The sequence below is a fragment of the Nocardia crassostreae genome, from assembly GCF_001613405.1.
GTDB classification, from domain to species: domain Bacteria; phylum Actinomycetota; class Actinomycetes; order Mycobacteriales; family Mycobacteriaceae; genus Nocardia; species Nocardia crassostreae.
On record NZ_BDCH01000025.1, the window covers coordinates 173015 to 343749 of the forward strand.

178 protein-coding genes and 9 pseudogenes (1 of these 187 cut by a window edge) are annotated in these 170735 nt (G+C 68.0%); 86 read left to right on the forward strand and 101 right to left on the reverse strand.

The window, feature by feature from the left end:
- Positions 1–273, reverse strand: a pseudogene (locus NC4_RS25575) (aldo/keto reductase) (it extends 762 nt beyond the left edge of the window).
- Positions 274–356: 83 nt separating this feature from the next.
- Here NC4_RS25575 and NC4_RS25580 point away from each other — a divergent pair.
- Positions 357–971: a TetR/AcrR family transcriptional regulator gene (locus NC4_RS25580; protein WP_067543475.1), complete on the forward strand. Its 615-nt coding sequence runs from the start codon at positions 357–359 to the stop codon at positions 969–971.
- 13 nt (positions 972–984) lie between these two features.
- On the opposite strand, the gene NC4_RS43170 is transcribed toward NC4_RS25580, so the two are convergent.
- Positions 985–1122, reverse strand: a complete 138-nt coding sequence (locus NC4_RS43170) for a hypothetical protein (protein WP_245721908.1) — start codon at positions 1120–1122, stop codon at positions 985–987.
- 42 nt (positions 1123–1164) lie between these two features.
- A complete protein-coding gene (locus NC4_RS25585; protein ID WP_245721909.1) occupies positions 1165–1569 on the reverse strand; it encodes a TIGR03086 family metal-binding protein in 405 nt (134 codons plus the stop codon).
- A 177-nt stretch (positions 1570–1746) separates the two neighbouring features.
- Between NC4_RS25585 and NC4_RS25590 the strand changes: the two genes are divergently transcribed.
- Together NC4_RS25590 and NC4_RS25595 are read left to right on the forward strand one after the other, a co-directional pair.
- Entirely contained in the window at positions 1747–1965 is a 219-nt protein-coding gene (locus tag NC4_RS25590) for a DUF8836 family protein (RefSeq protein ID WP_245721910.1), read from the forward strand.
- Positions 1966–2037: 72 nt separating this feature from the next.
- Positions 2038–2259 (forward strand): Rv3202a family protein, encoded by a 222-nt coding sequence (locus NC4_RS25595; protein ID WP_067543065.1) that lies wholly within the window; start codon positions 2038–2040, stop codon positions 2257–2259.
- On the opposite strand, the gene menD is transcribed toward NC4_RS25595, so the two are convergent.
- On the reverse strand, positions 2260–3891 hold the full coding sequence (gene menD / locus NC4_RS25600; RefSeq protein WP_067543068.1) for a 2-succinyl-5-enolpyruvyl-6-hydroxy-3-cyclohexene-1-carboxylic-acid synthase: 1632 nt from the start codon (positions 3889–3891) through the stop codon (positions 2260–2262).
- A gap of 89 nt (positions 3892–3980) precedes the next feature.
- Between menD and NC4_RS25605 the strand changes: the two genes are divergently transcribed.
- Positions 3981–4808 (forward strand): siderophore-interacting protein, encoded by an 828-nt coding sequence (locus NC4_RS25605; protein ID WP_067543071.1) that lies wholly within the window; start codon positions 3981–3983, stop codon positions 4806–4808.
- A gap of 193 nt (positions 4809–5001) precedes the next feature.
- Here NC4_RS25605 and NC4_RS25610 read toward each other — a convergent pair whose 3' ends face one another.
- A complete protein-coding gene (locus NC4_RS25610; protein ID WP_067543074.1) occupies positions 5002–5448 on the reverse strand; it encodes a DUF6918 family protein in 447 nt (148 codons plus the stop codon).
- Between the two features lie 297 nt (positions 5449–5745).
- Between NC4_RS25610 and NC4_RS25615 the strand changes: the two genes are divergently transcribed.
- The 6 genes from NC4_RS25615 to menE all read left to right on the forward strand — a co-directional run bounded on the left by NC4_RS25615 (position 5746) and on the right by menE (position 10276).
- Complete coding sequence (locus NC4_RS25615) at positions 5746–6639, forward strand: 1,4-dihydroxy-2-naphthoyl-CoA synthase (RefSeq protein ID WP_067543482.1); 894 nt, start codon at positions 5746–5748, stop codon at positions 6637–6639.
- Between the two features lie 61 nt (positions 6640–6700).
- Positions 6701–7096 carry a VOC family protein gene (locus NC4_RS25620; RefSeq protein ID WP_067543077.1) on the forward strand — a complete coding sequence of 132 codons (396 nt, stop codon included), beginning with the start codon at positions 6701–6703 and terminating at the stop codon, positions 7094–7096.
- Between the two features lie 84 nt (positions 7097–7180).
- Positions 7181–8341, forward strand: coding sequence for an inorganic phosphate transporter (locus NC4_RS25625; protein WP_067543080.1), 1161 nt, complete (start codon positions 7181–7183; stop codon positions 8339–8341).
- Positions 8342–8360: 19 nt separating this feature from the next.
- Complete coding sequence (locus NC4_RS25630; protein ID WP_067543084.1) at positions 8361–8630, forward strand: hypothetical protein; 270 nt, start codon at positions 8361–8363, stop codon at positions 8628–8630.
- A gap of 67 nt (positions 8631–8697) precedes the next feature.
- Entirely contained in the window at positions 8698–9039 is a 342-nt protein-coding gene (locus NC4_RS25635; RefSeq protein WP_084529794.1) for a DUF3349 domain-containing protein, read from the forward strand.
- Between the two features lie 100 nt (positions 9040–9139).
- Positions 9140–10276, forward strand: a complete 1137-nt coding sequence (gene menE / locus NC4_RS25640; RefSeq protein WP_067543087.1) for an o-succinylbenzoate--CoA ligase — start codon at positions 9140–9142, stop codon at positions 10274–10276.
- A gap of 123 nt (positions 10277–10399) precedes the next feature.
- Here the strand turns inward: menE and NC4_RS25645 are convergent, their stop codons facing one another.
- Positions 10400–11806, reverse strand: a complete 1407-nt coding sequence (locus NC4_RS25645; protein WP_067543090.1) for a hypothetical protein — start codon at positions 11804–11806, stop codon at positions 10400–10402.
- Between the two features lie 335 nt (positions 11807–12141).
- On the opposite strand from NC4_RS25645, the pseudogene NC4_RS25650 reads away from it, so the two are divergent.
- A pseudogene (locus NC4_RS25650) lies at positions 12142–13150 on the forward strand (ATP-binding cassette domain-containing protein).
- Positions 13147–13986, forward strand: coding sequence for an ABC transporter permease (locus tag NC4_RS25655; RefSeq protein ID WP_067543093.1), 840 nt, complete (start codon positions 13147–13149; stop codon positions 13984–13986). Before NC4_RS25650 ends, NC4_RS25655 begins: the two are co-directional and overlap by 4 nt.
- 73 nt (positions 13987–14059) lie before the next feature.
- Here the strand turns inward: NC4_RS25655 and NC4_RS25660 are convergent, their stop codons facing one another.
- Positions 14060–17731 carry an AfsR/SARP family transcriptional regulator gene (locus NC4_RS25660; protein WP_245721911.1) on the reverse strand — a complete coding sequence of 1224 codons (3672 nt, stop codon included), beginning with the start codon at positions 17729–17731 and terminating at the stop codon, positions 14060–14062.
- Between NC4_RS25660 and NC4_RS25665 the strand changes: the two genes are divergently transcribed.
- Together NC4_RS25665 and NC4_RS25670 are read left to right on the forward strand one after the other, a co-directional pair.
- The gene (locus NC4_RS25665; RefSeq protein WP_067543098.1) at positions 17730–18185 is read left to right on the forward strand and encodes an SRPBCC family protein; all 456 of its coding nucleotides are present in this window, start codon (positions 17730–17732) and stop codon (positions 18183–18185) included. The two genes, NC4_RS25660 and NC4_RS25665, sit on opposite strands and share 2 nt — an antisense overlap.
- A 38-nt stretch (positions 18186–18223) precedes the next feature.
- A complete protein-coding gene (locus tag NC4_RS25670) occupies positions 18224–19093 on the forward strand; it encodes a 1,4-dihydroxy-2-naphthoate polyprenyltransferase (RefSeq protein ID WP_067543102.1) in 870 nt (289 codons plus the stop codon).
- Positions 19094–19125: 32 nt separating this feature from the next.
- Here the strand turns inward: NC4_RS25670 and NC4_RS25675 are convergent, their stop codons facing one another.
- From NC4_RS25675 to NC4_RS25690, 4 genes are all read right to left on the reverse strand, one after another.
- The gene (locus tag NC4_RS25675; RefSeq protein WP_067543105.1) at positions 19126–19512 is read right to left on the reverse strand and encodes a phage holin family protein; all 387 of its coding nucleotides are present in this window, start codon (positions 19510–19512) and stop codon (positions 19126–19128) included.
- 58 nt (positions 19513–19570) lie between these two features.
- Positions 19571–20158: a Clp protease N-terminal domain-containing protein gene (locus NC4_RS25680; protein ID WP_067543108.1), complete on the reverse strand. Its 588-nt coding sequence runs from the start codon at positions 20156–20158 to the stop codon at positions 19571–19573.
- Positions 20158–20379 (reverse strand): hypothetical protein, encoded by a 222-nt coding sequence (locus NC4_RS25685; RefSeq protein WP_067543110.1) that lies wholly within the window; start codon positions 20377–20379, stop codon positions 20158–20160. Before NC4_RS25685 ends, NC4_RS25680 begins: the two co-directional genes overlap by 1 nt.
- Before the next feature lie 97 nt (positions 20380–20476).
- On the reverse strand, positions 20477–20695 hold the full coding sequence (locus tag NC4_RS25690; RefSeq protein WP_067543114.1) for a hypothetical protein: 219 nt from the start codon (positions 20693–20695) through the stop codon (positions 20477–20479).
- 138 nt (positions 20696–20833) lie between these two features.
- Between NC4_RS25690 and NC4_RS25695 the strand changes: the two genes are divergently transcribed.
- Complete coding sequence (locus NC4_RS25695) at positions 20834–21706, forward strand: helix-turn-helix domain-containing protein (protein ID WP_067543117.1); 873 nt, start codon at positions 20834–20836, stop codon at positions 21704–21706.
- A gap of 37 nt (positions 21707–21743) precedes the next feature.
- Here NC4_RS25695 and cds1 read toward each other — a convergent pair whose 3' ends face one another.
- Positions 21744–22829, reverse strand: a complete 1086-nt coding sequence (cds1, locus tag NC4_RS25700) for an L-cysteine desulfhydrase Cds1 (RefSeq protein ID WP_067543120.1) — start codon at positions 22827–22829, stop codon at positions 21744–21746.
- Positions 22826–23134: a DUF4229 domain-containing protein gene (locus tag NC4_RS25705; RefSeq protein ID WP_067543123.1), complete on the reverse strand. Its 309-nt coding sequence runs from the start codon at positions 23132–23134 to the stop codon at positions 22826–22828. The genes cds1 and NC4_RS25705 overlap by 4 nt, the downstream gene beginning before the upstream one ends.
- Positions 23135–23359: 225 nt before the next feature.
- Here NC4_RS25705 and NC4_RS25710 point away from each other — a divergent pair, with 225 nt between their 5' ends.
- The 6 genes from NC4_RS25710 (at position 23360) to NC4_RS25735 (ending at position 26161) form a co-directional block, all read left to right on the forward strand.
- Positions 23360–23593 carry a BldC family transcriptional regulator gene (locus NC4_RS25710; RefSeq protein WP_084529770.1) on the forward strand — a complete coding sequence of 78 codons (234 nt, stop codon included), beginning with the start codon at positions 23360–23362 and terminating at the stop codon, positions 23591–23593.
- A gap of 70 nt (positions 23594–23663) precedes the next feature.
- Complete coding sequence (locus NC4_RS25715; protein ID WP_067543490.1) at positions 23664–23858, forward strand: hypothetical protein; 195 nt, start codon at positions 23664–23666, stop codon at positions 23856–23858.
- Positions 23859–24011: 153 nt separating this feature from the next.
- Positions 24012–24281: a hypothetical protein gene (locus tag NC4_RS25720; RefSeq protein ID WP_067543126.1), complete on the forward strand. Its 270-nt coding sequence runs from the start codon at positions 24012–24014 to the stop codon at positions 24279–24281.
- A 304-nt stretch (positions 24282–24585) separates the two neighbouring features.
- The gene (locus NC4_RS25725) at positions 24586–24852 is read left to right on the forward strand and encodes a VOC family protein (protein WP_218021290.1); all 267 of its coding nucleotides are present in this window, start codon (positions 24586–24588) and stop codon (positions 24850–24852) included.
- Positions 24845–25720 carry a sigma-70 family RNA polymerase sigma factor gene (locus NC4_RS25730; protein WP_067543494.1) on the forward strand — a complete coding sequence of 292 codons (876 nt, stop codon included), beginning with the start codon at positions 24845–24847 and terminating at the stop codon, positions 25718–25720. Before NC4_RS25725 ends, NC4_RS25730 begins: the two co-directional genes overlap by 8 nt.
- A 54-nt stretch (positions 25721–25774) precedes the next feature.
- Positions 25775–26161: a RidA family protein gene (locus tag NC4_RS25735; RefSeq protein WP_067543129.1), complete on the forward strand. Its 387-nt coding sequence runs from the start codon at positions 25775–25777 to the stop codon at positions 26159–26161.
- On the opposite strand, the gene NC4_RS25740 is transcribed toward NC4_RS25735, so the two are convergent.
- A complete protein-coding gene (locus NC4_RS25740) occupies positions 26162–27253 on the reverse strand; it encodes an alkene reductase (protein WP_067543132.1) in 1092 nt (363 codons plus the stop codon).
- Between the two features lie 143 nt (positions 27254–27396).
- Here NC4_RS25740 and NC4_RS25745 point away from each other — a divergent pair, with 143 nt between their 5' ends.
- On the forward strand, positions 27397–27852 hold the full coding sequence (locus NC4_RS25745; protein ID WP_218021291.1) for a MarR family winged helix-turn-helix transcriptional regulator: 456 nt from the start codon (positions 27397–27399) through the stop codon (positions 27850–27852).
- On the opposite strand, the gene NC4_RS25750 is transcribed toward NC4_RS25745, so the two are convergent.
- Complete coding sequence (locus NC4_RS25750; RefSeq protein ID WP_218021292.1) at positions 27849–28412, reverse strand: TetR/AcrR family transcriptional regulator; 564 nt, start codon at positions 28410–28412, stop codon at positions 27849–27851. The two genes, NC4_RS25745 and NC4_RS25750, sit on opposite strands and share 4 nt — an antisense overlap.
- Positions 28413–28524: 112 nt before the next feature.
- Here NC4_RS25750 and NC4_RS25755 point away from each other — a divergent pair, with 112 nt between their 5' ends.
- Positions 28525–29301: an alpha/beta fold hydrolase gene (locus NC4_RS25755; protein ID WP_067543138.1), complete on the forward strand. Its 777-nt coding sequence runs from the start codon at positions 28525–28527 to the stop codon at positions 29299–29301.
- 41 nt (positions 29302–29342) lie between these two features.
- Here the strand turns inward: NC4_RS25755 and NC4_RS25760 are convergent, their stop codons facing one another.
- The 9 genes from NC4_RS25760 to hemL all read right to left on the reverse strand — a co-directional run bounded on the left by NC4_RS25760 (position 29343) and on the right by hemL (position 37649).
- Complete coding sequence (locus NC4_RS25760; protein WP_245721912.1) at positions 29343–30194, reverse strand: aminoacyl--tRNA ligase-related protein; 852 nt, start codon at positions 30192–30194, stop codon at positions 29343–29345.
- Positions 30155–30559, reverse strand: coding sequence for a hypothetical protein (locus tag NC4_RS43175; RefSeq protein ID WP_245721913.1), 405 nt, complete (start codon positions 30557–30559; stop codon positions 30155–30157). The genes NC4_RS25760 and NC4_RS43175 overlap by 40 nt, the downstream gene beginning before the upstream one ends.
- A gap of 141 nt (positions 30560–30700) precedes the next feature.
- Complete coding sequence (locus NC4_RS25765; RefSeq protein ID WP_067543141.1) at positions 30701–31045, reverse strand: hypothetical protein; 345 nt, start codon at positions 31043–31045, stop codon at positions 30701–30703.
- Between the two features lie 111 nt (positions 31046–31156).
- Complete coding sequence (ccsB, locus tag NC4_RS25770; protein WP_067543144.1) at positions 31157–32128, reverse strand: c-type cytochrome biogenesis protein CcsB; 972 nt, start codon at positions 32126–32128, stop codon at positions 31157–31159.
- On the reverse strand, positions 32128–33762 hold the full coding sequence (gene resB / locus NC4_RS25775) for a cytochrome c biogenesis protein ResB (protein WP_067543147.1): 1635 nt from the start codon (positions 33760–33762) through the stop codon (positions 32128–32130). Before resB ends, ccsB begins: the two co-directional genes overlap by 1 nt.
- Positions 33762–34634 carry a cytochrome c biogenesis CcdA family protein gene (locus NC4_RS25780; protein ID WP_084529797.1) on the reverse strand — a complete coding sequence of 291 codons (873 nt, stop codon included), beginning with the start codon at positions 34632–34634 and terminating at the stop codon, positions 33762–33764. Before NC4_RS25780 ends, resB begins: the two co-directional genes overlap by 1 nt.
- Before the next feature lie 5 nt (positions 34635–34639).
- Complete coding sequence (locus NC4_RS25785) at positions 34640–35293, reverse strand: TlpA family protein disulfide reductase (RefSeq protein ID WP_067543152.1); 654 nt, start codon at positions 35291–35293, stop codon at positions 34640–34642.
- Positions 35290–35895, reverse strand: a complete 606-nt coding sequence (locus NC4_RS25790; RefSeq protein WP_067543501.1) for a histidine phosphatase family protein — start codon at positions 35893–35895, stop codon at positions 35290–35292. The genes NC4_RS25785 and NC4_RS25790 overlap by 4 nt, the downstream gene beginning before the upstream one ends.
- Positions 35896–36293: 398 nt before the next feature.
- A complete protein-coding gene (hemL, locus tag NC4_RS25795) occupies positions 36294–37649 on the reverse strand; it encodes a glutamate-1-semialdehyde 2,1-aminomutase (protein WP_067543155.1) in 1356 nt (451 codons plus the stop codon).
- A 180-nt stretch (positions 37650–37829) separates the two neighbouring features.
- Between hemL and NC4_RS25800 the strand changes: the two genes are divergently transcribed.
- Entirely contained in the window at positions 37830–38192 is a 363-nt protein-coding gene (locus NC4_RS25800) for a hypothetical protein (protein WP_067543159.1), read from the forward strand.
- A gap of 3 nt (positions 38193–38195) precedes the next feature.
- Here the strand turns inward: NC4_RS25800 and NC4_RS25805 are convergent, their stop codons facing one another.
- The 5 genes from NC4_RS25805 to NC4_RS41785 all read right to left on the reverse strand — a co-directional run bounded on the left by NC4_RS25805 (position 38196) and on the right by NC4_RS41785 (position 41075).
- Complete coding sequence (locus tag NC4_RS25805) at positions 38196–38435, reverse strand: hypothetical protein (RefSeq protein ID WP_157555207.1); 240 nt, start codon at positions 38433–38435, stop codon at positions 38196–38198.
- Positions 38432–38953, reverse strand: coding sequence for a transport-regulating membrane protein Mce1N (mce1N, locus tag NC4_RS25810; protein ID WP_067543165.1), 522 nt, complete (start codon positions 38951–38953; stop codon positions 38432–38434). Before mce1N ends, NC4_RS25805 begins: the two co-directional genes overlap by 4 nt.
- A gap of 274 nt (positions 38954–39227) precedes the next feature.
- Positions 39228–39731 carry a hypothetical protein gene (locus NC4_RS25815; RefSeq protein ID WP_067543503.1) on the reverse strand — a complete coding sequence of 168 codons (504 nt, stop codon included), beginning with the start codon at positions 39729–39731 and terminating at the stop codon, positions 39228–39230.
- A 25-nt stretch (positions 39732–39756) separates the two neighbouring features.
- A complete protein-coding gene (gene hemB / locus NC4_RS25820; protein WP_067543168.1) occupies positions 39757–40734 on the reverse strand; it encodes a porphobilinogen synthase in 978 nt (325 codons plus the stop codon).
- A 65-nt stretch (positions 40735–40799) separates the two neighbouring features.
- Positions 40800–41075, reverse strand: coding sequence for an ArsR/SmtB family transcription factor (locus NC4_RS41785; protein ID WP_067543171.1), 276 nt, complete (start codon positions 41073–41075; stop codon positions 40800–40802).
- A gap of 220 nt (positions 41076–41295) precedes the next feature.
- On the opposite strand from NC4_RS41785, the gene NC4_RS25830 reads away from it, so the two are divergent.
- A complete protein-coding gene (locus NC4_RS25830) occupies positions 41296–42042 on the forward strand; it encodes an RNA polymerase sigma factor (RefSeq protein WP_169814873.1) in 747 nt (248 codons plus the stop codon).
- Between the two features lie 6 nt (positions 42043–42048).
- On the opposite strand, the gene NC4_RS25835 is transcribed toward NC4_RS25830, so the two are convergent.
- The gene (locus NC4_RS25835) at positions 42049–46101 is read right to left on the reverse strand and encodes an nSTAND1 domain-containing NTPase (RefSeq protein WP_084529773.1); all 4053 of its coding nucleotides are present in this window, start codon (positions 46099–46101) and stop codon (positions 42049–42051) included.
- 155 nt (positions 46102–46256) lie between these two features.
- Between NC4_RS25835 and NC4_RS25840 the strand changes: the two genes are divergently transcribed.
- The 3 genes from NC4_RS25840 (at position 46257) to NC4_RS25850 (ending at position 47996) form a co-directional block, all read left to right on the forward strand.
- The gene (locus tag NC4_RS25840) at positions 46257–46568 is read left to right on the forward strand and encodes a hypothetical protein (RefSeq protein WP_067543507.1); all 312 of its coding nucleotides are present in this window, start codon (positions 46257–46259) and stop codon (positions 46566–46568) included.
- Between the two features lie 151 nt (positions 46569–46719).
- A complete protein-coding gene (locus NC4_RS25845) occupies positions 46720–47253 on the forward strand; it encodes an RNA polymerase sigma factor (protein ID WP_169814874.1) in 534 nt (177 codons plus the stop codon).
- On the forward strand, positions 47250–47996 hold the full coding sequence (locus NC4_RS25850; RefSeq protein WP_084529774.1) for a hypothetical protein: 747 nt from the start codon (positions 47250–47252) through the stop codon (positions 47994–47996). The genes NC4_RS25845 and NC4_RS25850 overlap by 4 nt, the downstream gene beginning before the upstream one ends.
- Before the next feature lie 25 nt (positions 47997–48021).
- On the opposite strand, the gene NC4_RS25855 is transcribed toward NC4_RS25850, so the two are convergent.
- The 5 genes from NC4_RS25855 to NC4_RS25875 form a co-directional block, all read right to left on the reverse strand.
- A complete protein-coding gene (locus NC4_RS25855) occupies positions 48022–49587 on the reverse strand; it encodes a bifunctional uroporphyrinogen-III C-methyltransferase/uroporphyrinogen-III synthase (protein WP_067543183.1) in 1566 nt (521 codons plus the stop codon).
- A complete protein-coding gene (gene hemC, locus NC4_RS25860) occupies positions 49584–50645 on the reverse strand; it encodes a hydroxymethylbilane synthase (RefSeq protein WP_067543186.1) in 1062 nt (353 codons plus the stop codon). The genes NC4_RS25855 and hemC overlap by 4 nt, the downstream gene beginning before the upstream one ends.
- Positions 50646–50653: 8 nt before the next feature.
- A complete protein-coding gene (locus NC4_RS25865; protein WP_067543189.1) occupies positions 50654–52030 on the reverse strand; it encodes a glutamyl-tRNA reductase in 1377 nt (458 codons plus the stop codon).
- Complete coding sequence (locus NC4_RS25870; protein WP_084529776.1) at positions 52027–52800, reverse strand: redox-sensing transcriptional repressor Rex; 774 nt, start codon at positions 52798–52800, stop codon at positions 52027–52029. Before NC4_RS25870 ends, NC4_RS25865 begins: the two co-directional genes overlap by 4 nt.
- A gap of 308 nt (positions 52801–53108) precedes the next feature.
- Positions 53109–53369 (reverse strand): glutaredoxin family protein, encoded by a 261-nt coding sequence (locus NC4_RS25875; protein WP_067543195.1) that lies wholly within the window; start codon positions 53367–53369, stop codon positions 53109–53111.
- Positions 53370–53468: 99 nt separating this feature from the next.
- On the opposite strand from NC4_RS25875, the gene NC4_RS25880 reads away from it, so the two are divergent.
- The gene (locus NC4_RS25880) at positions 53469–54488 is read left to right on the forward strand and encodes an HAD family hydrolase (protein ID WP_084529799.1); all 1020 of its coding nucleotides are present in this window, start codon (positions 53469–53471) and stop codon (positions 54486–54488) included.
- 42 nt (positions 54489–54530) lie between these two features.
- Here NC4_RS25880 and NC4_RS25885 read toward each other — a convergent pair whose 3' ends face one another.
- The 11 genes and pseudogenes from NC4_RS25885 to NC4_RS25930 form a co-directional block, all read right to left on the reverse strand.
- Positions 54531–55544, reverse strand: a complete 1014-nt coding sequence (locus NC4_RS25885; RefSeq protein ID WP_067543198.1) for a lysophospholipid acyltransferase family protein — start codon at positions 55542–55544, stop codon at positions 54531–54533.
- Positions 55541–56572, reverse strand: a complete 1032-nt coding sequence (locus tag NC4_RS25890) for an NAD-dependent epimerase/dehydratase family protein (RefSeq protein WP_067543201.1) — start codon at positions 56570–56572, stop codon at positions 55541–55543. Before NC4_RS25890 ends, NC4_RS25885 begins: the two co-directional genes overlap by 4 nt.
- Before the next feature lie 214 nt (positions 56573–56786).
- The gene (locus NC4_RS39375; RefSeq protein ID WP_003402602.1) at positions 56787–56888 is read right to left on the reverse strand and encodes a 30S ribosomal protein bS22; all 102 of its coding nucleotides are present in this window, start codon (positions 56886–56888) and stop codon (positions 56787–56789) included.
- Positions 56889–57085: 197 nt separating this feature from the next.
- Positions 57086–57331, reverse strand: a complete 246-nt coding sequence (locus NC4_RS25895; RefSeq protein ID WP_439957557.1) for a helix-turn-helix domain-containing protein — start codon at positions 57329–57331, stop codon at positions 57086–57088.
- A 221-nt stretch (positions 57332–57552) separates the two neighbouring features.
- Positions 57553–58374 carry a pyrroline-5-carboxylate reductase gene (proC, locus tag NC4_RS25900; protein ID WP_067543204.1) on the reverse strand — a complete coding sequence of 274 codons (822 nt, stop codon included), beginning with the start codon at positions 58372–58374 and terminating at the stop codon, positions 57553–57555.
- A 56-nt stretch (positions 58375–58430) separates the two neighbouring features.
- Positions 58431–59639 carry an MFS transporter gene (locus NC4_RS25905; protein WP_067543521.1) on the reverse strand — a complete coding sequence of 403 codons (1209 nt, stop codon included), beginning with the start codon at positions 59637–59639 and terminating at the stop codon, positions 58431–58433.
- A 138-nt stretch (positions 59640–59777) separates the two neighbouring features.
- Positions 59778–60671 carry a thioesterase family protein gene (locus NC4_RS25910; protein WP_067543207.1) on the reverse strand — a complete coding sequence of 298 codons (894 nt, stop codon included), beginning with the start codon at positions 60669–60671 and terminating at the stop codon, positions 59778–59780.
- A 134-nt stretch (positions 60672–60805) separates the two neighbouring features.
- A complete protein-coding gene (locus NC4_RS25915; protein WP_067543210.1) occupies positions 60806–61303 on the reverse strand; it encodes a winged helix DNA-binding protein in 498 nt (165 codons plus the stop codon).
- A 34-nt stretch (positions 61304–61337) separates the two neighbouring features.
- Positions 61338–62270 (reverse strand): sugar phosphate isomerase/epimerase family protein, encoded by a 933-nt coding sequence (locus NC4_RS25920; protein WP_067543213.1) that lies wholly within the window; start codon positions 62268–62270, stop codon positions 61338–61340.
- 14 nt (positions 62271–62284) lie between these two features.
- A pseudogene (locus tag NC4_RS45220) lies at positions 62285–62539 on the reverse strand (Rv0497 family membrane protein); the annotation flags it as partial.
- 1577 nt (positions 62540–64116) lie between these two features.
- Positions 64117–65109, reverse strand: a complete 993-nt coding sequence (locus tag NC4_RS25930; protein ID WP_067543219.1) for a Ppx/GppA family phosphatase — start codon at positions 65107–65109, stop codon at positions 64117–64119.
- A 65-nt stretch (positions 65110–65174) separates the two neighbouring features.
- On the opposite strand from NC4_RS25930, the gene NC4_RS25935 reads away from it, so the two are divergent.
- The 5 genes from NC4_RS25935 (at position 65175) to NC4_RS25955 (ending at position 68192) form a co-directional block, all read left to right on the forward strand.
- A complete protein-coding gene (locus tag NC4_RS25935; protein ID WP_245721914.1) occupies positions 65175–66140 on the forward strand; it encodes a DUF3109 family protein in 966 nt (321 codons plus the stop codon).
- A gap of 99 nt (positions 66141–66239) precedes the next feature.
- A complete protein-coding gene (locus tag NC4_RS25940) occupies positions 66240–66803 on the forward strand; it encodes a hypothetical protein (protein WP_067543221.1) in 564 nt (187 codons plus the stop codon).
- 32 nt (positions 66804–66835) lie between these two features.
- Positions 66836–67279, forward strand: coding sequence for a hypothetical protein (locus NC4_RS25945; protein ID WP_067543224.1), 444 nt, complete (start codon positions 66836–66838; stop codon positions 67277–67279).
- 14 nt (positions 67280–67293) lie between these two features.
- Positions 67294–67743, forward strand: coding sequence for a hypothetical protein (locus tag NC4_RS25950; protein WP_067543227.1), 450 nt, complete (start codon positions 67294–67296; stop codon positions 67741–67743).
- Between the two features lie 80 nt (positions 67744–67823).
- Entirely contained in the window at positions 67824–68192 is a 369-nt protein-coding gene (locus tag NC4_RS25955; RefSeq protein ID WP_245721915.1) for a hypothetical protein, read from the forward strand.
- A gap of 72 nt (positions 68193–68264) precedes the next feature.
- On the opposite strand, the gene NC4_RS25960 is transcribed toward NC4_RS25955, so the two are convergent.
- The 3 genes from NC4_RS25960 to NC4_RS25970 form a co-directional block, all read right to left on the reverse strand.
- Complete coding sequence (locus NC4_RS25960; protein WP_067543232.1) at positions 68265–68954, reverse strand: winged helix-turn-helix domain-containing protein; 690 nt, start codon at positions 68952–68954, stop codon at positions 68265–68267.
- Positions 68951–70198 carry a sensor histidine kinase gene (locus NC4_RS25965; RefSeq protein ID WP_067543236.1) on the reverse strand — a complete coding sequence of 416 codons (1248 nt, stop codon included), beginning with the start codon at positions 70196–70198 and terminating at the stop codon, positions 68951–68953. Before NC4_RS25965 ends, NC4_RS25960 begins: the two co-directional genes overlap by 4 nt.
- Positions 70199–70364: 166 nt before the next feature.
- Positions 70365–70772, reverse strand: a complete 408-nt coding sequence (locus NC4_RS25970) for a winged helix-turn-helix transcriptional regulator (protein ID WP_245721916.1) — start codon at positions 70770–70772, stop codon at positions 70365–70367.
- Between the two features lie 88 nt (positions 70773–70860).
- Here NC4_RS25970 and NC4_RS25975 point away from each other — a divergent pair, with 88 nt between their 5' ends.
- A complete protein-coding gene (locus NC4_RS25975; RefSeq protein WP_067543239.1) occupies positions 70861–71517 on the forward strand; it encodes an NADPH-dependent F420 reductase in 657 nt (218 codons plus the stop codon).
- Positions 71518–71635: 118 nt separating this feature from the next.
- Here the strand turns inward: NC4_RS25975 and NC4_RS25980 are convergent, their stop codons facing one another.
- From NC4_RS25980 to NC4_RS26015, 8 genes are all read right to left on the reverse strand, one after another.
- On the reverse strand, positions 71636–73663 hold the full coding sequence (locus NC4_RS25980) for a CocE/NonD family hydrolase (RefSeq protein WP_067543242.1): 2028 nt from the start codon (positions 73661–73663) through the stop codon (positions 71636–71638).
- Between the two features lie 162 nt (positions 73664–73825).
- Complete coding sequence (locus tag NC4_RS25985; RefSeq protein WP_067543245.1) at positions 73826–75883, reverse strand: CocE/NonD family hydrolase; 2058 nt, start codon at positions 75881–75883, stop codon at positions 73826–73828.
- Positions 75884–76157: 274 nt separating this feature from the next.
- Positions 76158–76895, reverse strand: coding sequence for a phosphoglyceromutase (locus tag NC4_RS25990; RefSeq protein WP_067543248.1), 738 nt, complete (start codon positions 76893–76895; stop codon positions 76158–76160).
- A gap of 64 nt (positions 76896–76959) precedes the next feature.
- Positions 76960–77160, reverse strand: coding sequence for a transcription elongation factor Spt5 (locus tag NC4_RS25995; RefSeq protein ID WP_067543251.1), 201 nt, complete (start codon positions 77158–77160; stop codon positions 76960–76962).
- Between the two features lie 24 nt (positions 77161–77184).
- Complete coding sequence (locus NC4_RS26000) at positions 77185–78069, reverse strand: ROK family protein (protein WP_067543254.1); 885 nt, start codon at positions 78067–78069, stop codon at positions 77185–77187.
- 175 nt (positions 78070–78244) lie between these two features.
- The gene (locus NC4_RS26005; RefSeq protein ID WP_084529777.1) at positions 78245–78823 is read right to left on the reverse strand and encodes a type III secretion system chaperone family protein; all 579 of its coding nucleotides are present in this window, start codon (positions 78821–78823) and stop codon (positions 78245–78247) included.
- On the reverse strand, positions 78820–80244 hold the full coding sequence (mshA, locus tag NC4_RS26010; RefSeq protein ID WP_084529778.1) for a D-inositol-3-phosphate glycosyltransferase: 1425 nt from the start codon (positions 80242–80244) through the stop codon (positions 78820–78822). The genes NC4_RS26005 and mshA overlap by 4 nt, the downstream gene beginning before the upstream one ends.
- Before the next feature lie 68 nt (positions 80245–80312).
- Complete coding sequence (locus NC4_RS26015) at positions 80313–81137, reverse strand: alpha/beta fold hydrolase (RefSeq protein ID WP_067543257.1); 825 nt, start codon at positions 81135–81137, stop codon at positions 80313–80315.
- Positions 81138–81210: 73 nt separating this feature from the next.
- On the opposite strand from NC4_RS26015, the gene NC4_RS26020 reads away from it, so the two are divergent.
- Entirely contained in the window at positions 81211–81945 is a 735-nt protein-coding gene (locus NC4_RS26020) for an SDR family NAD(P)-dependent oxidoreductase (protein ID WP_067543260.1), read from the forward strand.
- A 10-nt stretch (positions 81946–81955) separates the two neighbouring features.
- A complete protein-coding gene (locus NC4_RS26025; RefSeq protein WP_067543264.1) occupies positions 81956–82861 on the forward strand; it encodes an EamA family transporter in 906 nt (301 codons plus the stop codon).
- Between the two features lie 4 nt (positions 82862–82865).
- Here NC4_RS26025 and NC4_RS26030 read toward each other — a convergent pair whose 3' ends face one another.
- The gene (locus NC4_RS26030; protein ID WP_067543267.1) at positions 82866–83444 is read right to left on the reverse strand and encodes a TetR/AcrR family transcriptional regulator; all 579 of its coding nucleotides are present in this window, start codon (positions 83442–83444) and stop codon (positions 82866–82868) included.
- Between the two features lie 73 nt (positions 83445–83517).
- On the opposite strand from NC4_RS26030, the gene NC4_RS26035 reads away from it, so the two are divergent.
- Positions 83518–84087 carry a dihydrofolate reductase family protein gene (locus tag NC4_RS26035; RefSeq protein WP_067543270.1) on the forward strand — a complete coding sequence of 190 codons (570 nt, stop codon included), beginning with the start codon at positions 83518–83520 and terminating at the stop codon, positions 84085–84087.
- 4 nt (positions 84088–84091) lie between these two features.
- Here NC4_RS26035 and NC4_RS26040 read toward each other — a convergent pair whose 3' ends face one another.
- Positions 84092–85306, reverse strand: coding sequence for a cytochrome P450 (locus NC4_RS26040; protein WP_067543273.1), 1215 nt, complete (start codon positions 85304–85306; stop codon positions 84092–84094).
- A 214-nt stretch (positions 85307–85520) separates the two neighbouring features.
- Between NC4_RS26040 and NC4_RS26045 the strand changes: the two genes are divergently transcribed.
- From NC4_RS26045 to NC4_RS26055, 3 genes are read left to right on the forward strand one after another with little or no spacing between them, the layout of a single operon-like run.
- A complete protein-coding gene (locus NC4_RS26045; protein WP_157555209.1) occupies positions 85521–86351 on the forward strand; it encodes a hypothetical protein in 831 nt (276 codons plus the stop codon).
- A 17-nt stretch (positions 86352–86368) separates the two neighbouring features.
- Positions 86369–87121: a glycosyltransferase family 2 protein gene (locus tag NC4_RS26050; RefSeq protein ID WP_245721917.1), complete on the forward strand. Its 753-nt coding sequence runs from the start codon at positions 86369–86371 to the stop codon at positions 87119–87121.
- Complete coding sequence (locus NC4_RS26055; protein ID WP_245721918.1) at positions 87118–88752, forward strand: class I adenylate-forming enzyme family protein; 1635 nt, start codon at positions 87118–87120, stop codon at positions 88750–88752. The genes NC4_RS26050 and NC4_RS26055 overlap by 4 nt, the downstream gene beginning before the upstream one ends.
- On the opposite strand, the gene NC4_RS26060 is transcribed toward NC4_RS26055, so the two are convergent.
- The 3 genes from NC4_RS26060 to NC4_RS43185 all read right to left on the reverse strand — a co-directional run bounded on the left by NC4_RS26060 (position 88739) and on the right by NC4_RS43185 (position 91073).
- The gene (locus NC4_RS26060; protein WP_157555211.1) at positions 88739–90112 is read right to left on the reverse strand and encodes a phthiocerol/phthiodiolone dimycocerosyl transferase family protein; all 1374 of its coding nucleotides are present in this window, start codon (positions 90110–90112) and stop codon (positions 88739–88741) included. The two genes, NC4_RS26055 and NC4_RS26060, sit on opposite strands and share 14 nt — an antisense overlap.
- Before the next feature lie 80 nt (positions 90113–90192).
- Complete coding sequence (locus tag NC4_RS43180) at positions 90193–90675, reverse strand: imine reductase family protein (RefSeq protein WP_245721919.1); 483 nt, start codon at positions 90673–90675, stop codon at positions 90193–90195.
- Positions 90672–91073, reverse strand: coding sequence for an NAD(P)-binding domain-containing protein (locus NC4_RS43185; RefSeq protein ID WP_245721920.1), 402 nt, complete (start codon positions 91071–91073; stop codon positions 90672–90674). The genes NC4_RS43180 and NC4_RS43185 overlap by 4 nt, the downstream gene beginning before the upstream one ends.
- 49 nt (positions 91074–91122) lie before the next feature.
- Here NC4_RS43185 and NC4_RS26070 point away from each other — a divergent pair, with 49 nt between their 5' ends.
- Positions 91123–91503, forward strand: coding sequence for a MerR family transcriptional regulator (locus tag NC4_RS26070; protein ID WP_067543285.1), 381 nt, complete (start codon positions 91123–91125; stop codon positions 91501–91503).
- Positions 91504–91509: 6 nt separating this feature from the next.
- On the opposite strand, the gene NC4_RS43190 is transcribed toward NC4_RS26070, so the two are convergent.
- From NC4_RS43190 to NC4_RS26080, 3 genes are all read right to left on the reverse strand, one after another.
- Positions 91510–92238, reverse strand: a complete 729-nt coding sequence (locus NC4_RS43190; RefSeq protein ID WP_245721921.1) for a hypothetical protein — start codon at positions 92236–92238, stop codon at positions 91510–91512.
- Positions 92239–92274: 36 nt separating this feature from the next.
- A complete protein-coding gene (locus NC4_RS43195; protein WP_245721922.1) occupies positions 92275–92901 on the reverse strand; it encodes an FAD-binding oxidoreductase in 627 nt (208 codons plus the stop codon).
- A 224-nt stretch (positions 92902–93125) separates the two neighbouring features.
- Entirely contained in the window at positions 93126–93551 is a 426-nt protein-coding gene (locus NC4_RS26080; RefSeq protein ID WP_245721923.1) for a hypothetical protein, read from the reverse strand.
- A gap of 178 nt (positions 93552–93729) precedes the next feature.
- Here NC4_RS26080 and NC4_RS26085 point away from each other — a divergent pair, with 178 nt between their 5' ends.
- The 4 genes and pseudogenes from NC4_RS26085 (at position 93730) to NC4_RS26095 (ending at position 95406) form a co-directional block, all read left to right on the forward strand.
- A complete protein-coding gene (locus NC4_RS26085; RefSeq protein WP_067543288.1) occupies positions 93730–94056 on the forward strand; it encodes a hypothetical protein in 327 nt (108 codons plus the stop codon).
- A complete protein-coding gene (locus NC4_RS26090) occupies positions 94037–94576 on the forward strand; it encodes a DUF6879 family protein (RefSeq protein WP_067543291.1) in 540 nt (179 codons plus the stop codon). Before NC4_RS26085 ends, NC4_RS26090 begins: the two co-directional genes overlap by 20 nt.
- Positions 94573–94758: pseudogene (locus NC4_RS43200) on the forward strand (helix-turn-helix domain-containing protein); the annotation flags it as partial. The gene NC4_RS26090 and the pseudogene NC4_RS43200, both read left to right, overlap by 4 nt.
- 27 nt (positions 94759–94785) lie before the next feature.
- Positions 94786–95406, forward strand: a complete 621-nt coding sequence (locus NC4_RS26095; protein WP_245721936.1) for a DUF5753 domain-containing protein — start codon at positions 94786–94788, stop codon at positions 95404–95406.
- Positions 95407–95409: 3 nt separating this feature from the next.
- Here NC4_RS26095 and NC4_RS26100 read toward each other — a convergent pair whose 3' ends face one another.
- Both NC4_RS26100 and NC4_RS26105 read right to left on the reverse strand, forming a co-directional pair.
- Positions 95410–96534, reverse strand: coding sequence for a L,D-transpeptidase (locus NC4_RS26100; RefSeq protein WP_084529804.1), 1125 nt, complete (start codon positions 96532–96534; stop codon positions 95410–95412).
- Between the two features lie 126 nt (positions 96535–96660).
- On the reverse strand, positions 96661–97752 hold the full coding sequence (locus tag NC4_RS26105) for a UDP-N-acetylmuramate dehydrogenase (RefSeq protein ID WP_439957558.1): 1092 nt from the start codon (positions 97750–97752) through the stop codon (positions 96661–96663).
- A 44-nt stretch (positions 97753–97796) separates the two neighbouring features.
- Here NC4_RS26105 and NC4_RS26110 point away from each other — a divergent pair, with 44 nt between their 5' ends.
- The 3 genes from NC4_RS26110 to NC4_RS26120 are packed head-to-tail and all read left to right on the forward strand — an operon-like array spanning position 97797 to position 99602.
- Positions 97797–98282 carry a DUF2505 domain-containing protein gene (locus NC4_RS26110; protein WP_067543300.1) on the forward strand — a complete coding sequence of 162 codons (486 nt, stop codon included), beginning with the start codon at positions 97797–97799 and terminating at the stop codon, positions 98280–98282.
- A 31-nt stretch (positions 98283–98313) separates the two neighbouring features.
- Positions 98314–98829, forward strand: a complete 516-nt coding sequence (locus NC4_RS26115; RefSeq protein ID WP_067543303.1) for a DUF2505 domain-containing protein — start codon at positions 98314–98316, stop codon at positions 98827–98829.
- The gene (locus tag NC4_RS26120) at positions 98799–99602 is read left to right on the forward strand and encodes a class I SAM-dependent methyltransferase (RefSeq protein ID WP_245721925.1); all 804 of its coding nucleotides are present in this window, start codon (positions 98799–98801) and stop codon (positions 99600–99602) included. Before NC4_RS26115 ends, NC4_RS26120 begins: the two co-directional genes overlap by 31 nt.
- On the opposite strand, the gene NC4_RS26125 is transcribed toward NC4_RS26120, so the two are convergent.
- Both NC4_RS26125 and NC4_RS26130 read right to left on the reverse strand, forming a co-directional pair.
- A complete protein-coding gene (locus NC4_RS26125; protein ID WP_067543306.1) occupies positions 99536–101083 on the reverse strand; it encodes a hypothetical protein in 1548 nt (515 codons plus the stop codon). The genes NC4_RS26120 and NC4_RS26125 overlap by 67 nt on opposite strands.
- Before the next feature lie 54 nt (positions 101084–101137).
- Positions 101138–101740: a type IV toxin-antitoxin system AbiEi family antitoxin gene (locus NC4_RS26130; RefSeq protein WP_067543309.1), complete on the reverse strand. Its 603-nt coding sequence runs from the start codon at positions 101738–101740 to the stop codon at positions 101138–101140.
- Positions 101741–101851: 111 nt separating this feature from the next.
- Between NC4_RS26130 and NC4_RS26135 the strand changes: the two genes are divergently transcribed.
- Positions 101852–102838, forward strand: a complete 987-nt coding sequence (locus tag NC4_RS26135) for an LmeA family phospholipid-binding protein (protein WP_369690789.1) — start codon at positions 101852–101854, stop codon at positions 102836–102838.
- On the opposite strand, the gene deoC is transcribed toward NC4_RS26135, so the two are convergent.
- A complete protein-coding gene (gene deoC, locus NC4_RS26140) occupies positions 102839–103516 on the reverse strand; it encodes a deoxyribose-phosphate aldolase (RefSeq protein WP_067543312.1) in 678 nt (225 codons plus the stop codon).
- A gap of 50 nt (positions 103517–103566) precedes the next feature.
- Here deoC and NC4_RS26145 point away from each other — a divergent pair, with 50 nt between their 5' ends.
- The 3 genes from NC4_RS26145 (at position 103567) to NC4_RS26155 (ending at position 106268) form a co-directional block, all read left to right on the forward strand.
- Positions 103567–104121, forward strand: coding sequence for a GNAT family N-acetyltransferase (locus tag NC4_RS26145; protein ID WP_067543315.1), 555 nt, complete (start codon positions 103567–103569; stop codon positions 104119–104121).
- A 51-nt stretch (positions 104122–104172) separates the two neighbouring features.
- Positions 104173–105063 carry a formyltetrahydrofolate deformylase gene (purU, locus tag NC4_RS26150; protein ID WP_067543318.1) on the forward strand — a complete coding sequence of 297 codons (891 nt, stop codon included), beginning with the start codon at positions 104173–104175 and terminating at the stop codon, positions 105061–105063.
- Between the two features lie 488 nt (positions 105064–105551).
- Entirely contained in the window at positions 105552–106268 is a 717-nt protein-coding gene (locus tag NC4_RS26155) for a DUF6882 domain-containing protein (protein WP_067543547.1), read from the forward strand.
- Positions 106269–106607: 339 nt separating this feature from the next.
- Here NC4_RS26155 and NC4_RS26160 read toward each other — a convergent pair whose 3' ends face one another.
- The 7 genes from NC4_RS26160 to NC4_RS26190 all read right to left on the reverse strand — a co-directional run bounded on the left by NC4_RS26160 (position 106608) and on the right by NC4_RS26190 (position 112967).
- Positions 106608–107471, reverse strand: a complete 864-nt coding sequence (locus tag NC4_RS26160) for an SDR family oxidoreductase (protein ID WP_067543552.1) — start codon at positions 107469–107471, stop codon at positions 106608–106610.
- Positions 107472–107605: 134 nt separating this feature from the next.
- Positions 107606–108604: an alpha/beta fold hydrolase gene (locus tag NC4_RS26165; RefSeq protein ID WP_067543556.1), complete on the reverse strand. Its 999-nt coding sequence runs from the start codon at positions 108602–108604 to the stop codon at positions 107606–107608.
- 153 nt (positions 108605–108757) lie between these two features.
- Positions 108758–109738: an alpha/beta fold hydrolase gene (locus NC4_RS26170; RefSeq protein WP_067543320.1), complete on the reverse strand. Its 981-nt coding sequence runs from the start codon at positions 109736–109738 to the stop codon at positions 108758–108760.
- 150 nt (positions 109739–109888) lie between these two features.
- Complete coding sequence (locus NC4_RS26175; RefSeq protein ID WP_067543559.1) at positions 109889–110185, reverse strand: DUF2516 family protein; 297 nt, start codon at positions 110183–110185, stop codon at positions 109889–109891.
- 124 nt (positions 110186–110309) lie between these two features.
- Complete coding sequence (locus NC4_RS26180) at positions 110310–110948, reverse strand: heparin-binding hemagglutinin (protein ID WP_067543323.1); 639 nt, start codon at positions 110946–110948, stop codon at positions 110310–110312.
- The gene (locus tag NC4_RS26185) at positions 110945–111496 is read right to left on the reverse strand and encodes a helix-turn-helix domain-containing protein (protein WP_067543326.1); all 552 of its coding nucleotides are present in this window, start codon (positions 111494–111496) and stop codon (positions 110945–110947) included. Before NC4_RS26185 ends, NC4_RS26180 begins: the two co-directional genes overlap by 4 nt.
- 124 nt (positions 111497–111620) lie before the next feature.
- Entirely contained in the window at positions 111621–112967 is a 1347-nt protein-coding gene (locus NC4_RS26190; RefSeq protein ID WP_084529806.1) for a DUF445 domain-containing protein, read from the reverse strand.
- Between the two features lie 210 nt (positions 112968–113177).
- On the opposite strand from NC4_RS26190, the gene NC4_RS26195 reads away from it, so the two are divergent.
- From NC4_RS26195 to NC4_RS26205, 3 genes are all read left to right on the forward strand, one after another.
- Entirely contained in the window at positions 113178–113906 is a 729-nt protein-coding gene (locus tag NC4_RS26195; RefSeq protein WP_084529781.1) for a TetR/AcrR family transcriptional regulator, read from the forward strand.
- Positions 113907–114046: 140 nt separating this feature from the next.
- Entirely contained in the window at positions 114047–115477 is a 1431-nt protein-coding gene (locus NC4_RS26200; protein WP_067543329.1) for an ABC1 kinase family protein, read from the forward strand.
- A 23-nt stretch (positions 115478–115500) separates the two neighbouring features.
- Complete coding sequence (locus tag NC4_RS26205; RefSeq protein ID WP_067543332.1) at positions 115501–116742, forward strand: saccharopine dehydrogenase family protein; 1242 nt, start codon at positions 115501–115503, stop codon at positions 116740–116742.
- Between the two features lie 66 nt (positions 116743–116808).
- Here the strand turns inward: NC4_RS26205 and NC4_RS26210 are convergent, their stop codons facing one another.
- On the reverse strand, positions 116809–118284 hold the full coding sequence (locus NC4_RS26210; RefSeq protein WP_218021293.1) for a hypothetical protein: 1476 nt from the start codon (positions 118282–118284) through the stop codon (positions 116809–116811).
- 220 nt (positions 118285–118504) lie between these two features.
- Between NC4_RS26210 and NC4_RS26215 the strand changes: the two genes are divergently transcribed.
- The 4 genes from NC4_RS26215 (at position 118505) to NC4_RS26230 (ending at position 121715) form a co-directional block, all read left to right on the forward strand.
- A complete protein-coding gene (locus NC4_RS26215; RefSeq protein WP_245721926.1) occupies positions 118505–119173 on the forward strand; it encodes an ESX secretion-associated protein EspG in 669 nt (222 codons plus the stop codon).
- A 73-nt stretch (positions 119174–119246) separates the two neighbouring features.
- Complete coding sequence (locus NC4_RS26220) at positions 119247–120224, forward strand: polyphosphate kinase 2 family protein (protein WP_084529783.1); 978 nt, start codon at positions 119247–119249, stop codon at positions 120222–120224.
- Positions 120225–120330: 106 nt separating this feature from the next.
- Positions 120331–121131, forward strand: a complete 801-nt coding sequence (locus NC4_RS26225; protein ID WP_245721927.1) for a DsbA family protein — start codon at positions 120331–120333, stop codon at positions 121129–121131.
- A complete protein-coding gene (locus NC4_RS26230; protein ID WP_067543338.1) occupies positions 121131–121715 on the forward strand; it encodes a vitamin K epoxide reductase family protein in 585 nt (194 codons plus the stop codon). The genes NC4_RS26225 and NC4_RS26230 overlap by 1 nt, the downstream gene beginning before the upstream one ends.
- A 48-nt stretch (positions 121716–121763) precedes the next feature.
- Here NC4_RS26230 and NC4_RS26235 read toward each other — a convergent pair whose 3' ends face one another.
- Both NC4_RS26235 and NC4_RS39380 read right to left on the reverse strand, forming a co-directional pair.
- Positions 121764–122804: a S1C family serine protease gene (locus NC4_RS26235; protein WP_245721928.1), complete on the reverse strand. Its 1041-nt coding sequence runs from the start codon at positions 122802–122804 to the stop codon at positions 121764–121766.
- Positions 122805–122967: 163 nt separating this feature from the next.
- A pseudogene (locus NC4_RS39380) lies at positions 122968–123672 on the reverse strand (ZIP family metal transporter); the annotation flags it as partial.
- Between NC4_RS39380 and NC4_RS26245 the strand changes: the two are divergent.
- From NC4_RS26245 to NC4_RS26255, 3 genes are all read left to right on the forward strand, one after another.
- Positions 123671–124723, forward strand: coding sequence for an NAD(P)-dependent alcohol dehydrogenase (locus NC4_RS26245; RefSeq protein ID WP_067543345.1), 1053 nt, complete (start codon positions 123671–123673; stop codon positions 124721–124723). The pseudogene NC4_RS39380 and the gene NC4_RS26245 overlap by 2 nt on opposite strands.
- Before the next feature lie 60 nt (positions 124724–124783).
- Positions 124784–125929 (forward strand): AI-2E family transporter, encoded by a 1146-nt coding sequence (locus NC4_RS26250; protein WP_067543347.1) that lies wholly within the window; start codon positions 124784–124786, stop codon positions 125927–125929.
- A gap of 158 nt (positions 125930–126087) precedes the next feature.
- Positions 126088–126339, forward strand: coding sequence for a hypothetical protein (locus NC4_RS26255; protein WP_067543350.1), 252 nt, complete (start codon positions 126088–126090; stop codon positions 126337–126339).
- 146 nt (positions 126340–126485) lie between these two features.
- Here NC4_RS26255 and NC4_RS44140 read toward each other — a convergent pair whose 3' ends face one another.
- Positions 126486–126608 (reverse strand): hypothetical protein, encoded by a 123-nt coding sequence (locus NC4_RS44140; protein WP_281186402.1) that lies wholly within the window; start codon positions 126606–126608, stop codon positions 126486–126488.
- 121 nt (positions 126609–126729) lie between these two features.
- Here NC4_RS44140 and NC4_RS44145 point away from each other — a divergent pair, with 121 nt between their 5' ends.
- A complete protein-coding gene (locus NC4_RS44145; RefSeq protein ID WP_084529784.1) occupies positions 126730–128571 on the forward strand; it encodes a WD40 repeat domain-containing serine/threonine protein kinase in 1842 nt (613 codons plus the stop codon).
- Positions 128572–128637: 66 nt separating this feature from the next.
- Here NC4_RS44145 and metE read toward each other — a convergent pair whose 3' ends face one another.
- The 3 genes from metE to aceA form a co-directional block, all read right to left on the reverse strand.
- Entirely contained in the window at positions 128638–130950 is a 2313-nt protein-coding gene (gene metE / locus NC4_RS26265; protein WP_067543356.1) for a 5-methyltetrahydropteroyltriglutamate--homocysteine S-methyltransferase, read from the reverse strand.
- Positions 130951–131227: 277 nt separating this feature from the next.
- Complete coding sequence (locus tag NC4_RS26270; RefSeq protein ID WP_281186403.1) at positions 131228–132118, reverse strand: 3-hydroxybutyryl-CoA dehydrogenase; 891 nt, start codon at positions 132116–132118, stop codon at positions 131228–131230.
- A gap of 257 nt (positions 132119–132375) precedes the next feature.
- Complete coding sequence (gene aceA / locus NC4_RS26275; protein ID WP_067543359.1) at positions 132376–133665, reverse strand: isocitrate lyase; 1290 nt, start codon at positions 133663–133665, stop codon at positions 132376–132378.
- Between the two features lie 458 nt (positions 133666–134123).
- On the opposite strand from aceA, the gene NC4_RS26280 reads away from it, so the two are divergent.
- The gene (locus NC4_RS26280) at positions 134124–135269 is read left to right on the forward strand and encodes a lipase family protein (protein ID WP_067543583.1); all 1146 of its coding nucleotides are present in this window, start codon (positions 134124–134126) and stop codon (positions 135267–135269) included.
- Here NC4_RS26280 and NC4_RS26285 read toward each other — a convergent pair.
- Positions 135237–135632 (reverse strand): molybdopterin cofactor-binding domain-containing protein, encoded by a 396-nt coding sequence (locus NC4_RS26285; protein WP_067543362.1) that lies wholly within the window; start codon positions 135630–135632, stop codon positions 135237–135239. The genes NC4_RS26280 and NC4_RS26285 overlap by 33 nt on opposite strands.
- 638 nt (positions 135633–136270) lie before the next feature.
- Between NC4_RS26285 and NC4_RS26290 the strand changes: the two genes are divergently transcribed.
- Together NC4_RS26290 and NC4_RS26295 are read left to right on the forward strand one after the other, a co-directional pair.
- Entirely contained in the window at positions 136271–136504 is a 234-nt protein-coding gene (locus NC4_RS26290; protein ID WP_067543365.1) for a hypothetical protein, read from the forward strand.
- 15 nt (positions 136505–136519) lie between these two features.
- Positions 136520–139039 carry a tetratricopeptide repeat protein gene (locus tag NC4_RS26295; protein WP_067543368.1) on the forward strand — a complete coding sequence of 840 codons (2520 nt, stop codon included), beginning with the start codon at positions 136520–136522 and terminating at the stop codon, positions 139037–139039.
- 100 nt (positions 139040–139139) lie between these two features.
- On the opposite strand, the gene uraH is transcribed toward NC4_RS26295, so the two are convergent.
- Positions 139140–139460 carry a hydroxyisourate hydrolase gene (gene uraH / locus NC4_RS26300; protein WP_067543371.1) on the reverse strand — a complete coding sequence of 107 codons (321 nt, stop codon included), beginning with the start codon at positions 139458–139460 and terminating at the stop codon, positions 139140–139142.
- Positions 139457–139963 (reverse strand): 2-oxo-4-hydroxy-4-carboxy-5-ureidoimidazoline decarboxylase, encoded by a 507-nt coding sequence (uraD, locus tag NC4_RS26305; protein WP_067543373.1) that lies wholly within the window; start codon positions 139961–139963, stop codon positions 139457–139459. The genes uraH and uraD overlap by 4 nt, the downstream gene beginning before the upstream one ends.
- A 101-nt stretch (positions 139964–140064) precedes the next feature.
- Between uraD and NC4_RS26310 the strand changes: the two genes are divergently transcribed.
- The gene (locus NC4_RS26310; protein ID WP_067543376.1) at positions 140065–140793 is read left to right on the forward strand and encodes a nucleotidyltransferase family protein; all 729 of its coding nucleotides are present in this window, start codon (positions 140065–140067) and stop codon (positions 140791–140793) included.
- 17 nt (positions 140794–140810) lie between these two features.
- The gene (locus NC4_RS26315; RefSeq protein ID WP_067543586.1) at positions 140811–141836 is read left to right on the forward strand and encodes an XdhC family protein; all 1026 of its coding nucleotides are present in this window, start codon (positions 140811–140813) and stop codon (positions 141834–141836) included.
- Positions 141837–141897: 61 nt separating this feature from the next.
- On the opposite strand, the gene NC4_RS26320 is transcribed toward NC4_RS26315, so the two are convergent.
- The 12 genes from NC4_RS26320 to NC4_RS26370 all read right to left on the reverse strand — a co-directional run bounded on the left by NC4_RS26320 (position 141898) and on the right by NC4_RS26370 (position 151977).
- Entirely contained in the window at positions 141898–143004 is a 1107-nt protein-coding gene (locus NC4_RS26320; protein ID WP_067543379.1) for an ABC transporter substrate-binding protein, read from the reverse strand.
- A gap of 79 nt (positions 143005–143083) precedes the next feature.
- Positions 143084–143878 carry an ABC transporter permease gene (locus tag NC4_RS26325; RefSeq protein ID WP_439957559.1) on the reverse strand — a complete coding sequence of 265 codons (795 nt, stop codon included), beginning with the start codon at positions 143876–143878 and terminating at the stop codon, positions 143084–143086.
- A gap of 8 nt (positions 143879–143886) precedes the next feature.
- Positions 143887–144639 (reverse strand): ABC transporter permease, encoded by a 753-nt coding sequence (locus NC4_RS26330; RefSeq protein ID WP_067543382.1) that lies wholly within the window; start codon positions 144637–144639, stop codon positions 143887–143889.
- On the reverse strand, positions 144636–145442 hold the full coding sequence (locus NC4_RS26335; RefSeq protein WP_067543385.1) for an ABC transporter ATP-binding protein: 807 nt from the start codon (positions 145440–145442) through the stop codon (positions 144636–144638). The genes NC4_RS26330 and NC4_RS26335 overlap by 4 nt, the downstream gene beginning before the upstream one ends.
- A 102-nt stretch (positions 145443–145544) precedes the next feature.
- On the reverse strand, positions 145545–145952 hold the full coding sequence (locus NC4_RS26340) for a hypothetical protein (protein WP_157555213.1): 408 nt from the start codon (positions 145950–145952) through the stop codon (positions 145545–145547).
- A gap of 91 nt (positions 145953–146043) precedes the next feature.
- Positions 146044–146988, reverse strand: a complete 945-nt coding sequence (locus tag NC4_RS26345; RefSeq protein ID WP_067543592.1) for a hexose kinase — start codon at positions 146986–146988, stop codon at positions 146044–146046.
- Positions 146989–147088: 100 nt separating this feature from the next.
- Entirely contained in the window at positions 147089–147913 is an 825-nt protein-coding gene (locus NC4_RS26350; protein ID WP_067543391.1) for a class II fructose-bisphosphate aldolase, read from the reverse strand.
- Positions 147910–148914, reverse strand: coding sequence for a hexose kinase (locus tag NC4_RS26355; protein WP_067543595.1), 1005 nt, complete (start codon positions 148912–148914; stop codon positions 147910–147912). The genes NC4_RS26350 and NC4_RS26355 overlap by 4 nt, the downstream gene beginning before the upstream one ends.
- Entirely contained in the window at positions 148911–149240 is a 330-nt protein-coding gene (locus tag NC4_RS43215; protein ID WP_245721929.1) for an amidohydrolase family protein, read from the reverse strand. Before NC4_RS43215 ends, NC4_RS26355 begins: the two co-directional genes overlap by 4 nt.
- A gap of 15 nt (positions 149241–149255) precedes the next feature.
- On the reverse strand, positions 149256–150059 hold the full coding sequence (locus NC4_RS26360) for an amidohydrolase family protein (protein ID WP_245721930.1): 804 nt from the start codon (positions 150057–150059) through the stop codon (positions 149256–149258).
- 49 nt (positions 150060–150108) lie between these two features.
- Positions 150109–151044: an ROK family protein gene (locus tag NC4_RS26365; RefSeq protein WP_084529786.1), complete on the reverse strand. Its 936-nt coding sequence runs from the start codon at positions 151042–151044 to the stop codon at positions 150109–150111.
- 15 nt (positions 151045–151059) lie between these two features.
- Positions 151060–151977: an SIS domain-containing protein gene (locus NC4_RS26370; RefSeq protein ID WP_067543394.1), complete on the reverse strand. Its 918-nt coding sequence runs from the start codon at positions 151975–151977 to the stop codon at positions 151060–151062.
- A 160-nt stretch (positions 151978–152137) separates the two neighbouring features.
- Between NC4_RS26370 and NC4_RS26375 the strand changes: the two are divergent.
- The 8 genes and pseudogenes from NC4_RS26375 to NC4_RS26410 all read left to right on the forward strand — a co-directional run bounded on the left by NC4_RS26375 (position 152138) and on the right by NC4_RS26410 (position 159777).
- A pseudogene (locus NC4_RS26375) lies at positions 152138–153253 on the forward strand (ABC transporter substrate-binding protein).
- Between the two features lie 95 nt (positions 153254–153348).
- Complete coding sequence (locus NC4_RS26380; RefSeq protein WP_067543397.1) at positions 153349–154245, forward strand: carbohydrate ABC transporter permease; 897 nt, start codon at positions 153349–153351, stop codon at positions 154243–154245.
- Positions 154242–155066, forward strand: coding sequence for a carbohydrate ABC transporter permease (locus NC4_RS26385; protein ID WP_067543400.1), 825 nt, complete (start codon positions 154242–154244; stop codon positions 155064–155066). Before NC4_RS26380 ends, NC4_RS26385 begins: the two co-directional genes overlap by 4 nt.
- Positions 155067–155081: 15 nt before the next feature.
- Positions 155082–155858 carry a DeoR/GlpR family DNA-binding transcription regulator gene (locus NC4_RS26390; RefSeq protein WP_067543404.1) on the forward strand — a complete coding sequence of 259 codons (777 nt, stop codon included), beginning with the start codon at positions 155082–155084 and terminating at the stop codon, positions 155856–155858.
- Positions 155859–156061: 203 nt separating this feature from the next.
- A complete protein-coding gene (locus tag NC4_RS26395) occupies positions 156062–156859 on the forward strand; it encodes an alpha/beta hydrolase family protein (RefSeq protein WP_067543407.1) in 798 nt (265 codons plus the stop codon).
- Complete coding sequence (locus NC4_RS26400; protein ID WP_067543410.1) at positions 156844–157689, forward strand: CocE/NonD family hydrolase C-terminal non-catalytic domain-containing protein; 846 nt, start codon at positions 156844–156846, stop codon at positions 157687–157689. The genes NC4_RS26395 and NC4_RS26400 overlap by 16 nt, the downstream gene beginning before the upstream one ends.
- Entirely contained in the window at positions 157647–159194 is a 1548-nt protein-coding gene (locus NC4_RS26405) for a beta-N-acetylhexosaminidase (protein ID WP_169814875.1), read from the forward strand. Before NC4_RS26400 ends, NC4_RS26405 begins: the two co-directional genes overlap by 43 nt.
- Before the next feature lie 139 nt (positions 159195–159333).
- On the forward strand, positions 159334–159777 hold the full coding sequence (locus NC4_RS26410; RefSeq protein WP_157555215.1) for a DUF4254 domain-containing protein: 444 nt from the start codon (positions 159334–159336) through the stop codon (positions 159775–159777).
- A gap of 54 nt (positions 159778–159831) precedes the next feature.
- Here the strand turns inward: NC4_RS26410 and NC4_RS26415 are convergent.
- Positions 159832–161374: pseudogene (locus tag NC4_RS26415) on the reverse strand (ATP-dependent DNA ligase).
- 85 nt (positions 161375–161459) lie between these two features.
- Between NC4_RS26415 and ramB the strand changes: the two are divergent.
- The 9 genes and pseudogenes from ramB (at position 161460) to NC4_RS26460 (ending at position 170182) form a co-directional block, all read left to right on the forward strand.
- Positions 161460–162872 (forward strand): acetate metabolism transcriptional regulator RamB, encoded by a 1413-nt coding sequence (ramB, locus tag NC4_RS26420; RefSeq protein ID WP_067543419.1) that lies wholly within the window; start codon positions 161460–161462, stop codon positions 162870–162872.
- Between the two features lie 103 nt (positions 162873–162975).
- Positions 162976–163584 carry a DUF8020 domain-containing protein gene (locus NC4_RS26425; RefSeq protein ID WP_067543423.1) on the forward strand — a complete coding sequence of 203 codons (609 nt, stop codon included), beginning with the start codon at positions 162976–162978 and terminating at the stop codon, positions 163582–163584.
- A gap of 270 nt (positions 163585–163854) precedes the next feature.
- Positions 163855–165129, forward strand: a pseudogene (gene urtA, locus NC4_RS26430) (urea ABC transporter substrate-binding protein).
- 101 nt (positions 165130–165230) lie between these two features.
- A complete protein-coding gene (urtB, locus tag NC4_RS26435; RefSeq protein WP_067543601.1) occupies positions 165231–166115 on the forward strand; it encodes an urea ABC transporter permease subunit UrtB in 885 nt (294 codons plus the stop codon).
- Positions 166112–167311, forward strand: coding sequence for an urea ABC transporter permease subunit UrtC (gene urtC, locus NC4_RS26440; RefSeq protein ID WP_084529788.1), 1200 nt, complete (start codon positions 166112–166114; stop codon positions 167309–167311). The genes urtB and urtC overlap by 4 nt, the downstream gene beginning before the upstream one ends.
- Positions 167308–168183 carry an urea ABC transporter ATP-binding protein UrtD gene (gene urtD / locus NC4_RS26445; protein ID WP_067543426.1) on the forward strand — a complete coding sequence of 292 codons (876 nt, stop codon included), beginning with the start codon at positions 167308–167310 and terminating at the stop codon, positions 168181–168183. The genes urtC and urtD overlap by 4 nt, the downstream gene beginning before the upstream one ends.
- A complete protein-coding gene (gene urtE, locus NC4_RS26450) occupies positions 168167–168859 on the forward strand; it encodes an urea ABC transporter ATP-binding subunit UrtE (protein WP_067543429.1) in 693 nt (230 codons plus the stop codon). The genes urtD and urtE overlap by 17 nt, the downstream gene beginning before the upstream one ends.
- Before the next feature lie 14 nt (positions 168860–168873).
- Positions 168874–169576, forward strand: a pseudogene (locus tag NC4_RS26455) (GntR family transcriptional regulator).
- Between the two features lie 75 nt (positions 169577–169651).
- Positions 169652–170182 (forward strand): carboxymuconolactone decarboxylase family protein, encoded by a 531-nt coding sequence (locus NC4_RS26460; protein ID WP_067543604.1) that lies wholly within the window; start codon positions 169652–169654, stop codon positions 170180–170182.
- Here NC4_RS26460 and NC4_RS26465 read toward each other — a convergent pair.
- A partial coding sequence (locus NC4_RS26465) for a GNAT family N-acetyltransferase (protein ID WP_369690792.1) occupies positions 170151–170735 on the reverse strand: 585 nt, incomplete at its 5' end. The genes NC4_RS26460 and NC4_RS26465 overlap by 32 nt on opposite strands.

The window sequence follows — 170735 nt, forward strand, 5'->3', positions numbered from 1 at the left end:
GGGCAGCGCCGCCTTGGTGGAGATGAGCAACTGCTCGCGCCGCCCCCGAATCGCCTCGCCCAGTACTTCTTCCGAGGCGCCGTCGGAGTAGACGTCGGCGGTGTCGAACATGGTGACGCCCGCTTCCAGGCTGATGTCCACCATGCGCCGGGCCTGCCGCGCATCGGTGTCGCCCCAGGCGCCGAACAGTTCGCCGCGCCCACCGAAGGTGCCCGCGCCGAAGCTCAGGGCCGGAACCATGAGACCGGGTGCGCCGAGTCGACGGTACTCCATTTTTTGCTCCTAACGGGACTATGGTTTCGTTAGCAATCCAGACGATACACTCTCGATGCGACAAATGGAACTGGAGGCCCGTTATAGAGCAGGACACCGCACAACCCGGCTCGATCCGCCCAGGTGGGCGCACCGCACGCGTCCGCGAGGCGGTGCTGCGGGCGGCCGGTGATCTACTCGCCGACAAGGGTTTCGCCACCCTGGATCTGGCCGAGGTGGCCGCCCGCGCCGAGGTCAGCAAGACCACCGTCTACCGCCGCTGGCGCACCCCGGCCGGACTGGTCGCCGATCTGCTGGTGGAGATGGCGGAAACCTCACTGCCGCACAGTGATACCGGATCACTGCCGGGTGATCTGCGGACCAATGCCGAACTGGTGGCCAAAACCCTCACCGATACCCGTCAGGGCCGGTTGTTCCGCGCGGTCATCGCCGCCGCCACCACCGACGACGGCACCGCCGCCGCGCTGCACCGCTTCTACGACATCCGCCTCACCGAATGGTCGCCGGTGATCGAGGCCGCCATCGCGCGCGGCGAGGTCCCGCCCGGCACCGATGCGCGGGCCGTGCTGTCCGCGGTCTCGGCTCCCCTGTACTACCGGCTGCTGGCCAGCGGCGACCCCATCGACGCGGCGGCCGTCACCGCCGCCGCGACGGCCGCCGCCACGGCCGCCGCCGCGGGCGTGTTCGTCCGCGGCTGAGGCTCGGCCGGGCTCAGCCGTGATTGGCGCTCCAGGCCGGATCCCGGCCGGTGAGACCGAGGACCTTGTCGAGCGTGGGCGCATTGTCGGGCACCGGGACGACCGGACCGAACAGGCCGGGGGTGCCCTCGGCGGGCGTGGCCCGCAGCATCTCCAGCAGTATCGCGAGATCGTCGCTGTCGGGCAGATAGGGCTAGGAGGTCGCGCGCGCCAGATCCCAGGCGTGCACCACCAATTCGTTCAGGGCGACCGTGGCCATCTCGGGCGCGGGCAGCAGCACCCCGCCCGCTTCGGTGTCCCCCGTCCAGGCGGCGGGTTCGCACCAGGCTTCGACGAGCGATTTGAGCTGGGCCGAAATGCGATTGTGCCAATCACCGAATTCCACGGCGAGCTCACCGGGTGGCTGGGATCGGCCGACGGCCTCCTTGGTGGCCGCCTGCCGGAAAGCCTCGGTGAGGCCGAGAACATGGGTGAGGAGATCGCGCACGGAGACGTCGGCGCAGGGGGTCGGGGAGTCGAGTTGGGTATCGGAGATGCCGGAGACGACGCCTTCCATGACGTTCGCGGCGGATTCCAGATCGAATGCCTGGTGGTTCATCGGTCCTCCCGAAGGCAGCAGCGGTCGCCGGGCAGCGACCCGCTCCCCTTGGGACTACCCATCCGGCCCGAATTCATCGCACACTCGCGGATGCAAGTACACCGACCGGTCGAAACCTCTTCGTTAGCAGCGCAAACCGCTGGTGAAGAGGAGAATTGGAAGACGAAGGGTGATCGAGTGGAGATTGTCGTCGATATGGGCGACGGTTCCCGCAACTATGACGTAACCGCCACCAGGGCCGGGCGACGCGTGGATGTGCGCATTGCACGCGGCGTGGTGGAGGTCAGCGAGGTGACCAGGACCGGAACCGCCGTGCGCACCGCGCGATTCATGGCGGGCCGGGTGCTCGCGCTGGTGGAACACCCAGCCGACAAAGGCCCGCTGCCCTGCGAATGATTTCCCGCATGGTTGCCGTCTCCGCGATCACGGCGCATGCTCGGGAGTGCCCCCGGCGGAGAGGAGCTTGCGATGAACGATCCGGCCATCGATGCGGTACCCGAAGCCGATTATGTCGAGCAGAACATGCCTGCCTATCCCGATGACGGCGTGGACTCCGAGGAATCCGCGGCGGACGACGCGGTGCCTCCCGGCGACAGCGGCTGGACCGCCGACGAGGGCGATCTCGTCGAGCAGTCCATCCCGGTCCCCCTGGACGACGACTACGACGAGGCCGCCGACAGCGGGTACTGATCAGTTCGAGATGCCCGCGCGCACGGTGGCGTGCAGTTCCCGCAGGCTCGACCGTTCGGTCGCGACCTCGAGCACCCGGATGCCGTGCGCGCTCTCGGTGAGTTCCACCGCGAGTTCGGCCGGATCGACCTGGCGGTGCGGTATCCGGTAGGCGGCGCACAGGGCGGCCAGGTCCATACCGTGCGGCGTGCCGAAGACGCGTTCGAAAACGCCCGCGTACTGCGGATCGCCCTGTTCCAGGAGTTCGAAGATGCCGCAGCCGTCGTCATTGGCGACCACGATGGTGAGGTCCTCCGGCCGCGGTTCGCCGGGGCCGATGAGCAGTCCGGACGCATCGTGCAGGAAGGTCAGGTCGCCCATGAGCGCGACCGTGCGGCCGGAATGGGTCAGCGCCGCGCCGACCGCGGCCGACACCGTGCCGTCGATACCGGCCACGCCGCGATTGGACAGCACCCGCACGCCCGGCCGGGGATGCGAGACCAGCGCGGCGTCGCGCACCGGATTCGAGGCGCCCAGCAGCAGCTGATCACCGTCGTGCAGTGCGTCCATGACCACGGCGGCCACGTGCAGCCCGGTGTGCTTGGGATGTCCGGCCAGTTCGGCGCGGACCACGCTCATGGCCTTCTCCTTCAGATCCCGGGCCAGCTCCAGCCATTCCGGGCGCGGCGCGCCGTAGGTGACCGCGCGGGTGCCGGTGCCGACCACATTGCCGGAGACATCGGGCCAGCACGGGCCGGTGGTCAGCGCGTACACGGTGACCTCGGGATCGGCGAGCACCTTGGCCACCTGCCGGTGCAGGGTGGGGCTGCCGGTGATGATGGCCTGCTTGGGTTTCAGCAGCGGCAGCGCGAGCGGATGCAGGGACGGGCCGTGCATGGGCGCGGTGGGCTCGGCGACGGTGGGCAGGGCCGCGAGTTCGGGGCGGTGGCCCGCGCCGTGGCCGGAGATGACCACGGTGTCGGGGGTGAGGTCGATATCGAGGGGGACGTCCAGGGTCGCGTATTGCGTTGCCGTCCACGGCCGGTCGTCGCTGCGGCCGGGCGGGAGCAGATCACCGGCGAGGGCGTCCGGGGTGAGCGGTTCACGCAGCGGGATGTCGAAGTGCACGGGTCCGGCATTGCCGGAGCGGGTGCCGCGGGCGGCGGCCAGCACCCGGCACACCGCCGAACGCCACACGCTGTTCTGCTGGCCGTAGAGCCGATCGCCCTCGGCTTCGGCCAGGCCGAGGCTGATGGTGGCGCGGGTCTGGGTGCCGAACAGGCCGAATTGTTCGACGGTCTGATTGGCGCCGGTGCCGAGCATCTCGTAGGGCCGGTTGGCGCTGAGCACGATGAGCGGCAGGCGCGCGTAGTTGGCCTCGAGTACGGCGGGGCCGAGATTGGCCACGGCGGTGCCGGAGGTCATGACGACGGGCACCGGGCGGCGGCTGGCCGCGGCCAGACCGATGGCGAGGAATCCCGCGGTGCGCTCGTCGATGCGCATGTGCAGGCGAATCCGCCCGGCCGCGTCGGCGGCCTGTAATGCGAAGGCCAGCGGCGCGTTTCGCGAACCGGGGCACAGGACGACATCTCGCACTCCACCGCGCGCGAGTTCGTCGACGACGACGTGCGCCTGTGCTGTCGAAGGATTCACACCCCCAGCCTCTCAGACAGTGGGATTTTCCGCTGCGTCGCCCCGCTCACACCTGTTCTCGTCTAGTTAGGCTTTGCTAACCTAAGCCCATGGCGAAGCGCACCAAATATGTCAAGCCCGAGCAGCGGGAAGTCCTCAGCGTGGAAGTGCTGGCGAGCAAGAAGCTCAGCCCCAACTTCGTCCGCGTCACCCTCGGCGGCGACGGGCTCGCGGGCTTCACCGCCATGGGTTTCGACCAGTGGTTCCGGCTCTTCCTGCCGGGCCGCGACGGCGAGCTGCGCCTGCCCACCTCCACCAGCAGCCTGGGCTGGTACGCCCAGTACCTCATGATGGGCAAGGAACACCGTCCGGTAGCGCGCAACTACACCGTGCGCGACTACCGTGCTGCCGGTTTCGGGGAGTTCGGCAGCACGGCTGAGCTCGATATCGACTTCTTCGTGCACGAGGGCGACAGCCCGGCGGGCGCCTGGGCGAGCAATGCCACGCCCGGCGACAAGGCGGGCCTGCTCGACGAGGGCATCACCTACCAGGCTCCCGACCACACCGACTTCGCCCTGCTGGTGGGCGACGAGAGCGCGCTGCCCGCCGTCGCCGGAATTCTGCGGTCCGCCCCGCGCGGCCTGAAAGGCGCGGCATTCATCGAGATCTCGCACGCCGACGACGCGCAGAAACTGGACGAACCCGAAGGCGTGACGGTGAATTGGCTGGTCCGCAACGATCCGCACGGACCGGTGGGCGCGCTCGCCACCGATGCGGTGCGCCGCGCGAACCTGCCCGCCCAGGGCGTCTACGCCTGGGTGTCGGGCGAACAGCAACTGGCCTCGGGTGTGCGGCGCTACCTCACGCAGGAGCGCGGAATCCCGAAGGGCGACATCACCTTCACCGGCTATTGGCGCGTCGGCAAGGCCGCAGGCTGATAGATCGGCTCGCGGCCCGCGCCGAAGGCGTCGGGCCGCGAACACTCAACTTCTCCCCAGGGCGACAACTGATTTCGTGAGGCCCGGGTAACTCCCCGGGTACCCCCGGAATCGGTTCGGCACCCAACCGCCGCCACGCGTGCACGACGGTCGACGGCACCCGAGCCGGGCGCTGAATATCCGGGGAGGCGGCTCAGCCCGCGTGCTTCTGCACCAGGGCGCCGACGCGCGGAAGGGCTTCGGCGACATGCTTCTTCGCCGAGGAGCGCATGGAGTTGTAGACCTTGGTCAGCGCGGGACGCGACGAGGCGGCGGCGCGCTCATCGGTGACCGAGAGCAGCGCCTCGGCAACCTCGTCCTGCTTGGCGACCAGCAGATCGGCGAACGAGCCCGCGCCGGAAGCGGCGTACTCGGCCCAGAACGGCTCGAGCTGCGCGATGAACTTCGGCATGAAGGACGCCAGCGCATCGCCGACGATGGTCGGGCTGACCTTCTTCACCGCGGCGTAGCCGCCCTTCACGGCGAGCCCCGACGCGCCGCCCTTGTCCGACACCTCCGCATCCAGAACCTCCTGGGCGTCGGCCAGGAAGGCCGGACACTTGGCGTCGTCGAGCAGGGATTCAGACAGTGCTGCAACCACTTTCAGGTTCCTCCGGATCGTTTTTCGATGAACGAGCGCACGCAACTATACGCATCGTGGTCCCCTCACACACGATGCCGATGCGCAGTTGCTGACTAGCAGCAAACAGCACTGTAAGGCCTCCGCAATCGATTGGCAGCGTTTCACATTCGAGACCGCCGGGTAACCTGTCACCCCGATACCCCACTCCGGCAACGTTCCTGCGAATTGTGTCCGTTTTGCGGCAGGAGCCCTCCCGCCGTGCGACAGGGCGCTCCGGCCGCCCGCGCCCCGGGCTTGACCAGTATGTTCGAGCTCGTGACCTTCAATCCGGATTTGTGGAAAGCCGTGCCGGGCTTCGAGGACCTGACCGATATCACCTACCACCGCCATATCGAGCAGGGCACCGTCCGCATCGCCTTCGACCGCCCCGAAGTACACAATGCCTTCCGCCCGCACACCATCGACGAGCTCTATCGCGCCCTCGACCACGCCCGCATGAGCAGTGATGTCGGCGCGGTCCTGCTCACCGGCAACGGCCCCTCCCCCAAGGACGGCGGCTGGGCCTTCTGCTCCGGCGGCGACCAGCGCATCCGCGGCCGCTCCGGCTACCAGTACGCCTCCGGCGACACCGCCGAGACCGTCGCCCCGGCCCGCGCCGGACGCCTGCACATCCTCGAGGTGCAGCGCCTCATCCGCTTCATGCCCAAGGTTGTCATCGCCCTGGTCAACGGCTGGGCCGCGGGCGGCGGGCACAGCCTGCACGTCACCTGCGACCTCACCCTGGCCTCGCGCGAGCACGCCCGCTTCAAGCAGACCGATGCCGATGTGGGCTCGTTCGACGCCGGTTACGGCTCGGCCTATCTGGCCAAGATGGTCGGCCAGAAGTTCGCCCGCGAGATCTTCTTCCTCGGCCGCCCGTACACCGCCGAGGAAATGTATCGGATGGGCGCGGTCAATGCCGTCATCGACCACGAACGGCTCGAGGATGTCGCCTTGGAATGGACGGGCGAGATTCTCGGCAAGTCGCCGCAGGCCATCCGCATGCTGAAGTACGCGTTCAATCTCACCGACGACGGTCTGGTCGGACAGCAGCTCTTCGCGGGCGAGGCCACCCGGTTGGCGTACATGACCGACGAGGCCGTCGAGGGGCGCGACGCCTTCCTGCAGAAGCGCGAACCCGACTGGAAGCCGTACCCGTACTACTTCTGAATCCCGTGTCTTCCGAGCGTTCCTGCCCCGTCGCCGGGGCGGGGCCTGGGAAGCTCGACGCATGGAGATACTGAGCAGCCGGTTGATTCTGCGGCCGTCGGACTACCAGCGCACGCTGGTGTTCTATCGGGACACGCTGGGTCTGGCCATTGCCCGCGAATATCCGGGCGGCACGGTGTTCTTCGCCGGGCAGGGACTGCTCGAGGTCGCCGGGCACGGTCGCCGCACCGAGGATTCGCCCGGTTTCGCGGGGGCGATCTGGTTGCAGGTGCGCGACTGCGCCGATGCGGCCGCCGAACTGGCGGTGAGCGGCGTGCCGATCGATCGCGCGCCGAAACAGGAGCCGTGGGGGCTCATCGAAATGTGGGTGCGCGATCCGGACGGCGTGCCGATCGTGCTCGTGGAGATTCCCGCCGACCACCCGATACGCCGGGATAATCGGCCACCGAAAGGCTGAGCCGCATTAGCACGCGAGTAACTGTGAACTGGATCGGGGGCACCGGTTAACAACGCGTAAAGGGCATATCGCACACTGGATGCCGTGTCTGCCGAACTGCTCGTTCTGCTGATCGTTGTTCTCACGGCCCTGGCGTTCGACTTCACCAACGGATTCCACGACACCGCGAACGCGATGGCCACTTCGATCGCCACCGGTGCGTTGCCGCCGCGTATTGCCGTACTCCTGTCCGGGGCGCTGAATCTGATCGGCGCGTTCCTCAGCGTCGCCGTCGCCGCGACGGTCGCCGAGGGCATCGTGAACCTGTCCGAGGTCAGCGGACGGGCCCTGCTGGACATCGTCTTCGCCGGTCTGGTGGGCGGCATCCTGTGGAATCTGTTCACCTGGCTGTTGGGTTTGCCGTCGAGTTCCTCGCACGCGCTGTTCGGCGGGCTCATCGGCGCCACCATCGCCGCGCTCGGCTGGAGCGGCGTGGTGTGGGTGTCCGGCAACAAAGGCGTGCTCGGCAAGATCATCATCCCGGCGCTGCTGGCTCCGGTGGTGGCCGCGCTGGTGGCGGCCATCGCCTCCTGGCTGGTCTACCGGATCACCCGCGGCAGCAATGAGCGGACCGTGGTGCGCGGGTTCCGCTGGGGCCAGATCGGTTCGGCCTCGCTGGTCTCGCTGGCGCACGGCACCAATGACGCGCAGAAGACCATGGGCATCATCTTCCTGGCGCTCATCGCGCACGGTTCGGTGAGCGCGGGCGATCCGCTGCCGCTGTGGGTGATCGTGTCCTGTGCGGTCGCCATTGCCGCGGGCACCTGTCTGGGCGGCTGGCGCATCATTCGCACGCTCGGCAAGGGCCTGGTGGACATCGCGCCGCCGCAGGGCTTCGCGGCCGAATCCACCAGTGCGGCGATCATTCTCACCTCGGCCCACTTCGGGCTGCCGCTGTCCACCACCCAGACCGTGACCGGCTCCATCCTCGGCTCCGGCCTGGGCCGCGGCGCGGAGGTGCGGTGGGCGGTGCTCGGCCGCATGGTGGTGGCCTGGGTGCTCACCCTGCCGATGGCGGGCGTGGTGGGCGCGATCTGCTGGGCCATCCTGAACGCCATCGGCGATACCGCGGGCACCCTGGTGGTGTTCGCGCTGCTCATCGCCCTGGCCACGCTGATCTGGCTGCGGTCCCGCCGCAAGCCGGTAAACTCCAGCAATGTCAACGACGACTGGCAGGGCGCCCCGCCGGTCGACGCCAGCCGGTGAACGGCGGAAGGCACAGGCCATGAACAGTTTTCTGAACACGTTCTCCGATCTGTGGCAGGTCACCGTGGCCGCCCTGGTGTTCGGCGCGGGCCTGCCCATGGTGTTCGCGGTCGGCATCCGCTACCTCGCGCAGATCGACGACGGCGCGACCGGCTCCGCCAAGGCCGTGGCGACGGCCGTGTCCGCGCTCTGCTTCGCCGTGGTGATGATCGCCGTGGTGGTGGGTGTGCTGTTCATCGCACGCGGATTCCTGGCCTCCCGCCTCGGCATACATTTGCTCGGCGCGTGACGCCGCCGGACCGAAAGGCACGCTCGTGAGCACTCCGGAACAGCCCGATCAGCCGACCTCGGCGCCGCTGCCGCCGCCCAATCCGCACCCCAATATCAATGTGCTGCAGAAGGTGCTGGCCTGGTTGAAAGCCGGATACCCGCAGGGCATTCCGCAATCGGACTATGTGGCGCTGCTGGCCGTGCTGCACCGCCGGCTCACCGATTACGAGGTGCAGATCGTGGTGGAGGACCTCATCCACGACCATCTGGCCACGGCCGAGATCGCCCGCACCGATATCGCGCGCGAGGACATCGAGGCCGCGATTGCCCGAGTTGCCAAGGAGCAACCGGGCGAGGACGATATCGCACGGGTGGCCTCCCGGCTGGCAGCCGGCGGTTGGCCGCTGGCGACACCGACGTCCGACTGACCGACCGACCCATCGACCGGGCGTCGACCCTCCCGGGTGCGCCGCCACCCCTCGACATGACACGATCGCGAACGTGAGCAATACCCTCCGCATACTCCCCATGCCTACCGGCGCCTCCGTGGGCGACGTATTGCCGCACCTCCGGGAAGCCTTGGAGGGCAACGGCCCCGCCTGGCTACCCGTCCCCACCGCCGACCGCCGCGAGACGCAGCGACTCGGCTCCAGCCTGCGCCCCGGCGAGGAGATCGACGAGGACGTGGCCCTGGTGGTCACCACCTCCGGCACCACCGGAACGCCCAAGGGCGCCATGCTCACCGCGGCCAATCTGCGCGCCAGCGGGGATGCCACGCACGAGCGGCTGGGCGGACCCGGCCAATGGCTGCTGGCCCTGCCGACCCATCACATCGCGGGCATCCAGGTATTGCTGCGCAGTATCTTGGCGGGCACCGAACCGGCCGTGCTGGACGTGTCGGACGGCTTCCTGCCGGAGGCGCTCGCGGGCGCCATCTCCGGGATGCGCGGTGAGCGCCGCTATACCGCCATGGTGCCGACCCAGCTCATCAAGGCCCTCGACGAACCCGTGGCCACCGCGGCGCTCGCCTCGCTCGACGGGGTGCTCATCGGCGGTGCGGCCACCCCGGCGCCGGTGCTGGAGCGCGCCCGCGCGGCGGGCATCAGCGTCTTCCGCACCTACGGCATGAGCGAGACATGCGGCGGCTGCGTGTACGAGGGAGTGCCGTTGACGGGTGCGAAGATTCGCATCGAGGACGGCCGCGTGGTGCTCGGCGGCGATATGGTCGCCAAGGGCTACCGCAATGTGCCCGATCACCCGGCCTTCGCCGAACCCGGCTGGTTCCGCACCGAGGACGCCGGTTTCGTGGAGGACGGCGTGCTCACCGTGACCGGGCGCCTCGACGAGGCCATCATGACCGGCGGCCTGCTGGTCATCCCGCAGGTGGTCGAGGCCGTGCTCATCACGCATCCGGCGGCCGCCGAATGCGTCGTCCTCGGCCTCCCCGACGACCGGCTGGGCCAGCGCGTGGTCACCGCCATCGTGCCCGCCCCCGGCGTCACCCCGCCCACCCTGGACGAACTGCGCGAACACGTGGTCGCCGAACTCGACACCATTGCCGCCCCGCGCGAACTGGCTGTGCTGGAAGAGATCCCGCTGCGCGGCCCGGGCAAGCCGGACCGCAACAAACTGCGCCAGCACCTGCTGGTCGACACCGCACGCTGAGCCGCAGCGCAGGCCACGCCGCACTCGTGGCCCACCCAACCCGGCGCACCTGTGGCCGGGATCCCGCGGTGTCGCGCCATCGTGACGAATTCCCGCAACCCATGCCGGAATGACCGGGTCGGTTTATGTCGCGGCGGGAGTTAGTGGCGCGAGTATCGAGTGCAGCAGGCCGCTGACCGGCTCCGGCAGCGTGGCCGCGAGCTGCGGTGGCACCGACGGCGAAAGCTGCGGCGGCGCAACGGGCCCGGGCCGGGGCGCGACGACGTCGACCATCGACCGCAGGGACTCGCCCGCCGCGGCGAGCCGCGAGCCGACCTCGTCGGTCACGAGCGGTTGCAGCACCTCACGGATCGGGTTGCGCGCCACATCGCCTTGCAGTCTCAGGGTGTTGTAGGCGTTGACGGCCGACACGATGCCGACCGGAATGCCGATCGCCAGACTGCCGACGGTGGCGCCCATACTGCCGAGAATGACCGCGCCGGTGAGACATCCGCCCGCGAAGCCGGTGGCCGTGCCCGCCAGCGCCGCGGAGAAGGTGCCCGCCGTACCGGCGCCCACGCCGCCCGCGAGGTAACCGACGGCGAGGCCGGTGACGCCGCCCAGCAGTCCGCCGACGCTGACCGCCAATCCGAACTGGGTGCCCACCGCGCTGTAGGCGTCGTTGAGGTCCTTCTGCCGCTGCACCGGATCCGGCTGGCTGCGCGGAGCGGGCTGACCGGGTTCGCCGGGCGGAGTCGCCGGATCGTCGATATCGCCCAGGGCGATCGGCACGCTCGCCGGTGCCTTGCAGACCGGGTCCGGCAGGTCGGCCGCAGTCGTGACGGTGTCGGTCCTTCGGCCGTCCGGGGCGCTCTTCGGCGGCAGCTGGGAAATGGGCACGGTGCCGAGCGGGCAGGGCACGGCGGCATTGGGCCACAATGCCATCGGGGAGCCGAGGGTGAGGGTATTGCCCATGACGTATCGGCCCTGGATGTCGAGGACCTGGAAGTTGTTGAGCGGCACCACGCGCCGTTCACCGCCCGGGCCGGGCTGCAGCGGATCCGGTCCGGTGCCGGGGGCCTGCACGACCAGGCTGCCGATCGGCGTGGTCAGGTAGGCGGACATATCGGTGAGATCGCCGGTGTAGACGACGCCCTCCATAACACCGACCGTGACGCGGGACAGGCCCTCCCGCATGGCCTGCTCGTGCGGCGTCAGATCCTGGAGTTGTTCCAGCCGCGGCGGCTCGACTTCGCGGCCGAAGGGCACGTGGTGCAGGGTGCGCCGGTCCTCGCCGAGGATGAGGTCGCCGGTGCGGCGGTCGCGCAACTGGAAGTGGTTGTTGCCGATCAGGCTCACCTCGACGTCCGGGCCGTAGATGGTGGACAGGTGGCGGTAGGCATTGCTGCGCAGGTAGATATTGGACGCCAGCTCCATGTCGTTCTCACCGCACAGCGGGTCGCGGGGCGGGATCGGGGCCATGGGGTCGTCGGCATCGGGAATCGGCGGGCAGCTCAGTAGCGCGGGTTCGGGATCCTGCGAGCCCAGCACCGCGGGCGCGGAGGGGTCGGGATCGGCCAGGTCGAGCGGTGTCGACCGGCGGTGACCGCGGTGGTGAGCGCGGTCGCGGCGGTCAGGAGTGCGGTCACGGCGGCAGAGGCGATTCTCAACGGAACCTCGCTATCCAGGGTCGCGACGGGTGCAGCGGGAAGCGGAGCGAACGGGAATTCCGGAGCGCGGTACGGGCGTCAGGCTAGCAATCCGCAGGCCCCGCGCGTGGGAGGCCACGGCCGCGGCGCGTGGCATTCTCCCTGGCCAGAGCACTTGCGCGGGCATGCAACAGCGGTGCAAGGGGCGTGCAAGATCGGTGCCGCAGAGTTCTCGGCATGACTTCTTACACACCTGCTGAGCCCCTGGCCATCGAGGCGGACGGGCTGGTCAAGGCCTTCGGGGAGCAGCGGGCTGTCGACGGCGCGAGCCTGTCGGTCCCGCGGGGGGGCCGTGTACGGCGTGCTCGGACCCAATGGCGCCGGTAAGACCACCACCATCCGCATGCTCGCCACCCTGCTGCGCCCGGACGGCGGCAGCGCCCGCATCTTCGGGCGCGATGTGCTCGCCGAGCCGACGGCGGTGCGCTCGCTGATCGGCGTGACCGGTCAGTACGCCTCGGTCGACGAAAAGCTCTCGGCCACCGAGAACTTGATCATCTTCTCGCGGCTGCTCGGACTGTCCAAGGCCGATTCCCGGCGCAAGGCCGACGAGCTGCTCGAGGAGTTCGGGCTGACCGAGGCCGCGAGCAAGGCCCTGGAGAACTTCTCCGGCGGTATGCGGCGGCGGCTCGACCTGGCCGCCAGCCTCATCGCCCGCCCGCCGCTGCTGTTCCTGGACGAGCCGACCACCGGTCTGGATCCGCGCACCCGCGCCCAGATGTGGGAGACCATCCGGCGACTGGTGCGCGAGGGCTCGACCGTGCTGCTGACCACGCAGTATCTGGACGAGGCCGATCAGCTGGCGGACCGGATCGCGGTCATCGACCGCGGCAAGGTCATTGCCGACGGCACCTCCGACGAACTCAAGGGTTCGGTCGGCCTGTCCGCCCTGCAACTCACGCTGGCCGATCGGGCCCGCATCGAGGAGGCGCGAGTCCTGGTGGGCGAGTACCTGTCCCGGGCCGAGGGCAGGATCGTCGAGGCCGCCGTCAGCCCCGAGGCGGGCCGCATCACCGCGCCCCTGCCCGATCCCGCCATCACCACCGACATTCTGATCCGGTTGCGCGAGCACGACATCCGGGTCGACGAGATCAATGTCTCCAAGCCCAGCCTGGACGAGGTGTTCTTCGCACTCACCGGCCATGGCGCGAACGACGAGAACGACACCGAAAAGAGCGCGGCATGACCACGACACTCACCGCCCCCGCCGGGCGGCACGCGGCGGCCCCGGCCCCGATTCCGGCGGTCAGCAATCGCATTCCGCTGCGGCAGACCCTGGCCAATTCGTTCACCATGGCCTACCGCGGCATTCTCAAGATCAAGCACAATCCGGAGCAGCTGTTCGACGTCACGGTGCAGCCGATCCTGTTCACGGCGCTGTTCGCCTATATCTTCGGCGGCGCCATCGGCGGCAGCGTGCAGAATTATCTGCCCGTCCTGATTCCCGGCATTCTGGTGCAGACGGTCGTGCTGACCTCCGTGGTCACCGGCACGCAGCTGCGCGAGGATATGGACAAGGGCGTGTTCGACCGGTTCAAATCGCTGCCCATCGCCCGCATTTCGGCGCTGGCGGGCGCCCTGCTCGCCGATATGGTGCGCTACGGCCTGGCGACCGTGCTCACCCTCGCCGTGGGCATGATCCTCGGCTACCGGCCGCACGGCGGCGTCCTGGCGGTCATCGTGGCCGGTCTGGTCGTGGTGTTCTGCTCGTTCGCGGTGAGCTGGATCTGGGCGCTGGTCGGCGTCACGGGTAAGAGCGCGTCCGGGGTGCAGGGCATCTCGATGATGATCATGTTCCCGCTGACCTTCATGTCCGGCGCGTTCGCCCTGGTGTCCACCATGCCGGGCTGGATGCAGGGCTTGAACAAGGTGAATCCGGTGTACTACATGGTCAATACCGCCAGGGACCTCATGAACGACGGCGCGTACACCGCCAATCTCGTCTGGTCGCTGCTCGGTTCGATCGTGGTGATCGCGATCTTCGCACCGCTCACCGTGCGGGCCTACATGCGGCGCGCCTGAACCGCCGAAATATCGAAAGACGAAGCCCGCCTCAGGAAACCGGGGCGGGCTTCGTGCTGTCCGGATCGTGGGTTCAGTGGCTTTCGTGGAATTCGCCGAGCAGTTCCATGACTCGCGCGGCGGCCGGTCTGCGCCCCACCCGCGCCACCGCGTTCCGGGCCGCGGCCAGGCGTTCCGCGCCCACCGTCGCGCGGTGCAGCTCGTAGTGGCGGTCCAGGCGCATGGACGGATAGTCCTGGCGGGCGACCACTCTCGGCGCCAGGGCCAGCAGTTCCAGTGCCGTCTCGCGGTTTTCGCCGGTGGCGAGCAGATAGGTACCGAGCGCGCAGGCCACCCCGCCGATCTGGGGTAGATCCCGGAACTGGCCCAGGCGCGGAATGGCCAGCTCGACCAGCTCCCGGACCAGCTTGTGCACCTCGGTGGCCCGGCCGTGCAGAATGTGCGCGTCGACCACCACGGCGCCGAACATGACATCGCCCGGGCCGGGCGTGATCGCGCCGTGCGGCCAGCCGATCTGGGCCAGCACCTGCCGGTAGCGCCGCAGACCGGAATCGATATCGCCTTCCGCCAGTTCGATTTCCGCCAGTCCGGCCACGACCGCGGCGCGGCGATGATTGGGCTCGCCGCCCGCGTAGGTCCCGGTGGGTGACAGTCCGACCACGCCCAGGGCGGGCTCGAGCTCGCGGCGCGCCGTCACGGTATCGCCCATACCGGTCAGGGACAGGGCGAGCAGGCTGCGGATCTCGACCGACTCCTCATAGGCCCGCAACCGGTGCAGCAATTCGGCCGCACGCCGGTAGTAGTCCACGGATTCGGCATACCGCGCCGTCTGCCCGTACATGCTGCCCAGATGCTGCGACACCATGGCGGTGCCCCAGGCGTCCTCGGTGCTGCCGGATGCCATGGCGCGCACCGCATCCCGGATGGAACCGTGCACATCACCGGCATTCTCGCGCAGATTGGCGCGCAGCAGCAGCGCCGTCTCCCGGGTACTGCGATCGGCCGAGCGGGTGCCGTCGCCGAGGTAGCGCGCCAGCCCGAATCCGCCCGCACGCACCGGCAGCGTCGCCAGCCCGCCGACATAGCGGAACACCGGGGTGATCGAGGCACTCGAGCGCAGGGCCCGCCGGATCCGCGCCCGCACCGTCCCCACCAGACGCGGGTTGTCGTCCATGTAGATCAGATGCAACGACACCACCAGCTGTCCGAAGATCTGCAGGTCGGCCTCGATCTCGGTGAGCGGACCGGAACGCAGCGGCAGCGCCAGATAGCGCGGCGCCCAGTTGATCAATTCCATATGCGCGCCACGGATGACCCACAGTCCGGCCAGCACCGGGAATACGGCGTGCGCGGTGTCGAGGTCCTCGCGTTCGACGGCATCGCGCAGGACGGCGACGAGATTGTCGAGCTCGGCCGCGGTGGTCAGCACCGCCCGCACCTGTTCCCCCGTCGGGTACCGGGTGGCCGCCTCGAGCGCGAAGCCCTTGGCCCAGGCCGACATTCGGTCCATCACCCGCTCCGCCTCGCCGGTGAACCCGAGTTGTTCCTCGCCGAATTCGCGGACGGTCTCCAGCATGCGGTAGCGCACGCCCTCGTCCGCGTCCGGATCCGCTTCCAGCACGGTCAGCAGCGATTGCCCGACCAGGCCCTCGATCGCCGACTCGGCATCGGCGATCTCGGGTCCGGCAATGACGGTCTCGGCGGCGCGCAAGGTGAATCCCGCCGGGAACCGGCACAGGCGGCGCAGCGCCACCCGCTGCTGTTCGTCGAGCAGGTTCCAGCTCCACTCGATCACCGCGTGCAGGGTGCGATGCCGCTGCGGCGAACTGCGATCTCCGCTGCGCAGCAGGGCGAATCGGTGTTCGATCCGGGTCTCGATCTCCTCCACGCTCATGGTCCGCACCCGTGCCGCCGCCAATTCGATGGCCAGCGGCAGCCCGTCGATGGTGTGACACAGCCGCGCCACCACCTCCGGATCCAGCCGCACCGACGGCCGCACCGCCCGGGCCCGCGCCGCGAACAGCTCGGTGGCGGGCGATCCGGCCGGGTCGATGGTCAACGGCGGCAATGGATACACGGTCTCGGCCGTGATCTCCAAGGGCGCCCGGCTGGTGGTCAGCACGGTCAGCTGATCGCTGACGCCCACCAGATCCGCGGCCACCTCCGCCACCGCGTCGATCACATGCTCGCAGTTGTCGAGAATCAGCAGCATCGGCCGCGAGGCCAGCACCTCCCGCAACCGCCGCCGCGAATCGTGCGACCCCACCGGCCGCAGCACATTGGTGTCCCGGGACAGCTCACCGATCCCGAGCGTCGCCCCGATGGCCGCCTCCACCTCGGCCCGCGACCGATCACCCCCACCCGGATCCACCCGCACCGACGCCAACTCCACCAGCACCACCGAATTCTCCCCCGCCAGCCGCGCCCCCAACTCGTTGACGACCCGCGTCTTCCCGGTCCCGCCCGGCCCCAGCACGGTCGTCACCCGCGACCGCCGCAGCACTGCCTCCAGCGCGTCCAGATCCGCTTCGCGCCCCAGCAGGGGATTCGGCGCGGCCCGCAACCCCACCGCCCACGCCGCCGTCTCGCCCGTCCGCTCCGGCTCCCCCGAATAACCCTGAGCCACGACATAACTCGCGCCCACCTCACCAGATGTCCGCACTCCGGGCAGGAACGAGCCCGCAGCCGTCACCGAATCGCCCGCGCCCTGCCGCTGACCGGCGTCGGCGCGCCCCGCCGAGCCGCGCTGTCCCGCAGCGTGATCCGATCCACCCGGCGCGGGCGGCGCCGCCTGTCCGTCCGGTACGGGCGCGGGGCTCGCCATCTCCGTCCCGGACCCGCCGCTGGCCGAAGCGCCGCGCGCGCCCGGCACTGGCTCGCCGCAGAGAATGGCGGCGTTCATGGCGACGAGGGCGGGTCCCGGATCCACACCGAGGTGGTCCAGCAGGTGGGTGCGGAGGGCGGCGAAGACCTCCAGGGCTTCGTTGGCGCGACCGGACGCGACGAGCAGTCGCATCAAGGTGGCGTGGGCCGGTTCGTCCATCGGGTTGGCGGCCACCTCGCGGCGGGCCAGCTCGAGCGCTCCGGGGAGGTCGCCGCAGGCTTCGCGGGCGGACAGTTCCAAGGCGTCGAGGGCGCGTCGACGGGTTTCCGCGAGCCGGGTGAGCTCGTCGCCGACCGGACCGGAGGGCAGATCGGCGGCCGGGTCGCCGCGCCAGAGGGTGCGGGCGGCGGCGATCAGCGCCAGGCAGGTGTCGAAGTCTCCGGCGGTATCGGCTTGGCGCGCTTGCTTTTCCAGTTGCCCGGCGAGGGTCAGGTCGACTTGGTCGGGGGCGAGCATGAGGCGGTAACCGGCCGGGCCGATTTCCAGGGCTCCCTCCGGGAGCGCCGTGCGGAGCCGGGAGACCTGGGTGTGCAGGGCGTTCATCGGGGCGCGCGGCGGATCCTCGCCCCAGATGTCGTCGATGAGGGCCTGGGCGCTGCGGCTGCGGCCGGGATGGGTGGCGAGGGCGGCGACCAGCAGGCGGGAGCGGGTTCCGGGTACGGGTGCGAGCGCACCGTCGCGGCGCAGGGCGACCTCACCGAGAAGGACCACCAGGACCGAGTCGCCTGCGGGTGCGAAGCGGGCGCTGCCGCCGCTCGAGCTGCCTGTTCGCGAATACATTCCTCGCCAATCGTAGGTGAGCGGTGCGAGCACTGCCGGATTCGCCGGATCCAGGGGTGTGGTCGCATACGCTTTGTGCATGGCCGAATTCGACATCCACCGGGAAACGGTCATCAAGGCCGAACCGGAGCAGGTCCAAGCCCTCATCGACGACTTCCACCAGTGGCGCAAATGGTCGCCGTGGGAGGACACGGACCCGAATATGGAGCGCGTCTACAGTGGGGCCGATCGGGGCATCGGCGCACGTTATTTTTGGAGCGGCAATCGCAAGGCCGGGCGCGGCGATATGGAGATCACCTCCGCCACGCACGATGCCATCAGCATCAAACTGCATTTCGAGAAGCCGTGGAAGGCCACCAACCAGGTCACCTTCGAATTCCGGCCGGAGCAGGGCGGGACCGGGGTCACCTGGCGGATGACCGGGCAGCAGAGCGGGGCGATGGCCTTGCTCGGCAAGCTGTATCCCATCGATCGCCTGGTGGGTCCGGATTTCGAGAAGGGGCTCGCCCAGCTCAAGGCCGCCGCCGAATCCTGAGCGTGCCCCCGCGCCGAACCGCGCACTAGGCTGCCGTCATGACTACAGCAGCACAGTGGATCGAGGGCGCTCGGCCGCGCACACTTCCGAATGCGATCGCCCCGGTCCTGGTGGGGACGGGGGCGGCCGCATCGATCGACGGCGCGGTCTGGTGGAAAGCGGTGCTTTGCCTGCTGCTTTCGCTGTCCCTGATCATCGGCGTGAACTACGCCAACGACTACTCCGACGGTATTCGCGGCACCGACGACGAGCGGGTGGGCCCGCTGCGCCTGGTCGGTTCCAAACTGGCCAGTCCGGCCGCGGTGCGCAATGCGGCCATCGGCTGTCTGACGCTGGGCGCGGTGATCGGACTGGTCCTGACCGCCACCTCCGCCTGGTGGCTGCTGCTGGTGGGCGCGGCCTGCCTGGCCGGGGCCTGGTTCTACAGCGGCGGCCGGAACTCGTACGGGTACAGCGGTTTCGGCGAGATCGCGGTCTTCGTGTTCTTCGGCCTGGTGGCGGTGCTGGGCACCCAGTACGTGCAGGCGGGCACGGTCGATTGGGCCGGGCTGGCCTGCGCGGTGGCGGTCGGTTCGTACTCCAGCGCGGTGCTGGTGACCAACAATCTGCGCGATATTCCGACCGACAGCGTGTCCAGTAAGACCACGCTGGCCGTGCGGCTCGGCGATGCCCGCACCCGCACAATGCATCTGGTGCTGATCGCGGTGCCGTTCGTGGTGACACTGGTGCTGGTGGCCCGCACCCCGTGGGCGCTGGCCGGACTGGTGGCGCTGCCGCTGGCCGTCAAGGCGAACGAGCCGGTGCGGTCCGGTCAGAACGGGCCGGGTTTGATTCCCGCCCTGGCCGGTACCGGCAAGGCGCTGCTGGTGTGGTCGGTGGCGACCGGTCTGGCGCTGGGCCTGGCCTGAGATCGGGGCGGGGGCCGGGCCCCCGCCCCTGCTCAGTTCTTCTCGGGAACGAAGACGCCGAGCACCCAGTTCACGATGGAGATGATGATGCCGCCCCAGACGGCGGCCCAGAATCCGTCCACATGCAGCTGATAGCTGGTGGTCTCGGTGATGACCGAGGTCAGCCACAGCATGAGCGCGTTGATCGCCAGCAGGAACAGGCCGAGCGTCACGATCACCAGCGGCAGTGACAGCAGCTGCACGAGCGGCTTCACCAGCGCGTTGACAATGGTGAAGATCACGGCCGCGACCGCGATCACAATGATCTTGCCGGTGGTGGCGTCCTGATCCTCGGGGGCGACGATGGAGATCCCGCCGACCCATTCGGACGCCAGCCAGATGGCGACACCGGTGATGAGCAGACGAAGTATGAGCGTCATGGCCTCGATCGTAGGGTGAGATCGGTGTCGCGGCCGGGTGGCACACGCCCGATCTCGATCAGGCCGCGCGATCGAGATGCTTCGACACCGCCGCCCGCAACCCCTGCACCGCCCGCTCGTCGCCGAGCAGCGTGCGGGTGGTCGCATTGGGCGCGCGCAGGATGCCGAGCACGATATGCCCGGCCTCGATGCGGCCGTCCTTGCGGGCGAGGGCCTCGCGCAGCGACAGCTCCAGGATCTTCTTGGCATCCCCGGTGAACGGAATATGCCCGAAGGCCTTGCCTTTACCGCCGCGGAACCGGCCGCGGCGCGGTTCGTCGGCCGGGATGGCGCGTTCGAGGGCGGCCTCGCCGAAGGTGGCCTCCAGGCTTTCCCGCACGGCGTCGAGGTCGATGCCGATGGAGCGCAGCGCGTCCGCGTCCTCTTGACCGAGGGGTTCGCCGGTCCGCTTGCGCACCAGCGCCTCCCGCACCCCGGCGGCGGTCAGCCCGTGCTCGCCGAGCAGCTGGGTCAATCCCGTATCGGGTGCGGCCAGTACGCCGAGGAGTACGTGTTCGACGTCGATGGCGGGCGCGCGCAGTTCGCGTGCTTCCTCCTGCGCGCCCACCACGGCGAATTTGGCTGCCTTGTCGAATCGTTCGAACATCAGCGGATACCGCCCTTCCGGTTGTACTTCTGGTGGACCGCCTGCCGGCTGACCTCGAGCGAGTCGGCGATGGCCTGCCAGGACCAGCCCTGTTGCCGGGCATTGGTGACCTGTATGGCTTCGAGCCGCTCGAGCAACCTGCGCAATGCCAGTACCGCGCGCAGTCCGACCTGCGGGTCGGGGCTGCCCGCGGCGGCCGCCAGAGTCGTTGCTTCACTCATGTATGTCAATTTAAGTTGACATTCGAGGCGCGTCAACGAAAATTGACACGTTCGGAAGGCGGTTCGCCGTCAGCGAAAACGACGGACGGGCACCGGTTCAGTTCCACGGCACGAAGGGTGCGTAGTCGCGCACGTGACCGTCGGCCCAGTCCCACAGCGTGCCCGGGTCGACAATGACGCCGCCCTGCAGCCGCAACCGCCAGCCGCCCGCTTCCTTCTCCCAGATATCCCCGTCGCGATCGCGGTACAGCCCGAAGGCCACCGGCCCCCACGGATTCATCATGACGCTGACGGCCGAACGCGGATGCTGACCCAACTCGACTCCTGGATTGTTGTTGTTTCAAACTATTGGAGCAGAACGCGTTACCGCGCACCCCCTCGTCGCCTGACCGTGCGTGGGTCAATCGAAAACCGCGCTTGTACTTTGAAGCTATACAGGTAAGGTCACCCTAAGTTGAATGGAGTTCCCACGTTCGGCGAGTACATTCGCCAGCGCCGCACGATCGCCAATCTCACCCGTCCGCAACTGGCCTGGCTCGCCAACCTCTCGGTTCCCTATCTCACCAAGATCGAAGGCGGCGCCACTCCGTCCCGCCACGTCATCGAATCCCTCAGCACGGCACTGAAACTCCAGCCCGGCGAGTACGAGTACGCCCTGATCCTGGCGGACGGGCCCGCGCCGCGCATCGAACCCGATGCACCCACCGCGGGCGACCTCGAATACCTGGACCTGCTCAATCCCAAACCCGGCGCGTACGTCTCGTCGACTCTGGACGTGCTGGCGGTCAATACCGCCTACGCGCAGGTGTTCCCGCAACTGGAGCCGGGCGCCAACATTCTGGAATGGATGGTGCTCAACCCCTTGGCGCGGACGGTCCTGGTGGACTGGATGCGGGAGACGCAGGCGACCGTCGGCTGGTTCCGCACGCAGATCGCTCGCAGCGGCGAGGAGGAGCGCTGCCAGGAGATCATCGACGCCTGCATGCGGAGCCCGGAGTTCCCGCTCATGTGGCGCAGCGACTCGGTGCTCATCGACCGCAATCACGCCACGCTGGTGCGCGATCCGCAGACCCTGACCATTACCGAATTGCGAATCCTGGTGTGGCACACCTCGGCGAGTCTGGGCTCGTGGTCGCTGTTACTGGCGACGACACCCGATCAACCGACGGCGGTCACGCGTCCAGTTGTCCGCGAAAGGCCCGCTATGTCAAGCCCCGTAAACACATTGGACAATCCGCAGCGACGACGGCGCGAGACATTGCCACCGGGTGACCCGACGCCGACGAAACCACTTCAGCAAATTGATGGCAAACAACTGCGTGAGTGATCAATAGTTCTCACCCCATCGCCGCGCCGTGCGGAAACTAGCCCGACCAAGTACCGGTGGCGATGAATTCGACAATGATCGACTCGGGTTCCGCCAGGCTCAGCCCCTGACCGGCAACCCACTCGTCATTGAAATAGGTTCCGGCATAACGGTCCCCGCCATCGCACAGCATGGTCACCACACTGCCGGTTCGCCCCTCGGCAATCATGTCGGCAATCAGGGCAAACGCACCCCACAGATTGGTGCCGGTGGATCCGCCGACCCGGCGCCCGAGCACCACGGAGGCATGCCGCGCGGCCGCGATGGAGGCGGCATCGGGCACCTCGAGCATGCAGTCGACCACCTGGCCGACGAAGGACGGCTCCACCCGCGGGCGGCCGATACCCTCGATCCGCGAAGGCATTCCGGTCTGATAACCGGCATCGGCGAGCTCGTAGCCGCCGTAGAAGGCCGAATTCTCCGGATCCACCACGGCCAGGCGGGTGGCATGGCGCTTGTAGCGGATATAGCGGCCGATGGTGGCGCTGGTACCGCCGGTACCAGCACCGACGACGATCCACTCCGGCACCGGATGGGTTTCCAAAGCCAGCTGCTGGAAGATGGATTCGGCGATGTTGTTGTTGCCCCGCCAGTCGGTGGCCCGCTCGGCATGGGCGAACTGGTCCATATAGTGGCCGCCGCATTCGGCCGCCAAACGCGCTGCCTCCGTATAGATGTCCGGGGCCTTGTCAACCAGATGACAACGCCCGCCCTGCGCCTCGATGAGCGCGAGCTTCTCCGGGGAGGTCTTGGCCGGGACCACGGCCACGAAGTCCAGGCCCAGCAGTTTCGCGAAGTAGGCCTCGCTGATGGCGGTGGAACCGGACGAAGCCTCCACCACGGTGGTGCCTTCCGTGACCCAGCCGTTACAGATGGCGTACAGGAACAGTGATCTCGCCAGGCGGTGTTTGAGACTGCCTGTGATGTGCGTGGATTCGTCCTTGAGATACAGCTGCACGCCCCAGTCGGCGGGCAGCGGATAGCGCAGCAGGTGAGTGTCGGCGCTGCGCTGGGTGTCGGCGTCGATCAGCCGGACAGCATTGTCGACCCAGTCGCGGGGGGTGGAGCGATCGCAGCGCTTCACGCGTCACCGCCCTGCAGGCGCTTCATGAGCTGTTCGCGGTCGCGGCGGCGCTTCTCGTCGACCGCGGCGATGTCCTTGTTCACCTGCGTACGAAGCTTTTTGAACAGCACCAGCGACAGCGGCATGGCGATGAGCAGTGCGAACAGCAGCGCCACAATGAGCGGAACGGCCACGTTCACCGCGGCGGCCACGCCCACGATGATGGCCGCGATGACGGCGACCAGCCCGAGGCGGGTGAGGGTGTAGAGGGCCATATCGCGGGCCAGGCGGCGGCCCGCACCGTCGGGCCGGGGTGCGTCACTCACGCCGACAGCCTAGGTGACGGGGATTCGGGCATTCGCCGCACCCTGCCCGGAGAAGTCGCTGAATGTTCGCTACGACGGCTGTTTTAGTGACGGTAAACACAGTACGGATATCCGTTTTGTCTATTACTTCCTCTTTACCAAATCGAGACTGTTCGAACACATGGGGGTAGCAGTGCAACGATGTCGCTACTGATGAGGGATCTGTCGATACGGAAAGGTTTGCGAATGACTGCGTTCACCGCGGCGAGCCGCGTAATGGGTTCCGTCAACGGCCAGGACACCCTGCTCACCCCCGGCCAGGTGGCAGCCCTGTTCCATGTTGATCCGAAGACCGTGACCCGCTGGGCACACGCAGGACGCCTCGGCTCCCTGCGTACTCCGGGCGGGCACCGCCGATTCCGCGAATCCGAAGTCATGCAGTTACTCAAGTCCCTCACCACAGAGGCGACCTGCGTGTAACCCCCATTTCAAGTTCTACGGTGCCGCGGGTACGGACACGGATTACCCTCGTTGGCAGGAGGTGAGCGACGTGACGTACCTGTTGGTACTCATCGCGATCGTGGCAGTCGCGGTGCTGTGCTCGAAGGCTTTCGGACCTCAGCGACCGACCGGCAGCGGCCCAGCATCCCCGCGCCGGAACCGCGTTATCGGTCCCGAGGACGATCCGGATTTCCTGCGCAAGCTCTCTCGTGAGCATCGCGACGGCGAATCCAGCCAGAACTGAATCGCTCGCCCACCGGCGGCAGATGTGAGACGTCCCCCTGCACCCGCACACCCGCGGGTGGAGGGGGAAGTTCTCGTATAGGAAACCAACCGCCCCGCTTTTTCCGAGCGCATACTTGAATCGCCCATACGCGCGACCGAAAGGTACAGCCCGATGGAAAAGCCCAACCTCTCCCAGGACGCCCGCCGCAAACAGGGCCACCAGCACGCCGCCGCCCGCCGCGACGACCGCCGCGAAACCGAAGCCGCCCGCCTCGCCTCCGGCACCGGCCCACCCCCCGACCCGGAAATCGAGCCCATGCAGTCCCAGACCGCCGCGGACAACCACACCCCCAACCGCAAATGGGACCGCTCTCGCGCCACCCTGGAAACCAGCGAAGCCGTCAAACTGGCCAACGCCGACCTGGGCACCGACCCCCTCTGATCCGAAACATCATCGACCGGGAACTGGTGGCGGGCCCTACTCGCGAAATGCCGCCATCAGTTCCCGGTGATCACATGTCCAGTGTTACCTTCTCCCGCTTCCGGTCGTCGTATCGGTGACGGCCGGGTTCGAGGTCGTCTACATCGAACGGGTGGAGTGGGAGAAGACGATGCTGACGAACGTTATGTATGCGACGGTCTATGTCACAGATCAGGATCGGGCGCTGAAGTTCTAAACGGAGGGGCTCGGGCTGGAGAAGCGGATCGACTATTCGGGGCCGGACGGGCGGTTCCTGACGGTGGATGTGGCCGACGGGTCGGTCGAGATCATTCTGTGGTCGCATGCGCCGGGGGCGGGGCAGCCGGTCGGAGCGGGAGCGGCGCCGGGGCCGCTCATTCTCGAGTCGGACGATCTGCGAAGGGATTTCGAGGTGTTTCGCGGGCGGGGCGTGACCTTCGACGGGGTCGAACCGGAGGAGTATCCGTTCGGGGTGCGCATCGAGGCGGTGGATCCCGATGGCAATCGCATCTCGCTGCGGCAGCGCGGCCGGGGTGGCCGTGACGATGACTGACCGCCGTCCGGCGGACCTGGCCGCGAAGTTCGAGGCGAAGCGTGATCGGTTGCGCGCGATCGCGTATCGCGTGCTCGGGTCGCATGCCGATGCCGAGGACGCGGTGCAGGAGGCCTGGCTGCGGCTGGTGCGGCAGGATACGGGGAGCATTCAGAATCTGGCGGGCTGGCTGACGACCGTCGTCGGCCGGATCAGTGTGGATGTGCTGCGGTCACGGCAAGTTCGGCCCGAGCAGTTCTATGACGACGGCCGGCCGGAGTACGTGATCACCGCCGATACCGGCCCGGAGCCGGAAGAATATGTGGCGCTCGCCGATTCGGTGGGGTTCGCGCTGCTCGTGGTGCTGGACTCGCTCGGGCCGAGCGAGCGGCTGGCCTTCGTGCTGCACGATATGTTCGCGGTGCCGTTCCACGAGATAGGCCATATTCTCGGCAAGTCCGCCGATGCCGCCAAGATGATCGCCAGCCGGGCCCGCCGGAAGGTCCGGACCACCGAGCGGCCGACGGCCGCCGGGCCGGAGCAGCGGGAGGTGGTCCGGGCCTTCCGGGCGGCGGTGTCCGAGGGTGATTTCGAGGCGTTGCTGCGGGTGCTCGATCCGGATGTGCGGCTGACGGTCGATACTCCCGGTGGCGTGGTCGTCACCCTCGGCGCCACCGAGGTGGCAGCCGGGGCGCGCATGTTCGCGGGCGCCGTCGCCCGGCATCGTGCGGTGCTCGTCAACGGTCTGCCCGGATTCATGTCCTGGCGCTCGGACGGAACACCGTTGTCCGTCATCGCTTTCCGGGTCACCGGCGGGCGGATCGCCGGTATCGAGATCCTGGCCGATCCGGCCGAGCTCGCGGCCATACACCTGCCGGACCCGGCATGAAAACCGAAACGCGTTCCTGCCCAAGGTGCTTCGCCGGGTGGCAGGATCGGAGCAATGGAGCTCTTGCCACGTAATCCGACCGATGGGATCTACCCCGCCACCGATGACTACATCCATGCACACGAGGTGCGCGGGGCCGAGCGGCTGCTGTTCATCTCGGGCACCATGGGGCTCGACCAACAGGGCGAGCCCGGTGCGACGCTGGAGGAACAGCTGGATCTCATCTGGTCGAATATCCGCCGCATTCTCGCCGCGGCGGATATGACCGTCGACAATATTGTCCGGACCACCGCGTATCTGCGGGATCCCGCCTATGCCGACACCAATGCGAAGGCGCGGGTGGAGGCATTGAACGGGCGCGTCATTCCGACCACGTCGATTGTCGTCCAGACGCTGGTGAGCGAGTGGCTGGTCGAGATCGAGGCGGTCGCGGCGGCCTGATCAGGGCTGCGGCAGCGTGGGGTAATCGGTGTAGCCGCGGTCGTCGCCGCCGTAGAAGGTGGCGCGGTCCGCGGTGTTGTAGGGGCCGCCGACTCGGATACGGGTCGGCAGGTCCGGATTGGCCAGCCAGTAGGAGCCGAGGGAGACGGCGTCCGCGATTCCGGCGGCGAGGGCCTGTGCACCCGGCTCGGGCGTGGCCGGGACGCTCGGATAGACCGGGTGCGGATTGAGGATCAGCGTTCCCGGCCATGCGGCGCGGACGAGTAGGGTCAGCTCACGGGTGCCCATTTCCATGACGTGCACATAGGCGAGCGGCAGCGCGGCCAGCGCACGCAGGAGCGCGGGATACAGTTCGGCCGAATCGCTTTCGGTGATGCCGTTGAGAGTGACCGCCGGGGAGATGCGCAAACCCGTGCGCTCCGCGCCGATGGCATCAGCGACGGCGGTGACGACCTCGACGGCGAAGCGAATGCGATCGCCCGCCGCGCCACCGTATTCATCGGTGCGCGCATTGCTGCCGTCGGCCAGGAACTGGTGGATGAGATAGCCGTTGGCGCCGTGCAATTCGACGCCGTCGAAGCCCGCGTCGACCGCATTGCGCGCCGCGTCGATGTGCTCGCGGACCACGTCGGCGATATCGTCGCGGGTTATCGCACGCGGCACCGGATGCTCCAGCATGCCCTCCGGCGTGAACAGCTGCCCGCCCGAGGCGATCGACGAAGGGGCGAGCGGCAGTTCGCCATTCGGGTACAGCACCGGATGGCCGACCCGGCCGGTGTGCATGAGCTGAGCGAAGATCCGCCCGCCCGCCGCGTGCACGGCGTCGGTCACCTTGCGCCAGGCCGCCACCTGCTCGGCATTGTGCAGGCCCGGGGTCTGGATATAGCCCTGGCCGAGCACGCCGGGCTGGATGCCCTCGGTGACGATCAGGCCCGAGCCCGCCCGCTGGGCGTAGTACTCCGCGGTGCTCTCGCCGACCAGTCCGTCCTGGGCGCGGCTACGGGTCATGGGCGCCATGACCAGGCGGTTCGGTAGATCCAGCGTGCCGACGGCGATCGGGTCGAACAGGGCGTCGGTTTCCGGCTGCGACATGATTCCCCTGTTTTGGTTGGTATCCCAAGAGTATTACTTGGTATGCAAACTATCCAAACCGCGCGGCCCGCCCGCGTATTCCGAGGGCCGGATCCGAGACCGGTAATATTTGGCCCGCCAAGTAAGTGACCGGAAGGAGTGCGGTGGCCGCGCCCGATCTACCGTCGATGTCGGCGCAACACGGCCCGATCAGCCTGATGATCGCCCGCGCCGCGAAAGCGCACATGACCACGGCCGCGGGGCTGCTGCGCGGGGCGGGCCTCACCCCCGGCCCCGAACTGCTGCTCATGGCGCTGTGGGATCGCGACGGTCAATCGCAGGCCGAACTCGGCAAGGCGCTCGGCCTCGACCCCTCCACCATTACGGCCAAGGTGAAGACCCTGGAGCGCGACGGCTTGATCGTCCGCACGCCGGATCCGAACGACCGCCGGGTCATGATCGTGTCACTGACCGCGGACGGCGCGAAGCTACGCTCACAGGTGGAGCGCATCTGGGGCGAACTGGAGGAAGCCACCACACTCGGACTCTCCGACCGCCAGCGCACCGAGCTGCTCCGGCTACTGCGCAAGGTGGAAGCGAATCTCCGTACGGCCGACTAGCTTCCGGTCACCCGGAAACCGATGGTTAACACGGTGTCGAGCAACCTGTTCACATGGTCGGCGGACAAGGTCTCGGGCGTGAGCAGGAAGATGAAGTACAGCGGGCCGTAGAGCACCGTCAGCGCCATCTCCAGATCGAGATCCGGTGGCAGCTGGCCCTTTTCCTGCGCCGAGCACAATCGATCGATGGTGCGCCGCGCCTGCGGTTCGATGAACCGCTCGTGCAGGGTCTTCGCAATGGCGGGATCGTGCTGCGCCTCGCCGACCAGCGCGGCGTACAACGTGTTGTACGGGGGACGCGCCAAGACATTGGTGGCGCTGAGCATTTGGGTCCGCAGGTCGGCGACGACGTCACCGGTGTCGGGATAACTCAGGTCCTCCTCGATCGAGGACAGCAGTGCATCCAGGAACAGCGCGCCCTTGGACGGCCAGCGCCGGTAGACCGTGTGCTTGCCGACCCCGGCGCGCGCGGCGATCCCCTCGATGCTGAGCTTGGCGTAGCCGACCTCCTGGGCGAGGTCGAGCGTCACCTTCAGGATGGCGGCGGTGCGATCGGTCACCCCGGCCATGCTACGGCACGGCACGTGCCGTGTTGACAAGGCTCCGATCTCCGACGCACACTCTCCCGGCGGCACGGCACGTGCCGTTTCACTGGAAAGACGGGAGTACCCCATGCCCTTCGCCGATATCCCCGGCAGCGTCGTCCACTACGAACTCGACGGCGGCGGCCCGGGATTAGCGCTGGTCCACGGCGCGGGCGGCGACGCCCAGCGGGCCTTCGGCAATATCGTGGACTCCTTCCACGACAGCCACACCGTCATCCGGCCCAATCTGTCCGGCAGTGGCCGCACCACCGACGACGGCGGCGAACTCGGCCTCGAGATCTTCGCCGGGCAGGTTTCCGGCGCGATCGAGCAGGCTGTCGACGGCCCGGTCGACCTGCTCTGCTTCTCCCTCGGCGCGGCCGTCGCGGTCACGGTCGCGGCCACCCGGCCGGACCTGGTGCGCCGACTCATTCTGGTCGGCGGACTCCCGCACACCGGGGGGCCGCACGACAAATTCAACTTCGATTTCTGGCGCGACCTCTACGTCGCGGACTTCGACCTGTTCAAGCGCTTCGCCACCCTGCAGGGATTCGGCCCCGCGACACTGGACATATTTGGTCACGAGGGTCTCGCGGCGTCACTGAAAGACGAGTGGCCGCACGGTCTTTCCCGTCAGATCGTCGCGGCTGCGAACGCGGATGTGCGAGACCTGCTGCCGCGCATCACGATTCCTACACTCATTATCGGATTCACCGGCGACCAGGTTGCCCCGATCGCCGGTTCCCGCCGACTACACGCCGCCGTGCCCGGCAGCCGCCTGGTGGAGATCGAGGGCGAGGGGCACATGGACTGGTTCGCGAACCCGGCCCGGATCGTCCAGCTCACCAAGGAATTCATTGCCTGACCGCGCCCGGCGGCGGGATCTCCCGCCGCCGTCGGCCGCTGTCAGTCGATCCACAACCGGGTCTGATGGTTGTCCACCAGCGCCCGGATGCGGGCTATCGCATTGTCGGCGGGTTGTGCAGGCAACCGTCGTCCGTCCCGCAGTCGCACTGCCACATCGCCATTCGCGCTCTCGGCCGGGCCGATGACGAACTGGTACGGCGCCAGGCGCGCGGCGCGTACCCGCGCGCCGAGGCTGCCTTCCTCGGCGTGGATCACCTGCACACGTAGATCGGCTGCGAGGCAACGCTTTCGGACTTCGTCGGCCACCGCCTCCTCGGCTTCGGACACCGGCAGCACCGCCACCTGAACCGGCGCCATCCAGGCCGGGAAAGCGCCGCCGTGCAGCTCGATCAAATGCGCGACGGCCCGCTCGACGCTGCCGATGATGGCGCGGTGCACCATGACCGGACGGTGCTTACCGCCGTCCGCGCCCACATAGTGCAGGTCGAACTGCTCGGGTTGGTGGAGGTCGACCTGCACGGTGGACAGGGTGGATTCCCGCCCCGCGTGATCGCGCACCTGGACATCGATCTTGGGACCGTAGAACGCCGCCTCGCCCTCGACCGCCTCGTAGCCGATTCCGGCGCGGTCGAGCGCCTCGCTCAACAGCTTCCCGGCTCGCTGCCACATCTCCGGCGCCGCGACATATTTCCCATCGGACCCGGGCAGCGACAGCCGGTACCGAGCCTCCTCGATACCCAAGGCCCGATACGCGGCGCCGATCATCTCCAGCGCACCGGCGACCTCGTCGCCGACCTGATCGAGGGTGCAGAAAATGTGCGCGTCATTGAGCTGGATACACCTCACCCGGGTCAAACCGCCCAGCGCCCCGGACAATTCGGACCGATACATGGCCCCAGCTCGGCCATCCGCAGCGGCAGCTCCCGATAACTGTGCGACCGGGACCGATACATCACCGCGTGATGCGGGCACAGACTCGGCCGCAACACCACCTGCTCCGCCCCCACCTCCATCGGCGGATACATATCGTCCCGGTAATGCCCCCAATGCCCGGATATCTCGTACAGCTCCCGCTTCCCCAGCACCGGCGAGTACACATGCCGATACCCCGCCCGCCGCTCCGCGGTCCGGATGTACTCCTCCAGACTGTGCCGCACCACAGCGCCATCCGGCAGCCAATACGGCAGTCCCGCCCCGATCAGCGGATCGGTATCGAACAACCCGAGCTCCCGCCCCAGCTTGCGATGGTCGTACACGTGTCTCTCCTCCAGACGAGGGCGAGTGACCACGCGAAAAAGCCCCGGGCACTCGCCCGGGGCTTCGATCAGAACATAGTTCAGCGCGCCGGGACGTAGTCCGGCGTCGTAGTGACGAATGCGCGCTGCACGCCCGCCACGCTACCCCTGGAATCTGTCACCGGACAACGGAATTTCCCGCCGCGCGAAGGTCTGCTCCGGACTCACGGTGACCACATCGAGCTGCTCGCCCAGCGAAGCAGGCACCCGCCCACCCGCGAAATGCTCGAGCCCCGGCACGATCACCGCCGCGGCATCGAGCCGCGCTGCTAGCGCCTTGAGCTGCGCCAACGGCGGCCGCCCCGCTTTCGGGTCGAAAACCACCATCCGAGCGAAGTCGTATCCGAGCCGCTCGGCGACCTCCCGAATTCGGCTCTCATCCCAGAGTCGGCTCATCCCGGAAACTTCGACGTTCACATACCCCAACGCCGTCGGCTTGTAGCGCAATGCAACCCCTCCTACTTGGTGATGGCCTTGCCACCCGACTCATCGCGCGAAACCCCCTCGCCGTAAGCGCGAATCTCGTTGGCGACCGATGCCTGGCCCAAGTTCCAGGGGCTAGTTGAGGCCTGCGTAGGAGTGCAGGCCGCTGACCACCATGTTGATGATGAAGAGGTTGAAGAGCATGGCTATGAAGCCTGCGATGTTGATCCAGGCGGCCTTGGTGTCGCGCCAGCCGGAGGTGGCGCGGGCGTGGAGGTAGGCGGCGTAGAGGACCCAGGCGATGAAGGAGACGGTTTCTTTGGGGTCCCAGCCCCAGAAGCGGCCCCAGGCGGCTTCGGCCCAGATGGCGCCGAGGATTACACCGGCGCCGAAGAGGGGGAAGCCGATGATGGTGGTGCGGTAGGCGAGGCGGTCCAGGGTTTGGGCGTCGGGGAGGCGGGCGGCCAGGGTGCCGAGGAAGGACTTCGATTCCGAGCCCGCGGGCTGGCGGAGGCGGTAGAGGAACAGCATGCTGGCCACGCCGGAGACGAGGAAGACGCCGCTGCCCACCGAGACGATGGTGACGTGGACGGGGAGCCAGAAGGACTTCAGGGCGGGGACTACGGGGGCCGCGTCGGCGTAGAGGACGGTGCCCGCCAGGAACATGAGGATCAGGACCGGGACCAGCAGGAAGGCCCACATGCCGCGGTAGCGCTGGTCGCGGAGCAGGACGAGACCGAGGAAGACCGCGGCGGCGCAGGCCATGGTGACGAACTCGTACATATTGCCGAGCGGGAAGCGGTGGGTGGCGAAGCCGCGCAGGATGATCGAGACCAGATGCAGGCCGAAGGCGACGAACAGGACCGAGAAAGCCATATTGCCCAGGCGTTCGGGGAACGGCGTCTGGGGGACGGCGGTGACCTTGCCGGGCGCGGCCGGATCGGCCGGTGCGTCGGAAGCGCCACCGCCGACGGTCACCAGTTCGCGCTCGTTCACCGTGCGGGTGGCGAACTGCCAGATCAGCATGATGGTGACCAGCGCGTACACCACCATGGCCGACTTGAAGGCGAGATCGCTGTAGGCGGCGAGGGTCTCGTCGATCGGCATTACTTGTCTCCAGTGCTCTCGGTCAGCAGCCGTTCACGCAATCGGTCGAATTCGCCACCCCAGCCAGCCTGGTCGGTGCGGGCCAATCCGCCCATCTCTACTACGGTACGTCGTTTTCCATCGGCGGCAACGCCGGGGTCCGGGTAGGCGCGCAGCCAGATGCGGCGGCGCTTCACCAGCAGCGAGACCAGCAGCCCGGCCATCATGGTGAGCGCGCTGATCAGCACCCATTGCTGCGCCGGGTCGTGGGAGACCTGCAGGTTCACGAATTCCTCGGCGCCGTCGAAGGTGACCTTGGTGCCGTCGGACAGGCTCGCCGATTCACCCGGCTTCAGATTGACGCGCTGCTCCTTCACCAACCGGCCTTGTTTGATCATCTCCGGATCGAGCGAGAACAGCGACTGCGCGCGGCCGGTGTCCAGGCCGGTGTCGCCGACATAGATGTCCACGGCCACCGCGGGATCGGTCATGGACGGGAAGGCCGAGGTGAGCAGCGAACCGTGCAGCAGCGCCGTCGGCGCGAACAGGCCCTGGATGGCGATCTGATGCTTACGCCGCTCGTCCTCGTTCGGATACATGCCGCCCGGCGGATCGATGCGCAGCACGCCCGAGGACAGGAAGGTGGTGGCGTCGTCGGGCCGCCATTGGATGGCCTCGGTGCGGGTCTGCCCATCGGGGAAGGTCACCGTGAACTTCGGCGCGAAACCATGACCCTGCAGGTAGATCCGGTCACCGGCGACACGCAGCGGATGATTCACCTTGATGGTGGTGTCCTGCCAGGTGTCCGATGCCAGATCCGCACCCGACTGATAGGCGATATCGGAGGTGAACATCTCGGCCTGCCCGTTGGGCAGATAGTCGGCTTTGAAGTTCTTGACCCGCACACACAATGGCGTCAGCCCGGTGCCGTCGTTGACATTGCCCACGCGGAAGGAGTCGAACGCGGCGGGCGAGGTCGTGCAGAATCCGGGCCCGTCATTGGCGATGACGACCACATTGCCCTCGTAGCCGAACAACTTGCCCGCCGCCACGGCCGCCAGCAGCCCGACCAGCGCCAGATGGAAGACCAGATTGCCCGCCTCGCGGGTGTACCCCTTCTCCGCGGACAGCGTCACCTCGCCGTCGCGAGCGCTCGGCTGCACCACCGTCCGCCAGCCGCGCAGTTCCTTGCGCGCCCGCTCGACGACCTCGTCCGCGCTCGCGGCGTCCGCCCCCGAATAGTGGTGCGGCAGCCGGGAAAGATTGCGCGGCGCCTTGACCGGCGGCGTGCGCAGCGCCTTGTAGTGGTCGTAGCAGCGCGGCAGGATGCAGCCCACCAGCGAGACGAACAGCAGCACGTAGACTGCCGTGAACCAGAAACTGGAGAACACGTCGAACAGTTCGAACCGGTCCATCCACGGCCCGAGCGTGGGCCGGTTGCGGATGTATTCGTCGACCTTCGACTGGTTCAGGCTGCGTTGCGGCAGCAGCGCGCCCGGAATGGCGGCCAGCGCCAGCAGGAACAGCAGCATGAGCGCGGTGCGCATGCTGGTGAGCCCGCGCCAGGTATTGCGCAGGACCGCGAAGACCTTGCGCGGCAACGACTGGCGCGGCGGGCGGGCGGGGGCGGCGGGGGTTTCGGTGGTCACGGTCATCAGATCGGGAGGGTCACATTCGAGACGAAGGCGTCGCGGACCCAGGAGACGAACTGGTCCCACGCTCCGGTCACCAGGGCGAAGCCGACGGCCACCAGCAGGATGCCGCCGATCACCTGAATGGTGCGGGAATTGCGGCGCAGCCAGCCGACGCCGCGCAGCGCGGTCGCCGACCCGAAGGCCAGGATGACGAACGGCAGCCCGAGCCCCAGGCAGTAGGCCACGATGAGGGCGACGCCGCGCGCGGCGGTGGTGCCCTCGGTGCCCGCGGAGACGGCCATGACACCGGACAGGGTCGGACCCAGGCACGGCGTCCAGCCGAGCGCGAACACCGCGCCCAGCAGCGGCGCGCCGACCAGCCCGCTGAGCCGCTTCGGCTCCATGCGGGTATCCCGCTGCAAAGCCGGGATCAGGCCGATGAACGCCAGACCCATGATGATGGTGACAATGCCGCCGACCCGTTGCAGCAGTTCACGATTGACGTTGAGCACCTGGATGGCGCCGAAAACGGTCACCGAGGCGAGCGTGAACACGACGGTGAATCCGGCGACGAACAATCCGGCCGCCCCGGCGACCCGCAACCGGTCGCGATTCTTCTCGATGCCCACCCGTCGCCCACCGCCACCCTCAACGGACAGCCGGCCGGCTGGCTCCTCCATCGCGGTGCGCTTGGCTTCCGCGACCGTCACCGGCGGCGCCTCCGCACCGACCACGCCCGCCAGATACGACAGATAGCCGGGCACCAGCGGCACCACGCACGGCGAGGCGAACGACACCAATCCGGCCAGCACGCAGGCGCCGAGCGCCAGCAGCAGCGGTCCGGTGGCGGCGGTCTGCTGGAAGGACTCCCCCACGCCCGCAAGCACTGTCACATCGTTCACGACTGCTCCGCCACGAGGGTGTCGAGCGTCGGTCGCAGATCCTCGGCGAGCAGCGCCCGCAGGAAGACCGCCGCCACCCGATGCTGCTTGTCGAGCACGATGGTGGTGGGAATGACGCTGGTGGGGAACTTCCCGCCGAGCGCGAGCAGGGTGCGCATGGACGGGTCGTAGATGGAGGGGTAGCCGACCTTGTTGTCGGTGAGGAAGTCCTGCGCCTTGTCCTGCTGATTGTCCCGGACATTGATGCCCAGGAAGGCTACGCCCTTGTCCCGGTACTCCTCGTAAACCTGTTCCAGCGCGGGCGCTTCCGCCCGGCACGGCCCGCACCACTGGCCCCACAGATTGAGCACCACGATCTTGCCGGGGAAGTCCTCGACCGAGGTGGTCTTGCCCGCGGTCATGAGATCCGGCCCGGACAGCTTCCCGATGGTCCCCCGCGACTGCGGCGGGTTGTAGAAGATGTCGGTCTTGCCGCCCGGCGAGACGAAATCGAAGGTCCCGCCCTGTGCCACCGCGTCCTTCCCGGCGGTCGTACAACCGGCGAGCACCGCCACCGCGCAGATGCTCGCCAGTAGTGCCGAAACCGTGCGCCGGAACCGCGATTCACGCGATACGGGAGCGCCGGGCCGGGACGCGATGGCCGGTCTCATGCTCCCGTCACCTTGGGATCCGAAGCCCCCGCCGGTTCCGAGTACACGATGTCGATCAACGTATCGCCTTGGTAGACAAGGGAAGTCAACGATGCGAGCGAGCACTGCCGGGCGCGCGGATCGTGCCACAGCCGCTGCCCTTGCAGGAAGCGCCGCAGCGTCCACACCGGCAGTTGGTGCGAGACCAGCACGGCCTCGCGCCCCGCGGCCTCCACCCGCGCCTTGTTGACGGCGGCCAGCATGCGATGCGCGATCTGCAGATACGGCTCGCCCCAGGACGGGGTGAACGGATCCCGCAGCTTCCACCAGTGCCGGGGCTTGCGCAGCGCGCCGTCGCCGACCGAAACCCGCAATCCCTCGAAGGTGTTCCCGGCCTCGATGAGATTGTCATCGGTGCGGATCAGCACGCCGTGCTGCAGTGCGATGGGTTCCGCGGTCTCCTGCGCGCGCTGCAAGGGCGACGCCACCACCAGCGCGATGTCGTGATCGGCCAGCGATCGCGAAACCGCCTGCGCCTGCGCCCGTCCCGCCACCGACAGCTGGAAGCCGGACAGCCGCCCGTACAGAATCCCCTTGGGATTGTGCACTTCCCCGTGCCGCATGACGTGCACGATGGTCTCGGCATCGTCGGCCACGTCCCCCGGCAGCAGCACACCGCTGGCCGCCAGCGCGGAATCTCCCGTATCCTCGGCGGACTCCGCCGCCGACTGCTCGATCTCGACCGCAGCGGTCTGCCAGGCATCCGCCGCATGCTCCTCGGCGTCACCCGCCGCCGACTGCTCAGCGGCGGTGGAATTCTCCGTATCCAGCGCGGCCTGGTCAGGCGATTCGGTTGCGGGCGTTGCGGTTTCGGCCTCGGGGGTGACCGCGATCGGCTCGCCGGTCTCGGCGAGCTCCTCTTCGGCCTGGCGAATGGATTCCAGGAGGCGGACGGCGTCGGCCGGGGTGATCGGGGCCGGTGCGGAGGCTGGTGCGGGCTGGCCGTTATCGGGAGTGGAGCTCACGCGGCGGATCCTTCGGGGGTGGCGGCCACCGCGGCGCGCGCGGCGGCGGGGAGGGCGGCGGCGATGCGATCGAAAGCATTCTCGTCGAGTGCCGCGGAGACGAACCATGCCTCGAAGGCGCTGGGCGGGGCGTAGACGCCGTGGTCCAGCAGCGCGTGGAAGAAGGCCGGGAAGCGCCAGGTTTGGCTGGCCTTGGCGGCGGCATAGTCGGTGACGGGGTTCTCGGCGAAGAACACGCTCACCATATTGCCTGCGAATTGCACCTGGTGCGCCACGCCTTCGGCGCTCAATGCCTCGGTGAACAGCGCGCCGAGTCGTTCGGCATTGCGATCCAGGGCCGCGTACACCTCGGCGTCGGCATTGCCCAGCGTGGCCAGGCCCGCCGCCACGGCGACCGGATTACCGGAGAGAGTGCCCGCCTGATAGACCGGCCCGATCGGGGCCAGGTGGTTCATGATGTCGGCGCGCCCGCCGAACGCCGCGGCCGGGAGCCCGCCGCTCATGACCTTGCCGAAGGTGTAGAGGTCCCCGGCCACGCCGTCGAGGCCGTACCAGCCCGCGGCGCTGACCCGGAATCCGGTCATGACCTCGTCCATGATGAGCAGCGCGCCATTGTCGCGGGTGAGCTGGCGCAGGCCCTGGTTGAAGCCGGGCAGCGTGCCCTCCGGCGGCAGCGGCGCGACCGCGCCCATATTGCCCGCGGCGGCCTCGGTGATGACGCACGCGATCTGGCCGGGATTGGCGGCGAAGGCGGCGGCCACGGCCTTGAGGTCGTTGTAGGGCAGCACGATGGTGTCGCCCGCCTGCGCGCCGGTCACGCCGGGCGAGGTGGGCAGGCCGAGGGTGGCCACGCCGGATCCGGCGTCGGCGAGCAGCGCGTCCACGTGCCCGTGGTAGCAGCCGCTGAACTTGATGATCTTGGAGCGCCCGGTGAATCCGCGCGCCAGCCGGACCGCGCTCATGGTGGCCTCGGTGCCCGAGTTCACCAGCCGCACACGCTCCACGGGTTCCACCCGCGCCGCGATGGCCTCGGCCAGCTCGATCTCCGCCGCGGTCGGCGCACCGAAGGACAGCCCGCTCGTGGCGGCCCGCCGCACGGCCTCCACGATCGCCGGATGCGCGTGCCCGAGAATCATCGGACCCCACGAGCACACCAGGTCCACGTACTCGTTGCCGTCGGCATCGGTGAGCGTGTACCCCTGCGCGGACGCGATGAACCGCGGCGTACCGCCCACGGAATTGAAGGCCCGCACAGGCGAATTCACGCCACCCGGAATGACCGCCGCGGCACGTTCGAAGAGTTGGGCTGAGACCGGCACCGACGCCTGGGTCACACGCGGAGAAGAAGCCACGGAACCCAGTCTCTCAGCCGCCCGAACCCCCGTCGACGACAGGGTGTAGTCGAGTGGCTTCACCCACAGCGGCACACGGCAACACGCCGTGGACAGATTCCGCCGAGATTGATCGCTAACAGGTTGCTAATGCGTAATCTCTCGGCGCAGAGGCGGCATCCGACGAGAGGGAGGGACGGTATGCGGAGGTTCGGCGCGGGACTGCTGACACTGGCGGGCGCGGGGGAAGCAGCGGCGGGTGTGCCGATTCCGCAGCTCGATCAGGGGCGGATCGGGGTGCAGCTGTCGCACGACGAAACCGCCGCCATTGCGAGCGGGCCGATTCCGGCGCTGGTGAGCATGGTTGTGCCATTGAATCGCATGGGCGCGGGACTGCATCCGGAGACGCAGATCTACAAGGACGAGAATGGCGGCGTGCACGCCTCGCTGCGACAGGTGGTGATGGAGGCGGCCGCACACCCGGATGGCAGCGTCGTCGTCTTCTTCAATTTCCCCGGCACCCGCGGCGGTCGTGTGCTGGATGTTTACCAGAACTGGCGCTGAGTATCAGTGCTCGCGGTGCAGCACCCGCGCCGCGAGATCGATGAGCACCAGTCCGGACACCGCCACCAGGATTGCCGCCCCGGCCAGCCAGGGCCCGGAGTAGCGGGTGGCGGTGAAGCCGGGCGATTCCCCGACCGGCGCGAACCATCCGGTGTGCATCCCATTGCGCCAGCACCACACCGCGGCGCCCGCCAGTAGCGCGGCGACCACGAATTCGGCGAGCACGGCGAGCCATCGCATCACCGCGCCTCCTTCTCCTCGTCGCCGCTGAGTCGTTCCAGGGCCGCGGCCAGTTCGGCCCGCAGCGTCCGGTGATCGCGCGCCCAGGCCTGGACGAGGCCGCCGTCGCGCAGCTTCAGCCCGATGCCCTTGCGCCGCCGCTGTACTCCGCTGAGTTCGCCGAGCGCGCGCGCCGATTCCCAGTCCTCATCATCCCAGGACTCCTCGTCGACTTCCGGCAACACTTCGGCGATGTTGCGCAATGGCAGCAGTTCGGTGCCCTCGCGCAGCGTGTCGGGGGTGAGTTCGACGCTGATGTGCCGCTTTCCGGCGATCACCTGCAGCCAGACGAACCCGCCCAGCAGGGCGGCGCAGAAGACCAGCCCGAACCAGTGCACATCGCCGCCGCGAATCAGTTCCAGCACCAGGATGAACGCGCACAGCGCGGGACCGTAGGCAATGGTCCGCCAGCGGGCGCCGGGCTCGGCGAACAGCACGGCCGGAGCGGTTGCGCCCGAATCGGCGGCAGCGGCCCCGCTCATAGGCCGTACGCAAAGCTCATGGGGCTCAGCCGACGAGGCCCGGAATCAACAGCACGGCAAGGGTGAGCAGTCCGAACAGAATGAGCAGACCGAGCACCAGCACATCGCGCCGCAGGCTGTGCGGCTGCTGGATCACCACTCGCATCGTTGCCTCCGCTCCACCGGAGCCAAACCGACCATGACACAACGCATGACGTACGACTTCCGGTTCCCGAAATCCCTGTGACAACCCTCACCATACCCGGTAGTACGCCCGTAACAAACTCAGGAGTACTCACTGTGCTCCCGGGCGGAAGAACGACTCGGATTCCTTTCGGTAGCACAGGAATACGGCCCCACCGGCCAGCACCGCCTGCACGATACCCGCACCGCCCGCGACCAGTGCCGCCGGTCCCGCGCTGCCCCCGGATCCGAACAGGGCGCCGATCGCGCCCAGCCCCAGGAAGATGGCCAGGCCGGTGAGCAGCGTTCGCGCCCACTGCTTTCCACGCCCCAGCTGGTAGACGATGGCGACCCCGGCCCCGGCCAGCACCAGCCAGAACAGGGCGACCAGCCCGAAGACCACCATCACCCACAACTGCATCTGTTCGAGGGTGATCTCCGGCTGTTTGGCGTGCAGATCCTCGAACTGCCGCTGCGCCAGCTCCTTCCGCTGCCCGAGCTGGGCCAGCAGGGCGGAGATCACCTGCACCACGCCGACGGCCAGGGCCGCGTACCAGAGCTGTGCGGCGGTGCGCACGTCCTGCGGGACCGGCCGCGCGGCCGCCGGTGGAACCATCGGATTCACGACTCGCGGTACTCGCTCACCGCAGCCAGTGCGCGGCTTCGGTCGCCCAGTAGGTGAGCACGATATCCGCGCCCGCCCGCCGAATGCCCAGCAGCGATTCCAGAACGGCGGCCCGGCGATCGATCCAGCCGTTCTGGGCCGCGGCGGTGATCATCGCGTACTCGCCGGAGATCTGATAGGCGGCCACCGGCACCGGCGAGCGATCCGCGACCTCGCGCAGGATGTCCAGGTACGCCATGGCCGGTTTCACCATGACGATGTCGGCGCCCTCGGCCAGATCCAGCTCCAGCTCGCGAATGGCCTCGCGCCGGTTGGCCGCATCCTGCTGATAGGTCCGCCGATCACCCTGCAGCGAGGACCCGACCGCCTCGCGGAACGGGCCGTAGAACGCCGAGGCGTACTTGGCGGCGTAGGCGAGGATCCCGGTGTCGGCGTATCCGGCCGCGTCCAGTCCCGCGCGGATCGCGCCGGCCTGGCCGTCCATCATCCCGCTGGTGCCGAGCAGATCGGCCCCGGTCTGAGCCTGCGCCAGCGCCATATCCACATACCGCCGCAGGGTCGCGTCGTTGTCCACGGCGCCCTCGTCGTCCAGGACTCCGCAGTGCCCGTGCGAGGTGAATTCGTCCAGGCAGGTGTCGGCCATGATCACCGTCGACCCGCCGACCTCGTTGACCAGCGCCCGTAGTCCGCGATTGAGGATCCCCTCCGGATCCGAGGCCTGGCTCCCGTCCGGGTCCTTGTCCTCCGGTCGCGGCACCCCGAACAGCATGAGCCCGCCGACCCCGGCGGTCACGGCCTCGACGGCGGCCTTGCGCAGCGAATCCATCGAATGCTGGAAAACGCCGGGCATCGAAGAGATCTCGCGCGGTTCGCCGAGCCCGTCGGCGACGAACATGGGAAGTACCAACTGCCGCGGTTCCAGCGAGGTCTCGGCCACCAGCCGACGCATGGCGGGAGTGCGGCGCAACCGCCGTGGGCGGTCCATTCCGGTCATGTTCGCATGATATGCCCGTGCCGGACGACGGGCGCGAGCGGTTCGTCACCTCCGTGCGCCGATGCTCACACATGGCTGGGCTCCAGTCGGCGGCGCGGATGCAATCCCAGCAGCGCCACCCCCAGCGGGGTGAGGTTGTGATGCACGCTGTTCCGGACCCGAATGCTGGCCACCAGTCCGGCTTCGCGCAGCACAGCGGCGTGTTCGCTGGCGGTGGCCGGGGAAACGCCGAGGCGTTGCGCCAGCAGCGTGGTACTGCCGCCGTCGGCGATCGCCTCGAGTACGGCGGCGCGGGTGCGGCCCAGGAGAGCGGACAGATCGCGGCTGAGCATGGTCGGCATAACACTCCTCGGTTCGGAGACCGGCCGCGTCGTACACCCCTCCGGTACGACGAGGCCGGTCGCATTGGTGAACCGATTCGGATGGCAAAAGGTTGGGTGCCCCTTCTCGGGCGCGGATCGGCCGCCATAATCGGTTTCGCCCGACACCGAATAGGGTGGACGGCGCGGGGACGATCGGTGACGCTGCGAACCATCAGCCGGTCGAACGGGAGGTATGGCCATGGCCAGTGACGGAGAAGCCCTGCGGGACGCCGCATTCGAGGCGCTGCTCGGGGAAGTGCTGCGCGAGTGCGCCCAGGATCCGCTGCTATTGGTCGAGGCCGTCGACACCGGCAGCGCGCTGCTCCGGATCGCCCGGACACCCGAGTTGGCTCCGCCCCCGGCCAAATACCAGTGGCTGCGGCCGATCGCCCCGCTGCCGGAGAGACGGGCGCCCCGGCCTCCGGGGCGGGTACGGGACAGTTTCGACGAAATCCTGGTGGTGGCCTACGAATCCGTGAGCGAGGTACTCGTCGGCTGGGCCGCCAAGCAGGTCGGCGATCGCGGCGATGCGGAAGATATCGTGCAGACCGCGCTCATGCGGGTTTACGCCCGGCAGCCGGATATCACGCGGGTCGACGAGATGCGCAGCTATTTGTGGGCGACGGTCAAGAATCTGGTGCGTGACGCGTGGCGGCGGGCGGCGGCCGAACGGGAACGCGTGGATCCGGACGGCGAGGAACGCATCGCGGCGCTGGCGGAGCGGGCGGGATTGCCGTTCGAGGATCTGATCACTTTGCGGCACTTGCTCATCGCCGCGCTCGATCAGCTGCCGAACCGGGAGCGCGAGGCGGTGGTGCTGCGCACCTACGAGGGCAATACCTATGCGGAGACGGCCGAGATCATGGGGCTGTCCTCGGGCACGGTGAAGGCGTATGTGCACAACGCGCTGGCGAAGGTGCGGGCCGGGTTGAACGAGGTCGCCTGATCGGTCTCAGCGGCAGGGCGGGTCGGTGGTGGCCCCGAGGGGGAGCAATTCCCGTTCGGCGGCGGTGAATTCGCGATCGCTGATGGCGCACAGGCGGGCGAGGATGTTCTCGCGATCGAGGTTGAGGGTGAATACACCGCTGCTGGTGATGATCATGCCGCTGCGGCCGGGCCGCCCCACCCATGGCCGGATGTCCGCACCGGGCAGCATGCCGTCCACCAGCGTGCCCTGCTCCACATCCATGATCTTGATTTCACCGGTGTCCCAGCCGACGATCACCAGGCCCGTCGTGGTCCGCTCCACCAGCGGGGCCCACGGAATGTGGACCAGGGCGGGGGTGATCTCCCCGGTGGCGGTGTCCCACACCTCGACCCGGCGCCGTTCGTTCCAGACGTACATGGCGGGAATGTCGAGGGTCTTGTTGGCGGCGTCGATCAACCCGGTATCGGCTCCGGACATCCGGCGCACCGGGCGCGCGGCCGCACTGTCCCACACCGTCACCGCACGCGGCATGAAGATCAGCAGTTCATCGGGGGCCGTACCGTTCTCCCAGGCCCACGCCTGCTCCACGACGACGGCGAACTCGTCGCGATCACGCCAGACCTGCTGCGGCGCGCCGTCCGGCAGACCGGTCGCGGCATGCCAGCGGGTGATGTATCCGGCGTGCATGGCGGCGACCACATCGTCGCGCACGGCGACCACCGACATCTTCGGCAGCTTGACCGCACCGTTCTGGTATTCGACCGGCAGCGGCAGCGTGATCCGGTTGACCGGACGCAGGTCCGGAACCGAATACACCAGCAGCTCATGGGAATCCACGGCGGCAAGCACCAGGAAACGATTGTCCGCCGTAATGGTCAGCTCGATGATCTTCGACCCCGGCGGCACCTTCACCGAAACCGGCGGCCGCACCCGCGGATACACCTCGCGTAGCTCCAAACGCCCGATATCGGACTGGAGTTCGGCCTCGTAGCGCCAGTCGCGCCCCCAGGTCATGACCGTGGGCGCCGCACCGAATCCGATCGACGGATCGAACTCGGCGGCTGCCGCGTGCCGGGTGACGTCGTCGGCGCCCACGACGAACAGCACCGGCCCCGACGGACCGGGCCGGACTATCCATCTGGGCTTGCCGATGGCCTGGTAGCGGGCCTGCACCCGATACTGCTGCTGCGTCACGATGTCCACCAGGTGGACCAGCTGAAAGAGCGTGTTCTCCGGGGCGAAGGACAGAATCGCGTACCGGCCCGTCTCGTCCCGGTTCAGGGTCGCGCCCTCGGGCACGGCGAGGCAGCCCGTCCCCTTGCCGATCGACTTGGTCCCCGTCGGACGGCGCAGCACGACATCACCGAGCTGGCCGTCGGCGCACGGCACGACGACACCCCGCGCCTCGTCACCGGCGCGGAGCTCCACGCGCCGCCCGTCGGCCGTGCGCAGTTCGTAGCGCTGCCGCCCGTCTTCGCCCACCACATGGAACCAGGTCTCGCCGGTGCTCGAATCGACGTGCAGCGGAAACAGATCCACTCGCGTATCCGACTTGTACCCGGTCAGCCGAGCAGGCGAGTCGCCAGCGGTGTCGAAGATGTCGACGGTATCCGGATCGCCCTGGTCGGCGGGCAGCCGGTAGCGATGCCCCACCGGCCGCACCGAACGCCGCGTGTCGTACGAAACCACGAGGAGCGCACCGTCTTCGGAGAACCGCACCGCGATCGCCGTCAGCGTCTCGCCCCCCGCCGGGGAGCGGACGGCGAACGGCCCCGACCGCCCCGCCACATCCCACACCTGCACCCCGCCGAGGTTGTCCACGATCGCCAGCTTGCGCCCGTCACCGCTCAGCTCCAGCGCCACCGTATCCCGCACCGGCAGCCGCCACGGCTCGGCGCCGCCGTCGAGCAGGCCGGGCCAGACCGTGACCGTCCCGTCGATATCGCCGGTGGCGACCACCGTGGCGGTATCGTCGGCGGCCACCAGGCGCACATCCCGGCCCAGCCCGGTCCGGACGGACTCCGCCGAGGCCAGCCGGATCTGCTGGGTGAGCAGGGCCGCCTCCACCGTGTGATCGCCCGGCGGCGCGAGCCGGGCCGCGGCCTGCGCGTACTGCAGCGCCAGATTCGGCTGTGAGCCCGCCAGTTTCAGCGATTGCTCGGCGAGCACGATCCCGGCCAGTTCGCGCAGCGCCTGCGCGCGCTGCGCACCGGTGCGGTACGCCAGCACCGCCGTACCGGCGGCGACCAGGGTCACCACCGCGAGCACGGCGGTAATGACGCGCCAGCGCCGCACCTCGCGCCGCCGCACGCGCAGGCCCGCGAAGACGTAGTCGCGCACCGGATCCGGGATATCGTCGGGCCGCCGGGCCAGCCACTCCTCCGCATCGGAGAGCGCGCCGCCGCGCAGCAGTCCCCCGTCGTCGTTCGGCTGGGCGGCCCAGGTGCGGCGCTCCCGTTCGGTGCGTCGCTGCCACTCCAGGAAGTCGCGGTCCGTGACGAGCCAATCGCGCAGCCGGGGCCAGTTGTCGATGAGCGATTGATGCGCCAGTTCGACCACATCGGCATCGCCCGCGCCGCGCCCGGTGACCACGAGTCGCTCGCGCGCCAGCCGCCCGGCGACAGACCGTAATTCGGGCGCCTCACGCATGGTGAGCGGCACCCGCGCGAATCCGTCGCCGCGGGGCGCGGACAGTTTGGTCAGCAACCGGCGCGCCGCCCGTGCGTCGCCCGCGTCGGTGAACTGCCCGTAGACCCGTTCCGCCCGGCGCGCAATGGATCCGGCCGCGCGGCCGACGCGCTCGTAGTCGGCGACGGTCAACCGCCCGCCGTCGCGCTGTTCCCACAGTTCGGTGAGCACCGATTCCAGCAGCGGCAGCCCGCCCGGCTCGCCGACCGTATCGTCGACGAGGCGTTCCACCAGGTCGTCGTCGATATCCACGCCCGGCGCGTGGGCGGCCGGACCGCGGATGGCGCGCCGCAGCTGTTCGCGGCCCATGGGCGCGAGCGTGATGGTGGCGCGGTCGAGGGCGTGCCCGAGATCATCGCCGGACAGCGCCTCCATCACGTCCCAGCGTAGTGTGAGCAGCACCCGCACCGCCGGATCCTCGGCGCGCTCGAGCATGTCCCGCAGCCGGGTGCGCGCCCGCTTCGGATCGGCGGCCACCAATTCCTCGAACTGGTCGGCCACCAGTAGCAGCTTCTCCCCCTGCCGCGGTTCGGTTGCCAACCAATCGGTATCGGCGCACAGGGTCTCGATACGCACCCCGTCGGCGCGCAGCTGCGGCACCACGCCCGCCATGACCAGTGAGGACTTCCCGATGCCCGAGCGCCCGACGACGGCGACCACCGACTGATCGCGCAGCGCCTCGACCACCCGCTCGACATCCGCGGCGCGGCCGTAGAACAGGTGGGAGTCGTTCTCCCCGAACGGTTCCAGACCGCGATACGGGTTGGGCAGCAGCGCCGGATCCAGTCCGAGCACCTCGTTCACCGGAATCATGAAGGCGGTGCGGGTCAGCCGCCGCCGGTCCACCGCGACGGCCATGCCGACCACGGCCTCGCTGCCCGCGTCCCATACCGGCGATCCGCTGAATCCGCCGGTGATGGGCTGGCTGCCGCTCGCCCCGTGCAGCTGCATCCAGCCGATGCCCTGCGGCGCTCGGAATTCGCCCCAGACCCACACCCCGTCGGCCAGTTCGGCGGGAAATCCGACCGTGCGAAACTCCCTGCCCCACGGCCGATCCGCCCGCCACAGCGGCGGCGCGGCGACCTCGCCGAGCACCTCGCCGTCCATCTCCAGCACCGCGATATCGCCGCGGCCGTCCACCCGCACCGGCTCCCATCGATGCACGCGCGCCGTAATGCGCGGCGCATCCGGCAGCAGCGGAAAGTCCACCGTCACCCGCGCGGCCGTCACGTCCGCCTCCGGCCCGGCCGCCGCCGTCACCACTTGCGCGCAGGTCGCGATATGCCCCGGTCCGATCACGAACCCGGTACCGACGGGTTCTCCCGTCGCATCCAACACCCGGGCCACCGCGGCGCTCAACCGCCCAGCGCCGGGAAACACCGAAGACATACCGGACAGAATGTCAATACATTCGGCAGCGCGCAGCGGAACATCTCGAAAGTCACTGTGAGCAGCGGATTTTGTCGGTGGTCGCCGGTACAATCGAAGATGTGTTCGATGGGTTCGACTCGATGGGAGCCCATGTGACGACAGGAGGATTGGTCGTGCTCGCAGCCGTAACAAATATTTCCGATCGAGCCGCAGCCGTACCCAAGAAGGGGGACCTGATCAATCACGCGTGGATGCCGCTGGCCAAGCAGCCGCTCCCCGCGGGCCGGCCGCGGACCTGGTACATCGCCCACAACCGGCGGTTGAAAGCCATGCGCTTGGCCATCGCCATGCTGGATTCCGGCGCCTTCAGCCCGGACCAGGCCAGCAATGAGAAGATCCGCGACGCCGCCGATTTCATCGGCGTGCACTGGCCCTCGGACGCCACCTGCCGCATGGTCCGCCGCATGATGGCGGCCCAGCGCTGACCGTACGGTGGGCGAAAACCGGCCGTGCCCCGCACCTTCGGGTGCGGGGCACGGCCGCACCCTGATACTCGTCAGGTTATGTATCCGCCGCTTCCGGTCGACAGTGGAGTTCATCAGAACGACCGACACCGAGCCGGAGGCGATGATTGCGATGAGCTTCGATCATGATCTGTTCGACCGGGTGACCAAGCAGCTGCAGCCGCCGCTGGTGCGCTCCCTGCGGCGCAAGTGCGAAAGCCACAGCGATGCCGAGGATCTCGCACAGACGGTCTACCTGCGGGTGCTCCTCACCCGGCCCGATATCGACGACGAGACGGCCCTGCGGAAGTACATCTGGGCCACCGCGCGCAATCTCGCCCGCACCGCGGGCACGCGGCGCTCACGGGAACGGGCCCTGCTCGCCGCGACCGGCGCCGAATCCATTGCCGAACTGGCCGATCCGGACGCCCGGGAATTCGCCGATCTGGTCGCGACCCGAATCGCCGTGCACCAGGCCATCGCCACCCTGCCCGCCCGCGAACGCGAAGCGGTCACCCTGCGCTACTGCCGCGACCTCACCTGCGCCGAAACCGCGGCCGCCATGGGGCTGGCGACGGGTACCGTCAAGGCTTACCTGCACGCGTCCGCCCGGCGGCTCCGGTACCGTCTGGCGGCGCCGGAGAAATACGGAGCGGCCGCCGCGTGATATCCAACGACACCTGGTCGATACTGATCCATCTACCGGCGCCGGTCGGCGCGCCGCGACCACCGGCCCTGAATCTCTGGCCCGGCGAGGTCGCGACCTTCGGCCGCGGCACCGACATCTATCCGGTGGACGTCACCCTCGACCGCGAGGGCATCTCCCGACTGGCCGGGCGCATCGAGGCCCTCGACTTCTATTGGCTGATAAGCAATCTGAGCACCCGGTCCAACAAGTCGTACGTCGTTCACAATGACGAGGGCAAGGGCGAGTACTTCACCATCCGGCCCGGTGAGCGACTACCGGTGCCGTTCCGGGCGGCCAGGGTCGAACTGCTGGCCGCGGACGCGGAAGTCATGGAGTTCAAGGTGTTCGCCATGCGGCGTTCGGTCCCGGCCATCCCGGTGGCGGTCGAGGCCGGGCGCACGGTGGACGCCATCCGGCGCCTGGACCCGAACACCAAACACTCCCTGGTCCTGGTGGCGCTATGCGAGCCGCGGCTGGTGCACGGGTCCGCGGCCATCCCGACCCTGCCGGAGCTGCTGCGCCGGGTGCGCCGCACCACGGCGGGCCGGGATCTGGGTACCACGGCGGCCATCAACTACCACCTCGAATACCTCGTCGACCGGCTGGGATTGCGCGATTACGACGGGCTCGAGGACCGGCGCGCGGCGCTCATCAACCGGGCCCTGTGGTTCGGCCTGGTCGGCGAGCAGCACCTCGAACTTCTCACCGGCGAGGCCGGATGACCCGCGCCGGTGCGCGACGCACCGGTCAGCGGCTGCGGCGGCTCTTCTTGCGCGGCGGGGGCAGCAGGCCCTCGGCGCGCAGGTGGGCGGCGTGCTCGGCGAGCGCCTCGACCAGCGGGCCGACCTGGGCGACCTCGGGCTGCACATCCACGCGCAGGCCGAATTCGATGGCCGTCTCGGCGGTCTTGGGGCCGATGCAGGCCACAATGGTGCGAGCGTGCGGCTTACCGGCGATGCCGACCAGATTGCGGACGGTGGAGGACGAGGTGAACAGCACCGCGTCGAAACCGCCGGTCTTGATCATTTCGCGGGTCTCCGCCGGGGGCGGGGAGGCGCGCACGGTGCGGTACGCGGTCACATCGTCGATCTCCCAGCCGCGGTCGCGCAGGCCCTCGGCGAGGGTCTCGGTGGCGATATCCGCGCGCGGCAGCAGCACCCGGTTGACCGGATCGAAAACATCGTCGTAGGGCGGGAAGTCGGCCAGCAGGCCCTCGGAGGACTGCTCACCGCTGGGCACCAGCTCCGGATTGATACCGAAGGAACGCACCTTCTCCGCCGTGGCCTCGCCCACGCAGGCGATCTTCACACCGCTGAAAGCACGGGCGTCCAGGCCGAATTCGCCGAACTTCTCCCACACCGCGCGTACCGCGTTGGTGGAGGTGAACACCACCCACTGGTAGCGGCCGTCGACCAGGCCCTTGACCGCGCGCTCCATCTGCGCCGGGCTGCGCGGCGGCTCGACCGCGATGGTCGGGACCTCCATGGGAATGGCGCCGTGCATGACGAGCTTCTCGCTCATCTCACCGGCCTGCTCCTTGGTGCGCGGCACCAGCACGGTCCAGCCGTAGAGGGCGCGCGACTCCCACCACGAGGTCTTGGAACGCTTTTCGACCTCCTTGCCGACGGTGACCACGAGCGGGCCGACCATTCCGGAGGCGGCATTGTTGAGCGTCGCCAGGGTGGCGTCGATGGTGCGCTGCTGGCGGGTGGTGCCGCGCACGGTGACCGCGACCGGGGTCTGCGGGGCCATACCGTGTTCCGCCAGCGCGCTGGCGGTCTCGGCCAGATGACCGGAGGTGGCGTGCAGCACCAGCGGGCCGGGGGCGGCGGCGACGGCGGCCCAGTCGACCTCGCCGCGCACATCCACCTCGGTGTGGCTGGAACCCAGTTCGATACCGGCATAGGCGGGCACCGTGGTGCCGGCGGACAGGCCCGGCAGCACCTCGAACATCATGTGCGAGCGGGTGACCGCATTGACCTCCGCGATCACCGAATCGGTGGTCAGCGGATCGCCGGAGACCAGGCGCACCACATCGGCGCCATTGCGGGCCTCGGTGATGAGGGTCTTGGCGACCTCGGCCGGATCGCCCAGGGCGGGACGGACATCGACGGGACGCTCGCCGTCGGGGCCCGGCTCCACCGCGGTGCCGATCAGGGCGAGCACGCCCTTGTCGACATCGGGATCGGTGAATGCCAGCGTCGCCCGGCCGAGCACCTCGCGGGCCCGCACGGTGAGGAGCGCCGGATCACCCGGCCCGGATCCCACGAAAAGGATCCGACCGGGGTGCTTCTTCGCGGAGCTGCGGCTCATCGTTGATTCTCCATTGGGCTGGGATTGCTGCTGGTCTCGGTGTGCTCTCCGGTGTCCGCGACCCCTGATGACGGGTCTTCCTCTGTGACACTGAGCAAGTCGCGCGCCCCCAGCTCCAAGAGCTCGCGCGCCAATGCGCGGCCCAGCTCCTCGGCATGCTCGAGCGAGCCGACCGCACTGGCCCGGATGACATCCGAGCCGTCGATCGCCGCCGCGCAACCGCGCAGCGACAACTCCTCCACCACCCGGCCGTCGTCGTCGAGGGATTCGACGACCTCGGCCAGCGCACCGATCGGTGCGGTGCAACCGGCCTCCAATTCGGCCAGCAGCGCCCGCTCCGCGGTAATGGCGGCGCGACTGCCCGCATCGTCGAGAGCGGACAGGATGGTCACGAGTTCGGTATCCACGCTGCGGCATTCCACCGCGAGCGCGCCCTGCGAGGGAGCGGGCAGCATCTGCACCGGCTCCAGTGCCTCGGTCACCGCGTCCAGGCGATCGATGCGGGCCAGCCCGGCACGGGCCACCACCACGGCATCGAGCTCGCCCTTGGCGACCTTGGAAATTCTGGTGTCGAGATTGCCGCGCAGCGGCACGATCTCCAGGCCGAGGCCCAGCGCCTTCAACTGCGCGGACCGGCGCGGGGCCGAGGTGCCGACGCGCGAACCGGGCGGCAGCTCACCGAGCACCAGGCCGTCGCGGGCGACCAGGGCGTCGCGCGGATCCTGCCGCGGCGGAATGGCCGCGATGGTGAAGCGCTCGTCCTGCGCGGTCGGCAGATCCTTGTAGGAGTGCACGGCGATATCGACGGTCCCCGCGGCCAATTCGTCGCGCAGGGCGGCGGTGAAGACGCCGACGCCGATCTTCTGCACCGGATCCATGGACTGGTCGCCCGCGGTCTTCACGATCACCAGTTCGGCCTGCTGGCCATTGGCGATGAGGGCATCGCGCACATGCCCGGCCTGAGTGAGAGCCAGCAGTGAGCCGCGGGTGCCGATCCGCCAGGGGGCGTCTGTCGTTCCGCGCACTCTTGTCGTCTCCAGCTGCTCGTCGTGCACCATCGCTCCGGTCATGCGGTCGGCCCCTCATCCCCTGGGTGGGCGGCGGTGAAATCGTCGGCCAGCTCCCTGGCGATCTCCATCGGAGCGGCAACCGCCTGCGCCGCACCGGGTTTCAGCTCGAAAAGCTCCCGCAACGCCTCGGCGTAGCTGTCGCCGCCGGGCGTGGAGGCCAGCTGTTTGACCCGCACCGTGGGCGCGTGCAGCAGCTTGTCCACCACGCGGCGCACCGTTTTCGCGACCTCGTCCCGCTGACCGGCGTCCAGTCCGGGTAGTCGCGAATCCAGCCGCAGCATTTCCGCCTCGACCACATCGGCCGCCATCTGCCGCAGCGCCGCCACCGTCGGCGTCACCTCGGCCATGCGCTGTCCGGCAAGGTATTTGGCGAGTTCCTCAGCGACGATGGTGCGCGCGGCCGCAGTGTCGTCGGCGGCGGCGCCCGCCGACGGATCGCGCTGCAGCGTCTCCATGTCGATGACGGTGACCCCGGGCAGTCCGGCCACCGCGTGGTCCACATCGCGGGGCAGGCCCAGATCGCAGATGACCAGTTCCCGGCTCGCGCCGGGGGTGGCCAGCGCGCGGTGCACATCGGCAATGCTCACCACGGTGCCGACCGCGCCGGTACAGGTGACCACGACCTCGGCGGCGGCCATGGCCTCCACCAGGCTGTCCATCTCCATGGCCTCGGCCCGCACGCCGTGCATGACGGTGGCCGTATTGGCCAGCCGCTGTGCGCGTTCCAGCGTCCGGTTCACCACGATGATGCGCTCGACCCCGGCCCGCGCCAGCTGCGCCACGGCGAGCCCGCCCATGGCACCGGCCCCCAGCACCAGTGCGGTACGCCCGGCCAGCGGCCCGAGCACCAGCTGCGCCCGATCCAGCGCCACGGACACGACCGACGCACCGGCGCGGTCGATTCCGGTCTCCGAATGCACTCGCTTGCCGACCCGCAGCGAATGCTGGGCCAACTCGTGCAGGGTGCGCCCGGAGGCCTGCTGCGAATCCGAGGCGGCGTAGGCGGCGCGAATCTGGCTCAGCACCTGCTGCTCGCCGACGACCATCGAATCCAGGCCCGACGCCACCGCGAACAGATGCTCGGCGGCGGCCTCGGCGTAGCGCACGTAGGCGTGCTTGGTGAGTTCGGGCAGCGGCAGCCCGGAATGCTTGGTCAGCAGCTCGCTGATCTCACCCAGTGCGGGGTGGAAGGCGTCGACCACGGCGTAGATCTCGACGCGGTTGCAGGTGGAGACGATCATGGCCTCGGACACGTGGCTGGAGGCCAGCATCTTGTCGGTCAGCTTCGGGCGGTCGTGCTCGGTGATGGCGATCTTCTCCAACACCGCGACGGGCGCGCTGCGATGCGAAATCCCGACGAGAAGCACACTCATGGCTGGACCACCGCTCCCTTGCTGGTTGTCTCCGTGTGAAACGCGATCACACCCACGGGATCACCCGGGGCCGCCGCGTTCAGCTCCTCCGCGGCCTCCGCACTGCGGGCCCGTTCGAAGGACAGCAACTGCATCTCCACCGCCAGATCCACCCGCCGCACCTCGACGTGCGGCGGCGCGTCCAACGCGACGGGAGAGAAGCTCAGAATGTGGTGCACGCCCGCGGCGACCAGGCGATCGCACATGCTCTGCGCGGCCGCGTCCGGGGTGGTGATGACCGCGATGGTCGGCTCCAGCGCCGCCACCGCATCCGGCAATTCGGCCACATCGCGCACCAGCATCCCGCCCACCGTGGTGGCGATGATGGCGGGATCGTTGTCGAACAGCCCGACCATGGCGAAACCGCGGCGGCGGAAACCGCCGTAGCCGACCAGCGCCCGGCCCAGATTTCCGGCGCCGACCAGCACCACCCGGTGGCCTTCGGACAGGCCGAGCACGTCTTCGATGCGGTCGCGCAGCTTCACGACGTCGTAGCCGACGCCGCGAACTCCATTGGGCCCGAGGAAGGAAAGATCCTTGCGCAACTTGGCGGAACCGACACCCGCCGCGACAGCCAGTTCCTCACTCGATACGATGGCTACACCATCGTCGGCGAGTACGGCGAGGACCCGGAGGTAGGTGGCCAATCGCGCCACCGTCGCCTGCGGGATGTCCTTCTGCAGAGCCCTGCCGGAGACGCCACTCGGCGGCGTCTCATGCTGCTCTGTCACGTCGCTTGCGCTCCTCGTCCGGCCGGGTAGGTGTCCGGGTTCTTTTCTCGACCCGACGCCGGGAGACCGTCGCGGGGCGGTCCTGCAGGCGAGGTCGAGTCAGGTTCAGGGGGTCGCTTCCGCTGCCCGAGAAGGCGGGTTGCGTGCCACCACCGTAACCGCTTGTGAACCCATGCACAAAGTCGGTGAATTCAGTCACTTTGCGGCGGGCTCCGGCGCCAAGGTTATTCAACCCTTTGCGGGTCGAACCCGCTACGCAACGCGCCGGTGTAGGGGTGTTTGGGGGCTTAGGCCCCAAACATGCTTTTTCACCGCGCCAGGTCGGCACGCAGGCGGGGTTCGTCGATGTCGAAATAGCTGTGCTCGCGGCCATCGAGCAGCACCACCGGCAAGCGGTCGCCGTATTCGGCGCGCAGGGTCGGATCGGTGGCGGCGGCTTCGTCCACATCCAGCGTGGCGACCTCGATACCGAATTCGGCGCAGATCGGGCGCAATTGATCGAGCGCCATGGTGCAGAGTCCGCAGCCGTTGCGGGTCAACAGGGTCACCTCGTGTGTGGCTTCGCTCATAACCGACATTTAACTCCCCGTTATGTCGATCGCCGTATACGTTCCGGCCACCGACGGGCGTTACTGTTGTGGTGTTCGCGCGAACAGGCGGAGGTACCGGTGCCGGCACGATCGAAAGAGGCGAGGACGGGTTTGATCGCGGGCCGATTCGGTGAATTCGCGCCCCGGTGGGCCGAGGGTCTGCAGGACCAGTTCACCCGGATCACGCGCAGTCCGTTCGGTCCGAGCGAGGAAGAGGTCCGCGCCAATCTGGCCGGTGAGGCCAGCGCCGACGCCGCTCTCGCCCTGCACGACGTCGAACTCGCCCTGCACGACGACACCGCGCAGCCGCCGATCCCCCGCGACCTCACCGCGGCCGCGTTCTTCGACGTCGACAACACCATGGTGCAGGGCGCGTCCATCGTGCACTTCGCCCGCGGCCTGGCCGCCCGCAAGTATTTCAAAACCTCCTACCTGGTCGATGTCGCCTGGAAGCAGGTGAAGTTCCGGGTCACCGGCAAGGAGAGCCACTCCGATATGGCCAGCGGCAAGGAGAAGGCGCTCTCGTTCATCGCGGGCCGCTCCACCGCCGAACTCGCCGCCCTCGGCGAGGAGATCTACGACGAGATCATCGCCGACAAGATCTGGCCCGGCACCCGCGCCCTGGCCCAGATGCATCTGGATGCGGGCCAACAGGTTTGGCTGGTCACCGCCACCCCGGTCGAACTGGCCCAGGTCATCGCCAAACGACTAGGCCTCACCGGCGCCCTCGGCACCGTCGCCGAAAGCCGCGACGGCGTCTTCACCGGCCGCCTGGTCGGCGACATCCTGCACGGCCTCGGCAAAGCGCACGCCGTCCGCACCCTGGCCATCCGCGAGGGCCTGAACCTCAAGCGCTGCACCGCCTACTCCGACAGCCACAACGACGTCCCCATGCTCTCCCTGGTAGGCACCGCCGTCGCCATCAACCCCGACGCCGACCTCCGCGAAGTAGCCAAGAACCGCGGCTGGGAAATCCGCGACTTCCGCACCGGCCGCAAGGCCGCCAAAGTCGGCGTCCCCACCGCCCTCGCCCTCGGCGCCGCCGGAGGCGCCGCCGCCGCCTTCCTCTCCCGCAAGCGCGACGCCAAAGCCAGCTGAGAAAAGGGGGTTGGGGGCGAAGCCCCCATAGCCCCCTCTCACCTACCCGGTGAACGGATTACGACGCTTCGTCAGGTTCTTGTAGAGCGTCCCCTGGATGGTCTCGCAGACCTGGTCCGTGATCTCGAACAGCGTCATCGGGCCGTCGGCGGCCTCGGGCTCGTACCCACCGGCGGGGATGGGCTCACCGAATTCGATGGTCCACTTGGACGGCAGCGGAATCGCGCCGAGCGGTCCGAGGTGCGGGAACATCGGGGTCACCGGGAAGTACGGGATTCCGAGCAGGCGCGCCAGGGGCTTGAGGTCGGCCAGCTTCGGGTAGATCTCCTCCGAGCCGACGATCGAGCACGGGATGATCGGGACGCCGGTGCGCACGGCGGCCGACACGAACCCGCCACGCCCGAAACGCTGCAGCTTGTAGCGGTCACCGAAGGGCTTGCCGATGCCCTTGTAACCCTCGGGGAAAACGCCCGCGACTTCGCCTGCGCGGAGCAGTCTTTCGGCATCCGCCGGGCAGGCCAGGGTGTGCCCGGCCTTGCGGGCCAGGCCGCCGACGATCGGCATTTCGAAAATCAGGTCGGCCGCGAGCAGGCGCAGGGCGCGTTGTTTGGGATGCCGGTCGTGCACCGCCAGCTGGAGCATGAGCCCGTCCAGCGGCACGGTGCCCGCGTGGTTGGACACGATGAGCGCCCCACCCACTTCCGGAATGTTCTCGATCCCGGACACCTGCACCCGGAACCACAGCTCCGACAGCGGCCGCAGCATCGGCAGGATGACCGTTTCCAAAAGGTGCTCGTCCAAGCCGAATTCGTCGACCTGGTAATCACCGGTGAGCCGACGGCGGGCGAAATCCGCGGTGCGGCCGACCCCCTCGGCCAGCGTGCCGCGAATGAGTTCGCCCAGCGATTTGGGCTTGCGCTCTTCGGCGTCGGCGAGCCGATCGGTCAGCGAGGTCACGGGCGTCAGGGCCTGCTCGCCGGGCCATACGCGCGCCGGGCGGTGCCGCGCCTCGAAATCCACGTCGTGAAGACGAATCACCTTCGCTACATCACTCATTGGTGTGCTCCCGTCCCGGCCCCGAGCAGGCCGAGAAGTCTGTTCTCTGCGGCGTCGATCCAGCGGGGATCGATCACGGGCCGCAACGCTGCGCCCCCTATGAAATCGTCGAAGGCCTGCACCGTGGTCCAGCGCGGCTGAAATCCGAGTTCGGTGCGCATCCGGGTGGTGTCCAGACCGCAGCCGAAATGTAAGTAATCGATTTGTTCGGCGGTGAACTCCCGCATCACCGGGCCCATGAGTGTGCACCCCGCGGTGCGGAAAATCGAGTACGGGACCGGCATTTCGATCCGCCCGGCCCGGCGGATGGCCTGTGACAACGCCATGGCGCCGTCACCCGCCACATTGAAGGTACCGCCCGGTGCGCCCAGGGCGGCGTGGGTGAGTACGGCGATGGCGTCCTCTTCGTGCAGCAGCTGCATGCGCGGATCCCGGCCCAGGATGGTGGGCGTGACCGGCGAACGGAAATACTGCACACCGCGATTCGCCAACTGCGGCCCCACGATCGGCGGGAAACGCAGAATCGCCATGGAGATATCGGGACGCCGCCGCGCCAAGCCGCGGACGAATCCCTCCACCTCGATCATGTCCCGCGCGAACCAGCCGCGCGGCGGGGTGCGCGCGCTCATTTCCTCGGTGAATTTCACCGGATCCTTGGCGCTGCACCCGTAGACGGCGGAGGACGACCGCACCACCACCCGGCGCACGCTGGAGGCCTTGCGGCACACCGCGAACAGCTGCATGGCGCCGAGCACGTTCATATCTTTCATGGCGGCCCGGCCACCGCCGGACGGCGGGCGCGAGAGTGCCGCGGGATGCACCACCGTATCCACCTGATGCCCGTCGATCACCTTGCGAATCAACGGATTCCGAATATCGGCGCGCACGAATTCGGCGCGGCCCATGCGGCGCAGTAGCTCCTGGCTGGGCTGTTTGGCGTCCACGGCGATGACGGTCTCGATGGCAGGGTCGGCCGCCAGCCGGGCCACCACATTGCCGCCGAAGAACCGGCTCGCACCGGTCACCATCACAACCTTGGGCGCCTGCCCGTCCCGAGTGCCCGAACCCACCGCACCGGATGCCAACTCGCAGCCCCCATTTCTGTTTTTCCCGCGCTCCAAGGGTAACCGCGACAACGGGGCTCACCGAAGAGTATTAACCAGGATCTAACGATGAGTTCGGTCACCCGCAAAAAAGCGAAAGCCCGTCACCGAGGTGACGGGCTTCCAGCTACCGCTGTGCTTACTTGCCGAGTTTGCGACGCTGAACACGCGTGCGGCGAAGCAGCTTGCGGTGCTTCTTCTTCGACATGCGCTTGCGGCGCTTCTTGATCACAGAACCCATAGGGTTGTTCCTCGCGTTCTACTCGGGTCATCCCCGCGTCCGCGGGGTGCACACTTCCGACCCTGCACAGTCCAAACCCGATACGGGCCGATATGGACCCGACGGCACCACCGGCACGTACAGGATGCCGGTCAACACTACCGGGCCACTATCCGGCGAACGAAACGGGTCTCGACTGGGCCACCTGCTCGGACGTCTCACCCCGCGTCGAAGTAGGACGTCTCCAGGTAGTCGTGTACCGGCTTGGCATGCACCCGGAAGGAACGCCCCACCCGCACCGCGGGCAGCTCTCCCGAATGCACCAACCGGTACACCGTCATTTTGGATACCCGCATCAGATTCGCCACTTCTGCGACGGTGAGGAACTGCGTTCCTCCGCCTATGACGGATCCCGCGATGATTGGGCTGTTTCCGGACCTCGCTTGGCTGTTTCCAGACATCATTGCGCCACTGACCTCCGGCACGTCCGCGCCGCCGACTTCCCCACCGGCGGAACAGACACGCACGTGCTCCTTGAAGCTTAGCGGGACCAGTGGGATTGCTGCGACGGGTGTGAGAAATCAGCCTTTGCTGTGGGCGAGTCGGCCTCGGCAGCAAACTAGCAACCGCGCGGTATGCGGGGGTTCACAAAGCCGCTGGCAGCAGGACTGCCGTACCAATAACGTTAGTCGGCGAGGGCGCCCTGTTCGGCGGAACGGCGTTTTGCGGCATTGAGTGCCTCGTGGAAGGCCGAGCGCACCGCGCCCCGCTCGAGTTCCCGCACCGCGGCCGCGGTGGTGCCCGCGGGCGAGGTGACGGCCGCGCGCAACTCCACGGCAGACTGGCCCGACTCCTCGAGCAGGGCGGCCGAGCCGAGCATGGTCTGCACGACCAGCTGGGTGGCCACGTCGCGGGTCAGGCCGAGGCCGACCGCGGCGTCGACCATGGCCTCCACGATCAGGAAGAAGTAGGCCGGGCCGGAGCCCGAGACCGCGGTCACCGCGTCCATCTGCGATTCGCTGACGGTCACCACCTTGCCGACCGACTCCAGCACCTCGGTGACCAGCTCCAGCTGCTCCGGGCGGGTGTAGCGGCCGGGAGCGATGGCGCTCATCCCCTGGCCGACCAGCATCGGAGTATTGGGCATGACCCGCACCACGGGGAAGCCCGCGGGCAGTTTGGCCTCGAACCGGGAGGTGGGCACGCCCACCGCCAGCGACATGAGCACCGCCTCGCGCTCCTGTTCGCCGACCTCGGCCTTCTGCAATTCGGTCAGCACGCCGTCCACATCGTGCGGCTTCACCGCGATCACGATGAGATCGGCGCCGATCGCGGCATCGGCGATTTCCCCGCTGACCCGAATCCCGAAACGCTCCGCCAGCAATTCCGCGCGCGCCTTCATCGGCTCCACCGCGACCAAATCCTTGCTGGCCCGCCCGGATTCGAGCAGCCCGGCGATCAACGCCTCACCGATCCGGCCTCCGCCGATCACCGCAATCCTCGTCATAATCTTTCAGGCTAGTCCGCGCGCACCGTGACGCTCGCACGGGATTGCACCAAAACTCACGGCCGGTCCGGCCACGTCCGGCCGGTCAGGGAATGCGCCGCGATCACCACGATCACCAGAACGGTGAGGCCGCCCGCGAGCAGCAGCACGGTCGAGGGCGAGCTGTGGTCGACAATGATGCCGCCGGTGAGCGCGCCGAGGGACAGGGTGGCCTGAAAAGACGCGGTGAACAGGACCGCCGCGGCCTCGGGCGTCTCGGGTGCGGCTTTGCCGAACCAGGTCTGCGTCGAAACCGGCACCGCGCCGTAGCCGATGCCCCACACGATGAGCAGCGCCACCGCGCCGATTTCCGAGTGGCCGAGGATCGGCAGCAGCAGGACGGCTGCGGCGATCATGGCGGCGAACACGGCGAAGGCCGCGCGCGGGCGGTGCGCGACCGCTGTGCCGCCGAAGAAGTTTCCGGCCAAACCGGCCACGCCGTAAACCAGCAACAACACCGTGACCGTCATGGAATCGACGCGCGTGACCTTTTCGAGAAACGGCGTCACATATGTGTAAGCGCCGAAATGCGCGAGCACGATGAGAAATGTGAGTAACAGGGCATATCGCATATTCACCCCATGAATCAGGCCGCGCAGCACCGCAACTCGGGTGCCCCGCCCCGCGGGCAGCGAGGGCAGCAGCGCCACCAGCATGCCGAGCGCCACCGCCGACAGCACCGCGAGCACCACGAAAGCCATTCGCCAGCCCGCGATGCCACCCAGGAAGGTGCCCGCCGGAACGCCCACGACCGACCCCAGCGGCACCGCGGCGAAGATGACCGAATTGGCCCGCGCCACGCCCGCTTCCGGCACCAGCCGCACGGCCAGCCCGGCCGCGATCGACCAGAACCCGCCGACCGTGATGCCGATGAGCACCCGCGACACCAGCACCACCCAGAACTCCGGCGCCACCGCCACCAGCACATTCGCGAGCATCAGCAGAAATATGAAGAGCCCCAGCATGAACCGGCGATCGATCCGCCCGGCCGCCACCGTCACCACCGGCGCGGCCACCGCCGCCACCAGCCCGGGCATGGTCATCATCAATCCGGCCATCCCCTCGGAGATGGTGAAATCGCCTGCGATCGAGGTGAGCAGCCCGATCGGCAGAATCTCGGTGGTGATGATCGCGAACAGAGCGACGGTCACCGCGATGACGGCGAGCCATCCCCGCCGCGATCGCGCGGGCACGGCCGTCTGGGAAGAGATCAGAACTGTGGACACCCAGCCCACTCCACCAGTGCCCGCTACACGGGTCCGGCGGTTTTCCGACAGCACCGTCCCGCCCGAATCCCGCTGCGCCGCAACCCCACCACACCCGAACCCGCGGTGAGTCGAATGCGGCTACCGCACCACGCGCGGCTACTGCGACTGGGGGACCAGGGCGAGTTGGCGGCTCTGGGCGACGAGGGCGCCGGTGGAGTCGATGACGAGTTGGTCTTCGTCGAACATGCGGCCGCCGACCTCGCGGCTGTGGGCGATGACGCGGAGCCAGCCGGGGGCGGGGCGGCGGCGCAGGTAGGTGGTGAGCTGAACGGTTGGGGCCCAGCCGAAGTGGCCGAGGTTCATGGGGACCGGCGGGGACATGTCGGCGGCCATCATGGCGAAGTAGGCGGCGACGTCCGGGTCCCGTTCGTCGCCGGGGCGGGGGCGGATCCACAGGCGCAGCCGGGGTTCGGATTTTTCGCCGGTGAGGAAGCGGGCCCACTTGGTGTCGATGGCGGCCGAAGAGCCCTGGGCCACATGGACGATCTTGCCCATGGGGTTGTCGTCGTCGTAGGCGAGGGCGTCAGCCGGGGGCTCGGCGGGCATATCGCCCGCGTGGTCCGCGGTGTAGGCCGGGGTGGTGTCGTCGAGATGGCTGAAGGTGAAGGCGGTGTGCACGAGGGTGCGGTCGTTCTGGATGAGGCTCGCGTCGATCAGGCAGATCTGGCGGCCGAGCTTGCGGGTGCGGACCTCGTACTCTACCACGCCGGGATCGGGCGCGCCGAGAAAGTCGGTGCTCGCTACAATGGGGAACATGGCGGCGTGGTCGGGGGCGGTGCGCCGCAGCCATTCGGTGGCCGCTGCGGCGCTGCCCGCGACCATGGTGCCGCCGTGCAGCTTCTTGCCGATGGTCCACGTCGGCTCGATGACACCGGCGAAGCGGCCGATGCCCGGATCGTCCGAGGACAGCTCGGTCAGGGCGCACACCCGGCTGAAGGGTGCCTCGTCCACGCCGCTCGCCTGCTCGAGGTCGACCAACTCCGCTGTCATCCCACTCGGTTCCTTCCAACTCTCGGGGCTCTCAGGGGCTTCGCCCCCGAACCCCCCCAGACCCTGATCCAAGGGGTTTGTACAGCGTGCAAGCGCTGCGTGCCGAGTGGTCGGTGGGATGAATCACTCGGCGGCTAGACCGGGTAGCGGCGCAGGCCCTCCTCACCGGAGACATTGCGGATCATCTGCCGGAGCACCCTGACGGTGGTGACGTAGTCGGCATCGTCGATGCCCGCGTGGATCGCGGCGCGAATGGCCGGGAGATCCGCCTTGACCGCGTCGTGCGCGCGCCGGGCGGGATCGGCCAGGCGCAGGCGGCCCGCCGCGTCGCGGGTGAGCAGGCCGCGGGCGAGGAGATCCTCGGCATCGGGTTCTGGCCGGTCCTGCGGGAGCAGGTAGGTGCTCATGCGGTCGATCAGTTCGGCGATGGTGAGGCCGGTTTCGGCCTCGGCCGCGGTGGCCAGATCCTCCGGGTGCAGATTGCGGATGATCCAGTACTGCGGCTGGGTGAGGCCGAGGTCGGCGAGCCTGCCGCGAATGAAGGTGATGACCTCGGTATGGGCGGCATCGGTCCACATGCCGATGGGGAGGCGAGCGAGGGTGGCGTCGTCGAGGTCCGTCGTCTGTGTCATGACAGACACTCTGCAACGTCAACCATTGTTGAGGTCAAATCCGGCGGGCGCCAGAGGGTTCCGGTTCGGGGGCCGCGGCGGGCTCGACGTCGTTGAGGTGTTTTCGCGCGAACTGGAGGGCGCGGTTGAGCATGGCGGCGCGGTCCATGGTGGTGCGGGCCATCTGGGTGTTGACCTCGATGACCGCCTGCCCGTCGAAACCGTTGTGCACCAGCATTTCGCAGAGTTCGGCGACCGGTTGCGTGCCTTCACCGGGAATGAGGTGCTCGTCGGTGGCGGCCCCGCGGCCGTCGGCCAGGTGCAGGTGGGTCAGGCCGGGGCCCATGCGATTCGCCAGCGCCAGCGGATCCATGCCCGCGGTCGCGGTGTGCGAGGTGTCGAGGCTGTAGTGCCGGAAGCCCGTATCGGTGGGGTCGTAGGACGGGCTGAAGGTGGTGATGGGCGGGCCCGGCCCGCCACGGCGCTCCAGGCGGCGGATGGAGGTGGAGCCCCGGCCGAAGAGGGTGTCGGCGCGCATGGGGAACATGTTCTCCACGGCCACCGCCACCGGACTGGAACTCTCCAGTTCGGCAACCTGTTTCGCGAAACCCTCGGCATAGCGGCGCTGCCACCGGAACGGCGGATGGACGACGACGGTCGCGGCGCCCAGCGCTTCGGCGGTGTGCACGCTGCGGGTGAGTTTGGCGACCGGATCCGAACCCCACACGCGTTGCGAGATCAGCAGGCACGGCGCGTGAATCGCCAATACCGGCACCGAATACTTGTGCACGAAGGATTGCACGGTCGAGATGGACTGACTGGCCGGTTCCGCCCACACCATGAGTTCGACGCCGTCGTAACCCAGTTCGGCCGCATAACGGAATGCGGCCTCGGTGTTTTCCGGATACACCGAGGCGGTCGACAATCCGACCCGGACTTCCCTACGGTCCGGATTTCCGGTGTTCGCCCCCTGCGCGTTATTCCCCACTGCCCGCTCCCTGCTCAGTTCGTACTGAGTAGAAAGGCTAGCGGTCCCAGCGTCACGAAGACGCCTACGACGACAGCAATCACAGTGCTGAAAATGTCATCGGTGCGCCGCAATACCCGTACGAGTGCGACCAAGCCCAGAATCACGATCATGGCGAGCATGAGGGCAACCCATGGGAGCACTTCCCACATGCGCTCGAATCCCTTGAACAGCAACATGCCCGCGACCGCGGCGCCCGCGCTCTGTCCGGCCAGCACCAGCCATTGCCTGCGGTTCTCGTCCTCCTCGGACCGGCCCGGGGCGCGGGACCGCGCGGGTGCGCGGCCGACCCGGCTGGTCAGCCGCGTCGCCGCCGCCGACAACCGCCTGGCCAGGGAGGGCTCGGGTTCGTCATCGTAGTCGTCATGATCGTCGACCGGGTCGTACTCATCGGTGTAGCGATCGTTGTGCTCCGGCTCGGCGACGGCCAGGCCGCCCTTGCCGCGGCGGCGCGAACCACCGGCCCGCCGTTTGCCCGCGCGTCGCGAATCTCGTTCGGCGCGTTCGTCTTCGCGATCGACGGCATCGCGTAGCAGATCACCGGCAACCGTTTCGCCGGAGAGCAGCTGCTGATCCTGCTCGGCGAGCGACCAGCCACGCTCCGAATCGGCGTCGCGGTCGTGCTCATCGTGTGCGGCGGGTTCGGACACCGGGCGTCTTCGCGCCGACCATGCGGGCAGCCCGCCCGGGGCCCCGCCCCGGCCATTGCGCCCGAACTGGTCCTCGCGCCCGAATTGATCGTCGCGCCCGAACTGATCCTCGCGGGCGGCGCGCTCGTCGCGCCACGGCTCGTCCTGCTGCCAGGACTGGTCCTGCTGCCACGGCTCCTGCTGATGCCACGACTCCGGCTCGTGCGCCTCCACCGGGCGCTGCGCCTCGACGTGCCGACGGGCCGACCGCGACATGGGCGGCGCGGCGGGCGGCTGCTGCATGGCCGGAGGGGCCTGCATACCGGCCTGCATGGGGTCGAATCCGGGAGCTCGGCCCGGATTGCGCGGTAGCGGTTCGGGTTCCGGTACGGGCGACCAGGCGGGCGCGCTGTCCCGGCGGGCCTGGGCGGCGTCGTCGGGCCGGAACGGCCGCACCTCGGTGGTCTCGTCGTCCGGATCGAAGCGGCGGCGACGACCGCCCTCGCCGCGTGGTGCCGGGGCCTCGCCGAACGGCGCGGAGGTCTCGGCGAACGGCGCGGCGGCCGGTCCGGGATCGGCCTGGTTCAGCCCGGGCAGCGCGAAGTCCGAGTCCAGCGGATCGGGCTTGCGGCGACGGCCGCTGCGCGGCTGCTCGAGACCCGGGGCGGCATGCCCGTTGCGGCCGTTGGGCGTTTCGGTGGGCGGCCAGTCCAGCCCGCCGGACCAGTTGTCGTAGCCGGTCGGCTCGGGTAGCGGCGGCGGTTCGGGTGCGGACCGGTCGGCGAGTGGGTCGTAGTACGAAATCGGCCCGGAGAGCGGGGAGTACGCGGGCTCCGGATCGGGTACCGAATAGGAGGAGTAGTCCGGCTGCGGCGCCGCGGGAGCGGAAAAGTCTTGATAGTCCGGAAAGTTCGAGTAATCAGAATAATTCGAGAAGTTCGAATAGCTTGAATTGTCCGATTCAATCGGGGCAGGTTCGGGCGCGGTATCGGCCGGAGCGTCGTCCGGCGCCGCGTGAGCGGACGATCCCGCCCGGATCTCCGGCATGTCACCGGTCAGATCCTGAACGGAAATTCCTCGCCCGCTCCGGCGTCTGCGTCCACCGCCACCGGAGGACGCCGCACCTTGCTGCCCATTGCGCGCCAATAGTTCGGCGACGGACAGCTGAGATTCATCGGTCATCGAGACACCGTTTCGATCGTGCCCGACACGCCGTCGTTGGGGCTGCCGGCTGTCGGTTCGCTATCCAGGTCGGTATCAAGTTTTCGCAGGATCAATCCCTCCCGCAGTGCCCAGGGACAGATTTCGAGCGTATCCAACGACAATGCCCGCATACTCGCCTCCGCGACCAGCGCGCCGGCCACCAACTGCTGGGACCGATCGGAACTCACGCCTTCCAATTCTGCCCGGTCCGCCGCTGTCATTCTCGATATGAAGGCGATCAGCTGCCGCAGGCCGGAACTGGTGAGGGTACGCCGCACCCGCGGACCCGCCGTCGAGGGGGCCGCACCGGTGAGCCTGGCCAGGGATCGGAAGGTCTTGGAGGTGCCCACCGCCAGGTCCGGGCGGCCGACCTCCAGCAGCTGCTTGGACAGCAGCACCAGCTCCGCGTCGAGCCAGTCGCGCAGCACCGCCACCCGCCGCTTGCCCGGCGGATCGTGGCGCAGCCAGTCGCGGGTCAACCGGCCCGCGCCCAACTGCAGCGACAGCGCGATATCCGGTTCCTCGTCCGCGCCGTTGCTCAACTCCAGTGAGCCGCCGCCGATATCGAGATTGAGGATGCGCCCGGCGCTCCAGCCGTACCAGCGGCGCACCGCCAGAAAGGTGTGCCGGGCCTCGTCCTGGCCGGTCAGCACCTGCAGCACCACGCCGGTCTCGGCGCGCACCTGGGCAAGCACCTCCTCGGAGTTGGTGGCCTCGCGCACCGCGGAGGTGGCGAATGCCATCAGCTCCACACAGCCGGAAGTCTTTGCGATACTGGCGAATTCGCTGACCGTCCGGGTCAGCCTGGCCGCGCCGTCGCGGGTGATCCGCCCGTGATCGTCCATGCTCTCGGAAAGCCGCAAGGTGGCCTTCGTCGAACTCATGGGCATCGGGTGGCCACCGCGATGCGCGTCCACCACGAGCAGGTGGACGGTATTACTTCCCACATCGAGTACACCGAGCCGCACAAGAACACGGTACTGGGTGCGTCACGTCTTCAGGCCAGGCGACTGAGCTGTTAGCGTTCCGCGGTGTGACGGCAGGTGCATCCGCGAGTGGCCCGACCGGGCTGCGACCAGCGGCGAAGATCGACCCGGCTCCCGAAGTGGAACTGGACTTCCCCCGGGAATGGATCGAGTTCGTGGATCCAGCTAATGACGAGCACCTGATCGCCGCCGATCTGACCTGGTTGCTGTCGCGCTGGACCTGCGTGTTCGGCACCCCCGCGTGCCAGGGCATCATCGCCGGGCGGGAGAACGACGGCTGCTGTTCACACGGGGCATTCCTCTCCGACGAGGAGGACGGCAAGAAGCTGCACGCGGCTGTGAAAATGCTCACACCGGAGGACTGGCAGCTCATGGACCAGGCCCGGGACGACAAGGGCAAGATCCGCAAGAAGCTCTATCTCGAGGAGGACGACCTCGACGACGAGCCCGCGCTGCGCACCCGGCGCTTCGACGGCGCGTGCATCTTCCTCAACCGGCCCGGCTTCGAGAACGGCATCGGCTGTTCGCTGCACACCATGGCGCTGCGCAAGGGCCTGGAGCCGCTGACCGTGAAGCCGGAAGTGTGCTGGCAGCTGCCCATCCGCCGCACCCAGGAGTGGGTGGACCGGCCCGACGGGGTGGAAATCCTGCGCACGGCGATCACCGAATACGACCGGCGGGGCTGGGGTCCGGGCGGTCTGGACCTCGAGTGGTACTGCACCGGATCGCCGGATGCGCATGTCGGGAGCCGTCCTGTCTGGGAGGCTTACGCACCGGAATTGATCGAACTCATCGGCAAGCCCGCGTACGACGAGCTGGCGCAGCACTGCAGGCGGCGGCAGGGGCTGGGCATTGTGGCGGTGCATCCGGCGACGGTGGTCCCCGAGCAGAAGGCCGCCGAGGAAGCGGCGGCCGCCGCGCCCGCGAAGAAGGCTCCGGCCAAGAAGGCCGCGACCGCCAAGGCGACGCGCAAGTCCGCCGCCAAGAAGGCGAGCGGCGCGAAAAAGGCGTAGCCACCTGGCGCTAGTTTTCTGAAATCGCAGTATTTCAGAACATGTTTCACTTACTGTGCACAGACCCACCCCGTGTGGGTCCGCAGCACAGGAGAACTCATGCACCTCACCACCTCCGGGCGCCGGATCGGCGCCGGGCTGGCCGGTCTCACCCTGGCCGCCGCCACCGCCGTGGTCGTCACCGTCTCGCCCGCGGCGAACGCGAATGTGGACGCGATCACCGTGTCGAGCCCCGTCCTGAACGTCGGCGGCACATACACGCTGCACGCCTCGCTCAGCGGCGCGTCCGCCGGTCTGCTCGTCTACTGGAGCGACAACGGCGAAAGCCTCACGCCCGCGGGCAAGGTGCCGTGGCCGATCGGCCAGGTCAGCGTGGACTGGACGCCGCGCACCTCCGGGCAGCACATCATCACGGCCACCCAGGGCAGCAATACCGAGACCCTCATCGTGACGGTCACCGACGGTTCGACCACCCCGCCGGTGACCACCACGCCGCCCACCACGGTCGCCCCGCCGACCACACAGCCGCCCACGACGACCACACCGGCGGAGGAGACCAAGCCCGGCAGCGGGAGCAGCGGCGGCAGTTCGGGCAGCGGCACGGGCAGTGCGAGCCGGATTCTGCGCGGCCTGTTCAGCGGCAGCAGCTCCGGCAGCAACTGAACCGCGCGGACGACACAGGAGAGCGATCAGCCATGCGCAACACCCCTCAGCGGATCTCGGTCGGTATTACCGGGTTCGCCGCCATGGCGGCGGCCGTCGTGCTCGCCGCCCCCGCGGCCTTCGCCACCGTCGATTCGGTGACAGTCGACGGCTCCGACCACCGGGTGGGCACCGAGTACACGATCTCCGCCACCCTCAGCGGGGCGGCGGCCGGACTGCTCGTCTACTTCAGCGACAACGGGAACTTCATCGGCGGCGCGAAAGTGCCGTGGCCGCCCGGGCATTCGAGCATCGAGTGGACGCCGGACACCAAGGGGCAGCACATCCTCACGGTGGAACAGGGCGGTTACACCAAATCGATCATCGTGAACGTGAAGGACGCCCCGATCGGATCGGGGAGCTCCAGCAGCGGCAGCGGATTCGGACCGGGCGGGCCGCTGGGCAGCGGCAGCAGCGGAACCACGCCGGGCAAGTAGGGACAGGAAAGTCCATGAGCAGCACCATTTCCCGCCGGATCGGCACCGGAATCGCGGGACTGGCGACGGCCGCGGCGGTCGCCGTCCTCGCCGCACCGCAGGCGCACGCGACGGTGGACGCGGTGAGCGTCTCGGGCAGCGCGCCTTACAAGATCAATACCGAGTACACCCTCACGGCCGACCTCAGCGGCGCGGGCATCGGCCTGCTCGTCTACTGGTCCGACAATGGCGAGAACCTCACCCCGGCGGGCAAGGTGCCGTGGCCGATCGGGAAGTCCAGCATCACCTGGAAGCCGACCACCGAGGGCCAGCATCTGATCACCACCTCGCAGGGCGGCAGCACCAAGACCATCGCCATTACCGTGATCGACCCGACCAAGCCCACCGAACCGGGTAATCCGGGCGGAGGCGGCGGTGGCAGCGTCGACAAGGTGCTCGGCGTTCTCACCGGCAGCGCGGGCTGAATTCACAGGTCCGTGACCGCGGCGCGTGAGTAGCCGGAAGTGTGCGCGCCACACGTAGGTCAACACTTATTCACCAGAACGTGTTAGACATCCTGGCCATGATCAAGAAAACCCTCGCCGCGGTCGCCCTGACCGCGGGCGCCGTGCTCGCCCTTGCCCCCGCCGCGGGCGCCGATAATGTCGATCCCAGCAAGTTCTCCGACGTCACCGCCAATTTCGTGCCCTACAACGATATGAACGTGCTGAGCGCCAAGGAGAGCGGCAAGCTCGTCATCGTCAGCCCCTACGGCACCGGCTCCACCATCGCCTGCCGCGGTAACGGCGCGGACGTGGCCTACTACGACTGCAAGCAGCAGGACTCCCTGGGCTGGATCAACCTGCAGGAGCAGGAACTCCCGGCCCTGGGCAAGGCGTGGGTCTACACCGGCCAGGCCGACCCCAACGCATAGGACGACCGCGTTCGAACGCAATTCGCGCCCGCTCCGGAAATCCGGAGCGGGCGCAATGCGTTTCGGGCGTTCCTACGCTTCGAGCTTGTAGCCCAGGCCGCGGACCGTCACCAGGTGTTCCGGCTTAGCGGGATCGGATTCGATCTTGGAGCGCAGGCGCTTGACGTGCACGTCGAGGGTTTTGGTGTCGCCGACGTAGTCGGCGCCCCAGACGCGGTCGATGAGCTGGCCGCGGGTCAGCACGCGACCGGAGTTGCGCAGCAGGTACTCCAGCAGGTCGAACTCCTTGAGCGGCAGGGTCACCGCCTTACCGTTCACCTGCACGGTGTGGCGGTCCACATCCATGCGGACCGGGCCCGCCTCCAGCACGCTGGTCTCGCCGCCGTTGTCCGGCTCGTCGCCCGCGCCGCGGCGCAGCACCGCGCGAATGCGGGCAATGAGCTCGCGCGAGGAGTACGGCTTGGTGACGTAGTCGTCGGCGCCCAGTTCCAGTCCGACCACCTTGTCGATCTCGCTGTCGCGCGCGGTCACCATGATGACCGGGACGCTGCCGCGGGCGCGCAGCTGTTTGCACACGTCGGTGCCGCTCATGCCGGGGAGCATGAGATCGAGCAGCACGATGTCTGCGCCGGACCGATCGAACTCGGCCAGGGCGGAGGGACCGTCGCCGACGACGGTGACCTCGAAACCCTCCCTGCGCAGCAGGAACGCGAGCGGATCGGCCAGCGACTCCTCGTCCTCGACGATCAGCACACTCGTCATCGGGTTGCCTCCACACCGTTGGTTCTGGCCCGCCCGAGGGAGCGCGGGCCGGTTTCCTTCTTCACCGCCGGATTGCCGGCAAAAAGTCTCTTGTCGCCGAGTTCGACATCGGCGGGGTGGGCCGGGATCCGCAGCGTGAACGTGGACCCGGTGCCCAGCTTGCTCCACAGGGTGATCTCACCGTTGTGGTTGGCGGCCACGTGTTTGACGATAGCCAGCCCCAGCCCGGTACCGCCGGTGGCGCGCGAGCGCGCCTTGTCGGCCCGGAAGAAACGCTCGAACACGCGCTCCTGGTCTTCCTTCGCAATGCCGATACCGCGATCGGTCACCGCGATATTCACGCTGCCGCCGCGCAGGGACCGGCTCACCGAGACGTGCGAACCGCGCGGCGAGTAGGCGATGGCGTTCTCCACCAGGTTCGACAGCGCGGTGACCAGCAGGGTCTGATCGCCGAGCACTTCCAGGCCGCTGTGCGCATCGGTGCTCACCGTGATCCCGGCGGCCTCGGCGGCGGTGCGGGACCGCTCGATGGCCTGGGTGACCACGGTGTCGACGTCGACGGCCTCGAGCTCCGGCAGCTTCTCCGCGCCCTGCAGACGGGACAGCGCGATCAGCTCGGTGACCATCTTGCCCATGCGGCGGGCCTCGCCGTGCAGGCGCTCGCCGAAATGCCGGACCGAATCGGGATCGTCGGCGGACTCCAGCAATGCCTCGGCCAACAGGCTCATGGCGCCGACGGGCGTCTTGAGCTCATGGCTCACATTGGCGACGAAATCGCGGCGGGTGGCCTCCATGCGCGCCTGCTCGGAATCGTCGTCGGCGAAGAGCACCACGAAGTTCAGGTTCTCCTGCGACAGCGGCCGGGCGACGCCGCGCACCGCGAGCCGGGCGCGGCCCGGCAGCGGAATCTTGGCGGTCAGCTCGAACTCGACATCGTGTCCGGTGGACAGCACCGTCTGCACGGCGGCCCAGGCCCGCTCGTCGAGCAGCCGATCGTGCACCACGCCCAATTCCTCGGCGCGCGGGTTCACCAGCACCACATCCCGGTACTGGTCGACCACCGCGATACCGCTCTCGGAGGCGAGCACGATCAAGTCCAGCACCTGCGACATGGTCAGGCCCGGATCCGCCGCGGCGCGGCGCTGCTCTTGGCGGGCGTTCACATACGGGATGAGCAATCCACCGACAGCCAGTCCAACGACGGCCGCCAGGACTGCCAACAGCACGGCCTGTGGAACGCTCACACTTTGAATCGTACGGTCGCCGACCCGCCGTCAAACCCCGGGTGCAGGAAGTTTCACGCAGGTCATGGCCACTTCCATGCCTGTTAGCCCGGCGTTTACGCAAAGTTCGGACTGTGCGGGGCGGGATTCCGGTTCATTCCGGGCAACCGCGGGACGCGCACCGGTTTCAGTCCTCCGCATCCCCGTACAGCGCCTCGCGCACAGCGTCGCCGTGCCGGTCCGCCCAGGCGCCCAGCGCGAAAATCGGTGTCAGCAGGTCGATTCCGGACGCGGTCAGCGCGTACTCCACCCGCGGGGGAGCTTCCGCATACCGGCGACGTTCCAGCAATCCCATCCGCTCCATGCGCCGCAAAGTCTGGGTGAGCATCTTCTGGCTGATGGTCCCGATGGTGCGCTGCAGATCCACGGGCCGCATCGGGCCGTCGCGGAGTGTGTAGACAATCACAGTCAGCCACGAGTTCCCGAACAGATCCACCGCCAGCCGCGCCGGGCAGTCCGACTCGTTGTCGCCGTACTCGGGAAACTCGACGCGGCCCGCACCCGCCCCGCCCGGCTCTTCCATCTCGACCGTCACGATTCCAGCATGTCAGCGCCGATGCGCACCCGCGGGTGCGCATCGGGATTCCTAGCGTCGAATCCGCAAGCACGAGCTAGGAGTTCACATGCGAATCGGAATCATCGGAGCCGGGCAGATGGCCCGGGCGCTCGGCGGCGGCTGGGCCGCGGCCGGACACGAGATCGTCATCGGCGCACGCGATGCCGCACAGGCGGAGAAGACGGCGGCGGCCATCGGCAACGGCGCGCGCGGGGCCACGATCGCCGCCGCCGCGCTATTCGGGGAAGCGACGCTGCTGGCCCTGCCGGTGAGCGCGCTGAGCGAGGTGCTGGCGGCACTCGCCCCGGACGCCCGCACCGGCCGGGTCCTCATCGATTGCACCAATGCCTTCGCTCCGGACAGCGGCGGCTTCACCCTCTCCGAAGACGCTGTCGCGGAACGGATCGCCGCGTCAGTGCCCGGCGCGCACGTGGTGAAGGCGTTCAACCTGTGCGCCGCCGAGGTCTGGGAATCCTCGCGGCGGGAATTCGAGGGCCGCACACTCGCGGTCCCGCTGTGCGGCGATGACGCGGAGGCTGTCGCGCGGGTGGCGACCCTGGCGGAGGATCTGAAACTGCGACCGGTCCACGCGGGCGGGCTGCGCCAGGCCCGATACCTCGAAGCCACATCGGTATTCGCCGTCGGCCTATGGTTCGCGGGCCAGGATCCACGCGCCATGTTCCCGCCCCTCGAGGCGGCATTTGCCGTACCGGACGGCGACTAGGCCCCCGGCGCCTGTCCTCTCGATGCGCTGCTGGCCGAATCCCGCGCCATCGGCTGGATTCGGGCCGAGGGCACGACCGAATGGCGAGGAGTACTTCCGGTCAGGCGGTCGGCGGGCATCACCAGCCCGGGTTACCTCGGAGTGGGATGTTGACGTAGCTCGGGTCAGCGGGGTCGAGAAGGAGGTGCTGGGGGCGGAAGCCGGTGTCGAGAAGGATTGCGTTGGGGGGCAGGCCCTTCGGGAAGTTGCCCGCGTAGACGTCGACTCGCAGGCGGTGGCCGGGTTGCAGGACGGCGTCTACGCCGGGGATCGAAATGTCCAGGGCTACCGGGACTCCCGGGATAGTGAGCTGGCGGGTGTCGAGGGACAGGTCGGGGACCGGGTCGGTGAAGTCGCCGTTGGTCAGGCGGGTGCTGCGGGATTCGTCGATGGTGCGCAGGGAGGCGACGAGTTGGCCGGAGGAGAGGGTGACCGAGGTGCCGTCTGGGGCCACGTCGTTGACGGTGGCGACCCAGTAGCCGTCGACGGCGTCGTGCACGGTGTTCAGGTACACGGCGATCGGGCCGGAGACCGTGGTCGCCTCCGCGACCGGTGCGCTGGTGAAGGTCAGGCCGTTGGATTCCCAGATGCGGGAATCCTTTCCGCAGGCATCGAATATCGAGAGCACGCCGATGGTCTGCTGTGCCGCGTCTCGGGAGCACAGGCCGGTCAGACCCGGCGCGACGGTCAGACGGGCGAGCTCACCCGGCTCGGTGAACAGGGAGCCGTCGTGCACGCTGTGGCCGCCGGTGCCGCTGGGCGCGGCGGAGAGGTACAGGCGCTGGTATTCGGCATCCTCCTGTGGGAAGTCCGAGGCCGTGATCCAGGCGCCGCCTTGCTCTTTCATGATGATCGGCCCGAATTCGTCGATGCCGTTGTCGATCCCCTTGAGCCACTTGTCGAACCACGCCCGTTGCAACACGTCCATGCGCGGCGGCTGGCCCGGGCGGCCGGATTCGTTGCCATTGAAGATGTGGTATCCGTCGCCGATCAGAATCTGTTTCTGCCCGGGCAGCAACGGCATTCGGCGATAGACGTCGGCCTGGGAGGCGACGAAGACGTCGTGCCAGCCGCCGGTGATGAAGGTGGGCACGGTGATGTTCTCGGACGCGGTCTCCCACGACAGTCGCGTGGGGCTGTCGGCATCGAGCAATTGCCGGACCTTGGGGCTGAGCTGGTCGATATCGGGTTGCAGGAATACCTCCAGCAGCGCGTCCACGAAAGTGAACAGATCGGCGAGGCGGTCGGACAGCCATGTCATATCGAATCGGCCCTGCAACAGCGAGACCATATCGGGCACCAGCTTGCCGCCGTTCACTGCCACCAGCCACATGGGCATGAAGGTGACTCCGATCGCGCCGCCCGGGGCGACCAGATCACGGAAGGGGTTGCGGCTGGGCACGACCGGGAAGATGGCCTTCAGCGCGGGCGGCTGTTTCGCCGCCGCCTGCAACTGGTTGAGCCCGGAGTAGGAGACGCCGGTCATGCCGATGTCCCCGGTGGACCAGGGCTGCCGGGCGGCCCAGTCGATGGTCTCGAGGGTGTCCTGCTGCTCCCGCTCCCCCAGCAGATCCCAGATGCCTTGGGAGAACCAGGTTCCGCGCACATCCACCACGACCTGGGTGTAGCCGGACTTGATGAGCTGGCGGTCCACCGTGAAGGTCCGCATGAGCCCGCCGCCGAGCGCCTTGGTGAGATCGGTGAGTCCGGAGAACGGGGTGCCGGTGAGATCGATATTTCGCGACAGCTGTTCGACCAGACTCCACAGCACCGGCACCGACATCGCCGAATCGGCGATCATGGAACCGAGTTTCGTATAGGGCGTGAAGTTCACGATGGTCGGCGTGGGTTCGACGACGGGCCGTCCCGAGGCGTCGGCCGGGTGGTACACATTGGCCTTCAACACCGTGCCGTCACTCATGGTGATCGGCACGTCCCACTCGATATACACATTGGGATAAAGCTGTGAATTATCGTGTACCGCAGCCCATTCCACGCCTGCCGTGCCGCCGTCCGGTCCGCTCACCACCGGTGTCGCCGCCGCGGTCGGCATGATGAGGGCGGCCGCCGCGGTCGTCGCGACGAGGGATTTCAGTAACAAGCGCATAGCGCCCCAACCACTTGCCGGTCCAAACCTACCCAAGAGTAAGGTGCGGCAGATGTTTCGGAGGCGGTTCGCCAAAAAATCGTGCGACTGCACAAAAGAGAAAAACCCCGGGTATGCACGCCGTTGTGCATACCCGGGGAATTCATCCCCGAGGGGACGGCATCACCAGCCGGGGTTCCCGCGGACGGGGATGTTCACGAAGCTGGGCCGATTCGGGTCCAGCTGAATGTGCTGCGGCTTCAGGCCGGTGTCGAGGAGAATCGGCAGAATCGGCAGGCCTTTGGGGAAGTTGCCCGCGAAGACGTCCACGCGCAGGCGGTGTCCCGGCTTCAGCACGGCCTCGGTGCCGCTGAGCGGAATATCGAGGGTGGTCGCCTCGCCCGGCACCACCGGCAGCTGCTTGTCCAGCGAGGTGAACAGGCGCGGATCGGTGTAGTCGCCGTTCTCCGAGCGGGCGCTGGCGTCCTCGTCCACCGCCCGCAGCGAGGCCACGACCTGGCCCGAGGTCAGCACGGTGGAGGTGCCGTCGGGAGCCACATCGTTGACGGTGACGGTCCAGTAGCCGTCCTCGGCGTCCTGAACGGTATTGAGGCGCACCGCGATCGGGCCCGAGATGGTGGTGGCCTCGGCGACCGGGGCGCTGGTGAAGGTCAGCCCGTTGGTCTCGGCAATGCGGGAGTCCTTGGCGCAGGCGTCGATCAGCGACAGGAAACCGGCGGTGGCCTGGGCGGCGTCATTGGAGCACAGGGTGCTCAGCCCCGGGGCGACCGACAGGCGCGCGGTGTCGCCGGTGGCGTCGGCGATGACCGAACCGTCGTGGACGCTGTTGGCGGTACCGCTCTGCTGCGCCGACAGGTACATGCGGCGGTAGCGCGCGGCCTCGTTGATGGCGGCGGATTCCCCGAAGCCGTTCTGGGTGATCCAGCCGCCGCCCTGCTGGCGCAGGGTCACCGGGCCGTAGGTCTGGATGCCGTTGTCGATGCCCTTGAGGTGCTTGTCGAACCAGGCGCGCTGCAGCACGTCCAGGCGCGGCGGCAGGCCGGGCTTACCGGCTTCGGCGCCGGAGGTGATGTGGTAGCCGTTGCCCATGAGCAGCTGCTTCTGCGTCCCGGCCGCCAGCGGAATCTCGTTGTAGATCTTGGATTCCGAATAGGTGAACAGGTCGTGCCAGCCGCCGACCACGAAGGTGGCGGCCTGGATCCGGCTCGGATCGCCCAGCCAGCCCTGGCGGGCCACCGACAGATCGTTGAGCAGACCCCGCACGCGCGGATCCAGATTGGCCATATCGGTGCTGGTGTACGCCGACATGAGCACGTCGAGGTAGGTGTACGGATCGCCCACGCGGTCGTTGAGCCACTGGAAGTCGAACTTGCCCTGGGCGATCGCCGCCAGGTCCGGCACCCACTTGAGGCCGTTGATAGCGCCGAGCCACAACGGAATGAAGTTGAAGCCGAAGCCGCCGCCGGGCGCGAGCACGTCATTGACGAGGTCGCTGCCCGGGACGACCGGGAAGATGGCCTTCAGCGCGGGCGGCTGCTGCTCGGCGGCCTGCACCTGGTTGATGGCCGAGTAGGACAGGCCGTTCATGCCGACCTTGCCGTCGGACCAGCCCTGGCGCGACGCCCAGTCGATGACCTCGACGGTGTCGGCCTGCTCGCGCTGGCGCAGCATGTCCCATTCGCCCTGCGAGAAGCCGGTGCCGCGGACATCCACCACGACCTGCGTGTAGCCGGACTTGATGAGCTGGCGGTCGACGCTGAAGTTGCGCAGCTGGCCGTTGCCCGCGGCGTTCAGCAGTTCGCCGAAGCCGGAGATGGGGGTGCCGGTCAGGTTGATGGACCGGAACAGGTTGACCAGCGCGTCGGACAGGCCCGGAATGGCGAAGGCGCTGTCGGCGACATTCGACACCAGCTTGGTGTAGGGCGTCATGTTCACGATGGTCGGCATCGGCGCGTCGATGGCGCGGCCGGAGGCGTCGGCGGGGCGGTAGACATTGCCCTTGAGCACCGTGCCGTCACTCATGGTGATGGGCACGTCCCATTCGATGGCGACATTCGGATACTGCTGGGGGCCATCCTCGGTGGCGGTCCAGGCCGCGCCCGCGGCGCCGCCGTCGGGGCCGATGGAGTCGACTGCCGCATCCGCCGCGGTCATGGCGGTCATCGGGAGGTGCAGAGCGGCCGCGGCGGTGAACACCGTGGCCCGTAGCGCGTGCTTCATCGAACGTGATCTACCTCTCGCAACTGATCGAACGACCGAGAGCATAGCTACTCGAAAGTAAGTTGCAAAGCGAGGTTACTGTTACCGACTTTTGACGGGCAATACTTCGGCAAATTAACTGCAGGCAGATGCCCTCTTTAGGTGTGAATCATCTCCCTGCGCAGTGTGATCCGCATCGCATTACGCGACCGTAGGGTATTTCACCAAAGATTCGGGAAATGGAAAACGCGCTGCAGCCGATGAATTCGGCCACAACGCGTTTCGCGTTACAGAACTACTTGGCGCCCTGGTTGGCGACGGCCGCGGCGCCCGCGGCGGCGGCCTCCGGGTCCAGGTATTCGCCCTTGCCCAGCGGGCGCAGGTTCTCGTCCAGCTCGTACTTGAGCGGAATGCCGGTGGGGATGTTCAGCCCGGCGATGTCCTCGTCGGAGATGCCCTCCAGGTGCTTCACCAGGGCGCGCAGCGAATTCCCGTGCGCCGCAATGAGAACCGTCCTACCTGCGCGGACATCGGAGGAGATGGTGTCCTCCCAGTACGGCACCATGCGGGCCACGACGTCCTTGAGGCATTCGGTCAGCGGGACCTCGATGCCGTCGTAGCGCGGGTCGCCGGTCTGGCTGTACTCATTGGCCGGATCGATGGGCGGCGGCGGGGTGTCGTAGCTGCGGCGCCACAGCATGAACTGCTCGTCGCCGTACTCGGCCTTGATCTCGGCCTTGTTCTTGCCCTGCAGCGCACCGTAGTGCCGCTCGTTCAGGCGCCAGTCCCGCACCACCGGAATCCAATGCCGGTCACAGGCATCGAGGGCATTGTTGGCGGTGCTGATGGCGCGGCGCAGCAGCGAGGTGTACACGATATCCGGGAGAATGCCGTGTTCGGCCAGCAATTCACCGGCACGCTTGCCTTCGGCAATGCCCTTTTCGGTCAGCCGGACGTCCACCCAACCGGTGAACAAGTTCAGGGCATTCCATTCGCTCTCGCCGTGGCGCAGCAAAACGAGGGTGTACGTCATGGGGTCATCCTGCCACGGGCGGATGAACCGGCGACCTGCACCCTCGCCCGGTTCCGGCGGGCCGCTAGGGCCATTCCACCTCGTGGAATCCGACCGTCATACCCACCGTCTGCCGGTGCCGGTTACCGCCGGGCTCGCGCACGACCAGCTCCAGGCGTAGCTCGGATCGACCGGCGTCCACACCCCAGACCACGCCGCACGCACCGCTGAACGGCCCGTCCGAGAGGTAGACGACATCACCCTGAGCGAACTCGGTTATCCCCACGCCGCCCCAGGGTAGCGGCGAATTTCACGGTTGCCCGGCAAGCAGGGCCGCGCCCGCGAGTGTCGCCTGATCGGTGAGTTCCGAAGGGACCACGCGCAGTTCGCGCAGAAAAGTGAGGCGCGCATGCTTCGCAGCCGATGCGCGCAGCGGCCCCCACAGCGGCTCCCCCGACTGCGCGAACCCGCCGCCGACCACCGCCAGATCGGTGTCCAGCAGCGCCGCCGCCGAGGCGATGGCCTGCCCCAGCGCCGTACCCGCGCGCGCCAGCGCGGCCACGGCGATCTCGTCTCCGGCCCGAGCGGCCTGCGCCAGTTCGATGCCGGTGCCGCCGGTCCAGCCTTGGCGGCGCGCCCAGCGCACCGAGGACTTACCGCTCGCGACGGCCTCCACGCAGCCGAATCCCCCACAGGCGCAAGGCTCTTCATTTCCGGGCACCACAATGTGGCCGACATGCCCGGCATTTCCCGTGCGGCCCATGACGACCCGCCCGTCCACGATGACGCCGCCGCCGATACCGGAGGACACCGTCATGGCCAGCACATTGCTCACGCCTTTGGCGGCGCCCCAGCGTTGTTCGGCCAGCGCCAAGCAGACACCGTCGATCGCGAATCGAATCTCTGCCTGCGGGAACAGATTCCGCACCTCGTCCACGAGCGGGAACCCATCGGCCCACTCCGGGATATTGAGCGGCCCGGTCGACCCGGTGCGCACATCCACCGGCCCGGCCGAACCGATGCCGACCGCCGTCACCTCGGCCCCCCCGGCCACCGTCAGCAGCAGGGCCCGGCAGGTGTCCCACACCTCCGACTCCGGCACCGCGACCCGCCGGACATTGTGCACGGTATCGCTGGAATCCACGGTTCCCGCGGCGAATTTCGTGGCCCCGATATCCAGTGCCAGCACCGTCATCGCGTCGATCCTCCCGCTATCGCATTCCTCGCCGAATCCGGCGATCGTCAGTATTCCTACCGTGCCGCCGCGGCCACGTTCTCGTATTCCGCGAGTGTGGCCGTGAGCCAATTGATATGGCCGAGCTGTTCGACTATGTCCTGGTGTACGGCGGAGTGAATGAGCCTGGCGCGGGTCAGAGCTTGTCGGCGGCGTCCACGAGGTGTTCGAAGGCGCGGAGGTTCTTGAGGGATTCGCCGCGGGAGACGCGCCATTTCCATTCCCGGCGAATGGATTCGGCGAAGCCGAGTTCGAGGAGGGTGTTGAAGTCGGCGTCCACGGCCTCGAGGATGGAGCCGAGCCAGCGGTCGAGTTCGTCGGGGGTGACGGCGTGGTTGGAGAGGCGGCCGACGAGGTAGATGTCGCCGACGCGGTCCAGGGTGTAGGCCACGCCGTAGAGGCGGCGGTTGCGGCGGAGCAGGAATTTGTAGACGCCCTCGAAGTTCTCGTCGGGCTTGCGGCAGACGAAGGATTCCATGCGGACGCCGTGCTTGCCGACGGTTACGCCGATGACGGTTTTGAGTTTGCGCTCGCCTGGCAGGACGACCACGAACAGGTCGGGGGCGTCGCGGGTGTATTCGATCTCGCGATCGCGCAGGGTTTCCTCGATGAGCGCCGCGGTGGCGCGGGCGGTGTCGTCGTTGAGTCGGCCGCTGCTCTCGTGCGGGCGCGGCGCGACGGGCGCGGTGGGATCCGAGTGGTCGGTCTCACTCATCGGCGAACCGCTCCCATCCGACGCCATGCCGGCTCGACCTCGGCCCGTATTGACCTCGGACTACCAACAGATCGCGTCCTCGATCGTGCCTGATAGCTGTCGGAGTGCACGCTACCGCTGCGGCTGCGAGTAACCCACGACTGGGATAGGGCCGCCGCATAGCTGTCCAGCAGGCCCTCGGCGGTGTGCGCCCAGGAGAAGTTGGCCGCATGCGCCACGGCCGCCGTGCCCATGCGCTCGAGCCGGGCCGGATCGTCGAACAGCGAGCGCAGCGCCGCCGCCCAGTCCGGGGTGCTGTGCCCGGGCACCAGCAGGCCGGAGACATTGTCGCGGACAGCCGTGCCCAGGCCGCCCACATCGGCAGCCAGCACCGGGGTGCCACTGGCCTGCGCCTCGATGGCGACCAGGCCGAAGGATTCGTTGTAGCTGGGCACCGCCACCAGGTCCGCGGCGCGATACACCTGCGCCAGGCGGTGCGGCGGCTGCGGCGGCAGGAAGGTGACGCGATCGGAAATGCCCAGGGCCGCAGCCAATCCGATGAGGGCCTCGGGGCGCTTCAGGCCGCTGCCGGACGGTCCGCCGACAATCAGCACGCGCAGCGGGCGCTCCGGGCGGTGCGGTTGCACGGCCTCGTCGGCCAGCACCTGCGCGGCCGCGCGGACCAGGACGTCGGGGGCCTTGAGCGGTTGGATGCGGCCGATGAAGGCGACGATCCGCTCATTGGCGGACAGGCCCAGTTCGGCGCGGGCCGCGGCCTTGTCGCCGGGGTGGTAGCGGGACAGATCCGCGCCCGGCAGCACCACGTCGATGCGGTCCGGATCGGCGCCGTAGTACTCGACCAGCTGCCGCGCCTCCTCACCGGTGTTCGCCACGAGCCGGTCGGCCTCGGCCACGATCTGCTTCTCGCCGATCTCGCGGGCGGCCGGTTCCGGACAGTCGCCCTCGGCGAGATAGGCGTTCTTCACCGCGGCCAGGGTGTGCGCGGTGTGCACCATGGGCGTGCGCCAGCGGTCCCGGGCCAGCCAGCCGACCTGGCCGGACATCCAGTAGTGCGAGTGAATGAGGTCGTAGTGACCGGGCAGGTTGCGGGCCTCGGTGCGCAGCACCTCGGCCGCGAACGGGCACAGCTGCGTCGGCAGGTCGTTCTTGTCGAGCCCCTCGAAGGGCCCGGTGACCACATTGCGCACCAGCACGCCGGGCGCGGCCTCGACCACGGGCTCGTCATTGGAGGAGGTGGCGCGGGTGAAGATCTCCACCTGGGTGCCGCGCTTGGCCAGTTCGATGGCGGTCTGCAGCACGTAGACGTTCATGCCCCCGGCATCACCGGTTCCCGGTTGCGCTAGTGGGGAGGTGTGTACCGACAGGACGGCAATGCGGTCAGGCCGCAGGTCGGTACGTTGACTCACCACTCCAGTGTGCATGGCTGACATAACGTCACATACCCGCACTACCTTCCCAAGTGAACTGGGTCACAAGCGGATTTGATTCCCTAATCCAAGGTCGACGCGAATTGTGTGACCTCCGTCACGAATCGCTCCGGGTCTTCGATGAACAAACCGTGCAGCGAATTCTCCCAATAGGAGGTGCGAGCGAGCGGCGCGGTCTCAGCGATGTAGCGGCCGTTCTCGACGGGCACCACCGGATCGGCCGTGCCATGCATGACCAGCACCGGAATACCCAGTGCGCGCAGGGTTTCGGTGTTGTCGACGGTGCGGTAGAACAGCGCCTTGCGCACCCGCGGGAGGGTGGAGATGCTGCCGCCGAACAGCCGCTGGGCATCGGGGCCCTTGTCCGGGCCCTTGCCCGTATTGGCATTGCCGAAAGCGGCGAAACCGCGCATGGCGCGGGCGGAGCTCTCCTCGAAGACATCCGGAATTGCCTTGTCCATGGCCGCCCCGGTGGCCGCACCGGGGACGCCGCGACCGATATTGGCCATGGAACCGGTGTAAACCACCCCTGCCACCGCGCCGCTGCCGTACGTCGCGAGGTAATCGGTGAGGACGATGCCGCCGTAGGACCAGCCGAGCAGGACGGCGCCGGAGGTAATGGCCTCGTTCGCGAGGACGGCCGCGATATCGGCGGCCCAGTTCTTCGGATCGTCGTAGCCGGACTCGGGCGCGTCCAAGTAGCCGTGGCCGCGCAGATCGACGGCGAGTACGCGGAAGTGCGCGGCCAGCAGGTCCGCGGCGCGGCCCCAGTTGCGCAGATTGCCCGCCCAGCCGTGCAGCAGCACCAGCGGCCGCGCCCCCTCCGGCCCGGTGACCCGGTAAACGATGCTGGTTCCGTCCGCACTGACCGCTTCGCGTATCGCCATGGGGACAAGGCTAGGCGGGGTGCGAGATCGGGGGGCGCGGCCCCGCCCGATATGCCGTGCTTAAGCTCAGGGCATGAGCACTCGTACCGCTGTCGTGACCGGAGCCAGTTCGGGGATCGGTGAGGCCACCGCCCGGGAACTCGCCGAGCAGGGGTACCACGTATACGTGGGCGCGCGCCGGGTCGACCGGCTGGAGACGCTCGCCAAGGAGATCGGTGGGACGGCGCTGCCGCTGGACGTGACCGACCAGGATTCGGTGCGCGCCTTCGCCGCGGCCGTCGAGCGCTGCGATGTGCTGATCAACAATGCCGGTGGCGCAAAGGGTTTGGCGACGGTGGCCGAGGCCGACCTGGACGACTGGCGGTGGATGTGGGAGACGAATGTGCTCGGCACGCTGCGGGTCACCAAGGCGCTGCTGCCCAAGCTCATCGCCTCCGGGGACGGGCTGATCGTCACCGTCACCTCGGTGGCGGCCTTCGTCGCCTACGACAACGGGTCCGGGTACACCACGGCCAAGCACGCCCAGGCGGTGCTGCATCGCACGCTGCGCGGTGAGCTGCTGGGGCAGCCGGTGCGGCTCACCGAGATCGCGCCGGGCGCGGTGGAGACCGAGTTCTCGCTGGTGCGCTTCGACGGGGACGCCGAGCGGGCCGCGAATGTGTACAAGGGCATCGATCCGCTGTACGCGAAGGATATTGCCGAGATCATCGGATTCGTGGCGTCGCGTCCGGCGCACGTCAATCTCGACACCATTGTGGTGAAGCCCCGGGACCAGGCCGATGCCGGACGCTTCGCGCGGCGCGGCTGAGCGGTAGTCCGTGGCGCTCACCGAAAAGCCCGGCAGCCGTGCCCATTCCGCCCTCGCGGCGGTGCCGCCGCCCGCGCTGGTGCTGTTCGGCATCGTCTCGGTGCAGGCCGGTGCGGGTATCGCGAAGCACCTGTTCGATCAGCTGCCGCCGAATGCGGTGGTCATGCTGCGCCTGCTCACCTCGGCGCTGGTGCTGGGTTTCCTGGCGCGCAAGGCCCTGCGCACGGTGTGGCGGGACCACTCGGCGCGGGAGCTGGCGCTGGTGGCCGGGTTCGGGCTGTCGCTGGCCCTCATGAACTTCTCCATCTACCAGTCGTTTTCGCGGATCCCGCTGGGCGTCGCGGTGACGATCGAGTTCCTGGGCCCGTTGACCGTGGCCGTCATCGCCTCGCGGCGGGCGCGCGATTTGATCTGGGTGGCGCTCGCCGCGGCGGGCGTGGTGCTGCTGGCCGAGGGCGGCGGTGCGCTCGATACCGCCGGTATCGCGTTCGCGCTGCTAGCCGGTGCGGGCTGGGGCGCGTACATCCTGCTCAGTTCGGCTACCGGGCAACGCTTTCCGGGCCAGACCGGATTGGCGCTGGCCAGCATTGTCGGCACCATCGTCATGCTGCCCGCCGGTATCGGCGCGGGCGGTGCGGCGCTGCTGGATCCGAAGCTGTTGCTGCTCGGGCTGGCCGTCGGCCTGCTCTCATCGCTGATTCCGTATTCCCTGGAGCTGGAAGCCTTGCGCCGCATGCCCGCTCGCGTCTTCGGGATTCTCATGAGCCTGGAGCCCGCGGTGGCGGCGCTGGTCGGACTGATCGTGCTGCGCGAGATGCTGTCCGGATATCAATGGCTGGCGATCGGCTGCGTCATCGTGGCGTGCGTGGGCGCCACCCGCGATCAGCAGAATCCGCCCGAGGCCCCGGAAGGCTGACGCCTCAATCCTTCCCCACGGCGCGATCGACGGCGATATCGACCAGCGCGCGACTCTGCTCCTCGGTGAAAATACCCGGCAGCGTGAGGCGTTCGAGAATGAGCCAGTTCAACGCCAAGTAGAGCAGTAGCACCGTCTCCTCGTCGCCGGGCAGCCCGGAGTCGAGGTGGTTGCGGATATTGAAATCGATATCGGCGCGCACCCGCTGCGTCAGCAGGGTCTGCAGTTCCGGGCGGCGGGTGGCCTCCAGCCGCAGCTGCAGCTGGGCCAGGTAGCCGGTGCGGAAGGTGGCGACCCGGTCGACCACCTCGGTCATGAGTTCGACGATCTTCGCGCGGCTGCGATCGCCGATGGTCACCTGGGCCATGGTCGCCTCGCTGGGGATGAGCCGCTCGTAGTAGCGGTTGCCCACCTGGACCATGAGGTCGTCACGATTGGCGAAATAGTTGGAGGCCGTGCCCGCCGGGACGGCGGCCTCCTTGTCCACCGCGCGGAAGGTCAGGCCGCGGGCCCCGTCCCGGGCGAGGACTTCGATCGCGCCGTCGAGCAAGGCGTTCCGGCGTTCGGGATTCGTGCGCACCACTTGACACCACTCCTTTCGTAGTACTACGTTCAAACCACTTCACGCAGAGTACAACAGAGGGAGCGTCACAACAATGCGAAAGCTCAGCCACTTCGTCGGAATGTCCCTCGACGGCTACATCGCCGGTCCGGGCCACAACATCGAGTTCATGCCTCTGAGCGAGGAATTCAAGGCCTGGCTCGCGGCCGAATACCCGGAGACGCTGCCGACCGCGGCCCGGCCGTACTTCGGTATCGCGGCGGATGCGCCGAATCGCCACTACGACACCATCATCATGGGCAAGGGCACCTACGAGCCCGGCCTGCTGGCCGGACTGCCCGACCCGTACGCGCACCTGAAGACCTATGTCGTCTCAAGCACGCTGGGCGAGGTCGCCGAGCCCGTCGAACTGGTGCCGAGCGATCCGCTCGCGCTCGTGCGGCGCCTCAAGAAGGAGGACGGTCTCGATATCTGGCTGGGCGGCGGCAAGCTCGGCGCGCAGCTCATCGACGAGATCGACGAGCTGGTCATCAAGAGCTATCCGGTGATCGCGGGCGGCGGGACGCAGGCCATGGCCGGGAACTTCACCCCGACCGATTTCACGCTCCAGCGGCGGCTCGATTTCGAGAACGGCACGCAGGTCAGCTGGTTCACCCGCGCCTGACCGATCACCGCAGGCGGATGCGCAGGGTCTCGTAGGTCGGAATGAAAACCTTTCGGCGGTAACGACGTTCGACGATCTCCCAGGGGCAGCCATTGGCGGTCAGCGCCTCCAGCAGGGCGGTCAGCTCGGAATGCACGAGTTGCCCGCCCAGGCACAGGTGGCGGCCGCCGCCGAACCAGAGTTGCCGGGTTTCGGGCACGTAGTCGCGGTGCACCTTGAAGTCGCCCACCGCATTGTTGATGGTCCAGGTGAGGATCTTGACGTGCTCACCTGCGCGCAACTGCCGTCCCGCGATCTCGACATCGGCGGTGACCGAGCGGCCGACGAGATAGGCCGGGCTGGTCATCCGGAGGGTTTCGCGCACCGCGTCGGCGGTGCGTTCGGGGGCCGCGAGCAGGGCCCGCTGCTCACCGCTGTCGTGCAGGATCGCGACCATGCGGGTCATGGCGCTGGCCAGGGTGTCGGTTCCGGCGACCGCCATAAGAATGGCCAGGCCCGAGGCGTGTTCGAGGCGCAGGCCGAGTTCGCGGCAGCGGCCGAGGGTGGTGTCGCCGTCGGCGCGGGCATAGGCGGCGGGGACCGAACTCGCGAGTTCGGTGGCGAGGGTGCGGGCGCGCTCCACGGCGACCGGGTCCAGGGTGGTGGAGGCCATGGTGCCGATGCCGGGATTCACCAGCTCCTCGACGTGATCGAAGAGAATGCGGAACGGCTCATCCGGATCGTCGGATTCGCTGCCGCCAGCGGCGAAGATGGCGGAGATATCCGCCGGTTCCATACCGACCAGATCGGAGACGCTGCGGCCCACCAGGACGCGCGCCCGCTCGGCGATGTCCACGGTGCGCCCCGCCGACAGCTCGGAGGCGATCTCCTTCAGCGCGGGTCCGATGACCCGCTGCACCAGGGCGTCGGTGTGCTTGGCGATGAACAGGTCCCGTACCTGATTGCGCAGTTCGGTATGCCCGGGGCCTTCGAACAGATCCTCCACCCAGTCGCCGATGACCTGCGCCCACCAGTGCCCGGCAGCGCCCTCGGACACGATGCTGAAGTGCGCGCTGTCGTTGTATATCTGCCGCGCCACCAGCGGATCGGCCACGAACCAGCCGAGCTTGGGCACCTTGCGAATGGGTGTGGCGAAGCGCCCGGCGAGCAGTACTGCCGGGAGCCAGGGCTGTCCGGCGGCGAGCAGGGCGAGTTCGTGGCGGGCGGCGGCTTTCAACATGAGTGCTCCGGACTGCGCAATGCGTAGACGGCATTGCGCGGCAATGTAGTTGCTCCGACAACACCGTGTCCACCTCGCATTTCGCGGTATTACTCGACGCGGTGAAACAGGACCGGATACCGTCCGGTGCGAAAGTACCGATGGCGCCCGCGGCCTCCGGTGTCGTAGCCGGGTTCCCATCGGTGACTCTCGGCGAACTACGGGTGTGATGAAGATGGCTATCGTGATGTCCTCCGTTGCCGTGGAAATGGGTGGCGGCAGCTCCATCGAGCAGGCCGCGGCGGCCACCCGCCGCGTGATTTCGGAGGCGGGCCGCACTCCGGAGCAGATCCACGCGCTGATCAGTACCGGCGTGTACCGCGACTCGCGCATTGTGGAACCGGCCATGTCCGCGCTCATCCAGCAGCAGGCCGAGATCGGGCTCGAATACCGCGGCGGGGAGGTGCCCTGCCTGTCCATCGACCTCATGAACGGCGCGTGCGGCGTCCTCGATGCCATCCAGATGAGCCAGGCGCTGCTGGCGGCGCCGACGGTGGACCGGGTGGTCATCGTGTCCGGGGACGCGCATCCGTCCGCCTCGCCGGATCCGCAGCCCGGCTTCCCGATCAAACCGGTCGGGGCGGCGCTCATGCTCGAAAAAGGCAATGGGTCAGGGGGTTTCGGCGCCCTGCACATCAGCTCCATCGATGGGCATCCGGCTGCCGCCGAAGAGCTGCTGCACCACGCGGTTGCGGCGGGCAGCGAAGCGCTCGAGGTGGCCGATTCCCCTGTCGAGCGGACCCTGCTGCTGTGCAATCGGCCCATGACCGAATTCCCGGCCCTGCTCGCCGCGCGGCTCGGATTGCCCGCCGCGGCGGTGTGTACGGATGCGGTCGAGGGCTGGGCCGATCACCACACCGGCGACGGCCACACCTCCGCGCTGCCCACCGCCTATGTGGCGGCGCGCGACGCGGGACGGTTGGATGGGGTCGACGTGGCGCTGTTCGTGGCGGCCGGGGCGGGACGGTCCGCGGCGGCCATCGCGTATCGGCTGCCGAAGGGATGATTCCGGAGGGGTATCGGGTGAGCGGACTGTGGGTGATCGTGCCCGCCTACAACGAGGAACAGGGCATAACCGCCACGCTGGATGCGCTCGCCGCCCAGCAGGACCGGGATTTCACCTTGGTGGTGGTCGACAACAACTCCGCCGATCGGACAGTGGACGTGGTGCGGGCCTTCGCCGCGGCCCATCCGGAGATGACAGTCGAGATCGTGCACGAGCGGCAGAAGGGCACCGGCGCGGCCTCGGACACCGGAATGCGGCACGCCATCGCGGCCGGGGCGCTGCGGCTGGCCCGCACCGATGCCGACTGCCTGCCCGCGCCGGACTGGACGGCGCGCATTCACGCGGGGTTCGATTCCGGGCTGCGCCTGGTCAGCGGGCAGTTGATTCCGCGCACGGATGAGGGCGTGCGGTGGCGCGATCGCACCATCATTCGCGTGGTCCTGGAGGTGGCGTCCGCCTTCGGGAAGTTCCGCCCCGGCAATCAGGATCCGCGCTACCTCGGCCCCTATGTGATGACGCCCGGGTGCAATATGGCCATTACCGCCGAATTGTACGAAGCCGCAGGCGGATTCCCGCGCACGGCCATCGAGGATCTGCACGAGGACCGCACGCTGGTGAATGCCGTCCGCATGCTCACCACCGAATACGGCCTGCGTCGCGATGTACGCGTGCACGCCTCCAACCGCCGCGTGCGCGCCTGGGGCGTGCGGCGCACGCTCGAGTGGTACGCCGACCACCGGTACAAGCCGGAACTCGTGGACATCCGGTGACGGCCAGAGCGCACGAACAGGCTGCCGCACAGGACTTTCTGGCGCTACTGCGCGAACAGGTGCGTCGCTATCCGGACGCACCGGCCCTGGGAATGATCGGTGCGGCGCCGATGTCCTTCGCCGAGCTCGACGCACGAATCGCCGCGGTGGCGAAACGACTGCACGACAATGGCTTCCTGCCCGGAGATCGGATGCTGTTCTCGATTCGGCCGTGCGTGGACGCCGTGGTGCTGGTATTCGGGACCATCGCCGCGGGCGGCACCATCGATCCGGGCGTCGGGCCCGAGTTGTTCGCGCGCCGCATTGATCTGGTGCAACCCACCTGGGCGGCGACGAAATCGCTGCTCTATCTGCTGGGCGGGCCGCTGCACCGGGCCGGGCGCGCGCTTGGGCTGTCGCTGCCCGCGTTCGGGCGGTTGCCGGTCCGGCACATCCACAGCGGGCCGCGTCTGCCCGGCACGCCATACCCCTCGATTCCGGCGCGAAAACTGCTTCACCTCGGCAAAGATGCAGCCTTCGGCAAGGCTCGCCCACCTCGCGCGAACCCGCACGCGACGACGGCGTACCCGAGTACGGAGAAGGCGGACATTCGTGCCGCCACGGCATCGGCTGTCGCGAACCCGGCGGCCGAGGCGCTCATCGTTTTCACCTCCGGAACGACGGCCGCACCGAAAGCCGTTGTGCACACCCGTGGCTCACTCGGCGCGGGCCTGGCGGCCATGGCGGGCCGCAGTACGCTCGGGCCGGGCGCGCACCTGCACACCGAGCAGTTGATGATGGGCCTGCCCGCGCTGCTGTCCGGTGCGCGGTGGTCACTGCCGCGGTATCCGCGCTTCGGAACCCATATCGACCCGATCGGATTCGCGCGCACCCTGGATGCCGCGACGCATGCCTTCTTCACCCCTGCGGATCTGGCGGTGGTGCTCACCGCCCTCGAATCCGGCCGCCTGACCGCGCCCGCCGGGCTGCGCGAAGTGTCGCTGGGCGGCGCGCCGGTGACCACCGCGCTGCTGCGCCGCGCCCGCGCCGCGCTGCCGGGCTGCGAATTCCTCGCCATCTGCGGAATGACCGAAATCCTGCCCGTGGCAATCACTTCCGGTGCGGCCAAGCTGGACTTCGAGGGTGCGGGCGATCCGCTCGGAGCGCCGGTCACCGGCGTGGACGCCCGCATTGCCGGGGACGGGGAGCTGATCCTGTCCGGTCCGAATCTGTGCCGGGGTTATCTCGGCGAAGCGGAGCTGACCGAGATCGCGACCGGCGACCTCGCGCGCCTCGACGGCGGCACGCTCATCCTCATGGGCCGCAAGAAGGACATGATGATCCGCGGCAAGACCAATATCTATCCGGGACTGTACGAACCGGCCATCGCGACCGTCGCGGGCGTGCGGCAGGCGATCATGGTCGGTGTGCCCGACGAGATCGGCGACGAGCGGATCATCCTCGCCGTGGTCGCGGACCCGGGGGTCACCGATATCGCGGCCCGGCTGCGTCGCGAATTGCCTTCGCTCATGGACACTTCCGCACTGCCCGACGAGATCGTCGTGGTCGAGGAGATTCCCGTGAGCGGCCGCACCAGCAAACCCGACCGCGCCGCCCTGCGCACCCGGCTCGGCGCGGCTACCGCGCGCTGACCTGCTCCACCAGCGAATCGGGCCGCACGATCAGCTCATCGAGCACCAGATCCGCGAAGATCTCCGCCTCGGACTCGGTGAGCATGCCGTCCACATAACAGAATCCGAGCTGCATCTCCCGGTGCGCGGTGGTGATCGCGACCGTCAGCGCGCTCACACAGGAATTCGACGCCGTCAGCAGCAGGCCCGAGAACTCCCACTCCCCCAGCCGATCCGGGAATTCGACCCGGCCCAGATTGGTGACCGATACATTCCACGGCGCGCGCCGATCGATCAATTCGATAATGCGCCAACCGGATTTCACCGACCGCGGCGTCCCGAAGCGCATACCCGCCACCGTCGCCAGATGCCGTCGCTGCCGCACCCCGCGCGCCACCTGCCGATTCACCGATCGCGCCATATCCCACAGCGACATGCCCGGCCCGTAGCGCACGAAACCGGCCAGCACCGGCGCGTAGATGCCGAGCTCGTCCGGATCCGGCTGCGGGACCAGCGCGGACCGGAAATCCACGGGCGATCCGATACCCACGACGCCCGCGACATCCGTCGCACCGCACTTGGCCACCGCCAGCGCCACCGCCGCCGCCAGCGCCCCGTGCACCGTCACGCCCGCGCGACGGCAGTCGGCCGCCAGCCCGGTCAGCGCGTCCGCCTCCAGCACCCGGTGCACCACCCGGGTCCGCCGCTCCGCCAAAGCCACCGGTCGCGCCGCGGGCAAGCGCCGCGGGCGCAGGGCGTAGGCCGCGATCTGGTCGTGCAGCGTCGTGTACGCGTACCGCCAGAACCCGCGCGCCCCGGCCGGAACAAGGTAGTCCGACGGCGGGATCGGCAGCCGCCCCGGGCTCCGGGACGCCTCGGCATCGTCGCGACCCTGATCGGCGAATTCGATCAGCTTGCGCAGGGCGGCCATGAGCGAGCGGCCGTCCACGATGATGTGCGAGATCGTCAGGATGATGTCGTGTTGCTCGGCGGGCGTGCCCGGATAGCGGACCACGTCCACCACCCGCGCCAGGCCCGCCCCGACGTCGAAACCCTCGACCATCTCCCGATCGAGTTCCCGCAGCCAGGTCTCCGGATCCTCGGAGACCACCCGCCGCACCGGCAGTCGCGGTTCGGCCAGCGCGTGGAACCGGGGACCGCGCCTCGCATCGTCGCGCACCCCGACCCGCAGCAGCGGATATTCCGCGACCAGCGCCGCCGCTGCCCGCGCCAGCCGCGCCTCCGGCAGCCGCCCGTACAACCGCACCCGCGCACTGCAATTGGCGGGTGAGATCCGGTCGATGATCCAGAACCACCGCTCCGAGGGGCTCAGCGCGCGCGTGAAAGCCGGTGCCGCCGTTGCCGCTCCGCTCGCAACCACTGCCCGACCTCTCCCTTGCGCTCCCCTGCGCGAAACGATAATGGGCGCCCGACCAGACCGCGACTCGCGGCGGCGCCGGATCAGAGGTCGCCGGGCTTGCCGAATTCCTCGATCAGCACCGGATACTGCTCGCCACCGCGCCCGGCGGCTATCGCACGATCGGCCATGGCCTGGATCAGCCTGGGCAGTTCGGCATTGACGCCCAGGGCCTCGCTCTCCTCGACCAGGTGCGCCATGGCCCGCGCATCGGTCTCCAGGGCGGACACCTCGGCGGGGAAGGAACCGCGGTCGATCTGCTCGGCGTAGCCAGGCAGCCATTCGGCCACACCCGCGGCGATCCGCTGGGCGAACGGCGCATAGGTCGCGGCATCCACACCGGCGGTGCGGAGCATTGCGGTGCCCTGGAGCCAGGCATTGAGGACGCTCCACATCATGGCCAGGCCCGCCACGTCGTACAGCGATGCCAGGCCGTGGTCCTCGCCCAGGTAGGTGACGGCGCCCAGGGCGGACAGCGCGTGCTCGTGCGCCGTGAAGTCCGCCTGCGGTCCGCTGTGCAGGATCACCGCGTCCGCGGTGCCGATCGCCGGGGGATCGCCATGATCGCGCCGTCCAGATAGCGCGCACCGCGCTTCTCGGCCCAATCCGCGGCCTCCCGCGCCTGTGCCGAACTACCGGAGGTCAGGTTGACCAGGGTGGTCCCGGCCAGGCCGATCTCGTTCGCTCCCAGCAGATCTCGCATCGCGTCGTAGTCGCTGACACAGATGACCGCCAGCCCGCCCGCCGCGAGCGCGTCACCGGCGGTCGGCGCGAACCGCGCGCCCGCGGCCACCAGCTCGGCGGCCTTGCCGCTCGTCCGATTCCACACGGTGGTGGGATGTCCCGCCTTCAGAAAGGCTTGCGCGAGCGCCCGCCCCATGAGCCCGAGGCCGATGACCGTCACGGGCGTATCGATGTTCTCCATGGCAGCATCGTCAACGTTGATACCGGTGTGAAGGTCAAGTGAGGTTTCGATGCAAATCGGAGAACTGAGTCGCCGGACAGGCGTCAACACCCACCAGTTGCGCTACTACGAATCCCAGGGCCTGCTGATCGCCGACCGCCGCGCCAACGGCTACCGCGACTACGACGACACCGCCCCCTTGCGCGTCAAGCAAATCCGCCACCTTCTCGACGCGGGCCTCAACTCCGACGACATCGCCTATGTGCTCCCCTGCGCCGTAGGCGAAGCCCCCGAACTCCCCGGTTGCCCGGAACTCCTGTCCGCCATGCGATCCCGCCTCCAGCGCATCGACGACCAGATCCAGCGCCTCGCCCAGTCCCGTACCGCCCTCTCCGACTACATCGACGCCGCCGAACAGGTGGGCGGCGACACCTACCCGCCGTTCGACTGAACCTCGTCAGGCGAGGACGGGGAAGTTACTGCGGAACACGCCTTTCGGGTCGCGACTGCGTTTGATCTCGCGCAGTCGGGTCAGGGCGTCGGCGCGGAGGGCATCGGATGCGCGCTGTTCCGGTGCCAGGAAGGTGAATGGGGCGCGGCAGCTGGAGGTTTGGCCGAAGGCGTCCAGGTAGCGCTGGGCCCGTGAATGGAAGTCGGTGGCGGCGGAGGGTGCGGTTCGGAGGCCGTGGAGGCTGAGGCAGAACGGTTCGGGGATCGGGCCCGCCACACTGTTGGACGGGCGGGCGAGCGCGCCGCCGAGATGACGGATCTGGACGCTGATCAATGGGGAGATCGGGGCGGCGAGCAGCGTGTCCACGACGGCATCGGTGAGGCCGGTCAGCAGGGTGGTGCGGTGCAGGCTGGGGGTCGGCTTGGTCGGCTCCGCGGTGATCGCGCCGATATCGGCCGTCCGCATCGGTGCGCGGGTGTCGGCGGTGCGGCCGTCGATGCGATCCAGCGGTGCGAGCAGGGCCTGCGCCGTACCGGCCTCGCCGAGATAGGTGACGCTGACTCCGACCATTGCTGGGGCGCCGGGGAATTGGGACAGGCCACACCAGAGCGTCAGCTCCTCGGGCGCCACCGCGACGATGTCACGGAAGGCCGTGATTACCTCGCGGGCTCGTTCGACCGGCCACAGCATCCGACCGCCGTACAGGGCAGGCGCGGGGTGCAGGGCCAATTCCATCGCGGTGACCAGCGCGTAGTCGCCGCCACCACCGCGCTACGCCCAGAACAGATCCGGGTCCGATGCCGCGGTCACCCGCTGCTTCCTGCCCTGCCCGTCCACGACCTCGAAGGCCGAGACATGGTCGGCGGCCCAGCCGTACTTGCGGGAGAACCAGCTCAATCCACCGCCGAGGGTGAAGCCGGTGACGCCGACCTGCGGCGCGCTGCCCGTGAGCCCGGTCAATCCGTGCTCCCCGGCGGCCTGCACCTGCGACCAGGTCGCACCCCCGCCGACGAACGCCGATCGCGCGCCCGGATCGACCCGCACCTCGCTCAATCGGTTGGTGCGCACCAGGATTGCCCCGTTCAGCGAATCCGAGGCGCCGTGCCCGCTCGGCTGCACCGCCAGCATGCGGCCCCTATCGCGGGCATAGCCGACCAGGGTCGCCGCATCGTCGGCGTCGGCGACCTCGACCACCGCGCGCACCGATTGGTCGACGGTCGAATTCCACGGCTGCCGCGCCTGTTCGAACCCGTCGTCCCCGAACTGCACCACCCGCCCGCGCACGACCGACCGCAGCCCGCCGTCATCCTGCGCCGCCCGGCTCTCCGGCGCGCACGCCGCGGCGACCAGTCCACCACCGAGGACCAATAGTCCGCGGCGGTTCAGTTTCGGTGTCACACGCTCCCCGGGGTGACCGGCATTCATCCATTCCTCCTCGATGACCTGCCGCCCAACGTATCGACCCGAGATCGACTGTCATCGCCGGAAAACCGCGCACAGAGCCGAAAGTGATCGCCTCCTGACCGGATATTGACCGGCACACAAAGTGAAGCAACACCGACCGGGAAACCATGGCGGCAGCTACTCGTGAAATGCCGCCATGGTTTCCCGGTCGATGGCGCTCACTCGCCGACGGCGGTCCTGCGGGCATGGGTTTCCTGCGGGCTCACGGTGATCACATCGACCTGCCGCACCAGCGATTCGGGAACTCGCCCGCCCTCGAAATGCTCGGGCCCGGGCACGATGACGGCCTCCGCATCCAGCCGATTGACCTGAGCCTTCAGACGGGCCACCGGTGGGCGGCCGGTCGCGGGGTCGTAGACCACCACACCCGCGAAGTCGTACCCGAACTTCTCGGCGAGCCCGCGAATGCGGGACTCGTCCCAGAGCTGACCGATCCCGGACACATCCGCCCGCAGATAACCCAAAGCCGTTGGCCGGTACCGCATATCATCCCCCTCGCGCTGATCGTCACCGGATTCTTCTTCGTAGCAGCGGGTCTCCAGGACGCCGCCGGGGAAGGCCACAAGTTGTGTACGCCAAACCATCTCGACTCCTGCCCGTTCGCGATCGTTGCCTCGACGCTAAGTTCCCGCGCGGCGGGGACTCCAGAAGTTTGCACAACTTTGACTGAGTTCCCTCATGCGAGCGCGATCTCGAACAGGGCGGAGGATCATTGAGCCCAGCACGGAAATTCCGTGCACAGCACACGACGGGGGTCGAATCATGTGCTTGAAGTTCCTCGGCAAGGGCGGGTCGGACGTCACCGGATGCCCCAGCCTCTATGCCACTGACAACGGCTACCTCGCACAAGGCTGGAAGACCAACCGGCCCGAAACAATTGAAATTCCACATCTGCTGCTGGGGTTCCTGGAACCGGACACCTACATCGGGGCCACACTGACCGACACGGGTCGTGGGACGTTCACACTGACCGGCAGACCGATCACCGATGCTGAAACGCTGAGCCAGTTGGATCTGGCCGAGGACGAAACGGCTATCGCGGTGCCGATGACACGGAGGATGGTTTACCGTGCAGTACTTGCAGAATGACCCGGCAGTCTGGGCGGAGCTCTTCCGCGCGTGCAAGAAGCAGGCGTTTCATTTCGAGGTCAGGGACGTCTACGGCGTACCGCAGGAATCCGAGCCGCTGCGCCGGTTCTTGAACGGCGAGCCTCCGATGGTGGATGACTACAAGAGCGATTGGCTCGCGCTGGTGCGGGAAACGACCGGGCGTGGCGTCGCAATGGGTCGCGTGCGAGTGGTGACCGTTCCGCACAGCGATTATCAGCGTTGGCTGCTGTCGGTGACCGACACCAATGTCGCGGCGGGAGAGGATATCCGATATGTCCCCAGGCATCTCGCCGGAGAGGTGCCGCCGGATGACTGGTGGATGTTCGACACCGAGCAGGTGGTGTTCAACTTGGCCACCGAGAACGGCGCGTCGGCACCGGCGATGGCCGCCAGCACCGACCCGCGGATAATCGAGTACTGCCTGAGTGTGAGGCAACGACTCTGGGAACTTTCCACCCCGTACGCGGAGTACGTCGAAAGCGACTACGCACGGCAGTGACCGCTGGAGTTGACGAGGCACAGGAAGCTCTCGGAGCGCGACTCCGAGAGCTTCGCCGACGGGCGGGGCTCAGCGGCCGCAAGTTCGCGCAGCTGGCCGGTTGGCACGAATCCAAGGTATCCAAGATCGAGTACGGGCGAATCCGGCCATCGGATGCGGATATTCGGTCCTACTGTGAGCATGCCGGTGCGGTAGCTCAACTCCCCGACTTGCTCGCGACGCTGCACAATATCGACACCGCGTATCTGGAGTGGCGGCGGATTCTCAGTACGGGCTTGAAGCGCCGCCAGCAGAAGTCCCTCAGGATCGAGGCCGACGCGACATTCCTGCGCGGATACCAAACGCAGGTCGTGCCCGGACTACTGCAGACAGCCGAGTATGCGACGGCCCTACTGCGTCGATCCATCGAGTTCTACCGGATTCCTGACGACTTGGACGAAGGCGTCTCGACCCGGATGGAGCGGCAGCGCATCCTTTATCAGCGCGATCACCGCTTCCACTTCCTCCTCGCGGAGCAGGGGCTGCATTCGACGGTGGGCGGCGATGACGTGATGGCTGGGCAACTCGACCGTCTCGCGTCCATGATCGGAATGCCGCGCGTTGCGCTCGGAGTCATCCCGTCGATGGCCGAAGTTCTCGTCGTATCAACGAGTTTCGTCTTGTTCGACAACCGAATGGTCATGGTCGAGGGAACAGCGGCCGAACTGACCATCACTCAGCCGCGAGAAGTCGCCCTCTACGGCCGTGCATTCGACACGCTCGCGCGCCAAGCCGTTACCGGCAAGGCGGCGCGCGAGCTGATCATGAATGCCCTTGACAAGCGGCGCTGAAGGTCAGTTGTTGTCCAAGGCGGACATGCTCTTCCAGGTGTTCCAGTCGACGGCCCAGTCGTAGATGTCGCCGTCGGCGGCGGAGAGGGGGATGCGGGTGCCGGTTACTTCTACCGGGTCGCCGTAGAGGGCGGTGGGGAAGTACTGCTGGGCGTCGCTGGGGCTGAGGTTGATGCAGCCGTTGGTGACGTTGGTATTGCCCTGGGCGGAGAGGGATTCGGGGTTGGCGTGGATGAATTCGCCATTGTTGGAGATGCGGACGGCCCAGCGTTCGCGGACGTTCTGGTAGTAGGGCGGGTTGGACATCATGAAGTCTTCGTACTTCTCGGTGACCACGTGGATGCCGGAGCGGGTGACATTGCGGTCCTCATTGCCCTCGCCGTAGCTGACGGGGAAGTCGAAGATGACCTGGCCGTCGCGGACCACCTGCATGCGGTGGCTGGGGGCGTCGCCCTTGACGATCTGGGAGCGGCCGATGCGGAAATCGGAGGTGAGGTCGGCGGCGCCGTAGGAGCCGTCGCCCATCTTCAGGCCGTAGAGCTTCAGGCCGACGTGCACGGTGGTGCCGGGCTGCCAGTATTCGCGCGGCCGCCAGTGGGCGCGGGAACCGCCGTTGTCGTCGGGCAGCCAGGCCCAGGAACCCTCGGTGCCCGGCGTGGCGGTCACGGTCATCTGCCGTTCGACGGCGGCCTTGTCGTCGATGTGCTTGTTGAACTGCACGATGATCGGGGCCGCGATGCCGACCTCTTGATCGTCGGCGATATTGATGGTCGCCGAGATCTGAGTCTTCGGCGTGAGGGTGGTGAACGTCGAGTCGATGGCGACCGGCTTGTTGTCGGTGCCGACGACGGTGCCCGACCAGGTGTAGGTCACGTTGTAGCCGAGCGGCTCGGTGACGGTGAACTTGGTGCGGTCGCCATTGAATTCGCCGGTGACCTGCTTACCGTTGGGGTTGGTCAGCGCCACCTGGTCGATGCGGCCGCCGGTCACCGAGACCGAGACGGGGGCGGTGGGGTCCACATCCTGCGCGCCGTCGCCGGGTTGCAGCGTCACCTGCGCGGTGGGTTCGGCGGGCTCGGCGGAACCGCTGCCCTTGTCGGAACTACATCCGGCCACCACCACGACCATCGCCAACAGCGCGGCCAGCACGGCGGTCACCCGGCGCGCGGACACTCCTCCTCGATTGCTCACTTTCTCGACGATACCGCCGCAAACCGAGTCGGCCGGACGCGGAGAAGGTGGCCCGAGCCACTTCTACAGGGCAACACCCACAGTGACAGGTTCGGGTTCCAGGCGGATCCGGAATCGTTCAGCAACTCCCTGGCGAACAGTCCGCGCCAGGGCGATCAGATCCTCGGCGGTGGCCGCCCCCCGATTGGTCAGGGCCAGCGTGTGTTTGGTGGACAGCCGCGCGGGAGCCTCCGCGCCCGGATATCCCTTGGCGAATCCCGCGCGTTCGATGAGCCATCCCGCGGAGAACTTCACACCGCCCGGGGCGGGCCAGGTGGGCACGGCCACATCCGGTCCGACATGTGCGGAAATCGCCGCTCGCACCGCGTCCAACTGGGTTTCCGATACGACCGGATTGGTAAAGAAGGAGCCCGCACTCCAGGTGTCGTGATCGGCCGGATCGAGCACCATGCCCTTGCCCGCGCGCAGCCGCAGCACCTCCGCGCGCACCCGCGCGGCCGGACGGGACTCGCCCTCCGCGGCGCCCAGCGCGGAGGCGAGCTCGCGATAACCCAGCGGCTCGCTCGAGCCGTCGGCGCGCAGCGCGAACTCCACGTCCAATACCACCGCGTGATCGCTGTGCTTGAGCACCGAGGTGCGATATCCGAAACCCAGTTCCGCGGGCTCGACCCAGCGGATCTCACCGGTGCCGCGATCCAGCAGCCGCACCCGGCGCAGCAGCGTCGCCACCTCCACGCCGTACGCGCCGACATTCTGCACCGGGGTCGCACCGGCCGAACCCGGGATGCCGGAAAGGCATTCCAGCCCACCGAATCCCGCCTCGACGGTCGCCGCCACCACGGCATCCCAATTCGCGCCCGCCTCGGCGCGCACGGTGTCGCCGGAGATCGTCACACCCTCGGTGGCGATCCGCACGACGACGCCCGGGAAGCCCGCATCGGCAATGAGCAGATTCGATCCGCCCGCGATGAGCAGGACCGGGATTCCGGCCGCGTCCAGCTCGCGCACCGTCGCCACCAGCGCTTCGGTGCTCGTGCAGTCGGCGACGATGGCGGGCCCGCCCACCCGCAGCGTCGTCAGCTCCGCCAGCGGGACCGCGGCGCGCAACCGCGCACCGGTCGCCGCGAGCCGGTCCGCCACGTCGTCGAAGGACACCACCCCAGTAGTACGCACAGCCACAGACGGTAGCCTGTCCGACCATGGCGACACCTCTGGCCTTCACTGCGCACTCGACCCATTCCACCGCCGCCGTGCGCGCGGCCCTCGCCAATGAGCAGTACTGGAAAGACCGCATCGAGGAGGTCGGCGGCCCGAACGCGCGCATCGACTCCATTCGGATCGACGGCGGCAATGTCCGAGTCGAGATGGTGCAGGCCATTCCGGCCGAGGAACTGCCCGCCCAGCTGACCGCGGTCCGCCCCGGCGACCTCATCATTCCGCGCACCGAGACCTGGACCGGCAGCGGCGGCAGCGTCGACGCCTATGTGGAGGGCGCGCCCGCCACGGTCAAGGGCACCTTGAACATGACCGATGACGGCGCGGGCTCCAAGTTCGTCGTGGACGCCACCATCGAGGTGAAGGTGCCGTTGTTCGGCAAGAAGATCGAGGCCGCCATTCAGGAGAACCTGCTCGATCTGCTGCAGCGCGAAGCCGAGTTCACCGACAATTGGCTGAGTTCGCACTGACGGAGTCTTTCCGGCAGTAGTCTGAGCGATCGTGCCTCGCCGACTCGACTACTCCGCACGCTATCCGCTGCACACCACCAAGGAGGTGTACGCAGCGCTCATGAACCGCGACCACTGGGAGGCGCGGATCGAGGAGCTGCGGAAGTACTCGCCCAATGATCTGGTGAGCCTGGAGTCCGGCGATCACGGCATCACCATCGAACTGCGCCACGTGCTGCCGCGTGAGAGCCTGCCGGATATGGCGCAGGCGATCATGGGCAAGGACATGGTGATCACCCGCACCGAGACCTACGGACCCTTCGGACCCGAGGTGACCGGCACTTATAGCGCCGAGATCCCGCGCAGCCCGGGCACTCTCGGGGGCAGTATGCAGCTGTTCCCGACCGAGACCGGATGCACCCTGCGCACCTCGTCGCGGGCCGAGGTGCTCATTCCGTTCATGGGTCGCAAGCTCGAGCAGATGATGCTGGTGAACCTGATCGACCTGTTCCGTGCCGAAGCGAAGGTGACCCAGGAGTGGCTGGACGCACGACACCCGGTCGGCTGAGCAAACCCGTCGGAACGATCACCCGCGGCACCACCGGCATCAATCGACTGCCCCGCGGGGACCGCTGGCTCGTGCACGATCCATTGGTCGCCAAGAGATTGCTAGCCCCGCAGGAACCGCCCCTCGTCGTCGATCTGGGCTACGGGGCGAGCCCCGTGACGACCCTGGAGCTGGCGGCGCGGCTGCGCACGCTGCGGCCGGATCTGCGCGTGACCGGTCTGGAAATCGATCCCGAACGCGTGGTGCCCGGCCGCGACGGCGTCGTCTTCGCCCGCGGCGGTTTCGAATTGGCGGGCCTGCGGCCGAATCTGGTGCGGGCGTTCAATGTGCTGCGGCAATATCCGGAGGAGGCGGTCCCGGACGCCTGGGGCACCATCCTGTCCGGGCTCGCGCCCAACGGCCTGCTCATGGACGGCACCTGCGATGAATTGGGCCGCCGCTGCGCCTGGATCATGCTCGATCGCGACGGACCGCTCTCGCTGACCCTGGCCTGGGATCCGTTCACCGTCGAGCGGCCCTCCGATATCGCCGAGCGCCTGCCGAAGGCCTTGATCCACCGCAATATTCCCGGCGAACCCGTTCACGCGCTGCTCACCGCCGCCGACCGGGCCTGGCTGCACGCCGCGCCGCTGGCGCCCTACGGTCCCCGAATCCGCTGGCGACAGGCCGCGAATCTACTGCGCGAGCTGGGTTTTCCGCTGCGCGTCTACCGGCGGCCGACGCGCGACAATATTCTGACCGTGCCCTGGAAGGCGGTCGCGCCGCTCTCCTGAGCCAGCTCCCGCAGCGCCTGCACCGAACCGGAGACCGCGGCGGGCGCGAGCAGCGATCGCGGCGCGAAGGGCTGCCGCCACAGCCCGCCGTGCGCGGCGCCACTGGTGAACAGGGCCTCCGGATTGGGATCCGGGGTCCGGTCGGGGTCCATGACATCGGCGACCAGCTTGGCGGCCAGCAGTGTTCGCGCGGTCACCGGATCGAAGACCTCGATGCCGAAGCGGGTGGCGGCCCGGTACGCGGCGGTGCGCCGCACGCTGTCGTCGCCGCCGGTCGTCCAGGCGGGCGGTGCGACCGTATAGGACACCGCGTGCCCGGCGGCGCGGGCCAGCACCGCCCGCCAGCGCGGCAGCCGCTGCGCCAGTGCGTAATCCTGTCCCGCCAGATAGGGCAGGTTGTCGAACAGACTCCACTCCCGGCCCTCGGCGTCGCGCACCGGCCGGGTGTAGTTGAGCCGGTACAGCGAGTGCGGGGCCAGCTGGTGCAGCAGATCCTGGGCGGCGCCGCGAACTCCGCGCCGCGCCAGCTGTTCCCGCGCGGCGGCCACCACCGACTCCGGGACCGCATAGCAGTCGGTCGGCGAGCCGAGACCGGCGAGCGCGGCATCCGGATGCCGCCGCAGCACCGATTCGGCCAGCACATCCGAGGCCGCGGCGATCCGCAGCCCGGCCGCGCCGGGCGCGCCCGCGTACAGGCCGAGCACCGGCCGGGCGTCGGTGTGGGTGGCGATCCAATGGGTCAGCACCGGAAAGCTTCTGGCGATATCGGCGCCCGGACCGGTGGCGGTGACCGGGAAGCGCATGGTGCCCGCCCCGGCCTGGGCCAGCGCCCGCAACCGGCCCCAGCGGGCCCGGCCGGGCAGATCCAGCGCCAGGATGTCCGCGCCCCAGGCCAGCAGTGGTTGCAGCGGGCTCAGTTCCGCGCCCGCGCCGACCAGCACCACGCGAAAACCGGGCAGCGCCAGCCATTCCGGATGGTCCGCCACCCGGCGCACCGCGGCGACGAAGCCGGGCTCCAGAATCCCGCGCCGCTCCCAGCTGTCCAGCTGTTCGCGTAATCCGTCCCCGGCCAGCAGATTTCCCCGCCACGGCAGCTCCAGGCGCGAGGCGGGCGCGGCGGTTCCGGCGACCTCCCCGATATCCAGGGTCGAGCCCTCCGCCGCGGCTTCGAGATCGACGTCCTCCAGCGAGGTGACGGTGCGGCCGGTCGCGAACCGCAGCATGGTGCGCATGGAATGCAGTCCGCCGCGGGCGATGCCGAGCGAGATCAGCGGTGCGCTCACCGCCAGGGCCGTCATGCCCCGGAAGCTGTGCCGATGATCGTGCCGCCAGTCCCGGCAGGTCTCCACCGATTGCGCCAGATCCGCGTCATAGGGCCGCACCGCGTCGGCGACCACGGCCGCGGAGAACATGTCCGCGATCCGATCGGGTGGTCCGGGCGGAAAAGCCAGATCCCACATGCCAGTGCCGACCGTGCCCATGATCGATCACATTGCCACGTCGGCCGCGCGCGCGAAACTCGAAACCGGGCCGGTTCACACCCGGATCAGCGCGCGATGCAGGCGCGCCGCCGTATTCGGCGGGAGAGCGCTACTGGCGGAACGGATCTCGGCGCGCGCGCAGCGGTGGATGGCCACCGCGTCGGCGACCACCTCGTCGAGCGCGGACTGCCCGATACCGGCCTCGGCCAGGTCCAGGACGGTGCGCAGCGGGGTCGTCACCAGGAATGCGCCCGCCGACTCCACATCCGTGCGGGCGAAGGCGCGGCGCAGCACCACCAGGCGCGGGGAGAGCGGGAACCGGCCGATCCGGGCGGACATGTGCACGAAACGAGGTCGCAGCAGACCCAATCCGTGCAGTTCGGCGGCGCTGTGATGAGAAACAGCGGCGGCGCCGTCGAACCAGGCCGACCACATGGCGTATTCGTCCAGCGGGCCTTCGGGCCAATCGCCCAAACGCAGCAGCCCGACCCCGGCGCGCACCACCGAACCGTCCCGTAGACCGTCGCGAATCAGGTTCTCGCAGCCCGTGTGCAGGACCTGACGGGTGGTGAAGTACCCGGCATGCCGCCCGGCGAGCTCCCGTAATAGTCGCCAACTGTGTTCCGGATCCTGCTCCGCCGCGGGCTGCCCAGCCATGGCGCAAGGCTACGCCGCCGCTTGTGTGTTATGTCACAATCCGGCGGGAGTCCAACGACACCTCACCGGAAGCACAGAGCCCACACAGAAAGTTTGGGAACAATCGGCTCCATGAGTTCGAACCCCACCTCGGACGACGCAGGCAACCAGGAGACCGAGCAGCTCGGAGCGCAGCCCTCCGTGAGCGCCACGGACGAGACCAAGGTGCTGGGCAAACACGGCACCGAGGTCATGCATCCAGGTGAGGCGGCGTACGCGGCCGAGGCCGGGGCCCTACCCAGCGATTCCTACGGGCCGGTCACCGGCGGCTTCCGGCAGCCGCCGATCACGCCACCGCCACCGGCGAATCCGGCGGGCGGACAAGGAGGCCCATCCCGTATGCGCGGTAAGCGGACCCTGCTCATCGTCGCCATCGTGCTCGCCCTCGTGGCCGTGGCCGGGCTGGCCGGGGGCGAGGCCTATGCCCGGCGCTCGGTGGAGAACTGCATCACCTCGCAGTTCGAGGCGGAGATGGGCTCCCAGATCGATGTGTCCTTCGGCTGGAAACCCTTGCTGATCACCATGTTCGACGGCAAGGTCGGCAAGGTGACGGTGGACAGCGACGACACCAAGTTCGGCCCCGCGGTCGGCATGGTGGTGCACGCCACCTTCAATGACATCGAGGTGAAAGACCAAGGGCGCCAAGGCGGCAGCATCGGCAGCTCCACGGCCGATGTGACCTGGAGCAATGACGGCATCACCAAGACGCTGGGCGGCTTGGTGTCCAGCACCACCTCCGATCCCGCGGCCGGGACGCTGAACTTCGCTGTGCTCGGCGGCATTGCCGAACTACAGGTGAAGCCGCAGATCGTCGGCGACAAGGTCGAGGTGGAGACCATGTCGGCGAGCCTGCTCGGCTTCGGACTGCCCACCGATCTGGTGTCGGGCATCGTGGATCTGCTGTCGCAGAGCCTGCAGAGCTACCCGTTCGATATGAAGCCCACCCAGGTGAAGGTCACCCAGGACGGGCTGGCGGTCACCCTGGCGGGCGAGCGCAGCGAACTGCCCGCCGCGGACAGCTCCCAGACCACGCAGCAGAACGCGAACTACCGCTGCTGATCAGGCCGGAAACCCTTCCAGAACTTCACGAGAACGCGACAGGCCCAGCCGGGTGGCGCCCGCGGCAATGAGTTCGGCGGCGGCGTCCGAGGTGCGGATGCCGCCGCTGGCCTTCACGCCGAGACGGTCGCCGACCGTCTCGGCCATCAGGCGCACCGCGTGCACGCTGGCGCCGCCCGCGGGATGGAATCCGGTGGAGGTCTTCACGAAATCGGCCCCGGCCTGTTCGGCCGCGCGGCACACCGCGACGATCTGCTCGTCGCTCAGCGCCGCGGATTCGATGATCACCTTGAGCAGTGCGCGATCGCCCATGGCCTCGCGCACCGCGACGATATCGGCGAGCACGGCGTTGTAGTCGCCGCTGCGGGCCGCGCCCACGTCGATGACCATATCCACCTCGGCCGCACCCTGATCCACCGCCAGCCGCGCCTCGGCGCCCTTCACCAGCGAATGATGTTTGCCGGACGGGAAACCCGCGACGGTGGCCACCACCAGGCCGGGTGCGCGCACCGGCAGCATGGAGGGTGAGACGCAGACTGCCAACACGCCCAGCTCTCGGGCTTCCTTGATCAGCGCGTCCACATCCGAAGCGGTTGCTTCGGGGGCGAGCAGGGTGTGATCGATCATCGCGGCCACGTCCGCACGGGAAATCCGGTCCATGAGCACCGAGTTTGGCATATCGGTAGCGAATTTCGTTGCGGGCCGCCGCCGTCACGCACACTCGTAGGGTGCTGATCCGTCGTGAACGACCCGGCGATGCCGCCGCGATCGACGCGGTGCACCGCAGCGCATTCGCCGCCCTCTACGCACCCGCCAACGGCGACCGGCCCGAGACCGCCGCACGCCTGCCCGCCGACCCGCCGGAAGTGACCCTGGTCCGGCAGCTCCGCGACAACTCCGCCTGGATGCCGACACTGTCCATGGTCGCCGTCCAGCACGACGATGTGGTCGGGCACGTCTGCCTCACCCGCGCCGGTATCGGCCCCTTCCCGGTGCTGGCCCTCGGACCCATCGGCGTCCGGACCGACCGGCAGGGCGACGGCATCGGCTCCGCGCTCATGCACGCGGCCCTCGGTGCGGCGGACGCCCTCGACGAGCCGCTCGTCGGGTTGCTCGGCAGCCTCGACTACTACCCCCGCTTCGGCTTCGTCCCGGGCGTGCGGCTGGGCATCGTGCCGGACGAGGCCGACTGGACCTCCCACTTCCAGGTGCGCCCGCTGAGCGCCTACGAAGCCGAGATCACCGGCGAGTTCCGCTACGCCGATCCGTTCTACGAGCTGTGAGCGCCGCCCCCGGCAATCCGACGGCGTACAGGTCCTGGGAGGATTGGGGGTATGAGTTCCACCCCCGGCAACCCTGATGATCGTCGTTACGTGCTGACCCTGGGCTGCCCGGACCGTCCGGGCATCATTGCCCGCATCACGTCCTTCATCGCCGATTTCGGCGGGTCGATCGTCGAGGCCGGATACCACTCCGACCTGGAGACCGGGTGGTTCTTCACGCGTCAGGCCATCAAGGCCGCCACGGTCCCGTTCCCGCTCGAGGAACTGCGCGACCGCTTCCTGGCCGTGGCCGCCGAGCTGGGCCCGGAAACCGAATGGCAGGTGCACGACTCCGGCGAGAAGCGCCGCGCCGTCCTACTGGTCAGCAAGGACGGCCACTGCCTGCACGATCTGCTCGGCCGCGCGGCCAGCGGCGAACTCCCCGCCACCATCGAAGCCGTCATCGGCAATCACCCGGACCTGGCCCCCATGGCCGAGGCGCACGGCGTGAAATTCCACTACGTGCCCTTCCCCAAGGATCCGGCCGAACGCGGCCCCGCCTTCGAACAGGTCCGCGCGCTCGTCGACGCCCACGACCCGCACGCCGTGGTCCTGGCCCGCTTCATGCAGGTCCTCCCCGAGAGCCTCTGCGAGCACTGGGCGGGCCGCGCCATCAATATCCACCACAGCTTCCTCCCCTCCTTCGTCGGCGCCCGCCCCTACCACCAGGCCTTCGCCCGCGGCGTGAAACTCATTGGCGCGAGCTGCCACTACGTCACCGCCGAACTCGACGCGGGCCCCATCATCGAGCAGGACGTAGCCCGCATCGACCACGCCGACACCGTCCACGACATGGTCCGCCAGGGCCGCGACATCGAACGCGTGGTCCTCGCCCGCGGCCTCCGCTGGCACCTCGAAGGCCGCGTCCTCGTCCACGGCCGCCGCACCGTCGTCTTCAACTGACCCCCGGGCCGAATGCACCGAGGCGCATGCCTCAATCCTCATAGCCAAAATTGATCGACCGGGAAACCATGGCGGCATTTCGCGAGGAGCCGCCGCCACCAGTTCCCGGTCGCCGCAGTTTCAGATGCGCGACCGGCCGATTCGGGCTGGGGGGATCACCAGGTTTGCGTGCGCGATGCCGATTTCCCGCGTGCCAGCCTCGCAGTCGGAGAGACATTCGTCCGCGCGTTCGGCGGCGAAATCCGTTGCCAAGCGGCTCAATGCGATGGCGCACCGGTTTCGCAGGTAGGAATACACCGTGTCGTCGAAGATCGCTTCGACCGTTGCGAGGCTCGCGGCGTGACTCAGGCGGCCGAGGGCGGGTTACGAGGTCACAGTAGTTGTACAGGTGATCGTTCGCGCGGGTGAGGGCCACCGGCACCAGTCGTCTTCAACTGACCCCAAGCCTTTCGCTGGATACCGACCAGAAGCACGCTACTGTCGGATTGGTGTCCGATAACGTGACTTTGTCCGACCTGCTCGATGACGCGGCGCTGCTGTCGTTCGAACACCAACTACATCTCGAGGAGGTGCTCGGCCAGCACTCCTTCGCGGTGGACCTCGCCGAGCGGCACTTCGAATTCCATTGCGCCGACCGCACTATCGAATGCACCGACGTGCATCTGCTCGGCAGCGCCGCCCCCGGCCCGCAGTCGTGGCTTTGGTCGTGGGCGAATCCGTCGGGCTATTCGGCCGAGCTGGTCGCAGTCGCAGAATCCATGCGTGCCTTCGGTTCCCACTACGACATCCCCGAATTGTCCACTGCCGAAGTGCCCTTCCGCGCCTTCGGCCCCGATGTGGAACCGCACCAGGTCTCCTGGACCATGATGGAAGCCGCCAAAGCGGTCTCCGGCCGATGGACCTCCTACCAGGGCAATGCGGGCAATGGCACCTTCGTCGCCTTCCTGGTCGAGCACCCCGAGCTACGCCTGCACGCCCCTACCGGCCCGCGCGTCCTGCGCGTCCTGTCGGAGGGCCTCGGCGTCCTCGCCTCCCATGATCACCGTCGCGCGGTCCACAGCTACCTGACCCGCCGCGGCCTCTCCGCCACCTTCGCACCGGACGGCAGCACACTACGATTCGAGAGCCCCGGCATCGACGGCAACGTCGACTTCGACGAGTACGGCCGCGTCGCGGGCATCCACGGCGACATGTCGCAAGACTGATCACCGACATTCATCAAGCGGTCGTCGGAGGCTCGCAGTCGAGGGAGGTCGCTCCAAGGGTCGGCGATCAGGGTCGCGTACAGCCAATCGCGCTCCTCGACTTGGTGATCCCAGCGCGGGTCGTGAACGATGCAGCCGACCACGAAATCCGCTGCCGCCGCGCGCTGGTCGAGGGCGGGGCGGTAGCAGGCTCCGCGGCCGCGCTGCATCATTCCGAGCAGTGTCGTCGGAGCCGCCCACGATGGTTCGGCGCTGTCGGGGGCGGCGGGATCGTCCGCGGTTCCGGCCTCGGGCACACAGCGACTCTAGAATCGCCGCGGCCCTGGCGGCGAGGGGTTTTCAGGCTTGGAAGTCGGCCACGATGCGGGCCACGCGCATGGTGGCCTGGGGGGACCAGGAGGGGTGGGTGGTGACGTAGAGGCGGTTGGCTTCGATGGCGGCGAGGATCATGTCGGCGGCGGCGGATGGGGGGATGGCTTCGGCGGCCAGGTGGGAGACCGCGCCGAGGCCGGGGGCCAGGCATTGCCATTGGTCGGGGGTGAGGGTGGCGAGCCAGCCTTCGGCGGGTTGGGTGGGGAGGGAATCGTTGTCGCCGAGGAGGGGGGCGACGCTTTCGGTGAGGCCGCGGAGCATTTGGGTGTCGACCGGGCCGGGGCAGACTACGGTGGCGCCGATTTCGGGGGAGAGGATGGCGAGTTCGCCGTGGAGGGCCTCGGTCAGGGAGATCACGGCGTGCTTGCTGGCGGTGTAGGGGGCGTTGAAGACGCCTACGGTGACGCCCGCCAAGGATGCCGTATTGACGATGTGGCCGCGACCGGCGGCGATCAGGTGGGGGACGAAGGCGTGCATGCCATTGACCACGCCTTGGACACTGACCGACCAGACTCGGTGCCAGTCTTCGGGTTCCACCTCCCAGATCGGGCCGCCCACACCCATTCCGGCATTGTTGAAGACCAGGTCGACCCGGCCGAAATGCTCCAGGGTGCGATCGGCGAGCTGTTTCAGTTGGGCCGGATCGGCGACGTCGGTGGGGAGCGCCACGGTGTCGGAACCGATTTCGGCGGCGGTCTTCGCCAGCGCATCACCGTCGATATCGGCGAGAACCACCCGAATTCCGCGAGCGTACAAGGCTTCCGCCACCGCGCGGCCGATACCGTTGGCGGCTCCGGTCACCACCGCGACCTGTCCGGCTTCAAGTTTCATGAATTCCATAGTGGCCGTGACGTGGACGGCCGATCGGGCTCGATGACCGAAGACGGCCGGAACCCGCGCCCGAACGAAATCCGCCCCGCCCGTGTTCGCGCACGGACGGGGCGATCCCGAAACCTGTTGTCGCGTCAGCCAGCGACGGCAATAGCGCTGCGGCGCGCCTTGGCCATGAGGCGGTGCACCTCGGTGTTGAAGGCTTCCTCGGCCTCGATATTCACCAGGTGACCGGTGGGGAGGATGAGGTAGCGGTCCAGATAGCCGGAATCGGCCAGGGTGTCGGCGATTTCGCGGGAGTGCAGCTCGGGCAGCAGCCGGGCGTGGGCACCGGCGATGACGCTGGTCGGGACCGTCAGGTTGGCGGCGGCGCCGTGCAGGTCCAGGCGGAGCAGGCCGCGGGCCACGGCCGCGCGGGCCGAGGGGCGGCAGGAGCGGACGATGGAGGTGCCGAACGCGACCTGATCCGCGGTGGCGGCCGGATTGCACAGGCGCGCTTTGGCGACCAGGTTCACGGCGCGGCCGCCGGGTAGCGGTACGGGGGTGCCGAACATGACCTTGGCCAGCCATTCGGGGGCCGGGATCACATCGTTGAAGAGCGGTAATACGGTGGCGCGCTGGGGGATCTGGCGGGCCGCCGTGGTGGCGAGCACCACCGCCGAGGCACGCTCGGCGACCTGCTCGGGATACCGCCGCGCCCACGCCTGAATCGTCATGCCGCCCATGGAATGCCCGACCAGGGTCGCGCGCTCGCCAGGTCGCAGCACCGCGTCGAGGACGGCGGAGAGATCGTCGGCCAGCTGCTCGTCGCTGAAAGGCCGGGCGCCCATGGTGGATTCGCCGTGGCCGCGCTGATCGTAGGCCACCACGCGGTAATCGCCCGCGAAGGCGTTGATCTGCGGATTCCAGTATTCGATGGCGCAGGACCAGCCGTGAATGAAGACGATGACCTCGCCCTCGGCCGGGCCGTAGGTCTGCACGCGCAGTTCGGCGCCGTCGGCGGTGGTGAGGGGGATGACCCCGGCGGGAGCCAGGGTATTCAACGACTCGGTCGCGTAGGTGCGGGACCGCAATGCGGTACGAAAGGGGGCGGTCAGCAAATCCGCGCCCGCCTCAGGCAGCTTCACCAGCATGAGCACTCCTTTGTGTTCCCCGCCACACTACCGCGTTAGCAGCAGTGCTTGCTAGAGCAAGCGGCAAAATCTTTCGATCCGTCCGCATGCGGCCCGCTATATCGGGATACCCGTTCCGCCACAAGGGCATTCGCGATCCAGCTTGCGAATGGATCACAAACCGACCGCCTCGGCGGGAGAGCCGAACGCGGACTTGGCGACTCGCGCCAGTTCGCCGTTGAATTCCTGATACGCCTCGACATTCCCGAGGTGGCCGGTCGGCAGGATCCGATAGCCGTCCAGACTGCCCATCTCCCGGAGCATCTCGGCGATCCGATCGGTGTGCACGATGGGCGTCATATCGTCCGCGGAACCCGCGATCAGGCTGGTCGGGACGGTCAGGTTGACCGCGCCGCGGCCCACGTCCAGATGCGACAGCAGCGTGCCGAACTTGCCGCGTACCCGCGCCGGGCAGGAGCGCACGATATTCATCCCGAATTCGGCGATGTCGCCGACCGAATCCAGGCTCATGATCTGCCGCCGGAACAGCCACCGCACCGGGGCCACCGGCGGGAAGACGATCGGGAAGCTCAATCCGAGCAACCTGATCCGGAACGGCAGGCGCAGCGGACCGCGATTGAAGAACGGCACCACCGTGGTCTCGGCAATGAGATTGCCGGGGGCCGTATTCGTCATGAGCACCGCGAGCGCGCGCCGCGCGACCTGCTCGGGATACCGTCCGGCCCAGGCCTGAATGGTCATGCCGCCCAGGCTGTGTCCCACCAGGACGGCCCGCTGACCCGGCCGCAGCACGGCGTCGAGGACCGCGTCGAGATCGTCGGCGAGTTGATCGGTGGTGAGCGCGGCGGTGCCCAATTCGCTCTCGCCGTGGCCGCGGACGTCGTAGGCGACCACGCGGTACTCACCGGCGAAGGCATTGATCTGCGGATTCCAGTATTCGATGCAGCAGGTCCACCCGTGCACCAGCACCAGGACATTGCCGTCGGCGGGACCGTAGGAGTGCACCCGCAGCCGGGCGCCGTCGGTCGCGGTGACCGGGACGACCTCGTAGGGCCCGGCGGGCGGATTCAGATCCGCGGTGCCGTAGGTCCGGGTTCGCAGGTTCGCCCGGTGCGCTCGCAGCATTGCTCGCATAGGGACACTCCTTTGTGTTACTGACCGATATAGTAACCCCCATGCGGTGGTGCTAGCTAGAGCTAGCACCCTAAATTTTTCGTGTTGGAATCAAAAAACGGCCGCCGCCCGGTCAACGGGCGACGGCCAGAAATCGTGTCGGCGACGCCGCTACCAGCGCGGACCGCGCTGGATCTCATCCACCTTGGGCCGCACATCGGCCAGGTACACGCCGGTCGCGACAATGGCCGCGATGCCCAGCAACCCCACCGGAGTGCGCGCCAGCAGCAAACCGCCCAGCGCGGCCGCCAGAATGGCGATCCAGATCGGCTTGCTCAGCTTGTCGACGGCGGTGAAGGCATCCGGGCGCTGCCGGATCGCATGAATCAACGCGAACACCGTCATGGCGATCGCGCCGAGCTGAATCACGGTCAGAATGATTCCGGGAATTCCAATCACCCAACCCATCATATGCGGCAGACCCGGCGGTCACCCGCCGAAAACGCCAGCGCCGCGCGCCCGGCCCGCGCACGACCGCGGCCCCCGCACACGGAATGTGCGAGGGCCGCAAGTACTTTCGTGCCCGAACGGATTACTTCTTGGCGGCGGGCGCGGCCTTCTTGGCCGGAGCCTTCTTGGCGGGGGCGGCGGCCTCGGCGGGCTCGGATTCGGTGGTCACGCCGACGACCTCGGCGTCCACGGTCTCCTCCTCCTCGGCCTCTTCCTTGGCCCGGCCCAGGAGCGGGGCGACCTGCTCGGAAACCTTCTCCACGACATCCTGGGTCTGCGCAACCAGGTCCTTGTAGAGGGACTCGACCTGCTCGAAGCGCTCCTCGAAGGTCGGGTTGGCGCGCAGCTTCTCGACGGTCTCCTCACCGCGGGCGGCGAGATCGGCGTAGAGGTCCAGCAGCGAGTGGTAGTACTGGTCGACGAGCTTGCGCAGCTCCTCGGGGGTGGCCTTCTCGCGCAGCTCAGCCAGGTCCTCGGGCAGTTCGGACGGCAGCGCGGAGACGCGCTGGCGAATGACCTCGACCTGCTCCTGGACATCGGCCGGGAGGTTGGCGAAGCGCTCGCGGGCCTCTTCGACGCGGCCGGTGACATCGGCGGACTGGGCGCGGGTGCGCAGCTTCTCGACAATGTCGAGGAAGGAGGCGTAGATGGCGTCACCGGCGCCGATGCCCGAGCAGAGGGGCTTGGTCACGGTGGCGGTGCTGATCTTGGGTTCGGTCATGATTCGTTCTCCTGGCGTGGCGGAACTTCGGTGCGGTGCGGAACCTCGTTGTCCCTGGGGGCAGTGCTGCCCCCGATTCCCCCTGGGACGCCCCCCTTCGGGTCCGTCGCGTCCCCTCGGTCCTCGTTCGCCTGGTTTTCCCGGCGGAACGATTCGTAGATATCCAGGAGGACCTGCTTCTGGCGTTCGGTCAGCTGAGCGTCGGCCAGCAGGGCATCCCGGACCGGACCGTGCGGCCTCTGTTCGAGGTACCCGGCCCGCATGTACAAGACCTCCGAGGACACCCGCAGACCCTTTGCGATCTGCGCGAGCACCTCGGCGGACGGGTTTCGCAGTCCGCGTTCGATCTGGCTCAAGTACGGATTGCTCACCCCCGCCAGCTGTGCGAGCTGACGCAGCGAGACCTGGGCGGCCTCGCGTTGCGCCCGGATGAAGCCCCCGATGTCGTGTGCCGCGCTGGCGACGCGGCCCGTCAGGTCTTCGGCGTCGGCGGACGTCTCCGCTTTCTCGCCGTCGGCCGGTTCGGGAACCTCGGGATCGTGTTTCATCACGCACCTTCCGGCGGTTGTACGGTCAATTCTAGAGCGGGGTGCTAGCTCTTGCAAGCAGTCTGCTAGCACCCTGTGAGCAAACGACCGGCGGCCACTTCACCGGCCATTGTTGGACAAACGATCAGCCGTTGAACAGCAAATGCGAAACGGTATAAATTGCCAGGCCCGCCAGCGAACCGACGACGGTGCCGTTGATGCGAATGAATTGCAGATCCTTGCCCGCCGCCAATTCGATCTTGCGGCTGGCTTCCTCCCCGTCCCAGCGGGCAACCGTATCGCTGACCAGCGTCGCGAACTCGTCGCCGTAGTTCGCGACCAGATACCGGACGCCGCGCTCCAGCCACCCGTCCACCTTGTCGCGCATCTCCGGATCTGTCGAGAGCCGCTCGCCGAGGTTCTGCACGTTCTCCTGCACCTTGCGGCGCAGCGTGGAATCGGGATCCTCCGCCGATTCCAGGATCATGCGCTTGGCCGCGCGCCAGGTGGCGTGCGCCAGGCCGGTGATCTCGTCGCGGCCCATCAGCTCGGCCTTGATCCGCTCCGCCTTCTTGATCATGGCGTCGTCGAATTGCAGATCGTGCGCGAAATCCTCGAGGAAACGATTCGCCGCCAGCCGCACCTCGTGATCGGGCTGGGTGCGCACCTTCCAGGTGAATTCCACCAGTTCCCGATAAATGCGCTCGGCCAGCAGCGAGTTCACGAATTTCGGCGCCCAGCCCGGGGCGTCGCGGTTCACGATGCGGTCGATGGTCTCCTGCGAATCGAGGGCCCACTGGTGCGCGCGCTCGGCCAGCAGATCCAGCAGCGGGGCCTGCCGGTTCTCGGATATGAGCTCGTCGAGCACTTTGCCGATGGGCGGACCCCACAGCGGTTCGGCAATGCGTTTGACGATGGTCTGGTCGATGATCTGCTCGACATCCTCGTCGCGCAGCACGCCGACGACCGCGCGCAGAATGGTCGCGCTCTCGTCCGAGACCCGGGCGGCATGCTCGGGATCGGCCATCCAGCGGCCTAGACGCAGGGAGATCTGCGCGGAATTCACCTTCTCCGCGACCGCATCGGGAGAAAGGAAATTGGTGCGGACGAAATCACCCAGACCCGCGCCGAGTTGATCTTTTTTCTTCCGGATGATGGCCGTGTGCGGGATGGGCAGGCCCAGCGGATGCCGGAACAGGGCCGTCACGGCGAACCAGTCGGCCAGCGCGCCGACCATGCCCGCCTCCGACGCGGCCCGGACGTAACCGACCCATTCCCCGCCGCCACCGCGGGATTCGGTCCACCGGCAGAACAGGTAAACCACCGTCGCCACCAGCAGGAATCCGGTGGCGATGGCCTTCATTCGCCAGAGTTCGCGCTTCTTGCCCTCCTCGTCCAGGAGGTCGGCGAACGCTCCGCCCGGCGGGGCGGTCGGCTTCGGCGCGCGCCCGCTCTTCTCGAGTACCCCGGCACTGCCGGCAGGTTGCTCCATATGTTCCATTCTGCTGGTTGCTGTGACCTACTCCCCCACACCGGGCCGGTCCCGAACAACGACGTACCCGAGCATGCGAGGCTTAAGCTGAATAGGCCCAGCACAACACGCGAACAAGGAGCCCACGCTGTCTACCCGAACAGTCGTCGACGCCGATAGCCGCGGTGGGTTCACAGGATGCCGCGATGGGTTCGCAGGAGGTAGGAAAGCGTGAGCACCAAGGGCACCGTGAGCGCCGCCCTCGACGCCGCCGGAACCCGCACCGCGGGCCGGGTGGACGGTCGAAAGCGGCGCTGGCAGCAGCACAAGATCGATCGCCGGGAAGAGCTGGTGGACGGCACGCTCGCCGCCATCCGCAAACGCGGCGAGGATGTGGGCATGGACGAGATCGCCGCCGAGATCGGCGTCTCGAAAACCGTGCTGTACCGATACTTCTCCGATAAGCAGGATCTGACCCGCGCCACCATGGAGCGGTTCATCGAGACCACGCTCATGCCGCGCATCTACGAGGCCATCAGCGACGATCTCGACGAATACCAGCTGGTGCGCAATACGCTGGCCGCGTACGTGCACACCGTGGACGCCGATACCGACGTCTACCGCTTCATCATGGGCAATGGCTCGTCCACCGACACCTCCACCCTCGCCGATTTCGAGAAGCTCTTCGCGCAGGTGGTGTCGGCGGTCATCATCGACAAGGCCTTCGACCGCAAGGTGCAGACCGAAGGCGCCATGCTGTGGGCCTACGTGCTGGTCGGCGGCGTGCAGCTGGCGACGGACTGGTGGATCACCAACCGCACCATGTCCAGCGAGGAGATGCTCGACTACCTGACCATGATGGCGTGGGGCGCCGTCGAGGGCATGGTGCGCGCGGGCGGTGACCGCGTGTGGTTCAACTCCCGGCCGCACGTGCTGCCGGATCCGGAGAACGTGGACTGAGTCCGCGCGCCCGGAAAGCCTGGCCGATTCGACGCTGGGCTCGAAGATCGTCCTGTGGTTAGGCTGAACCGAGGCGGGCACATCGGGGTATCCGCCGCGTCGGCGCCGAAGGGGGCGTCGGCTCCAATGGAGGGTCAACGATGGCAAAAGAGCTGCCCACATCCAGGATCGCGCGGGGGACGAAGCTGGGAATGGCCGTGGCCGGCAATGCCATACGCGCGCAGCGCACCCGGCGTTCCATGCGCGGTCGGTCCGAGGCGGTGCGCGCCCGGATGGCCGAGGAATCCATGATCCGGGCGACCAAGCAGATGGTCATGGTGCTGGGCACCATGAAGGGCGTCGCCATGAAGCTCGGGCAGATGCTCTCGGTGCTGGATCTGGATCTGGTGCCGCCGCAGCATCGGGAGCGGTTCCAGCGGCGGCTGGCGGTGCTGCGCGACAGCGCGCCGTCGGTGTCGTTCGAGGTCATGCAGGCCGTCATCGAAGAGGACTACGGGAAGTCCATCAAGGAAGTCTTCGCGGAGTTCGATCCGGAACCCATTGCCGCCGCCTCCATCGGGCAGGTCTACAAGGCGACGCTGCACGACGGGCGGGAAGTCGCGGTCAAGGTGCAGTACCCGGGCATCGACGCGGCCGTGCGCGCGGATCTGAAGAACCTGGCCATGTTCCGGCGGATCCTGCAGCAGGCCATGCCGTGGGTGACGCCCGCGGTATTGGACGAGTTGCGGCTGAACCTGGAGAGCGAGCTCGACTACGTGGCCGAGGCCACCACCCAGAAGCAGATCGCCGAGCTGTTCACCGGGCATCCGTTCATCTTCGTGCCGAGCACCATGCCGGAGCTGTCCACCACGAGAGTGCTGGTGAGCGAATACTTCCCGGGCAAGGGGTTCGAGGAGATCCGGGAAATGCCCGCGGCGGAACGCAATAGGATCGGGGAGATCATCTACCGGTTCTATGTGGGTTCGCTGTTCACCTTCAATGAATTCTGCGGTGACCCGCATCCCGGGAATCTGCTGCTGGGCCCGGACGGGCGGGTGGCATTCCTGGATTTCGGGCTCTACAACCGGATGGATCCCGAACACGTGCAGTTCGAGGCCATCTGCATTCGCGCGGCAGCCGAGGAGCGGGCGGAGGATCTGCGCAATCTCATGGTCGAGCGCGGGATCATCGAATCGCCGGAGGAGATCACGCCGGAGGAATGCCTCGAATACGTGCTGGCGGCCTGTGAATGGGCGCTGGTGGACGAGGAGCTGACCATTACCCCGGAGCTGGCCTCCGGGGCGTTCGTGCTGGCCGTGGACCCGCGCGCGAGCGAGTTCGCGGGCATGAAGCAGCAGAATCTGCCGCCGGAGCATCTGTTCTCGCGGCGCGCCGATTTCCTCACCTTCGGCATGCTGGGTCAGCTGGAGGCGACCGGCAATTGGCATCGCATTGCCCGCGAATGGCTCTACGGCGACGATCCGGTCACCGAACTCGGGCGCGCCCATCATGAATGGCTGGCCAATCGCCCCGGCGGCGCACCTACCACCGCACCCGCGAAAAAGACTCGTAAGCGCGCTGCTAAGGCGTGAGAACCCGATCGGACGGGAATGACATGGCAGAACGAGAATTCGACATCGTGCTGTTCGGCGCGACCGGTTTCGTCGGCAAGCTGACGGCGGAGTATCTACGCGATGCCGCGCCCGCCGGTGCGCGGATCGCGCTGGCGGGGCGGTCGCCGCAGAAGCTGGCCGACGTGCGCGCCGAACTCGGCGCGGCGGCCGCGGAATGGCCGCTGGTACAAGCCGATTCCACCGATCAGGCCAGTCTGGACGCGCTCGCGGCGCGCACCAAGGTCGTGGTCAGCACCGTCGGCCCGTACCTGCGCTACGGTCTGCCGCTGGTGCGGGCGTGCGCCGAGAACGGCACCCATTACGCCGATCTCACCGGTGAGCCGCTGTTCATTCGGGAATGCATCGACCGCTTCGGCGACAAGGCCGCCGAGACCAGTGCGAAGATCGTGAATTCCTGTGGGTACGACTCGATTCCGTCGGATCTGAGCGTGTATCAGCTCTACAAGCGCAGTGTCGCCGACAATACCGGCGAGCTCACCGACACCACCCTGGTGGCGGCGCTGAAGGGCGGCGTCAGCGGCGGCACCGTCGATTCCGGTCGCGCCATGATGGAAGCCATTGCGGCCGAACCGAAGAAGGCGTCGATCATGTCGCACCCGTATTCGCTGAGCCCCGACAAGTCCATGGATCCCGATGTCGGCCGCCAGACCGATCAGGCCCTGGAGCGGGCCGAGAATATCGATCCGAGCCTGCGCGGCTGGGTGGCGACCTTCATCATGGCCGCGCACAACACCAAGATCGTGCGCCGCTCCAATGGCCTGCTGGGCTGGCCGTACGGCAAGAACTTCCGCTACCGCGAGGTCATGGCGGTCGGCTCCTCGACGGCCGCACCCCTGGTCGCGGCCGGTATCAGCGGCGGCATCGTGGCGACCATGGTGGCGGGCGCCGTTCTCTCCCGAGTCGGCTTCGGCCGCAAACTCCTCGACCGCGTAGTCCCCAAACCCGGCACCGGGCCCAGCGAAAAAGCCCGCCGCAGCGGCTGGTTCACCATGAAGACCTTCGCCCACACCACCTCCGGCGCAAAGTACCTGTGCACCTTCGCCGCCCAGGGCGACCCGGGCTACCAAGCCACCTCGGTCCTCCTCGGCCAATCCGGTCTGGCACTGGCCTTCGACAAACTCCCAGAAATCGCAGGCATCCTCACCCCCGCCTCCGCCATGGGCGACGCCCTCACCGACCGACTCCGCAAGGCGGACATGACAATCGAGGTCACCACCGTGTGATGAAGGGGATTCTTGGGGGCTACGCCCCCAAACCCCCATGTAGGGCTACGCCCAAACCCAAGAGGCTCAGTTGCCGTCTCGCAGGGTGATCAGGCCGCCGAGGGTGCCGAGGTAGGCGGAGCCGTCCGGGCCCAGGGCCAAACCTGCGTAGTTGTTGTTGTAGAGCGGGCCGGAGCCGGAGTGGCGTTGCCACACCAGGTTTCCGGTGTGGAAGTCGAGGGCGGTCCAGTACCAGGGGTCGGTGATCTCCGTGCCCTTGGTGTAGGTGTAGATCAGGCCCGTGGCCAGGGAGAGTTTGGGGACGACGCTCGGGGCGGCGACGGTGGTGTTGGTCCAGACCAGGTGGCAGCCGGTGCCGTCGGGGGTGATGTCGACGCGGGCGAATCCCGGGGTTGTGGTCTTGCCGCCGGTGGTGGATTCGGGGCCGGTGTAGCCGTAGTTGTTCTCGACGATGAGGGAGTTGCCTGCGCCTATGAGCGAGTTCTCGGTATTGCTCGCGCCTTTCGAGAAGACCGGCACGGAACAGACTTCGCGGTCGGCGGTGGGGGCGGTGCGGTAGACGACCACGTTCATGGGGTCGGCGTTGTCGGTGATGGCTACGTAGCCGCCGGGGAGGAGGGTGGGGGTGGTGCCGGTGCCGTCGTCCACCTGGCCGGGTTTGTGCTGGCCGCTGTTGGCGTAGGTGACGCGCCAGGTGATGGTGGGTGCGCCGTCGGGGGCGGCGTCGAAGCGGAGCAGTTCGCGGTTGGTGGCTATGTAGACATCGCCCTCGGGGCCGACGGCGAAGGAGTTCTGGATTTGGCCGTCGGCGCCGGTGCCGAGGCGGATCACTTGGACCGCACCGGTTTCCGGGTCGATGGTGCCGACCACGCCGTTGGTCTTGGCGACGAACCAGAGCAGGCCGTCGGTGTCGGGGAGGACCGAGTTGAGGGTTTCGCCGGGGTGCAGGGCGCCGGTGAGGTCGTAGTCGCGTTCGAGGGTGAAGCCGTCGGCGGTCGGGTTCTCGGCGAGCACCAGCACGTGGCCGTTGCTCGCGCCGACCACCGCGCGGTCCTGGTCGTCGAGCGAGAAGTAAGCGCCGCCACCGAAATTCGTGAAGGCGCCCGGCTTCAGGAATTCACCGGGGCCACGGCCGGGCAGCGGGTATCTGCCGAGCACCCGCATGGCGGCCGGATCGATCAGGTACAGACCAGGATTCAGGCCGGGGCAGGTGGCCACGATCCGGGCCGCGCGGTCGAAGGCGATGGAGCCGCATTCGCTGCGGAGCAGCAGCGAGTCGACCCGGGTGTCGTGGCCGAGCGGTCCGGGCCGGGTGTAGGTGTCGGTCATCCAGCCGTCGTTGTGGATGCCCGCGTCGCCATTGGCCGCCAGTCCGGGATGCCGCGGTACCGCGGGTACGCCGAGGATGGGCCGCGATTGCGCCGGTGCACCCAGGAATTCCGCGCCGCCACCGGGAACCAAGGGGATCGGCACGGCGGTCGCGGTGCCTGCGCCGAGCACGCTCGCGGTAATCGCCACGGCCATGAGCAGCGCGGATTTCATCTCTACCTCGGCTATTCGCTTGCGGCGCAGCGCCGTCACAGTCCGCTGGTCAGCTGACCGAAATCGCATGATCGCATACCGGGACGCGGAAAAATACCGTGCACCACGTCACAGTAAGGGCCATTGACGGACCGGTCCCGCCCGCGAATTCCCTCCGGTAGGGTCGCGAACGGGACGGAGGGTCGTACCGCGGAAAGGGGGGTCGGCCACTGTGAAATGGATGCTGACCCCGGATGAGTTCGCCCTGGTCTGGACGCGCGAAACCGATCTGGACCGCCGCCCCTACCCCCTCGACACGCTGCCGCCCCCAGCCGAGAAGACCGCCGCCGCACCGCGATTGCGCAATCACCTACTGCGCCGCATCGATCCGGAACTGACGGCCGCGCTCATGCTGTGCGCCCGTACCGACACCACCACCATCACGCTCTACGGCGAACGCACCAGCGGCCCGGATCCGCGCCGCATCCTCGCCTTCGCGGCGGTGGCCCAGCAGCGCGCGGGCATCCTGGTGGCGCTACCGGAGACCGTCACCATCCTGATGTGCCCGGCCGATCAACTCGGCCAGGAACTGGTGGAGATCATCGGTTCGGCCCCGGCCGGGCGGTGCGCCGCCATGCGCGAACCGCAGCAGACGGTGCTGGGCCCCGCACCGGCCGTCGACGAGGGTGAACAGTTCCGCCGCAAATTGCGCGAACCGATGGACGCGCGCGGATTCATCACCGTCACCGTGGAACCCGCCAATCCGCTCTCCCCGCCGACCCGGCACCGCACCTGGCTGGATTTCTCCGGGGACGGCCGCTATCTGCTCACCACGGCCACGGATCTGACGCTCACCCCGGTCACCGATGCCGAACTGGCCGAACAGCTCATGCATCTGGCCCGGATCTGAGTCAAGTGGCGGGCGGCTGAACTTTTCGGCGCGCTTGCCTGCGCGATCGGACACCTCGTGTTAACCATGTTGGATGGCAAAAGCTTCAAAGACCGGCAAAGGTTCGAAGGCCGACAAGACATCGAAGGCCGAGAAGACCAAGAAGGCCGGAAAGTCGGGAAAGGCAGCGAAGTCCGATAAGGCAGTCGAGCTGGAGCCGAGCTCGAAGTCGCCGTCCTGGGCGAAACCGGTCACCACGGTCCTGCAGGCCGACGGCGTCAAGGTGCACGATATCGACACCTCCGCCACCCCGGGCTTCAAGGGCGACAAGCGCGCCGGTGAACAGCTACTCGCCGAACGCTCGCTGCTGCTGTCGGACCTGCAGGAGAAGCTGCACGCCAACGGTCGTTCCGGCGACACCCGCAATGTGCTGCTGGTGCTGCAGGGCATGGACACCGCGGGCAAGGGCGGCATCGTCCGGCACGTGATCGGCTCGGTCGATCCGCAGGGCGTGGACCACGCGGCCTTCGGCGTGCCCACCGCGGAGGAGAAGAAGCACCACTTCCTGTGGCGCATCCGCCGCCAGCTCCCGCGCGCCGGTCAGCTCGGCGTCTTCGACCGCTCGCACTACGAGGACGTGCTGGTCGTGCGCGTGCACGATCTGGTCGCCCCCGAGGTGTGGGAGAAGCGCTACGACGAGATCAACAAATTCGAGGCCAAACTGGTCGACAGCGGCACCACCGTGGTGAAGGTGGCCATGTTCGTCTCGCTCGAGGAGCAGAAGCGCCGCCTCATGGAGCGGCTGGAACGCACCGACAAATACTGGAAATTCAATCCGAACGATATCGATGAGCGCGCCTACTGGCCCGCGTATCAGGATGCGTACCAAGCTGTCCTGGATCGCACCAGCACCGAATACGCGCCCTGGCACGTGCTGCCCTGCGATCACAAGTGGTACTCGCGGCTCGCGGTCACCGAACTGCTGATCGACGCCCTACAGGGGCTGAAGCTGGACTGGCCGCCCGCGAATTTCGATGTAGAGGAACAGAAGAAGCTCCTCGAGCTGGCCTGACACTCACCCAAAGTTCGCGGGGGCCGCGAACAGCCGGAGCGCAGCGGAGGCAAATCAGATACAGCGTTCTCTCAGGTTCACGGGCGAAGATGGGCCCGCACGATTCGTGACAACGAAAGGCGTGGTGAGCGCACAGGTGAGCAGCAAGCCGGGTGATCGCAAGAATCCGCTCGCGAAGGCGCAGCGGGCCGATCGCAATCGAAAGATCTTCATCCAGGTGGGCGTGGCCGCCGTCCTGGTTGGCCTCGTCGCTGCGATCGGCATCGGACTGGCCATGCGCAAGTCCGATGACAAGTCCGCGTCGGGCGCCTTCGCACCGGTCGTCTCGACCTCCGGCACGAAGCCCGCGAATGTCACCGAGGGCGGCGCCATCGTCGTCGGCAAGTCCGATGCCAAGGTGCGGGTGCAGGTCGTGGCCGATATGCAGTGCCCGGCCTGCAAGATGTTCGAGCAGGCCAACTCCAAGGCCCTCGAGGACGCGGTCGCCAATGGCACCGCCAAGGTCGAGTACAACATCATCTCGTTCCTGGACCGGGCCTCGGGCAACAATATGTTCTCCACCCGCGCGGCCAATGCGGCCTACGTGGTGGCCGCCAACGACCCGTCCAAGTTCCAGAACTGGCTGTCCATCATGTTCGACAAGCAGCCCGAGGAGGGCGGTTCGGGCATGACCGACGATCAGCTCATCGCCATTGCCACCGAGGCCGGGTACACCGATCCGTCGGTGGCGCAGGGCATCAAGGATCAGACCTACGTCGCCTATGTGAAGGACGAGACCAAGGCGGTCTTCGACACCGGCATCAAGTCCACCCCGTCGGTGTACGTGAATGGTGAGCAGGTTCAGGACGGCAAGTCGCTGATGAGCCCGGATGGCCTGAAACCGGTCATCGAGGCCGCGGCCAAGTGATGATCGCGGCTCCGCCTCGGTCCGCCTGGCCGTTGCTGCTGGGCGGATTGATCGGCTGGGGCGCGTCGGTGACGCTCCTGGTCGACAAGTTCAAGCTCTTCACCGATCCGGGTTTCCAGCCGCTGTGCAATATCGACCAGGTGGTGGCGTGCACCACGGTCATGCAGTCGGATCAGGCGGCCGCCTTCGGCTTCCCGAATCCGATCATCGGCGTGGTCGGTTTCTCGGTGGTGGTGACGCTCGGGGTACTCGCGGTGGCGGGCATCGGTTTCCCACGCTGGATCTGGGGCGGGCTGTGGACCGGCCTGCTGCTGGGCGTCGGCTTCATCTGCTGGCTGATCTACGAGGCGGTCTTCAATATTCGCGCGCTGTGCCCGTGGTGCATGGTGGTGTGGGCGGTGGTGCCGCCGCTGCTGGCCATCGTGACCGGGCAGCTGTGGGGTAAGTCCCGCGGTTTCCTGCAGATCGTGGTGGAGTGGCGCTGGACCGTGGTCGCCGTGTACTACGCGGTGGTCATCCTGATCGTCTACATCCAGTTCCAGGATCACTGGCGGTCGCTGGCGCTGCCCGCCGCCGGGTTCTAGTTCGGCGGGCCCACTTCTAGTTCGGCGGACCCACGGTGAGCGTCACGCTCACCGTGCGGCTGCCGCCGCCGGGCTCGGCGATTCGCAATTCCACGACATCTTCGGGTTGCGCAGGTTGAGCGCGGCCTTCAGATTCTGAGCGGCGCTGATCTGACGCCCGTCCAGGGCGGTGATCACCTCGCCTTCGGTGAGCCCGGCCGCGTAGGCGGGCTGCCCGTAGATGGCGACGTCGATACGCGCTCCCGCCGGTTGCTCGGCATCGGAGGTGAGAATGCCGAGGGTCGCGGTCGGGCCCACGTGCACGGTGTCGGTGGGTGTGCCGGAACGGATCTGACGCACGACGTCCATGGCCGTATCGATCGGCACCGCATAGCCGTTGGGGCCGTTGCCCAATGCCTTGGCCAGCTCACCCGAGGCCGCGGTGACCACGCCGACAATGGCCCCGTACCGGTCCACCAGCGCGCCGCCGGACTGCCCGGCGCTGACCGGGGCGGCGATTTCGATCAAGCCGCGCAAGGTCTTCCGGCTCAGGTCGGCCGCATTGCGGGCCACGACATCGCTGTTCAATCCGGTGACCGCGCCGCCCACCGCGGTGGCCGTGCCGGTGCCCCCGGCATTGCCGATGGCGAGCACCTCGTCGCCGAGCCGCAGCGGCCCCGAACTGCCGATCCGGGCAATGGGCAGTGCGGCGGCGCCGGACAATTCGATGAGCGCGATATCCGCGCCCGAGTCGTAGCCGAGCACGGTGGCCTGATGGGTGGCGCCGGTGCGAACATCGGAGACCGTCACGGTATCCGCGCCCTTGATGACGTGATGGCTGGTGAGCACCTGCCCCTCGGCGGTGAGCACGATGCCCGATCCGGCCGCGCCCAGACCGTAGGGGCGGATGCCCGCGGTGACATTGACCAGCGCGGGTTCCACCACGCCCGATACCAATTCGGCGTCCAGCGGCGGGAGCGGCGGCCCGAGCAGGGTGGCGGTGACCGTGTCCTCGCGGAAGGGCCAGCCGGTGAGATCGCCGCGATAGCCGAGGAAGGCGGTCACCGCCACGACGGCGGAGAGCAGGAGTGCGAGGATGCGGCCGTACATGAACCCTCCCGACTGCCGTTCGCCCGTCGGTCGTGGGCGTATCTGTACCTACTGGTGTACCAGTTTCAGCGCTGAACGCGGTTACCGCAAGCATGAAACCCACCCACGCCAGGGTGCACAGCAGCGGCCATTTGGATGGTTTGCCCGCATGCGCTTCGGGCAGGATATCGGCGGTGGCGAGGTAGAGCAGGAATCCGGCGAAGTATCCCAGGTACATGCCGACCAGCTGTTCCGGGACTTTGATGAGCGTGCCCGCGATGGCGCCGAGCGCCGGGGCGATGGCATCGGCGACCAACAGGATGATGCCGCGCCTGCGGTCGTTGCCGTACAGCGTGGTGATGGTGAAGGTATTGAAGCCGTCCGCGAAATCGTGGCTGATCACCGCCAGCGCCACCGCGAATCCGACCGCGCTACCGGCCTGGAAGCCGAAGCCGATGCCCAGGCCGTCCAGGAAGCTGTGGAACACCAGCCCGGATCCGGCCAGCAGGCCGACGGTGGCGAAATCGTGGTGGTGCGAACCGAATTCGTCCTCGTGCCCGCTGTGCAGCGCCACCCCCTTCTCCAGGATGTGCACGGTGAAGAAGCCGACCACGGCGGCCAGAATGGGCACGGGGACGCCGAGGGCGACGCTGGTGTCCTGTTCGAGGGCCTCCGGCAGGAGATCGAAGGCCACCACGCCGAGCATGAGCCCGGCGGCCAGGCCGAGGACGAGGCGTTTGCGTTCCCCGATATGGACGGCCACGAACCCGCCGATAAGCGTCGAGCACATCGACACCAGTGCCAGCAGAATCGCCATTCGCCCAGCATGCCGACCGGTCGGCACATGCCGGGCGCGCCGCGCCGGATCCGGAGGCCACAATGAATCCATGAGCACTGCTACCGCCTATGGCGTCTCCGCACCGGATGGCCGATTCGAGAAGCTCACCATCGAGCGCCGCGAACTCGGGCCCCACGATATGCTGATCGATGTGAAATTCGCGGGCATCTGCCACTCCGATATCCACACCGCGCGCGACGAATGGGGCGGGGCGAAATACCCCTGCGTACCCGGCCACGAGATCGCGGGCATCGTCGCGGCCGTCGGCTCCGCCGTCACCCGGCACCGGGTGGGCGATCGGGTCGGCGTGGGCTGCATGGTCGACTCCTGCGGACGGTGCGAACCGTGCGTGGCCGGGGAGGAGCAGTACTGCATCCCGGGCTCGACCATGACCTACAACACGACCGTCCCGCCCGAGATCCAGCCGGGCGGATACACCATGGGCGGGTACTCCACCCGGGTCGTGGTGACCGAGGGGTTCGTGGTCGGCATTCCCGAAGGCATCGGGCTGGATGTGGCCGCGCCGCTGCTGTGCGCGGGCATCACCCTGTTCTCGCCGCTGCGGCACTGGAATGCCGGGCCCGGCAAGAAGGTCGCCATCATCGGCATGGGCGGGCTCGGGCATGTGGGCGTGAAGATCGCCGCCGCGCTGGGGGCGGAGGTGACGGTGCTGTCGCATTCGCTGAGCAAGCAGGAGGACGGTAAGCGCTTCGGAGCGCACCACTACTACGCGACCAGCGACCGGCAGACCTTCCGGGAGCTGCGCGGGACCTTCGATCTGATCCTGAACACGGTGTCGGCGGATCTGCCGATCGACGACTACCTGAAGCTGCTGGCCTTGGACGGCACGCTGGTCATCCTCGGGCTGCCCGAGAACCCGTTGGCGGTCAAGCCTTTCACCATTGCCGGGTATCGGCGTTCGCTGGCCGGATCCATGATCGGCGGCATCGCGCAGACCCAGGAGATGCTGAACTTCTGCGCCGCGCACGGCATCGGCGCAGAGATCGAGGTCATTGCCGCGGATCGCATCGACGAGGCATACGACCGGGTGGTCGCCAGCGATGTGCGGTACCGCTTCGTCATCGACGCCGCGACCATGTAGCAACACGCACCGCGGCGGCCCTCCCACCGGGCGGGCCGCCGCGCGGCTACCTTGGCGGGTGTGTCCGAGCGCGATGAAGACGCCAAGCCCGACGATGTCGACGCCGGGTCCGAAGCCCGAACCCTCTCGTCCGTGATTCCGGCCTGGCTGCCGCGGGCCTATCTGCTGGCGGCGGGCACGGTGGCGGGCATCGTGATTACCTTCTGGGGACTGCAGAAGCTGCAAGGGCTGATCACCGTGCTGGTGGTCTCGCTGTTCCTGGCCTTCGCCATCGAGCCCGCGGTGAACTGGCTGGCCGCGCGCGGCTGGCGGCGGGGTCCGGCGACCGGGGCGGTCTTCCTGATCGTGCTGGTGGTGTTGATCGGATTCGTCTGGACCATGGGCGAATTGGTGGTCGATCAGGTGACCTCGCTGGTGCAGAACGCGCCGCAGTACGCCGAGGACGCCGTCAACTGGATCAATTCGACCTTCCACGCCGATCTGTCCGGCGACGACATCACCAAATGGGCCACCGAGGCCAGTTCCACGCTGGAGTCCTATGTGGTCGGGCTGGCCGGGGATGTGTGGGGCATCGGCACCACGGCCATCGGGGTGCTCTTCCAGGGGCTGGGCGTCCTTCTGTTCACCTACTACTTCGCCGCCGACGGGCCGCGGTTCCGCAATGCCGTGTGCTCGGTGCTGCCGCCCAAGCGGCAGGAACATGTGCTGCGGGCCTGGGATATCGCGGTGGAGAAGACGGGCGGCTATCTGTATTCCCGTGCGCTGCTCGCCTTGTGCTCGATCATCGCGCATTACGCGGCCATGCGGGTGCTGGATATTCCGTCGGCCTTCGCGCTGGCCTTGTGGGTCGGCGTTGTCTCGCAGTTCATTCCGACGGTCGGCACCTATCTGGCGGGGGCGCTGCCGGTGCTGGTGGCGCTGGCGCAGAGTCCGCGCACGGCGCTGTGGATTCTCGGGTTCATCGTGCTGTATCAGCAGTTCGAGAACTATGTGCTGCAGCCGCGGATCACGGCGACCACCCTGGACATGCATCCGGCGGTGGCCTTCGGGGCGGTGCTCGCGGGTGCGGCGTTGTTCGGCGCGACGGGTGCGCTGCTGGCCATTCCGGTGACGGCCAGCGGGCAGGCGTTCATCGGCGCCTATATTCGGCGATACGAGGTGACGGCGCCGACGGATTCCATGAAAACCCAACCGCGACAACGGTAATCGATTGCGGAGCGGTTCCGGCGGTCCTGATTCGAAGTGTCGGGGCGAACACACTGCGAGTGTGTATCGGCATACGGAACGAAAGGGCCGCGACCAGCACTATTGCTTGCAAGGGAAACACCTCCCGGACGAACAGAAAGCAATAGGAACCGATTCACATGTCGAACACCCTGAAGCGCACCCTCGTCGTTCTGGCCGCCGCGGCCTTCGCGCTCCCGGCGGGGGCGGGCATTGCCGCCGCCGACAATCACAACAATGACCGCGGCTACCACTACTACTGCGATCGCGACAGCCGCGGGTACGACTGGGACTACTGCTGGAGCCACTACAAGGACGAGTGGAAGCGCGACCACAACGGCGGCAACGGTTACGGCGGCGGCAACGGCAATGGCGGCGGCAACGGTTACTGAGCGCCGGGACAACCCGTGATCAGGCCGACGATGGTCCGCATCACGCCGCGAACGGCGGTCCGGCGATAGCGCAAACGGCGGCAGCGTAGCCGCCGGTCGCTCGATGGCCGAGCATCCCGCTACCGCCCCGCCTGTTCGCAGACGATTTACTGCCCGGTCTTCCACGGCGGACCGGGATGCACCTGGTCTCCTTTGTCACCATTGTCCTGATTGCCCGGCTTTGTGCCCTGCTGTTCCTGCGGCTGGTTACCTTTGTCGCTCGGGTTCACGATTACCTCCTGTATCGAAACAATTTGTGCCGGAAGCTAATCGGCCGTTCGTGACCGAATCGTGAGTGGTCGCGGCGTACTGTTGCGTCACGGCGCACTGGTTGCGGGGAGGTGATGCCCGATGCTGCTACAACCTGGAACGATGTTCGCGGGCTACGCCATCGAACGGCAGCTGGGTGCCGGGGGTATGGGCGTGGTGTATCTGGCGCGGCATCCGCGCCTGGAGCGACTGGTCGCCTTGAAGGTGCTCAACGACGCCTTCGCCAGGGATGGCAAAGCGCGGGCGCGCTTCGAACGCGAGGCGGCGCTCATCACCGCCCTCGATCATCCGAATATCGTCCCCATCTACGACCGCAATTCCCTCGGCGACGACGTGCTCTGGATTTCCATGAAGTTCGTCGAGGGCGGCGATGCCGCCGCCCTGCTCGCCCGCGCGGGCGGCCACCTCTCCGCCGAGCAGGCGGTGCGCATGATCTCCGATGCCGGTCAGGCCCTGGATCACGCCCACGGCTTCGGCGTCGTGCACCGCGATATCAAACCGGCGAACCTCCTGGTGGAAACCGGGATTCGCGGACCGCTGCGCACCGTGGTCAGCGATTTCGGCATTGCCCGCAGCCTGGAGGACTCCGAAACCGGCTCCCGCGTCAGCGCCACCCTCGCCTACGCCGCCCCCGAACGCTTCGGCGGCGGACCGGTCGACCATCGCGCCGACATCTACTCCCTCGGCTGCACCCTGTTCAAACTCCTCACCGGCGAACCCCCCTACCCCCGCTCCGACGACGCCGCCGTCATAGCCGCCCACCTGCACTCCCCACCCCCGCGCCCCCGCGACTACCGCCCCGACCTCCCGCACGGCCTGGACACGGTCCTCGCCACCGTCCTCGCCAAACACCCCGCCGACCGCTATCCGGACTGCGCCGCCTTCTCCGCCGCCGCCCGCGCGGCGGTCGACCGCTTCGGCGGAACCGTGGCCAGCCTCCCGCCCACCACCGCCCCGTCCGAACTCTCCGAAACCCGCGACTCCCCCGTCTGGTTCGGCCACGAAGCCAAAACCTTCCCCGCCCCCGGCGGCCGCCTCACCCCGCCCCAACCCTCCCACCCCGATAGTTCCGACCTCCCCTTCCCTCAACCCAGCCGCTCCGCAACACCCGCCTCAGGCCGATCTGCCACACCCACCTCCGGTCGCCCCGCCACCCCCGCACCCGGCCGCTCCGCCACGCCCGTACCCGGCCAGTTCGGCCATTCGGCGCCCGGCCACCCCATCACCCCCGCACCCGGCCGGTTCGGCACGCCGGTATCCGGCCGATCCACTGCCCCCACGCCGCTCGGCGAGTCCAGCCCGCTCACGCCGCCCGGCCAGCCCACAATCCAAGCGCCGTCCGCAGGACGCTCCAGCGCACCGCCGTTGCAGGGCGGTCGCGCTGGCGCACCGCCATCGCAGGGCGGTCGCGGTGGTGCATCGTCGCCGCTGGCCGGTCACGCCAGCCCCCCGTCACCGCAGGCGGGTCGAGCGGGCACGCCGCCGTACCCGCTCGGCCCGAGGGGCGAAACCGCCCCTCCCGCAACGCCTCCGGCCATCACCCGCCGCAGGCTGCTGATCGGCGGCGCGGCGGCCCTGGCGCTGGGTACGGCCACCGCCACCACGTTTGCGCTCGTCTCCCGCGACGGCAAATCCGAGGGCGATTCCAGCGGTGGCACCACCACGACGGACACACCCACCGAAATCGCCCTCGGCACACAGATCATGGCCATGGCCTTCAGCCCCGACGCCACTCTGGCGGTCGGCGGCAAGGACAACACCACCCAGTTCTGGAACGTCCACACCGGCGAGCAAACCTCGGACCCGCTGACCGGCCACACCAATTCGATCCGCTCCGTCGCCTACACCCCCGACGGCACCCTCCTCGCCACCGGCAGCGCCGACCAGACCATCCGCCTCTGGAACATCGCCGACTACCGCTGACTTCGCGGACGAAATAGAAACGGCGGCAAGGGATTCGGATCCCGTGCCGCCGTTTGCCATTGGCTGCTACTCGGCCTTGGCCGCCGCTTCCGCGCGGCGGCGGACGCGGCGGGCGGCGGCGACCATATTGCGGAGGGACGGGTCGAGTTGCCAGTGGTGGCGGGTTTTGAGGCCGCCGTCGGGGTTGGCCCACAGGCGTTCCGGGGTGACGGCTTCGGCTGCGGCGGTGAGGAGTTCGTCGAGTTCGTCGATGTCGGGGATACGGGCGGAGCGGCTTTCGTAGACGCCGGGGCCGACGCCGTGGGTGAGGCCGTGGCCTTCGGCGCAGTCGTCGGTGAGGGCCTTGAGGACCCATTCGATGGAGCGGGTGGCCACGATGGCGGTCACGTCGCAGTCGAGTTCGTCGATGGCCTGGACCACGTCCTCACGGCTGGAATAGCCGATGTGGGTGTGGATCTGGGTTTCGGCCTTCACGCCGGAGGTGGCGAGTTTGAAGGCACCGACCGCCCAGCGCAGGTACTCGGCACGGCCCGTGACGCGCAGCGGGAGGAGCTCGCGAATGGAGGGCTCGTCCACCTGGATGATGGCGATGCCCGCCTTCTCCAGATCCACCACTTCGTCCCGAATGGCAAGCGCCACTTGGTCGGCCGTTTCGTGGAGCGGCTGGTCCTGGCGGACGAAGGAGCGGGCCAGCATGGTGACCGGGCCGGTGACCATGCCCTTGACCGGCTTGGCGGTCAGGGACTGGGCGTAGGTGGTCCAGGACACCGACATGGGCTCGGGGCGGGCGACGTCGCCGTAGAGGATCGGCGGTCGGACGCAGCGGGATCCGTACACCTGCACCCAGCCGAAGTGGGTGGTGGCGAAGCCGTCCAGGAGTTCGGCGAAGTACTGGATCATATCGTTGCGCTCGTGCTCACCGTGCACGAGCACATCCAGGCCGATGTCCTCCTGCAGGCGGATCGTGGCTTCGATTTCCGCCTCGATGCGCTTGCGGTACTCGTCGTAGGACAGCCTGCCCTGGCCGAGGTCGGAGCGCGCCTGGCGGGCGGCGACGGTCTGCGGGAAGGATCCCAGGGTGGTGGCGGGGACCAGCGGGAGTTGAAGTCTGGCCTGCTGCGCGATCTTTCGCGTCTCGTAGGGCTCGCGCTCGCGCATCTGCGGGGTCACGTTGTAGACGCGGTGACGCACGGCGTGCTTCTGCTTGAAATGCACCTCGCGCGGCTTCTTGCGCCACTTCTCGTTCGGCCCCTCGGTGAGCGCCTTGGCGAGCGAAACCACTTCCAGGACCTTCTGTTTGGCGAAGGCCAGGCGGTCGGCGACGTGATCCTCGAGCTCGTATTCGACGAGCAGGTCGTAGGGCACGTGCAGCAGTGTGGCGCCGGTCGACACCACCATGTCGGGGCAGACCTGGGCGAGCTGATTCAGGTAGTCGAGGGTGATGTAGCGGTCGGCGCGCCACACATTGGTGCCGCTGATGACGCCCGCGTACAGCCGCTTGCGCTTGATGCCCGGAATCTTGGCCAGATCATCGGGCCGGATGCGGTAGCTGGCCAGATCCAGGCCGATGGCCTCGACATTGCTGCGCGCCAGAATCTCCAGCGCCGCAACGAAATCGCCGTACTGCCCGGTGACCAGCATGCGCGGCCGCAGCGGCGCCTTCGACAGCCGCTGATAGGTCTTCTCGAACAGCTCCAGCGTGGACGGCGAACGGTCACTGGTGAAGCAGGGCTCGTCCAGCTGCACACAGGTCGCGCCGCGCTTGGCGAGAATCTCGAACAGTTCCTCGTACACCGGCAGCAGCTTGTCCAGCAGCACCAGCTTGTCGAATTCGGTCTCACCCGGCACATGCCCGGTCTTCGACAGCAGCAGCAGTGACAGCGGCCCCATCACCACCGGCCGCAGTTCGATCCCCGCGGCCTTGGCGCGATCGAACTCGTCCAGCAGCGCCTCGGGATGCAGCGAGAACTCGGTATCGGTATCGAGCTCAGGCTGCCGGTAGTGATACGGCGTATTGAAGAACCGCACCAGCTCCAACGGCGGCAGATCCGGCCGCCCGCGCGCCATCAGGAAGTAGAAGTCGAGCGGATGCAGCCCTTCCCGATACGGCTCGAACCGCTTCGGCACCGCGCCGAACAGCAGCGCGTTGTCGAGCACATGGTCGTAGAAGGAGAAGGTATTGCCGGGCACCTGCGTGAGGCCCGTGGCGGCCAGCTCCAGGTACTGGCTTTCTTGAATCTCGCGCCCGACGGCGATGAGGTCGTCGCGCTTCAGCGTGCCGTGCCAGTACGACTCGAGTGCACGCTTGAGTTCCCGATGCGGTCCGATCCTCGGGTATCCCAGAATGCTGGACCCGAAGCCGTCGCTGACATTGACCATGAGCGGGACGCTCCCTTCCGAGCTACCGGTCCGACTCGACCTATTTGCAGCTTATGCCCGGTGAAGGTAGACGCCGCCACATGCCCGGCGACGTGCACCTGGGAAAACTAGGGTTTCGGCGCTTTCGAAGCGCCAGGGCCGAAGGCCCGGCGAGCCCCGGTGCCCTGCGCGACAACTGATCTCGCGAGGGCCGGGTAACTCACCGGGTACGACCAAAATAGGTTCGGCACCCAACCGCCGGCACGGGTTGCCAACGCCGACGGCTCGCGGCCGCCCGCTAGCTACGCGGAGAGGCGGAGGAGCCGTACTGGTAGAAGCCCGTGCCGGTCTTCTTGCCCAGCAGGCCCGCTTCGACCATGCGCATGAGCAGCGGCGGGGCGGAGTACAGGGGCTCCTTGAACTCGGCGTACATGGAGTCGGCGATGGACTTCACGGTGTCGAGGCCGACCAGGTCGGTGAGCGCCAGCGGGCCCATGGGGTGGGCACAGCCGAGCACCATGGCCTTGTCGACGTCTTCCTTGGTGGCGAAACCGGACTCGACCATGCGGATGGCCGAGAGCAGGTACGGCACCAGCAGCGCGTTGACCACGAAGCCGGAGCGGTCGGCGGAGCGCACGACCTGCTTGCCGAGAATGTCGGAGGCGAACTGCTCGGCGCGCTTGGTGACCGCGTCGGAGGTCTTGAGCGTGGTGATGAGCTCGACCAGCGGCAGCACCGGCACCGGGTTGAAGAAGTGCATGCCCACAACCCGCCCCGGGTTGTGGGTGGCCACGGCGATCCTCATGATCGGAATGGAGGAGGTGTTGGAGGCCAGCACCGCATTGGGGTCGGTGACGACCTTGTCGAGCTCGGCGAAGATGGCGGTCTTCACTTCCTCGCTCTCCAGCACGGCCTCGACGACCAGCTGGCGATCGGCGAAATCGCCCAGGTCGGAGGTGAAGCGCAGCCGCCAGGCCGCCTGCTCGCGCTCCCGCTCGGTGATCTTGCCTCTGGACACCCCGCGGTCCAGCGACCGCAGGACGCGCGCCCGGCCGGCCGCGGCCAGCTCACGGGTCTGTTCGAAGACGAGCACATCGACGTGTGCCCGGGCGCAGACCTCTGCGATGCCCGCGCCCATCTGTCCGGCGCCGATAATGCCGACGCGCTGAATCTTCTCGCTGCTGCTCACGTCCCGCTCCTGCTGTGTGTTGGCCGTCGTGGCTATGGGTGAAGGCGTCGGATATTCGGTGCGACCCTGCGCCTTCGTAAGGTCTTGATTTTCAACGTTATAAGGAAATGCCCTCCCCGCCGGGGCTGTCGACGGGAAGGGCGGATGAACACCGTCGAAGGGGACTCGCGCCCCCTTCGACAGGTTCGAGGGTCCGGGGCGACGGAAGGTGTGATGCGACTACCGCCCCGGATCAGGTCCTCGAAACCGGTTCCAACTCAGTGGAACTGGCCCTCCTCGGTGGAGCCCTTCAGCGCCGCGGTCGAGGTGTTGGGGTCGACCGTGGTGGCGATGGTGTCGAAGTAGCCGGCGCCGACCTCACGCTGGTGCTTGACGGCGGTGAAGCCACGCTCGGCGGCGGCCTTGAACTCGCGCTCCTGCAGGTCGACGAAGGCGGTCATGCCCTCGCGGGCGTAGCCGTGCGCCAGGTCGAACATGCCGTAGTTCAGCGAGTGGAAGCCGGCCAGGGTGATGAACTGGAACTTGAAGCCCATGGCGCCCAGCTCACGCTGGAACTTCGCGATGGTGGCGTCGTCCAGATGCGCCTTCCAGTTGAAGGACGGCGAGCAGTTGTAGGCCAGCAGCTGGTCCGGGAACTCGCCGCGGACGGCCTCGGCGAACTTGCGGGCGACCTCGAGGTCCGGCACGCCGGTCTCCATCCAGATGAGGTCGGAGTACGGGGCGTAGGCCTTGGCGCGCGCGATGCAGGGCTCGATGCCGTTCTTCACACCGAAGAAGCCCTCGGGGGTACGGGTGCCGTCGAGGAACTCGCGGTCGCGCTCGTCCACATCGGAGGTGATCAGGGTGGCGGCCTCGGCGTCGGTGCGCGCGATGATGACCGACGGGACACCGGCGACGTCGGCCGCGAGGCGAGCCGAGGTCAGGGTGCGGATGTGCTGCTGGGTGGGGATGAGCACCTTGCCGCCGAGGTGGCCGCACTTCTTCTCAGAGGCCAGCTGGTCCTCCCAGTGCACACCGGCGGCGCCGACGGCGATCATGGCCTTCTGCAGCTCGTAGGCGTTCAGGGCGCCACCGAAACCGGCCTCGGCGTCGGCGACGATCGGGGCCAGCCAGTTGGCGACGGAGGTGTCGTTCTCGACCTTGGCGATCTCGTCGGCGCGCAGCAGCGCGTTGTTGATGCGACGCACGACCGACGGCACCGAGTTGGCCGGGTACAGCGACTGGTCCGGGTAGGTGTGGCCGGACAGGTTGGCGTCACCGGCGACCTGCCAACCGGACAGGTAGATGGCCTTCAGGCCGGCGCGAACCTGCTGCACGGCCTGGTTGCCGGTGAGGGCGCCCAGGGAGTTGATGTAGTCCTCGTTGTTGACCAGATCCCAGAGGATCTCGGCACCACGGCGGGCGAGCGTGTGCTCCTCGACGACGGTGCCCTGCAGCTTCACAACCTGCTCGGCGGTGTAGTTGCGGGTGATGCCCTTCCAGCGCGGGTTGGTGTCCCAGTCCTGCTGGATCTCCGCAGCGGTCTTCGGGGTGCCGACAGTCGACATCTCTGACTCCACTTCTCTGTTCGGTCTCGGTTGGCCCCGCTCGCCGGACTCTGAAGAATCCGATCTCTGCTGGAGCGGCAATTTGCAGACTTGCTAGGCCCGCGGGGTGTACTTCCACACGATGGCACAGGAAAAAATGTGCGCCTACCTGTTGCAAGTGTTAATCCCCGCTAGGTTTCACCTGCTCATTGCTAACTCTGCGAAATTTGCCTGTTAATTGCAGCGGGGGAATCTACTCGCCGGTAGGCCTGACGTGCAGTTTTGCATAACGCCCGTACTGCTTGGGTGATCGCGGCCACCGGAACCCGACGCGCCGGGAACCGACGACTTGTGAGAACCTTCACAGTCGATTGTGATCTTGGTGGGTGTGGGGCAGGCCACCCGGGGTCCGAAACACGGCCTAATCTGATCGCATGTCCAGGGCTGCCGCGCCGTCACAGCGGTATGAGGAGGAATCCATGCGGAATCGATGGCCGCGCACGGCCGCAATCGCCGCCCTTTCGATCGCCGCGCTGGTCAGCGGCTCGCCCGCCCTCGCGACACCCCTCCCCGGGACGGGCACGGTCACCGCCGTGGCACCCCTCGCACCCGCCGCCACCCTGCCCGGATCGGTGGGTTCGCAGCGGATCCTCTACACCAGCACGACCGCGGGCGAGGCCTATACAACCGCGAGCGCGGCCGTCTACTTCCCGCCCGGTGCGGCGCCGGACGGTGGCTGGCCGGTCATAGCCTGGGCGCGCGGCACCATCGGCCTCGGCGACGACTGCGCCTACTCCATCGCCGGACCCGTTGCCCGCGAACGCGACTGGGCCTACCTCGGGACCTGGCTGCGACAGGGTTACGCGATTGTCGCCGCCGATTACGCGGGCCTCGGCACACCCGGCGACCACCCGTACCTGAACGGCGTCGTGGAGGCGCACAATGTGGTCGACGCGGTCACGGCCGCCACCCGCCACTATCCCGCGCTGTCGAACAAATGGGTGGTCGTCGGCCAGTCCCAGGGCGGCGGCGCGGCCGTCACCACCGCCCGCTTCGCCACCGAATTCGGCGGCCCGGAACTGGACTACCGCGGCGCGGTGGGCACCGGCGTCCCCGCCTATATCGAGAACGCCATGCTCCCCCTGGCCCCGAATGTGCCGCCGATCAGACTCGGCTCGCACATCACCGCCTACATCCTGTACATCCTCAACGGCCTGCGCACCACCTATCCGGACCTGAATATCGAGTCCTATCTCACCGATGCGGGCCGCTACTGGCTGAACCGTTCCAGCCAGTCCTGCCTGGATCCCATCGGCGAGGAGCTCGGCGCGCACAAGGTGATCCTCGGCGACCTGTTCTCCCGCCCCTTCGCCCAGATCCCGAACCTCCCCGGCCTACTGGCCTCCTACATGGGCCTCCCCGAAACCGGTTACGACAAGCCGGTATTCATGGGCCAGGGCCTGGAGGACACCGATGTGATCACCCCCGCCACCCTGGCCTTCGCGGCGAAGGTGCAGGCCAACGGCCAGCCGTTCACCCTGCGCACCTACGCCGCCGACCACAGCGGAGCCGTCAATGCCTCCCTGGTCGATTCACTCCCGTTCGTGCGCGACCTCTTCGCCTGAGCGAATGGCCGTGGCCCGCAACGGGCCGTCCGCCAGCAGTTCCAGCGCGGTGAGAAACCGGCCCTGGTAGCCGCGGACCCCGCCGGATTCGAGGGTGTGGATATCGGCGGGGTGACCGGTGAGCGCGACGGTGCGGCGCATGATGCGCCGCCGCAGTTGCTCACTGGCGAAGCGGGTGACGGCACCGGCATCGGCGGCACCGAATTCGCCGCTGTGCCGGATGCGGATGCGGTCGACGGTGGTGCCGAGTGCGCCCGCGGCCAGCCCGGCGAGACGGGCGGTCGTGCCATTGCCGAATCCCGCCGTGCCGATGCGCAGTTCGTAGCTGCCGTCGGGCAGCAGTTCGATATGAGCGGTGGTCATCACTCCTCCTCTGGAGAAATCGCAGGGCCGGGCCGGGATGTTCCGCCGAGCGGTAACGTCCCGCAGAACGGGTGGCAGTCACCCGCCACCCGTTCTGCGGAACGCCCTCCTCCCCCTGGTTCGTGGCGGTCGAGCCACCGCAGCTGCTTGCCACGACGAGCATCACCATGACCGCGAAAACAATGACGGCCGTGAACAATCCGGCGAACCAGCCGGCGTGGAAACGCGGTAGCGGCATGACGAAGACGAAAGGGCCGAGGTCGAGGATCACCGGGTGACTCCTCTGCCGTCGCGGTTCCGGTCGTGGCGGATATCGCAGCGGCCCTGTGGGTGGCGCCAGAACCCGGTGGATCCTGGCGCCTCCCCCTCGTCCTCGGCGCCGCGCAGGGCGAGCAGGCACATGACCCTCGGTGAGGGTGACGCCGAGAATGCCCGCATTGAGGGAGGCCATCTCACCGTCGAATTCGCCGCCGGGATTAAGCAGTCCGGCAATGACCATCTCGGCCAGCACCACGCCGGCCATGGCCTGTTCGCGGGTGAAGCGCATGGAGGTGGGCAGGTAGGACAGCACCCAGCGGCCCCGTCGCGGTTCGGGTACGTCGACCCGGAAGGCGACCTCCTGCGCCACATCGCTGCTGATGAGCCAGTTGGAAGCGGTGATTGCCATTGACCCGATCCTTTCCGCCCGGTCGGACCGCCCCCTGTTTCGCCGGTCCTGGTGGTGGCTCAATGGTCGCGAAATCGCGAATCACTTCGAATCCCAGCGCCGTCCGGAATTTCTTGGCGTATCACGCGTCCTTGACCAGCTGAAATTCGCGCGGTACCAAGGAAATATTCACAGCGGCGGCGGTGGAATCCGTGCGGTCGCCTAGGCGGGGAGGCGCACCGTGCCCCAGAACGGTGAATCCGATGATGTCGGCGCCGACGCGCGGAAGGAACTGCGGCGGATTCTACTCGGCATCGGGTTGCGTGAGCACGAGTTGCTGGAGCATCTGGCGGCGGAATTGCGGCATCGGGGGTGTCGGCCGCGCAAGGCGTGGCGGCTGGCGAACGAGCTGACGCAGGAGGCGGTGGAGGCGCTCAAGAATCTGGCGGCGATCTACCGCACCAGCTGGGATCGGCTGGTGGACACCGCCGATCTGCTGCAGATGCCGGGCCCGGATGTGGTGGCGTTCCGGGAGGAGGTGGCGCGGCACTGCACGGCGCTGCCGAATTCACGCGGGATTCCCGAGGAGACAATGCTTTTCGTCGGCCGCGAGGAGCAGCGCACGGAACTGCTGCGCCGGGTGCGCGAGCATCTGGACGCCAATCGGCCCGCGGTGCACGTGATCAACGGCCTGGCGGGGATGGGCAAGACCGCACTGGCCCGCAAGATCGTGAAGGAACATTCCGGCTGCTATCCGGACGGCTGGATCTGGGAGGACCTGCGCGGTCACACCGAGGGCCGCGCACCGCGCACCGCCACCGGGGTGCTGGAGCAGCTGCTGCTGCGGATCGGGGTGCCGCCGGAGACCATCGAGCCGGATCAGGCGCGGCGAGCGGAACGCTGGCGCTTCGAGATGCGGGATCGGCGCATGCTCATCGTGTTCGACAATGTGCTCGACTCCAAGCAGGTGCGCGATCTGCTGCCGCACGCGCCGGGCTGCTTCGTGCTGATCACCAGCCGCCGCAAGCTCACCGGGCTGGTGGGTTCCGCGCCGCTGCAATTGGATGCCATGCCGCGCGCCGAGGCCGAGGAGCTGCTGGTGACTCTGAGTCATCTGCCGCCCGGCTACGACGTGGGGGCGGTACGCCGGATTCTGGAGACGGCGGGGCGGCTGCCCTTGGCGCTGCGCCTGATAGCCGGTCAGCTCGCCCACGGCGGCCCGGATATGCTCGCCGCCGCCGAGCGGGAGCTCCAGCAATTGCGCGATCGGCTCGAGCACGTTCCGGCCGCCGAGGAATCGCCCGCCGCCGATATCCTGTCCCGTTTCTCGGGCGAGGGCGAAACCCTGCGCGCCGCTTTCGAATTGTCGTATCAGCGGCTGCCGGAGCCGGATCTGCGGTGCGCGGTGCGGCTGCTGGGCTGGTTCCCGGGTTCGGAGATCAGCGCCGAAACCCTGGCCGCTATGGCGGATCTGTCGCCGGAGGCCGCCAATGCCCTGATCCGGCGCATCTTCGAGGTCGGCCTCCTCGATGCGGCCGGTAGCGGGCTGCGCGGACAGCGCTATCGCATTCACGATGTGACCCGCCTGCTCGCCCGCGCGCAGGCGGCGCTGGAGGATCTACCCAGTGAGCACACCGCGGCGGTCGGGCGGCTCATTCGCTACAGCGTGCGGGTGGCCCAACGGGTCGGTGCGCCACGACCTTTCGATGTGGCGGGCAGTTTTCCCAATCCACCCAGCCCGGACCCGCCGGAAGAGATCGCCGAGGCCCGCGAATGGCTCACCCGGGAACGGGAAATGCTGCTCGGCTGCATCCAGGCCTCGGGTTCGGGTGCGGACACCGGGGAGCTGGCCCGCCTGCTCGCCTCCCACCTGTCCGGGCTCGGCCACTGGTCGGACGCCAAGCGAATGTTCCTGCGCGCCTTGGATATCACCCGGGTCAACGGTGACCGCATCGCCGAATGCGATGTGCTCTACGGTCTCGGCACGGTGCACCGCCTGGCCTGCGACTACGACGTCGCCTCGAAATGCTTCAACGAGGCGCACGCTATTGCCGAGGCCACCGACGACGCCCTGCGCAAAGCGTCCGCGCTCTGGGACTATGCCGAAGTCACCAGGCACATAGGCGATTACGATCGCGCCCGGCACGCCTACGCCGATGTGCTGAGCATTGCGCGCCAGCTGGAGAATCCCAAATTCGAGGGCGACACCATGCGCGGCCTGGGCCATATCGAGCGCCTGGCGGGGGATCCGCTCACCGCGCGCCGCTTCTACAGCGCCGCCCTCACCATCGCCGATCAGATCGGCGACCACTACAGCCGGGGCTGGTCGCTCTGGGGCCTGGGCAACGTCAATCGAGTGCGTGGCGATTTCACCACCGCCCGTGCGCAATTCGACGAATCGAATCGGATCGGCCAGCAGATCGGCGACAGCCTGCTGCGCGCGGACGCCTTGCGCGGCCACGGCCACATAGAACGCGATCTAGCCGACCTCGACGCCGCCCAGGGCTTCTACTCCGACTCCTTGAACATCGCCCGCCGCAGCGGTGACCCGCATGGCGAGGCCGACGCCTGGAATGCCCTGGCCGATGTCGCCGCCCACGCCGGAAAACGCGCCCGCGCCTGCGAATTCCTGCGCAAGGCACTCGCCCTCTACGAAAGCCTCGGCGTCAAACGCGCCGATCAGATTCGCGCCGACCTGGCCCGGCTGTCCGCCCCCGCCGATCCGCCCCCGGACGCGCCGAGAACATCGGCGAGAGGCTGAGGGCTGGGAGGGCACTCCGCGCGATCCCGCATCCGGCATCTCGTGGCGCGGTCGAGCCGTTCGCGGTGCGGCGGAACCGGTTCGGGTGCCGCCGGGCCGTTCAGCTGCCCCGATACGTCGAGAAGGCGAAGGGCGACAGCAGCAGTGGGACGTGATAATGCCGCTCGCCCGTCACGGTGAAGGCGACGGTCACCTCCGGATAGAAGCTTTCGACGACCTGGGCCGCGAAATAGTCACCGGTGGCGAAGGAGAGCCGGTAGGTGCCTGCGGGCAGTTCACCGGCCAGCGCTGCGATTCGCCCGTCGGCATCGGTCACGCCGCGCGCCAGTTCCGCGCCGTCCGCCTCGGTCAGCGTTACCGCGATACCGGCGGCGGGTATTCCGCGCACGGCGTCCAGCACATGGGTGCTCAGCGTGCTCATGCCGCGTCCTCGCCCAGCAGGCGCCGCAGCCGGATCCGGTTGATCTTCGCCAATTCCGCCCGCACTATGCGCCTTTCGGTGGCCGGTTCGTTCCCGAGTCGTTCGGTGAGTATCTTCAGCAGCTCCTCCGGCGTCCTACCGGTGGCACACACCAGATACACGTGCCCGAATTGTGCCTCGTATTCGCGGTTCCCCGCGGCAATGGCGGCGCGCACGGCGTCGTCGGCGGTGGCCATGCCCGCCTGTTCGCGCGCCGAGTTCGCGCTGTCCGGCCGATCGCCTATGCGCGGATGCCCGGCCAGTGCGAGATCGATCTCGGCCTCGTCGAGCGCGTCGAGTTCGGCATCGGCGGCCACCAGGACCTCCTCGAGGCTCGCATATGGTCGCCGCGCGGCCACCGCCCGCGCCCACGCGGGGGACGAGCAGCATGTCAGCAACAGCTGGGCGGCGGCCGTGGGCGAGAGTCCGGCAAAAGCCTCGAGGTCGATCTTGTGGTCGGTCATCGCCCTCCAGGATCGGCCATGGCAACACCACCCGCCACTCGGGGAGCGAACATCGCCGGGCAGCGTTACCCTGCCCGCATGCCCCCCGAAATTCTGCCCGCATGACGCTCGCGCGCTGCGACGGCATTGTCCTGGCCGCGGGTGCGGGGACCCGCTACGGGATGCCGAAAGCACTGGCCGAGAACGGCGCCTGGCTGCAGTCGGCGATCGGCGCGCTACGCGACGGCGGCTGCGACCGCGTCATCGTGGTACTCGGTGCGACGGGTCCGGCGCGGTGCGCGCCCGGTCCGGGCGGCGACTGTTCGTGGCTAGTGTCGCTAACTCCCCGCATCGCATTGCCGCCGGGCGTGCGGGCGGTCTGGGCGGCCGATTGGGCGGTTGGGTTGAGCGCTTCACTGCGTGCCGGGATCGCCGCCGCGGCGGCCGCCCCGGGGCTCGGGCTCGACCTTGCTGCGCGGACGACTGCGGGCGGGACTGTTGCGGCGGGGATTACTTCGGACGGGAATGCCACCGGTGGGAACACTGGCGGGCCGCCCGAATTCGTGGCGATCATGCCGGTGGATACGCCGGATGTCGGCGGCGATGCGGTGGCCAGAGTCATAGCCGCCGCATATGAAAGTGCCAGCGGTTTGGCGCGGGCGGTCTTTCGCGGGACGCCCGGCCACCCGGTGGTTCTGGGTCGCGCGCACTGGTCGGGGGCCGTAGGGAATGCGGAGAGAAATTCGGGGGCGGGCACTTATTTAAAGCAACGAGCGGATATGGTGTGCGTCACGTGTGACGACTTGGCGACGGGGATCGATCGGGACTATCCGCGCGACAGCACACGGTGATCGGGAGCAAAGTAAAGATGCGGGATATCGTCGACGATCTATTGCGGGTGTGGCACAGCGGGCGAACGGGCGGATTGGCGACATTGGTGCGGACCCAGGGGTCGACGCCGATGCCGATCGGGGCGGCAATGGTCGTCGACGCCGAGGGGCGGGCGTTCGGATCGATTTCGGCGAGCTGCGCGGAGGCCGCGGCCTATGAGGCGGCGCGGGAATCCGCGCGGACCGGACATCGGGGGCTGCACCGGTTCGGGCCGGGCAGCGGGATCGAGGCCGGGATGGATTGCCCCGGCAGCCTGGATGTATTCACGGAACCGTTCTCGCGCAGGCATTTTCCCGAGTTCCCGGATGTGGCGGCGGATATCGCGGCGCAGCGGCAGGCCACCGTGTTCACCGTGGTGTGGCATTCGAATCCGGATGTGATCGGCCAGCATCTGGTCACCGATCGCCGCCATGCCACCGAACTGGTGTCGCTGCCGGATTCGGATGTGTTCGTATCCTCGTTCGTGCGGCCGCCGCGGCTGATCCTTTTCGGCGCCAATGCTTTCACCGCCGCGCTGGCCACCCAGGGCAAGCTGCTGGGGTACCGGGTGACCGTCTGCGACGCCCGGCCGACCTTCGCCAGTTCCGAGGCGTATCCGGGCTGCGAGGTGATCGTCGACTGGCCGCACCGGTATCTGAATACCCTGGCGGCGGCGGGCGAGATCGATTCCAGCACCGCGATCGTGGTGCTGTCGCACGACGCCAAGTTCGAGATCCCGCTGCTCACCATTGCGCTACGACTACCCGAGGTGGGATTCCTGGCCGCGCTGGGCTCCCACACCGCACACGACCGCCGCCTGGAGGCGCTGCGCGCCGGTGGCTTCACCGATCAAACCCTGTCCCGCCTGCACTCCCCCGCCGGTCTCGATATCGGCGCCCGCACCCCCGCCGAGACCGCCATCGCCATTGCCGCGGAAATGCTCGCCGTCCGCAACAGCGGCACCGCGGAATCGCTGTCGACGCACAGCGGCGAGATCCCGTTGCGGCCCACCCTGGTCCGGTAGTCCCGAAGCACAGCGGAACGGGGCCCGCGCCGGAAAGGCTTGGGCCCCGCCGCATTCCGGATCACACCGGCGTCTTGAGCTCCGGATGCTCGGCGTAGAGCTCCTTCAGGATCGACATGTCGAACAGCTTGTCCGCCGCGATATCGATCTTCGCCTTGGCCAGGGCGGCAATGTTCTTGGCGATGAGTTCGTCGGTCATGGTGAACAGCCCGTTGGCCTTGGTATCGGCCGAGACGACCAGGTCGTTCTGCGCCCCGGCCTCCATGGTCTGCTCGGACAGGTCCAGGCGCTGATCCTTGCCGTACACCTCGACGGCCAGGCGCGCGGACTCCGACGGGCTCGCCACGGCGTCGCGCCAGCCCTTGGTATCGGCCAGCAGCCACGCCTTGAGCTTGTCGCGCTCGTTGTCGATGGTCTCCTGCTTCACGGTCAGGGTCTCCGCCACCAGCGGCAGCCCGTAATCGGCGAACAGGAAGTTGTAGTTGGGGAAGCCCTTGCTGCTCAAGATGATCGGCTCATTGGCGACATAGCTGACCCAGCCGTCGACCTCTCCGTTGGCGAGCGGGGTCGGGTCGAACTGCGCGGGCACGATGGTGACATCGCTCGGGGTCATCCCGTTGGCGGTGAGCAGGGCATTGAAGATGAGCTGATTGGTGTCCTGCACACCGATCTTGCGGCCCTTCATGTCCTGCGGGGAGCGGATGGGCTTGCCCATGGCGCTGACGATGCAGAAGGGGTTCTTCTGATATGTCGCGCCGACGATCTTGGCGTTCAACCCCTCCAGGATGGCGGGGGCGGTGGTCTGCGGCGCGGACATGCCGATCCACACCTTGCCGGTGCCGAGGCCCGCCTCCACCGAGGTGCTGGCCGCGCCGCCCGCGATGAGATTGACCGAGCCGAACCCGGCCTCCTTGTAATAGCCCTTGGAATCGGCGAAGTACTCGCCCGCGAATTCGATGTTCTTCAGCCAGGACAGCTGCACCGCCACGGTGCCGTATTTCGATCCGTCGGCAATGGTGCCATTGCTCGTCCCGGACGAGTCGTCACCGCAGGCAGCGAGCAGTCCGGCACCGCCCAGCACCGCGCCGGTGATTCCGGCGTAGCGGAGGAAGGATCGCCGATCCAAGGACAACTGGGAGACCGGACTCGGCCGGGACATACGACTCATGGGGCGAATGTAAGGGCTTTCGATTTCGAATATTTTGCTTTCGCCCCGCCATTTGTGTGCGCCAGGTTAACTCGTGTTCTCAATCCCGGCCCTGCTGCGGAGCGAAGCGCGCCAGCACCAGATTCTCCAGCACGCCGACCACCGCGTAGGCGAAGACCGACACCACCGTCACCACCGCGATGGACGCCCACAGCCGGTTGTACTGGAAGGTGGGAATGGCGCGGATCAGGCCCGCGCCCAATCCGGTGCCGCTGCCCAGCCATTCGCCCAGCAGGGCGCCGATGAGCGCACCGGGCACCGAGACCCGCGCGGCCGCGAACACCGAGGGCAGCGCGGCCGGGACGGCGACCATGCGCAGCGCCGTCCATTGCGAACCGCCGTATGCGGCAACCAGTTCCATGGCCTGCCTGGGCGCCGAACGCAGCCCGGTCATGATCATGACGAGGGCCGGGAAGAACACCACGATGGCGGCCATGACGGTGACGCCGAGCAGGCCGCGGCCGAAGATGAGCACAATGATCGGGGTGAGCGCCACCAGCGGCACCGAGCGCAGCAGCATGGCCACCGGCATGAACGCCTGCGAGACGGCGGGCACGCCCACGAACAGCGCCGCCACCAGCAGCGCCCCGCCCATGCCGAGACCGAACCCGATGGCGGCATCGCGCAGGGTGATCCGGAGTTCGCCGAAGATGGACTGGCGGACCGTATCGGAGGTCGGGCCGGTCATCAGATAGGCCCAGACATCGCCCGGCGTCTTACCGACCAGTCCGACCTGCGGATAGAGCTGGAGGAAACCCCACCACAGCGCGACCAGCAAAATCAGCGAAACCAGCAGCGGCAGCAGGAATCTCCCGATGGGCCGCAATACGTTCAGGGCCTTCATCACGCCTCCGCTCGCGTCCACGGCACCGCTACCCGGGCCACCAGCGCCACCAGCGCATAGCCGAGCCCGGCGAGCGCGGCGGCGGCCAGGGCCATGCCCCAGGTGCGCGGCACCTCGTAGGCGTTCTGCGCCGCGGTGAGCGCGACGCCGATACCGCTGTCCACGCCGCCCAGGTATTCGCCGATGATGGCGCCCAGCACCGCCGAGGGCGCGGCGATCTTCAAGGCGGCCAAGGTGTTCGGCAGCGCCGCGATCAATTGCACGCGGCGCAGTTGCTGCCAGCGTCCGCCGCCGTAGGCGCGGATCAGGTCCAGGCTGGTGCCGTCGGCCGAGCGCAGTCCGGAGACGGTGCCGACCATGGTGGTGAAGAAGCAGTACATGGCGGCCAGGAACACCGTGGGCGTGCGGCCGCCGAACACCACCAGGATGATCGGGCCGAGCGCGAGCAGCGGGGTGCAGTAGCTCAGGATGGCCAGCTGGGTGACCAGCATTTCGATGGGCGGGATCAACACCACCAGCACCGCGAGCGCGATGGCGAGCAGATTGCCCCACAGGAAGCCTTGCAGCGCACCCCAGGCCGTGATTTCGAAATTGGGTCCGTACAGCGCCCAGCCGTCGGTGTACATGGTGTGCAGCACCCGCCACGGTCCGGGCACGGTCCCGCCCGCGACGTTCATCACCGCGAGAATCGACCAGAGTGCGAGCAGGGCGGCGATTCCGGCGGCCCCGCCCAGCCACTTCCGAGTGCTCATTCCGCCGTCACCCCGCCCTGTCCGCTGCGGCCGAACAGCAGCTCGGACAGGTAGTCGTGCAGCTTGTGGAATTCCGGGCTGCGCATCATCTCCGGGGTGCGGGGCCGCGGCAGATCGATATCGACGACCTCCACCACGCGCCCGGGCCGCGGGCTCATGACGGCGACCACATCGGACAGGAACACCGCTTCGGCAATGCCGTGCGTGACCATGAGTGTGGTGGCGGGCTTTTCGGTCCAGATGCGCAGCAGTTCCAGATTGAGCCGCTGGCGGGTCATATCGTCGAGCGCGCCGAAGGGCTCGTCGAGCAGCAGGATGGTGGGCTTCACGACCAATGCGCGCGCGATCGAAACCCGTTGCCGCATACCGCCGGACAGCTGTGCCGGTTTGGCCTTCTCGAAGCCCTCCAGCCCGACGAGCCGGATCAGGTCCGCGATCAGCTTCGGATCGACCGGCATCCCGGCCACCTGCAAGGGCAGTTTGATATTGGATTCCACACTGCGCCAGGGCAGCAGCGCCGAATCCTGGAAGGCGATCCCGAACTCGTGGCGGCGGCGCAGTTCCGCCGGGGTCTCGCCATTGATGCGCGCCGTGCCCGCGGTCGGGGTGTCGAGCCCGGCGAGAATCCGCAGGATCGTGGACTTCCCGCATCCGGACGGACCCAGCAGCGACAGGAACGCGCCCTGCTCGGTGTGCAGATCCACCGCGTCCAGGGCCTGCACCGTGCGCCGCCCCGACCGGAACGTCTTGCTCAACCCGCTGATGTGAATACCCGTGCCACCAGCGGTCACTTCCGAACTCATAGGGCCACAGTAAGAGCCGGGAATTGCACGGAGATTGCGAATCGGCGGACGAGATTTCCGGGTTGTTACGTCCGGCCACCGCTTCGGGTTAACCGCACGGATTCACCATTGGGACGGTTCGAACCAATCCCGCGCCTCGCGCCGGAACAGCGCCACGATCACCACCAGCGACACGATCGTCCCCAGGGGCCCGGGCGGCCGTCCGTCGGTGATCGACGGCACCGTCCACAGCATGTTCAGTCCGGCAAGCAGGATCGCGCCGATCCGCACCGACTGTCCTTCGGCATTGAATGTCGAGGCCACCAGACCGAGCAACCAGGCCGGGAGGAACGGCACGGCGGTCATCAGCGCCGACCTGCTCCCCAGCAACCATCCCGCGGATGCCACGCACACCACCCCGACCAGTGCCAGCCCCACCGCGAAGACCTGCGCCACGCGCACCGCCCGCGGCATTCGAAAACCGTCGTCCACCCCCGATCCGTGATCCTGCTGGTATTCGAGGTCCGACACCCGCACGACAGTACCAATCCGACCGGCCCGCACCGTCAAACCACGCCGCCCGGCGGCGGTCTCGGCCGACTGGCCAACCCCCTGTTGCGGGCTAGGGGCGCGCGGCCACGAATTCCAGTTCGCGGACGCGGACCGTCGGGAGTAGGCGGTCGCGGAGGACGCGGTCGATCTCCCCTGCCACGGGGATGACCACGGCCGCAGCGGAAGTGGCGACGGCGTCGGCCAGGAGGGTGGGCCAGTCCGGGGCCGGGTCGGCGGCGAGGGCGGCGATGATGGCGGCCACCGCGGCATCGCCCGCACCGGTCGGGTTGCCCGCGAGAGGTTGTGGAAGGGCGGCCGACCACGCGCGATCGGCGGTGACCGCGACCATGCCCGCACCGCCGCGGGTGACGATGACCGCATTCGCGCCATCGGCGATGAGGGGGTCGACCGCAGCCAGTATCTCCGGGACCGTCGTGGCTGGACAGCCGGTGAGGCGTTCCAGTTCCTCGGTATTCGGGGTGAGGGTGATGCCCGGGACGGTGGCGGCGAGTTCGAGTGCCGGACCGTCGAAATCGCAGATGGTGGGGACCCCCGCCGCGATCGCCAGGCGCGCCAGCTCGGCGGGCAGGCCGGGATCCACGCCGCCGGGCTGCGATCCCGCGATCACCAGGCCGGTCATATCCGAGAGCAGTCCGGCCACCCGGACGCGTAGCTGGTCGACGGCGCGCGGTTCGGAAATACGCGGCCCGGGTTCCCAGAGCGCGGTGGCGGTGCCGTCGTCGGATTCGCTGATGACCACCGTGCGCCGCACCCAGGGCAGGGCGTGCACGAAATCCACCGGCATCTCCAGCGAGGCCGCCGCGGCGAACGAGTGATCCGAGAAACCGGTGGCGCGCGCGTATTTCCCGAGCTGGTTGAGCACGCGCGTGACATTGATGCCGCGTCCGCCGAGCCGCTGATCCACCGACCGCACCCGGTGTGCTCGCCCCCGCTCGAAATGCTCGACCCGGTAGGTCATGTCATAGGCCGGGTTCATGGTCACGGTGAGGATCACCAGTACCACTCTGCACGCCGGGCACCCGGACGCAAGCTTTCGTTCGCACTATGGCACTCAATGTCTGTGCCGTCTCAGATGCGCCCCACCCATCACCCGGTCATACGTTCAACACACGCAAATGGTTCACCACATCCCGCTGCATTCCGAATCGCCCCGGCCCCAGGTATTTTCGCGGATCCGACGCGGAATTTCCTTCCAGCGCGGCCCGCACCGCCGCGGTGAGAGCAATATTCAGCCGCGTTCCGATATTTATTTTCACCATCCCGTGCCGCACCGCCGCCCGCAGACCCTCGTCTGGGACACCGGAAGATCCGTGCAAGACCAGCGGCACCGGCAGCCGCGCCGCCAGCCGAGCGATCAATCCGTCGTCCAGCGCCGCCCCCCGCGTCTGCATGGCATGCACCGACCCCACCGCCACCGCCAACGCGTCAACCCCCGTTACCGCCACGAACTCGGCCGCTTCCTCCGGATCGGTCCGCACCCCCGGCGCATGCGCACCGTCCTTACCCCCAACCTCCCCGAGTTCGGCCTCCACGAACACCTCCCGCGCCGCACACCACTTCGCAATCTCCGCAGTCGCGGCAATATTCTCCGCATAGTCCAGCCGCGCCCCGTCGAACATGACGGGGTTCAACCCGACCTCCACGGCTTCCTCGATCAGCCCGCGTTCCGTGGCGTGATCCAAATGCCCCCCGAGCGCCGCCGAACTGTCCTGCGCTATCTGCAAACAAGCCCGCGCGAGCGGCTTGAGCCCCCCGTGATACTTCACCGTGTTCTCCGAAATCTGCAGAATCGCAGCCCTGCCCACCTCCTCGGCCGCCGCCGCAATGGCCTCCGCATGCTCGAGGGTGATCACATTGAACGCCCCCAACCCACCCGGCCGCGCCAGCGCGATGAGCTCGGGAACAGGTAGCAACGTCATGAAAACTCCCGAACGTCCGGCACTCTCACCGATTCGACAACAACAGCCCCCACCAGCCGATCCCGCACCCCGAGGTCGATCTCCCCAGCCAGGGGCATCCCCACCGCAGCCCCCGAAACAGCCACCGCCCCCACCAACAACCCACCCCACTCCCTCGCGAGCAGGTACTCATGCTGCCGACTACCGGCGTGTCTCTCGCGTGAATACATGCGCCGCTGATGAGCTCGGAGGGTGGTGATGGCGGAGGCTGCGGCGGCGTCGCCTGCGCCGGTGGGGTTGCCTTGGATGGGGGTTGGGAGGTGGGCGGACCAGGAGCCGTGCGGGGTGATGGCGACCATCCCGTCAGGGCCTCGGGTGGCGATGATTGCGGCTACGCCCCCGGATAGGAGCGGACCGGCTGCTGTTGCGACCTCTGCGGGGGTGCTCGGGGTGGCACCGGTAAGGGAGTGCAGTTCGTCGGCATTGGGCATGAGGACGACGCCGGGCACTCGGGACGCGTGGCGCAGGGCTTCGCCGTCCACATCGCAGATGACGGGGATTCCGGCGGCGGTCGCTAGCCCGGCCAGTTGTGCGGGTAGGGAGGGGCCCACGCCTTTCGGCAGGGAACCCGAGATCACCAGGCCGTGCGCCCGGGGTAGGAGTTCGGTGATCTTGGCGCGGAGTTGGTGCACCGAGCTTGGATCGGGCAGTGGCGCACCGGGTTCCCACAGGCCGGTGGTGGTCCCGTTCGCTTCGGTGATCACGACGGTTCGCCGTACCCACGGCAGGCAGGTCACGAAGTCGACCGGTAGTTCACGTCCGGCGGCGGTTGCGAAGGCGAGGTCTGCGAAGCCTGTCGCCATGCACTCGACGCCTAGGCTTCGCAGGACTCGCGCCACATTGAGGCCCTTGCCGCCGACCCGCTGTTCGACTTCCGGGACCCGCTGTACCGCGCCGTATTCGAACTTCGCCATTCGGTAGGTCAGGTCGTACGCGGGGTTCGCGGTGACGGTGAGGATCATGACGCCCACCGCCCGCGGTGCAGCACCCGCTGTAGGCGCAGTTCGTCGTCGACGACGATGAGGTCCGCGAACGTGCCGGGCCGCAGTTCCCCGACATCGGTCAATCCCGCTGTGGTGGCGGGGGTTTGCGTTGCCGCGCGCACGGCATCGCGCAGCGGGACCCCGCATTCCCGGACCACCCAGCGCACGCACTGCAACAGGTCGGCCGTCCCACCGGCAATGGACCCGCTCGCCACCCGTGCCACGCCATCGCTCACGCGCACCTCCTGCGGCCCGAGTCGATAGACCCCGTCGGCCATACCGGCGGCGGCCATGGCATCGGTCACCAATGCGACCCGGTCTCACGCCACCGCGAAGACCATTGCCGCGAAACCGGAGTCGATGTGAACGCCGTCGCCGATAAGCTCGACGGTCGCGTCCCCGCTCGCGGCGGCAGCCAAGGCTCCCGCCACCGGCCCGGCCGCGCGGTGATGCATGGGCGGCATGCCATTGCCCAGATGAGTGACGGATCTACCGAATCCGTTGGGCCGCAGCCCATTCCGGAAATCGGTGAACACGGCATCGCTGTGGCCCAGGGATACCGTGACGCCGCGCTCGGCCAGCAGCCGCGCGACCTCGGCAAATCCAGCGCGCTCCGGTGCGATGGTCATGACCCGCACCTGCCCTTCGGCCGCCGCCAGCAGGCGGTCGGTCAATGCGACGTCCGGATCGAGCAGCAACCCCGGATCGTGCGCTCCGCACCGGGATCCGGACAGAAATGGCCCCTCGATATGGATCCCGCCGATCACCCCGTCCGCGGCCAGGTCCCGCAGCGCGGCGACCTGATCCACCATCGCGTCGGGCGCGGCCGTCACAATCCCCGCCAGCACGGTCGTGGTCCCCCGCCCGCGATGAAACGCCGCAGCAGCAGCCGCTTCCGCCGGATCGACGGTATCGAACCGATGCCCGGCCCCACCGTGATTGTGAATGTCGACCAGCCCGGGCAACAGTATGCCCAGGAACGGCAAAGGTCCCCAATCCGGATGCGCCGCCCGCCATTCGGCAGTGGTCCGCACCCGGGCGACCCGCTCGCCGTCGATCGACACCACCCCGTCGTCGATATCGTGCGCCGCCGACACGATCCGCCCCCGAACATGCACCCCCACGGTCCCTCCCGCTCCCCACCCGCTCACCGCGCCACCCGTATCGAGCCGGTCATATCAGGGCTCCGTGGCGGGCCAAGAGGGCGGAGCCGGTCAATCCGGCTCGGGCGCCGAAGGTTCCGATGACGACGGCGGGGGCCGGAACGAGGCGGAGGCGGGTGGTGAGGGCTTGGTGGAGGGGGTGGGCGAGGGCTTCGCCTGCGCCCGCGAGGCCACCGCCCAGGACTATGAGTTCGGGGCAGACGGCGTGGACTATGCCGATCAGGCCGTCGGCCAGGGCTTCCACAGCGTCGGTGACGACTGCCCGGGCGGCCGGATCATCGGGGAGGCGGGCGAAGATGTCTGCGGCGCTGGGGTATTCGTGGCCGGTGCGGCGGGCGTGGGCGCGGGTGATGGCGGGGGCGGAGGCCAGGGTTTCCACGCAGCCGGTGTTGCCGCAGGGGCAGGGGAGGCCGTTCTTGCGGACCGGGATGTGGCCGTATTCGCCCGCTTGGCCGAGGGCGCCGCGGACGAATCCGCCATTGACGGAGAGGGTTCCGCTGATGCCGGTGCCGATGACGACGACCAGGACGGTGTCGTGGGCGCGGCCCGCGCCGAAGCGCCATTCGGCCCAGCCCGCGGCGGTGACATCGTGTTCGAGGAGGACGGGCATGGACCAGCGGTCGGTGAAGCGGGGGCCGACCCGGACGTCGCGCCAGCCGATATTGGCGCTGAAGACCGCGATCGAGGCGGCGGTGTCGACCACGCCGGGGAGTAGGACGGCGGCGCGGGCGACGCGGGGGCGGTCGGCGGGCGGGAGTTCGGCCAGCAGCTTGTCCCCGAGTTCGAGCATGGCGTCGAAGGCGGCCTCGCCGTGCGGGGTGGCCACCGCGCCGGAGGCGAGGACCGCACCTGCGGCGTCGGTGATCTCGGCCTTGATGGTGGTGCCGCCGACGTCCAGGCCGAGCACCAGCGCATCGGGTTCGAGGGGGGTCGAATCTTGCTGCACTGCCGAGCTCCAAACTCAGTCGAGGACCACCGAGCGGGTCAGGCTGCGCGGGTGGTCGGGGTCCAGGCCGAGGTCGGCGGCGCGGAGGACGCAGAGACGGTGTACGCGAACGAGTTCCGCCATGGGGTCGATCCGGCGGTGTTCGAGATGGGCGCCGGTGGCGGCGACGGCGGCGGGCAGGCCGGTGGGCTGGGGGCCCAGCGCCCAGACGGCGCGGCCGGGGGCGGCAATGCTGATGGGGCCGTGCCGGTATTCGGTGGACAGGTAGGACTCGGTCCAGGATTGGCAGGATTCGCGGAGTTTCAGGGCGGCCTCGTCGGCCAGCGCGGCGGCGAAACCCATTCCGGTGAAGGTGATCTGGTCGGCATAGCGGACCGAGGCCAGGGATACGGCGGGATCCTCGGCGAGCACGGCGCGAGCCTGGGCGATGACGGGGGCCAGATCTTCACCCAGATGTGCGCGCAGGATCGCCACAGTGGTGGTGGCGAACCGGGTTTGGACCACCGAATGCTCATCGGCCTCGTCGATGAGGATGGGCGCGGCCAGCTCGAGCACGGGAGTGCCGGGGCTGGAACAGATCACGGTGCGCGGCACGCCCTCCGGCAGCGCGCGCAGGGCGTCGACCACCTCGGTGGTCGTTCCGGAGCGGCAGATCACCAGGTAGCGGTCGTACTCGCGAGTGCGCGGCGGCTGCCCGGCGGGCCAGGCATCGGTCAGGCCCTGGCCGGACGACTCGCGCAGTGCGGCAATGGCTCCGGCCATGTAATAGGAGGTCCCGCATCCGATCACCGCCACGCGCTCACCGCCCGCGGGAAGTAGTTCGCGATGGTCGGCGGCGATGGCCGCGGCGCGGGCCCAGCAATCCGGCTGAGACTCGACCTCGGCGGCTAGATACGTCAGCACCAGAACAGCCTGCGCCCGGTGATCGTTCATGTCAAATTTACAGCCAAAGTAGTCAATATCAATCATGTAGTGAGTTAGATTCGACACCGATCACCCGATCGAGTTCATCATCCGCGATTCCGGCCGGGTGTGTGATCGAAAGGCTCCATTCGTGAATAGACGACTTCACCGCGTAGTGGCAGGCGTCGCGATGCTCACCGCGGCCACCCTCGCAATCACCTCCTGCGGATTCGGTTCCGATGACGACTCCGCCAATGACCCGAACACCATCAATCTGCTGGTGCCGTCCTACAGCGACGGCGCGAACGGCACGAAAGCCCTGTGGGACAAGATCATCGCTGGCTTCGAGGCGCAGAGCGGGGGCGTCACGGTCAACCTGCAGATCGAATCCTGGAACTCGATCAACGATGTGGTGCGCACCAAGCTCCAGTCCCAGGACAGCACCCCCGACATCCTGAACATCGACGCCTACTCCAGCTTCGCCACCGATGGAATGCTCTACCCGGCAACGGATATCGTCTCGCCGTCGGTGATCTCCGATATCCAGCCCGCCTTCGCCAAGAACGCCAGCATCGACGGAACCCAGTGAGCGCTACCGCTGTTCGCCTCCACCCGCACGCCGTTCTACAACACCGAGCTGTTCGCGAAGGCCGGTATCACGACCCCACCCAAGACCTGGGCCGAATTGACCGACGCGGCCACCAAGATCCAGGCCCTCGGCGGCGGCGTCTCCGGCTACGGCCTGCCGCTGGGCAAGGAAGAGGCGCAGGCGGAGTCCTCCATCTGGATCTTCGGCGCGGGCGGTCAATGGGCCGACGGCGACAAGCTCACCATCGACACCCCGGACAACCTGGATGGCGTGCGCGCCATGAAGGCCCTCGCGGATGCCAATGTGACCCAGCCGAATCCGGGCGCCACCGATCGCAAGGACGTGATCAACTCCTTCATACAGGGCAAGATCGGCATGATCGAGGGCCTGCCGCCCACCATCGGCCAGATCGCCGAGAAGAATCCCGCCCTGAAGTACGCGACCGCGCCGACGCCGACGGAGTCCGGTCAGCCGGTGACCCTCGGCGTGGCCGATCACCTCATGGCCTTCAAGAAGGACGGCAGCAAGCAGGCCGCCATCAAGAAGTTCCTCGACTACTTCTACTCGGCGGCCGTCTACGCCGATTTCGTGAAGAACGAGCACTTCATCCCGATCACCACCAGCGCGGTGCAGGCGCTCGCCGACGATCCGGTGACCAAGATCTTCGGCGCCACCCTGCCGGTCGCCCAGTTCTACCCCAGCAACAACCCGAACTAGGCCGCGGTACAAGGCTCCATCCAGCAGAACATGGGCACCATCGCCCAGGGCGCGGACCCGGCCGACGTACTGAAGAAGATCCAGGCAGCGGCGAATTGAGCAAGGGCAGAACCCGATTCACGGCGGGGCTGGCCGCCCTGCCGTGGATCGGCCCGGTGCTGGTGCTGATCGCGGCCATCGTGGTCTTCCCGGCCGGGTACATGATCTGGACCAGCACCCGCGATCTGAGCCAGTACGGCCAGGATCGCGGCCCGGCCGGACTGGCGAATAACCGTGCGCTGTTCGATATTCCGGAGCTGGGCTCGATCCTGTGGCACACGGTGGTCTGGGTGGTCGCGGTCGTGTTCGTCACCCTGCTGCTCTCCGCGGCGCTGGCGCAGTTCCTGAACAAGGATTTCCCGGGCCGCACGGCGGTGCGGCTGGCGGTGCTGGTGCCGTGGGCGGCCTCGGTGGTCATGACCACGACCATCTTCTACTACCTGCTGGATCCCGATGTGGGCCTGGCCAATCGGTTCCTGGTGGATATCGGCCTGCTGGAGCGCGGCTACGGCTTCACCAAACAGCCCACGCAGGCGTTCATCGTGGCCATCGGGGTGGCGGTCTTCGTGTCCATCCCCTTCACCACGTACACGATTCTGGCCGGGCTGCAATCGATTCCGGCCGAGCTGGACGAGGCGGGCCGGGTGGACGGCGCGAATTCCTGGCAGCGCTACCGCTATCTGACCCTGCCGCAGCTGCGCCCGGCCATTGCGGTGGCCACCATCATCAACATCATCAATGTCTTCAATTCGCTGCCCATCCTGCAGGTGCTCACCGGCAGCATCGCCGGATTCGACGCCGACACCACCACCACGCTGACCTTCAAGCTGATTCAGCAGAACCGGCAGGTGGACACCGCGGCGGCCATGAGCGTGCTGCACTTCGTCCTTATCATCAGCATTATCGCGATCTACGTGAAGGTGATCAGGCCCGCCGATCGGGTGGACTCATGAGGCAGCGCCGCTGGGGACTCACCGCGGTGGGCGTGCTGCTTGCCGCGCTGTTCCTGATCCCGTATATCGCCATGCTGCTCGGCTCCCTGAAATCGCGCGCCGAGATCCTGCGCATCCCGCCCACCTATCTGCCGCAGCAGTGGCATCCGGACAACTACTCCACCATGTGGGACACCCCGGAGACTCCGCTGCCGTACAACCTGGCCAGCACCATCATCATCTCGACGGTCGCGACCCTGCTGGTGCTGCTGGTGGCGGTCCCCGCCGCGTATTACACCGCGCGGCAGCGCTTTCCGGGCCGCGCGGCCTTCCTGGGCCTGGTGCTCATCACCCAGATGCTGCAGCCGACGGTCCTGGTGGCGGGCCTGATGCGGGAGTTCTTCACCCTCGGCACCGACGACACCCTGCTGGCCATGATCCTGGTGAACTCGGCGTTCAATCTCTCGTTCGCGGTGTGGATCCCGCACAGCTTCTTCGCCTCGGTACCGGTGGAGATCGAGGAGGCGGCCCAGCTGGACGGGCTCTCGCGCTGGCAGATCCTCACCCGGGTGAGCCTGCCGCTGGTGTGGCCCGGCATCGTGACCGCCACCATCTTCACCGTGGTCGCCTGCTGGAACGAATTCGCCGCCAGCCTGGTCATCTTGACCACCGACAAGAATCAGCCGCTGTCGGTGGCCCTGACCAAGTTCATCGGCCAATACGACACGGCTTGGCAATACGTCTTCGCCATCTCTACGGTCGGTATCGTGCCGGTCGTCATCCTCTTCGCCGTGATCGAGAAACGCCTGGTATCGGGTCTGACTGCTGGCAGCGTGAAGTAAACGAGGAGGGTTCAGGTGACGGCTGCGGCCGACCGGTCCACACGATGGAACCGGCTGCTGGAACTGCTGGCCGAGACCGGGCGGCTGTCGGTGGAGGAGGCCGCCGAACGCCTCGGCGTCTCCGCCGCCACGGTCCGGCGCGATTTCACCGCCCTCGCCGATCAGCAGCTCGCGACGCGCACCCACGGCGGCATCGTGGCCACCTCGGTCGCCTACGATCTGCCCGCCCGGTACCGGCAGGGCGACGAGGCCAAACAGCGCATTGCCGAACACGCTGCCGCGCTGGTGGATTCGAATACGGTGGTGGCGCTCAACGGCGGCACCACCACGACCGCCACGGCCCGCGCGCTGGCCGGGCGCTCCGATCTCGGCAATGAACTCGTCCTGGTCACCAATGCCCTGAACATCGCCGCGGAGATGGTGCTGCGGCCGCATCTGCGCACCATCTGCCTGGGCGGTATGGCGCGGCGGGAATCCTATGAGCTGCACGGTCCGCTGGCCGAGCGGTCGCTGGCCGAATTACGGGTGGACACACTGATTCTCGGCGTCAACGCGCTGTCGGTCGAGGGCGGGGCGCAGTGCACGCACCTGGGCGAGGCCGGGGTGAACGCCGAGATGGTGCGGCGATCGCGGCGGGTCATCGTGGTCGCCACCTCCGACAAACTGGGCGGTTCGGCGCTGGCCCGGATCTGTCCCATCGATCAGCTGCACGTGCTGGTCACCGATACCGACGCGAATCCGGATGTGCTCGCGGAGATTCGGGATGCGGGTATGCATATCGAGCAAGTCTGATTGTTAATGATTGATTTTCCTATAGACAGAGCATAAACGCGCAATTACGCTACGGTGCATCGACTTCGGCACCAGAGGACCGCCCATGCTCGAACTCCCCGCACCCAATCTGACCGGCACCCTCCTCGGCTATCTGCTCATGTCCCCGCTGTCGCTCGCCCACAATCTCGGCCTGCTGCTGGATCTGCTGTGAAGGGCGAGCCATGACCACCCGACTGCTCGGCGCACTGGCCGCCGCCACCCTGCTCACCGCGGGTATCACCGCGAGCGATATCCCCGCCACCGCCGTGCCCATTCCCGGCGGGCAGGCCACCACGATCTTCATTCCGGGCGCGGACGGGGTGCGGTTGAACGCCGTCATCACCGCACCGGCCGACATTGCCACACACCGGAATCCGCTGGTGTTGCAGCCTTCGGGCTGGGGCATGCCCGCCATGGGCAGCATCGGCTCCGCCTACCGGCTGTCCAGCGGCGAGAACTTCATCTCGATCGAATACACAGCGCGCGGCATGTACCTGTCCGAGGGCGAGGTCGATCTGCTCGGCGAACGGGATGTCGCGGACGCCTCCGCCGTCATCGACTGGGCCATAGCGAATTTGAACGTCGATCCCGACCGCATCGCGATTGCGGGCGGCTCCTACGGCGCGGGCATGAGCGTGCTGGCGGCCGCGCACGATCCGCGCATCAAGGCGATCGTCGCCGACTCCCCGCCCGGGGACGCGGCCGAGGCCCTGGCACCGAACGGCACCCCAAGACCGGCGGACCGATCGCGCTCGCGCTGGCCGGTGCGGCTACCAATCGGTACAGCGCGGAACTGGTCCGGCGCGGCCTCGACGCGATTCTCGGCAATGGCACGGCCTTCGACACGCTGTCCAATCGCTATCTGCTGGCCGACGCCATCCCGCGGCTCAATGCCAATGGCACCGCGGTATACCTGGCGCACGACTGGCAGGACAGCCTGTGGCCGGTCGGGCCGGTCTATGCCATGTTCGATCAGCTGACCGGACCGAAGATGCTGTACCTGGTCCCGGGCGACCACTCCACCGGCGGCGGCCCGGGCCAGGTCGCGGGACTGCCGAATGCGATCTGGGATGCCGGAATTCGCTGGCTCGACCACCACGTCAACGGGGCGGACAATGGCATCGACCGTGAACCGGTGGTCACCATCCTGCCCGCCAATCGGGGCGAGTTCGCGCGCTTCGCCTCGGTGGCCGAGGTCGCGCACGCCGTCCGCGAATTCGCGCTGTCGGCCCCGACCGCCGGGGTGCTGGGCGCGGATCCGGCCGAATCCTGGAGTCAGCCCCTGCTTTCCGGTCCGACCACCGCGGTCGCGGCCATCCCCTATGTGAGCGGCACCCTCGCTCAGCTGGGCTTCGCACCGGCGACGGCCTTGGGCACCGTCGACCGCAATCTCGCCGGGGTCTGGCATTCCACGCCCTTCGCAAATGGTGGTGTGGTGTCCGGGATTCCGCGACTGCGCCTGACCGTGACGCCGTCGAGTTCGGCGGTGACCCTGATCGGCATTCTGTACGACGAGGATCCCCATGGCAGCGGCACGACCATCAGCTACCTTCCCATCACCCGGCACGGGTTGACCCCGGGCGTCCCGGCCGAGATCGAATGGGAACTCGCGCCGACGTATTGGAATCTCGCACCGGGGCACCGGCTCGCGCTCACCGTCACCACCCAGGATCCGATTCCGTTCCAGAGCTCCACCCCGATGGGCAGCGTGGTCGTGTTCGGCGCGCCGTCGGTGGCCGAGATCCCGATATCCGGATCATGGAGCCCATGCGGCACGAATTGCTTCGAATGCTGGGCAGAGCGGCGCTGAGCCTGTGCGTGCTGCCGCTACTGCCCACACCGGACGCCGGGGCGGACGCGGTCGCCGCCCTGCCGGTGACGGTGCCGAGCGTGCGGCAATTCGACTCGCGCCCAGGTGAGTTCGTGCTCGGCGCGCGTCCGCGCATCGTGGCATCGGAGGCGGCTCGCGGCACCGCGCAGCGCCTGGCCGAGGATATGACGCGCACCGGGCGCCCCATCGCCGTGACCTCCGGCGCGCCGGGTCCCGGCGATCTGGTGCTGCGCATCGACGAGTCGGCTCCGGAGCAGGCCGAGTCGTATCGCATCGATATCGGCGACGCCGTGATCGCGACGGCCTGCACCCACCGGGGCGCGGTGCACGCGACACAGACTCTCCTGCAATGGTTCTCGCAGACCACGAGGCTGCCCGCCGGTACGGTCACCGACTGGCCCGACTACGCCGAACGCGGGCTGCTCCTCGATGTCGGCCGCAAATTCCTCAGCGTGGACTGGATCAAACAGCGCATCCGGGAGATGGCCTACTACCGGATGAACCTGCTGCAGCTGCACCTCTCGAACCACTACGGGTTCCGCCTGGCCAGCGAGTCCCATCCGGAGATCACCTCCGCCGAGCATTACAGCCGCGCCGATATCGCCGAAATCCTGTCCTACGCCGATCAATACGGCATAGAAGTAGTGCCCGAGATCGGCTTTCCGGGGCATATGAACGCCATCCTGGCCCCGCATCCGGAACTGGTCCTGCATCCCGCGACCACCAGCCCGCTCGACGCCCTCACCGACGCGCTGCTCGCGGGCACCGCCGAAGGCCGGATCGATATCACCCACCCGGACGCGCGCCCGCTCATCGAAGACCTGCTGCGCGAATTCCTCCCGCTGTTCCCGGGCCACTACTTCCATCTGGGCGGCGACGAGTACATCAGCGATTTCGGCCGCTTCCCCCAGCTCGGCGCGTACGCGCGCGCCACGCTCGGCCCGGAGTTCGACGCCCCCGATCTGGTGGCCGATCTCTTCAACTGGGCCAATGGCATCGTGCGCTCGTACGGCAAGACCGCCCGCATGTGGAACGACGGCGTCCCGCACGCCCGCATCACCGTGGACCGCTCCGTCGTCGTGGACTTCTGGACCTCCGGCAGCGGCCGGGCGCCCTGGATCGGCAATGAGCACGGTCCGGAGTCCTTCGCCGATGCGGGCTACACCCTCAGCAATGCGGCCTTCACCCCCACCTATTGGGTCACCGGGGGTCTCGCGGCAAACCTGAACTCCCCGCCCGAACTGCTCTACGCCTGGGATCCCGGCCTTTTCGTCAATGGCACCCGCCTGCGTCCCGACCAACGCGCCCGCCTGCTCGGGTCGAAGGTCTTCGTCTGGTGCGACGATCCGAACGCCAAGACCGAACTGGAGATGATCGCCCCCGTCCGCGCCCGCCTGCCCATCATGGCGCAGCAGCTCTGGCGGGGAACCGACACGCCCTATCCGGACTTCACTCGGCGCGTCGGCGCTGTCGGCCTGCCCTGACTCCGACTGTCCACCGGCAGAGGCGATTTGGGCATAACGCCCGTTTTCTCCGGGTCGCCAGCGGGCGAACGACCGCTGTGCAAAGGCCATAGTGAATTTCGTTGCCAATCGGAGATATTGGCGGGGCAATATGGCCGCCGTGCCCTCGCTTCCACCGAAACACCTGCTGTTGCAGGCCTGCCGCGGACTGCCGCCCGACGACCATCCGGTACTGCGCTGCGCCGGGCTACTCGCGGATCTGCACGAGCGGCGTTTGACGGCGGATGCGGGCACGACCGCGCCCATCGATCACGATCGGGCGCTGCTGGTGCACGATATCGACCGCTGGGTGGCGGCCGAACTGCCCAAGGCCGAGCGCGATGCGCATCTGCACACCGAGACGGTGGGCACGGTGGTGGACCGCCTCGCCCAGTTCTCCGCCCTGGCCTACCTCACCCTGACCACCGCGCCCGATGACGCCGTCAACGATGCCGCACAACGCCTCTCCGAATTGGCCCTCGCCTACGAACATCTGGCGCACGAACTGGCCGCGGGCCATCGGCGCCTGCCCAATCTGACCGGGAACCGGGAGTACGAGTACTGAACGCGCCGCCGGTGACGCACAGCGAGGAGGCGGGCGGGATTTCGCTGTGAGCCGCTAGACCTCGGCGGGCTCCCCGGCGGCCGCGCCCTTGGGTAGCAGTGCGCGGATGGCGTCGATGGTGTCGGCCTGGTCCGGTTCCTTGTCCGGGCGGTAGCGGACCACCCGGGCGAAACGCAGCGCCACCTCACCCAGATAGCGGGGACTGACCTGCACGCCGTCGATGGCGATCTCGACGACCAGCTCCGGGCGCAGGTAGACGGTGGTGGCGTCGCGCTCGCGTTCGTGGCGCGGGAATTCCGCCGTCTGCCATTGCAGCAGGGCATCGGTCAAGCCCTTGAAGGTCTTGCCGACCATGATCGGTTCACCGCCGTCCGGATTCCGCGCGCCCAGATGCAGATTGGACAGGTACCCGGTACGACGGCCGTATCCCCATTCCGCGCCCAGCACCACCAGGTCGAGGGTGTGCGTGGGTTTGATCTTCTGCCAGGCGCGCCCGCGCCGCCCGGCGGCATAGGGCGCGTCCAGCGATTTGATCATGATGCCCTCGTGTCCGGCCGCCAGCGCGCCGTCGAAATATTCGGCGGCCGCCTCCGGATCGGGCGTGATGAGCGCGGGAATGCTCAGCCCGCCCGCCACTTTCGTGAGCGCCGCGCGCCGTTCCCGCAACGGGGCATCGAGCAGGTCGACGCCGTCCAGGTGCAGGCAGTCGAAGAAGTAGGGGTGCAGCAGCAGCTCCTGTGCGCTGGTCGCGCCGAACCGGCTCATGGTCTCCTGGAACGGGCGCAGCCGCCCGGAATCATTGAGCGCCAGCGTTTCCCCGTCGAGCACCACGCTGTCGCAATCGAGGTCCCACACCAGGCCCACCAATTCGGGCACGCTCGCGGTGATATCGCGCAGCGTGCGCGTGAACACCCACACTTGCTCACCCCGGCGGTGCACCTGAATGCGCGCACCGTCCATTTTGTGCTCGACGCTGACCGCGCCCTCGAATTCGGCCATGGCCGCATCCAGCGCGGCCCCAGGCGAGGCCAGCATGGGCTGGATCGGCCGTCCCACCTCCAGACGGAATTCGGCCAGCGCCGCCGCACCGCCGGTGCGCGCCGCCACCGCCGTCACCGGCAGCCGCCCGGACAGCATGTGCGCCCGCCGCACCGCGTCGATCGGCACCTCGAAGGCCGCCGCCACCGCCTCGGCCACGATCGCGGTCAGCGCGCCCTGCCGCATTTCCCCGGTGAGCAGGCGGAGCAGGAAGTCGTGCTCGTCCCGGGTCGCGGCCGTGAACAGGGTCTCCAGCAGTTCGCGCCGCCGGGCCGCCGACCCGCTGCCGCTCACCGTGGCCAGTTCGGTGAACACCCGGTCCACCGCGCCCACGGTCAGGGTCGCGGTCGCCGCCGGGGGGCGCCTCCATCGAGGTCAGCGTCCGCCATCCGGCGCCGATCCGCCCCTGTGGCAATTCGCCGGAAATCCACGCCACGACCTGCGCCAATTCATCCGGCGCGGTCGCGGCGAGCAATTCCGCCAAGGTTTTGGTCTTGTTCTTTCGCGACGAGGTGGCCCGCACCGCCGTCGACGCTTCCACCACATCCGACAAGAGCACGTTCCGACGGTAACCCCGGGCACCGACAAAAGCCGTGCTAATTTCCCGATTGGCACGCCTGCGAAACCGCCCATAAACTGGGCACATGGCCAAGACTTACGTCGGTGCGCGGCTTCGTCAGCTGCGTACCGAACGCGGGCTGAGCCAGGTCTCCCTGGCCAAGAAGCTGGAGATTTCGGCGAGCTACCTGAACCAGATCGAACACGACGTCCGCCCGCTCACCGTACCGGTCCTGCTGCGCATCAGCGAGGTCTTCGGGGTGGACGCGGGATTCTTCTCCTCCCAGGACGACACCCGCCTGATCGCGGAACTGCAGGAAGTGGTGATGGATCAGGAATTGGGCATCGAGGCCGATGCCCAGGAAATCGCCGAAATGGTTTCCGCGCATCCGGGTTTGGCGCGCGCCATGGTCAATATGCACCGCCGCTACCGCAATACCACCGCGCAGCTGGCCGCGGCCACCGAGGACCGCTTCTCCCCCGACGGCTCCGGTTCCGGCGCCATCTCCAAACCGCACGAGGAAGTGCGCGATTACTTCTATCAGCGCCAGAACTACATTCACGAACTCGACACCGCCGCCGAAGAGCTGACCAATCGCATGCGCTTCCACGGCGGCGATCTCAAACGCGAAATCCCGCGCCGGTTGACCACCGCGCACGGCGTCCAGATCGTCGAGCGCATCGATCTGGGTGACGGGCTGCTCCATCGCTACGATCCGGAGCAGCGCCGCCTGGAGATCGCACCGCATCTCTCGGGCGGGCAGCGGGTCTTCAAACTGGCCGCGGAACTGGCCTATCTGGAATGCGGCGACCTCATCGAAAAGCTCGTCGAGGAGGGCAATTTCTCCAGTCCGGAATCCCGGGTGCTGGCGAAACTGGGCCTGGCCAACTACTTCGCGGCGGCCACCGTCCTGCCCTACACCCATTTCCACGAAGTGGCCGAGGATTTCCGCTACGACATCGAACGGCTGTCGGCGTTCTTCACCCAGAGCTACGAGACCATCTGCCATCGGCTGTCCACCCTGCAACGGCCGAAGCTACGCGGCGTCCCGTTCTCCTTCGTCCGCGTGGACCGCGCGGGCAATATGTCGAAACGCCAGTCCGCCACCGGATTCCACTTCTCCTCCTCCGGCGGCACCTGCCCGCTGTGGAACGTCTACGAGACCTTCGCCTATCCGGCGAAGATCATGACCCAGATCGCCCAGATGCCCGACGGCCGCAAGTACCTGTGGGTCGCCCGCACCGTGGAGCGCCGCGCCACCCGCTACGGCGAGCCGAGCAAGATCTTCGCCATCGGCCTGGGCTGCGAACTCCGCCACGCCGGTCGCGTCGTCTACGCCGACGGCCTGGACCTCAACGACCCCAAGGCCACTCCCATCGGCGCGGGCTGCCGGGTCTGCGAACGCACCAAATGCCCGCAGCGCGCCTTCCCGCCGCTGGGCAAGACCCTCGATATCAGCGAACACCGAAGCTCCATCTCCCCCTACGTCATTCAATGACCTATTCGATGACGGATTCGATGGCTATTTGTTGTCGGTATCCGGAGTTAATGTCTTCCCGCCAGCCAATTGGTTGTCGGGGAGATAAGGGATCAAGAACTACATGCAGATCAGGAAGTTCGCTGCCACGGCATTGCTGAGCATCGGCGCCATGGCGATTACCGGGGGCACCGTGTACGCGGCTCCCGCCGAGCAGGGAATCGACTTCGCCATCAATCGATCCGAGGACGGGCGGGAGCTGAAGGTCGAGTTGACCGGCGGCACCTTCGCGCTCACCGAGGATGCGGTGACCATCGCCGACGCCACGGGCGCGGTGGTTTCGAGCCTGCCCCTGGCGGTCGAGCACGAGGGCTATGTGGTGTCCATGCGGCCGCGGTTGGCGAACGGCGGCGTCACGCTGGTGGCGGAGCCGCAGGTGCAGCCGGTCGGCCAATGGCTGCCCACCTCGCCGCGGTCGCGCAGCACGCAGATCGGCATGGGAATCGGTGCGACACTGGGGCTCATCGGCGGATTCGTCGTGGGCCTGGTCATCGCGGTGGCGACCATGGGCATCGGAGTCCTCGCGATTCCCTTCACCGGTCTGATCGGCGCGCTCATCGGCGGCGCGATCGGCGCGGGGGCCGGTGGGGCGATCCCGAACGACGACCGCCAGGGCGGCTGGTACTACCAGTGGGACTGCCAGCGCTTCGGCAACTACGAGTACTGCCACTGACGGATACACCGCGCGCAACGGGCCGGTGTCAGCGAGCGCTGACACCGGCCCGTCCGCGTTTCGACCCCTCACCTGCGCGAACCTCGGAACCGACGACTCGAACCGGCTTGCGGTGAGCGCAAATTCACGCCGCGGAAACATCGGCAATCGGACCGTCACCGAGAGTCATTCCGGCGCAATACCTCCCGTTTACCGTTCTGCCCACGAATACAGGCGCTGTATACGCAGCGGTATTCGCTGAACATCGTGAAGTGAGAAGGGTCCGCCCCCATGCAAGATTCCATCCGTCGAGATCGCTCGCGGCGCCTGATCAAGGCGATCACCATCCCCACCGCGCTGGCCCTGTCCGCGGTGCTCATCACCGGCTGCGGATCGCGCGACAGCGATACCGCCACCGGATCCGATGCGGCGTCCTGCGTCGATACGTCGAAGGACACCATCAAGATCGGGTCCCTGCACTCGCTGACCGGCACCATGGCCATCTCCGAGGTGACCGTCGCCAACTCCACCAAGCTCGCCGTGGATCAGATCAATGCCGCGGGCGGCGTCCTGGGCAAGAAGATCGAGATCGTGCTGGAGGACGGCGCGTCGGATCCGAAGACCTTCGCGGAGAAGGCCGAGAAGCTCATCTCCTCGGACTGCGTGGCCGCGGTGTTCGGCGGCTGGACCTCGTCGAGCCGCAAGGCCATGAAGCCCTAGTTCGAATCGCTGAACTCGCTGCTCTACTACCCCGTCCAGTACGAGGGCCTGGAGGACAGCAAGAACATCTTCTACACCGGCGCCACCACCAATCAGCAGATCGTCCCGGCCCTGGACTACCTGAAGCAGAAGGGCATCACCTCCCTCTACCTGGTGGGCTCGGACTACGTCTTCCCGCAGACCGCCAATCGCGAGATCAAGGCGTGGGCCGCCGCCAACGGCATGGAGATCAAGGGCGAGGATCTGGCCCCGCTGGGCTCCACCGACTTCTCCACCATCGTGAACAAGGTGCGTTCCGCCAAGGCGGGCGCGGTGTTCAACACCCTCAACGGCGACTCCAATGTCGCCTTCTTCCGCGAGTACGCCAACGCGGGCCTGAAAGCCGCCGATATGCCGGTGGTTTCGGTGTCCATCGCCGAGGAGGAGGTCGCGGGCATCGGCGTGCAGAACATTGTCGGCCAGCTGACCGCGTGGAACTACTACCAGACCGTCGACTCCCCGGTGAACAAGGCGTTCGTCGACGCCTACAAGGCCGCCTTCGGCGCCGGTAAGCCCACCTCCGATCCGATGGAGGCCGCCTACGCCTCGGTCTTCCTGTGGAAGAACACCGTCGAGAAGGCGAAGTCCTTCGCCGTGGCCGATATTCAGGCCAATGCCGACGGCGTCAGCTTCGAGGCGCCCGAGGGCACCGTCGTGATCGACGGCTCCAACCACCACATCACCAAGACCGCCCGCATCGGCGAGATCCGCGCCGACGGCCTCATCTACACGGTGTGGGACTCCGGCAAGGCCGTGGTGCCGGACCCCTACCTGAAGTCCTACGAGTGGGCCAAGGGCCTCAAGTAATTCGGTAAGCAGCCGACGAGGGGCGGCCGGTGCGGGAATCACTCCCGCACCGGCCGTACGGCAGCACCACCGCCCACCGGAAGAACTCAGAGGTACACATTATGGAAGTCGTTGTCGGACAGCTCTTCACGGGCTTGAGTCTCGGCTCGATTCTGCTGCTCGCCGCGCTGGGCCTGTCGCTGACCTTCGGTCAGATGGGCGTGATCAATATGGCGCACGGCGAGTTCATCATGGCCGGTTGCTACACCACATTCGTTGTGCAACAGGTTTTTTCGTCCACGGGCGTGGCGCTGATCATCTCCCTTTTCGCCGGTTTCCTGGTCGGCGGCCTGCTGGGCGCGGCCCTGGAAATGGGGCTCATCCGCTGGATGTACGACCGGCCGCTGGACACCCTGCTGGTCACCTTCGGCGTCGGCCTGATCCTGCAGCAGGCGGCGCGCAATATCTTCGACGCGCAGGCCAAGAACGTATCGATCCCGGACTTCCTGACCGGCGGTATCGACATTCTCGGCACCGTGGTCCCCAAGACCCGCATCTTCATCATGGTGCTGGCCGTCCTCGCGGTGATCGCCCTGGCCACCGCGCTCAAGACCACCTCGCTGGGCCGCCGCATCCGCGCCGTGGTCCAGAACCGCAATCTCGCCGAAACCTCCGGCATCTCCAGCCGTTTCACCGATGTCAGCACCTTCTTCATCGGTTCCGGGCTGGCCGCCGTCGCCGGGGTGGCGCTCACCCTCATCGGCTCCACCAGCCCCACCATCGGCCAGTCCTATCTCGTCGACGCCTTCCTCGTGGTGGTGATCGGCGGCCTCGGCCAGATCAAGGGCACCGTCATCGCGGCCTTCGGTATGGGCCTGCTGAATTCGTTCGTCGAATACTCGACCACCGCGTCGGTCGCCAAGGTGATCGTCTTCGTGGTGATCGTGATCTTCCTGCAGGTGCGCCCGCAGGGTCTGTTCACCGTCCGCACGAGGAGCCTGGCATGACCACCGTCCAGCGTCTCACCGCATCGTCGTCACTCAAGGTCTGGAGCGGTTTCGCGCTCGCGGCCGTCGTCCTGTTCGGCCTCGCGCCCGCGCTGCTCAGCGATTTCCGGCTCAGCCTGCTCGCCAAATTCCTCTGCTTCGCCATTGTCGCGGTCGGTATCGGCCTGGCCTGGGGACGCGGCGGCATGCTCACCCTGGGGCAGGGCGTGTTCTTCGGCATCGGCGCCTACATCATGGCCATGCACATGCAGATGGCCGATGCCGCGCGCGCCGGCGAGGACGTGCCGGAGTTCATGATGATCTCGGGTATCGACGAATTGCCTTCGTACTGGCAGCCTTTCGAATCGCCGCTGGTGGCGATCCTGGGCATTCTGGTGCTGCCTGCCGCCGTCGCCGCCGTGCTCGGGTTCGGCGTGTTCAAGCGCCGGGTCAAGGGCGCGTACTTCGCCATCCTGAGCCAGGCGCTGGCCGCGGCGCTGGCCATCCTGCTCACCGGGCAGCAGTCCATCGGCGGTTTCACCGGGCTCAGCGATTTCCGTTCGTTCTTCGGCTTCCGGCTCAACGATCCGGTGAACCGGCAGATGCTGTTCTTCATCTCGGCGGGCACGCTGCTCGTGGTGGTGGCCATTGCCCGCCAGCTCATGAACAGCCGCTACGGCGAGCTGCTCGTCGCGGTGCGCGATCAGGAAGAGCGCGTGCGCTTCCTGGGGTACGACCCGGCCAATATCAAGATCGTCGCGTATGTGGTGGCCGCCTTCTTCGCGGGCATCGCGGGCGCGCTGTTCACCCCCATCGTCGGCATCATCTCCCCCGCCGATATCGGTGTGGTGCCCTCCATCGCCTTCCTCATCGGCGTCGCGATCGGCGGCCGCACCACCCTGCTCGGCCCGGTGCTCGGGGCCATCGGCGTGGCCTGGGCGCGGACCTCGTTCTCGGAGAACTTCCCGTCGGCCTGGACCTACCTGCAGGGCGCGCTGTTCATCGTGGTGGTCGGGTTCATTCCCGCCGGAATCGCCGGATTCGGGCCGCTGGCAAAGCGATTGCTGGAGAAGCTGCGGCCCGCGAAGGCGGCGGAATCCACGGCGGGCCAGGCGCAATCCCCGGCAGCCGACGCGGAGGCCATTGTGACCACCGCGACCGAGAGCACCGCCGAACCGGAGGCGACCGCAGCGGAAGAGAAGGTGGACGCGCGATGACCGCACCCGTGCACGAACCCAAGATCGGCGGCAATGCCGGTATGGACAGCGACTATCTCGAGGTCCGCGGCCTGCCGGTCAGTTTCGACGGCTTCAAGGCCGTCCCGGACGTGGATCTCACCGTCCTGCAAGGCGATCTGCGCTTCCTCATCAGACCCAATGGCGCGGGCAAGACCACGCTCATCGACGCCATTACCGGCCTGGTCCCCGCCACCGGTTCGGCGCAGAAGTCCGGCAGCGAACTCATCGGCAAGAAGGTGCATCAGATCGCCCGGCTCGGCGTCGGCCGCACCTTCCAGACGGCGAGCGTCTTCGAGCAGCTCACCGTGCTGCAGAACCTCGATATCGCCGCGGGCGCAGGCCGTTCCGCGCTCACGCTGCTGCGCAAGCGCAAAGCCGTGCTGCCCGCCATCGAGGAGGCCCTGGAGACCATCGGCCTCACCGCCCTGCGCGACAAGCCCGCGGGCATCCTCGCGCACGGTCAGAAGCAGTGGCTGGAAATCTGCATGCTGCTGGTGCAGAACGCCTCGGTGCTGCTGCTCGACGAACCCGTCGCGGGTATGAGCGCCGAGGAGCGCGAGGAGACCGGAAACCTGTTGCACCGCATCGGCGGTGACCTCGTGGTCATCGTCGTCGAGCACGATATGGATTTCATGCGCGCGTTCGCCACCTCGGTGACCGTGCTGGCCGGCGGCCGGGTGCTCAGCGAGGGTTCCGTCGAGCAGGTCCAGGCCGATCCGAAGGTGCAGGAGGTCTATCTCGGCACCGCGGCCGCCGGTGAACTCCCACCGGCCGCCGCACGTAGCACTCACCCCGAGTCCGATCCGGACTTCGCCGACGCACAGGAGGCCGCCGATGCTGGAGATCGCTGACCTGCACACGGCCTACGGCCGCACCGAGGTGATTCACGGTGTCTCCCTGACGGTTCCCTCCGACGGCGTGGTCGCGGTCATGGGCCACAACGGCGCGGGCAAGACCTCCCTGCTGCGCGCCGCCGTCGGCCTGCTGCCCGCCAAGTCCGGCCGGATTCGCTTCGACGGCGACGACATCACCAAGCTGTCGCCGTCGCGGCGGGTCAAACGCGGTATCGCCTATGTGCCGCAGGGCCAGCAGTCCTTCCCGCAGCTGTCCACCATGGAGAACCTCCAGGTGGTCGCGGACGGCCGCAAGCGCGGTAAGGAACTGATCGACGAATCCCTCGACCTGTTCCCGGCGCTACGGGAACTGCTGTCCCACAAGGCGGGTCTGCTCTCCGGCGGTCAGCGCCAGCAGCTGGCCATCGCGCGCGCCCTCATCACCGAGCCGAAGCTGCTCATTCTGGACGAGCCGACCGAGGGCATCCAGCCCTCGGTGGTGGCCGAGATCGAACGCACCATCATCGATCTCACCAATCGCGGCGGTTTGAGCGTGCTGCTGGTCGAACAGCACATCGGTTTCGCGCTACAGGCCGCGAACCAGTACTACGTGCTGCAATCGGGCCGGGTCACCTCCTCGGGCGCGGGCGGTGCGGGTGCGGAGTCCGCCGTTCGCCTGGCCATGGCGATCTGATCGGACGACGGGAGATGGCGCGCAGGGGGCGTATCCCATTGTCCGAACGGGTCTACCGGTCCCTGCAACGGGATCTCGCGGCGGGGGTGCTGGTGCCCACCGAACGGCTCGGCGAGGAACGCCTCGCCGAAGCCTACGGTGTGTCACGCACTCCCGTCCGCGAGGCCCTCGCCCGGCTCTACGCCGACGGCCTGCTGGAACGGCATCCCGACGGCCTCTATCCCTACCGGCCCCGCGTGGACGAACTCGGCGATCTCTACGAGCTTCGAATAGTGCTGGAGACCAGGGGTATTCAGCGCCATCTCGATCCACCCGCGCGGCGCCACGACACCTCGGCCATCGAGAAGGAGCTCGATATCTGGCAGCGATTCCGCGAGCAGCCGCCCGAACCCGGCGCGGAACTCATCGCCGCCGACGAACAGTTCCATCTCACCCTGCTCGCGGCGGCGGGCAATGCCGCGCTCACCGATGCCCTCGCCACCGTCTACGCCCGGGTGCGTCCGGTCCGCGCGCTGGACATGCCCTCGCCCGAGCGGGTCGCCGCCATGACCGAGGAGCACATCGCGATTGCCGAGAGCCTGGTGGCAGGTGGCAGGTGATCTGGACACCGCGCTGCGCATCCTGCACGCCCATCTCACCGGATCCCGCGCCCATGTCCTCACCCGCGCGCGCCGGGCACTGGAGCTCACGAAACTCGCACGCGCCGTGCGGGAGTAATCCGGCGCGCCGGACGTGGCCGATCGTGCGGTAGCCGGTGACTGGGACACCCTGTTAGCGTGAGGCATGGTGTCGATGGAGCCACGTATCGCCCCCGGCCGCTTCCGGGAGCTCGGACCGGTCAATTGGGTCGTCTGGCAGGTACTTTCCCGCGCCGCGGGCACCGATGACGCCCACCTGTTCAGTACCCTGGGCCGCACGCGCGGGCTCTTCCGCGGCTGGCTGCACTACTCCGGCAGGCTCATGCCCGGCGGCCGCCTGCGCCGCTACGACACCGAACTGGTGATCCTGCGCGTCGCCCATCTGCGGCAGTGCGAGTACGAGATGGACCATCACATCCGGCTCGGCAAACGCGCGGGGGTCACCCGGGAGATCCTCGAACGCCTCCGCATCGGCCCCGCCGCCCCGGGCTGGTCCGACAAGGAACGCGCCCTGCTCGCCGCCGTCGACCAGCTCGTCACCACCCGGGACCTGGACGACTCCGCGTGGAAGACGCTGGCCGCGCACTACGACGAGCGCCGGTTGATCGAAATCGTGCTGCTGACAAACCAATACGAGGGCCTGGCCAGCACCATTACCGCGCTGCGCATCCAAACCGACCATTGATCGGATCGCCGCGCACCCGCGCGTGCAGATGCATGTCGTGCCAGCCGTCCACATGCAGCCAGCTGCTTCGATTCACGCCCTCGTGGGTGAACCCGGCCTTCTCCGCCACCCGGCAGGATCGCGGATTGTGCACCGAATGCCGGAGTTCCAGCCGATGGAATCCGGCCTCCCCGAAGGCCCACTCGCACAGCGCGGTCACCGCCCGCGGCGCGATGCCGCGCCCGCGCGCCGCCGCCGTCGTCCAGTACGCGACCGCCGCCTGCCCGTGTGCGAGCACCATATGCTGCAAGGAGATCCGCCCCAGCACACGCCCCGAACGACTGTCCGCCACCGCCCAGTTGACGTCGGCACACCCGGTCCACGACCGCGCCCAGGTCTGGACCCACTCCTGCGCTTCGGCCACCGAATCGGCCGTGCGCACATGCCAGCGCCGGATGGCCGGATCCTGGAAGGCCGCGTACACCTCCGGACCGTCCCGGCGCAGCCACGGCCGCAACACCAGGCCCTCGCCCACCGGCAGCACCGGCTGCGCTGCCTTGGTGAAGATCTCGGC

What these genes read in the sequence shown, in the direction of transcription:
- NC4_RS25790 (WP_067543501.1), bottom strand. Translation starts at nt 35,895, where the DNA reads ATGCGGCACGGGGAAGTGCACAATCCCAAGGGGATTCTGTACGGGCGG.
- urtE (WP_067543429.1), top strand. Translation starts at nt 168,167, where the DNA reads ATGCTGGAGATCGCTGACCTGCACACGGCCTACGGCCGCACCGAGGTG.
- NC4_RS26045 (WP_157555209.1), top strand. Translation starts at nt 85,521, where the DNA reads ATGGCTATCGTGATGTCCTCCGTTGCCGTGGAAATGGGTGGCGGCAGC.
- NC4_RS26080 (WP_245721923.1), bottom strand. Translation starts at nt 93,551, where the DNA reads ATGGTTTGGCGTACACAACTTGTGGCCTTCCCCGGCGGCGTCCTGGAG.
- NC4_RS26135 (WP_369690789.1), top strand. Translation starts at nt 101,852, where the DNA reads ATGAGTTCGAACCCCACCTCGGACGACGCAGGCAACCAGGAGACCGAG.
- NC4_RS41785 (WP_067543171.1), bottom strand. Translation starts at nt 41,075, where the DNA reads ATGCCGACCATGCTCAGCCGCGATCTGTCCGCTCTCCTGGGCCGCACC.
- NC4_RS26175 (WP_067543559.1), bottom strand. Translation starts at nt 110,185, where the DNA reads ATGGGTTGGGTGATTGGAATTCCCGGAATCATTCTGACCGTGATTCAG.
- mce1N (WP_067543165.1), bottom strand. Translation starts at nt 38,953, where the DNA reads ATGAGCGGGGCCGCTGCCGCCGATTCGGGCGCAACCGCTCCGGCCGTG.
- uraD (WP_067543373.1), bottom strand. Translation starts at nt 139,963, where the DNA reads ATGACCGACCACAAGATCGACCTCGAGGCTTTTGCCGGACTCTCGCCC.
- NC4_RS26130 (WP_067543309.1), bottom strand. Translation starts at nt 101,740, where the DNA reads ATGGCTGGGCAGCCCGCGGCGGAGCAGGATCCGGAACACAGTTGGCGA.
- NC4_RS26165 (WP_067543556.1), bottom strand. Translation starts at nt 108,604, where the DNA reads ATGCTGGTGAAGCTGCCTGAGGCGGGCGCGGATTTGCTGACCGCCCCC.
- NC4_RS25800 (WP_067543159.1), top strand. Translation starts at nt 37,830, where the DNA reads ATGCGGAGGTTCGGCGCGGGACTGCTGACACTGGCGGGCGCGGGGGAA.
- NC4_RS26215 (WP_245721926.1), top strand. Translation starts at nt 118,505, where the DNA reads ATGCTGACCCCGGATGAGTTCGCCCTGGTCTGGACGCGCGAAACCGAT.
- ccsB (WP_067543144.1), bottom strand. Translation starts at nt 32,128, where the DNA reads ATGCCGATCGACGAGACCCTCGCCGCCTACAGCGATCTCGCCTTCAAG.
- NC4_RS26235 (WP_245721928.1), bottom strand. Translation starts at nt 122,804, where the DNA reads ATGTACGGCCGCATCCTCGCACTCCTGCTCTCCGCCGTCGTGGCGGTG.
- NC4_RS26070 (WP_067543285.1), top strand. Translation starts at nt 91,123, where the DNA reads ATGCAAATCGGAGAACTGAGTCGCCGGACAGGCGTCAACACCCACCAG.
- urtD (WP_067543426.1), top strand. Translation starts at nt 167,308, where the DNA reads ATGACCGCACCCGTGCACGAACCCAAGATCGGCGGCAATGCCGGTATG.
- NC4_RS26040 (WP_067543273.1), bottom strand. Translation starts at nt 85,306, where the DNA reads ATGTTGAAAGCCGCCGCCCGCCACGAACTCGCCCTGCTCGCCGCCGGA.
- NC4_RS25950 (WP_067543227.1), top strand. Translation starts at nt 67,294, where the DNA reads ATGAGCAGCACCATTTCCCGCCGGATCGGCACCGGAATCGCGGGACTG.
- NC4_RS26020 (WP_067543260.1), top strand. Translation starts at nt 81,211, where the DNA reads ATGAGCACTCGTACCGCTGTCGTGACCGGAGCCAGTTCGGGGATCGGT.
- aceA (WP_067543359.1), bottom strand. Translation starts at nt 133,665, where the DNA reads ATGTCGACTGTCGGCACCCCGAAGACCGCTGCGGAGATCCAGCAGGAC.
- NC4_RS25605 (WP_067543071.1), top strand. Translation starts at nt 3,981, where the DNA reads ATGGCGAAGCGCACCAAATATGTCAAGCCCGAGCAGCGGGAAGTCCTC.
- NC4_RS25585 (WP_245721909.1), bottom strand. Translation starts at nt 1,569, where the DNA reads ATGAACCACCAGGCATTCGATCTGGAATCCGCCGCGAACGTCATGGAA.
- NC4_RS25890 (WP_067543201.1), bottom strand. Translation starts at nt 56,572, where the DNA reads ATGGTGACCGGTGCGAGCCGGTTCTTCGGCGGCAATGTGGTGGCCCGG.
- NC4_RS25865 (WP_067543189.1), bottom strand. Translation starts at nt 52,030, where the DNA reads ATGAGTGTGCTTCTCGTCGGGATTTCGCATCGCAGCGCGCCCGTCGCG.
- NC4_RS25915 (WP_067543210.1), bottom strand. Translation starts at nt 61,303, where the DNA reads ATGACACAGACGACGGACCTCGACGACGCCACCCTCGCTCGCCTCCCC.
- NC4_RS26220 (WP_084529783.1), top strand. Translation starts at nt 119,247, where the DNA reads ATGGCAAAAGCTTCAAAGACCGGCAAAGGTTCGAAGGCCGACAAGACA.
- NC4_RS26245 (WP_067543345.1), top strand. Translation starts at nt 123,671, where the DNA reads ATGAGCACTGCTACCGCCTATGGCGTCTCCGCACCGGATGGCCGATTC.
- NC4_RS25885 (WP_067543198.1), bottom strand. Translation starts at nt 55,544, where the DNA reads ATGAGTGATGTAGCGAAGGTGATTCGTCTTCACGACGTGGATTTCGAG.
- NC4_RS25720 (WP_067543126.1), top strand. Translation starts at nt 24,012, where the DNA reads ATGGAAAAGCCCAACCTCTCCCAGGACGCCCGCCGCAAACAGGGCCAC.
- NC4_RS26400 (WP_067543410.1), top strand. Translation starts at nt 156,844, where the DNA reads ATGTTCGATCAGCTGACCGGACCGAAGATGCTGTACCTGGTCCCGGGC.
- NC4_RS25670 (WP_067543102.1), top strand. Translation starts at nt 18,224, where the DNA reads ATGACTACAGCAGCACAGTGGATCGAGGGCGCTCGGCCGCGCACACTT.
- NC4_RS25855 (WP_067543183.1), bottom strand. Translation starts at nt 49,587, where the DNA reads ATGAGCCGCAGCTCCGCGAAGAAGCACCCCGGTCGGATCCTTTTCGTG.
- hemC (WP_067543186.1), bottom strand. Translation starts at nt 50,645, where the DNA reads ATGGTGCACGACGAGCAGCTGGAGACGACAAGAGTGCGCGGAACGACA.
- NC4_RS43185 (WP_245721920.1), bottom strand. Translation starts at nt 91,073, where the DNA reads ATGGAGAACATCGATACGCCCGTGACGGTCATCGGCCTCGGGCTCATG.
- NC4_RS25945 (WP_067543224.1), top strand. Translation starts at nt 66,836, where the DNA reads ATGCGCAACACCCCTCAGCGGATCTCGGTCGGTATTACCGGGTTCGCC.
- NC4_RS26315 (WP_067543586.1), top strand. Translation starts at nt 140,811, where the DNA reads ATGCGGGATATCGTCGACGATCTATTGCGGGTGTGGCACAGCGGGCGA.
- NC4_RS25845 (WP_169814874.1), top strand. Translation starts at nt 46,720, where the DNA reads ATGAGCTTCGATCATGATCTGTTCGACCGGGTGACCAAGCAGCTGCAG.
- NC4_RS26320 (WP_067543379.1), bottom strand. Translation starts at nt 143,004, where the DNA reads ATGAGTCGTATGTCCCGGCCGAGTCCGGTCTCCCAGTTGTCCTTGGAT.
- NC4_RS25665 (WP_067543098.1), top strand. Translation starts at nt 17,730, where the DNA reads ATGGCCGAATTCGACATCCACCGGGAAACGGTCATCAAGGCCGAACCG.
- NC4_RS25655 (WP_067543093.1), top strand. Translation starts at nt 13,147, where the DNA reads ATGACCACGACACTCACCGCCCCCGCCGGGCGGCACGCGGCGGCCCCG.
- NC4_RS39375 (WP_003402602.1), bottom strand. Translation starts at nt 56,888, where the DNA reads ATGGGTTCTGTGATCAAGAAGCGCCGCAAGCGCATGTCGAAGAAGAAG.
- NC4_RS26110 (WP_067543300.1), top strand. Translation starts at nt 97,797, where the DNA reads ATGGCGACACCTCTGGCCTTCACTGCGCACTCGACCCATTCCACCGCC.
- NC4_RS25660 (WP_245721911.1), bottom strand. Translation starts at nt 17,731, where the DNA reads ATGCACAAAGCGTATGCGACCACACCCCTGGATCCGGCGAATCCGGCA.
- NC4_RS44145 (WP_084529784.1), top strand. Translation starts at nt 126,730, where the DNA reads ATGCTGCTACAACCTGGAACGATGTTCGCGGGCTACGCCATCGAACGG.
- NC4_RS25985 (WP_067543245.1), bottom strand. Translation starts at nt 75,883, where the DNA reads ATGAAGCACGCGCTACGGGCCACGGTGTTCACCGCCGCGGCCGCTCTG.
- NC4_RS26395 (WP_067543407.1), top strand. Translation starts at nt 156,062, where the DNA reads ATGACCACCCGACTGCTCGGCGCACTGGCCGCCGCCACCCTGCTCACC.
- NC4_RS25815 (WP_067543503.1), bottom strand. Translation starts at nt 39,731, where the DNA reads ATGGTTCCACCGGCGGCCGCGCGGCCGGTCCCGCAGGACGTGCGCACC.
- NC4_RS26000 (WP_067543254.1), bottom strand. Translation starts at nt 78,069, where the DNA reads ATGACGGTGCTGGCACTGGATATCGGGGCCACGAAATTCGCCGCGGGA.
- NC4_RS26230 (WP_067543338.1), top strand. Translation starts at nt 121,131, where the DNA reads ATGATCGCGGCTCCGCCTCGGTCCGCCTGGCCGTTGCTGCTGGGCGGA.
- NC4_RS26355 (WP_067543595.1), bottom strand. Translation starts at nt 148,914, where the DNA reads ATGATCCTCACCGTCACCGCGAACCCCGCGTACGACCTGACCTACCGA.
- NC4_RS26405 (WP_169814875.1), top strand. Translation starts at nt 157,647, where the DNA reads ATGCGGCACGAATTGCTTCGAATGCTGGGCAGAGCGGCGCTGAGCCTG.
- NC4_RS25895 (WP_439957557.1), bottom strand. Translation starts at nt 57,331, where the DNA reads ATGATGTCTGGAAACAGCCAAGCGAGGTCCGGAAACAGCCCAATCATC.
- NC4_RS26035 (WP_067543270.1), top strand. Translation starts at nt 83,518, where the DNA reads ATGCGAAAGCTCAGCCACTTCGTCGGAATGTCCCTCGACGGCTACATC.
- NC4_RS26280 (WP_067543583.1), top strand. Translation starts at nt 134,124, where the DNA reads ATGCGGAATCGATGGCCGCGCACGGCCGCAATCGCCGCCCTTTCGATC.
- NC4_RS25960 (WP_067543232.1), bottom strand. Translation starts at nt 68,954, where the DNA reads ATGACGAGTGTGCTGATCGTCGAGGACGAGGAGTCGCTGGCCGATCCG.
- mshA (WP_084529778.1), bottom strand. Translation starts at nt 80,244, where the DNA reads ATGCACACTGGAGTGGTGAGTCAACGTACCGACCTGCGGCCTGACCGC.
- NC4_RS25980 (WP_067543242.1), bottom strand. Translation starts at nt 73,663, where the DNA reads ATGCGCTTGTTACTGAAATCCCTCGTCGCGACGACCGCGGCGGCCGCC.
- NC4_RS26205 (WP_067543332.1), top strand. Translation starts at nt 115,501, where the DNA reads ATGGCAGAACGAGAATTCGACATCGTGCTGTTCGGCGCGACCGGTTTC.
- NC4_RS26385 (WP_067543400.1), top strand. Translation starts at nt 154,242, where the DNA reads ATGAGGCAGCGCCGCTGGGGACTCACCGCGGTGGGCGTGCTGCTTGCC.
- NC4_RS25730 (WP_067543494.1), top strand. Translation starts at nt 24,845, where the DNA reads ATGACTGACCGCCGTCCGGCGGACCTGGCCGCGAAGTTCGAGGCGAAG.
- NC4_RS25740 (WP_067543132.1), bottom strand. Translation starts at nt 27,253, where the DNA reads ATGTCGCAGCCGGAAACCGACGCCCTGTTCGACCCGATCGCCGTCGGC.
- NC4_RS25710 (WP_084529770.1), top strand. Translation starts at nt 23,360, where the DNA reads ATGACTGCGTTCACCGCGGCGAGCCGCGTAATGGGTTCCGTCAACGGC.
- NC4_RS25685 (WP_067543110.1), bottom strand. Translation starts at nt 20,379, where the DNA reads ATGAGTGAAGCAACGACTCTGGCGGCCGCCGCGGGCAGCCCCGACCCG.
- NC4_RS25595 (WP_067543065.1), top strand. Translation starts at nt 2,038, where the DNA reads ATGAACGATCCGGCCATCGATGCGGTACCCGAAGCCGATTATGTCGAG.
- hemB (WP_067543168.1), bottom strand. Translation starts at nt 40,734, where the DNA reads ATGACCGGAATGGACCGCCCACGGCGGTTGCGCCGCACTCCCGCCATG.
- NC4_RS25785 (WP_067543152.1), bottom strand. Translation starts at nt 35,293, where the DNA reads ATGAGACCGGCCATCGCGTCCCGGCCCGGCGCTCCCGTATCGCGTGAA.
- NC4_RS26085 (WP_067543288.1), top strand. Translation starts at nt 93,730, where the DNA reads ATGTGCTTGAAGTTCCTCGGCAAGGGCGGGTCGGACGTCACCGGATGC.
- NC4_RS25755 (WP_067543138.1), top strand. Translation starts at nt 28,525, where the DNA reads ATGCCCTTCGCCGATATCCCCGGCAGCGTCGTCCACTACGAACTCGAC.
- NC4_RS25830 (WP_169814873.1), top strand. Translation starts at nt 41,296, where the DNA reads ATGGCCAGTGACGGAGAAGCCCTGCGGGACGCCGCATTCGAGGCGCTG.
- proC (WP_067543204.1), bottom strand. Translation starts at nt 58,374, where the DNA reads ATGACGAGGATTGCGGTGATCGGCGGAGGCCGGATCGGTGAGGCGTTG.
- purU (WP_067543318.1), top strand. Translation starts at nt 104,173, where the DNA reads ATGAGTTCCACCCCCGGCAACCCTGATGATCGTCGTTACGTGCTGACC.
- NC4_RS26190 (WP_084529806.1), bottom strand. Translation starts at nt 112,967, where the DNA reads ATGGAGCAACCTGCCGGCAGTGCCGGGGTACTCGAGAAGAGCGGGCGC.
- NC4_RS25735 (WP_067543129.1), top strand. Translation starts at nt 25,775, where the DNA reads ATGGAGCTCTTGCCACGTAATCCGACCGATGGGATCTACCCCGCCACC.
- NC4_RS43190 (WP_245721921.1), bottom strand. Translation starts at nt 92,238, where the DNA reads ATGGAATTGGCCCTGCACCCCGCGCCTGCCCTGTACGGCGGTCGGATG.
- NC4_RS25910 (WP_067543207.1), bottom strand. Translation starts at nt 60,671, where the DNA reads ATGACAGCGGAGTTGGTCGACCTCGAGCAGGCGAGCGGCGTGGACGAG.
- deoC (WP_067543312.1), bottom strand. Translation starts at nt 103,516, where the DNA reads ATGCCAAACTCGGTGCTCATGGACCGGATTTCCCGTGCGGACGTGGCC.
- NC4_RS25835 (WP_084529773.1), bottom strand. Translation starts at nt 46,101, where the DNA reads ATGTCTTCGGTGTTTCCCGGCGCTGGGCGGTTGAGCGCCGCGGTGGCC.
- urtC (WP_084529788.1), top strand. Translation starts at nt 166,112, where the DNA reads ATGACCACCGTCCAGCGTCTCACCGCATCGTCGTCACTCAAGGTCTGG.
- metE (WP_067543356.1), bottom strand. Translation starts at nt 130,950, where the DNA reads ATGGTCAATGTCAGCGACGGCTTCGGGTCCAGCATTCTGGGATACCCG.
- NC4_RS26170 (WP_067543320.1), bottom strand. Translation starts at nt 109,738, where the DNA reads ATGCGAGCAATGCTGCGAGCGCACCGGGCGAACCTGCGAACCCGGACC.
- NC4_RS26285 (WP_067543362.1), bottom strand. Translation starts at nt 135,632, where the DNA reads ATGACCACCGCTCATATCGAACTGCTGCCCGACGGCAGCTACGAACTG.
- NC4_RS25675 (WP_067543105.1), bottom strand. Translation starts at nt 19,512, where the DNA reads ATGACGCTCATACTTCGTCTGCTCATCACCGGTGTCGCCATCTGGCTG.
- NC4_RS26100 (WP_084529804.1), bottom strand. Translation starts at nt 96,534, where the DNA reads ATGGTCGTGGTGGTGGCCGGATGTAGTTCCGACAAGGGCAGCGGTTCC.
- NC4_RS25990 (WP_067543248.1), bottom strand. Translation starts at nt 76,895, where the DNA reads ATGACGTACACCCTCGTTTTGCTGCGCCACGGCGAGAGCGAATGGAAT.
- NC4_RS26335 (WP_067543385.1), bottom strand. Translation starts at nt 145,442, where the DNA reads ATGAGTTCGGAAGTGACCGCTGGTGGCACGGGTATTCACATCAGCGGG.
- menE (WP_067543087.1), top strand. Translation starts at nt 9,140, where the DNA reads ATGCCTACCGGCGCCTCCGTGGGCGACGTATTGCCGCACCTCCGGGAA.
- NC4_RS26290 (WP_067543365.1), top strand. Translation starts at nt 136,271, where the DNA reads ATGAGCCAGTTGGAAGCGGTGATTGCCATTGACCCGATCCTTTCCGCC.
- NC4_RS25620 (WP_067543077.1), top strand. Translation starts at nt 6,701, where the DNA reads ATGGAGATACTGAGCAGCCGGTTGATTCTGCGGCCGTCGGACTACCAG.
- NC4_RS25975 (WP_067543239.1), top strand. Translation starts at nt 70,861, where the DNA reads ATGCGAATCGGAATCATCGGAGCCGGGCAGATGGCCCGGGCGCTCGGC.
- uraH (WP_067543371.1), bottom strand. Translation starts at nt 139,460, where the DNA reads ATGAGCACGCTGAGCACCCATGTGCTGGACGCCGTGCGCGGAATACCC.
- NC4_RS26310 (WP_067543376.1), top strand. Translation starts at nt 140,065, where the DNA reads ATGACGCTCGCGCGCTGCGACGGCATTGTCCTGGCCGCGGGTGCGGGG.
- NC4_RS26255 (WP_067543350.1), top strand. Translation starts at nt 126,088, where the DNA reads ATGTCGAACACCCTGAAGCGCACCCTCGTCGTTCTGGCCGCCGCGGCC.
- NC4_RS26330 (WP_067543382.1), bottom strand. Translation starts at nt 144,639, where the DNA reads ATGAGCACTCGGAAGTGGCTGGGCGGGGCCGCCGGAATCGCCGCCCTG.
- NC4_RS43170 (WP_245721908.1), bottom strand. Translation starts at nt 1,122, where the DNA reads ATGCTGCGGGCCACGCCCGCCGAGGGCACCCCCGGCCTGTTCGGTCCG.
- NC4_RS26005 (WP_084529777.1), bottom strand. Translation starts at nt 78,823, where the DNA reads ATGAGTGAGACCGACCACTCGGATCCCACCGCGCCCGTCGCGCCGCGC.
- resB (WP_067543147.1), bottom strand. Translation starts at nt 33,762, where the DNA reads ATGACCGTGACCACCGAAACCCCCGCCGCCCCCGCCCGCCCGCCGCGC.
- NC4_RS26200 (WP_067543329.1), top strand. Translation starts at nt 114,047, where the DNA reads ATGGCAAAAGAGCTGCCCACATCCAGGATCGCGCGGGGGACGAAGCTG.
- NC4_RS26350 (WP_067543391.1), bottom strand. Translation starts at nt 147,913, where the DNA reads ATGACGTTGCTACCTGTTCCCGAGCTCATCGCGCTGGCGCGGCCGGGT.
- NC4_RS26160 (WP_067543552.1), bottom strand. Translation starts at nt 107,471, where the DNA reads ATGAAACTTGAAGCCGGACAGGTCGCGGTGGTGACCGGAGCCGCCAAC.
- NC4_RS26425 (WP_067543423.1), top strand. Translation starts at nt 162,976, where the DNA reads ATGCAGATCAGGAAGTTCGCTGCCACGGCATTGCTGAGCATCGGCGCC.
- NC4_RS25680 (WP_067543108.1), bottom strand. Translation starts at nt 20,158, where the DNA reads ATGTTCGAACGATTCGACAAGGCAGCCAAATTCGCCGTGGTGGGCGCG.
- NC4_RS25875 (WP_067543195.1), bottom strand. Translation starts at nt 53,369, where the DNA reads ATGAGCGAAGCCACACACGAGGTGACCCTGTTGACCCGCAACGGCTGC.
- NC4_RS25630 (WP_067543084.1), top strand. Translation starts at nt 8,361, where the DNA reads ATGAACAGTTTTCTGAACACGTTCTCCGATCTGTGGCAGGTCACCGTG.
- NC4_RS26015 (WP_067543257.1), bottom strand. Translation starts at nt 81,137, where the DNA reads ATGGCGATACGCGAAGCGGTCAGTGCGGACGGAACCAGCATCGTTTAC.
- urtB (WP_067543601.1), top strand. Translation starts at nt 165,231, where the DNA reads ATGGAAGTCGTTGTCGGACAGCTCTTCACGGGCTTGAGTCTCGGCTCG.
- NC4_RS26210 (WP_218021293.1), bottom strand. Translation starts at nt 118,284, where the DNA reads ATGAAATCCGCGCTGCTCATGGCCGTGGCGATTACCGCGAGCGTGCTC.
- NC4_RS26185 (WP_067543326.1), bottom strand. Translation starts at nt 111,496, where the DNA reads ATGAAACACGATCCCGAGGTTCCCGAACCGGCCGACGGCGAGAAAGCG.
- NC4_RS25940 (WP_067543221.1), top strand. Translation starts at nt 66,240, where the DNA reads ATGCACCTCACCACCTCCGGGCGCCGGATCGGCGCCGGGCTGGCCGGT.
- NC4_RS25760 (WP_245721912.1), bottom strand. Translation starts at nt 30,194, where the DNA reads ATGTATCGGTCCGAATTGTCCGGGGCGCTGGGCGGTTTGACCCGGGTG.
- NC4_RS26180 (WP_067543323.1), bottom strand. Translation starts at nt 110,948, where the DNA reads ATGACCGAACCCAAGATCAGCACCGCCACCGTGACCAAGCCCCTCTGC.
- ramB (WP_067543419.1), top strand. Translation starts at nt 161,460, where the DNA reads ATGGCCAAGACTTACGTCGGTGCGCGGCTTCGTCAGCTGCGTACCGAA.
- NC4_RS26460 (WP_067543604.1), top strand. Translation starts at nt 169,652, where the DNA reads ATGGAGCCACGTATCGCCCCCGGCCGCTTCCGGGAGCTCGGACCGGTC.
- NC4_RS26370 (WP_067543394.1), bottom strand. Translation starts at nt 151,977, where the DNA reads ATGAACGATCACCGGGCGCAGGCTGTTCTGGTGCTGACGTATCTAGCC.
- NC4_RS26125 (WP_067543306.1), bottom strand. Translation starts at nt 101,083, where the DNA reads ATGGGCACGGTCGGCACTGGCATGTGGGATCTGGCTTTTCCGCCCGGA.